Origin of the sequence: Arthrobacter sp. 9V (assembly GCF_902506065.1) — a bacterium.
Classification (GTDB): Bacteria; Actinomycetota; Actinomycetes; order Actinomycetales; family Micrococcaceae; genus Arthrobacter.
The window spans coordinates 4051375-4256582 of sequence record NZ_LR732912.1 but is presented as its reverse complement, the minus strand read 5'-3'; the positions used below and the strand labels follow the sequence as shown (position 1 = coordinate 4256582).

Annotated in this window: 194 protein-coding genes, 4 tRNA genes, 3 pseudogenes and 1 riboswitch (1 of these 202 running past the window's edge); of the genes and pseudogenes, 96 read left to right on the top strand and 105 right to left on the bottom strand. The window is 62.0% G+C overall.

Annotated features, from left to right (window positions below):
- Positions 1-776, bottom strand: a pseudogene (locus BACI9J_RS19555) (DUF222 domain-containing protein); the annotation flags it as partial.
- A gap of 322 nt (positions 777-1098) precedes the next feature.
- Positions 1099-1889: pseudogene (locus BACI9J_RS19550) on the bottom strand (TspO/MBR family protein).
- Between the two features lie 110 nt (positions 1890-1999).
- Between BACI9J_RS19550 and BACI9J_RS19545 the strand changes: the two are divergent.
- Positions 2000-2530 (top strand): MarR family winged helix-turn-helix transcriptional regulator, encoded by a 531-nt coding sequence (locus BACI9J_RS19545; RefSeq protein WP_159735833.1) that lies wholly within the window; start codon positions 2000-2002, stop codon positions 2528-2530.
- Here BACI9J_RS19545 and BACI9J_RS19540 read toward each other — a convergent pair.
- From BACI9J_RS19540 to idi, 6 genes are read right to left on the bottom strand one after another with little or no spacing between them, the layout of a single operon-like run.
- Positions 2525-3730 (bottom strand): prenyltransferase, encoded by a 1206-nt coding sequence (locus BACI9J_RS19540; RefSeq protein WP_159735832.1) that lies wholly within the window; start codon positions 3728-3730, stop codon positions 2525-2527. The genes BACI9J_RS19545 and BACI9J_RS19540 overlap by 6 nt on opposite strands.
- Positions 3727-4077 (bottom strand): lycopene cyclase domain-containing protein, encoded by a 351-nt coding sequence (locus BACI9J_RS19535; protein WP_159735831.1) that lies wholly within the window; start codon positions 4075-4077, stop codon positions 3727-3729. Before BACI9J_RS19535 ends, BACI9J_RS19540 begins: the two co-directional genes overlap by 4 nt.
- Positions 4077-5729 carry a phytoene desaturase family protein gene (gene crtI / locus BACI9J_RS19530; RefSeq protein WP_159735830.1) on the bottom strand — a complete coding sequence of 551 codons (1653 nt, stop codon included), beginning with the start codon at positions 5727-5729 and terminating at the stop codon, positions 4077-4079. The genes BACI9J_RS19535 and crtI overlap by 1 nt, the downstream gene beginning before the upstream one ends.
- The gene (locus tag BACI9J_RS19525; protein WP_159735829.1) at positions 5726-6625 is read right to left on the bottom strand and encodes a phytoene/squalene synthase family protein; all 900 of its coding nucleotides are present in this window, start codon (positions 6623-6625) and stop codon (positions 5726-5728) included. Before BACI9J_RS19525 ends, crtI begins: the two co-directional genes overlap by 4 nt.
- Complete coding sequence (locus BACI9J_RS19520; RefSeq protein WP_159735828.1) at positions 6622-7764, bottom strand: polyprenyl synthetase family protein; 1143 nt, start codon at positions 7762-7764, stop codon at positions 6622-6624. The genes BACI9J_RS19525 and BACI9J_RS19520 overlap by 4 nt, the downstream gene beginning before the upstream one ends.
- Positions 7761-8315, bottom strand: a complete 555-nt coding sequence (gene idi, locus BACI9J_RS19515) for an isopentenyl-diphosphate Delta-isomerase (protein ID WP_159735827.1) — start codon at positions 8313-8315, stop codon at positions 7761-7763. The genes BACI9J_RS19520 and idi overlap by 4 nt, the downstream gene beginning before the upstream one ends.
- A gap of 103 nt (positions 8316-8418) precedes the next feature.
- Between idi and BACI9J_RS19510 the strand changes: the two genes are divergently transcribed.
- Entirely contained in the window at positions 8419-8997 is a 579-nt protein-coding gene (locus BACI9J_RS19510; protein WP_159735826.1) for a MarR family winged helix-turn-helix transcriptional regulator, read from the top strand.
- Here BACI9J_RS19510 and BACI9J_RS19505 read toward each other — a convergent pair.
- Genes BACI9J_RS19505 through BACI9J_RS19480 form a run of 6 tightly spaced genes read right to left on the bottom strand, consistent with a single transcriptional unit; the run spans position 8972 to position 15791 of the window.
- Positions 8972-10708: a CocE/NonD family hydrolase gene (locus BACI9J_RS19505; protein WP_159735825.1), complete on the bottom strand. Its 1737-nt coding sequence runs from the start codon at positions 10706-10708 to the stop codon at positions 8972-8974. The two genes, BACI9J_RS19510 and BACI9J_RS19505, sit on opposite strands and share 26 nt — an antisense overlap.
- Complete coding sequence (locus BACI9J_RS19500; RefSeq protein ID WP_236558775.1) at positions 10701-11666, bottom strand: MBL fold metallo-hydrolase; 966 nt, start codon at positions 11664-11666, stop codon at positions 10701-10703. Before BACI9J_RS19500 ends, BACI9J_RS19505 begins: the two co-directional genes overlap by 8 nt.
- 8 nt (positions 11667-11674) lie before the next feature.
- The gene (locus BACI9J_RS19495; RefSeq protein WP_159735823.1) at positions 11675-12655 is read right to left on the bottom strand and encodes an alpha/beta hydrolase; all 981 of its coding nucleotides are present in this window, start codon (positions 12653-12655) and stop codon (positions 11675-11677) included.
- Positions 12656-12669: 14 nt separating this feature from the next.
- The gene (locus BACI9J_RS19490) at positions 12670-13779 is read right to left on the bottom strand and encodes an FAD-dependent oxidoreductase (protein WP_159735822.1); all 1110 of its coding nucleotides are present in this window, start codon (positions 13777-13779) and stop codon (positions 12670-12672) included.
- A 20-nt stretch (positions 13780-13799) separates the two neighbouring features.
- Positions 13800-14753 carry a phosphotriesterase family protein gene (locus BACI9J_RS19485; RefSeq protein WP_159735821.1) on the bottom strand — a complete coding sequence of 318 codons (954 nt, stop codon included), beginning with the start codon at positions 14751-14753 and terminating at the stop codon, positions 13800-13802.
- A gap of 12 nt (positions 14754-14765) precedes the next feature.
- Positions 14766-15791, bottom strand: coding sequence for a phosphotriesterase (locus tag BACI9J_RS19480; RefSeq protein ID WP_159735820.1), 1026 nt, complete (start codon positions 15789-15791; stop codon positions 14766-14768).
- Between the two features lie 174 nt (positions 15792-15965).
- On the opposite strand from BACI9J_RS19480, the gene BACI9J_RS19475 reads away from it, so the two are divergent.
- The 5 genes from BACI9J_RS19475 to BACI9J_RS19455 are packed head-to-tail and all read left to right on the top strand — an operon-like array spanning position 15966 to position 20923.
- On the top strand, positions 15966-17693 hold the full coding sequence (locus tag BACI9J_RS19475; RefSeq protein ID WP_159735819.1) for an MFS transporter: 1728 nt from the start codon (positions 15966-15968) through the stop codon (positions 17691-17693).
- Between the two features lie 13 nt (positions 17694-17706).
- Complete coding sequence (locus BACI9J_RS19470; RefSeq protein WP_159735818.1) at positions 17707-18879, top strand: cytochrome P450; 1173 nt, start codon at positions 17707-17709, stop codon at positions 18877-18879.
- Entirely contained in the window at positions 18876-19070 is a 195-nt protein-coding gene (locus BACI9J_RS19465; RefSeq protein WP_159735817.1) for a ferredoxin, read from the top strand. The genes BACI9J_RS19470 and BACI9J_RS19465 overlap by 4 nt, the downstream gene beginning before the upstream one ends.
- Positions 19067-20302 carry an NAD(P)/FAD-dependent oxidoreductase gene (locus BACI9J_RS19460; protein ID WP_236558774.1) on the top strand — a complete coding sequence of 412 codons (1236 nt, stop codon included), beginning with the start codon at positions 19067-19069 and terminating at the stop codon, positions 20300-20302. The genes BACI9J_RS19465 and BACI9J_RS19460 overlap by 4 nt, the downstream gene beginning before the upstream one ends.
- Positions 20303-20311: 9 nt before the next feature.
- On the top strand, positions 20312-20923 hold the full coding sequence (locus BACI9J_RS19455) for a TetR/AcrR family transcriptional regulator (RefSeq protein WP_159735816.1): 612 nt from the start codon (positions 20312-20314) through the stop codon (positions 20921-20923).
- Positions 20924-20945: 22 nt separating this feature from the next.
- Here the strand turns inward: BACI9J_RS19455 and BACI9J_RS19450 are convergent, their stop codons facing one another.
- Complete coding sequence (locus BACI9J_RS19450; RefSeq protein WP_201296623.1) at positions 20946-21770, bottom strand: CPBP family intramembrane glutamic endopeptidase; 825 nt, start codon at positions 21768-21770, stop codon at positions 20946-20948.
- A gap of 182 nt (positions 21771-21952) precedes the next feature.
- On the opposite strand from BACI9J_RS19450, the gene BACI9J_RS19445 reads away from it, so the two are divergent.
- The 3 genes from BACI9J_RS19445 (at position 21953) to BACI9J_RS19435 (ending at position 25756) form a co-directional block, all read left to right on the top strand.
- Complete coding sequence (locus BACI9J_RS19445; RefSeq protein ID WP_159735814.1) at positions 21953-23053, top strand: EAL domain-containing protein; 1101 nt, start codon at positions 21953-21955, stop codon at positions 23051-23053.
- Between the two features lie 116 nt (positions 23054-23169).
- A complete protein-coding gene (locus BACI9J_RS19440) occupies positions 23170-24474 on the top strand; it encodes a glycosyltransferase family 87 protein (RefSeq protein ID WP_159735813.1) in 1305 nt (434 codons plus the stop codon).
- Positions 24475-24583: 109 nt separating this feature from the next.
- Positions 24584-25756, top strand: a complete 1173-nt coding sequence (locus BACI9J_RS19435; RefSeq protein ID WP_328699804.1) for a glycosyltransferase 87 family protein — start codon at positions 24584-24586, stop codon at positions 25754-25756.
- Here BACI9J_RS19435 and mptB read toward each other — a convergent pair.
- From mptB to BACI9J_RS19365, 15 genes are all read right to left on the bottom strand, one after another.
- Entirely contained in the window at positions 25753-27360 is a 1608-nt protein-coding gene (gene mptB / locus BACI9J_RS19430) for a polyprenol phosphomannose-dependent alpha 1,6 mannosyltransferase MptB (protein ID WP_159735812.1), read from the bottom strand. The two genes, BACI9J_RS19435 and mptB, sit on opposite strands and share 4 nt — an antisense overlap.
- Positions 27361-27545: 185 nt before the next feature.
- Positions 27546-28433 (bottom strand): GDSL-type esterase/lipase family protein, encoded by an 888-nt coding sequence (locus tag BACI9J_RS19425; protein WP_159735811.1) that lies wholly within the window; start codon positions 28431-28433, stop codon positions 27546-27548.
- Between the two features lie 59 nt (positions 28434-28492).
- Positions 28493-29443: an alpha/beta hydrolase fold domain-containing protein gene (locus tag BACI9J_RS19420; protein WP_159735810.1), complete on the bottom strand. Its 951-nt coding sequence runs from the start codon at positions 29441-29443 to the stop codon at positions 28493-28495.
- Between the two features lie 26 nt (positions 29444-29469).
- Complete coding sequence (locus BACI9J_RS19415; protein ID WP_159735809.1) at positions 29470-31107, bottom strand: GH35 family beta-galactosidase; 1638 nt, start codon at positions 31105-31107, stop codon at positions 29470-29472.
- A gap of 86 nt (positions 31108-31193) precedes the next feature.
- Entirely contained in the window at positions 31194-33383 is a 2190-nt protein-coding gene (locus tag BACI9J_RS19410) for a glycoside hydrolase family 3 N-terminal domain-containing protein (protein WP_236558773.1), read from the bottom strand.
- Complete coding sequence (locus tag BACI9J_RS19405) at positions 33373-34404, bottom strand: Gfo/Idh/MocA family protein (RefSeq protein WP_159735808.1); 1032 nt, start codon at positions 34402-34404, stop codon at positions 33373-33375. The genes BACI9J_RS19410 and BACI9J_RS19405 overlap by 11 nt, the downstream gene beginning before the upstream one ends.
- 1 nt (position 34405) lies before the next feature.
- Entirely contained in the window at positions 34406-35941 is a 1536-nt protein-coding gene (locus BACI9J_RS19400; protein WP_328699803.1) for an MFS transporter, read from the bottom strand.
- Complete coding sequence (locus BACI9J_RS19395; protein WP_236558772.1) at positions 35938-36831, bottom strand: sugar phosphate isomerase/epimerase family protein; 894 nt, start codon at positions 36829-36831, stop codon at positions 35938-35940. The genes BACI9J_RS19400 and BACI9J_RS19395 overlap by 4 nt, the downstream gene beginning before the upstream one ends.
- Positions 36828-37232, bottom strand: a complete 405-nt coding sequence (locus tag BACI9J_RS24475; RefSeq protein ID WP_236558771.1) for a C-glycoside deglycosidase beta subunit domain-containing protein — start codon at positions 37230-37232, stop codon at positions 36828-36830. The genes BACI9J_RS19395 and BACI9J_RS24475 overlap by 4 nt, the downstream gene beginning before the upstream one ends.
- A gap of 7 nt (positions 37233-37239) precedes the next feature.
- Complete coding sequence (locus BACI9J_RS19390) at positions 37240-38793, bottom strand: GMC oxidoreductase (protein ID WP_159735807.1); 1554 nt, start codon at positions 38791-38793, stop codon at positions 37240-37242.
- Positions 38794-38845: 52 nt separating this feature from the next.
- The gene (locus BACI9J_RS19385) at positions 38846-39733 is read right to left on the bottom strand and encodes an ATP-binding cassette domain-containing protein (RefSeq protein ID WP_159735806.1); all 888 of its coding nucleotides are present in this window, start codon (positions 39731-39733) and stop codon (positions 38846-38848) included.
- Entirely contained in the window at positions 39730-41577 is a 1848-nt protein-coding gene (locus BACI9J_RS19380; protein WP_159735805.1) for a dipeptide/oligopeptide/nickel ABC transporter permease/ATP-binding protein, read from the bottom strand. Before BACI9J_RS19380 ends, BACI9J_RS19385 begins: the two co-directional genes overlap by 4 nt.
- Positions 41574-42509, bottom strand: a complete 936-nt coding sequence (locus BACI9J_RS19375) for an ABC transporter permease (protein ID WP_236558867.1) — start codon at positions 42507-42509, stop codon at positions 41574-41576. Before BACI9J_RS19375 ends, BACI9J_RS19380 begins: the two co-directional genes overlap by 4 nt.
- Before the next feature lie 81 nt (positions 42510-42590).
- Complete coding sequence (locus tag BACI9J_RS19370; protein WP_159735803.1) at positions 42591-44108, bottom strand: ABC transporter substrate-binding protein; 1518 nt, start codon at positions 44106-44108, stop codon at positions 42591-42593.
- A 315-nt stretch (positions 44109-44423) separates the two neighbouring features.
- The gene (locus BACI9J_RS19365; RefSeq protein ID WP_159735802.1) at positions 44424-45683 is read right to left on the bottom strand and encodes an ROK family transcriptional regulator; all 1260 of its coding nucleotides are present in this window, start codon (positions 45681-45683) and stop codon (positions 44424-44426) included.
- 130 nt (positions 45684-45813) lie between these two features.
- On the opposite strand from BACI9J_RS19365, the gene BACI9J_RS19360 reads away from it, so the two are divergent.
- The 4 genes from BACI9J_RS19360 to BACI9J_RS19345 all read left to right on the top strand — a co-directional run bounded on the left by BACI9J_RS19360 (position 45814) and on the right by BACI9J_RS19345 (position 53467).
- Positions 45814-47673 (top strand): glycoside hydrolase family 3 protein, encoded by a 1860-nt coding sequence (locus tag BACI9J_RS19360; RefSeq protein ID WP_159735801.1) that lies wholly within the window; start codon positions 45814-45816, stop codon positions 47671-47673.
- Positions 47670-50846, top strand: coding sequence for a glycosyl hydrolase (locus BACI9J_RS19355; RefSeq protein WP_236558770.1), 3177 nt, complete (start codon positions 47670-47672; stop codon positions 50844-50846). The genes BACI9J_RS19360 and BACI9J_RS19355 overlap by 4 nt, the downstream gene beginning before the upstream one ends.
- A gap of 26 nt (positions 50847-50872) precedes the next feature.
- Positions 50873-52420: a family 43 glycosylhydrolase gene (locus tag BACI9J_RS19350; RefSeq protein ID WP_236558769.1), complete on the top strand. Its 1548-nt coding sequence runs from the start codon at positions 50873-50875 to the stop codon at positions 52418-52420.
- A gap of 96 nt (positions 52421-52516) precedes the next feature.
- Positions 52517-53467, top strand: a complete 951-nt coding sequence (locus BACI9J_RS19345; RefSeq protein WP_159735800.1) for a cation diffusion facilitator family transporter — start codon at positions 52517-52519, stop codon at positions 53465-53467.
- A gap of 12 nt (positions 53468-53479) precedes the next feature.
- On the opposite strand, the gene BACI9J_RS19340 is transcribed toward BACI9J_RS19345, so the two are convergent.
- Positions 53480-54307, bottom strand: coding sequence for a helix-turn-helix transcriptional regulator (locus tag BACI9J_RS19340; protein ID WP_159735799.1), 828 nt, complete (start codon positions 54305-54307; stop codon positions 53480-53482).
- An 86-nt stretch (positions 54308-54393) separates the two neighbouring features.
- On the opposite strand from BACI9J_RS19340, the gene ilvD reads away from it, so the two are divergent.
- The gene (gene ilvD, locus BACI9J_RS19335; protein WP_159735798.1) at positions 54394-56256 is read left to right on the top strand and encodes a dihydroxy-acid dehydratase; all 1863 of its coding nucleotides are present in this window, start codon (positions 54394-54396) and stop codon (positions 56254-56256) included.
- A 70-nt stretch (positions 56257-56326) separates the two neighbouring features.
- Here the strand turns inward: ilvD and hxlA are convergent, their stop codons facing one another.
- Complete coding sequence (hxlA, locus tag BACI9J_RS19330) at positions 56327-56950, bottom strand: 3-hexulose-6-phosphate synthase (RefSeq protein ID WP_159735797.1); 624 nt, start codon at positions 56948-56950, stop codon at positions 56327-56329.
- A 74-nt stretch (positions 56951-57024) separates the two neighbouring features.
- A complete protein-coding gene (hxlB, locus tag BACI9J_RS19325) occupies positions 57025-57621 on the bottom strand; it encodes a 6-phospho-3-hexuloisomerase (RefSeq protein WP_159735796.1) in 597 nt (198 codons plus the stop codon).
- Positions 57622-57758: 137 nt separating this feature from the next.
- On the opposite strand from hxlB, the gene BACI9J_RS19320 reads away from it, so the two are divergent.
- Positions 57759-59018 carry a helix-turn-helix transcriptional regulator gene (locus BACI9J_RS19320; RefSeq protein ID WP_159735795.1) on the top strand — a complete coding sequence of 420 codons (1260 nt, stop codon included), beginning with the start codon at positions 57759-57761 and terminating at the stop codon, positions 59016-59018.
- Between the two features lie 24 nt (positions 59019-59042).
- On the opposite strand, the gene BACI9J_RS19315 is transcribed toward BACI9J_RS19320, so the two are convergent.
- Positions 59043-60854 (bottom strand): thiamine pyrophosphate-requiring protein, encoded by a 1812-nt coding sequence (locus BACI9J_RS19315; RefSeq protein WP_159735794.1) that lies wholly within the window; start codon positions 60852-60854, stop codon positions 59043-59045.
- 97 nt (positions 60855-60951) lie between these two features.
- Positions 60952-61161 (bottom strand): hypothetical protein, encoded by a 210-nt coding sequence (locus BACI9J_RS19310; RefSeq protein ID WP_159735793.1) that lies wholly within the window; start codon positions 61159-61161, stop codon positions 60952-60954.
- Positions 61162-61297: 136 nt separating this feature from the next.
- Here BACI9J_RS19310 and BACI9J_RS19305 point away from each other — a divergent pair, with 136 nt between their 5' ends.
- Entirely contained in the window at positions 61298-62035 is a 738-nt protein-coding gene (locus BACI9J_RS19305) for a GAF and ANTAR domain-containing protein (protein ID WP_159735792.1), read from the top strand.
- A 27-nt stretch (positions 62036-62062) separates the two neighbouring features.
- On the opposite strand, the gene BACI9J_RS19300 is transcribed toward BACI9J_RS19305, so the two are convergent.
- Positions 62063-62338 (bottom strand): hypothetical protein, encoded by a 276-nt coding sequence (locus BACI9J_RS19300; protein WP_159735791.1) that lies wholly within the window; start codon positions 62336-62338, stop codon positions 62063-62065.
- Positions 62339-62728: 390 nt separating this feature from the next.
- Here BACI9J_RS19300 and BACI9J_RS19295 point away from each other — a divergent pair, with 390 nt between their 5' ends.
- Both BACI9J_RS19295 and BACI9J_RS19290 read left to right on the top strand, forming a co-directional pair.
- The gene (locus BACI9J_RS19295) at positions 62729-63109 is read left to right on the top strand and encodes an META domain-containing protein (protein WP_159735790.1); all 381 of its coding nucleotides are present in this window, start codon (positions 62729-62731) and stop codon (positions 63107-63109) included.
- Between the two features lie 46 nt (positions 63110-63155).
- Positions 63156-63998 (top strand): annotated as a pseudogene (locus BACI9J_RS19290) (glutaminase); the annotation flags it as partial.
- Between the two features lie 3 nt (positions 63999-64001).
- Here BACI9J_RS19290 and BACI9J_RS24470 read toward each other — a convergent pair.
- The 3 genes from BACI9J_RS24470 to BACI9J_RS19280 form a co-directional block, all read right to left on the bottom strand.
- A complete protein-coding gene (locus BACI9J_RS24470; RefSeq protein WP_442858661.1) occupies positions 64002-64343 on the bottom strand; it encodes a DUF6855 family protein in 342 nt (113 codons plus the stop codon).
- A gap of 95 nt (positions 64344-64438) precedes the next feature.
- Entirely contained in the window at positions 64439-65755 is a 1317-nt protein-coding gene (locus BACI9J_RS19285) for an MFS transporter (RefSeq protein WP_159735788.1), read from the bottom strand.
- 61 nt (positions 65756-65816) lie between these two features.
- Positions 65817-65984: a hypothetical protein gene (locus tag BACI9J_RS19280; RefSeq protein ID WP_201296622.1), complete on the bottom strand. Its 168-nt coding sequence runs from the start codon at positions 65982-65984 to the stop codon at positions 65817-65819.
- Between the two features lie 198 nt (positions 65985-66182).
- Between BACI9J_RS19280 and BACI9J_RS19275 the strand changes: the two genes are divergently transcribed.
- Genes BACI9J_RS19275 through BACI9J_RS19265 form a run of 3 tightly spaced genes read left to right on the top strand, consistent with a single transcriptional unit; the run spans position 66183 to position 68545 of the window.
- A complete protein-coding gene (locus tag BACI9J_RS19275; RefSeq protein WP_159735787.1) occupies positions 66183-67001 on the top strand; it encodes a hypothetical protein in 819 nt (272 codons plus the stop codon).
- Positions 66985-67734 carry a LamB/YcsF family protein gene (locus BACI9J_RS19270; protein ID WP_159735786.1) on the top strand — a complete coding sequence of 250 codons (750 nt, stop codon included), beginning with the start codon at positions 66985-66987 and terminating at the stop codon, positions 67732-67734. Before BACI9J_RS19275 ends, BACI9J_RS19270 begins: the two co-directional genes overlap by 17 nt.
- Before the next feature lie 4 nt (positions 67735-67738).
- On the top strand, positions 67739-68545 hold the full coding sequence (locus BACI9J_RS19265) for a biotin-dependent carboxyltransferase family protein (protein WP_159735785.1): 807 nt from the start codon (positions 67739-67741) through the stop codon (positions 68543-68545).
- Between the two features lie 65 nt (positions 68546-68610).
- Here BACI9J_RS19265 and BACI9J_RS19260 read toward each other — a convergent pair whose 3' ends face one another.
- Together BACI9J_RS19260 and BACI9J_RS19255 are read right to left on the bottom strand one after the other, a co-directional pair.
- A complete protein-coding gene (locus BACI9J_RS19260) occupies positions 68611-69039 on the bottom strand; it encodes a VOC family protein (protein WP_159735784.1) in 429 nt (142 codons plus the stop codon).
- Between the two features lie 40 nt (positions 69040-69079).
- Positions 69080-70426, bottom strand: coding sequence for a DUF445 domain-containing protein (locus tag BACI9J_RS19255; protein WP_159735783.1), 1347 nt, complete (start codon positions 70424-70426; stop codon positions 69080-69082).
- Between the two features lie 50 nt (positions 70427-70476).
- Here BACI9J_RS19255 and BACI9J_RS19250 point away from each other — a divergent pair, with 50 nt between their 5' ends.
- The 4 genes from BACI9J_RS19250 (at position 70477) to BACI9J_RS19235 (ending at position 72954) form a co-directional block, all read left to right on the top strand.
- Positions 70477-71364 (top strand): glycerophosphodiester phosphodiesterase, encoded by an 888-nt coding sequence (locus BACI9J_RS19250; protein ID WP_159735782.1) that lies wholly within the window; start codon positions 70477-70479, stop codon positions 71362-71364.
- Positions 71365-71462: 98 nt separating this feature from the next.
- Complete coding sequence (locus BACI9J_RS19245; protein WP_159735781.1) at positions 71463-71897, top strand: DoxX family protein; 435 nt, start codon at positions 71463-71465, stop codon at positions 71895-71897.
- Positions 71894-72646, top strand: a complete 753-nt coding sequence (locus BACI9J_RS19240) for an AzlC family ABC transporter permease (RefSeq protein ID WP_159735780.1) — start codon at positions 71894-71896, stop codon at positions 72644-72646. The genes BACI9J_RS19245 and BACI9J_RS19240 overlap by 4 nt, the downstream gene beginning before the upstream one ends.
- A complete protein-coding gene (locus BACI9J_RS19235) occupies positions 72643-72954 on the top strand; it encodes an AzlD domain-containing protein (protein ID WP_142936974.1) in 312 nt (103 codons plus the stop codon). The genes BACI9J_RS19240 and BACI9J_RS19235 overlap by 4 nt, the downstream gene beginning before the upstream one ends.
- Positions 72955-73000: 46 nt before the next feature.
- Here BACI9J_RS19235 and BACI9J_RS19230 read toward each other — a convergent pair whose 3' ends face one another.
- Positions 73001-73630, bottom strand: a complete 630-nt coding sequence (locus BACI9J_RS19230; RefSeq protein ID WP_159735779.1) for a TetR/AcrR family transcriptional regulator — start codon at positions 73628-73630, stop codon at positions 73001-73003.
- A gap of 92 nt (positions 73631-73722) precedes the next feature.
- On the opposite strand from BACI9J_RS19230, the gene BACI9J_RS19225 reads away from it, so the two are divergent.
- The 3 genes from BACI9J_RS19225 to BACI9J_RS19215 are packed head-to-tail and all read left to right on the top strand — an operon-like array spanning position 73723 to position 75272.
- Complete coding sequence (locus BACI9J_RS19225) at positions 73723-74055, top strand: thiamine-binding protein (RefSeq protein ID WP_159735778.1); 333 nt, start codon at positions 73723-73725, stop codon at positions 74053-74055.
- Positions 74056-74096: 41 nt separating this feature from the next.
- The gene (locus BACI9J_RS19220; protein ID WP_159735777.1) at positions 74097-74768 is read left to right on the top strand and encodes an O-methyltransferase; all 672 of its coding nucleotides are present in this window, start codon (positions 74097-74099) and stop codon (positions 74766-74768) included.
- Positions 74769-75272 carry a GNAT family N-acetyltransferase gene (locus BACI9J_RS19215; RefSeq protein ID WP_159735776.1) on the top strand — a complete coding sequence of 168 codons (504 nt, stop codon included), beginning with the start codon at positions 74769-74771 and terminating at the stop codon, positions 75270-75272.
- Positions 75273-75278: 6 nt separating this feature from the next.
- Here the strand turns inward: BACI9J_RS19215 and BACI9J_RS19210 are convergent, their stop codons facing one another.
- Positions 75279-75674 carry a hypothetical protein gene (locus BACI9J_RS19210; protein WP_201296621.1) on the bottom strand — a complete coding sequence of 132 codons (396 nt, stop codon included), beginning with the start codon at positions 75672-75674 and terminating at the stop codon, positions 75279-75281.
- Positions 75675-75688: 14 nt separating this feature from the next.
- Here BACI9J_RS19210 and BACI9J_RS19205 point away from each other — a divergent pair, with 14 nt between their 5' ends.
- On the top strand, positions 75689-76894 hold the full coding sequence (locus tag BACI9J_RS19205; protein WP_236558768.1) for a cupin domain-containing protein: 1206 nt from the start codon (positions 75689-75691) through the stop codon (positions 76892-76894).
- A gap of 80 nt (positions 76895-76974) precedes the next feature.
- Positions 76975-77847 (top strand): sucrase ferredoxin, encoded by an 873-nt coding sequence (locus tag BACI9J_RS19200; protein ID WP_159736563.1) that lies wholly within the window; start codon positions 76975-76977, stop codon positions 77845-77847.
- Here BACI9J_RS19200 and BACI9J_RS19195 read toward each other — a convergent pair.
- Positions 77820-78005, bottom strand: coding sequence for a hypothetical protein (locus BACI9J_RS19195; RefSeq protein ID WP_159735774.1), 186 nt, complete (start codon positions 78003-78005; stop codon positions 77820-77822). The genes BACI9J_RS19200 and BACI9J_RS19195 overlap by 28 nt on opposite strands.
- A 116-nt stretch (positions 78006-78121) precedes the next feature.
- Here BACI9J_RS19195 and BACI9J_RS19190 point away from each other — a divergent pair, with 116 nt between their 5' ends.
- Positions 78122-79054: a spermidine synthase gene (locus tag BACI9J_RS19190; RefSeq protein WP_159735773.1), complete on the top strand. Its 933-nt coding sequence runs from the start codon at positions 78122-78124 to the stop codon at positions 79052-79054.
- Between the two features lie 114 nt (positions 79055-79168).
- On the opposite strand, the gene BACI9J_RS19185 is transcribed toward BACI9J_RS19190, so the two are convergent.
- The gene (locus BACI9J_RS19185; RefSeq protein WP_159735772.1) at positions 79169-80065 is read right to left on the bottom strand and encodes a LysR family transcriptional regulator; all 897 of its coding nucleotides are present in this window, start codon (positions 80063-80065) and stop codon (positions 79169-79171) included.
- Positions 80066-80202: 137 nt separating this feature from the next.
- Between BACI9J_RS19185 and BACI9J_RS19180 the strand changes: the two genes are divergently transcribed.
- Positions 80203-81585, top strand: a complete 1383-nt coding sequence (locus BACI9J_RS19180; protein ID WP_159735771.1) for an MFS transporter — start codon at positions 80203-80205, stop codon at positions 81583-81585.
- A 4-nt stretch (positions 81586-81589) separates the two neighbouring features.
- Entirely contained in the window at positions 81590-82339 is a 750-nt protein-coding gene (locus BACI9J_RS19175) for a 3-hydroxybutyrate dehydrogenase (RefSeq protein ID WP_159735770.1), read from the top strand.
- Between the two features lie 92 nt (positions 82340-82431).
- On the opposite strand, the gene BACI9J_RS19170 is transcribed toward BACI9J_RS19175, so the two are convergent.
- Positions 82432-83868 (bottom strand): amino acid permease, encoded by a 1437-nt coding sequence (locus tag BACI9J_RS19170; RefSeq protein ID WP_159735769.1) that lies wholly within the window; start codon positions 83866-83868, stop codon positions 82432-82434.
- Between the two features lie 257 nt (positions 83869-84125).
- Between BACI9J_RS19170 and BACI9J_RS19165 the strand changes: the two genes are divergently transcribed.
- Positions 84126-86177, top strand: a complete 2052-nt coding sequence (locus tag BACI9J_RS19165; protein ID WP_159735768.1) for an ALF repeat-containing protein — start codon at positions 84126-84128, stop codon at positions 86175-86177.
- Positions 86178-86342: 165 nt separating this feature from the next.
- On the top strand, positions 86343-87149 hold the full coding sequence (locus BACI9J_RS19160) for an IclR family transcriptional regulator (RefSeq protein WP_159735767.1): 807 nt from the start codon (positions 86343-86345) through the stop codon (positions 87147-87149).
- Here BACI9J_RS19160 and BACI9J_RS19155 read toward each other — a convergent pair.
- Complete coding sequence (locus tag BACI9J_RS19155) at positions 87146-87583, bottom strand: SRPBCC family protein (RefSeq protein ID WP_159735766.1); 438 nt, start codon at positions 87581-87583, stop codon at positions 87146-87148. The two genes, BACI9J_RS19160 and BACI9J_RS19155, sit on opposite strands and share 4 nt — an antisense overlap.
- Positions 87584-87743: 160 nt before the next feature.
- Between BACI9J_RS19155 and BACI9J_RS19150 the strand changes: the two genes are divergently transcribed.
- From BACI9J_RS19150 to BACI9J_RS19140, 3 genes are all read left to right on the top strand, one after another.
- Complete coding sequence (locus BACI9J_RS19150) at positions 87744-89483, top strand: urocanate hydratase (RefSeq protein ID WP_159735765.1); 1740 nt, start codon at positions 87744-87746, stop codon at positions 89481-89483.
- A 4-nt stretch (positions 89484-89487) separates the two neighbouring features.
- Positions 89488-91080, top strand: a complete 1593-nt coding sequence (gene hutH / locus BACI9J_RS19145; RefSeq protein WP_159735764.1) for a histidine ammonia-lyase — start codon at positions 89488-89490, stop codon at positions 91078-91080.
- Positions 91081-91279: 199 nt separating this feature from the next.
- Positions 91280-91528: a hypothetical protein gene (locus tag BACI9J_RS19140; RefSeq protein WP_159735763.1), complete on the top strand. Its 249-nt coding sequence runs from the start codon at positions 91280-91282 to the stop codon at positions 91526-91528.
- A gap of 128 nt (positions 91529-91656) precedes the next feature.
- On the opposite strand, the gene BACI9J_RS19135 is transcribed toward BACI9J_RS19140, so the two are convergent.
- From BACI9J_RS19135 to BACI9J_RS19115, 5 genes are all read right to left on the bottom strand, one after another.
- Entirely contained in the window at positions 91657-91878 is a 222-nt protein-coding gene (locus tag BACI9J_RS19135) for a hypothetical protein (protein ID WP_159735762.1), read from the bottom strand.
- A gap of 227 nt (positions 91879-92105) precedes the next feature.
- Positions 92106-92176: transfer RNA gene (locus tag BACI9J_RS19130), tRNA-Cys, on the bottom strand.
- 194 nt (positions 92177-92370) lie between these two features.
- Entirely contained in the window at positions 92371-92850 is a 480-nt protein-coding gene (locus tag BACI9J_RS19125; protein WP_159735761.1) for a hypothetical protein, read from the bottom strand.
- Between the two features lie 68 nt (positions 92851-92918).
- On the bottom strand, positions 92919-93866 hold the full coding sequence (hutG, locus tag BACI9J_RS19120) for a formimidoylglutamase (protein ID WP_159735760.1): 948 nt from the start codon (positions 93864-93866) through the stop codon (positions 92919-92921).
- Positions 93867-93944: 78 nt separating this feature from the next.
- Positions 93945-95387, bottom strand: coding sequence for an NCS2 family permease (locus BACI9J_RS19115; protein ID WP_159735759.1), 1443 nt, complete (start codon positions 95385-95387; stop codon positions 93945-93947).
- A 114-nt stretch (positions 95388-95501) separates the two neighbouring features.
- Here BACI9J_RS19115 and BACI9J_RS19110 point away from each other — a divergent pair, with 114 nt between their 5' ends.
- Positions 95502-96137, top strand: a complete 636-nt coding sequence (locus tag BACI9J_RS19110; RefSeq protein ID WP_159735758.1) for a copper resistance CopC family protein — start codon at positions 95502-95504, stop codon at positions 96135-96137.
- Between the two features lie 174 nt (positions 96138-96311).
- Positions 96312-96479, top strand: a riboswitch (cyclic di-AMP (ydaO/yuaA leader).
- Positions 96480-96482: 3 nt separating this feature from the next.
- On the top strand, positions 96483-97283 hold the full coding sequence (locus BACI9J_RS19105) for an NlpC/P60 family protein (protein ID WP_159735757.1): 801 nt from the start codon (positions 96483-96485) through the stop codon (positions 97281-97283).
- A gap of 89 nt (positions 97284-97372) precedes the next feature.
- Here the strand turns inward: BACI9J_RS19105 and BACI9J_RS19100 are convergent, their stop codons facing one another.
- On the bottom strand, positions 97373-98065 hold the full coding sequence (locus BACI9J_RS19100; RefSeq protein ID WP_201296620.1) for an FAD-binding protein: 693 nt from the start codon (positions 98063-98065) through the stop codon (positions 97373-97375).
- Between the two features lie 417 nt (positions 98066-98482).
- Here BACI9J_RS19100 and BACI9J_RS19095 point away from each other — a divergent pair, with 417 nt between their 5' ends.
- Both BACI9J_RS19095 and BACI9J_RS19090 read left to right on the top strand, forming a co-directional pair.
- Positions 98483-99520, top strand: coding sequence for a universal stress protein (locus BACI9J_RS19095; RefSeq protein WP_159735756.1), 1038 nt, complete (start codon positions 98483-98485; stop codon positions 99518-99520).
- A 36-nt stretch (positions 99521-99556) separates the two neighbouring features.
- Positions 99557-102355: a PEP/pyruvate-binding domain-containing protein gene (locus tag BACI9J_RS19090; protein WP_159735755.1), complete on the top strand. Its 2799-nt coding sequence runs from the start codon at positions 99557-99559 to the stop codon at positions 102353-102355.
- Positions 102356-102368: 13 nt separating this feature from the next.
- Here BACI9J_RS19090 and BACI9J_RS19085 read toward each other — a convergent pair whose 3' ends face one another.
- Together BACI9J_RS19085 and BACI9J_RS19080 are read right to left on the bottom strand one after the other, a co-directional pair.
- Positions 102369-103289, bottom strand: a complete 921-nt coding sequence (locus BACI9J_RS19085) for a cation diffusion facilitator family transporter (RefSeq protein WP_159735754.1) — start codon at positions 103287-103289, stop codon at positions 102369-102371.
- A 10-nt stretch (positions 103290-103299) separates the two neighbouring features.
- Positions 103300-103800, bottom strand: coding sequence for a metallopeptidase family protein (locus BACI9J_RS19080; RefSeq protein ID WP_159735753.1), 501 nt, complete (start codon positions 103798-103800; stop codon positions 103300-103302).
- A gap of 92 nt (positions 103801-103892) precedes the next feature.
- On the opposite strand from BACI9J_RS19080, the gene BACI9J_RS19075 reads away from it, so the two are divergent.
- Positions 103893-104816, top strand: coding sequence for a PfkB family carbohydrate kinase (locus BACI9J_RS19075; RefSeq protein ID WP_159735752.1), 924 nt, complete (start codon positions 103893-103895; stop codon positions 104814-104816).
- 1 nt (position 104817) lies between these two features.
- Here the strand turns inward: BACI9J_RS19075 and BACI9J_RS19070 are convergent, their stop codons facing one another.
- Positions 104818-105774: a DMT family transporter gene (locus BACI9J_RS19070; protein ID WP_159735751.1), complete on the bottom strand. Its 957-nt coding sequence runs from the start codon at positions 105772-105774 to the stop codon at positions 104818-104820.
- Positions 105775-106021: 247 nt separating this feature from the next.
- On the opposite strand from BACI9J_RS19070, the gene BACI9J_RS19065 reads away from it, so the two are divergent.
- The 3 genes from BACI9J_RS19065 to BACI9J_RS19055 all read left to right on the top strand — a co-directional run bounded on the left by BACI9J_RS19065 (position 106022) and on the right by BACI9J_RS19055 (position 106374).
- Positions 106022-106094 (top strand) — tRNA-Glu (locus tag BACI9J_RS19065).
- 84 nt (positions 106095-106178) lie between these two features.
- A tRNA-Asp gene (locus tag BACI9J_RS19060) sits at positions 106179-106252 on the top strand.
- 46 nt (positions 106253-106298) lie between these two features.
- Positions 106299-106374 (top strand) — tRNA-Phe (locus BACI9J_RS19055).
- A gap of 183 nt (positions 106375-106557) precedes the next feature.
- Here BACI9J_RS19055 and BACI9J_RS19050 read toward each other — a convergent pair.
- Positions 106558-107001 (bottom strand): hypothetical protein, encoded by a 444-nt coding sequence (locus tag BACI9J_RS19050; RefSeq protein WP_159735750.1) that lies wholly within the window; start codon positions 106999-107001, stop codon positions 106558-106560.
- 80 nt (positions 107002-107081) lie between these two features.
- Complete coding sequence (locus tag BACI9J_RS24660) at positions 107082-107216, bottom strand: hypothetical protein (protein ID WP_268891982.1); 135 nt, start codon at positions 107214-107216, stop codon at positions 107082-107084.
- Positions 107217-107727: 511 nt separating this feature from the next.
- On the opposite strand from BACI9J_RS24660, the gene BACI9J_RS19045 reads away from it, so the two are divergent.
- From BACI9J_RS19045 to BACI9J_RS19005, 9 genes are all read left to right on the top strand, one after another.
- Positions 107728-108429: a hypothetical protein gene (locus BACI9J_RS19045; RefSeq protein WP_159735749.1), complete on the top strand. Its 702-nt coding sequence runs from the start codon at positions 107728-107730 to the stop codon at positions 108427-108429.
- A 249-nt stretch (positions 108430-108678) separates the two neighbouring features.
- The gene (locus BACI9J_RS19040; protein WP_159735748.1) at positions 108679-109047 is read left to right on the top strand and encodes a peptidase inhibitor family I36 protein; all 369 of its coding nucleotides are present in this window, start codon (positions 108679-108681) and stop codon (positions 109045-109047) included.
- A gap of 341 nt (positions 109048-109388) precedes the next feature.
- Positions 109389-110390 carry an SIS domain-containing protein gene (locus tag BACI9J_RS19035; protein WP_159735747.1) on the top strand — a complete coding sequence of 334 codons (1002 nt, stop codon included), beginning with the start codon at positions 109389-109391 and terminating at the stop codon, positions 110388-110390.
- Between the two features lie 79 nt (positions 110391-110469).
- Positions 110470-111360 carry a PfkB family carbohydrate kinase gene (locus tag BACI9J_RS19030; protein ID WP_159735746.1) on the top strand — a complete coding sequence of 297 codons (891 nt, stop codon included), beginning with the start codon at positions 110470-110472 and terminating at the stop codon, positions 111358-111360.
- Between the two features lie 86 nt (positions 111361-111446).
- Positions 111447-112553, top strand: coding sequence for a LacI family DNA-binding transcriptional regulator (locus tag BACI9J_RS19025; protein WP_159735745.1), 1107 nt, complete (start codon positions 111447-111449; stop codon positions 112551-112553).
- Positions 112554-112773: 220 nt separating this feature from the next.
- Entirely contained in the window at positions 112774-114096 is a 1323-nt protein-coding gene (locus BACI9J_RS19020; protein ID WP_159735744.1) for an ABC transporter substrate-binding protein, read from the top strand.
- Between the two features lie 12 nt (positions 114097-114108).
- Positions 114109-115080 carry a carbohydrate ABC transporter permease gene (locus BACI9J_RS19015; protein ID WP_159735743.1) on the top strand — a complete coding sequence of 324 codons (972 nt, stop codon included), beginning with the start codon at positions 114109-114111 and terminating at the stop codon, positions 115078-115080.
- Positions 115074-115910: a carbohydrate ABC transporter permease gene (locus BACI9J_RS19010; RefSeq protein ID WP_159735742.1), complete on the top strand. Its 837-nt coding sequence runs from the start codon at positions 115074-115076 to the stop codon at positions 115908-115910. The genes BACI9J_RS19015 and BACI9J_RS19010 overlap by 7 nt, the downstream gene beginning before the upstream one ends.
- A gap of 2 nt (positions 115911-115912) precedes the next feature.
- Entirely contained in the window at positions 115913-116761 is an 849-nt protein-coding gene (locus BACI9J_RS19005) for a sugar phosphate isomerase/epimerase family protein (protein WP_159735741.1), read from the top strand.
- Here the strand turns inward: BACI9J_RS19005 and BACI9J_RS19000 are convergent.
- Positions 116758-117483, bottom strand: a complete 726-nt coding sequence (locus tag BACI9J_RS19000) for a hypothetical protein (protein WP_159735740.1) — start codon at positions 117481-117483, stop codon at positions 116758-116760. The two genes, BACI9J_RS19005 and BACI9J_RS19000, sit on opposite strands and share 4 nt — an antisense overlap.
- Positions 117484-117715: 232 nt before the next feature.
- Positions 117716-118180, bottom strand: coding sequence for a DUF6318 family protein (locus BACI9J_RS18995; protein WP_236558766.1), 465 nt, complete (start codon positions 118178-118180; stop codon positions 117716-117718).
- A gap of 413 nt (positions 118181-118593) precedes the next feature.
- Between BACI9J_RS18995 and BACI9J_RS18990 the strand changes: the two genes are divergently transcribed.
- The 6 genes from BACI9J_RS18990 to BACI9J_RS18965 are packed head-to-tail and all read left to right on the top strand — an operon-like array spanning position 118594 to position 121580.
- On the top strand, positions 118594-119040 hold the full coding sequence (locus tag BACI9J_RS18990; RefSeq protein ID WP_159735739.1) for an Asp23/Gls24 family envelope stress response protein: 447 nt from the start codon (positions 118594-118596) through the stop codon (positions 119038-119040).
- Positions 119037-119228, top strand: a complete 192-nt coding sequence (locus tag BACI9J_RS18985; protein WP_018779541.1) for a DUF2273 domain-containing protein — start codon at positions 119037-119039, stop codon at positions 119226-119228. Before BACI9J_RS18990 ends, BACI9J_RS18985 begins: the two co-directional genes overlap by 4 nt.
- On the top strand, positions 119225-119605 hold the full coding sequence (locus tag BACI9J_RS18980) for a hypothetical protein (protein ID WP_159735738.1): 381 nt from the start codon (positions 119225-119227) through the stop codon (positions 119603-119605). The genes BACI9J_RS18985 and BACI9J_RS18980 overlap by 4 nt, the downstream gene beginning before the upstream one ends.
- Positions 119602-120249, top strand: coding sequence for a DUF6286 domain-containing protein (locus BACI9J_RS18975; protein WP_159735737.1), 648 nt, complete (start codon positions 119602-119604; stop codon positions 120247-120249). Before BACI9J_RS18980 ends, BACI9J_RS18975 begins: the two co-directional genes overlap by 4 nt.
- Positions 120246-120857 carry a hypothetical protein gene (locus tag BACI9J_RS18970; RefSeq protein ID WP_159735736.1) on the top strand — a complete coding sequence of 204 codons (612 nt, stop codon included), beginning with the start codon at positions 120246-120248 and terminating at the stop codon, positions 120855-120857. Before BACI9J_RS18975 ends, BACI9J_RS18970 begins: the two co-directional genes overlap by 4 nt.
- A 54-nt stretch (positions 120858-120911) precedes the next feature.
- Positions 120912-121580: a DNA alkylation repair protein gene (locus BACI9J_RS18965; protein WP_159735735.1), complete on the top strand. Its 669-nt coding sequence runs from the start codon at positions 120912-120914 to the stop codon at positions 121578-121580.
- A gap of 6 nt (positions 121581-121586) precedes the next feature.
- Here BACI9J_RS18965 and BACI9J_RS18960 read toward each other — a convergent pair whose 3' ends face one another.
- Positions 121587-121988 (bottom strand): helix-turn-helix domain-containing protein, encoded by a 402-nt coding sequence (locus BACI9J_RS18960; protein ID WP_159735734.1) that lies wholly within the window; start codon positions 121986-121988, stop codon positions 121587-121589.
- A 248-nt stretch (positions 121989-122236) separates the two neighbouring features.
- On the opposite strand from BACI9J_RS18960, the gene BACI9J_RS18955 reads away from it, so the two are divergent.
- From BACI9J_RS18955 to aqpZ, 5 genes are all read left to right on the top strand, one after another.
- Positions 122237-123583 carry an ABC transporter substrate-binding protein gene (locus BACI9J_RS18955; protein ID WP_159735733.1) on the top strand — a complete coding sequence of 449 codons (1347 nt, stop codon included), beginning with the start codon at positions 122237-122239 and terminating at the stop codon, positions 123581-123583.
- Positions 123584-123679: 96 nt separating this feature from the next.
- The gene (locus BACI9J_RS18950; RefSeq protein ID WP_159735732.1) at positions 123680-124645 is read left to right on the top strand and encodes a carbohydrate ABC transporter permease; all 966 of its coding nucleotides are present in this window, start codon (positions 123680-123682) and stop codon (positions 124643-124645) included.
- Positions 124642-125604: a carbohydrate ABC transporter permease gene (locus BACI9J_RS18945; protein WP_159735731.1), complete on the top strand. Its 963-nt coding sequence runs from the start codon at positions 124642-124644 to the stop codon at positions 125602-125604. The genes BACI9J_RS18950 and BACI9J_RS18945 overlap by 4 nt, the downstream gene beginning before the upstream one ends.
- A 115-nt stretch (positions 125605-125719) precedes the next feature.
- Positions 125720-126769: a LacI family DNA-binding transcriptional regulator gene (locus tag BACI9J_RS18940; RefSeq protein ID WP_159735730.1), complete on the top strand. Its 1050-nt coding sequence runs from the start codon at positions 125720-125722 to the stop codon at positions 126767-126769.
- 141 nt (positions 126770-126910) lie between these two features.
- A complete protein-coding gene (gene aqpZ / locus BACI9J_RS18935) occupies positions 126911-127651 on the top strand; it encodes an aquaporin Z (RefSeq protein ID WP_159735729.1) in 741 nt (246 codons plus the stop codon).
- Between the two features lie 67 nt (positions 127652-127718).
- Here aqpZ and BACI9J_RS18930 read toward each other — a convergent pair whose 3' ends face one another.
- From BACI9J_RS18930 to BACI9J_RS18910, 5 genes are all read right to left on the bottom strand, one after another.
- Positions 127719-128606: a hypothetical protein gene (locus tag BACI9J_RS18930; RefSeq protein WP_159735728.1), complete on the bottom strand. Its 888-nt coding sequence runs from the start codon at positions 128604-128606 to the stop codon at positions 127719-127721.
- Positions 128607-128638: 32 nt separating this feature from the next.
- Positions 128639-129445, bottom strand: coding sequence for an exodeoxyribonuclease III (locus BACI9J_RS18925; protein WP_159735727.1), 807 nt, complete (start codon positions 129443-129445; stop codon positions 128639-128641).
- Between the two features lie 62 nt (positions 129446-129507).
- Positions 129508-130074, bottom strand: a complete 567-nt coding sequence (locus tag BACI9J_RS18920; protein ID WP_159735726.1) for an HdeD family acid-resistance protein — start codon at positions 130072-130074, stop codon at positions 129508-129510.
- A gap of 28 nt (positions 130075-130102) precedes the next feature.
- On the bottom strand, positions 130103-130729 hold the full coding sequence (locus BACI9J_RS18915) for a response regulator (protein ID WP_159735725.1): 627 nt from the start codon (positions 130727-130729) through the stop codon (positions 130103-130105).
- Positions 130726-131916: a sensor histidine kinase gene (locus tag BACI9J_RS18910; protein WP_159735724.1), complete on the bottom strand. Its 1191-nt coding sequence runs from the start codon at positions 131914-131916 to the stop codon at positions 130726-130728. The genes BACI9J_RS18915 and BACI9J_RS18910 overlap by 4 nt, the downstream gene beginning before the upstream one ends.
- Before the next feature lie 192 nt (positions 131917-132108).
- On the opposite strand from BACI9J_RS18910, the gene BACI9J_RS18905 reads away from it, so the two are divergent.
- Positions 132109-132681 (top strand): GlcG/HbpS family heme-binding protein, encoded by a 573-nt coding sequence (locus BACI9J_RS18905; protein ID WP_201296619.1) that lies wholly within the window; start codon positions 132109-132111, stop codon positions 132679-132681.
- 80 nt (positions 132682-132761) lie between these two features.
- On the top strand, positions 132762-133487 hold the full coding sequence (locus tag BACI9J_RS24465; RefSeq protein ID WP_442858651.1) for an ankyrin repeat domain-containing protein: 726 nt from the start codon (positions 132762-132764) through the stop codon (positions 133485-133487).
- Here BACI9J_RS24465 and BACI9J_RS18895 read toward each other — a convergent pair whose 3' ends face one another.
- From BACI9J_RS18895 to BACI9J_RS18885, 3 genes are read right to left on the bottom strand one after another with little or no spacing between them, the layout of a single operon-like run.
- A complete protein-coding gene (locus BACI9J_RS18895) occupies positions 133488-134702 on the bottom strand; it encodes an acetyl-CoA acetyltransferase (RefSeq protein ID WP_159735722.1) in 1215 nt (404 codons plus the stop codon).
- The gene (locus tag BACI9J_RS18890; RefSeq protein WP_159735721.1) at positions 134699-135370 is read right to left on the bottom strand and encodes a CoA transferase subunit B; all 672 of its coding nucleotides are present in this window, start codon (positions 135368-135370) and stop codon (positions 134699-134701) included. Before BACI9J_RS18890 ends, BACI9J_RS18895 begins: the two co-directional genes overlap by 4 nt.
- 20 nt (positions 135371-135390) lie before the next feature.
- Positions 135391-136107, bottom strand: coding sequence for a CoA transferase subunit A (locus BACI9J_RS18885; protein WP_159735720.1), 717 nt, complete (start codon positions 136105-136107; stop codon positions 135391-135393).
- A gap of 157 nt (positions 136108-136264) precedes the next feature.
- Here BACI9J_RS18885 and BACI9J_RS18880 point away from each other — a divergent pair, with 157 nt between their 5' ends.
- Complete coding sequence (locus BACI9J_RS18880; RefSeq protein ID WP_201296618.1) at positions 136265-137092, top strand: IclR family transcriptional regulator; 828 nt, start codon at positions 136265-136267, stop codon at positions 137090-137092.
- Here BACI9J_RS18880 and BACI9J_RS18875 read toward each other — a convergent pair.
- Positions 137049-137621: a GNAT family N-acetyltransferase gene (locus BACI9J_RS18875; protein ID WP_159735719.1), complete on the bottom strand. Its 573-nt coding sequence runs from the start codon at positions 137619-137621 to the stop codon at positions 137049-137051. The genes BACI9J_RS18880 and BACI9J_RS18875 overlap by 44 nt on opposite strands.
- 182 nt (positions 137622-137803) lie before the next feature.
- Here BACI9J_RS18875 and BACI9J_RS18870 point away from each other — a divergent pair, with 182 nt between their 5' ends.
- Together BACI9J_RS18870 and BACI9J_RS18865 are read left to right on the top strand one after the other, a co-directional pair.
- Positions 137804-138178, top strand: coding sequence for a VOC family protein (locus BACI9J_RS18870; protein WP_159735718.1), 375 nt, complete (start codon positions 137804-137806; stop codon positions 138176-138178).
- 150 nt (positions 138179-138328) lie between these two features.
- Entirely contained in the window at positions 138329-139021 is a 693-nt protein-coding gene (locus BACI9J_RS18865) for a fasciclin domain-containing protein (protein ID WP_159735717.1), read from the top strand.
- A 103-nt stretch (positions 139022-139124) separates the two neighbouring features.
- Here the strand turns inward: BACI9J_RS18865 and BACI9J_RS18860 are convergent, their stop codons facing one another.
- The 10 genes from BACI9J_RS18860 to purU all read right to left on the bottom strand — a co-directional run bounded on the left by BACI9J_RS18860 (position 139125) and on the right by purU (position 152822).
- On the bottom strand, positions 139125-139337 hold the full coding sequence (locus tag BACI9J_RS18860; protein ID WP_159735716.1) for a hypothetical protein: 213 nt from the start codon (positions 139335-139337) through the stop codon (positions 139125-139127).
- A 43-nt stretch (positions 139338-139380) separates the two neighbouring features.
- Complete coding sequence (locus tag BACI9J_RS18855; protein WP_236558764.1) at positions 139381-141402, bottom strand: BCCT family transporter; 2022 nt, start codon at positions 141400-141402, stop codon at positions 139381-139383.
- 387 nt (positions 141403-141789) lie between these two features.
- The gene (locus BACI9J_RS18850; RefSeq protein WP_159735714.1) at positions 141790-142596 is read right to left on the bottom strand and encodes an IclR family transcriptional regulator; all 807 of its coding nucleotides are present in this window, start codon (positions 142594-142596) and stop codon (positions 141790-141792) included.
- 139 nt (positions 142597-142735) lie between these two features.
- The gene (locus BACI9J_RS18845; protein WP_159735713.1) at positions 142736-144040 is read right to left on the bottom strand and encodes a molybdopterin molybdotransferase MoeA; all 1305 of its coding nucleotides are present in this window, start codon (positions 144038-144040) and stop codon (positions 142736-142738) included.
- A 105-nt stretch (positions 144041-144145) separates the two neighbouring features.
- Positions 144146-145363, bottom strand: coding sequence for a formaldehyde dehydrogenase, glutathione-independent (gene fdhA / locus BACI9J_RS18840; RefSeq protein WP_159735712.1), 1218 nt, complete (start codon positions 145361-145363; stop codon positions 144146-144148).
- A 133-nt stretch (positions 145364-145496) separates the two neighbouring features.
- Positions 145497-147815: an FdhF/YdeP family oxidoreductase gene (locus BACI9J_RS18835; RefSeq protein WP_159735711.1), complete on the bottom strand. Its 2319-nt coding sequence runs from the start codon at positions 147813-147815 to the stop codon at positions 145497-145499.
- Positions 147816-147826: 11 nt separating this feature from the next.
- Positions 147827-148729: a bifunctional 5,10-methylenetetrahydrofolate dehydrogenase/5,10-methenyltetrahydrofolate cyclohydrolase gene (locus BACI9J_RS18830; RefSeq protein ID WP_159735710.1), complete on the bottom strand. Its 903-nt coding sequence runs from the start codon at positions 148727-148729 to the stop codon at positions 147827-147829.
- Positions 148726-149352, bottom strand: a complete 627-nt coding sequence (locus tag BACI9J_RS18825; protein WP_159735709.1) for a cyclodeaminase/cyclohydrolase family protein — start codon at positions 149350-149352, stop codon at positions 148726-148728. The genes BACI9J_RS18830 and BACI9J_RS18825 overlap by 4 nt, the downstream gene beginning before the upstream one ends.
- 5 nt (positions 149353-149357) lie before the next feature.
- On the bottom strand, positions 149358-151850 hold the full coding sequence (locus BACI9J_RS18820; protein WP_159735708.1) for a GcvT family protein: 2493 nt from the start codon (positions 151848-151850) through the stop codon (positions 149358-149360).
- Between the two features lie 57 nt (positions 151851-151907).
- The gene (purU, locus tag BACI9J_RS18815) at positions 151908-152822 is read right to left on the bottom strand and encodes a formyltetrahydrofolate deformylase (RefSeq protein WP_159735707.1); all 915 of its coding nucleotides are present in this window, start codon (positions 152820-152822) and stop codon (positions 151908-151910) included.
- Between the two features lie 120 nt (positions 152823-152942).
- On the opposite strand from purU, the gene BACI9J_RS18810 reads away from it, so the two are divergent.
- Both BACI9J_RS18810 and pdxS read left to right on the top strand, forming a co-directional pair.
- Complete coding sequence (locus BACI9J_RS18810; RefSeq protein ID WP_159735706.1) at positions 152943-153623, top strand: GntR family transcriptional regulator; 681 nt, start codon at positions 152943-152945, stop codon at positions 153621-153623.
- Positions 153624-153774: 151 nt separating this feature from the next.
- Positions 153775-154689, top strand: coding sequence for a pyridoxal 5'-phosphate synthase lyase subunit PdxS (gene pdxS / locus BACI9J_RS18805; RefSeq protein ID WP_159735705.1), 915 nt, complete (start codon positions 153775-153777; stop codon positions 154687-154689).
- Between the two features lie 216 nt (positions 154690-154905).
- Here the strand turns inward: pdxS and BACI9J_RS18800 are convergent, their stop codons facing one another.
- Positions 154906-155838, bottom strand: a complete 933-nt coding sequence (locus BACI9J_RS18800) for a LysR family transcriptional regulator (protein WP_159735704.1) — start codon at positions 155836-155838, stop codon at positions 154906-154908.
- Positions 155839-156000: 162 nt separating this feature from the next.
- On the opposite strand from BACI9J_RS18800, the gene BACI9J_RS18795 reads away from it, so the two are divergent.
- Together BACI9J_RS18795 and BACI9J_RS18790 are read left to right on the top strand one after the other, a co-directional pair.
- The gene (locus tag BACI9J_RS18795; protein ID WP_159735703.1) at positions 156001-157302 is read left to right on the top strand and encodes an aromatic ring-hydroxylating oxygenase subunit alpha; all 1302 of its coding nucleotides are present in this window, start codon (positions 156001-156003) and stop codon (positions 157300-157302) included.
- A complete protein-coding gene (locus BACI9J_RS18790) occupies positions 157299-158717 on the top strand; it encodes a ferredoxin reductase (protein WP_159735702.1) in 1419 nt (472 codons plus the stop codon). The genes BACI9J_RS18795 and BACI9J_RS18790 overlap by 4 nt, the downstream gene beginning before the upstream one ends.
- A gap of 13 nt (positions 158718-158730) precedes the next feature.
- On the opposite strand, the gene BACI9J_RS18785 is transcribed toward BACI9J_RS18790, so the two are convergent.
- The gene (locus tag BACI9J_RS18785; RefSeq protein WP_159735701.1) at positions 158731-160899 is read right to left on the bottom strand and encodes an amylo-alpha-1,6-glucosidase; all 2169 of its coding nucleotides are present in this window, start codon (positions 160897-160899) and stop codon (positions 158731-158733) included.
- Positions 160900-161179: 280 nt separating this feature from the next.
- Here BACI9J_RS18785 and BACI9J_RS18780 point away from each other — a divergent pair, with 280 nt between their 5' ends.
- The 8 genes from BACI9J_RS18780 (at position 161180) to BACI9J_RS18745 (ending at position 169456) form a co-directional block, all read left to right on the top strand.
- Positions 161180-161518, top strand: coding sequence for a hypothetical protein (locus BACI9J_RS18780; protein WP_159735700.1), 339 nt, complete (start codon positions 161180-161182; stop codon positions 161516-161518).
- Positions 161519-161610: 92 nt separating this feature from the next.
- Positions 161611-163017: a cryptochrome/photolyase family protein gene (locus BACI9J_RS18775; protein ID WP_159735699.1), complete on the top strand. Its 1407-nt coding sequence runs from the start codon at positions 161611-161613 to the stop codon at positions 163015-163017.
- 43 nt (positions 163018-163060) lie between these two features.
- A complete protein-coding gene (locus tag BACI9J_RS18770; RefSeq protein ID WP_236558763.1) occupies positions 163061-163633 on the top strand; it encodes a hypothetical protein in 573 nt (190 codons plus the stop codon).
- Positions 163634-163755: 122 nt separating this feature from the next.
- Complete coding sequence (locus BACI9J_RS18765) at positions 163756-165255, top strand: CoA-acylating methylmalonate-semialdehyde dehydrogenase (RefSeq protein ID WP_159735698.1); 1500 nt, start codon at positions 163756-163758, stop codon at positions 165253-165255.
- A complete protein-coding gene (locus BACI9J_RS18760; protein WP_159735697.1) occupies positions 165255-166319 on the top strand; it encodes an enoyl-CoA hydratase/isomerase family protein in 1065 nt (354 codons plus the stop codon). The genes BACI9J_RS18765 and BACI9J_RS18760 overlap by 1 nt, the downstream gene beginning before the upstream one ends.
- A gap of 11 nt (positions 166320-166330) precedes the next feature.
- Positions 166331-167260, top strand: a complete 930-nt coding sequence (mmsB, locus tag BACI9J_RS18755; protein WP_159735696.1) for a 3-hydroxyisobutyrate dehydrogenase — start codon at positions 166331-166333, stop codon at positions 167258-167260.
- A 43-nt stretch (positions 167261-167303) separates the two neighbouring features.
- Entirely contained in the window at positions 167304-168083 is a 780-nt protein-coding gene (locus BACI9J_RS18750) for an enoyl-CoA hydratase (protein WP_159735695.1), read from the top strand.
- A 140-nt stretch (positions 168084-168223) separates the two neighbouring features.
- Positions 168224-169456, top strand: coding sequence for an FG-GAP repeat domain-containing protein (locus tag BACI9J_RS18745; protein WP_201296617.1), 1233 nt, complete (start codon positions 168224-168226; stop codon positions 169454-169456).
- Positions 169457-169591: 135 nt separating this feature from the next.
- On the opposite strand, the gene BACI9J_RS18740 is transcribed toward BACI9J_RS18745, so the two are convergent.
- The 4 genes from BACI9J_RS18740 to BACI9J_RS18725 all read right to left on the bottom strand — a co-directional run bounded on the left by BACI9J_RS18740 (position 169592) and on the right by BACI9J_RS18725 (position 173714).
- Positions 169592-170548, bottom strand: coding sequence for a carbohydrate kinase family protein (locus BACI9J_RS18740; protein WP_159735694.1), 957 nt, complete (start codon positions 170546-170548; stop codon positions 169592-169594).
- Between the two features lie 129 nt (positions 170549-170677).
- Positions 170678-171472, bottom strand: coding sequence for an ATP-binding cassette domain-containing protein (locus BACI9J_RS18735; protein ID WP_159735693.1), 795 nt, complete (start codon positions 171470-171472; stop codon positions 170678-170680).
- Positions 171469-172515, bottom strand: a complete 1047-nt coding sequence (locus BACI9J_RS18730; RefSeq protein ID WP_159735692.1) for an ABC transporter permease — start codon at positions 172513-172515, stop codon at positions 171469-171471. Before BACI9J_RS18730 ends, BACI9J_RS18735 begins: the two co-directional genes overlap by 4 nt.
- An 86-nt stretch (positions 172516-172601) precedes the next feature.
- Positions 172602-173714 (bottom strand): substrate-binding domain-containing protein, encoded by a 1113-nt coding sequence (locus tag BACI9J_RS18725; RefSeq protein WP_159735691.1) that lies wholly within the window; start codon positions 173712-173714, stop codon positions 172602-172604.
- A gap of 172 nt (positions 173715-173886) precedes the next feature.
- Here BACI9J_RS18725 and BACI9J_RS18720 point away from each other — a divergent pair, with 172 nt between their 5' ends.
- Positions 173887-174894 carry a LacI family DNA-binding transcriptional regulator gene (locus BACI9J_RS18720; protein WP_159736557.1) on the top strand — a complete coding sequence of 336 codons (1008 nt, stop codon included), beginning with the start codon at positions 173887-173889 and terminating at the stop codon, positions 174892-174894.
- A 37-nt stretch (positions 174895-174931) separates the two neighbouring features.
- Positions 174932-175225 (top strand): putative quinol monooxygenase, encoded by a 294-nt coding sequence (locus BACI9J_RS18715; RefSeq protein WP_159735690.1) that lies wholly within the window; start codon positions 174932-174934, stop codon positions 175223-175225.
- A gap of 66 nt (positions 175226-175291) precedes the next feature.
- Here BACI9J_RS18715 and BACI9J_RS18710 read toward each other — a convergent pair whose 3' ends face one another.
- On the bottom strand, positions 175292-177895 hold the full coding sequence (locus BACI9J_RS18710; protein ID WP_159736556.1) for a GH32 C-terminal domain-containing protein: 2604 nt from the start codon (positions 177893-177895) through the stop codon (positions 175292-175294).
- Between the two features lie 179 nt (positions 177896-178074).
- Entirely contained in the window at positions 178075-178740 is a 666-nt protein-coding gene (locus BACI9J_RS18705) for a TenA family protein (protein ID WP_159735689.1), read from the bottom strand.
- Between the two features lie 107 nt (positions 178741-178847).
- Between BACI9J_RS18705 and BACI9J_RS18700 the strand changes: the two genes are divergently transcribed.
- A complete protein-coding gene (locus BACI9J_RS18700; RefSeq protein WP_159735688.1) occupies positions 178848-179723 on the top strand; it encodes a universal stress protein in 876 nt (291 codons plus the stop codon).
- Positions 179724-179813: 90 nt separating this feature from the next.
- Positions 179814-180710, top strand: a complete 897-nt coding sequence (locus BACI9J_RS18695) for a helix-turn-helix transcriptional regulator (RefSeq protein ID WP_159735687.1) — start codon at positions 179814-179816, stop codon at positions 180708-180710.
- 18 nt (positions 180711-180728) lie between these two features.
- Here the strand turns inward: BACI9J_RS18695 and BACI9J_RS18690 are convergent, their stop codons facing one another.
- Genes BACI9J_RS18690 through BACI9J_RS18680 form a run of 3 tightly spaced genes read right to left on the bottom strand, consistent with a single transcriptional unit; the run spans position 180729 to position 182315 of the window.
- Entirely contained in the window at positions 180729-180944 is a 216-nt protein-coding gene (locus BACI9J_RS18690; protein WP_236558866.1) for a cyclophilin-like fold protein, read from the bottom strand.
- On the bottom strand, positions 180922-181122 hold the full coding sequence (locus tag BACI9J_RS18685; protein ID WP_159735686.1) for a hypothetical protein: 201 nt from the start codon (positions 181120-181122) through the stop codon (positions 180922-180924). The genes BACI9J_RS18690 and BACI9J_RS18685 overlap by 23 nt, the downstream gene beginning before the upstream one ends.
- Positions 181119-182315 carry an MFS transporter gene (locus BACI9J_RS18680; RefSeq protein ID WP_159735685.1) on the bottom strand — a complete coding sequence of 399 codons (1197 nt, stop codon included), beginning with the start codon at positions 182313-182315 and terminating at the stop codon, positions 181119-181121. The genes BACI9J_RS18685 and BACI9J_RS18680 overlap by 4 nt, the downstream gene beginning before the upstream one ends.
- Before the next feature lie 146 nt (positions 182316-182461).
- Between BACI9J_RS18680 and BACI9J_RS18675 the strand changes: the two genes are divergently transcribed.
- Entirely contained in the window at positions 182462-183913 is a 1452-nt protein-coding gene (locus BACI9J_RS18675; protein WP_159735684.1) for an HNH endonuclease, read from the top strand.
- Positions 183914-183935: 22 nt separating this feature from the next.
- Here BACI9J_RS18675 and BACI9J_RS18670 read toward each other — a convergent pair whose 3' ends face one another.
- Positions 183936-184445 carry a MarR family winged helix-turn-helix transcriptional regulator gene (locus BACI9J_RS18670; protein ID WP_159735683.1) on the bottom strand — a complete coding sequence of 170 codons (510 nt, stop codon included), beginning with the start codon at positions 184443-184445 and terminating at the stop codon, positions 183936-183938.
- Positions 184446-184502: 57 nt separating this feature from the next.
- Positions 184503-186221, bottom strand: a complete 1719-nt coding sequence (locus BACI9J_RS18665) for an AMP-binding protein (protein ID WP_159735682.1) — start codon at positions 186219-186221, stop codon at positions 184503-184505.
- A gap of 134 nt (positions 186222-186355) precedes the next feature.
- On the opposite strand from BACI9J_RS18665, the gene BACI9J_RS18660 reads away from it, so the two are divergent.
- Entirely contained in the window at positions 186356-187573 is a 1218-nt protein-coding gene (locus tag BACI9J_RS18660) for an acyl-CoA dehydrogenase family protein (protein WP_159735681.1), read from the top strand.
- Positions 187574-187598: 25 nt separating this feature from the next.
- Here BACI9J_RS18660 and BACI9J_RS18655 read toward each other — a convergent pair whose 3' ends face one another.
- The 3 genes from BACI9J_RS18655 to BACI9J_RS18645 all read right to left on the bottom strand — a co-directional run bounded on the left by BACI9J_RS18655 (position 187599) and on the right by BACI9J_RS18645 (position 192486).
- Positions 187599-189176 (bottom strand): APC family permease, encoded by a 1578-nt coding sequence (locus tag BACI9J_RS18655; protein WP_159735680.1) that lies wholly within the window; start codon positions 189174-189176, stop codon positions 187599-187601.
- 145 nt (positions 189177-189321) lie between these two features.
- Complete coding sequence (locus BACI9J_RS18650) at positions 189322-190974, bottom strand: GMC family oxidoreductase (protein ID WP_159735679.1); 1653 nt, start codon at positions 190972-190974, stop codon at positions 189322-189324.
- A complete protein-coding gene (locus BACI9J_RS18645; RefSeq protein ID WP_159735678.1) occupies positions 190975-192486 on the bottom strand; it encodes an aldehyde dehydrogenase family protein in 1512 nt (503 codons plus the stop codon).
- Between the two features lie 104 nt (positions 192487-192590).
- Here BACI9J_RS18645 and BACI9J_RS18640 point away from each other — a divergent pair, with 104 nt between their 5' ends.
- Together BACI9J_RS18640 and BACI9J_RS18635 are read left to right on the top strand one after the other, a co-directional pair.
- On the top strand, positions 192591-194177 hold the full coding sequence (locus tag BACI9J_RS18640) for a molybdopterin-dependent oxidoreductase (protein ID WP_236558762.1): 1587 nt from the start codon (positions 192591-192593) through the stop codon (positions 194175-194177).
- Positions 194178-194583: 406 nt separating this feature from the next.
- Positions 194584-194835, top strand: a complete 252-nt coding sequence (locus BACI9J_RS18635; protein WP_159735677.1) for a hypothetical protein — start codon at positions 194584-194586, stop codon at positions 194833-194835.
- 381 nt (positions 194836-195216) lie between these two features.
- Here BACI9J_RS18635 and BACI9J_RS18630 read toward each other — a convergent pair whose 3' ends face one another.
- Entirely contained in the window at positions 195217-195531 is a 315-nt protein-coding gene (locus BACI9J_RS18630) for a hypothetical protein (RefSeq protein WP_159735676.1), read from the bottom strand.
- A 298-nt stretch (positions 195532-195829) separates the two neighbouring features.
- On the opposite strand from BACI9J_RS18630, the gene BACI9J_RS18625 reads away from it, so the two are divergent.
- Positions 195830-196237, top strand: coding sequence for a RidA family protein (locus BACI9J_RS18625; RefSeq protein WP_159735675.1), 408 nt, complete (start codon positions 195830-195832; stop codon positions 196235-196237).
- 163 nt (positions 196238-196400) lie between these two features.
- On the opposite strand, the gene BACI9J_RS18620 is transcribed toward BACI9J_RS18625, so the two are convergent.
- Together BACI9J_RS18620 and BACI9J_RS18615 are read right to left on the bottom strand one after the other, a co-directional pair.
- A complete protein-coding gene (locus BACI9J_RS18620; protein ID WP_159735674.1) occupies positions 196401-196673 on the bottom strand; it encodes a dihydrofolate reductase family protein in 273 nt (90 codons plus the stop codon).
- A gap of 67 nt (positions 196674-196740) precedes the next feature.
- Complete coding sequence (locus BACI9J_RS18615) at positions 196741-198099, bottom strand: hypothetical protein (protein ID WP_159735673.1); 1359 nt, start codon at positions 198097-198099, stop codon at positions 196741-196743.
- 570 nt (positions 198100-198669) lie between these two features.
- Here BACI9J_RS18615 and BACI9J_RS18610 point away from each other — a divergent pair.
- Positions 198670-199158 (top strand): DUF2306 domain-containing protein, encoded by a 489-nt coding sequence (locus BACI9J_RS18610; protein ID WP_159735672.1) that lies wholly within the window; start codon positions 198670-198672, stop codon positions 199156-199158.
- Positions 199159-199326: 168 nt separating this feature from the next.
- Here the strand turns inward: BACI9J_RS18610 and BACI9J_RS24655 are convergent, their stop codons facing one another.
- From BACI9J_RS24655 to BACI9J_RS18585, 6 genes are all read right to left on the bottom strand, one after another.
- Complete coding sequence (locus BACI9J_RS24655) at positions 199327-199461, bottom strand: hypothetical protein (protein WP_268891981.1); 135 nt, start codon at positions 199459-199461, stop codon at positions 199327-199329.
- A 29-nt stretch (positions 199462-199490) separates the two neighbouring features.
- Positions 199491-200078, bottom strand: a complete 588-nt coding sequence (locus BACI9J_RS18605; protein ID WP_159735671.1) for a TetR/AcrR family transcriptional regulator — start codon at positions 200076-200078, stop codon at positions 199491-199493.
- A 44-nt stretch (positions 200079-200122) separates the two neighbouring features.
- On the bottom strand, positions 200123-200881 hold the full coding sequence (locus BACI9J_RS18600) for a MerR family transcriptional regulator (RefSeq protein ID WP_159735670.1): 759 nt from the start codon (positions 200879-200881) through the stop codon (positions 200123-200125).
- A gap of 75 nt (positions 200882-200956) precedes the next feature.
- The gene (locus BACI9J_RS18595; protein ID WP_141284544.1) at positions 200957-201607 is read right to left on the bottom strand and encodes a PadR family transcriptional regulator; all 651 of its coding nucleotides are present in this window, start codon (positions 201605-201607) and stop codon (positions 200957-200959) included.
- A gap of 184 nt (positions 201608-201791) precedes the next feature.
- Positions 201792-202613: an ammonia-dependent NAD(+) synthetase gene (gene nadE, locus BACI9J_RS18590; protein WP_159735669.1), complete on the bottom strand. Its 822-nt coding sequence runs from the start codon at positions 202611-202613 to the stop codon at positions 201792-201794.
- A gap of 67 nt (positions 202614-202680) precedes the next feature.
- Positions 202681-203700, bottom strand: a complete 1020-nt coding sequence (locus BACI9J_RS18585) for a LacI family DNA-binding transcriptional regulator (RefSeq protein ID WP_159735668.1) — start codon at positions 203698-203700, stop codon at positions 202681-202683.
- Between the two features lie 223 nt (positions 203701-203923).
- Here BACI9J_RS18585 and BACI9J_RS18580 point away from each other — a divergent pair, with 223 nt between their 5' ends.
- Together BACI9J_RS18580 and BACI9J_RS18575 are read left to right on the top strand one after the other, a co-directional pair.
- Entirely contained in the window at positions 203924-204769 is an 846-nt protein-coding gene (locus tag BACI9J_RS18580; protein ID WP_159735667.1) for a sugar phosphate isomerase/epimerase family protein, read from the top strand.
- A gap of 45 nt (positions 204770-204814) precedes the next feature.
- Positions 204815-205208: the 5' portion of a Gfo/Idh/MocA family protein gene (locus tag BACI9J_RS18575; protein ID WP_159735666.1), read on the top strand. 614 nt of this gene lie beyond the right edge of the window; 394 of the gene's 1008 nt are visible here — the first part of the coding sequence; it begins with the start codon at positions 204815-204817; the stop codon falls past the right edge of the window.

Below are 205208 nucleotides of genomic sequence, written 5' to 3'. Positions count from 1 at the left end.
CCGCCAGACCCAGCAACCCCGCCAGACCCCAAATCCCCTCTGGAACGCGCAGAATCAGCCGCCCGGCTCAACGCCGCATACACCGCCACTCCTTGGGCCACCGGAAGCAGGGCTGTCAGGTACGTCATGGTGTCCGGCGCAGGACGCAGACTCACGGTCCGCTCCGCAGCGGCACGGCTGGCACGACCCGCCACCGACCGCGGATCGCGACGATACGCAGCAGCCTTAGCCGCCGCAACGATCGCCCGATCACCCTTCCCCTCAAAGGTTCCCGTATCCGGGGCGAGTTCCTCATCCACAGCAGCCCGGTCCTCAACAGAAAGACACGCAGTCTCCCGCACCAACAGCGTGGCCCGCCACTCATTGAGCTGGCCCGAGTTCAACGCCGCCAACGTATGTGGCATCTCCATCACCAGTGCCTTCGCCAAGCCCAGTAAACGTGACCCACGATTCGGGGACTCCCGGCGCGCCAACGCCACCTGAGCGCCCACCCCCTGCCCCCGCTCCGAGGCAGGAACACCGGCATCAGCCTGCTCAGCACGCTGCGCAAGATCAAAAGCCACAGCAACCCGCGCCTGCAAAGCAGTGATAGCCGATTTCAGGTTTTCCAGGCTGCGGATTTGATCAATCAGCTCACCGCTTTCGGTGCCCAGGCGGACAGCTCTCACGAGTGAGATGAGATCCGGAATCCGCGGCGAGTACGGGGTGTCTTCGGCTTTCGGAGCGGGACGAAGCGCGACTGTGTCCATCGCTTGGTCCTCCCGAATTTGCCCCATACCCCTACCCTTCCAGCGAGCAAACGGCATCAGAAGACGGCGATCGTCCTATGTGGAAAACCACCGATACCCCCGCTCCGGCACGCCGCAAAGACGCCCTGCGCACCCGAACCGGTCGCTCACGTCCTTGTTTGGGTGGCTCGCCGTTGTAGGGGTTGTGGGGCGAACGTGTGCGGGCCTGTGGGGCGAACGTGTGCGGGACCCGGGGCTGTGGGGCCAAAAGGCGCGCCCGGGGTCCGGCGCCCAACAAACGCGGGATGGAAAGCCAACGACTCCGCAGTCCGTTGAACGGACGAGTGTCGGACCGGGAAAAGGACCGAGCCTAGCGCCGGGCCAGCACCGTCCGGGCGCGCACAGCGATGGCCGAGCCCAGCACCAACGCCGCAGCTACAGCCGCCGCAAGCCTGTGGGGAACGACTCGGGTGCGTCAGCGCTGCGGCCCACAGTGATCCAGGCAAGGCCCCACGCGATGGCCGCTGCGAGGGCGAGCCGGCCGTGACCCTTGATGGCCAAGGCGATACCCACAACGGCCACCACTACCAGTACGCCCACAGACCAGATCTCGGGTCGCAACCCAAAGCCTCCAAACCCGGAGGCTTTCAAGGCGGCTGCGATGTTGGCGCACACTGCCACGCTGGTCCAGCCGAGGTACAACCCCAATGTCCCATCAACAACAACAGCTTCCACCCATGAACCGGCGCGGCTTTGGCTGTACCTGAGGAAGGCCAGGACGAGGGTCACCAACAGTGCCACGATCACCACAACGCTCAACACAAGAAAGCCGGCTTGAACGGACAGGATCCACGCCGCATTGAGGATCATGGACGCCGCAACGATCCAGCCGAGCGAGCGCTGCCGGGGATTGGCCCGCTGGGACGGGAGCCACTGCCATACCGTGAAAGCAACCAATCCGGCGTAAACCACAGACCAGATGGAGAAGGCCGGTGTGGCCGGCGCCAGAAGGGTTGAGTCTGCGGCCAGAGCGCCGCCGGCCGCCTCTGCGATGGGCGTCCCGCCGAAGACCCCGACGCCGATCATGGAACCGACAATGCAGACCACCAAGCTCACCGTGACTGCGATCTGCCGCCTAAGATCCGGGCTTTGGTTTTTCATCTGCTGAGCCTCTTTCCTGGTGGGGTGTGCGGGGTCATGCATTCAGGGGGTACGTGACTTAGTATCAAATTGCTAGCGAAACGAGCTTTACGCTTATCGAAGGAACATGGATGGACGCGCAAGGCCACGCACACGGCTATTGGTACGGCAAAGACCCAGGTCAGAAGGCCATTGCCGTTGACGTGCTGAACGCCTTGCGGGATTACCGTGCTTCCGAGCAAGCGATGCGGCGGAGGACGCGTTCGTCCATGGGGATGGGCGAAAAGGACCTCCTGGCACTGCGCTATTTGTTCGAAGCCGAGGCTGACGGCAAAGTGATGAAGCCCAAGGATCTGGGCGACAAGCTCGGTATAACGTCGGCGTCCATGACCACCCTGATCGACCGCTTGGTTGAGTCCGGCCATATTCGACGCGAACCCCACCCCACGGACCGCCGTGCTCTGATCCTGAAGGCCACCCCGGGTTCTGACCAGGAAGTTCGGCACACCTTGGGCGGAATGCACCGCCGGATGTTGGATGCGGCGTGTGCTTTAAGCCCGGAAGATTCCCGGGTGGTGGTGAACTTTCTGCAGCACATGCGCGAAGCCCTGGACACGATCGATGAAGAGCCGGAAGACCCCGCAGACCCCGCAGCCTCATGACGTGAGGCTCCACTGCAGGATGAAGATGAGCGTCACCAGGAATCCCGAACCGTAGTTGAGCCAGATGAACCGCCGCCACGCAACGTTGGTGCGCGCCGCCGTCGTATCCGTCACGTTCCAATACGGGGCGCAATTGACGATGTACGGGACAGCGATGATCGCCGCCAGTGGCCCCGGCCACGGCGTGGCCAGCATTGCCAGGCCGGCAACAAGCCAGAGTCCGACGGCGAGCCTCACCGTCCGGCGGGCACCGATCACAGTTGCTATGGAGCCGATGCCGGCCTGACGGTCGGGTTCGATGTCCTGGACGGCGCCAAAGGCATGGGCCGCCATGCCCCACAGGAAGAACGCAGCCAGCAGGATAACCAGCCCCGGCGTCACTTCAGCGCCCGCAAGTGCCAAGCCCACGACGGCGGGACTGACAAAGTGCGTACTGGAGGTTAACGAGTCCAGGACCGGGCGTTCCTTGAAGCGGAGCCCGGCAGCAGAGTAGGCCACCACGGCGAATGCGCTCACCGCCAGGCTGATCCATGCCGCAGAACCGCCCGCGAATGCCAGCACCAACAGGAACGGAACATTGGTGATCGCTGCGAGCCACAGCATGGGCCGGTGAAGGTGCGGCTGCAGCAGTGCGCCTTCAATGCCGCCCTTGCGGGGGTTCTTAAGGTCCGACTCGTAGTCAAAGACGTCGTTGATCCCGTACATGGCCAGGTTGTAGGGGATCAGAAAGTAGAAGGTACCCACGAGCAACACCCAGTCGATTTCGCGCGTGGTGAGGAGCATGGCTGCGGCAAACGGGTAGGCGGTGTTGATCCAGCTGACCGGCCGCGACGCGAGCAATGCCTGGGGCAGTAGACCTTTGCGGTTCGGGGTAGGACGGGAAGCACCGTTGCGCTTACGTGTCAGCCACATCCACAGCCCGGGCAGCGCCACGACGCCCGCCAGCGGATAAGCGAAGTCCTCGATGGGCGCGAGTCCTACCCTGAGGCCAAGAATGTGTGAGGCGTCGTAGTGGAAGAGTTCCATGCCGATCATGACCGAGTCGAACACCGCCGTGAGGACAGCAAGGGCGGCGAACGCCAGGCCAACGGCTTTCCAGTGTTTGCCGGCTTCGCCGGGACGGGCGCCTCGGCGGGCGAGGATCACGCCCGCCAGTACTGCCGCGGTGATGAAGGCGAGTGCGAGCCACAAGTACGTCATACCCGCGCACGCTCCTTTTCACTGCGCTTGGCCGGGATCCGCTCCATAATGCGCCGTGCACCCGTGTAGAGGACCATGGTGCAGAGCACCAGGAAGAGCAGGAACACGGGTTCCTCAAGAGGCAGTTCGGGTGCCAGCAGAAGTCCCGTGGCAATGGTTCCTTCGCCGCGCAGGAAGATCCCCAGCCCGATTCCGGCCAGGTCCCAGCCAAGCAGGAACAACACCCCGACGGCGGTCACGATCGCCGCCGCTTTGGCGTCCCGCCAGAAGAACAGGCGGAAACGGTGATCGAGCAGCAGCATGCAGGCGATGCCCAGGAGCAGCGAGGCCAAGTAGAGAACACCCATTAGCCAATCCTGCTAGCTACAGGCCTCACAGTGGTAGGGCCGGCACTGTGATCGCCGCGGATCCGTTTCAGGACCAGTTCGGCGCTGATGAGGCACATGGGCACGCCGACGCCCGGAGCGGTGGTGGCGCCTGCGTAGTAGAGGCCGCGAACCCGCTTGGAAGCATTTTGCGCCCGGAACATGGCGCTCTGCTTCAGGGTGTGCGCCGGTCCCAGCATGCCGCCGCGCCACGAGTTGTAGTCGCGTGCGAAGTCGGCCGGGCCGATGGTGTGCCTGGCCACCACGCGCTCACGGAGGTCCGGGATGTTGGCCCACCGGGAGATCTGGTCAATGGCGGCGTCGGCCGTCCGCTCGATCAGCTCCTCACCGCTGCCCTCGGGTCCACCCGCTCCCAATGAGGGATCGGCGGGGATGGGAACCAGGACAAAGAGATTCTCATGGTCCTGCGGTGCGACTCCGGGGTCGGTGGCGCTGGGCTTGCAGACGTAGATGGACGCGGGGTCCGGAATGCTTGGATCGTCACCGAAGATGGAGGCGAAGTTGGCCTCCCAGTCACGGGTGAAGAACAAAGAATGGTGGGGAAGGTCCGGCAGTGAGCCTTTCACTCCCAACATCACCAGGACCGCGCCGGGCCCGCTGGTGCGGCTCTGCCAGTACTTCTTGTTGTAGCTCCGGTCCCGGACGCCCAGCAGTTGGGTTTCAGTGTGATGGAGGTCCGCGCCGGAGACTACCTGATCGGCGACGCTGTAGTGCTCCGCCCCGGAGTTGTCACGCCACTTGACGCCTGTGACTTCCCGGCTGTCCTTGCCGGTAAACCAGGCGGGCAGGTTCAAGCCATCAAAACGGCCCAGCTTTTTGGGGTGGGCGGCTTCACGGGTGGTGATGTTCAGGGCTTCGGCCCCCGTGTGGATCCTGACTCCGGCATCGAGGGCCAGGGCTTCCAGGCGTTCAACCAGGGCCCAAAAACCGCCCATCGGGTACTGGACGCCGTCGCCAAGGTCCAGTGCACTCATCAGGTGGTACATCGCGGGAGCCGCGGACGGGCTGGTTCCCAGGAAAACCGCCGGATATCCGAGCACCTGCCGAAGCACTGGATGCTGGAACCGCTGGGAAACGTACTTGTCCAGAGGCGTCAGGAGAAGCCGGGCGAGCTTGGGCAAGCTGCGCGCCACCTCCGGCTGAAGCAGCTCCTGCAGTTTGGTGAACGGGTTGTAGAGGAAGAACCGCTCGGCCATCTCGGTAGTGTGCTGCGCCGAGGCAAGGTAGGACCGGAGTTCCCTGGCGCTCCCGGGCTCAACGCGTTCGAAGGTGTCCAAAACCTGCTCGCTGCCAAGGGGGATTGTGAGCGGCTCCGGCCGTACGCCGTCGTGGTTCGGTTCGCTGAAGATGCGGTACGCAGGACTGAGCGTGCGCAGATCCAACTGTTCGGCGGTGCTGGTGCCGAGCAGCTCAAAGAAGTGATCGAAAACCCCGGGCATCAGGTACCACGAGGGGCCGGTGTCCCAGCGGAAGCCGTCTCGTTCAAGGCTGCCGGCACGGCCACCCACCCGGTCACGCTGCTCGAGGAGCTGGACCTCGTGTCCTTCGTGGGCAAGGAGTGCGGCGGTGGCAAGCCCAGCGATGCCACCGCCGATAACTACTGTCCGGGTCATCGGTGCAGCTCCATCCAGGTTGAGGCGACGGCGCGGGCCGCCAGCCCGGCTTTTACCGCATCCGGTACACGGACCCGGGAGCGGTAAAGCTCGTCCACGGTGGTCTGTTCAATTCTGTCCGTCAGCGCCTGGAACAAGGCCGAGGCGCTCCGGACGGCGGCCCGGGCGTCGCGCGGCAGCAGGGGAATGACGGCGTTGGCATCGGCGAGCTGGGCCCGGATGGTGCGGACCCACTCCATGCGGTCCTGATCCTCCAGATGGTCCGAGGTACCGAGGTAGCTGCGTCCCAGGCGGGTGGTGTCATCGGCCAGGTCCCGCAGGAAGTTGATGTTCTGGAAAGCAGCGCCCAACCTGCCGGCGCCGTACTCCAAAGCCGTGGCGTCGGCGTCGTCGATCTTCTCATCCCGCATGAAGACGCGCAGGCACATTAGTCCCACCACCTCGGCGGAACCGTGGACGTAACCGTCGTGGGCGTCGGCATCGAAGCGCAGCGGTGCTGCGGGAGCTGAGCTGTGCTCGCCAAGGTCCATGCGCATGGAGTCAAAGAACGGGTCAATAAGCGAGGCATCGATCCTCGCGGCCCGGGCTGTCTGCGCGAAGGCATGGATGACGAGATCGCTGCTGTAGCCCAGCTGGACGGCCAGGTGAGTCTCGTCAATGAAGTGGGCCAGGGCGTCGCACTGCTCCTGATAGCTCAGCCCGGCTTCCGCCGTCACGCCGTCCACGAGTTCGTCAGCCACCCGCACCAAGGCATAAATGTTGCGCACATGCTGGCGATGCCTGGAACCCAGCAGCCTGCAGGCCAGGCCGAACGAGGTGGAGTAAGCGGAGATGACCTGGTTGGCGGCGCGCTCAGCCGTGCGTGTGAAATGCGTAAAGGAGGTATCCGTGCTCATGATTGCCGTCCCTCCAACTGTCCCGCGAGATCGAGCATCACGTTGCGCACGCTTGCCGGGATGGTGCTGGTCAGTTGATTGTTGAATGCCTGCATTTGTTCCTCGATGAGGCTTTGGACAAATGCCTCCGCCCCGCAGTCGCTCAGGTGCCGGCGGACATGCTCGCCGTCTCCTACGCTCAGTTCAGGCCTGCCGAAGAAGGGCTCGATGTCCGCCCACGCAATGGTGGTCCGTGCATGGGCGATGATGGCCGTTTCCTTGCCCTCGCGGAGGTCGGAAAAGGGATCCTTGCCGTGGCGGCGAGGATCCCCGAAGGTGGACAGGAGGTCGTCCTGGAGTTGGAAGGCGAGACCGAGGTGCCTTCCGGCTGTTGCCAGCGCATTCTCGACGGCGAAATCGGCGCCTGCCAGTGTGGCGGCAGCACGTAGCGGGAGTTCGAAGGTGTACGTCGCCGTTTTGTAGCCGCACATCACCAGGATGGTCTGCAGGTCCGGCGCAATAACGCCGTCGCCCAGGCCCACATCCAACTGCTCGCCCGCTACGGTCTCATTGATGGTGTGTTCAAGGAGGTCCAGGAGCCGCAGGCGAAGCTCGTGGGGAAGATCTGCCCGGGCAAAGGATTGGTGTGTGGCGGCGAGGAGCATGTCGCCCATCAGGATTCCGCCGGTCTGGGCCCAGTGGAGGCTGCTCCCGGCGCGGGTGCTGTCTGTTTCGGCTCCGGCGCTCTGGCTACGGGCGGTTTCGCCCGCTTCCGCGAGGAGGGAACCGATCAGGTTGGGATGTCCGCGGCGGACGAGGTCGCCGTCGATCACGTCGTCGTGGAGGAGGAAGGCGTAGTGCAGGAGTTCAATGGCAGCGGCGATGCTGATGGCGGTTTCGCGATGGCGTGATCCCGCGGCGCCGCTCCCCGGACGAGCTTGCTGAGTCTGCTGCAGGGCGTCGTAGGCTTCCATGAGCAGGAGGGGTCGGACGAATTTGCCGCCCAGGACGTTCTGACCGGCGAGCTCCCACAGTCTGGCGAAGTCCGGGCCATAGGCCGTTGCTGCACTCGCCCTCTTGCCTATCAGCCCGGCGAGTTCGTTTTCGATCGCGCTGCAGAGGTCGGTCCGGCTGCGAACGGCGTTTGAGGTGATGGTCATGCTTCCGCCCCGGCTTGGAGCGGCAAAGCGCCCGCTTCGAGTAGTTGTGGGAACTGAAGTCCGAGCCATGGGCTGAACGCGGACGGTGTGTGCTCCAGTGCCTCGGCGAGCAGCGCGGGCGATATCCAGGCCCAGTCTGCAACTTCTGCGGGGTTGGGCTTCAAAACGCCGGTGATGCGGGCTACGTAGACGGGGCAAATTTCGTTCTCGACGATCCCGGTGGGATCTACGGCCCTGTACCGGAAGTGGGGGAGGACCAGTTCAATCCTGATCGCATCCACTCCGAGTTCGAACTGTGCCCGCCGCAGGACAGCATCCTCGAATTCCTCGCCGGGGCCGGGGTGGCCGCAGAAGCTGTTGGTCCACACTCCGGGCCACGTCTTTTTCTCCGGTGAACGGCGGGTCAGGAGGACTTCTCCTACCTCGTTGAGCAGGTAGCAGGAAAAGGCGAGGTGGAGGGGAGTGTCCAGTGTGTGCACTCCTGCTTTGGGAGCCTGCCCAATGGGCGTTCCGGCGTCGTCGAGGAGGACCACCATCTCTGTCGCGTTCATCTTGCGCCTACCTCCACACCTTTGATTCTGCCTAAACCTGAATATTGCTAGACAAGCTAGAAGAAAGGCTACCATGTAGGAAGTTAGGTGTAACATACCAAACATGTCCAGATCTGAAGAGATACCAGAAGAAGCCGGCACGCCGGTTTCCGCGGGCATCTACCATCTGGACGCCAACGACCCCCATCAGCAACTGGTGGATCGCTCCGGTCTGTCCCGAACGGACGTTGAGCAAATCAGCGAGCTCATGGCAGCCCTCGGAAGACTTCGCGAGGCAGAAGAACGCCTCTCCGACGCCTCACTCAGGTACATGAAACTGAACCAATCAGACATGCGCGCACTGCACTATCTGATTATTTGCGCCAACCACGGCGTCATTGCCACGCCCGGCGCCATAGCTTCCCGGCTGCACATCTCGACGGCGTCAACCACTAAGCTGCTCGACCGGCTGGAACGCGCCGGGCACGTCACCCGACACGCCCATCCCTCGGACCGCCGCGCGCTCGCCATCGCCATTACACCCGAAACGCACGCAGCCGCCATGGAGACCGTTGGCCGGCAGCAGGCCAAACGGTTCCTGGCGGCAGCGCGCCTCACACCTTCGGAACGGGAAACGGTCATGCGTTTCCTGGACGACATGGCGCGGGAGATCGAAGTTACTGATGAATCGTGGGCGGGTTAGTCCTCGTAAAGGGCAGCACAATCCGCGACTGGTGCGCGGCGTCCCGGTAAATCCTGTGCGTCACCGGACGGCCTACCGGCAGATGGAAAGCGTCGGGAGGAAGCAGCGCATTGTGTTCATCGGCCAAGGGTTCGCTATTGGATAGTTCCACGGTCAGATGATGGCCGGGCTTGAAGGTATTGGCGAACGGGTAAAGGCGCAGCACGTATTCTTCGATCTGCCCGGGCTCCACCGGTACTGTCCGCGTGTGAGGGTGGTACGGGTTGCCCTCGGTGCTGCGGTCGGCCAGTTCACGGTGTGAGGCCTTCAGGTATCCGCTGGTGATGAGTTGGCGTTTGCCCCCGGGCGCGTAGTCCCACAGCCGCAAGATGAAGTTGGTATCAGGCTGATCGATCTCGGCGAAGATATGCGCAGCACCTGTCCCGATCATTTCCGTGTCCTCTTCGAACGGCGGCGTGCTCCAGCTGAGGATTTCCACCTTGTCCGTCACGGTCAGGGGAGCTTGGTAGAAGCCGTCCGGAACCGCGTACTCAGACCCCATCGGCTCCGGTTCGCCGGACAGTTTGCCGCGCGGGCGCAGGTACAACGGGGTGTATTCGATGTCCTTCGGAGGCCACTGCCCGGCGGTCACCAGTTCACGTGAGCCCTCCACGAAAACACTCACCGCGGGCTCATCCATGATCCCGTTGTCGATGCCCTTGATCCAGTAGTCGTACCAGCGGAACATCTTGTCATGTTCTTCGATGAACGGCCTGGACTGCATAGGAGGGTACGGGCCGATGTCGAGCTTCTTGGGACCCTTCAGCTGGTTGAACAACTCGATGGTGCCGTCCATGGTCCAACCACGGCCCTGATCGATCTGCAGCCAGACGGGAATATCAATGGCGGGTGCCAGGGTGATGGGATTCCGCTCCTCGTACCACTGCCCATCCAGCTCGTTCATCACAATGTCGAACCACGCCTCATGGTTGGTGGGGTAATGCAGCACGTGGACGAGGTTGGGCCACGCCGCCACATCCGGGTCCTGCAGGCGCTGCTGGACAAGTTCCTTGAGTTCTTCGGGGGAGTACTTCTCCACCATCCGCGACTTCACTCGGTCCGTGAAAGCCCAACCGGAGTCGCCGCCACGGCCTTCGCGGGCTGCGCGGGGCATGAACCACATGATGCCGCCGTGGTAGGTGGTCTCGTAAAAGTCGTAGTGCCCGCCCGAGACGAAGATCGCCTTCAGGCTGGGCGGGCGCTCCGCCGCGGCCAGAACCTGCATGGAGCCAAAGTAGGAAATGCCCACCATGCCAACGTTGCCGTCACACCACGGCTGGGCCGCCACCCACTCGATGAAGTCGTAGGCGTCCTGGCCCAAGGAGACTCCGCCGGCGTTGTAATTGCCGATGTGTTCACCTCCGGAATGGCCGGAGCCGCGGAGGTCACCGATGACATGGACGTAGTCTTCCGCCACGATCCTGGCGATGTCCCCGGCTTCAATGCACCCGTCCCACATCGGACTGGGGCGCCGCTGTGGAGGAGTAGTGAGCGCGAGAGCCTGAAGCTCCTTGCCATAGGGACTCAGGGCAACAAGCGCCGGACGCGGTTTGTCCTCGGTACCTTGGTACGCATCTGCAGCGAGTTCGATGCCGTCCCGCATGGGGACGCGCAGGTCCTTACGGACGGCGATCTTTTCGCCGCCGGCGTCCAGCATGGTGAAGTCATCCATGAGTGAGCGTCTCCTCATTGTTGGTCAAAAGATCGCGGTTCAAAAACTGTGTTCGGTAGCCGTGCAGCGTGGTGAAGAAAGGGGACGGCTCCAATGCGGGATCGCCGGAGTAGCCAAGGTGGTGGGCAGCAGCAGCAAAAGGTGAGTAGGTCGACGTCGTAGTCTCCAGCCCCGCCTCAATACAACGGCAGGCGGCGTCACTGACGCGGCTTTCCACCTCGATGCTCTCCCCAAGGGCGCGCCGCGCCTGCGCTTCATCGAGTTCGACGCCGAACGGCTCACCATCCGCGCCCCGGTACGGGTGACCCAGGTAAAGGTGCCGGGGGCGTATCTCGTCCCGCAGGAACTTGAGGCTGGCGCGGTACGCCGCCGGATCCGCGAATCCGGGGAACCCGTTGGCCGCGCCGTGAACCTGCACGGCATCACCCACAAAGGCGTCGTTTTGCCCGTCAATAACATAGGCAACCGAGCCCGGGGTGTGGCCAGGGACAGAGTGAACGGAAACGGTCACGCCTCCGCCCAGGGAAATGGTCTCGCCGCCCTGCACCAGCAGCCCGGGTTCCATTTCCCCGGAAATGACTGATTCCGCCGCCGCGCCAACCCGGGACGCGCCGTCGGGGTCATTCAGGTATTGTCCGCGGCCAGCGAGGTATTCGTCCACATGGGCTTGGCGGGAGCGCAGCATCGGGGCGTCCGCCCGGTGAATGACAACCTTCGCCTGACGGCCCGTCAGCTCCCACAAAGCGTGCGCCCCGCCGATGTGGTCGATGTGCCCGTGCGTCAGGAAAATCCAGCGAACATCCTCGATTCGCCGGCCGATCGCTTCCAGCGCAGGGGCCATGCCGTCGGCAGGTGAGGACGCGATTCCGGTATCCACAATGGCCGGTTCGGGTGAATCGATGTAGAAGCTGTACAGGCCGAAGCGGCCCCACGGCGAGACGATGGGGTGGACGCGCACCGGTTGCGTCATTGTCCCGTGCCCCGGTTCAGGAACTCCGAGGTCTCCGTGAACACGCGGTAGAACTCCGGTATCCAGGAGAAATTTTGCACGAATCCGTGGTTGGCACCGCTGTAGCGCTTGACTGCTGCGTCCACGCCCGCCTCATCCAATCGCTGGCCGTAGAGTTCGCCTTCGTCACGGAGGGGATCGAACTCGGCGGTGATGATCAGCGCAGGCGGCAGGCCGGTCAGATCCGACCGTTTGATGGGGGACACCAACGGGTTGGATGGATCCGCGCCGCCGTCGATGTAGAAGGCGTTGAAGGGCCGTAATCCTGCGGTCTCCAGTCCGTAGCCCTCAGCGTTTTCACGGATCGATGCGTAGCGGTCCTCGTCGAAGTCCAGGTCCAGGGACGGGTAGTACATGATCTGGTGCGTGATCCCGTGGAATCCGTCGTCGAGAGCCCTGGCGGCCACCGCAGCCACAAAGTTTCCGCCGGAACTGTCCCCTGCAATGGCCAGGTTCCTGCCATCCCAGCCCATGTTCCCGCCCTGGGCCGCAGCCCAACGGACAACGGCGTAACAATCGTCCAAGCCAGCGGGGAAAGCGGCCTCGGGAGCCAGGCGGTAGCCCACCGAGATGACCACGTGACCGGTCTCCTTGGCCAACGCGCGGGCAACATGATCATGCGTGTCCACACTGCCCAGGAAGAACGCGCCGCCGTGGAAGTACACAATGATGCTGTGCTTTTCAGCCGCGGTAGGAGTGTAAATCCGGACAGGAATTTGGCGGTGCGGGGTCACCGGGGTGACATCAACGGCGGTGACATCAACTGCGGTGGCGTCGACGACGGCGTGAAGCGGCAGCCGCTGATCGGCCACCGGGACCCCGGCTGCTTCGGCGGCCCGCATGGATGCGGGATCCAGCGGAGGGGCGGGATCCAACGGAGAACCCCCAGGAGCGGGAAGGGAGCTGAGGATCTTGGCGATCTGTGGGTGGAGGGGCATGGTGAAGTCCTCCTCTAAGCGTTGGCCGGGAATGCTGACTCCACTGCGTCTGCATGCCAGCCGAGGCGGGACACGCGCTGCAACTCGTCGGTCAGCGGCTTTCGGGTGGACTGATAGATCGAGAGCGCATCCTTGACGGACTCTCCCTGAAGCATTGCGTCGGCGAAGCCGCCGGCGTCCAGGATGGCTGAGTTGGCGCCCTGTCCTTGGTGGTGGAGCATTGCGTGGGCGGCGTCGCCCAGCAGTGCCACGGAGTGGGTGTGCCAGGAGTCGATCGGATCGATGTCGAACACAGAACGGCTTGTCACCTTGCTCAGGTCCAGTTCCCGCGCAACCTGGAGGATCCGTTCGTCAAAACCGTCCAGGATCTTCACCAGGTAGTCGTGCGTGATTTCCGGCGCCCACGACGCGTCTTCTGACGGTGCTGTGATGTCGTAGGAGAGCTCGCCGCGGTGCCGCAAGGGCAGGTTGTAGGCGATCGTGCCGTTTTGGCCCATGTAGAAGCGCGGATTGTCATCGGTGACAAGTCCATGGGCATCGTCGATCGAAATGACGGCACGGTAGGCGTGTTCCCCGGAGAACACGGGTTCCTTTTGCGAGAACAGCTGATGGCGGACTGTGGAACGTATGCCGTCGGCGCCAATCACCAGATCGGCTGTGACAACCTCGCCATTCTGGAAGGTGAGGGTTGCGTGGTCACCCTTGTCGTCAATGGTCTCCAGCTTGTAGCCGAGGTGCACCATCCCCTCCGGCAGGGCACCGAGCAGGGCATCGATGAAGTCTCCGCGGTGGATCATGCGGTTGTGGTTCACCTGCTGGTAGGCATGCAAGAACGGCCATTCCTCGTTGGCGAGGACGTGTTGGCCGTCCGCGGTGAGGATTTCCAGGTGGTCGCTGGGGGAACTGACCGCGGCGATCCGGTCAAAAATACCCCACGTGCGGAACAGTTCAACGGACGGCGGGCGCAGCCCGATGCCCGCGCCCACCTGCGCCAGTGCCGGGGCTTGCTCATAGACGTGGACGTTCTCCGCGCCGATGGTTTGGAGGGCTTTGGCCACGGATGCTCCGCCGTAGCCGCCCCCGATGATGGCAATTTTGAGGTTCTTGATCTGTGAGGTTTTCATGGGATTGATCGCTTTCTGAATCAGGCGTTAAGGGTGAGGAAGCTGGCCGGGTTGTCCACGAAGATGGTCTTGATGGCGTCTTCCTCCAAGCCGGCTTTGCGGAGGTCGGGGATCAGGTCCTCGAAGATGTAGTTCACGGTGTGGCCCTTGACGCCGGCCCAGCCGAGCGGGCTGCAGTTGGCGTCGGCGCCTGCGAGCGCCTTGTCCAGGTGCCCGGCGCTGAGAAAGCGGAGGAAGTGGTCCAGGCGTTCCTGCCGGGGGCGGGCCCAGAATGGCGGATCCTCCAGTTCGGTTTCGTAACCGAAGGTGTCGAATCCAACTCTGCCGCCTTGCTCCGCGATCCAGGTGTCCCGCGTGTTTTCGGCGTTCACACCGTCGTCGACGTGTCCGAAGAGGACACGGTCCAGCGGCAGTCCTTCCTCCTCAAAGATGGCGATGGCGTTCTCGGCGTCGATGGCCAGGTGCGTCAGCACTGGTGCGCCGGTTTGTACGGAAGCGCGGGCCGCTGCTCTGTAGATGCGCTTGTCCAGGTCCGTCATGCGGCCGCCACGGCTGACACCCACCTTGATGACGCCGGCACGGCTGCCGGTAGTTCCGATTCCCACCGTGATCTCGTGGATGAAGACGCTGCTGAGGTACTCCACGGAGGCGCGGGCGAAGTGCGGCAGGGCAGTATCGCCGCCAACGAAGCCGGTGCAGGCGACGATGTGCACTCCTGTCTTGGCAGAGAGGGATTTGTAGTAGTCCACGTCGCGGCCATTGCAGATTCCGGTGGCATCTACGAAGGTCCCGCCGCCGTACTCGTGGAAGGCGCGAAGCTTGGGTACCGTTTCGGCGTACCGTTCCTCTGGCGTCTTCCACCACGTGGTGTCCAGCTCGCTGCCGGGCATACCGTAGCCAATGTGCTCGTGGATGGCCACGAGTCCCAGTTCTTCGGCCGGGATGGTCCCCAGCACTGTGTTTACCTTTGACACGTTGTTCGCCTTCTAGGAATGGGTGAGGAGTTCGCGGGGGTTGTCCACCAGGATGCGTTGGGCATCCTGTTCGCTGAGGCCTTTGGCCTTGAGCAAGGGGACGAACGTGGACAACACGTAACTGAAGGGAAGATCGTGGCCGTCGTGGCCCGAATCGCCCGGGTGCCCCTTGGCCACGCCTACCGAGTTGCTGGACAGGATGATCCGGTCCACGTGTCCTCTTTTGACGAGTTCCAGGACCAGTTCAGCGCGCTGATGATCGTTCAAGTAGTGGGGGCTGTCATTGCGGCCCACATGATCAAGGCCTACAAAGGCTCCGCGTTGTGCGATTTCGACGGCGGCCCCGCCAGCGTCTTTCCGGTCGAGGCCTCCTACGAGTACCCGGCCCGCGGGCAGTTGCTCGTCCAGGACAACGTCCAGGTCATGCATTGCATCCGAGCCGAAGCGGATGGAGAGTGGAGCGCCTGTGTTCAGGGCAGTCCTGGCCGCTCCGCGGAAGAGGCTCTCTTCGGTGGGTGTCATGCCGTTGCGGTCAGCTGTTGTGGTCACCAGGCCAGGGCGCCCCCGCCGTTCTACGCGGGGAACCACCATGCCCTCGGTGATCTCCTTGCTGAACAGTTCGGCAAATCTTTCGGCAGGCCATGGCGTAGGCGGGTTGGTTTGCGGGGTGAGGAAGTAGCCGCCCAGCGTCTCCTCCGGCCCCATGCCCGTAGAGGCGATGATGTGCACTCCGGTTGCCCGGGAAAGTGCTTCGTAGAGCTTCACGTCGCGTCCATGGAACATGCCCGTGCTGTCCACGATGGTCCTGCCGCCGTGCCGGTGGAAATCCCTGAGTTTGGAAGCAAGAACTTCGAAAATTTCTGCCCTGTCCATGGTGATGTCGGGCGCGTATTGGGCTCCGGGGACTACGGAGAGCAGTGCCTCGTGCACGGAAACTACGCCGAGCTCGTGGGCAGGGACGGGACCGAGCACCGTGGTGGCGGTGTGGGATGCGACGGGAGTGGAGGGCGGGTGAAGGGCTGAAAGGGATGGTGTCACTGGCTTCTTCCTTGAAGTCCGGGGGAGGTTGAGCCAGCATCACATAATTCTTTACAACGTGTCAAGGAAATTAGCTTACCGACTATGTCTATTGACATTGCGTAAAGTTTGCATCCAGACTGTGATCGAAAGCACTCCACTCCACAGTCGACCCGAAACAAGGGAGTTTCATCGATGAGCCAACTCACCACCGTCTCGAGCCGAGGTTCGGCGCGTGCTACCTTCATGGCCGCGTACAGCGCGGTCACCCTCGCCCAAGTAACCAATGCACTGCCCGGGGCGCTCAACGGCACCTTCGCCGCCGAATTCCAGACTTCCGGTGCCGGACTTACCTGGATTGCCGGCATGTTCATGATGGGCATCGTTGTGTTCGAGCTCAGCTGGGGGCTTCTGGGAGACCTCTTCGGCCGAAAAAAGTTGCTCTACGTTGGCGCTGGACTCAGCGTGGCAGGTTCCATGGTGGCTGCGCTGGCCACATCCACCGGGATGATGATCGCAGCACAGGCCATCGGCGGCATCGGAGCGGGCATCCTGTTCCCCATATCGCTGTCCATGCTGGCCGCACTCACTCCGGATCCCCGGGCCCGGGCAAAAGCCATCGCCACCTGGGCAGGGTTCCTTTCCCTCGGTGCAGTCATCTCGCCACTGCTGGCAGGTCTGACGGCGCAGCTCTTCACCGTGCCGGGTGCGGTGGGTGAACCGAACGTTTTCAGTGGATGGCGGGTGGCCTACGTCGTGGCCGCCGGCATCGCCGTCGCCGTCTTCCTGGTCTCGCTCCGGGCCAAGGACTCCTCGGCAGCGAAAGGACGCAGATTGGACCTTCCCGGGCAGATCACGCTGGCAATCGGCCTCATCGCGGTGCTGTTTGCCACCGTCCAAGCCGTGGACGCCGGATTCGGGGCAACCGAGGTCTTGGCCAGCTACGTCGTGGGCGGCATCCTTCTGCTTGCCTTCGTGATCATTGAGATGCGCACCGAGCAGCCCCTCATCCACCTCTCCTTGTTCAAAAACAGCGCTTATTCCATCACCGGCGTTGTGGCCGTTACCGGTATGTTCGCGTTCCTCGCGATCTGCTACAGCACCAGTGTGGCCGTGGGTGGTCTCGCCTTGGCCGAGGCCTGGAAAGTAGGGGTCTTGTTCGTCTTCATCCAGGGCCCGGCATTTCTCCTCATACCAGTGGTTGGCTGGCTTATCCACCACGTAGCACCCCGTTGGGCGCTGACGGGCGGGTTCGCCTTCATGGCATTGTCCGGTTTCTGGCTGTCCACCTTCGCCCTCGGAACGCCTGAAGCATTCGGCGGAACCGCATGGACGGCTTTCATTCCGCCGCTTCTGATGCTGGGCATCGGGTTCGCCTTGACGGTAGGTTCCATCACCGCCGTCGCCATTAATACCGTGCCGCCGCAACACATTGGCATGGCCTCAGCCACCACCAACCTGCTGCGCGATCTTGGTTTTGCTTTGGGGCCGGTCATCGGTTCCGCCGTAGCGTTCGCAGTGGGGGCCTCGGTGTTCGCCGGCCCTCTTTCCGGAATCCTCTCAGGGGCCGGGGTTCCCGCGAATGCCGCCGCCGGCCTGGGCCATGTGCCACCCCTGGCATATCTCTCGGGGTGGGACGGCGTGATCGCCCAGGTTTCCAGTGAAGCGACAGCCGGAGGAGCATCGAGCCAGGCTGTGGAGGGAATGACACAGGCGCTGAGCGCAGCACAACAGCAGATTCAAGGCGTGGCCGGGACCTCGCTGGGCGAAGGCTTCCACATGGTCTACCTGGTGGCAGCGATCGCCGCCGCCCTCTCCGCCGTCCTCACTCTCTTCATCTCATCGCGATCTGCGGCGCCGGCCCCCGAGGCCTCCGCGCCCGCCGCCGCTGCCGCCGCCACCACCTCCGAACCCGCCATCTGAAAGGGCCAACACCATGACTGCACCCACGGAATCAGAGATCGACATCTGGGACGATCAGCTCCTGATGGATCCCTACCCCGCCTATGCCCGGCTTCGCGAGCAGGGCGGCGTAGTCCATCTGCCCAAGAATGACCTCTACGTCATCACCCGCTATGACACCATCCGCGAAGTCCTTGGCGATCCTGCTACATACTCGTCCACAACCCTCGGCTTCAACCCCATGGTGAACGAAGCCTTGCAGGGCACCTCCTTGGCCTCCGATCCACCCACTCACACACAGTTGCGGTCGACTTTGTCAGAGAACCTCACCCCACGCGCCCTCCGCGGTTTGAAAGAGGTGATCGATGCGAAAGCGGACAAATTGGTGGCAGAGCTCGCGGACACCGGCAGTTTCGACGCCATTGATTCCCTGGCCCGTGCCTTCCCGCTGGAAATCGTTGCCGACCTCATCGGCTTCAACGGGCACGTCAAAGAGAACATGCTGCGTTGGGGGCAGGCTGCCATGCAGGTCCTGGGCCCCCTCAACCAGCGGACCCAGGAGAACTTTCCCATCGCCGGGGAGCTCTACGGCTGGTGCTCTTCAGTGACGGCCGAGGACCTTGCACCGGGCTCCATTGGTCGCGGAATTTTCGACGCCGAGGCCCGTGGGGACATTCCCCAAGGCTCAGCCGGGCACATCATCCACCAGTACCTTGGAGCCGGCGTCGACACCACCATCGCGTCCATCGGCAACATCGTGGCCCTGTTCGGGCGCCACCCGGAGCAGTTCGAGCTGCTCCGCGAAACGCCGGCGCTTGTCCCCGCGGCCTTCGCCGAAGTGCTTAGGTACTGGGCGCCGATCCATATCTGGGGCCGCACCACCACCCGCGAAGTGGAACTCGACGGCGTAACCGTCCCCGTCGGGGCGCAACTGGGCTTGCTCCTCGGGGCTGGAAACCGGGACCCGCGGCACTATGGCAACCCGGACACTTTCGACATCACCCGCAACCCGGTGGACCACCTGTCCTTCGGTTACGGACCCCACGGCTGTGCAGGCCAGGGGTTGGCGAAACTTGAGGCCCACGCCATCATCGAAGCCCTCGCCCGGCGGGTGAAAACGCTGGAAATCGGTGACGAACTCCGGGAACCAAGCAACATCACCAGGAGCCATGAGCAGCTCCAAGTGTTGAAAGTAGTGGCGGCGTGAGGATTGAACTGGACCGTCCCCGGTGCGAGGGTCATGGGCTCTGCGAGGAAGCTGCCCCGGCTCTCATGCACTTGGATGAGGACGGTGAACTCCTGATAGACGTCCCGGAGGTAGGGGGTGCTGACCTGGACGCCGCGAAAGCCGCAGTCCGGGTGTGCCCCGTAGCCGCACTTCGCTTGGAAGCAGCGTGACAGCCGGCACCCTGAAAGCCAGAGCCATGCGCCGGATCGTGGTGGTGGGGAACGGAATCGCGGGCCTCACCGCCTGCGACACCCTCCGGGCGGAAGGTTTCGACGGCGAACTCACTGTGGTGGGGGCTGAGCAGCACCAGCCATACAGCCGCCCCGCCCTGTCCAAGGCGCTGCTTCACGGTAGTGGCGGCAACCTCACAGCCCACCACCTGCCGCCGCCCACCCACCAAGCCACTGAGCTCCTCGGGGTCAGCGCCGCCGGTCTGGACGCCGACGCCCGGTTGTTAAGGCTCGACGACGGCCGGCACCTTCCCTACGACGGCGTGGTCATCGCGAGCGGAGCCCGTGCCAAGCGCCCGGCCGGAGTTCCCAACGCCCGCAGCAGCCAGCTGTTCACGCTGCGAACCATAGAGGACGCGGTCGCCTTGAAACACCGCCTTGCCGGCCGCCCCTCAGTGATAGTGATGGGCGGCGGTCCGCTGGGCATGGAGGTCGCCTCCGGCTGCCTTGACGCCGGCTGCCAGGTCACCATGGTCTCCAACAACGCCCCGCTTTCCCGGCAGCTTGGCGGCCACGTGTCCGGCATCTTCGTTGCCGCTGCCGTGCAGCGCGGGTTGCGGCTGGTCAGCAGCGGAAGGGCCCGCGTGGTGGCCGCCACCGGCCGCCCCGCCGGCACTAACCACGACGACGGCACTGGCGTAGCGCTCGCGGACGGCACCGTGTTGAGGGCTGACATTATTGTGTCTGCCATCGGTGATGAGCCAAACGTGGAGTGGCTGAACGGCTCGGGGCTTCTGGTGGACGGGACCTTGCAAGTGGACTCGAGAGGCCGGCTTCGGCCTGACATTGTTGCCGCCGGCGACGTCGCTTTCTTCCCAACCCGGCTCGGACTTCGGCGGGTCCCCCTGTGGACCAGCGCCATAGACCAAGCCAAAGTTGCCGCCGCCGGACTTCTCAAAGGGGACGCGGGTCCCGAAGGGGACATCCAGCCGTATTTCTGGACGGAAGGGTTCGGCCTGAGCCTCAAAGCGGTTGGTTTCACGCCGGTTGAGGGAGCGCCGGACTACTGCGAGCCGGGTGAAACGGGAGACTCCATGCTGATGCGCTGGGATGATGCCGGGTGGGGGACCGCTGCTGCCGTCAACTACAGGATTCCCATCCCGAAGTTGCGGAAGCTGGCCAACCAGGGACCGGGGGCGCTCCGGCCGGGGGAGGCTGCCGTCCACCGATAGGATTGGCACATGTCCTCACTGCGCGAAGCCCAGAAGCAGCTGACCCGCGACACGATTATTGAACGTGCGTTGGAGCTCTTCACTGAGAAGGGCTATGCCGCCACCACCATCGATGAGATTGCCGCCGCCGCCGGGACCACCCGCGTGACGTTCTACGCCTACTATCCGTCCCGCAGCGATCTGATGAAAGACTTCATGGCCCGGGTCAACACTGTCCTGGACCGCGCCAATGGCCCCGACGCTGCCTCCACCGCAAAGGACCTGGTGGATGTGGTCCGCTCCGGTGAGCTGTCCGGAATCCTGGCCTGGCTGGAGTCCCGGGCCGCGCTGTGGCCCGTCTTCCGTCCTTACCTGGACGTCCTGGACGAAGCGGCGGCGGTTGATCGAGAGGTACGGGGGCTGGTGGAGGGCTGGCACGAGGAAGTCATTTCAGACCTGGTACGCGGGATGCAGCTGGCTGGCCGCTTCCCTGCCGAAACGCATCACATTCGCGGCACTCTTGCCTTCACCCAGCTCGATTACGTGGCAACACTCTGGACACGGCGCAAGCTGGAGCCCAACCGTGAGCATGCTCTTGAGGTGCTCGCCGATGCCTGGTATCACCTTCTCTGCGACGACTAAGCAGGCGGGGCTCATGCGGTGTTCAATACAGGAAAATCGGCAGCCAGTCCCGGTTGTGTGCATGAACCAGCGCGAGGAACAGCACCAAGTCGAACAGCAAGTGCACTGACACCACATACGTGAAGGATTTGGTGAGCTTGAACGTGTAGCCCTGGAGCAGTGCGAAAGGGAACGTCAGCAGCGGACCCCACGACTGGTAGCCGATCTCCCACAGGAATGAGGAGAAGACCACCGCCTGCAGGAGGTTGGCCAGCCAGTCCGGGAAATGTTGGCGCAGCAGGGTGAACGTAGTGCAGATGAAGAACAGCTCGTCCCAGATTCCCACAGAGTTCACACCGACGAAGAGCCGCCAAAAGACATCGGGATCCGAAGCGTCCGGCCAGTTTTGGTAGACCCCCGTGCGGATCAGGTAGACCGGCAGGATGAAGTAACCGAGGGCAACAACGCCCATGAGATAAAGCTTCGCGGCCAAGGGCCATTTACGGCCTGTATTCACGGGGAAAGTGATGATGTCTTCGCGGTAGACGAATCGTGAGACCAGCCAGGGCACCAGCACCGCCAAGGCCAAGGCGCCTCCCATGAGGGCCATGTGCCCGGTACTGAGGTCAGCGTTGAGGGGCACCAGGCTGAAGATGGTCATGCCCGCTGCTATCAAGGCGAGGTGACGCATAAGCCGGGCGTCGATGAACATCGCAGTCACCACGCTCGCCACCAGCAGGCCATAACCGAGCAGCCCGTTGCCTGGCAGTCCGTTGTCCAGGGCAAAGAGCGGCACGCCGGACAAAGAGAGCAGTGCCGCAGGCAGGATCTTCCAACTCAGCGCGGTCCGGGGTAGTTCCGCTGACATGGGTCTCACTCCTCCAGCATGTCAGGGCTTCCCGCCCTTCAACACGTTTTCCCTTGTCAGAGGTCATCGCAGTGTTTAGGTACAGCGTTTCCTCTGTAAGATTCGTGACAGGGCCCACACGTTTTCGTGGGTGCTACGTCATGGCTGGCCATGCCAGTGGGGGACACACAAAGGAATAATTAATGGCTCAAGAAGCGGGCTCTTTTAAACCGGAAAGCGGCAGCTCACCGAAGGACGACGCTGCGGCATCGCCGGCCGGCGAGGACATGACCATGCGCGAACAAGTGCTGGACATCATCGAATCCATCCTTGCCGATAGCGATTCCCGGAGTGAGGGGGTCAGGAACAATCTCCGAGCGTTGCTTGAGGCTCGTCCCGAAGACCCGGAGCGCGTTTTGTTGGAGCACTTGCTGGAGACCCGGAAGACGCCGGGCTCACCGGCCAAGGTTCCGGTGCAGCGTGAAGCTGCCAGCCTGCACCTCGAGTCCTCGGACATAGCCCGGACCGTATCCGTTCCTGTCAGCCATGAAGTCCGCGAAGGCATCCAGTCCATCCTTGCGGACAAGCTGCTGCTGACAGCATTTCAGCCTGTCCACGCGCTGCCCGGCGGCGAAGTAGTGGGCGTGGAGGCGCTGACAAGGTTCGTCGGTGAAGACGGCGCCGGCGCCGATGTGTGGTTCAACGAGGCCGCCGCAGCCGGGCTCGGCACCGAACTTGAAATTGCCGCACTGCATTGCGCATTGACAGCCGCACACGATGTGCCGGAGAACATGTCCGTTGCACTGAACCTCACCCCTTCAACCTCCAGCGACCCCCGTGTTCGGAACCTTCTGGCCGCGGCGGCGCTCGCCCCGGACAGAATCATTGTTGAACTCACGGGCAGTTTGAACGCTGTGGAGGGACAAACCGGCGATCACGGCCTTGGCCCCCTTCGCGCCCTGGGCCTGCGCCTGGCTATCAGCGCTTCCGGAGCCGCGTTGGTTTCCATGGAACGGATTGAGCAGTTGCGCCCGGACATCATCAAGCTGGATCGTCACTTGATTGAAGGAATCGAAAGTAGCGACGGACAAAAGATCCGTGCCCGGGCCATTGTGGAACTGGCACGGGAAATCGGGGCGGACATCATTGCCGAGGGCATCGAAACGGCTGCCGAACTTGATGAAGTCACTGCGCTGAAAGTGACGGCAGCGCAGGGATACCTCTTGGGCCGCCCCTCCGTTCATCCCTTGGATTGGTCCGCCTGGAGCATCCGCACACAGACAGAAGCGCAGCCCGCAGGCTAGCCAACTGCCCGGCATTTGGGTGACTCGCGTAAAGTGGCATGCGGGGGTTTTTCGGTCCCAAGAAAATTCGGGGACTGCTGAGGCAGGGACCCACCTAGCCAGGAAGTTCTTCGTTGATGGACAGTTTTTTCAGTACGCTCGCGGATATCCGCGATAAAACAATCCCAGCGAGGTTGGCGGCACGCATGAACTCTCCGCGGGGCCTTTTGTGGGGCTTCGTGGTGATTCACTTGGTATTCTTGGTCTTCGCCGCCGTGCTCTCCTCGCGCGGGGAGGCCTTCAGCGACACGTTCATCTACCGCGAATGGGCGCTGGCAGGATTCAACGACGCCAACCTGACCGGTGGACCCAGCCCTTGGGTTTACCCCATCCTGGCGCTGATTCCCATGGGCCTGGCAGCAGTTGCCGGCCCCGGACCTTTCTTCTTCCTCTGGGTCCTGTTCACCACGCTGCTGAACGGTTGGGCGGTACTGAAGCTCACTGACCGTGGCCGTCGGCAGGAAGCGATTCCGGCTGCGTGGTGGTGGCTGGTATTCGTCTTCCTCATGGGCTGGCTGGGCTTCGCCCGCGTTGACGGGCTGACGGCACCCATTGTCCTGGTGGCCCTCGTTTACGGTGCCACGCGGCCCTTCGTCGCTTCGGTCCTCCTGAGCGTGGCCACCTGGGTGAAGGTCTGGCCGGCAGCTGTCATGCTGGCCTTGTTCGCGGTGGTCAGGAAGCGCCTGCACGTCGTAGCAGCAGGAATCGCGACGACGGCGGTGGTGGTTGGGTTGGCTGCGGCAGTTGGTGCCGTACCCAAGTTGCTGAACTTCCTGACACAACAGGGCGACCGTGGCATGCAGCTCGAAGCCACCTTCACCACGCCATGGTTGTGGTTGTCGGTCCTGGGCGTCGGGGACTCCCGCATGTACATGAACACTGACATCAATTCCATGCAGGTTGACGGTCCCGGTACGGCAGTGATGTCCGTGCTGATGCAGCCGCTGTTGCTGCTGGCCGCGGCCGCCGTCGCCGGTTTGACCTTCTGGGCGCTGCACCAAGGAAAGCTCAACGGCGGTGTGGACCGCACGGAACTCCTCCTTTCGGGAGCCCTCACCCTGGTGACCGCCTTCATTGTCTTCAACAAGGTGGGTTCACCGCAGTTCATGGTGTGGCTCGCGCCGGCCGTGGCTGTGGGGCTCGCACACAACTGGAAAGAGTGGCGCGTACCGGCCACCATGCTGATTGTGATCGCCGTTGCCACTTACTTCATCTACCCGCTCTTCTATGATGCGTTGAGCCACAACAACCCTTGGATGGCCCTGGTCCTGACCATCCGCAACGTCCTGCTGGTTGTCCTCTTCTTCTGGTCAGCACGCCGCTTGTACTCGCTGGGCCGCAAGCCCTCCGTGGTCAGCGCACCTGCGGGCAAGGAGCACTAAAATTTCCGCGACGTTCTTTGACCGGCTGGTCCGTATCCGCAGCCGGGTCCTGCCCCCTGCCGTTGTAGCGTGGTTCGCCCGCCCCTCCAGCGTGTGGTGGGGCTTCGGCGTGGTCCACTTCTACTTCCTTTGCTGGATGGCGTCCTTCTTCCTCAGCGGCAACACCTTCAGCGACACTGAGCAATACCGTCAGTGGGCAATGGAGGGTTACAACCCGGAGAACCTCAGCGGGAAGATCAGTCCCTGGGTTTACCCCGTGCTGGCACAGATTCCCATCTTCCTGGCGGGAGTTGCCGGCCCGGATCTCTACTTGCTGATGTGGTACCTGGGGATCACTGCCCTGAATGCGCTGGGCCTCTGGTACCTGACCCGGGGTAGCCGGCGGGTCACCGGAATTGCACCGGCGTGGTGGTGGCTGTTCTTCACGGTGTTCATGGGATACCTCAGCTTTGCCCGCGTTGAGGGCATCACAGCTCCCATCGTGTTGATTGCGTTGATCTGCGCTGCCCAAAGGCCCGTAGTTGCCTCGATCCTGCTGAGCATCGCGACGTGGATCAAAGTGTGGCCGGCTGCAGTACTGGCACCCATGATCATCGCTTCGAAGAATCGGCTTCAGATGGTCGCTGCCGGGGTGGGCGTCACCGCCGTCGTGGGCTTTGGAACGTACCTCACCGGTGGCTTCAGCCACATCCTGGACTTCCTGATCAACCAGGGTGAACGCGGGATGCAGCTGGAAGCCACGTTCTCCACCCCCTGGGTGTGGCTCAGCGTCTTCAACATTGCCGGTTCCAAGATGGCGGACAATACGGCCATCAACTCAACGGAGGTCTACGGACCCGGTGCTGAGGTTGCCGCGTTCCTGATGCAGCCGCTGCTGATAGTTGCCGCGATCGCTGCCGCTATCCTCCTCATACGTGCACTCAGGCGCGGGGCGGAGCGCGAGGAACTGTTCCTCGAGGGCGCGTTGATGATGACTACGGCGTTCATTGTGTTCAACAAGGTGGGCTCGCCGCAGTTCATCATCTGGCTGGCCCCGGTGATCATCGCCGGACTGACGCACGACTGGAACCGTTGGAAAGTTCCGGCCGCCTTGCTGATGGCCATCGCCATGACCACGTTCGTGATCTATCCGCTGTTCTACACCCCGCTTATACACGCCCACCCGGTCATGGCCGCGGTGCTCACCACCCGCAACGTCCTACTGGTGGTCCTGCTGTGGTGGTCGGTGCAGCGGACCGTTGAACTGGGACGGCGTGTGCCCGTCAGCCGGAAGGCGCTTTAGCGGATAGTCGGTGGGCGGTGGAGCAGGCGGCGATCAGTCTGCCCCACCCATCGCGACAGCTTGCCTTGGACCAGCAGCCTGCGGGTGTGAATGTCCAGGAACACAAGGTAGAACGCGAACAGCAGCGCAATGGCGAAGGCCAAGGAGGAGAGGTCCACGGAGACCTCCACGAAGGACCACACCGAGAGCTGGTCCTGCGCTCCGAAGACCACAAAGAACGTCACGCCCACGTACAGGCATCGCATTTGCCAGTCGTCCCTGATCCCCGTTACGGCCAGGAAGGGCACGAACCAGAGGATGTACCACGGCTGAATAATGGGTGAGAGCAGCACGATGGCCGCGAAGGCCAGGGCCATTCTCCGCACCACGCGGGAGTGGTCTCCCCGGAACATCAGCACCAGGACCAGGGCCACGGCGCCCCACTTCATGGCGGCCCGCAAAATGTCCGCCATTGCATTGCCGGGGAGCCCCAATGCATTGCCGAGGAACTCGATCTGCTGGCCAATGAAGCCCGACGGCGAGTAGCCCGTGAATCCGGGGGTGGGGTCCGTGATGGCCCAAGCCCAGCCCAAGCCCAGGCCGTAAGGGATGCCGCTGATCACCAGGATGGCGAAGCTGATGCTGGCCGTAGCTGCCCAGATTCCGAACTTACGCGGCCAGGAGGCGCCCGCCCCGGCCCACATCAGCCCAATAAAGGGCAGCAGCAACACGGTGGCAGGTTTGATTCCGATGGAGAGTGTGACCAGCAGGATACCCAGGAGCTGCCGTTTGGTGGCCGCGAAGTAGGTTCCAGCTACGGCGAAGCCAACCATGATGGCGTCGTTGTGCGCGCTGGCCACGAAGCTGATGAGGAACAACGGGTTGGCCACGGCAATCCAGAGCGCCCGGGCACCATTGATCCCGTGAAGCTCCGCCAGTTTGGGCACGTACACAACGCACAACAGCACCCCGCCTGCGGCCAGCAGCCTAAACAGCAGGACCGATACGTCCGGCTGGGCACCTGTGATGGCAACCACCGCGTGGGCCATCCACAAGAAGAAGGGCCCGTACGGAGTGCGGGCTTCCGCCCAAGCGGGATCCGCGCCCAAGGCGAACCAGTTGTTCAAAGCTGAAATGCCGACGGCGTAAGGGTCCTGGCCTTCCATCATCAGCCTGCCCTGGCCTATATACGCGTAGACGTCGCGGGAATAGACGGGCACAGCGAAGAGCAAAGGAAGAGACCAGGCTCCGATCGCGGCAACGATCGGCTTGAGGGAGTTCCCCTCCCAGCTGCCCATCCGTTGCCCCAGCCTCAGCCAGGAGCGGACCAGCAACATCGCGCCAACAGTCAGGAGGACGGCCGAGACGGTTACTCCCCAGCCCTCTGTGCGCAGGGCAATGACTATGGGATGGCGGATCATGGGGGATCCGTTGGCGATCCAGCCGATGCCAATGGACCCCGCGAACATGAACAGCGAGCCGAGGAACCCTTGCAAAATGGCGGGATAAGCTACGGGCTTCGTTGCCGGTGTTGCTGGTTTCGGGGCCTTGGTAGCAGTAGAGGAAGGCTTGCCCTCGCCTACTGAAGTCTCGGGAAGTGGTTTGGGGGTACTGCCTGTCGTCATGACTGGTCGGTTCCCCCACTCACGGTATGGCGCTCCTAAGAAGTAAACGCGGATTGACGCCGAAGAGCTCGTACTTGCGGCAAGTGAAATTTTAGCGTCGATCCAGCCAACACCACCACAGGCGCGGCAAAGGGTGACGGACTCCATAAACATCAAGCGCTATGCAGGGGGATATTCCCCGGCTTTCATGGATGATCCGAGCCGCTTCGGTGTTCCAGCCCTATATATGCTCCTGAGGGCATGCTTGCCCCGAACACAGGGCCGGGCTCCGGCCGCTTGGGGTGACGGCCGTCGTCGACGTTCCGCTGGGTAAGCCGCCGAACCACCCACGGGAAGAGATGCTCGCGGGCCCAGATGATGTCCCCGACCCGCGCCTCACGCCAGCTGCGCTCCGGGAGGGGTTTGGGCGTCAAGGGTTCCAAGGTGTGCGGAACGTTGAGGGTATCGAGGACCATCATGGCGATGGTGTGTTGGCCCAGGGGCGAGAAATGCAGCCTGTCCGGATCCCACATCCGCGGGTCCGTGAGCCGCCGCAGTGCCCAGAGATCGGCGATGACTGCGTCATGGCGGGCAGCAACCACCCGGACGTTCTCGTTGTAGATGGCCACCTTGCCACGTGTACGGCCCAGCACTGGAGTGGCACCCCAATCAGGGCCTGTAAAGAGCACAATTGTGGCGCCGGTGGAGGCCAGCCTTTCCACCCCTGTATCCAGATCGAGGGCAAGCTTGTCCGGATCGCTCCTATGGAAGAGCAAGTCATTGCCGCCGGCGTTGAGCGTGATCAGATCAGGTCGCAATTCAACAGCGGGGCCCACCTGTTCTTCGAGTATTTGGTGCAGCAGCCGCCCACTGATGGCCAGATTGGCGTAGGCGAAATCCTCGTGACCGACGCTCAGCTCTTCCGCCACCCGGTCGGCCCAGCCTCGGAGGCCACCGGGGCTCCGGGGTTCGGGATCACCCAAGCCTTCAGTAAACGAGTCGCCCAAAGCCACATAGCGGCTCCACGGGTGCAGGCCAGCCCGGAAGCTACCGGAACCACCCTGCGCCAAACCGCTGGCACGGGGAGCGTTCATGACTCCATAGTGCGCTCATGAGACGTTCTGCGCCATGGGGGCGCGGATGCGCCAACAACTCAGCGCAACCTGACTGCGATTCGCTCCAAAGCGTCGTTCACGGGAGCAAAGGTTGCCGGCAGATTCAGGAAACCATGAAGCATGCCCGGAACCTTGACCTGCTCCACGTCAACACCGCAGGCGGCAAGCAGGGAACTGAAAGCCTCACCTGAGGCCCTCAACTCGTCGTATTCGGCGTTCAGCACCAACGTTGGTCCGAGGCCATTCAGATCTGCGTTGGCGGGCATGGCGTAACCCGGAACAGGAACATCGCTTGAAGTTCCCACGTAATTCTCCCTTGCGGAGTGGATCATCCGCGGGGTGAGCTTCATGGCATCGGGCAGTTCCGCCAAGGCGAGCCTGAGGGACTCGGACGGAGCAGGAGGTTCGGCGTGCATCATCGGATACACCAGCACAAGCTGGTCCGGCACCCACATGTCCTCGTCGCGGAGCCGCAATGCGGCTGCCGCAGCCAAATTTGCCCCGGCGCTGGCGCCACCCACCGACAGCGAGGTGATGCCCAACTCCGTCATGTTTGCCTGAACCCATCGAACAGCGGCAACGACGTCGTCAAGGGGTACCGGGTAGTGCACGCCGTCAACGGCCAGCCGGTAGTCCACGCTCACGATCGTTGCCGATGCCCGCTGAACCAACTGCCGGGCAGTCCAATCGGCCTCTTTGGTATCCAGATCCCCGAATTGGAAGGCACCGCCATGCATCCACACCAAAGCGCGTGCGGAATCAGCGTCCTGGTTCCGTTCCAACGGGGTGTAAATGCGTAGTGGTACCGGACCATGCGGGCCGGGGACCGAGACCATCCGGGTTGTGGCAGACGGAGGGGGAGGCGCATCCGGGTAGGCATCAAAGGCCTCCATTTGTGCCCGCATTGACGGTTGGCTGAGTGCGGCCTCCAGGGACGGAATGCCATCCAGCAAGGGGAGGCGAACGGCGATGTCCGGGTGAAACGGCATGGAGTTCCTTTCGGATTTTCCGGCTTTCAGCCGGCGTTGACGAGGAGACTGACCCTCACGGCGCTGATGTGCTTGTCCGAGAGGATTTCAAGGCGCTCGTCTCCGTTGAGGAATCGTCCTTCCGCTAACCCGGAATCTGTGATTACCAACTCCCTCACTGCGTCAAGCTCAATTTCACTACCGGGCTTGTGGAAGTCCACTTGAGCTCCCTGGCCCACCACAATGAACTCGGTGGGACTGATGGCCAAAACCATCCCGAAGGGACGGGCGTCTCCCGGGGTGGGACCATGGGTGGCAGCAACGGTTTCCTCCAGCAGTTCCGGCGCGGGAGGAACGCGAACGCCTGCGTCCAGGAGCATTCCTTCGAGGAGCTTCCTGGAATTTCGAACCGTAATTGCTGTACCCGCCAGTTCCGTGCTGATGGATTCCTCCTCCTGGTCGAGGGCGAAACCAAAAATCCGTCCATCGCGCTGGGCATCCACTATCTCTGGAGTGAGGGAAGTGATGATGGAGCAGGCGGCGCTGAACTGGTTGCCTTCCCGGCCTTCCTCCACACCGAAGACGTTGTAGCCCAAGCCACCAAACCCCCCAATGGCCAAGAATGCATCCCCGGCCCGGAAACGTGCTTCGGGGATGAAGAGGGGATTGGAAGCGGAGGCGTATTGCCGCATGACTTCTTCTGAGTTGGGAACATAGATGTCCGGTGCCAGGAAGTCGATGGCCGGCGCCGCGGCACGCCACACCGGAACCATCCCCGCAGTCGGTCCGCCGCTTGGGTACTGGCCGGGCAGGTCCTGTCCCCGTTGCGGGCCGATCCAGGCGTTTGCATACGCCGGGAGCGGCAGGACTTCCTTTCCGGCCGCCGCCAAACCTCCCACAAAGGAAGCAAATCCCCAAGCCATGAACGTCTCTTCGGCAACGGGGTTGTGGTCTCCGAAGTAGTCCGCCCAGCTTTTGTTGCTGTCCGGACTCGAGCCAAGGGCCTCCACAAACTCCTGGTCGAAGGATTCCGGAGCTTGGGAAACCGCAGCAATCAATTTCTCAGGGACCGGTGCATTCCAAGCGGCATCGGCCAGTGCGCTGTGGTCTCTTCCTGCACCCAGCAGTCCAACCTCGTTTTCAACCTGAACCATGATGACTGTATGGTCCGGATCGATCATGGCCAGATACCTCATCAGGGCAGTGTAGGCAGTTCGGTCCGCTTCAAAGAGATTCTCAGAGAAGACGGACAAGCTCGGCCGCGGCATGGATCCGGGATACGAGAAGGGTGTCTTGAACGGTTTGACACCCCTGTCTGCGCGCGGAAAGCGTTCACGGTCGGCGCGAACCCAACCGGGTGCATACGTGGAGAAAGCGTTCTTGAAGGCCCCGAACCAAATCAGTACCAGACGGACACCGGTGGACCTGGCGTCCTCTACCAACCCGTCCACGATGGAGAAGTCGAGTTGCCCCTCCACCGGTTCTGTTTGTTCCCAGGACACGGGAGCGATCACCGTGTTGACCCCGGACTTTGCCAGCTTGTCCCAGATGGGCGACATGTAGCTCCGATGGGACGCACTCGAATTATGCAGTTCACCCCCGATGCAAAGAAACGGCTTCTCCTCAACAATGAGCCGGACGTGGCCGCCTGTCCGCTCGAGTCGCGGGAGGTTCTGGTGTGGCATGGTGATCAGTCCTTAATGCTGGGGTGGAATAACTTAGTGGGCGGAATAATTTGGGGCGGGGCTAGCGGGTTCAAGGGCTGCCGGGTTCAAGGGGAAGTGGGCGTGACCGTCAGGCTGAATTCCCGGGAGGTCAGGCCGTTGCCAATCTCCACCCGGAACCCGCCCGGCTCAACGATGTATCCGGCACTGTGATCGTTGGTCCAGAATCCCAGATCATCGAAGCCGACGCTCAGTGATACACGCCGTTCTTCTCCGGCAGGTACGAATACTCGTTTGAAGCCCCGCAACTGCCTGACGGGCCGGGTCACACTTGCCACGAGGTCGGAAATGCACACCTGGACAACTTCGTCGCCATCCCGTGTACCGGTGTTGCGGACAACTGTGGTGAAGGAAAGCCTTGTTCCGGCTCCAAGCTCGTCCAAGGTGACCGAGAGTGCTTGGTCCGCCGATGATTCCAGCTCGAAGGACGTGTAACTAAGCCCGTATCCGAAGCTGAACTGCGGCCCAAGCTCCAAGTCCAGGTACTTCGACTTGTAGTAGTCATCAGTGTTGTTGGGGCCGGTCAGCCCAACGTCCGGCCGTTTGTGAGCAAGAGAGCCTCCAGTACGGGCCGGCCTCCCCGTTGACTCGTGGTTGTAGTAGATGGGGACTTGACCCACGGAGCGCGGGAAGGACATGGGAAGTTTGCCACCGGGGTTGACCGCACCGGTAAGGAGGTCTGAAATTGCTTTTCCTGCTTCAGTGCCCAAATGCCACGCCACCAGGAGGGCAGGGCATTGATCAATCCATTCGCTGACCACCAACGGGCGGCCGGTCATGAGGACTACGGCAAAGGGGGTCCCTGAGCCGGCAATGGCCCTGATCAGTTGTTCCTGGTCGCCGGGGAGGTTCAATGAACTCCGCGAGCTTGCCTCCCCGGAAAGGTCGCTGGGTTCTCCAACGGCCACGATCACAAGATCCGCCTCCGCAGCGGCGGCGGCAGCCTCAGCCTGCAGGCCGGGATCGGAGTCAAAGAAGGTGGCGCCGGGAAGTGTGGCCACCACAGAGTCCGGCAGGGCCGTGGTCAGCGATTCCACAATGGACGTGGTGGTGGGTGACGCGAAGTACTGTACCCAGGCCCCCAGATGGTCCTTGCTTTCAGCGTAAGGACCTACCACTAGAACGCGTTGACCCCGGGGCTTCAACGGCAACACGCCGTCGTCGTTTTTCAGCAGAACAGCGCAACGACCGGCAGTGGCCCTTGCCGCTAAGAGTGAGGCTTCATCGGGGCCGGTTGCGGCTGCAAGCTCGTCCACATAAGGGTTCTCGAACAGGCCCAGCGCCTGCTTCAGCCGCAGCACACGGAGCACGGCGTCGTCCAAGCGCGCGGAGTCCAGCAGGTCCTCGCGGATAATCGGCTCACCGTCGATCAGCAATGAGCCACCCATTTCAACATCGAGACCTGCTGATAGTGCCAAGCGCCCGGCGTCGGCAGCGTCTGCGGCGACGCCATGGTCCACAAGCTCTCCCACGCCACCGGCGTCTGCCACCACAATCCCGCCATGTCCCCACTGGTTCTTCAGGACACCGGTGAGCATCTCCCGGTTGGCGTGCATGGGAACGCCTGAGACTGCGTTGAAGCTTGCCATGACACTGGCAACTCCTGCTGCGACCGCCACCCTGAAGGGTTCCAGGTACACGTTGTGGAGCCGCTGGACCGAGATGTCCGTGGTGTTGTAATCGCGTCCTCCTTCGGAGGCACTGTAGCCAACAAAGTGCTTTGCGCAGGCGGCAATGGACGCGTCGGAGGAAAGATCGTTGCCCTGGTAGCCCTGGATCTTGGCCTCCCCGAAGACGGCGTTGAGGTAGGGGTCCTCGCCGAACCCTTCCACCACGCGCCCCCATCGTGGGTCCCGTGACACATCGATCATGGGCGAAAAGGTCCAGTTCACTCCATTGGACCGGGCTTCCTTTGCGGAGAGCCGTGCGTCGTCCCTTGCCACCTCGGGATCGAAGCTGGCCGCTTGTGCCAGGGGAGTGGGAAAGATGGTGAACTGGCCATGGACCACGTCAAGGCCGATCAGGAGGGGGATGCCGTGCGGGCTTTCCTCGACGGCGATCCGCTGAAGAGCGTTGGTGGCTTGCGCCGAGGCGGGCCAGAACAATGCCCCGGCACCGTTTCGGGCAAGGTTTCCCGCTTCCGCAGAGTCCGGCCTCCAAACGATCTGAAGTTGTGCCAGTTTCTGCGCATAGGTCATGGAGGCCAGGATCTGCTCCGGCTGTACTTTAACTTTCACGGTGAGGCTCCTCCTGGGAAGGTTTGTGGACCTGGTGCCTTATGAGGTCCAGTGTGCGCATGATGGCTAAAGAGTCGCCCAGGGGCATCACAGAGCTTTGCGGGCTACCGGACTCTAGCAGCGCGTGGAACTCGAGAATTTCGTACCTGAGTCCGCCGCCAACAATGGGTGCCTGAATGATGTGGGACTGCTGAAGCCCGGGACCCGATGGGTTGTAGCGTGAAACAGTCAGCTCGTTGGGGCAATGGTGCGGGGCCGGCAGTTCAATGATGCCCTCGGTTCCCAGTATCCGAGCGTTGTTGGGAAGCACTGTGGACATTGATGAGCTGATGTATCCGGTTGTACCGCCGCGAAAGGAAAGAAGCGCCGTGGTGTCCAGGTCCACCCCGCTGGTGCTGCTGCGCCCGAACGCGGCGACGGTCGTCTCATTCCCGAGGAGCCAGTGCGAGAGCTGAACAGGGTAAACGCCCATCTCCAGCAGGCTTCCGCCGCCCAACGCGGGATCGTACAACTGCGGCCGCACCCTCGGCCCGGCCTCCGGAATCGGGAAACCGAAGGACGCTTCCACCTTCCGCACCTCTCCGATTGCACCATCGTCCACCAGCCGCTTCAGCTCAACGTAGGCAGGCAGGAACCGGGACCACATGGCCTCCATCAGCACCGTTCCGGACCGCTTGGCGGTTCGGGCAAGGTCCAGGGCTTCGGCGTGGGTGGCGGTAAAGGGCTTCTCCACCAGGACGTGCTTGCCCGCCTCCAGGAATAGCGAGGCATGCTCGTGATGCAATCCGGCAGGGGTGGAAACGTACACCGCGTCAATAGCGGGGTCATGGGCAAGGTCCTGAAAGGACAGGTGCTGTGTTGGGATGCCGAATTCGGAACAGAATTTCCCTGAGGCCGCCACGGTCCGGGAAGCTGCAGCAGCGAGGAAGGCAGAGGGGACTTCGGCAAGGGTCTGCGCAAATTCACGGGCAATGGCTCCGGTGCCGGCGAGCCCCCATCTCACAGTGTTGTTGCCGGCCACGTCAATCCTTTCCTTGCAGAGCCAGGCCTGCAGAGTCGTCCATGGCGGCAGTGTCGGCAGAGCCCGCGGCATCATCGGACAGTCGTCCATCGGGCAGCAGCAACGCTGCAATGAAACCCAGGATGTAGACGCCGGCCAGGGCAAGGAAAACGGGAGAAAAGACGTCGTGGTAAATCGCTGCGATCTCAGCCTGCAAGACGGGGTCTGCGGCGTGGACCAAGGCAGGTGTCAAGGTGTGGGAATCGAGCCCGGCTGGCAAGAGCGATGCGACGCCGAACCCCACCACGCCGCCTACCACGGCTGATCCTACGGTGGATCCGATCTGCCCGCTGAGTCCCGCGGTTGCGGTTGCGGCGCCAAGTTCACTGCGTGGTGCAGCACCTTGCACGATCGCAATGGCGAGGCTCATGAAAGCTCCCGTGCCGAGGCCCACGAAAGCCATGATCAGCGCCGGCACCCACAGCGGCGCACCACCCGGGAGCAAGGACATGGCTCCGAGTCCGACTGCTCCCATCACCGTTCCTATGATGGGAAAAACGCGGTAGCGGCCGGTTCGCGACGCAAGCCAGCCCGTCACCAGATTGCCCACCAACATACCCAGCACTGTGGCGATGGGTACCAGCCCTGAGATGGTGGCACTGACGCCATAGGCCATCTGGAAATACGTTGGCAGGTACGCCGTGGCTGAGATAAGCCCGGCACCCATGACGGCTGAGAGTCCCACGCCAGCACTGAAGGTGCGGTTGCGGAACAAATGAACCGGGATGATGGGGTTCTTTTGACCACGCTCGACGACGACAAGCCCGCCTAGCGCTGCTACGCCGGCTCCAAGGGCGATCCATGCTGCGGAGTTCCCGGAGCTGAACCACGCAACTGCCAGCACCACCGCCACAAGGACAGCGGTGAGCAGCACTGCCCCAACGACGTCGAACCTTTTTTTGCCCGCCGGTTCGATGTGCGGAACGGCCACGACCGCCAGGAGAAGGGCAGCAAGCCCCACCGGGACGTTGATCCAAAACACCCAGGGCCAACCCCAGTGGTCCGTGATCAGGCCCCCAAGCAGTGGCCCGATCAAAATCGCCACCGGAAAGGCAGCGCCGATCAGCGAGAGGTACGCGGGACGTTGCCTGGGCGTAGTGACCTCGGCAACGATCGTCTGCGACATCAACTGAAGACCCGCGGCGCTCATGCCCTGGAGGACCCGGGCGACGACCAGCTGGGTCATGTCATGCGCGAGGCCGCAGACGAAGGAAGCTGCAACAAAGCCGATCAGCGCAATGAGGAAGACCATCCGCGGTCCCACCCGATCGCCCAACCCTCCGAGTACCGGGAGGAGGACAGTACTGGCGAGCGTGTAGCCCACTACCACCCAGCTCATGTGCTGGAGGGCTCCGAGTTCGCCTGCCACAGTGGCCAAGGACGTCGAAACGATGGTGTGATCAAGGGCTCCAAGGAATGACACCGCCAGGAGCGCTGCCATGAGGAGCCGGAGCCGGGTGGAAGAGATCCGGACTATGCTGCTGCGGACTGCGGTCACGGCGTCCCGGCGATCTCGGCCTCCAGGCTGTGCAGAAGCGCATGCTGCCGGCGGACCTGTTCGATGGATCGGTAAGGCAGCCGATCGCCTTCGTATTCGCTGGACAGGTAACCCGACCATTCGTTCTCCTTCAGGGTTTGAAGGATCTCGCGCCAAGGAATCTGGCCGTCAACCAGGTCATCATTGATGTCGAAGAACTTGGCCTGAATGAACGACACGTACGGGAGAACATCCGCCAGGTCCGACATGGGAACGGCAAGGGGCTTACGCCAGCCTTCTTCCTGGGCTTCTTCGCTGAGGCCGTCATGCTTGGCGGTGGTGATCGCCCTTTGGAAGATGCCGGTGTCGATGAGCAGGCGGAAGTTCTTCGATCCGGTTCGCTCGATGAACGCGATGTACTCGTCCACCACCGGGTGCTTGATGGGAGTGGGGGCGTGGATTTCCGGGCAAATGATGAGGTTCAGCTCGGCCGCGAGATCGAGGTTACGCTCAATCACTTCTTCCCAGATCGGGTGGGGACGCAGGTCCATGGACACCACGCCGATCTTGGGGCGGATTGAGGTGAATCCAAGGCGATGGGCCAGACGAAGATCGCGAGCCAGCATCACAGCACCCTCATCAGCGGTGAGGTCGCGGTCACGCCACATGCTCGAGTCGATCCACGACCCGTAGTTGGTGGGCTCCAGCTGGTATTTTTCGAGCAGCCCGAACCATTGGTCAATCCACGCGGTGGACGGTTCCGGATAGTTGGGCACGTGACCTTCACCCAGGATCTCAATCCCGGTTGCGCCGATGTCAGCTATTTGTGCCATGGCGTCTTCGAGGGTGAGGACGGTGTTCATATCACCGGTGTAGCTGTAGAGGGAGACGCCGTACTTGAGGTTGCTCATGCGAGGACCGTGACCTTTCGCTGGGACGTGAAAATTGACGGTTGGAATTCAGCCGGAATGTAGGGTGCGTGCAACGCAATATCAACGCGAACATCATGGACACCTACGGCCAGGCCGCCTGCGAGCGGCACCATGACAGTGGCCACTTCATCGAGCTGCCAGCGGACATCGGTGGACTGGCGCAGTTCCTGGATGCTGAAAGTGCGTCCCTGGAGTGTCCAGCGCGGTACTTCCCGGCTCCATTCCTGACCATCAACGGTGACAGCCACGCCGTCGATGAGGCTTCCCCAGACGCCCCGGTAGTTGGGCATGCGCAGGGCTATCTCGAAGCCGACAGTATCGGTTCCCTCCTGGACGTTGCGAAAGCCCCGGCTTTGGATCAGTTCTCGTTCGAGGACCATGTTTTCCTCACTTCTCTGTGGACGTGGAGTTGATTGATTCGGAGATCTGGCGTGCACCGGCGACGGCCAAGGCCACCCCGGTCAACGTGGGGTTGCAGGCTGTAGGGGTGGGGATGACACCGTTGCCTGCAACGAACAACCCTCTGACGTCCCACACCTGTCCGGTGGGATCGCACACAGCGGTGCCGTCGTTGGATGTCCCCATCCGCAGGGTGCCTTGGTAGTGCAATGAGGCGCCGGCGGGGAAAGTGAGCGGTTCATCGCCCAGTGGCTCGCCCAGGGACCGGGCAGCGGCAACCACAGATTGGCGTGCTGCGGACAGTGTCTGCTCGTCACGTTCCGTGAAGGTGTAGTGGATGTTCATGGCCGGCAGCCCATAGGCGTCCGTGGTGTCTTCCGAGAAGACAACGCGGTCCGAGGCTTGAAGGTCCTTGGCGCAGAACCACCCCAAGCCCACGATCGAACCAGGGATGACATCCCCTGAAATGGGCACCGGTGATGCATCCAGTTGCATGACCTGCCCATGAAAGGGCTGCTCATCGGTGAAGGGCACCCAGCTGACCCCGCTTTGGGCGGTGATGGTGGTGTCTTGTGACGAAGCAGCGGGAACATCATCCACGACGCCGGTCAACCGGACAGCATGGACAATCTGTGGCTGGTCATTCAGGTAACGGCCGAGAGCTTCGGGGCGGATACCGGAGGCGAAGAGCAGTTGCGGACCGCGGAGGGCATCGGCGGCAACTACCACGTACCGGGCCGCAATTTCATGCTCGTCTCCCGTCTTGTCGTCGCGCACCCGCACACCGCTGACTTCATCTCCGTCGGTCAGCACCCGCACAACTACGCTTTCGTCGAACAGGCGGGCCCGGGGGTTGTTCCGCGTCTCGTCGCCGAACACCACGTCAGCTCCAGACCAGATGAAGCGGCCGTCGTCAGTGCGGCGGACCGCCAGCGGCATGGGCTGAACACGACGGTCAGGTGCGCGGCCGCCGTCGAGCGCCGTTGCCAGACGTGAGCGGACCAGATCGGCAAGGGGAGCATCAGCCAGCGCCTCCGAGCTGACCGAGAGGAGGCGTTCGGCCTCGCTCAGAAGCTCATCCATGTTCGGCAGGAACGCGATGCGCTCGCTTCCACCTGGACGCGGGCATGCTCCGGTCCAATGGGCCGCCATCCCGCCAACATTGCTGGAGAATGCAAGACCCGGCAGTCCAGCCTCACCGGGCTGCTGCCAACCCTCATCAAGCAGGAAGGTGCCGGGCCGCACCGGGCGTGCGACGTCGCGTGCGTACTCTGCGAGGTTCCCGCCGGCTGGCAGGGCGCTCACTTTTCCCTCAGAACGGCGCTGGGCAGCTTCGCGGTCCTGGACACTTGCGATGTTCTTCACGTGGGATCCGGGCGGATCACTGATGGTGGGTCCGGCCTCGAAGATGGCAATGGATGCCTGGGGGCTGAGTTCGGAAAGGATGCGTGCATAGGTGGCTCCGGCGGGGCCGCTTCCGATGATTGCGACGTCGACGCGGGCTGGATAAGGGCGCGCTGAAGGTACTGCTGTGGTGGTCATGCTGTTCTCCAGGAATCTGTAGAAGGGAGGGCTTCACGCCCTGGTGGTTTCCTCAGCGGGCAGCTGTGGAAAGCGCAGGTTGAGCGTCAAGGAAAAGTCGTCGTTCCCGGCGCCGCTCGGCTTGCCGGGCCGGGTTGGCGATAGGGGAGGCCAGGAGGAGGGCCTTCGTGTAGGCGTGGTGCGGATGCGCAATAACCTGTTCCGTGATGCCGGTTTCCACAATTTCTCCGCGTCGCATCACTGCCACGCGCTCGCTGATGTGCCTCACCACATCCAGATCGTGGGTGACAAACAGGAGCGAAACGCCGGTCTGCTCTTGGATGTCGGAGAAAAGTTGAAGAACCCGTGCTTGGGTGGACAAGTCCAGTGCACTGACGGGCTCATCACACACAATGAGCTTGGGATTCCGGCACAAAGAACGGGCGATTGCGATCCGTTGCCTTTGGCCGCCGGAAAACTCGCGCGGATAGCGGGCGCTGGAGTTGGAGGGCAGGTTCACAACATCCAGGAGCTCCCGGACCCGTCGTTGAGCATCAACCTTGGACGTCCCGGAAACCTGCATCGGTTCGGACAAAATGTCGCTGATGGTCATGGACGGATTCAGGGAGGTGTAGGGATCTTGAAAAACTACCTGAATGTCGCTGCTGAGTGCCCGGCGTTCCTTCTTGGCGAGTTTGGTGATCGATCTTCCGTCGAAACGGATGTCGCCACCGGTCACCGGGGCAAGTCCCAGCACCGCACGGCCGATGGTTGACTTACCGGAACCGGACTCGCCCACGAGTCCCAGGGTTTCCCCGGCTTTGATGTCCAGGCTCACGCCTTGCAACGCCCGGAATGTCCGTTTTCTGCCGAATCCGCCAATCCTGTAGTCAACGGTCAGGTCCGTGATCCGCAGGAGGGGCTCTGCTTCCGCCAAGGCGGTCTGGCTGACGGAAGTCATCGTGCACCTTCTGTCTCGGTGGTCATGTCGGTGGTCATGCCAGAGTCGATGGGTGGGTTGGCGGGTGTCTTTGATGTTGAATCGAGCGCAGATTCCAGGAGGAGCCGCGTGTACTCTTCCCGGGGATTGGCGAACAGCTCAGTCACCGCAGCTACCTCCACGATCTCTCCGTCGCGCATCACGGCCACTTGGTCACAGAGATCCGCTACCACTCCGAAGTTGTGGGTCACCAGGACCACACCCATGCCGCGTTCGGCCTGAAGGCTGCGAATGAGGTCCAGCACGTCGGCCTGCACGGTGACGTCCAGTGCGGTGGTGGGTTCGTCAGCAATGAGCAGTTCCGGATTGCAGGAAACGGCTCCGGCAATGAGCACGCGCTGCGCCATTCCGCCCGAGACCTGATGCGGGTAGGACTTGAAGACCCTTTCAGGATCAGGAATGCCTACTCGAGCGAGGAGTTTGAGGGCTTCCTCTTTTGCGGTCTTTGCCGGGATTCCCAGGTGGTGCCGCATTGGCTCCGTGAGTTGGGACCCGATTCGGAAGGCGGGATCGAGGTTGCTCATGGGCTCCTGGGGGATGTACCCGATCCGCGCGCCACGTAGTTCATTGCGCTCTTTTGGAGTCATCCCGAGCAGATCCACTCCGGCGAAACTCAAGGTTCCTGCAGACATGTGGGCTTGCCCGGGCAGCAGTCCCAGGACTGAGAAGGCGGTCTGCGACTTACCCGAGCCTGATTCTCCCACCAGGCCAAGGATCCGGCCGCGCTCCACCCTCAAGGAAATGCCTTTGACGACGTCGGACTTCTCACCGTTGGGGCGGGGATAGGAGACCCGGAGATCGTCGATGACCAGGAGTGCGTCTCCTGGATCCACAGGCGCCTTCTTCATAGGCCGTGCAGGTTCAGGAGTTGAACTGGCGTGCTTGGCAGCTTTTACTTTTTTGGCGGGGCCGGCAGATGATCCGTAGTTCGCCAAAGCGTCACGGAAGCCGTTTCCCACCAAGGTGCAGGCCATGACCGTCAACACCAGGGCAACGCTTGGCCAGAGGAGCAGCCAGGGAGCGTTGAAAATGTTCTGCGATGCGTCATTGAGCATCAGGCCCCAACTGGCCTTGTCAGAGGAGCCAAGGCCAAGGAAGGCGATGCCCGCTTCGATTCCTATGCCGGCGCCTGCCAACAACGCCGCTTGGATGATAGCGGGCGTGATGACTACAGGAAGGATGTGGCGGACCATGATGCGGATATCGCTCAAGCCGGAGACCCGGGCGGCGTCTACGTACAGTTCTTCCCGCACGGCCCGGACCGAGCCACGGATGAGCAGGAACACCGAGGGGGCGATCAATATGCCGAATACCACCAGGGCAAGTGAGGTGCTGCGTCCTACCCGGGCCAGCACTACAAGGAGCACCACGATTGCCGGCAGTGATAGCAGCGCACCGCTGATCCACATGCTGACACCGTCAATCCACCCCTGGCGGTAACCAGCCAGGAGTCCGGTAGGTACTCCAATCAGCAAACTGACAGCGATCACGATCGCGGCGCTGGAAAGGCTGGTCTGCGCACCGTAAACGAGGTTTGCCAGCACGTCGCGGCCCACGCCGTCAGCGCCCAGAGGGTGCTCAGGGGTGAAAGGCGGTGCCAGGACATCGGCGAGGCGCGTAGCGGTGGGATCGTAGGAGGAGATCAATGGTGCGAGGACCGCCACCACCCCGAGCAAGGCGAGGAACACCAGCGAGATCACTGCGGCAGGTTCGCGAAGGAACTTCTTGATCAATTTGTCGCCTTGGGGCGCAGAGGCGACTACTTCCAGCGACTTGCGGGTGCCGGTGACAAGGTTATCGGTCATGAGACACGAACTTTCGGATTGATCCAGCCTTGCGCCAGATCGACGAGGAGATTGACGACGACGACGAGCACCACGGTGACCAGGACAATCCCGAGCACAACGGGCAAGTCGCCACGGCCGGCTGAGTTGTTGGCCTGGGTGCCGATCCCCGGGATGTTGAAAACTTTCTCAATGATCACCGAACTGGAGATGGCCACAATGAACATCAGGGAAACCGTGGTGAGGCTTGGCCCGGCGGCGCTGCGCAAGGCATGCTTCACCACCACGCTTCGCTCCGGGAGGCCGCGGCTGCGCAGTGTCCGGACAAAGTCCTGCTGCATCACATCGATCATTGACCCCCGGACCTGCAGGGCAATGGAAGCCAAAGAGCCTAGAGCCAATGCAATGACCGGGAGTGTGATGGAGGCAAGCCACTTGCCGGGAGAATCGCTGAAAGCTGTGAACCCGGTAGCCGGGAACATGCGAAGCTGGACAGCGAAAACCAAAGCCAGGACCAGGGCCACCAGGAAGCCGGGAATTGCCTGAACCAGGGTGGACGCCACCTGCAGACCGCGATCGAGTCGTCCCCGCCGCAAGGCAGCTGTCACACCGATCAAGGTTCCAATACAGGCAGCGAGGATCAGTGACCCGATCACCATGGAAAGGGTGGGCGGAAGGGTTTGGGAGAGTAATTCTCCTACCGGCTGGTTGGTAAACCATGACCGGCCCAAATCCCCACGTACGGCAGATCCGAGCCACTGGAAGTATTGGGTGATCAACGGTTCGTCGAGGCCCAGTTGTTGGCGCTTGGCCTCCACCTGTTCGGCCGAAGCCACTGGTCCCAAAACCTGACGGACAGGGTCTTGCCCTGTGAGGTTCAGGAGGAAGAACGTCGCAGTGGAAATAACGAACATGAGCACCAATCCTGAGGCCAGGCGGCGAAGGATAAACATCAGCACGGCAGCTCCTTGGGCTTCGGGAAGATGAGGGATGGGTAGGGGCGGCCGGCCCTGGGTGGGCCGGCCGCCCACCTGCTACTTCTTCGAGGCAGTGAAGCCCCAGAGCGGCGGCAGGGTGGAATAGCGCTGCGGTGTGACAGTGATTTCGGCGTTGCTTGCGAAGACGTTGTCAGACTGGATGTAGGGGGCAAACCAAGCCTGGTCCACCACATAGGTGTTCAGTTGACGGAACGTTTCGGTTTGGGCCTCACCGGTTTCGCCTTGGGCCTTGTTGATCAGGTCAACCACGGTGGGATCGGAGACGTGGAACGGGTTCCAGAGTGATTCGGGAGTGAGCGCAATCTGGGCGAAATCCCACGGGCGGGGGCTGTTGAGGCCGAAAATCGCTGCGGGGTACTTTCCTGCCAACAGATCCGAAATGAACGTCTGGCCGTTCACAGGCTGGTACTGCGGTGTGACGCCAATAGCCGTCAGAGCTTCAGTCACCGCCGCTTGCTGATCCGGATAGACGGGTGATACATCCGGCATGGGCAGGGTGAAGCCGTTGGCGTAACCGGCGTCTGCGAGAAGCTTCTTCGCGGCGTCCACATCAAAGGGGTACTTCTTGTCTAGGTCCGGGATGAAAGCGTCGCTGGTGGAACTGAAGACCTGGCTGGTGGCCTTGCCCTTACCACCGAAGACTTTCGCGTGGATGGCGTCGCGATCCAGGGCCATGTTGATCGCCTGGCGGACCTTGGGCTCGGCGAGCGCAGGAACCAGGGTGCCCTTGCGGTCGAACAAGTAGAGGCCGCTGGTGGTGTAGGCGGGGCTGGACTGGATGTTCAGGCCGGCGGACTTGAGGCTGTTCGAATCCTTGTCGGTCACTACTGCGAAGTCTGCCTCACCGGCCCGCAGTGCGTTGAGGATTGCATTGTTGTCGTTGAAGACCGTGACTTCGACGGTGTCGAACGGGAAGTCTTTGGCGTTCCAGTAGTCAGCGTTTCGCGTGTAGACGTACTTGATGCCGGTCTGGGACTTTGCGGAATCCAGGATGTATGGGCCCGAACCTACGGGAGTGGTGTCCAGCTCCGGTGTTCCCAAGGCCTTCGGGCTGGCAAGGACGCCGGCGGTTCCGCCCAGGTTCGGCACGAGCGATGGGTCCGGAGCGGAAAGCGTGACCATGAGGTTGGTGGCGTCGGTGACGGTGACATCCTGGATGAAGCGCAGTTGTCCACCTGCTTCACCGGTACCCTTGCGGGCGGAATCAAGGTTGGCCTTCACCGCGGCGGCATCCAAGGCCGTCCCATCGGTGAATTTAACGCCTTCCCTGATTGTGAGGGAGAGCTTGGTCCGGGTGTCATCGTAAGACCACTTGGTCACGATGTTCTCGGCAGGTTCTCCCTCATTGGTGTTACGGAAGAGGGAGTCGTAGACCGGTTGAAGGAACTGGGTGGTGGGGCCAGTGCCGAAGTTGCCCGGAGAGAAGGACTCGGGCGGCGCAATGGCTGCGATGTCCAATTCAGTGGGGGCGGTGGAACCGCCAGGGGAGGAGCCGGTGCAGGCAGTGAGCGCCAGGACGGCTGTGGCGGCGGCAATGCCGACTAGTTTGCGCATGTTTCTCCTAGACAAGGCGTCGGTAGCTCAGCTTCGAGTGATCCGACTGTTCTCCGGCGGCAACGCTACGGAGATCGATAGGTATTGCGGTGGGTGGTGGCTGAAATGCCGTGGAAAGGCGCCTTGCTTCACAGGGAATCCCGTGGATTCCTTGTATGCGTTACCGGCGCAGGGCCAACGGATGCAGAGGGTGTGCTCCATGTGGTCTCCCTCGCCGTCGAGGTTTATGTTGCTGGTAGTGCGCTTTGTGGCGCCTGTTACAACGATAATCCGGTGACCGGAAGAAGTCAACAACTTCTTCCGGTCTTCGGAATATTAGGCAGAAAGTCCTTCGTTGCTTTGACTTAGGGGTTGCGTCAGCCGTTCCAGGAGCCCGGGCAGGTTGTCTTTGGAGAAGAGCTCGCCAAGAACAAGCTGGGCGGCACCAACCACGCCGCCTACCTGCTCGTCAATGGCAGATAACTCCACGAGCAGGTCCGGTGCCCCCGTAGAGGGCAGCCGCTCAAGGACGGCCTGCCGTATGGGTTTGAGCACGATGTCTTTGGCCCGGGCAATGCCACCGCCAACAACCAGCATGTGGGGAGCGAAAAAACTCACCAGGGTTGCCAGGCTGCTCCCAAGGAGTGCCGCTGTTCGGTTGAGCAGCTCTTTTGCGGCGGCATCCTCGTGCTCAGCGGCCAGCGTCACGTCATAGGCGCGAACACGTCCGGTCTCCTTGAGGACTTCCGCGAGGTAGGGACTGCGCCCCGTTTCAGCCAGCATCAAGCCGTCCCGCTCAATGGCCCATCCGCTGGTGACTGCCTCAAGGCAGCCTGTGCGCCCGCACCTGCAGGCAACCACTCCAGCCTCCGGAACTGCCACATGGCCAATGGAGCCTGCCAGGCCATGGGAGCCCCGGTAGAGCCTGCCATCGGTGATGAGGGCAGCTCCAACGCCGGCGCCGGCCCCGAAATAGAGCAGGTGCTTTGCCTTGGCCGCCCGCGGATTGCTCTCTATTTCAGCCAGGGCCAGAAGATTGACCCGATTGTCCACCCATGCCGGAACCGGCCAGCGCGCCGCGAACTCTTCCCGTACGGGATAGTCCTCCCAGCCGGGCATGACCGGTACGCCAACGGGAGTGCCGGTATCGAAATTGACCGGACCTGAGAGCCCCACGCCGATCCCCAGCAGGTTGTTGCCGCTTTGCTCCCTGATGACGTCGTCGATGATCGTATTGACCTGGCCCAGGATCCGTGTGGGGCCTTCGCTGATGTCGCATAGCTCCCGGTGGCGGGTGCCCAGCAGGGCGCCGGCCAGATCGGAGGCGCTAACCACCATTTCATTGGAGGCAATGTCCACGCCTATGACGTAGCCGGCCTGGGCGTTGAGTGACAACAGCTTGGCGGTCCGTCCGCCCGTAGAGGGCGCGCGGCCCGGGGAGTGTATGAGCCCGATCTGTTCGAGTTCAGCAACCCGCTCGGCAACAACACTGCGCCCCAGCCCTACCTGATCGGTCAGGCTTGCCTGCGTAATGCCGTCCTGCCAACGGATTGTCTCCAGTACTGATGCCAGTCCGGTGTACCGCTCTGTGGCCATTGATTTTCCCTCCCAGCGGTGCTTTCTGGGTCACCACCCGCAACTTTAGCTTGCGCTGAACAAGTCCAAGTCTATAACTTTTTCCGGTAAGCGGATAAACTATTTGAAACCCATCACACAAGGAGGCCGCATGCGGCGATCTGCCAGGACCACAGGAGACGGTGTCCAGTACCGGGACTTGAACGGAAACGGAGTGCTGGATCCGTACGAAGATCCACGGTTGGATGCAGCAACGCGCGCCAAGGATCTCCTGGCACGCCTGTCGGTCGAAGAAAAGGTCGGGTTGCTGTTCAACACGGTGATGGTTGTGGGTGAGGTGGCGGATCACGACGCGGCGAGTCCGTTCGGGCCGGAAACTCCTCGGGACTTTGTGGTGGGCAGGTCCATCAACCATTTCAACATCGGCCGCTTCCCGTCGGCAGAGCACATGGCGCGCTGGCAGAATGCCATGCAGGAGCTCGCGGAGCTGACCCCACACGGCATCCCCATTACTTTTGGCACGGATCCCCGGCATGGCTTCGCACAAAATGACGGTATGGCACTTGCCGCGGGCTCGTTTTCCCAGTGGCCCGAACCCATGGGCTTGGCCGCACTCGGCGATCCGGATGTCATCAGCGAGTTCGCGGAGGCGGCCAGGCGGGAGTATGTGGCCGTGGGGCTCCGTGCAGCCCTTCACCCGCAGATTGACCTGGCATCTGAACCGCGCTGGGCACGCCAACTGCAGAGCTTCAGTTCAATCCCGGCCGTGGCCTCGGAGTACGGTGCGCTGCTCATCGCAGGTCTGCAGGGCGGCAAGCTGTCATCCACGAGCGTCGCCTGCACGGCAAAGCACTTCCCGGGAGGCGGGGCGCAGGAAGACGGGGAGGATCCCCACTTCCCACAAGGCAAAGCCCAGGTTTATCCAGGGGGCAACTTCGAAGAGCACCTGGCACCGTTCCGTGCGGCGATCGCCGCGGGCACAAGCGCGATCATGCCCTATTACTCACTGGCGAAAGACCTCGTCATTGATGGCGTGGAAGTGGAGGAGGTGGGCTTCTCGTACAACAAGTATTTGATCACCTCGCTTCTTCGAGAACAGCTCGGTTTCGACGGTGTTGTCCTGAGCGACTGGCAGCTTGTCACTGACCTTGAGGTCTTTGGCCTGCCTTTTCCCGCCAAGGCATGGGGTGTTGAGCATCTCAGCCCACTTGACCGGGTGGAAAAACTTTTCGACGCCGGCGTGGACCAGCTTGGTGGCGAATCCTGCACGGAGTTGGTACTTGAGCTGCTGGCCAGTGGCAGGTTGTCCCAGGAGAGAGTTGATGCATCGGCGCTGAGAATCCTCCGGGTCAAATTCGAGCTAGGGCTCTTCGACAATCCCTATGTTGATGCGGATGCGGTCAACGAAGTGGTGGGCTCTGAACCGTTCCGCACGGCCGGACACCGCGCCCAAGCAGAATCCGTCACCGTTCTCAAAAACGAAGGGTTGCTGCCGTTGGCACCCGGTACCCGCATTTATATCGAAGGTGTGGACCCGGCCGTTGTTAACCATCAGGTGACCCTAGTTTCGGATGTGGCGGAGGCTGATGTAGCGCTGGTGCGTTTGGCAGCACCCTTCGAACCACGCAACAAGTACTTCCTGGATGCCATGACGCATCAGGGCAGCCTCGATTTCCCGGACGACGAGATTGCGCGGGTACGGGCACTTGCAGCAGAACTCCCCGTGATCCTGGACGTCTTCCTCGAACGGGCAGCAATCCTGACCCCCTTCGACACCATTGCAAGTGCAATTACCGCCAACTTCGGCGCATCCGATGCTGCACTGCTGGATGCCCTGACTGCAACGATTCCGCCCAAGGGCAGGTTGCCGATCGAACTGCCGCGCTCCATGGCCGCAGTGGAAGCTTCACACCCTGATGTCCCCAACGACACCGAGGATCCGCTCTACCCCTACGGTGCCGGCCTCAGCCTGCCGTCAACTTCCCGGAGCGGGTCCGGGATGCTGACGTGAACGGAAAAACGAGCGACATTCTCTGGAGCGAGTTCGTGGATCCCCCGGATTCGGCGCGGCCACGTGCATGGTGGCACTGGATGGACGGAAACGTGGACCTCGATGGCGTTCGTGCGGACCTGCGCTGGCTGCACTCGGTGGGCGTACGAGGGGTCCAGTCCTTCGACGGTGCACTGGGCAATCCGCTGGTAGTGGAAAAGGCTGTGATCCCCGGCAGCGAACAGTGGCGCGAAGCCGTTGGCGTTGCCGTGGCGACGGCGCACGACCTCGGCTTGGACTTCACTGTTGCCACTTCTGCTGGATGGAGCGCCTCCGGGGCCCCGTGGGTTGATAAGGCTGACGCCATGCGCAAGCTGGTGTGGTCGCAGACTGTTGTCCAAGGCGGCGAATTGACTCAGCTCAACAAGCTCCCGGACGTCGCAGGGCCGTATCAGGACATCCCACGGTGGGGAGCCGCGCCGCAGGAAGGTTCGGGAGATGCCAAAGACCTCTTCGCGTTGGCCATCCCGTTCCACAGCTCCCACGATGCTTTGGAACCCGGGTTCGTCCGCACGTCCGACTCGCCTACTGAAGCGGTCACCGCCAACCAGGCCACCGCCGTCGACGGTTTCCGCTTGACCCGTGACCCGGACAACCCCTCCGTCGCTTGGATTGAACAGTCCTTCACCACTCCCGTGACCGTGCGTTCCTGCGTGATCGAGCTCCCCGGACCGCACGGCTTCGGCGCGGCTCCACCCGCCACGGCAAGCCTGCAGGTCCAGGACGACGACGGCGGTTACGTCACCGTCTGCACGCTGCCGGCGACACAATGCCCGTCACGGAGCATGTCATTCCCGGCGGTCACCGGAACTCACTTCCGGTTGCGGCTCGAAGCCGAGGGGATATCCACCGTTCTGGCCGCGTTCGAGAAAGGAGTGGTGCCCCCGCCGGTGTTCCGGCCGCTCAACGAGTATGCCGTCAAAGGATTCGCCCTCTACGAATCCGGCATTCCCGCCCACCGGGAGGCCAAGAGTGGTTTCGCCACTGCACTGGACTACGACTCCCTTGATACAGACCCGGCCGCAGCATTCGCTGCAGTGCCGCTGGCCAGCATCCTTGACGTCAGCAGTCAGATCTCACAGGGCGGGCTCACCAGCCCGCTTCCCGAGGGCAAGTGGAGAGTGGTTCGCTTCGGTTCCTCCCTCACGGGCCAGACCAACGGCCCGGCTCTCCCGGAAGCCACAGGATTGGAAGTGGACAAACTCGACAGTGAAAGAGTCCGGCGTTACATCACCACCCATCTGGCGCAGTTCGACGACGCACCGATCGACGGGCTGCTCAGCGACAGCATAGAGGCCGGACTTCAGAACATCACGGATCACCTCGGCGCCGGCTTCCTCCGTCTGCGTGGCTACAACATGATCCCCTGGATGCTCACCACCGCCGGATTCCTGGTGGAGGACGCCCACTCCAGCGACCTCTTCCTCGCCGATTTTCGTCGCACACTCACGGAAGTCTTCGCAGAGTCCTATTACGGCACTTTGTCCGCAGAAGCACATCAACGTGGCGCGATCTACTACGCCGAGGCATTGGAAGACCGCAGGCCGCAGCTCGGGGACGACCTCGCCATGCGCTCGCATGCAGATGTCCCCATGGGTGCCATGTGGACCTTCAGCTCTAAAGCGGGTCCCGCACCGACCTACGTGGCAGACCTTAAAGGGGCGTCATCGGTGGCACATGTCTACGGGCGAAGCCATACCGGCTCCGAAGCCTTCACCTCCGGACGGAACCCTTGGAGTGATTCACCAAAGTCCCTGAAGCATGTTGCTGACCTCCAACTGGCACTTGGGGTGACCCGCTTCTGCATCCACACCTCCCCGCACCAACCCACCCAAGTACCACCACCTGGAATAGCGCTGGCGCCCTCGCTCGGGCAATCCTTTACCCGCAATGAAACCTGGGCGTCCAGTGCCAAGCCTTGGGTGGACTATCTGGCCCGATGCTCGCATCTTCTTTCCCTTGGCCGGCCAGCCGTGGACATCGCGTACTTCATAGGAGAGGAAGCCCCCGTCACCGCGCTTTTCGGCAACGTATGCAACCGCGACGTTCCTGCTGATTACGACTACGACTACCTCGGACCGGATGCTCTCAAGACGGTCTTGCATGTTCAGGAGGGCGAACTGCAGGCGGGCTCCTCCCGCTACAGACTTCTTTACCTCGGCGGTGCCAGCAACAGGATGAGCACAGGCGCGCTCCAAGCCATCCTGCGGTTGGTGGAACAGGGTGCAACGGTGGTGGGCGAACGTCCAACGGCCAAGCGCTCACTGGCTGACGAAGACACCGAGTACCAGCGTTTGTGTGGTTTGATCTGGGGCAGCCCGAACAACCACAGCCCGAACAAAGGCAGGATTTTCCCCACCGCAGATCTGGCTTCCGTGCTTCGGGAGCATTTTCCTCCTTCCGTGAGCATAGGAGACCCCCGGGTGCGGCGGATTGCCCGATGGGTGGATGGCGATCAGCCGTTGCTTTTCATTGCCAACCCTGTGAACGAAGAGCTGCGTACCACCGTGAGGTTGCCTGAGACGGCCGACGACTTCGTTGCGTGGGACCCGGTGACACTCAGTCAACGTGCCCTCAGCCGATCAGATGGTGGGGACGGCTTGGACGTACGTCTACCTCCTTATGGTTCGCTCTTCATTCTCCGAGGCGAAGCGGATCCGGTCCCCGTGAAGGAGCAGGTTGCCGAGGTTTCCGGCCAATGGACCCTCACCATCCCCGGCTCCGATCCCGTGCAACTACCGCACGCCACCTTCTGGACAGATCCCGGAATCGGGGCCGAGCACTTCTCCGGAACGGCCACTTACGTGGTGGAGTTCCAGCTCCACGGCCCCGAGCTCCCGCACGCTGTCCAGTTCGCCGATGTTGCTGATGTAGCGCAGATCACCATCAACGGAGAAGAGTCAGGAATTCTCTGGACTGCTCCCTACAGGGTGCACACCAACGCGCTGAGGCCAGGGACGAACCGGATCCGGATCAGCGTCACCAATCCGTGGCGCAACCGGCTCATTGCTGAAGCCCGCAGCAACACCGGGACGCTCTTCCCGCCCATGACGTCAGTGTTCAACCATGAAGCCGACATCCAACCGGCAGGTCTGCGCGGACCACTGAGCTTGGTCTACAAAAACCGCCCGTAATCTCCACTAGTGAAAAGACTGGAACTATGACGCACCAAACAATGCCGCCCGCTGTGAGCCTGGAGGGCCAGCGCCGGGCCGATCTTGGCGATGGCACGTACGTGAACCCGGTGTTCGCAGGGGATCACCCGGACCCGGCCATCCTTCGCGACGGCGATGACTACTACGTGACCTTCTCCTCGTTTGAGTCCACACCCGGACTCATCATCTGGCACTCACGGGACCTCCTGAACTGGCAACCGCTGGGACCGGCCCTGTCCACGCCCATCGGCTGCGTGTTTGCGGTGGACATGTGCAAAGTGGACGGCCGGTACTTCATCTACATACCGATCATTCCCACGGCCATCTCCCCGGACCCCACTGCGCCTGTGCTGACCTATGTCATCCATGCCGAAAGCATGGCGGGACCTTGGAGCGAACCGATCAACCTGGGCATTGAAGGGCACATCGATCCGGGGCACGTGGTGGGAGAGGACGGCAACCGCTACCTGTTCCTCAGCGGAGTCAGCCGGGTCCGGCTCAGCGATGATGGACTGGCTACCAATGGAGCAGTGGAGCACGCCTACGACGGCTGGCGCTATCCCGAGGACTGGGTGGTTGAAGCCTACGCACTGGAAGGGCCCAAACTGACCCGCCGGGGCGATTGGTTCTACCTCACGACGGCGGTTGGAGGCACCTCCGGTCCGCCCACCGGGCATATGGTCACCGTTGCGCGGTCCCGCTCCATTAACGGGCCATGGGAGGACTGCCCCCACAACCCGATTATCAGGACATGGGATGCCAATGAACCGTGGTGGAGCAAGGGACACGCCACCTTGTTCGAGGGCCCCCACGGCCAATGGTGGAGCATCTATCACGGCTACGAAAAAGGGTTCGCCACCCTCGGCCGGCAGACACTCCTGGAGCCCATCGCATGGGACGAGGACGGATGGCCGAGGGCAGGCGGGGGAGACCTGTCCTTGCCACTGGCGGTACCCCTGCCTCCCGGGTCGCCCGCAGAAGTGCAGAGCCACGGAATGCTGTTGTCCGACGATTTTTCCACCCAACGCTTTGGAACCCAGTGGTCCTTTCACGCCCCCTCCAAGGACGAGTATCTTCGGGCATCCTTTAACGACGGACTGGTGCTGGAAGCCCGCGGGTCAGGACCCTCTGACAGCTCGCCATTAACGTGCATCGTCGGCGATCGTCGCTATGAGATCACGGTGGAGATGGACCTCATTGACGGCGCCCAGGGCGGTCTGCTGCTGTATTACAGCGATCGCCTGTTTTGCGGCATGGGTCACGACGGCGGCCACATGACCAGCTATCGTGCCGGCAGGGCCATCCCGTATTGGCGTGAACCTGCGCCTTCTGCTCAGACGTTGCATCTGCGAATAGTCAACGACAACCACATAGTCACCCAGTACTACAGCCTGAACGGGAGCGACTGGACCAGGCACGGCCTCCGTTTCAACGTGGAGGGCTACAACACAAACACCGCGGACGAACTCCTCAGCCTGCGCCCGGCACTGTTCGCCGTTGGGACGGGGGAAGTACGGTTCAGGAACTTCACCTACCGTGCCCTGGGGGACTAGCCCAGAGGAAAGGCCAGAAACCAACCGCTGGCGGTCGCCACAGGAAATTACCCGACGCCGGGGCATCTTCCGCCAGTGGTTGGGTACGGTTTCCCTATGGCAGCATCCCAGAAACAAGCAGATTCCGGCTCCACCCTGCTGACCGTCATCATCGCGTTCGTGGCGAACGCGCTGGTTGCCGCGGCCAAGTCCGTGGCGGCCGCCCTGACGGGCTCTGCCTCCATGACGGCAGAAGCGGCGCACTCCTGGGCTGACACCGGAAACCAGGTGTTCCTCTTCGTGGCGGAGCGTCGTTCCCAGCGTCCGCGGGACCAGAAGCATCCCATGGGATATGGACGCGAAGCATATGTGTGGTCCATGTTTGCCGCGTTCGGGCTCTTCACCGCCGGAGCGGTGGTGTCCATCATGCACGGCATCCAGGAGATCATTGAGCCGGAGCCCGCCTCAGACTTCACCATCGCATACGTGGTGCTGGCCGTGGCTTTTGTTTTGGAGGGCTTCTCCTTCGCGCAGGCTTTCCGTCAGACACGCAAAGCAGCCCGGGAACTGGAACGCCGTACCCTGGAGCAGGTCCTGGTGGGCTCCGACCCCACCCTGCGCGCCGTGTTTGCCGAGGATGCTGCCGCATTGATCGGCTTGGTGGTGGCATTCCTCGGCGTGTTCCTGCATCAAATCACAGGCTCACCCCTGCCCGATGCCGTGGGTTCGATCGTCGTTGGCGTTTTGCTGGCGATAGTTGCCGTCGTGTTGATCGACCGCAACCGACGGTTCCTGGTGGGTCAAGGCGTCACCCCGGACATTGAGCGTTCCATGGCGCGGCGCCTCCTGGAACATCGGGACATCGCCCGGCTCACCTATCTCCATCTGGAATTTGTGGGTCCCCGCAAGCTGTACCTCGTGGCGGCTGTGGACCTGCAAGGCGATCACCCGGAACACGAAGTGGCCGTGGCCCTGCGCAGGATCGAACGTGAACTGGAGGACCACCAGACCGTGGAAGAGGCCGTGCTGACACTGGCTACCTCGGACGAGACCGCTTTGTCTCCATAGCGGGAAACCGTCCTAAGCCCCGATCAGGCGCCGCATCTGCTCCCCGGCGTCACTTCCCGGAGCAGGGGTGTACACCACAATGTGCAGGTCCGGCCGGTCCGAAGGCGATACCTGATGATGCTCCATCTGCAGCACACCAACCGCAGGGTGGTGGAATTGACGTTCGCGGGACTCAAAACCCAGGATGTCGTATCTGTCCCAGCTCTCCTGGAACTCGGGGCTGGCTTCCTTGAGCCGTTGCACCTGGTACTCCACATCCGGGTCACCCAGGCGCTGCCCGGTTTCGGCCCTGAACTCCGCCAAAAACCGCTTGCTGGTGACATCCCAATCGGGAAGGAGATCGCGGATATAGGGGTCAGTGAAGACCAGCCACAAAAGGTTCCTGTCGGCGGCGTCGAACGTTCCAATGTTCGGATACAGCGCCTCATAGGCGCGGTTCCACCCGGCAATCCCCCAATCCGGGGATAAAGCGTAGGAGGGGTTGGGGTCCAAAGCGTCCAGGAGCCGCTGCACATGGGCGGGAGCATCGGCTGCCACCGGACCGGCTGGCTGAGCGGATGAATAGCCGCCCAGGGACAGGACGTAACCCAAACCGGTGTCGGACAGGTGGAGGGCCCGCGCTATGGATTCAAGGACCTGCCGCGATGGACTGATGTCCCGCCCCTGCTCAAGCCACGTGTACCAAGTAACGCTGACCCCGGAGAGGAACGCGATCTCCTCGCGACGAAGGCCGCGCTCGCGGGAACGACCCACCGGCGGCAGGCCGTAGTCCGAGCGAAGGGCTTGGGTTCGGCGGGTCCTGAGGAACAGTCCCAGTTCCTTGCGCCTCTCATCTTTCACTCACCCAACACTATTACTCTGGTACTTTCACTACTAGTAGCAACACCGTCTTCCACCGGGCGTAGAACAACAGCAGGATGGTATTCATGCCTGCACTTCGCTCCAGAACAGTTACCCACGGCCGCAACATGGCCGGAGCCCGCGCACTGCTGCGTGCCTCCGGCGTTGCCAACACGGACATCGGCAAGCCGATCATTGCCGTGGCCAACTCCTTTACCGAATTCGTCCCCGGCCACACCCACCTGGCCCCCGTGGGCAGGATCGTCTCCGACGCGATCCTGGCCGCCGGCGCTGTGCCGCGCGAATTCAACACCATTGCAGTGGACGACGGAATCGCCATGGGCCACTCCGGCATGCTCTACTCCCTGCCGTCCCGCGACCTGATCGCCGACTCCGTGGAGTACATGGTCAACGCCCACTGCGCCGACGCCCTGGTGTGCATCTCCAACTGCGACAAAATCACCCCGGGCATGCTCATGGCAGCACTGCGCCTGAACATCCCTGTGGTGTTCGTCTCCGGCGGCCCCATGGAGGCCGGCCGCGTGACCCTGACTGACGGCTCCGTGCGCTCGCTGGACCTGGTGAACGCGATTTCCGACGCCGTGGATGAATCCATCTCTGATGAAGACATCAACCTCATTGAAGAGAACGCCTGCCCCACCTGCGGCTCCTGCTCCGGTATGTTCACCGCCAACTCCATGAACTGCCTCGCCGAGGCAATCGGCCTGGCCCTTCCAGGCAACGGCTCGGTGCTGGCGACTCACACCGCGCGCAAGGCGCTGTACGAGAAGGCCGGTGCCACCGTCGTCGAGCTCGTCAAGCGCTATTACGACGACGACGACCACTCCGTGCTGCCGCGCTCCATCGCCACTGCCGAGGCTTTTGACAACGCCATGGCCCTGGACATTTCCATGGGCGGCTCCACCAACACCATCCTGCACTTGCTGGCAGCGGCCCAGGAAGCGGGCGTGGAGTACGGCCTTGCCGAGATGGACGCCAAGTCCCGCCAGGTGCCGTGCCTGGCAAAGGTGGCCCCGAACGTGGCCGGTGACAAGACCTATTACATGGAAGACGTGCACCGTGCCGGCGGCATCCCAGCGCTGCTGGGTGAGCTGAACCGCGGCGGCCTCCTGCACAAGAACGTCCACTCCGTGCACTCGGAGGACCTTGACGGTTGGCTTGACGACTGGGACATCCGCGGCGGCAAAGCCACCGAAGAGGCGCAGGCGCTGTGGCACGCGGCTCCCGGTGGCGTCCGTTCCTCCACCGCTTTCTCGCAGTCAAACCAGTGGACTTCCCTGGACACCGACGCCGCGGGTGGCTGCATCCGCTCTGTGGAGCACGCCTTCTCCAAGGACGGCGGCCTGGCTGTGCTGCGCGGCAACGTAGCAGTGGACGGTGCTGTGGTGAAGACCGCCGGCGTGGACGAGTCCATCTGGGTCTTCGAAGGTCCGGCGGTTGTCTGCGAATCACAGGACGAAGCCGTGGAAAAGATCCTTAACAAGACCATCAAGGAAGGCGACGTGGTGGTCATCCGTTACGAAGGCCCCCGAGGTGGACCTGGCATGCAGGAAATGCTCTACCCCACCTCGTTCCTCAAGGGCCGCGGCCTGGGCAAGAAGTGCGCCCTGATCACCGACGGTCGCTTCTCCGGCGGTACCTCAGGCCTGTCCATCGGACACATCTCCCCGGAGGCTGCCTCCGGTGGCGCGATCGCCCTGGTGGAGAACGGCGACATCATCAGCATCGACATCACGCAGCGCTCCCTCCAGTTGCAGGTCTCCGACGAGATCCTGGCCGAACGCCGCGAAAAGCTTGAGGTCAACGGCGGGTACAAGCCCAAGGACCGCGAACGCCACGTATCTCCCGCTTTGCGCGCCTACGCCGCCATGGCGCTGTCCGCAGACAAGGGTGCTGTCCGCGACGTCTCGCTGGTGGAAAACCTCTAAAGGCCTCTAAAGGTCAATAAAACGTCGACCTGCCCGGATGGGCAGGTCGACGTTTGCATGAAGGGATGAATCAGTTGATGGCTGCCTTCAGTTCCTTCGCTGCCAGCTCGGGATCTGCAGCACTGTAGATGGCACTGCCTGCAACGGCGACGTCGGCGCCCGCCAGCTGCACGGCCGCGATGGTTCCGGCGTTCACGCCACCAGCTACTGAGAACGGGACGCGTGCTTCCTCGCCTGCGTTGAGCAGGGTGCGCAGGTTGTAACCAGGCTGTGCCTGCTCGTCCAGGCCCGCGTGGAACTCGACGAACTTGGCACCCAGCGTCCGGGCTTCCTTGGCGCGGGTCACCTTGTCCGCCACACCGATCAGGTCCACCACAATGCCCTTGTTGTGCGCTTTGGCGGCCTTGACTGCACCGGCAATGGTGGAGTCATCGGCGGTGCCCAGAACCGAAACCAGATCGGCTCCCGCCTTGAAGGCGATATCGGCTTCGAGCTCGCCGGCATCCATGGTCTTCATATCTGCGAAGACGATCTTGGTGGGGTGGGCATCCTTGATGGCGGTCACCGCGCTGAGGCCGGCAGCCTTGATAAGCGGCGTACCGAGTTCAATGATATCCACGTGCTCGGCCACTTTACCGGCCAGTTCAAGGGCGTCCTCGACGGTGAGGAGATCCAGTGCTACCTGAAGTTTCATAGGGTTTCTGCTTTCTTGTGGAAGGTTTTGTTGCTTTGGGATTGATGCAGTTCGGGGTGGTGAAGTCTGGTGAGCTACTCAAGGTTGGCGTGCCGCAACCAGAGACTTTCTGCAGGCTCATTGGTGTTCTCCCAGAGGGTTTGGAACACCGCCTCAGTTGCAAGGAAGAGGGATTGCTCAAACAAGCTGCCGGAGTACTGGCGCGAAAGGCCGGAGCCGTGATCGGTCTTCTGCGCGGCAGGAATGATCACCAACGCATCTGCCAGGCCGGCCAGGGGTGATCCCGGGTTGGTGGTCACCGCAGCTACATCCGCGCCGGCTGCGATGGCTGTTTCCGCCGCCTTGACCACGCCGGAGGTGGTCCCTGAACCGGATGCGAGCAACAGGAGGTCGCCGGAGGCGATGGCAGGGGTTGTGGTGTCCCCGGCAACATGGACCGTGAGGCCCAAGTGCATCAGGCGCATGGCTGCCATGCGGAGAACCAGTCCGCTGCGGCCGGCGCCGGCCAGGAAGATGCGGTCCGCCCCTCGGATCCTGTCTGCGAGGACTGCCAACTGCTGCACGTCGATTGCGTTGGTGGTGCCCGCGAGTTCGTCCTGGATCAGTGACAGGTTAAGGGCTGCCTGCGCCGCTGTTTCGCTCACTGAGGACTTTTCTACTATGGCGTCCATACCCACTCCTTCACATGCCGTAGTTTTGCTTCACTCCCAGCTTGGTGCAGTTCAAGGGTGGGTGGAACGCTGTTTTCGGATGGCATTTCCCACCCGTTCGGGTAGTTCCTGCTCGTGCCGGCGCGTATGCTGACCGGATGCAGAACTGGGCCCTCCTCCACTCCATCAGCGATCTTGCTGCCGCGCCGCTGAACCGCGTTGCCGAATCCCTCCGCAACGCCATCCTTCCGTTGATCCCGCACAAGGCCTTGGTCATTTTTACGGAGGACTGCACTGGGCGGCCGCAGAAGAAGGCGGGCGACGAAGGCGTCGTCAGCCGTGTATCCATCACAGAACTGGACCGTCTGAGGTTGGCAATGCAGGGCGAGGACCCGTGGCGTACTGCTGCGCTCATCGCCGGTGAGGAACGGGAAGTCATTGCCCTGGGCTACGCACCCAGCCAGGCGCTTCTCGTCCTGACCGAGCCCTACCTGGCTGAGGGATCGGAAAGTCAAGAGGCTCTTCGTCTGCTCAGTTATCTTTGGCGATTAACCGCCCGACGCATCCAGGAGAAAGTAACCGACGCGCCGCCGTCGTACCTCTTGGAATCACGGGCGGCATCCGCCGAACGGATCCGTGTGACGGCCGAGCTGATCGACCAGCACTCCACAACTCTTGAAACCCTGCTCGCAGCCCTGCGCTCAACCTCCCTGGACGACGCCGCCGCACGCGCCTCCGTGACGGACCTCGCCGTCAAGGCTTTGGTGGACTTGCGGACGGTGAGCGACCGTACCAGCGATCTGGTGGAGGAACCGGTGGCGACGGCGTTCGAGCGGCTTCGCGAGGACCTTCGGCCGTTGATGCACTTCAGCAATATTGATATTCAATTCATCGAGCCGCCCGCCAACGGGCGGGCACTCCCTGGCGAAGTTGCACACGCTGCACGCGCCGTTGTTCGCGGGCTTGTTTTGGCGATCGCCGAGCAGCCGGACGTCCGCCGCGTGCGCGCACAGTGGGACTGTGACGGTGAAAACCTGCTGATCAACGTGCGCGACGACGGTCTTGGGGCACTCACTCCGGACTCGCCCAACATTGCCCGCCTGCAGCAGCGGGTGCTGGCTGTTGACGGGCGGATGTCCCTTGAGGTGATGCAGGGCTGGGGCGCGGATATTTCCGTGGTGTTGCCGCTGGATCCGCCTGCGGCGCCAGTCGGTGAGGTTGCCGTCTGGGATCTGGCACCCCGGGAATTGGAAGTCCTGCAGTTACTCACTGCAGGGCAGCGGAATCGGAGCATCGCCGGGGCTCTCCACATCAGCGAAAACACCGTGAAGTTTCACATCCGGAACCTCTTCCGGAAACTCGACGTGCGTTCCCGGGCCGAGGCGATTGCCTTGGCCCACTCGGCAGGACTCCGGTAGCAGGGGGTATCTACTTCGCTGTCCCTACTTCCGTGTGCCGTCACGGAGCCGGCTCTCGCCCTCCGCATAGGTGTCCAGCAACTTCAGTGCGTGCTCACCCTCGGCGCCTTCCCCGGCCAGCGCAGACCGCATGCCCTCCAGCTTTTCTGCTCCGGCGGGGAAGGGCGGCAGCAGCGGGATATCCGGATCCGTCAGCACTTCAATAACGGCCGGACGATCCGCGGAAAGAGCGTAGTCCCAAGCGTCGCCGAGCTTGGCGGGGTCCTCCACCCGGATTCCCGCCAAGCCCAGCAGCTCCGCGTACGCAGCGTAGGGGAAGTCCGGGATTTCCTGGCTGTCCGGGAATCTGGGCTCAGCCTCGGTCTCCCGTTGTTCCCAAGAGACCTCGGCGAGATCACGGTTATTGAAAACACAGACCACAAAGCGGGGATCAGCCCAGTCCCGCCAGCGGTGAGCCACCGTGATCAACTCGGCAACGCCCAGCATCTGCATTCCCCCGTCACCCGCCAGGGCAACCAGGGGGCGGTCCGCATGGGCAAGTTTCGCCGCCAATCCGTACGGGATGGCGCACCCCATGCTGGCCAGGGTTCCGCTCAGGTGGGCCGGGACTCCGGGCGGAAGGATCAACTGGCGTGCGTACCAGTAAACGCAACTGCCGACGTCGATGCTCAACTGGGCGTTGCCGGGGAGCCGGCCGCTCAGCTCGCGCACCACCAGTTCGGGGTTCACTGGCTCGGCAGGTACATTGGCGCGTTCTTCTGAGAGCCGGTCCCACGCGCGGACCTGTTCTTCCACATCGGCGCGCCAGATGCTGCGAGAAGGCTGTTCCTTAGCTTCAAGACGTGCTGTAAGTGCCGTGAGGGTTTCGGCAGCGTCGCCCACCAAGCCCACCTCCACGGGGTAGCGGTTAGCGATCTTGCGGCCGTCGATGTCAATTTGCACAGCCTTGGCACTGCCGGGCTTCGGGTAGAACTCGGTCCAGGGATCGTTGGAACCTATGATCAGCAGGGTGTCGCAGTTCTCCAACAGAAACGCACTGGCAGTGGTGCCCAGATGGCCCATGGTGCCCACGGCGTTGGGGAGTGTCTCGTCAACGTAAGGCTTGCCGAGCAGGCTGGTGGTGATTCCGGCGTCGAGCTTTTCGGCCAACGCCACCACTTCCTTTTGGGCGCCTCGGGCTCCCTGCCCAACGAACAGCGCTATCCGTTCACCTTTGGAGAGGATCTTAGCCGCTGCATCCAGCTCTTGGTCGCGGGGCATGACGCGGGCCGGATGCCAGAGGGGTGCAGTGACCACGATTCCGTGTTCCTGCTCAAGTTCAGGAGCCTCGGCGGTCTGGATGTCGTGGGGAACGATCACCACGCACGGGGACTTGGTTTCAAGGGCTGTGCGGAAGGCGCGGTCGATCAACATGGGGACCTGCTCCGGTGAGCTGGCCAGTTGGGCGAACTGGGCGGCCACGTCCTTGAAGAGTGTCAGCAGGTCAATCTCCTGCATGTAGGCGGAGCCCAGTACCGTGGTGCTTTGCTGTCCGATGATCGCCACGACGGGGACGCTGTCCATCTTGGCGTCGTAAAGGCCGTTGAGCAGATGGACGGCGCCGGGACCTTGCGTGGAGGTGACCACGCCCACTCCGCCGGTGTACTTCCCATGTCCCACGGCCATGAAGGCCGCGGCTTCCTCGTGCCTGGCTTGGACAAATTCGATCTTGTCCAGCGAGCGGCGTAGGGCCCCCATGAAACCGTTGATGCCGTCGCCGCTGTATCCGTAGACACGCTCCACGCCCCAGTTTTGGAGTCGCTCCACCATGAGGTCCGAAACGGTTCGCTGTGTCATGCCTGGCTCCTCGTCAGTAGGTGAGTATCTGGCTTGAACCATAGTAAGCATGCTTAGCTATCCGCCACGCGGGGTGGTGTATGAGGAGGATGTCTGTTCAGAGTGGTGTATCGACGCCCAGATCTTCGAGCGCCCATGACAAGACCCGCAACTCGAAGGGGTGCCGTTCCTGGATCTCAAAGACGTAGGCATCGAGCTCGAAGACGGGGGCATTTCCGCCTTGAGCCCAGTACCTGATCCAAAGATCTTCAAGATCGATGGTCCTGTTCCGTATGAGGTTTCGCGCTGTTCTACGTGGATCTTCCATGGCAGGTATCCCGTTGCAAGCGGCGGGTCGCTCTCGGAGTAAATTTATCAGGTTACTTACTTTTGAAACTGTACCTTCTGCTCGCTTTCCGGGGCAATGGGTGACGGGAAGCCGAAGTGTTCCTACGATTAGGCTCATGGAACCTACCGGAAGCGCCGAACACATCAGAAGCCTGCACGAGCTGGTGGTCGGTAGTTCCGACATCCACGGAATCTTGAATGGGGTAACCGGCTTCGCCTGCGATGCCATGAGCAAGGTAGCCGGTGAAAACATCGACTGCGCCCTGACCTTGCGGCGTCGCAAACGGACCGCCACTGTTGCGGGCAGCAGTGAGAGGGCCGTGTATCTGGACAAGATTGAGCAGGAACTTAAGCAAGGTCCTTGCCTGGAAGCCTTGGATGCCGGGCGTCCCATGCTCCTCGCCGACGTTGCCACGGATACCAACTGGCCTCTTTACAGCAGCGCACTGGCCGCTGAGGGCGTGCGGAGTGCCCTGGGTGTTCCCATGGACCTGGGTGAGACATCTCAAGCGGTCATCAACTTCTTCGCACCCACGGCAGGGACCTTCACGGACGCTGTCATCGCCGAGGCTGCCGCTTTCGCGGACGTCGCGGGTAGTACCTTGCGCCTGGCCATCAGGGTGGAAACCGTGGAGCAACTCAACGCAGACCTCAAGACCGCGATGTCCTCCAGGACAGTCATTGACCTCGCCTGCGGCGTCATCATGGCCCAAAACCGTTGCAGCCAGGACGAGGCATTCAGCGTGCTCACCAAAGCCTCCAGCCACCGGAACCAAAAACTGCATGCCGTAGCGTCAGAAATCATCGCCAACCTCAGCGGCAGCAATGACAATCAACTGCGCTTTGACGACTAATTTTTGGCACCCCGGTTTCCAGCAGCCCTAGGCTGTTTGGTCGCCGCCGCTGAATGACGACGGCGGCCGGGAGTCGTCGTCGGGCTCTGCTGCCGGGTGAGTGGAAGCGCCGGCTACCCTTCGGGGCTTGGTGCGTCCCATGAAGATGGCGGCCAGCGGTGTGAGTAGCAGGAGCAGGCCGATGGTACTCATACCGGCGATGCCTGCGAAGGCGACCAAAGCAACCATGAACAGAAGATGGATGTCCGAAGCCTCTGTCAACGACAGAGTGGTTGCGAAGGTGGGGCCTTGGGTTATTTTCATTCTCTTGCTCCTGCGGGACGTCAGTTGCCACTTTTCCTACTGCTTATGAGTGTTCTGAGAAGCCGAAAAGTGTCGCCGATCGACGGTGCTTTCTTGTATTGCCTTGGCACAAGGCAACAGGCAGAAATATTTCTTTTGAGTCCGCGTCACGTTTCCGCAGGTCAGAGCACATAGTCAGTGCCCAAGTCGTTGAATCGCGTACAGCGCCGTTGCCCTTTTCGGCCGCGTTGCGGTTCGCCGACGGAGTTGGCAGTGGTGGGTGTGGCGGGTTCTGGGGCCCGCCCGGGGCGCCATCACTGCGCAAACCGGGCAAGTGCGGTCGGTCGTCTGAGTCGCGACCGACCGCACGATCCCGTAGACGGCTGAGGCCTGTAAACCTAGACTGACCGCATGGCGCACACGCGGAACCGCACCCTGCACGCTGTCTTCCTTGCGGTGGTTGCGGCCGCCTTGATGGCAGGATGCGCGGGAAGCGGCACCAGCCCTTTCGTTGGCGTGTGGGGTAACACCGGAGACACCAAACAACCGTCCCTGGACCTCACATCAGATGGCCGTGCCACGGGAACGGACGGCTGCAACAGACTCATGGGGACGTGGAAAGAGGACGGCAAGACCATCTCGTTCGGCGGTTTCGCGTCCACCCGCATGGCCTGCGAAGGTGTGGACACCTGGCTTTCCAATGCTTCGACGGCCAAGATTCAGGAAGACGGGAAGTTAGCGGTGTTCGGCCAAGGCGGGGATGGGATAGGGACACTCGCGCCCGGCAAATGAGGGAAAGACGTTCGGGGCAGGGCCTTTCAACGAATCTGGGGGAACCCTGGTGGATTCAAATGTTGAGGGTGTGGAACAGGCAGTTTCTACCGGTACTTTGCCCGGCCGGGATCAGGTGGATTCGCTGGTAGCTGCATCCCTCCAGCGGAACCGTACCTGCCAGGACGGCGACGTGGCGGACTACATTCCAGTTCTGGCGCGCGCTGACCCTGATCTCTTTGGCGTCTGTGTGGTGGGAGTAGACGGCGGGGTCCATGTGGCTGGCGACGCCGATGTGGAGTTCTCCATCCAGTCCATCTCCAAAGCATTTGTGTACGCACTCATGCCGGGCACCACTGCGGACGAGCAGTGGGCAGCCGTCCAGTCGGGGCTCTCTGCCTTCGCGGGCCGTGACCTGGCGCTGGATAATGAGGTCTACCGCTCCGAGGCCGCCACGAATACCCGTAACCGGGCTATTGCCAGGCTCTTGGAAAGTTACGGAAGGATCGGGCGGGATCCGCTGGCTGTCGTCGATGTTTATACCAAACAATGCTCACTGCGGGTGAGCGCCCGCGATCTCGCCATCATGGGTGCCACCCTGGCCGACGGCGGGGTCAACCCGGTGACGGGAAAACGGGTGGTTTCAGCGGAAGTATGCCGGGACACCCTCGCCGTCCTTGCGGCCAACGGGCTGTATGAGCGCTCCGGTGAGTGGTTGTTCGAGATCGGGCTCCCGGGCAAATCAGGAGTGTCCGGCGGGTTGCTGACAGTCTCACCCGGCAAAGCAGGAATCGGCGCGTTTTCGCCCCGGCTGGACCCTGCAGGCAACAGCGTCCGGGGCCAACAAGCCACGGCTTATCTGTCACGGGTACTTGGCTTGAACATCTTCGCGTCCCAAGCACACGCGCCGCCCCTACTTCTTGACCGCCCGCATGGTGTTGTTCCGCTTCTCATGGGTGAGCTCGGCCAACCCCAGTGCTTCCAGCAGTGGCGGCATGTACATCCCGAACCGCCCACGGTATCCCTTGCGGAGCCCGTACCAGCCACCCACGGGATTGTCCTCGCTGCGACCCCAGGCCTCCACCGTTCCGGGGGCGGCTTCCTTGCCTTCGTCGGCGGCGCCCAGGGGCACCCAATCGCCTTGGGCCACCAGCCACGCGTGCAGGTCCTCGATGGCGCGGAGCTGGTACAGCAGCTTGGTGGACCCCACTTTGCAGACAATGGCCGGCGGATCCGCGGCTTCGTCCCTGTACATGATGTAGTCCGAAGAGCCCGGGGGAGTGGTGAGCTGCCAGGGATCGTCTATGGTGCCAGCGGCCATGGTTAGTCCTTCCTCAGGTAGTGGACACGCTACACAGAGTCCGGCTGTGTGTCTGCAGATTCAGAACCCATGGTGTTGGAAGTCAACGGATTCTCTATCTCATCGGTCATCATGCGTGCTGCAAAGAGTGCCACGAAGGCCATGATGGGACACACCAAGCCGGCTATGAAGAAGATGAGCCAGATGGGAACCACCTCGGCCATGGGGCCGGCGAGTGCCATGGATACCGGCATCAAGGCCAACGAAACAAAGAAGTCCAGACTGGAGATACGGCCCAACAAATGCCGTGGCACCCTCCGTTGCAGCAGGGTTCCCCAGATGACCATGCCGACTCCTTCGGTGGCACCGAAGATCAGCATGGCGGCACCAAGAACCCAGAAATTGTCCATGAATCCGATTGCAGCTACCGGCAGGCTGCCCAGCCCCCACGTCACCACCATCACGGTGAGATAGCGCCGGGGAAGGCGGACCGTTGCCGTGGCCAGCGCGGCGGCGGCACTGCCAACACCCATGACTGCCAGCAGGAAACCGAACGTCCTCGAGTCGCCGCCCAATTGGTCACGGACCACGAACGGCAGCAGGACCTCGATGGGACCGATCAGGAAAAGCACGGACAGGCAGGCCCAGATCAGGGTCCACAGAAGCCACGGTGTGCGTACTGTGTAGCTGAAACCTTCCCGGAGGTCCTTGAAGAGGGATGATTTGCCGGTTGCCGCAGTGTCCGGGCCATTTCCACCCACGGCAGGATCACCGGGCGCCTGGCGGCTCAGGAGGTTGACCATCCCGAACGCCAGCAAGTGGCAAACGGCCACACCAGCCACAGCATGGGCCGGGGACAACACTGCCACAAGAATTCCCGCGATTGCCGGGCCGGCCGCCTGCTGCAACACCGGCCGCACTGTTCCTTCCAGCCCGTTGGCGGCCAGAAGGTCATCAGCGGGCAGAATGCGGGGAAGCATGGCCGAGTAGGCCGGGAAGAAGAATGCCTGGCCTACGCCGATGACAAAAGCGCCCACAGCCAGGTGCCACAGTTCAATGACGTTGAACAGGGCAAGAGCTGTGATGGAGGCGATGACCGCCAGGTTGGCGCCCTCCACTGCGATGATCAGGATTCGCTGCGGGAATCGGTCGGCCGCGATGCCGCCCGCCAAGACGAAACCCACCAAGCCGATGCTGGCTGCCGTGGCCACCAAGGACAGTTCCAGGGGGCCGCCACCGAGGTGGATCACCTCATAAACCATCGCCACAGCCCACATTCCGGATCCGAAGATGGAAATGGACAGCGCGGAAATCAGCACACGGAATTCCCGGTGCGCAAAGGGACGCAGCGCTCTCAGCGAGGCCATCCCACTACCCTAAGCCTGGGCCTGAATGCCGTGGAAGGCCCGCTGATGCTAAAGCTGTGCGTTATGCAGCGCCCGACGGCGGTGCGTCGTCGTCGTCGGTGTCCGCACCTTCTGCGGGGTCCTGGCTGTGCAAGCCGGTATCCTGCGGTACCCAGCCTTCAGGTTCACCCTCCGCAGGGGCGTCGGTGTGGTGCCGTACGGCATCTTCATTCTTGTCTGAGGCATTCATAACGGTTACTCCTGTCCTTGCTTGGACTGCTTCCGTGAGTGCACCCCAGTTTACGCCCGGGTATGGCCAATATGGGGTCCGCTCTCCGCGGAATACTGTCCACATACGGCCTCCAACGGCTCTCGCAAGGCGACGGCGTGACATAGGCTGAAGCCAGCAGTTCCCCGTAAAACGACTAACTGCCAAGGAGAGGTGAAGATGCCCAAGCGCCCCAACCCGGCGGTGAAGATCGCCCAGGAAACAGCCCACAACGCAGTGTTTGACGCCCAAGGCAACGCCAAGCCCGGAGTACACAACGTGCTGCTGAAAGCTGTGGAAGTCCAACGGCCCCTGGTCCTGGCCAACCTCCGCCGGCTCCAACGCAGGCACCCCCATGATTCACCGGCGCAGCTTGCCGCCAAACTGGAACGCCACTACCTGCTGGCCATCTCCGGGGGAGGCGCAGCGGTAGGTGCTACCGCCGTCGTCCCTGGTATTGGAACCGCGGCGTCGCTGGGGCTATCCGCGCTCGCAACCGTGGGCTTCCTGGAAACTACTGCACTCTATGCGTCGTCCCTGGCAGAGCTGCACGGGATCCGGCTGACAGATCCCGAGCGTGCGCAAACCATGGTCATGGCCATCATGCTGGGAGAGGAAGGCACGTCCATGCTTGGCGCCCTCAGCGGGCAATCGTTGGGGCGCGGCAAAGGCGTGACCAACGCGTGGGGCCGGACGCTCACCAAGAAGATTCCGGGGAGTGGATTCGGTGTTATCCGCGACTCCATCCAGCGCGCGTTCCTGAAGAACCTCCTGAAACGGCAAGGTTCCGCCTTTATCGGCCGTGCCCTGCCGTTCGGTGTGGGCGCCGTAGTGGGCGGTGCGGGCAACTTGATGATGGGCCGTGCCGTGGTGTCCACCGCAAAGGAAGCTTTCGGCCCGCTCCCGGATACGGTTCCTGGTGAGCTGCTCCCCAACGCGCCCAAAAACATCCTGAAAAACACAACGCTGGAAGGCGGTAGCAGTGGATCTGAACGCTGACCTCGGGGAGTCTTTCGGCTCCTGGACCATGGGAGACGACGCCTCGATGTTCCGCATCGTGAGCAGCGCCAACGTGGCCTGCGGCTTCCACGCCGGTGATCCCCTCACCATGCTGGACAGTTGCCGTGCGGCGTTCGAGTTGGATGTCCGTGTGGGCGCCCATGTCGGATACAGGGACCTGGCCGGCTTCGGCAGGCGCTCGCTGGACATGACCTTTGACGAGTTGTTCGGGGACGTGCTTTACCAACTTGGTGCCTTGGATGGAATGGCCCATGCGGTGGGAGCTTCCGTGGATTACGTGAAGCCCCACGGCGCGCTGTACAACAGGATCGTCCGGGACGCTGAGCAGGCCGAAGCCGTAGTGGCGGCTGTCCACGCTTACGATCCTGGCCTGCCGGTCCTGGGATTGCCGGGCTCGGAGTGGCTGAAGCTTGCTGAGGAATCCGGGCACCCCGTCTTCCGCGAAGCCTTCGTGGACCGCGCCTACCTGCCGGATGGAACGTTGGTACCGCGCACCCAGGAAGGCTCGGTGCTGCATGACCCGGAGGCCGTTGTAGCCCAGGCCGTGCGGCTGGCAACGCGCAAGGAAGTACTGGCCATCGACGGAACAGTGGTGCCCGTGCAGGCCGATTCCCTCTGCATCCACGGTGATACCCCCGGTGCGGTGAACATGGCTGCAGCAGTTCGCGAGGGCTTGGAGAAAGCCGGCGTCGAGATTGAAGCGTTCGCCTAAGCCTGTGAGCGCGGTAGTGGTGGAGCCGGGAGCCAGCACCATGGTTCTCGCTCCTGGGCAAGTACTGGACCGAGCGTCCATGCACTTGGCCAATAGCCTGCTGGGTAACCCGGACTCTGCTGCCGGACTTGAGGTGCTGCTGGGCGGGCTGAAGCTGCGGTTCGTGACAGGCTCGGCCGTGGCGGTCACCGGCGCCGAGGGGTTGGTCACGCTCAACGGTAGTGAACTTCCACTGAACAAAGCGGTGCGCGTCCCTCCCGGCGCAGTACTTGAGTTCGGCCGTGCCTTGTTTGGTCTCCGCTACTACGTCGGGGTCCAGGGCGGAATCCGGCAGGCAGAGACTCCACTGACCGAGCAACTGCGGGCTGGTGCGGCTCTGTCTTTTGGACGGCCGCACGGCCATGCCTTCCCCGAGGCGAACCATTCCGCCCGGCGGGCTTTGGATCCCCAGCGTCCCGTGGTTGTGAGGGTCTCGCCTGGGCCTCAAGCACAGAATTTCGACGCCGGTACATGGCTTCGGTTGACCAGTGAACCTTGGATTCTGTCGCCGGAGTCGGATCGGGCAGGTGCTCGGCTCTCCGGCCGGCCCCTTGATGCTGTCCCTGGTCCCGGCGATGCCGCCGCTGAAGCACGCCAAGCCCGACAGCTGGTGTCGGGCGCTGTCCTGCTGCCGCCGTCGGGGCTTCCCGTCGTAGCTCTGGCGGGCCACCCGGATACTGCCGAGTCGCCAGTGATCGCAGTGGTCCGCGACGAGGACTTGGACCTGGTCGGCCAAGCCAGGCCCGGGCAGATGGTGCACCTCCTGGGCTGATCAGCAGGAAACAGCTGCATGATCCTCGCAGATGCACTGAACTATCTGTGCCTTCGCTGCCAGCCCTATAGTTTCTGCGCCAGCATCACCAGGATCCCGCTGGGACCGCGCAGGTAGGTCAGTTTGTAAACGTCCTGGTAGTTGGCCACACCACGCAGCGGGTGGCAGCCGTGCCTGGCGGCAATCTCCAAGGCGTGGTCAATGTCGTCAACCGAGAAAGCTACGCGGTGCATACCGATCTCGTTGGGAAGGGTCGGATGGGTCTCGATCGCGTCCGGATGCAGGTATTCGAAGAGTTCAAGCTGGCCATTGCCATCCGGGGTTTGGAGCACCGCAATTTTCGCGTGGTTGCCGTCCAACCCAACCGCCGTGTCAGCCCACTCTCCGCTGACCGTGTCTCTGCCCAATACCGTAAGGCCGAGATCCGTGAAGAAGGCGATCGTTTCTTCAAGATCCCGGACCGCGATGCCGACGTTCTCAAGTTTGATAGCCATGCGTTGAAGCTACCAAGGCGCGTTGGATAGCTCCAGTGCCTCAGCCAAACAGCAGATGCGCCACCGTGAAGATTGCCAAGCCGGCCAGAGCGCCCACCACCGTTCCGTTGATGCGGATGTACTGGAGATCCTTGCCCACCTGAAGCTCGATCTTTTGCGAGGTTTCCTCAGCATCCCAGCGGGCCACGGTATCGGAGATGACGCCGGCGATGTCCGAACGGTAGGTATTCACCAGGTACCCGGCAGCATCGCCAATCCAGGTGTTGATCTTGCCGGCCAGTTCGTCGTCATTGACCAGGCGGGTGCCGAAGTCGCGGACGGCGCTCTTGAAGCGCCGGCTCAGCTCACTGTCCGGATCGTCCACGGCGTTGAGCAGCGCAGTTTTTACCGTTCCCCACGTGCGGGACGCCAGTTCGCGGACTTCGGGGTCGCCGAGGATTTGGGCCTTGATGGATTCGGCGCGTTCGATCATTGCAGGATCGTGCTGCAGGTCCTGGGCCAGATCTGCGAGGTAAGCGTCAATGGACTGCCGGACCTGATGATTCTGGTCGGCCTGTACGGCGCGAACAAACTTTGAGAGTTCCACGTAGACGCGGTCGCCCACCAGGCCATCAACGAACGTGGGCACCCACAAGGGAGAGCGGTCCGAGACGAGCCTGTTCACTGTTGCGTGGTTGGCGTCCACCCAGTCGGCCGCGCGGTCTACCAGGAGATCAACCAACGTGTGGTGGTGTCCGTCGGCAAAGATCCGTTCAGCCATCCGGCCCACGGGTGGTCCCCACGGCGGGGTGAGCAGGTGTTTGCGGACCATGCCTTCGATTACTGCCTGCACGTCGTCGTCGTTCAGCACAGTAAAGGCGCCCCGGATAACAGCGCCGCCTTCCTTGGCGACGCGCTCGGCACCACCGGGCGCAGCCAGCCAGCGTCCGGCCTTGCGGGCAATATCGATGCTCGACAACTTGTCCTGCACAACCTCTTGGGACAGGAAGTTGCTCTCGACGAAGTCGCTGAGAGATTGGCCGATCTGATCCTTGCGGCGGGGAATGATGGCGGTATGCGGGATTTTCAGGCCCATGGGGTACTTGAACAGGGCGGTCACCGCGAACCAGTCGGCCAGCGCACCCACCATGCCGCCTTCTGCCGCCGCCCTGACGTATTCAAGCCACGGGTACTGCTTCTGGAACGCGAATGCCACCGTGAAGATCACCGCCATGGCGATCAGCAACGCCAGGGCCAGCCGTTTCATGCGGAGCAACGCTGCCGCTCTTTCCATGTCTCCGGCCGAGGGCTCGATGACGGCGGAAGCCCTTCGTGAGGGTGCGGCGCCATAGCTGGGAGTGGGGTTGGTGACGTCTTCGGTTGGGATTTGTTCAGAGTTCACCTGCATTAGCCCAGCGTAGCCCCCGAGCGTGCAGCGGGGTGGGCTAACGTGTCTGCATGACTAGCGACGACTACGCCCCAAGCCGGCCCAAGGTCTACGCCCACCGAGGTGCCAGTGCAGCCTTTGCCGAGCACACCCGGGCCGCCTACATGAAGGCCATTGCCGACGGCGCCGACGGTGTGGAGTGCGATGTGCACCTGACCCGGGACCAGCATGTGGTGCTGCTGCACGACGCGAACCTGGACCGGACGTCCACCGGCACAGGCCCTGTTGCTGAGCACACTTTGGAGCAGCTCCGGGAGTTGGATTTTTCGTCGTGGAAGGGCGCCCGGATTCCGGATGCCTATGGTGGAGTAGCTGACCAGCTCCTGACCCTGCCGGAGCTGCTGGATATCCTCCGTGCCGCGGGGCGTGATATCGGGTTGGCCATTGAACTCAAGCACCCCAGCCCTTATGGACTGAAACTGGAGGACCGTGTTCTTGCCCTGCTGGAAGAAGAGGGCTGGACACCTGAGGAGTCACGGCTGGAGAACATCAGGGTCTCCTTTATGAGCTTTGATACAGATTCCGTTCAACGTCTGCTGCAGAGCGTGCCCAAGGAGTACATCTGCCAGTTGGTGGACGACTTCACTGTTCAGGAGATCCGCCAGGAGCTCGGCCTCGGTTTCCTGACTGGCGGCGCCGTAGCAAACGTTATGCGGGCAACCCAGCTCGAGGCCGAAAGGGTACTTGACGCCGGTGAAGTAGACATCGCCGGCCCGGGCATCGACTACATCAGGGAGCATGCCCGCAACGTTCAGCGGTGGTTGGAATCGGGCCGCGTCTTCCGGGTATGGACTGTTGACTCGGAGAAGGACGTGGCCCTTTGCCAAGGGCTTGGCATCCACGAGATCACCACCAACAAGCCCGCGCAGGTGCTCGCGCAGTTAATGGTGTCCAACTAGGGGACAGCAAACGTTCCACTGGGCGCTCATTGGAACAAGTGCTGTCCCCCAATTGGGTCCGGCTTTGGGGGCCACCGCGCTTGTGATTGAGTGGTCTCATGTCTTTTCGCTGGTCAGCACAAGCAACCCGAACCACCTCTGCAGTAGCTCTGAGCGCGCTGCTGCTGGCCAGCGCCGCGAAGCACTTCCGGACGCCCAGGTTCTACTACCCCGTAGTGCCGGATTACCTGTGCCGTATGGATGAGCCCGGGAGTCGTACCAATGGTCCTTTGGCAGTAATGTCCCGCGAGGAATGGATCGCCACGTCGGGCCTGCTTGAGGTGGCTGTCGGCGTCGGCTTCTTGATCCCCGCCACCCGTAAGGTGGCTGCGGACGCCACCACGGCGATGTTCGCTGCATTCCTTGCCGGGCATATAGATGCCCTTCGACGAGCGTACGGCCCCAAGGGAACAGCGGCCGAGAGGCGAATTCACACGGTCCGTCTGCCCCTGCAGATTCCGCTCATCCTGTGGTCGTGGAGCCTGCGGAAATGAGCAGCACGCCGGCTCCCTTGAAGCTCCGGGAATCCCCGGCATTCAAGGTGGCCTTGTCCCTGAGTATTGCCACGGGCTTGTATGGCGTGTCCTTCGGTGCCCTGGCGGTGGCGTCCGGGTTCGATTTCTGGCAGACGATGGTCCTGAGCCTCCTTCTGTTCAGCGGAGGTTCGCAGTTCGCCTTCATCGGCGTCGTTGCAGGCGGTGGTTCCGGGGTTGCGGCCATGACAGCCAGCGCACTGCTGGGCCTCCGGAACGGCATATACGGGATGCAGATCAACGCCATGCTCCGTCCCGGCGGGTGGAAGCGTTACGTTTCCGCGCACGTCACCATCGATGAGTCAACGGCGACGGCGTCCGGCCAGTCCGATCCCGACGAGCAACGCCGCGGATTCTGGACGGCTGGAATCGGAATATTCATTTTATGGAATGTCTTCACAGCCATCGGTGCGCTGGCAGGCGACGCCATGGGTGACCCCAAGCAGTGGGGCTTGGACGGGGCTGCGGTGGCGGCGTTCCTCGCTTTGCTATGGCCCCGGTTGAAGGGCCGGGAACCTTGGGCCATTGCGGGTGCTTGCGCGCTGGCCACCATCCTGGCGGTGCCGTTCGTCCCCTCGGGTGTGCCGATTCTGGTGGCGGCAGTGGTGGCCGGGGTCATCGGTTGGTTCAGCCACGCCCGCATGGATGAGGGATTGGAACCGGACGTGGATCCTTACGCGGAGAAGCACCAGCACGGGGGCAGGAAATGAACCTTTGGCTGTGGATTCTCATTGCTTGCGCGCTGGCGTATCTGACCAAACTGGTGGGCTATTTTGTGCCCGCAAAACTGCTGGAGAGCCCGCGGATCATGCACGTGGCCGGCACCATGACCATTGGCCTGTTGGCGTCCTTAACGGTGGTGAACGCCGTAGCGTCAGGACAAGGCCTGGTCCTTGATGCCCGGATGGGCGCCTTGGTGGCTGCCGCCGTCGCACTTTGGCTCCGTGCGCCGTTCCTTGTGGTGGTCATTTCGGGGGCAGCAGCCGCAGCATTGCTGCGGCTGCTGGGCTGGGGTTAGCGGGCAGCGCGGCCGCTGGGACCGGCGAGCGTCAGCGAGTTGAAGCTTAGACGGCTTCCGTGAACGTCATCCCGGGGATGCCGGACTGCTCCGGAAGTGGCCGGGACGGGCGCTCCGTGCGGATCGCATCCTCGATCAGCGCGACGGGACGCTTCCAAGCTTCGGATCCCGGCTCCATGGTGTCCACGGCGCCGATCAGCATGGCCAGCAACCGGACCATGTCCTCAATGGTGATGTCGCGCCGCAAGGAGCCCTGCCTCTGGCCGCGCTCCAGAAGAACGGCCATGGATCCGATCAGTCCACCTGTGATGCCCACCAGGAGTCCGCGTCTGCCTGCCACTGCGTCCAGGAGGTTGGCGTCGTCGCTGGCGACTTTCACCACGGCGTCGATCACGTTGATCAGCCCTTCGGCGGCGTCCATGCCGTCCAGGGCAGTCTCCGCCACCGGGTCCACGTGCAACCGGAGTTGACGTGAAAGTGCTGCGAGCACCAACTGCTCTTTGTCCGAGAAGTTGCGGAACAGTGTTGCCGGGCCAACTCCAGCGGTGGCCGCGATGGTCTGAAGGGGCACTTCGGGGCCGTGTTCCCGGAAGCACTGCCGGGCGGCGGTAATGATTTTGTCCACATTGCGTGCGGCGTCTGCCCTGAGGGGCTTGCGTTCAGAGGGCTGTTCCATGCTTGTCAGGGTAGCAACGGAGCGCCGTTGCTCTGTTGTTACGCGGGAGTACGTTCTTATATGACAAACCGGTACGTGAAACACTGGATTTCATGTTGCTTGCATTCTCAGTCGCCCCTTCGGGCCAGCCCGCTTCCGCCACCAACGGGGGACCAGCCCCTGACGCTTCCGTCCACGACGCCGTTGCTGCCGCAGTCAAGATCGTCCGCGAGTCCGGATTACCCAACCAGACGGACTCCATGTTCACCACCATCGAGGGCGAATGGGATGAGGTGTTCGACGTGGTCAAGCGCGCCACCGAGGCAGTTGGCCGCTATGGCAGCCGCGTGTCCCTGGTGATCAAGGCCGACATCCGGCCCGGGTACAGCGGCGAGCTGACCGGCAAAGTTGAACGGCTCGAGGACGCCATTTCCGCCACGGACTAGATCCTTCCCCAACAGGCGCGCCGAGTGCCAGACTGGGGGCCATGATCGAACACGTTACCGAGCCCGGTTGGGTGGACGTCGAGCGTTACCTTACCGACGTCGTCGTGCATCCTGACCCTGTCCACAATCGCGCCCTGACTTCCGCGGTGGAAGCGGGCATGCCGGCGATCGAAGTAGCTCCCAACGCCGGCAAGCTGCTCCGGATGCTCGTGCAGATGTCCGGTGCCAGGCGGGTGCTGGAGATCGGGACCTTGGCCGGGTTCAGCAGCATCTGGATGGCACAGGGACTGCCCGACGACGGCAGGATAGTCACGTGTGAATACCTCCAAAAGCACGCGGACGTGGCGCGGGCCAACGTGGATGCCGCCGGTGTGGGACACAAGGTGGACATCAGGGTGGGTGCTGCCTTGGACACTCTTCCCACGCTGGCGGGTCAGGAATCGTTCGACTTCGTTTTCATCGACGCTGACAAGGAAAACGACTCCAACTACCTTGACTGGGCCATCAGGCTGGGGCGTCCGGGAACGGTGATCGTGGTGGACAACGTCATCTGGGACGGTGCCATCCTGGAGCCCGGGCGGGACGAAGTGAACGCGCCGGGTATCGTGGCCGCGCTGGAAAAGATGGGCCAGGATCCTCGACTCGATGCCACCGCGATTCAGACCGTGGGAAGCAAAGGCTGGGACGGCTTCGCGATAGCGCGGGTCCGCTAAGTGGATTTCACGATTCGCCCGGCTACGGTTGACGATGCCGAGGCCATGGCCCTGATGCATGTCCGGTCGTGGCGCGAGAGCTATGGGCACTTGCTGCCTCCGGAGTTCTTCGAAAAGCAGGAGGCGGCGCTGCCTGACCGCATCGAACGGTACCGGGCATTCATCGCTGCTGGACACGCCCGGATGTTGGCCCACGGTCCAGACGGCGATCTTGTGGGACTCGGCGCCGCGGGTCCCGGACAAGACGAGGATGGCCCGTGTGACGTTGAGCTGTTCATGCTCTACACCTTGGAGCGCGTTCACGGCCGGGGCGTGGGGCAGGCGCTGGTTGATGCCTTGATCGGTGATGGCCCGGCGTATTTGTGGGTGTTGGATGACAACCCGCGCGCGCAGGCGTTTTATCGACGCAACGGCTTTGTGCCGGACGGGAAACGTCAGCTCTGCGACCCGTCCTGGTACTCACTGCCGGAACACCGGATGGTGCGCCCCGGCGTCGGGCGTTAACGCATTTCAGATGCGGCCAAGCTGTTCCCACAGCTGACCCATATGGATATGGTGATCACGGGCGGTGCGGCTGATGATCGCCCGGGTTGAAGCATTCGATTCTCGGGAGGAAGCATGTCTGATCCAGAGCAGGATCCAAACCAGCAGGAGGGCCCGGCAGACGGTGGCGCTGATGGTGGTGCCGAAGGCCCCGCGGACGGCGGTGCCGACGGCGGTGCGGATGGTGGCGCTGATGGTGGTGCCGAAGGCCCCGCAGACGGTGGCGCGTCGGGCGTACCAGGCACTCACGACGGCGGCGCCGATGGTGGCGCGGACGGTGGCGCTGACGGCGGTGCCGATGGCGGCGCGGACGGTGGCGCGGACGGTGGTGCCGATGGTGGCGCTGATGGCGGCGCCGGGCAACAGGACAGCTGAATTTGAGCTCTACCAGCACTGATTTCCAGGACCCCGGCGCGGTGAAGGGCGCCGGGGTCCTGGAAACACGACTGATCGACGTGGGCCTTGAGAAGTTTGCCAGCGAAGTCTGGGGGCGCACCGCACTGCTGAGCCGCGGCGTCAGCGACTTCTCCGATGTATTTTCTGCCGGCGCGGTTGACGAACTTATTTCGCGTCGCGGTCTGCGCACACCTTTCCTTCGCGTGGCCAAGGGCGGCTCCACGCTTCCCGAATCCTCGTTCACCTCCCCGGCGGGTGTTGGGGCCACCATCTCAGACCAGCTGGACGACACCGCACTCTGGCGCAAATTTTCCGACGGAGCCACCCTCGTCCTGCAGGCGCTGCATCGCACTTGGGACCCGGTACAGAGCTTCAGTACTCAGCTGAGCACCGAGCTGGGGCATCCCGTACAGGCCAACGCTTACATCACCCCGCCCCAGAACCGTGGCTTTGACGATCACTACGACGTCCACGACGTCTTCGTCCTGCAGATCGAGGGAACCAAGCGCTGGATCATCCACGAGCCGGTACACGTGGACCCGCTGCGAAGCCAACCGTGGACCGATCGCCGCTCTGAAGTTGCCGAGGCCGCTCAAAGCCCGGCGTACATTGACACCGTTCTTGAACCCGGCGATGTCCTCTATCTTCCGCGGGGTTGGCTGCACGCCGCCCAAGCCCAAGGCAAAGTCTCCATTCATCTCACGCTGGGAGTCCACAGTTGGACCCGCCACGCATTGGCTGAACAACTGGCACAGGTTGCCCTTGAAGCACTCTGCGAAGATCCCCCGATGCGAGGGACCCTGCCGTTGGGCGTGGACGGACCCGAGGGGGAGATCGCACTCGTCCGTGAACGACTCGCCTCCGCTGTCCGTGAAGCTGATATCACTTCCCTTTTCCAGCGCACACGAAGGGGACAAGGACGTCCGGCACCGCTTGGTCCGGTGGCCCAGCTCGCGGCAGTCCAGGGCCTCGGGTCGGGCTCGCTGGTGCGGCTCAGGGATGCGTTGGAAGCGCGGTTCGAGGGCTCACGACTGTCCACCCGCGTGGGTTGGCTCGACTTCCCCGAAACGGACTTGCCGTCCGTGAAGCGCCTGCTGGATGGAGGGGAATACCTTGCACATGACCTCGGGATTGAACTCGTGGAAAGGCTGCTGCGTGCAGGAGTGCTCGTTCCCGCTGAGCAGTGACAGTGCCGGGTTCTGAGAGCGATGTTGCCACGACCAGAGGCTTTTTCTGCGCCAACAGCGCCCGTGTACGCGGCGACTCCATGGCCGGGACGGCGTCGCCTGGGCTGGTGTGGGTCCTCATAGAGCATCGGGGCGGGTGGCCGCCCAACGGCTTCGACGGCCTGGAACTGGACGCCGGGACCAAAGCTCTTCTGTCCTCGGCAGCGTGGACGGCGGGTGCACGCATTTTGTTGGTGCGGCGTCCCGGCCCGCGCCCCCGCCACGGACCAAAACGTTGGGCAGTTTTGCGTTATGAGAGTTCCGGTGCTTATCAGCAGCTCTGGGGAACGTGGGAGCGGGAGGAGGACCTTGCCGGAATTGTCACGGCGTTGGCATCTCCGGGAGACCCGGGTCTTCCGCCCGTAGTTCTGATCTGTGCGCATGGCCGGCATGACCCTTGCTGCGCAGTACGTGGCAGGCCGGTGGGGCGCGCCCTGAGCGAGCGGTGGCCGGAGCTGGTGTGGGAGTGCTCCCATGTTGGCGGCGACAGGTTTGCGGCCAACGTTGTGGTGGCTCCGGACGGCGTGTATTACGGAGGTCTGGACGCCGGGTCATCCGTCGCCACCATTGAGGCGCATCTCGCCGGTCGTATCCATGCCGAGTATTTGCGTGGGTATACGGATCTTTCCCCTCTGCAACAAGCGGCCGTCGCGGCCTTGTTGGAACGGTTCGGCCCTGCCGGCCGGCACGACTATCAGGTCACCGAGACCATTCGCGAGGGCGGATCCTGGCGCATCCACATCACCGGTAAACCGCCTCACCCGGCGAACATCGATGTGGAATTGCAGGTCCGCCGCTCAGCTCCCTATCAGCTCACATGCCTGGCGCCGTCAACGGGTTCGGTCATGGTCTATGAGCCCACGTCCATCACAAGTGATGAAAGGCTTCAGCGGAATTCCGAGTCCTCGGATTGATCCATATCCAACGGTGACCCGTCCGGGGGTGAATCCTCCAGCGATGAGTCAAGCAGGCTCGGCGGTTTGGGCACGCGTGCCAGGAGGAGGCAGACGACCGTCAGCCAGGCGACCGCCACCGTCAACACCTCCACCCATACGGATGCTCCTAGTTCCATGTAGAGATCATATGGCTCTTACGGGCAAAACGGTAAGTAGCCTTACTTTGTTGCATCGGATAGCGATCGTACAGTGCTCCACTAGGCTTGAAGCATGACTCAAGCAGGCGGAAATAGTGGCGAAACGCGTTAAGGTAGGCAGGTCTCAGAGGTCGACGCCGGGAGTCGTCGAGGTGCCCGCCGGCACCCGCGTTGACGGTCCGGTTGCTGGCGTTTACTACATCGATACAGGCGACTGCGAGTTGATTCAGGACCAGGACAACTCCAACGGCTGGCTTCTGAAAATCAACGGCGTGATGAGCTCTCACATTGACCTCGCCGACCCGCTGTTCCTCGATTTTGAGTACATGCGCTGGATTGCCGCATTGGTGGAATCCCGGTGGCCCCGCGAACAAAAGCCCAAGATGCGGGCCCTTCACCTCGGCGGGGGAGCGTGCTCCATGGCACGGTACTTCCACGCCGCCTATCCTGAAGCGCGTCAGGTGGTTGTTGAGCTCGACGGGAAGCTGGCCGATTACGTGCGCGGCTGGTTCGACCTCCCCAAAGCGCCCCTGTTGCGGATCCGCGTGGGTGAGGCCCGGCAAGTTACCGAGTCCCTCACCCCGGACAGCAGGGACCTGATCATCCGGGATGTTTTCGCCGGAGCCTTCACGCCCCGGGCCCTGACAACGAGGGAGTTCACCGCCCATGCTGACTCGGTCCTCGCCCCCGATGGGCTGTATGTAGTCAACTCAGGGGACGCCCCTGACCTCAAGAATGCACGGGCCGACGCCGCCACCATCGCGGACACGTTTGAGCACACCATGATCATTGCCGATCCCGCCATGCTCAAAGGGCGACGCTACGGAAACATGATCATGGCCGGCAGCCACGCGCCGTTCGGTGACGATCCCACCCTGGCCCGCAGACTTCTGGGAGGCGGCGTGCCTGCGCACATTTGGGACGATGCCAAGGTGCGGGCGTTCGCCAAAGGAATCCCGGTGCGGCACGATCCCCCAGGGGAACCCGCAGCCGATCCATTAACGGGCCCGTTTACTCCGGCTCAGTGAACTGTTCCATGCTCCGGAACAACCCGCTCACCTAACCCCCGCGAAGTGGCAGTTAATGCCGATGTTTCCGGCAAGCATTGGCGTTAACTGCCATCTCGGCGGAGGGGGCGAGCCTCACTCGGCCCCCAGCAGCTCCTCACGCCGCTGCTCCGTTTCCTCCCGCAGGGCCTGCACGACGGCGGCGACTGCGGGGCGGCGCATGGAGTCAGGGCGGAGGACCATCCAGTAGGGGAGCAACTCTGCGAAGTCCGAGGGCAGCAGGCGGACCAAATCAGCGTGCCGGTCGGCCATGAAACAGGGCAGGAAACCCACTCCTGCGCCGGCCCGGGTGGCTTCCACATGCACAAACACGTTGGTTGAACTCAGGCCGTCCCGCATGGTGGGTACCAGTCTGCGGGGAGCGTCCAGGTCATCCACTTGCAGCATCGAATCCACGAAGTACACCAACTGGTGCTGCGTCAGTTCCTCGATGCTCTCCGGCGTGCCCTTGGCAGCAAGGTAGGCCCGGGAGGCGTACATTCCCAACCGGTACTCGCCGAGTCGGATGGCCTCGGCCCGGTGTACCTGCGGTGTCCCCACCACCACTTCGATGTCCAGGCCGGAGCGCTGTTGCAAGGCCCGGCGGGTCACGGTCACAATCTCCACACTGAGCCCGGGATGCTCCCGCCTGAGGCGTGCCACCGCCGGCGCAGCAACATAGGCGCTGAAACCGTCAGTTGCGGTCATGCGCACGACGCCGGTGATGGGGTCGGGCGTGTGGTCGCCCGGTCCCAGCGCGCCCACCGCAGCTTCGATCCGCTCTGCGACCAGTACGGCTTCGGCGCCCAACTCCGTCACTTCCCAGCCGCCGGCCGCACGCGCGAGGACCCGGCCGCCCATCGCCTTTTCCAGCGCTGCTATCCTGCGCGAAACCGTGGTGTGGTTTAGCCCCAAGGCCTGGGCCGCCGTCGTAAATTTTCCTGAACGCGAGACGGCAAGGAGGATGAGGAGGTCATCCGGGTTCGGCTTCATATCTGCAATTCTGCACACACAAGGTGCCGCTTTGGTCATTGAGTGCTTAAGAATCTGCAGCAATACTCAGTGGAGTATTTCGTGTTGTGGATCACATCACGTTCACAAGGGTCAAAGAGGACACTGAGGAGATGGATATGAGCGTAGAGCAGCGCTCCGCATCAAAAGCAGGGAAAGGCGCCGGTCAAGGCTCCGGACTCAAGAAGATCGTGGCGGCCTCAATGGTGGGGACCGTGGTGGAGTGGTACGAGTTCTTCCTCTACGCCACGGCCGCCACGCTGGTTTTCGGCAAGTACTTCTTCCCGAGCACCGGAAACGAACTGGACGGCATCATTCAGGCGTTCATCACCTACGCGGTAGGCTTCGTTGCCCGGCCGCTGGGCGGAATCGTGTTCGGCCAGATCGGTGACAAGTTGGGCCGCAAGCCCACGCTGCAGCTGACAATCGTGATCGTGGGCGTCTCCACGTTCCTGATGGGCTGCCTGCCCGGCTTCGTGGACATCGGATACTGGGCACCGGCCATGCTGGTGGCCCTCCGCTTCATCCAAGGCTTTGCACTCGGCGGCGAATGGGGTGGGGCCGTGCTGCTCGTAGCTGAACACAGCCCCAACAAGTCCCGCGGTTTCTGGTCCTCCTGGCCGCAGGCTGCAGTGCCGGTGGGTAACCTCCTGGCCACGCTGGTCCTGTTCGTCATGTCCACCACCCTCAGCAGCGAAGCCTTCCTCGGCTGGGGCTGGCGCGTAGCGTTCTGGCTGTCCGCAGTGATCGTGTTCGTTGGCTACTACATCCGCACCCACGTCACCGAAGCCCCCATCTTCCTCGAAGCCAAGGCACAGGTGGAGGAGTCCAAAGCCATCAGCTACGGCGTGGGCGAAGTCATCCGCAAGTACCCCAAGGGCATCCTCCAGGCCATGGGCCTCCGTTTCGCGGAGAACATCATGTACTACCTGGTGGTAAGTTTCGCGATTGTCTACCTCAAGAGCGTCCACAAGTACGACACCTCCTCGCTCCTGATGGCACTCCTCATTGCCCACGTCATCCACTTCCTGGTCATCCCGCAGGTGGGACGCCTGGTGGACTCGTGGGGACGCAAACCCGTCTACCTCATCGGTGCCATCACGGGAGCAACCTGGCCGTTCTTCGCCTTCCCCATGTTCGACACCAGGAACGCAGTGGTAATCGTGCTCGCCGTGACCATCGGTCTCTGCCTGCACGCCTTCATGTACGCGGGTCAGCCGGCCATCATGTCCGAGCTCTTCCCCACCCGCATGCGCTACTCAGGCGTCTCACTCGGCTCACAGGTCACCTCGATCTTCGCCGGCTCACTCGCACCGCTGCTGGCAACCCAGTGGCTCAAGGACACAGGATCCTGGGTACCCACAGCCATCTACCTCGTGGTTGCGTGCGCCATCACCGTGGTGGCCGTGGTTTCGCTGAAGGAGACCAAAGGCATCGCACTCCAGGAAGTGGACGAGGCCGACGCCGTCCGCCACGGACTCACTACCGCCTCGAAAGGCTGATCCTATGGACAACTCCTTGAACGGACGCAAGGCACTGGTGACCGGCGGTGCGAGCGGAATCGGGGCGGCCTGTGCCCGGGCGCTCGCCGCCCGTGGGGCGAAAGTAGTAGTGGCCGACGTCGATGCCCCCGGAGCTGCGGCCCTCGCCGACGAGCTGGGCGGCACAGCCTGGACAGTGGATCTGTTGGACGTGGACTCGTTGGCCGCGCTGAGCCTCGACTGCGACATCCTGGTCAACAACGCCGGCATCCAAAAAGTTGCCCCGATCGAGGAGTTTGAGCCCGCGGAGTTCCGCCGGATTCTGGCCTTGATGTTGGAGGCCCCGTTCCTCCTCATCAGGGCCGCGCTACCGCACATGTACGCCAACGGATTCGGCCGGATCATCAACATCTCTTCCGTCCACGGGCTCCGGGCCTCCGCCTACAAGAGCGCATACGTCTCCGCCAAGCATGGCCTCGAAGGGCTCAGCAAAGTCACAGCCTTGGAAGGTGGCGAACGCGGCGTCACGTCCAACTGCATCAACCCGGGCTACGTCCGCACGCCGCTGGTGGAGAAGCAGATCGCCGATCAGGCCCGGCTCCACGGCATCCCCGAGGCCGAAGTCCTGGCCAAAGTGATGCTCACCGAGTCCGCTGTGAAGCGGCTGGTGGAGCCTGCGGAAGTGGCGTCGTTGGCTGCGTGGATGGCTTCCGACGACGCCGGCATGGTCACCGGCGCGAGCTACACCATGGACGGTGGATGGTCGGCGCGGTAACCCCGCGCAACCCTGTGCAACCCCGCGAAGTGACAGTTAATGCCAATGTTCGACGCGAACATTGGCATTAACTGTCACCTCGGCGGAGGGAATCAGGCAGTCTCGTCCACCAGCTCTGCGCGGCGCAGGCCACCCCCGCGGACCCACAGTTTGTAGGCAACAAACAGGAGGACCAGCCAGGTTCCGCCGACGTACAAGGCAATGCGCGTGTCCTCGAAGACGCCCAGGATCACGATCACCATGGCCATGAACGCCATGGTCAGGATCGACGCCACTGGCCACAGCGGCGAACCGAATTCCGACGCCGGCAGCCCCTTGCGTTTGATCTCCCGCTTCAGGGCCACGTGCGAAGCCAGGATCATCACCCAAACCCACACGGTGGCAAAGGTAGCGATGGATGCGATGAGCACAAACACGTCCTCCGGAATGACAGCATTCAACACGACACCCACCAGCAGGATGCCGCCCATCATCACCACGGTCATCCACGGAACGCCGTGGCGGGAAATCTTGCTGAAGCTCTTGGGTGCATGCCCCTGCTGGGCCAGCCCGAACAGGATGCGCCCGGCCCCGAAGATGTCGCTGTTGATCGCGGAAAGCGCAGCCGTAATGACTACGGCGTTGAGGATGTGCGGTGCGGCAGGGATTCCCAGGCCGTCGAAGATCTGAACAAACGGGCTGCCACTGCTGCCAATTTCGTTCCACGGGAAGATGCTCATCAGCACGCCCAGCGTCAGTACGTAAAAGAGCAAGACGCGGACCGGCACAGTATTAACTGCCTGCGGGATGACCTTCTTCGGATTGGTGGCTTCACCGGCTGTGATACCGATCGTTTCAATCCCGCCGAAGGCGAACATCACCACGGCAAACGAGGCCAGGAGCCCTTCGAAACCCTTGGGGAACAAACCGCCGTGATTAACCAGGTTCCCAAGTCCCGGTGCCACGCCACCGCCGTCGCCCGTTTGGAAGCCGAACACCACAATCGCTGCACCGCCCACGATCATTGCAATGATGGCCACCACTTTGATGAGCGAGAACCAGAACTCGAGCTCCCCGAACACCTTCACGCTGAGCAGGTTCATGGCTCCAAGGAACAGGATGATGGCAAGCACCCATATCCATCTGTCCACCTGTGGGAACCAGAAGCCCATGTAGATACTGAAGGCCGTGACGTCGGCTATTGCCACGATCGCCATCTCGAAGACATAGGTCCACCCGGTCACAAAACCCGCGAACGGTCCAAGGTATTTGGACGCGTACTGGCCGAAGGAACCGGACACTGGGTGTCGGACGGCCATTTCGCCGAGCGCACGCATCACCATGAACACGGCAGCACCGCCGATGATGTAGGCCAGCAGGACAGCGGGTCCGGCTTTCTGGATGGCGGAGGCGGAGCCGTAGAAAAGGCCGGTTCCGATCGCAGAACCGAGCGCCATGAAGCGAATGTGACGGACGTTGAGGCCTCGGCTGAGCGCCGTACCCGCGGCCTGGAGGACAGAGCTCTCCGTAGCCAGCTTGGTTTGTTGCATAGTAAAACCTTCTCGTCTTTGGGAGGGGATCGCTATCCAGCAGATCACTTTTGGAGCCCTTGTGATGGGACTCACGGAGCTTTGGTGTCTTTGATCGCAGACAGTCCAGCGATACTGCTTTTCACGGTGGCAAAAGTCATAGTCCAGAGTCGGATATGATGACCGCGGACAGCTCGTCACCGGTCAGGCATCCCTCGCATCCGCGTCGCCCCCATTGAATTCCGCGCTGCCAATCGCATCCGTTACCTGGGGGACCCTTGTTTTCTTCATTCCGCGCTACCCGGCGCCGTGTTACTGCTGCCCTTGTTGCCGTTGTGGCCTGCGCTTCGTTGCTCTTCACTGCTCCTGCCCAGGCCTACGACATTCCTGCTTTCGAGGTGCCGAATGCCTCGCAGGCCCCTGTGCCATTCGTGGAGCGGGCTACTGACGCCGCGGGTGTTGTTGAGCTGTGGAAGACAGGTGGCCCTGCCACCCGCGCTGCCGCTGCAACCGCGCTGGCGGGTGGCGCAGATGCGCTTCAAGCATTCCTCGACGCCGGACAAGACGTCACGCTGGCAGCCGACCGCAAACAGCTGGTCACCGAGCTGACGACGCGGGGGAGTGCGCATGTGCGGTCGTCGGCTCAGAAAATCCTGGCATTAAACGATCCGGCAGCCATCGATGCTTTTCTCACGACGGGCTGGGCCGGAGCGTGGCAGCTGGACCTTGATATCACTGCCTATAGGTTCCTGACTCTGAACGGCGCAATCCGAACGCAGGCTTCCACCAGTTTGGACAAAGGCCCCGAAGCCATTGAAGAGTTCGTTCTCCGGGGCTGGCTGGCCGCCGCGGAGATAGACGACCGTCAGGCTGCCTTCAAGCTCTTTGATTCTCCTGTTGCCGGCGTTCGCGCGGCAGCCAAGGCTGCCGTGATCACGGATGATAGGGAAATTGTTGCTGATTTCCTTCGCTACGGGCAGCTCGTTGCGGCCGGCCGGGACGCCGAGTCCGCCACAGTGTCCGGGCTGCTCCAGCAGGTCAAGTCAGACATTGCAGCCAGCCCGAACGGCACCCCGGCTGTCGCGGACCGCGCGAAGACCGCCGTCGAACAGGCCCGAATGGCTGCCGCTGCCGCAAGGACGGCAGACTCATCGCGGCTCGCGGCAGACAGGGACTTACTCTCATCGCTGGCCATCTCGAGGCGGACCGAGGATGAAGCCCAGCAGGCATCGCAGGAGCCGGCAAAGGTTGCCTTTGCAAAGGCGGCACGCGAAATTCCGGAGCTGCTTACCAGGCTGAATGCCCCCGGCGCCGACCTTGACGCGCTGATCAACGAAGCCCGTCAGGCCACCCTGAATCTTGCATTGGTGGGGACACCTGAGGTGCGTAAGGCGGCCGAGGCTGCCGTAGTTGGTGGCGACGTTGCAGTCAAGGAGTTCATTACCGCCGGACATCACGCTGCCAGCGAATCCGACAGCGAGGCTTTCGTTGGAGATCGGCAGCGTTCATTCCAGCTCATGGCAATCGGCGGCGAGTATGTAGAGAAGGCCGCCAAGGCCGCGCTCAAGTCAGCCAACCACGCAGACGTTCGGTATTTCCTGGAGTACGGCTTTGATCAAGCCCGGAACTTGGATAATCGCATCCAGACCAGCTACGCGTTGGATTCGACGCCGGAGGTTCGTGCGGCCGCGAGCGTTGCCCTCGATGGCAGCCGTGCAGATCTCGAGGCCTTCATGACCAAGGGCCGGGCTGAGGCTGCGAACCGAGACGCAGCAACCACTGCCCACGTCGCTTCCATCGATGCCATGATCGCCGAGCTCCTTGGGCTTGCGGACACTGCAGCCGTCGACGCCGGAAAGGCGGCTGACGCTGCCAAGGCAGCAGAAGCCGCCCGGCAGGCGGAAGCAGCAGCAGAAGCAGCCCGGCAGGCGGAAGCAGCTGCCGCCGCCGATGGGCAGGCTGGCCAGTCTGCAGCCGGCCAGGTTGATATCTCGCAGCACTCGGGAACCGGAGTAGCCCCGGTGGTCATTCCTTGGCCGCGCGACTACGGTCCCGCCGTCGGGCTTGCCGAAACCGGTACGCCGGCCGAAGCTGCCTCAACACCCACGGCCACTCCGTCGGCCGTGCCCAGCATTTCAGTGCCACCGGCTGCATCAGCTGAAAAGGACTCCGCGTCTGTCGATTCGCAGTCGCAAGAGGCAGCAACCCCGTTGGCCGCTTCCTCTGCAGGGTTGAGCGGTTGGACCATTGGGCTGATCGTTGCGCTGGTCCTGGCTGCGGCCGGAGCCATCACGTTCCTGCTCCGGCGTAGGGGCGCAGCTTCGGCGTAAGGCGCCCGGCCACCGGGTAGAGGTCCGGGCTCTAACCGGGTCCGGCATCCCAGACACCTACCTCTATAAGCTGCTGGTGATTGCCCTTTGAAGGGTGCACGCTTGAGTACGGGATACCGGACAGCTATGCCTGGCCTCCCCTAAGCAGCCGAGCAGCGAGGAACCATGACAACGACGCCCACCGCACCAGGCAAAGCTACGTCCAAAGTCCCGGCCGCCGAGAACACGCTGCGCATCTTGAAACTGCTTGCTTCGCGACGCGGTCCCATGGCGGCGTCGAACATCGCCACGGCGCTCGGCCTGCCGCGGTCCAGCGTTTACCACCTGCTCGGCGTGATGGAAGCGAACGGTTTCGTCCTGCATCTGCACGAAGAGCAGCGCTACGGTTTGGGCATCAGCGCCTTCGAACTCAGCTCTGCGTATTCACGCCAGGAACCCCTGTCCCGGCTGGGGCGTCCCATGCTCGCGTCCTTGGTGGACGTGATCGGTGAGAGCGCACACTTAGCGGTGCTCCATGGCCGCGACGTTCTCTACATCGTGGAGGAACGCGCCAAGAACCGCCCCAGCCTGGTGACCGACGTCGGGGTCCGCCTGCCCAGCCACCTCACGGCGTCGGGCCGCGCCATCCTTGCTGCCCTGCCGAAGTCGCAGGTCCGGGCCTTGTACCCGAATGCCGCCGCCTTTACTTCGCGGCACGAGGTGGAGTTCCCCATCATGAAATACTCCGCGCTGTCATCCCATTTGGATCAGGTGAGGCAGCGTGGCTACGCCACGGAAAACGGCGAAGTCACGCCGGGATTCGGGTCCATTGCCGCCGCTGTGACGGACCATGTTGGATGGCCGACGGCGGCAGTCGCCGTCACGTTCTTGGAGGACAAGGTTCCTGCCGAGCAATGGCCGGTTCTGGCTGCCCGCATTCGCAAAGCCGCCGACGAATTGTCGGTGCGAATCCACGGCCGGCCCGGAGCTTAGTCCGGCCTCAGGGTCTCGCTTTCGACGAGCTTGCGAAAGGTCTCCAGCTCGCCTTGGAAGCTGCCCTTGTAGGAGCCCATGGCGAACAGCCGCCCGAAAATCGCTGCGATGAATCCCCGGGTCACAAATTCCTGCTGGACGCGTGTGCCTCCTGCCTCAGGTGCGAACGTCACATCAGACTCGCCCTTCAATATTGCGTTACCGAAGCGTGTGCGGATATGCCGGGGCCGCTCAATTTCAAGGACCTCAGTGGGGCTTGCCATCTTCCCGAACCACACCGTGTAACGGCTGCCGGCCTGGTCCATTGAGCCGATGCGATCCGTCACACGCGTCACCCCGCCGATCCATTCCGGGAACCGGTCAAGATCTGTCCAAGTTGCGAAGACGCGCTCGGGCGGCGCGGCGATCAGCGTGGTCACTCGGAACGTTGCCATAGCTCCAGCATGCGCTCATGGCCGCACAAATGCGAGGGGCTTAACGGGTCTGTAATCCCGGACAGCACCACTCCAAAAGCCGTTCCAGCCGCGGGATAAAGGGGCTTTAGTAGAAGCAGAACATCTTTCCACCACACTTCCCACAGACGAAGGAGTCACCATGGCACCCGCCGATTTCACCACTGGTGCCCGTCCGGTTAAGGCCGCGCGGGGTACTGAGCTTACTGCCAAGTCGTGGCAGACCGAGGCGCCGTTGCGCATGCTGATGAACAACTTGGATCCTGAGGTTGCTGAGCGTCCGGATGATTTGGTGGTTTATGGTGGCACGGGCCGTGCTGTCCGGTCTTGGGCTGCTTTTGATGCTATTACCCGGACGTTGGAGACCATGGAGAAGGATGAAACCCTTCTGGTTCAGTCGGGCAAGCCGGTAGGTGTGTTCCGCACTCATGAGTGGGCGCCGCGTGTGCTGTTGGCTAACTCCAATCTGGTGGGGGACTGGGCTACGTGGCCTGAGTTCCGTCGTCTCGAGGCCGAGGGCCTGATGATGTACGGCCAGATGACCGCCGGTTCCTGGATTTACATCGGTACCCAGGGCATTCTTCAGGGCACGTACGAAACTTTTGCCGCCGTCGGGAACAAGCTGGCTGCTGAATGCCGTCATCCGGCTCCCGCTGCGGCGGATTCCGTGGAAGGCCCGTTGGCCGGCACCCTGACGCTGACCGGTGGTTGTGGTGGCATGGGCGGGGCCCAGCCGCTGGCTGTAACCCTGAATGACGGCGCCTGCCTGATCGTGGATGTGGACGAAACCCGTCTGCGCCGCCGTGTGGGCAAGCGCTACTTGGACGAGGTTGAAACGGACCTGGATGCTGCGATCGCCAAGGTCCAGAAAGCCAAGGACGAGCGCCGCGGCTGGTCCGTGGGCTATGTGGGTAATGCCGCTGAGGTGTTCCCGGAACTGCTCCGCCGCCACAAGGCCGGGGAAGTGACCTTTGATGTGGTCACTGACCAAACCTCCGCGCACGATCCGTTGAGCTACCTGCCCGAGGGCATCACCGTGGCTGAGTGGCACACCGAGGCTGAGGCGGATCCGGAAGGGTTCACCAAGAAGTCCCAGGCTTCCATGGCCCGCCACGTCCAAGCGATGGTGGAATTCCAGGATGCCGGCGCCGAAGTGTTCGATTACGGCAACTCCATCCGTGACGAGGCCCGCAAGGGCGGATATGATCGTGCGTTCGAGTTCCCGGGCTTCGTCCCGGCGTACATCCGGCCGTTGTTCTGCGAGGGTCTTGGCCCGTTCCGTTGGGTTGCCCTGTCCGGGGATCCGGAAGACATCGCCGTCACGGACAAAGCCATCAAGGAACTGTTCCCGGAGAACAAGCACCTGCACAAGTGGCTCGACGCTGCTGCAGACCGTGTGGAATTCGAAGGGCTGCCGGCGCGTATTTGCTGGCTCGGATACGGCGAACGCGCCAAAGCCGGCCTGCTCTTCAACCAGTTGGTGAAGGAGGGCAAGGTCAAGGCCCCGATCGTGATCGGCCGGGACCACCTGGACTCCGGTTCCGTGGCGTCTCCCTACCGCGAAACCGAATCCATGGCTGACGGTTCGGACGCGATTGCGGACTGGCCGTTGCTCAACGCCCTGATCAACACCTCTTCGGGTGCCACGTGGGTTTCGATCCACCACGGTGGCGGCGTCGGCATCGGCCGGTCCCTGCACGCCGGACAGGTTTCCGTGGCTGATGGCACTGACCTGGCCGCAGAGAAACTCGAGCGACTCCTGACCAACGACCCCGGCATGGGCGTCATCCGCCACGTCGACGCCGGCTACCCCCGCGCCGTCGAAGTCGCCAACGAACGCGGCGTCCGCATCCCCATGAACGAATCCCCAGAGAGCAAGTAAGAACATGACCATCACATCCAGCGAACAGCTCACCGTCACCCTCGGCTCCAGCGGCGTGACCCCGGAAGACGTCGTCGCCGTCGCACGCCACGACGCCAAGGTGACCGTTTCCCAGGAAGCCCTGGACAACGTTGCCAAGGTCCGTGCGCACATTGACGATCTGGCAACCAGCGATGTCCCCGCCTACGGCATTTCCACGGGCTTCGGTGCCCTGGCCAACCGCCACATCCCCAACGACCTCCGCACGCAGTTGCAGAAGTCGCTGATCCGCAGTCACGCAGCAGGCATGGGCCCGGCGGTGGAACGCGAAGTGGTCCGCGGCATCATGTTCCTCCGTGCCAAGACCCTTGCCTCCGGCCGCACGGGCGTCCGTCCCGTGGTTCTGCAGACCATGGTGGACGTCCTCAACGCCGGAATCACCCCGCTGGTCCGCGAGTTCGGTTCGTTGGGTTGCTCGGGCGATCTCGCGCCGCTGTCCCACTGCGCTTTGGTCCTCATGGGCGAAGGCGAAGCAACGGGTCCCGACGGCGAACTCTACGGAACCGTCGGCCAGCCGCCCGTTGCTGAGCTGCTTGCACAGCACGGAATTGAGCCGGTCACTCTCGCTGAGAAGGAGGGCCTGGCACTCGTCAACGGCACGGAAGGCATGCTCGGCATGCTCCTGATGGCCATCGCGGACATCCGTTTGTTGCTTGCGACGGCGGACGTCACCGCCGCGCTCAGCGTTGAGGCGCTCCTGGGCACTGACCAGGTGTTCCTGCCTGAGCTGCACGCTGCACTGCGGCCGCACCCCGGCCAGGCTGCCAGCGCGGACAACATGCTCCGCGTACTGTCCAACTCGCCCATTGTTGCTTCACACCGGATTAACGACACCAAGGTTCAGGACGCCTACTCGCTGCGTTGTGCCCCGCAGGTTGCCGGCGCTGTCCGCGACACTGTGGACCACGCCGCACTGGTTGCTTCCCGCGAACTCGCTGCAGCGATCGACAACCCCGTAGTCCTCCCCGACGGCCGCGTCACGTCCAACGGCAACTTCCACGGCGCCCCCGTGGCCTACGTCCTGGACTTCCTGGCCATCGCGGTGGCGGACCTCAGCTCCATCGCCGAGCGACGCACGGACCGCATGCTCGATCCCGCGCGTTCACACGGACTGCCGGCGTTCCTCGCCGGAGACCCGGGCGTCGATTCCGGCCTCATGATCGCCCAGTACACGCAGGCCGGACTGGTCTCGGACAACAAGCGCCTGGCCGTTCCCGCGTCGGTGGACTCCATCCCGAGCTCCGCCATGCAGGAAGACCACGTGTCCATGGGCTGGCACGCTGCCCGGAAGCTGCGCAAGGCCGTGGAGAATCTTCGCCGCGTGCTCGCCGTCGAGCTTGTCACCAGCGCCCGTGCCATTGACATGCGGACCCAAATGTCCGACGGCGAACTCACCCCGGGCCCGGCCGGCACGGCAGTGCTCGAGGTGCTTCGCGAAGTGGTTCAGGGCCCGGGCACTGACCGGTTCCTGTCGCCGGAACTGGAAGCGGCTGACCGGCTGGTTGGCTCCGGTGCGGTCCGTGCGGCCGCCGAATCCGCCGTCGGGATTTTGGCCTGACATCGAATAAAACGCTCATTTGATGGGCAAATTTGTCACGCCCCGGTCTTTGTTCGCAACGCAATGACCGGGGCGTGACAAATGTAGTAGAACTTATGGTGTACGTCACGTCCACAACAACGGTGTTGTGGGCTTGACGGTCAACCGTTCACACAACTAAATACACAACAGAGAACATCCACAAAGGGGTAGAAGTTCAATGAAGGCACGCGGAGCAGTCCTGTCCAGGCGAAGCGCTCACACGTCCATGGTTACCGATTGGAAGACGCTGAAAGTCGGCGAGCGGGTGGAAGTGGTCAAATACGCCCACGTCATAGCTGCCGGCCTGGTCGAAGAAGTTTCCGGCAGCGGAAACGTGGTGTGGCTTGAGCGCTCTGGCCCGGGCGTTACCGAAGAGGGCAAAGAACTGTTCATGAAGTCCGACGGCGTCACTCTTCGCCGGGCGTAGGCGAAGTTTCGCAGAGCTAGTTGTTAAAGCAGAAACCGGGGCTCGTTCCCTTCCGCGGGTAGTAGATGCGGAAAGGAACGGGCCCCGGTTTTTTGCGTCGCTGCCGGGAGTGCCGTCAGGGGTGGCGATCAGGCAGCGATGACTTCGCGGGTCTGACCGAAGGGAACGGATTCGTCCAGAGCCACGGTGTAGGTGCCGGGCTCGTGCCGGGTCACCAGAATGCCGCAGTTAGCATCAGCTGCTGCGCTTTCGATCAGGGCATCCACGGCGCGGTCGAGTCCGTCGTGGATTTCGTCTGCCTTGGAAAAAGACAGGCGGATTTCGCGTTCTGCAACCATTGCAGGGGTCATTGGGGGCCTCCTATTACGTGCCGCATGCGAGGGCGACCCATCAATCGTAGTGGGCGGTCCTGAGTATTTGTAAGATGACTGGCACGGCCGTGAGCTGGGTCTCAGCTGGGCCGCGAGCTTTGAAGCCTGGCTGCGGGCCGCCGAGATGGCAGTTAATGCCGATGTTTACGCCAAACATGGGCATTAACTGCCATCTCGCGAGGGGGTCCGGCGTTGGGGTCCCGTAGACGTGGTGGCGGGATTCGAACCCGCGTACGCTGCTTTGCAGGCAGCTCCCTGGCCTCTTGGGTACACCACGTGCAAACGACACTAGGGGCCCGGCCGCGTGCCGGGCAATGTTGGTGTCCCCGCCTTTCGCAGGGCGACGCAAGGTGTCCCTGCGCTACGGGGTGGTGTCGTCGGGCTACGGGAAAGTTGCCCTGCGTTGCCTTCAGTGACGGCCGATCCTCTCTGGAGCCAGCGGATCAGCGGCTTGTTCGTTGCGCGCTACGTTCACGGGCGGGGGTAGCGGACAAACGCGGGATCCGCGGCTGCGCGTCGCTGGGAACGCACCCCCACCACCTTGGAAATCCCAGATGCCACCAGCAGAGTGAGAATAGCCGCCGCCATGTGTGTATAGAGCATGAGGTGAACATTGCCCGCACTGGCGGCCTCTGCGGCCGGCGCATTTACAGTGGCCTGGCTGCCGTGAAAGTGATCCAGGAATCCGTTGCCGGGGAAGTACCCTCCAAAAGCGTCGAACCCGAGGTGCAGCAGTTGCTGTGTCACGCCGGAAAGAAGGAGCAGCAGCAAGGGCCCGTGCACCCACCGGGAAATGAGTTGAGCCGCCAAAGAGCCCAGTGCGGCGAATGCCAGGAGGACGGGGACGGCGGGCGCGCTGCCGCCGGCCACCATGTGCGCTACCAGTCCCAGGGCCACCGCTACCAACCCGGTCACCCATGCCCACTTGTCCTGCACAGACGCTGCACGCATCGTCATCCTTTCCTCCACACAGGCTATGCGGAGGAAGTTCCCGGGAACAGGGGTAGCTAAACGTCCGCCTAAGCGAGCAGCGTGTTGATCAGTCGTGCGGCAACCCGTGCGGTTCGGTTATCGATGTCGAATTCCGGGTTCAGCTCGGCTACATCCAGGTGCAGCAACTTCCCGCTGGCGGCCACTTGCCGGCAGATGGCGCTGATAACCGGCAACGGCACACCGTAGGCGGCCGGCGCGCTCACTCCGGGCGCCACCGACGCCGGCATCACGTCCAGATCAATCGTCAGGTACAGCGCGTCCACGCCCGCCAGGAAGTCGGCAACGAACACTTCCGTTGCTTCCGGCGTGCACAGCTCATCAAGAAGGTACTTCACGCCCAAGCGTCGGGCGGTGTTGAAGAGTGTTTGCGTGTTGTTGGGCTCCGATATTCCGACGACGGCGTACTGCAGTTCGCGCCCAGCGGCAGCTTCGGCCTTGGCCATCTGCAGGAACGGTGTGCCTGAGCTGGGCGTTGGCTCGTCGCGGAGGTCGAAGTGGGCGTCCAGGTTCAGCACACCCAGGCGCTTGCCGCGAACAATGTCGGAACCGGCAACTCCGAGGTAGCTGGCGAACGCGGTCTCGTGGCCCCCGCCCAGCACCACCGTGAGATTGCCGGCGTCGAGCAATTCCGAAATGGCGAGCCCGGCGCGCTCTTGGCCCGCCTCCAGTGAGTCGTCCTCCACAACCACATCCCCGGCGTCGAACACGTCACGGTCCAGATGGAAAGCCAGCGGGCCCAGCGCCGTACGTATAGCGGCGGGTGCTGCCGCGGCACCCACGCGGCCCTTGTTGCGCAGAACGCCGGCGTCGCTGCAAAAACCAAGCACGACGGCGGGACGCGAGGCTGCTGCCGCACCGGAACCGGTGTGGGGCGCTACGGCCTGCCACCAGCGGCGGTGCTCGTTGCCCTCGCCGTCAAAGCGACCGGTCCACGGAGTGGGGGAGACATCTACGGTTGAGGGGCTTGTTTCCATGTTTCCAGCACACCTGACGCCGGACCCAAAAACCAGCCATTCCGCTGGTGGCGTGTCTGAGATACCGGACTTGTGGGCCTACTTGACCCCGAGCAGCTCTTCCACGGTTCCAATGCCAAAGAACAGCAGGAACGCTGCAGCCACAGCCCACATCAGCGGGTGGACTTCGCGGGCCCGGCCCTGGAAGGTGCGGATCAGGACGAAGGAGATGAAGCCTGCGCCGAGTCCGTTGGCAATGGAGTAGGTGAACGGCATGAGGGCGATGGTCAGGAACGCGGGAATTCCCACGCCCCAGTCCTGCCAGTCGATCTTGCCCACCTGCGAGACCATCATGAAACCCACCACAACCAGGGCGGGAGCCACGGCCTCGAACGGAACCAGGTTGATGAGGGGAGTGAAGAACATGGCCACCAGGAAGAGTGCGCCGGTGACGATCGAGGCGAGCCCGGTCCGTGCGCCTTCGCCGATTCCAGCACCGGACTCCACAAAGATCTGGTTGGAGGAAACAGAGGCCCCACCGCCCACAATGGCTCCGAGTGCATCCACCTGCAGGACGCGGTCCACGTTGGGGATGTTGCCGTCTTCGTCCACGGTTCCGGCCTCGTTGGCCAAGCCCACCATGGTGCCCATGGCGTCGAAGAAGATGCTGAGCAGTATCACGAACGCCAGCAAAGCCGCAGCGATGAAACCGAGGTGCTCAAAGGCGCCGAACGGATTGGCTTTGCCGATCAGGGACAGGTCCGGGGCGCCCCATTCCGTAAGCGTGGGGGCAACCAGGGACCAGCCGCGGGGGTTGACGTTGGTGCCGTCAAAGCTCGGGCCAATCTGCAGGGTGAACTCGAGGATCGCGGCCAGGGCAGTGGAAACCACAATCCCGATCAGGATGGCACCGCGCACCTTGCGGACCACCAGGGCGATGGTCAGGATCAGGCCCACGGCGAACACCAGCGTAGGCCAGCCCAGGAGCTTGCCGTCCACACCCAAGCCGAGCGGAACGGTGGTGCCGGCGGCGTCGGGGATGCGGCGCACGAAACCGGCGTTGACCAAGCCAATGAGGGCGATGAAGAGGCCAATACCCACAACAATTGCGGTTTTGAGGGCTTCCGGCACTGCCTTGAACACCGCAGTCCGGAAACCGGTCAGCACCAGGATGAGCATGGTGAGGCCCGAAAGCACCACGAGCCCCATCATGTCCGGCCATGTCAGCCCGGGGTGGGATGCCACTGTGACTGCCACGAAGGCATTGACTCCCAGGCCCGTGGCCACGGCGAACGGGTGCTTGGCCCAGGCGCCCATGAGGATGGTCAGGATGCCGGCAACGAACGCCGTCGTGGCTGCAACGGCGGTGAAGCCCAGCGAGGCGCCGCTCGAGTCCGGCCCGGAGAGGATCAGTGGATTCAGCACCACGATGTAGCTCATGGCGAAGAAGGTCGCGAAGCCGCCACGGATTTCCCGCGAGTATGTGGATCCACGTTCGGAGATCTTGAAGTAGCGGTCGACTGCAGAACCTTGTTTCAGCATGAAGGTCTCCGGGGATCGAGGGGAGTTTGCTCTCAAATCCTATGTTGTCCGGTGCGGACCCTCCCAACGATTCGCCTAGTCTGTAAGGAAGCCAACACTAGGAGAAACCGCCCCATGCGTACCATCCGCCCGCTTCTGGCCGCCGTCGTTGCTGCTCTTGCTTTTTGTTCAGCCCTGCTGTTCTCTGCGGTACCGGCGTCCGCGCACGACGTCGCCGAGTCAACCGCGCCGGCCAACGGTGCCAGCGTGGCGGCAGTCCCGGCGTCGGTCTCCATTACGTTCAACAACCGCCCCCTGGCCATCGGTTCCGGTGTCACGGTGACCGCGGGCGGCGAAAATTGGGCAGATGGCCCGGTGGAAATCATCGACAATCAGGCCGTTCAGAAGCTTCGCGAGGGCGCACCCGCAGGCGAGTTCACCGTGGTTTGGCGTGTGGTCAGCTCCGATTCGCACCCCATTGAGGGCACCTTCACGTTCACAGCCGCCGCGGGAAGCACGACGACGGCGAGTGGTACCGCAGGTGCCTCACCGGCGGCATCAGCTTCGTCAGCCGCGGTTCCCACCGCGGGCACTGCCGCGCCGGGGACAACGGGCAACAATGAGCCGGCGGCTGACGCCTCCCAGCCATTTCCGTGGAGCATCGTAGGGCTGGCCGTTGTGGCTGTGGGTCTCGTTATTTATCTCGCTGTTACCGCACGGAAGAAATTGGCGGCTTCGAACGACGCCGATAGCGATACTCCCGCGGAATAACGCGGTTTTCTACGTAGCTGCGAATATCTCGAAACGGTTACCGCGACACGCCGGAACCCCGGTTCCCGTTACTTAAATGTGACTTCGGCTGATTCATCGCGTACGGTAGTACCTGTGCCTGTTCCACGTAGCGGGCACTTCCGGCCTGATTGCCTAGCTCTGCCGCAGTCCGGAATCCGTTCGCAGACAAACCTACGGCAGAGACGGGGAACCCAATTTAGGCCGCTTTCGAGCGCGCCTTGGGGTGAAGTCACGAAGCTTCCGCCTAACAGCGGGGGATAGTGGCCGGGTGACTCCCATCCGAATCCGACAGCTAACCTCGCAGGCATCGGGAGAGGCTCTTTCATGTCTTCACGCATTCTTCGCGGCCGTCGTAAGGCGGACAGCGTACGTCCTAATCCGTTCATCTCCATCTCGAAGGCAGTGGCCAGCAACGCTTCAGGCGCTGGCCGTCAGGCAGCTGTTATCGCAGCCGCCTCGGGCCTCGTTTTGACCGGCTCCATTGCTGCTCACGCAGCTGAGACCCCGGTTCAGCGCGATTCCAGCCCCGCTACGGTCGCTGAGACCGTTTCCGAGGCACCCACCAAGGTTGTTACGGCCCTTTCAACGGCCACCGTCAACTTCGAGCGTCCGGCTGTTGCTTCGGTAGCAGCTCCGGTCATCGAAAAGCCGGCTCCTGTTGTTGAGGCTCCCGTAGTTCAGAAGGCAGCTGTCACCACCGCTGCTGCAACAGCTCCGGTCGCCGCTCAGGCTGCGGTTGCTGCTCCTGTGGCTGCCGCTCCGGTTGCCGCTGCTCCGGCTCCTGTAGCTGCTGCTCCCGCCGTTGGCGGCGTCAACGCAGCTATGGTTGCCTCGGCTTACGCCCAGATCGGTATCTTCCAGGACTGCACCGCCATGGTTGAAAAGGCCCTTGGCTCCGCAGGCATCCCGGTAGGCGACCTCGGCCCCATGCAGTTCATGAACTACGGCAAGGTAGTCAGCGATCCCCAGCCGGGCGACATGATCGTCCAGTCCGGCCACGTTGCCATCTACATCGGCAACGGCCAGGCCATCAGCGGTGGCATCAACGGCAACCAGACGGGCATCCACCCGATCAGCTGGTTGACCGCAACTGGTCCCATCACGTACGTACGCGCTGGCGCATAAGCCTCACGCGGCAGTTCAAAGGCCGGCACCTTTGAAGACTCACGTCTTCGAGGGTGCCGGCCTTTGGCGTTAAGTTCTGTCCGTAAAAGTCAGGCGAGGGCGATTCCGGGACCCGACGGCAAGGCAACCTTGGAGGAGATGGCCTGCCCCACCGCTTTGGCTTGCCGCAGGACTTCCTTGGGGGACGGTGTAATAAGGTCTCCTACGCCCACCAAGTGCATCCCAACGGCCCGCATGGCTGCGGCAAAATTCTGTCCGACGGATATGCCGAGTTCAGCAAGCATGCGTCGTAACTGGCTCTGGGCGCAGCGCGTCACTACAACGTGATCTGCCAGGAGGACGCCTTGAGCTGTGTGCACCGCCCACTGCCGGGGATTTGATTCGATGGGGCCCGAGACATGGAGTCCGGTCCTCAGACCCGCGGTAGTCATGCTGGCGGCCAAGCCGTATCCCATTTGCCGCGAGGGGTCCGAGCCCAGGAAATCAAGGCGGACGGCCCGGGTGGTGTTACGAACATCCAAGTGATGGTTGGCTGCGTAGTTCCGCAGGTGGCGGAGGATTTCGTTGCGCTCCTGCATTGCAGCTGGATCTGCGGCGTCGGTGCGTTGAAGCATGCCTGTATGGACGGACGGCCCTGTGGCGGACAACGCACCAAACCCGTCAACCACAATTGAGCCCACGCCATAGCGGCTGAGCTCGCTGGCAACTGCCAAGCCGGAAAGGCCGGCTCCGATGACCACGGTGGTGGTGCGCTCCGTGCCGGAATCAGGCGTGAGTGACACTGCTTGGTTCCTCCTTGACGTGTGTGCCTTACGGCATCGCGTGGGATCGCGTCCGAGTTCCCCAAGCGGCCGCAAATAAATGACCGGGCATGTGCTGTGAGACACATTTGCCGGCCATTCGGTGACTCGAACACTACCGAACTTTTTCGGCCATGGATAGCCTCTTCGGCGGCGCGTTTTGTGTGTTCGTCGGTAGCGCAATATGGACGGCCGGGAACCGAGCCCTGACCGTTATGCACATAGCCCGATGTCGTCTTGATTCGCCACTGCTGACCGAGAATAGTGAGCATTGGGAGGAGAAATCTCCGGGTTTCTCCTGCCCCGGCCATTGACAATGAAAGAGCCAGGGAGTTCCACGCAGGGAACCTCTGGCAGAATAGCCGGAACATCAAGCAGTAGGTGGAGAGGCAGGCCCCCATGGACCAGCACGGCAGACACAGTGAAGAGCCACAGGACGGCCAGGACCAGGTTGTGGAACCGGGTGGCATCGTCGTCGGAGTGGACGGTTCGGAGCATGGTCAGTGTGCCTTGGTATGGGCCGCACGGGAAGCGGAACGCCGGCAACTTCCCCTGCATATTGTCACGGCCTACTCCGTCCCCATTTTCGCCGCCTCCGGCTTGGACGGTGGCTATGCAACAGTTGACGATTCCGTGATCCGCGAGGGCGCTGACGCGATCGTTCGCCAAGCCCTGGAAAAAGTCTCCGGATATGCCATCGACGTTGATGCTTCCGTGGAAAACGGCGATGCCGCTGGCGTCCTGCTGGACCTGTCCGAGGAGGCCGCGCTGCTTGTCTTCGGCAGCCGGGGCCGGGGTGGGTTCGTCGGGCGCCTGCTTGGCTCGGTGAGCAGTGCCCTGCCCGCACACGCCAAGTGCCCCACAGTGACAGTCCCGCTCTATTGCGCTGACAGGCTGGGTGAGAACACCGAGGACAAACACATCAAAGCCGAACACGCCAAGCGGGGCCCTCGCACCGTTGAAAACGTGGTCGCCGTAGGCGTAGACGGCTCCGAACAAGCACGCGTTGCCGTGCTCGAGGCCGCCGAGCAAGCTCAGCGCATGGGAGCCAAGCTCCGGGTCATCTGCGCTGTTCCTCAGTACAGTGGTTCCTTGGCCTGGGTTCCGGCTCCGTTGGACCGTGATGCTTTGTTTGCGGATATCAGGGTTCAGCTCGACGCCGGCGTGGCATGGCTCAGAAGCCACTTCCCTTCGTTGCCCATTGAGACTGATCTCCGGGATGGCTCACCCGTGGATGTTCTGGTGGACGCAAGCCGCAGCGTGGAGTTGGTGGTTCTGGGCACGCGGGGCCGCGGCGGATTCGCCGGCATGCTGCTGGGGTCAACCTCGGACGGAGTCCTGCACCACGCCAAGGGACCTGTGCTGGTTGTACCGGATCGGGAGGACCCGCGGCTCGCTGACCGTCAAAAGTTCGGACCCATGCTCGGGGCAGCCTGAGTCCGCGCGTTTACCGTTCATGAACCCGTACCGTCCATGAAAAGGAAGCAGCCCGGGGAGTCGTCACAGGATGGCGGTGCCGGCTACGGCACCTCCGCTCCACTATTCGTCATGGACATTGCCGGAATACGTGGAGCCATGATTCCGGATGTGGGTGGCAAGGCGGCCAACCTCGGCGAGCTGGCCAGCGCAGGGCTACCCGTGCCGCCCGGCTTTTGCCTCACCACAGCCGCTTACCAGCGGGCGCTCGCCGCCAGTGGCCTTGAGGATATCTTCATGGCTTTGAAAGGGACGTCCGGCCCCGGGCCGGACGCAGGTGCCACCGCCTCAGGTTTGGACCGGCTCAATGAGCTTGCCGCCCGTGCCCGGTCATCAGTGATCGATGCCGGGGTGCCTGCCGTGATCGCACAAGCGGTGCGGACAGCCTACGAAGAGTTGGGGGACAACGTTCCCGTCGCTGTAAGGTCTTCAGCAACCGCCGAGGACTTGCCGTTCGCGAGCTTTGCCGGACAACAGGACACTTTCCTGAACGTCGTGGGCGTGGACTCGGTCTTGGACGCCGTAAGCCGCTGTTGGGCATCGCTTTGGACAGACCGTGCGGTGACTTACCGGACCACCAACGGAATTGATCATGCAACCGTGGCCTTGGCTGTGGTGGTCCAGGAAATGGTGGACTCCACTACGGCGGGTGTGATGTTTACTGCCAACCCTGTGACGGGGAATCGCCACGAAACCGTCATTGATGCCAGCCCCGGCCTGGGGGAAGCGGTGGTTTCCGGTGCCGTAAATCCGGATCACTTCGTTGTGGACACCCTGCGGGGTGAGATCGTGGCCAGGATCCTGGGGGACAGGCAAGTGGAGATCCGTGCGGTTCCAGGCGGAGGCACGGAACGTCTTGAGCGGGATCGCCGCCGCCTGCCGGATGATCCGGCTCCACAACCCTGCCTCAGCGATGATCAGGTCCTCGCGCTCGCCACGCTGGGCGGTGCAGTCCAGCAGCATTATGGCGCCCCGCAAGACACCGAATGGGCAATAGACGCCGGCGGGAAGCTATGGCTTACCCAGGCCAGGCCCATCACCACCCTCTACCCGCAAACCACCCGAACGCCTCCTCTAGCGGGCGAACACGCGTTCCTGAATTTCAGTCTCGCGCAGGGCCTCACCAGGCCGTTGACGCCCATGGGGTTGGCCGGTATCCGGCTCATCGCCTCGTGCGTCGCCAGGACTGCTGCCTTCGATGTCCCAGATCCCCGGTCCGGCCCGCCACCTTACTATGAGGCGGGCCAACGTATCTTCTTCGACCTCACAGCTGTGCTGCGGAGCCGGGTGGGGCGAGCAATCGTTCCGCGGGTTTTCGATGTCATGGAGGCCCGCTCCGCCACACTCATGCGGGGTCTCTTTGATGATCCACGCTTCACGGTGAACAACAAGACACCTTTAAAGCTGATTCGCCATGTTGGTCCGGTTGCGGCCAAATATCGGGTTCCGCAGTCACTCGCCCGTGCACTGTTCCGCCCGGTTGCCTCCATGAAACGTGTTGAGGCCCTCTCAGCGGAACTGCGGCAGGCCCTTGCTGTTCCGAGGGAAGCAACTTCCCATCAGCGGCTCGGCCACGTCCAGAGGATCCTTGGAGAGGAAATCTTTGCCACCGTGCCGCAGGTGCTGCCCCTTCCCGCGCTCGGTTTCGCGATGGTGGCGCTGGTGAAGCGCCTTCTGGGCGAGCAAGCGCCCTATGACCAACTCCAAACAGTGCTCCGTGGCCTAGCCAACAACGTCACCACGGAGATGGACCTGGCTTTATGGCAGATCGCCTCCGAAATCCGTAAGGATCCTGACGCCGTTGCCTCCATGGTTGATCAAACTGCGGCACAACTGGTGGAACAGTATCGGGCAGCCACCCTTCCGCCGGTTGCGCAGTCCCGTATGGAAGAGTTCCTGCGAACGTATGGACATAGGGCCGTCGCCGAGATCGATCTCGGAATGCCGCGCTGGTCCGATGACCCTACCCACATCCTCGGTGTGGTGGCCAACTATTTGCGCCTTGCTGACGGCGCGGAGTCCCCGGATCAACAGTTCATGCGGGCAGCCCGTGACGCCGATGAGCAAGTTGCCCGCTTCGTGGCCCGCGCCAGGGCGAAAAGTCCGCTGCATAAGGCGGTAGTAAAAATTGCTTTGGACCGAACACGTCGATTCGCCGGCTTGCGCGAGTTGCCCAAGTACAACCTGGTCCTGGGATTGTCGGCCGCACGGGAGCAGCTGCTTCTCATCGGGAAAGAGCTTGCGGCAACACATCGGATCGAACGTGCTGAGGACGTGTTCTTTTTGGACCTCGACGACGTCGAGGTCGCCTTGGCAGGAGACGACCTCCGCGAAACAGTTTCCCAACGCCGTGCGGTGTACGGGCAGGAGCTCCGCCGCAGGCACATTCCCAGAGTGCTGCTATCTGATGGGACAGAACTAGAGGCTACGGCAGGCGGGACCGGCGGAAAGCATCCCCCAGACACCGTGCACCCAGGAACCCTGTCCGGAAGCCCGGCGTCGGCAGGTCTGGTGTCTGGACCTGCGCGGGTCATCATGGATCCGGTGGGTGCCCGCCTGGAACCCGGGGAAATCCTCGTGGCACCATCAACTGACCCCGGCTGGACGCCACTCTTCCTCACCGCTGGAGGCTTGGTCATGGAAATGGGAGGGCCCAACTCCCACGGCGCGGTGGTGGCCCGTGAGTACGGCATACCTGCGGTGGTGGGCGTCCCCGACGCAACCTCGCGCATCAGCACAGGCCAGCACATCACGGTGGACGGTGCAGCCGGAACGGTCAGTATGGAAAAACCCTAAGCGCCGAAGGAACTCAGGCGTGCTGGTGGGACTCGTGCTCGGAGTGGCTCACCGGCTCCAGTTGAAAAGTGCAGTGCTCGGTATCGAAGTGCCTGCCCAGGCAAGAGCCCAGCTGATCGAGGATACTGTCCGCCCCCGTGGCGTTCAGAACATCATCCTCCACCACCACGTGGGCCGAGAACACGGGCACTCCGGACGTGATGGTCCAGATGTGGATGTCATGGGCGTCCACCACGCCGTCGACAGCCAGAATGTGCTCGCGGATCATGTTGACGTCCACACCCTTGGGCGTTGCTTCCAGGAGCACGTCCACCACATCTCGGAGCAGGTGCCAGGCCCGCGGAATGATCATCAAGGCAATCAGCACGGACGCCAGGGGGTCAGCAGCGCTGAATCGCGTAGTCATGATCACCACGGCCGCGACGATGACTGCGATGGAGCCAAGGAGGTCACCCAGAACTTCCAGGTAGGCGCCGCGGACATTGAGGCTTTCCTTCTGCGCTCCCTGAAGGATCAGCAAGGAAATGAGGTTGGCCACAGCACCCAAAATGGCGGCCCACAGCATAATGTCAGTCTGGATTTCGGACGGTTCGCCGAATCTGCGGATCGCCTCAATCATGATCACCACGGCTATGACGATCAGGATCAGGGCATTGGCCAGCGCGGCCAGGACCTCGGCCCTCTGGTATCCGTAAGTTCGCTGGTCGCTGGCAGGACGGGTAGCAATCCACGCAGCCATCAAGGCGATGAACACCCCTGCCGCATCGGACAGCATGTGGCCGGCATCGGCCAACAGCGCCAAGGATCCGGACACGACGGCGCCAACCACCTGGATGCCCACCACACCTAAGGTGATGGCCAGGACGGCGAACAGCCGCTTCCGATGCTTGCCGGTTGCTGTGACTCCGTGGGAGTGGTTGTGGTCGTGCCCCATGCCTATAAGGCTAGCCCCAGCCGAGCTCATGCAAGCGGTCGTCATCTATTCCGAAGTGGTGAGCAATCTCATGTACCACGGTGATGGCCACTTCGTCGATGACTTCTTCACGGGTGCTGCAGATGTTCAGGATGGGTTGGCGGAAGATCGTGATCCGGTCCGGGAGGGATCCTGCCTCCCACCAAGAGTCGCGTTCGGTCAGGGGGACTCCCTCGTAGAGCCCCAACAACACAGTGTCTGGATTCTCTCCGGGTTGTGGTGTGTAGTCGTCCTCAATGAAGATCGCCACATTGTCCATGGCACTGGCCGCTTTGGGCGGGATCAGCTGAAGGGCGTCACTGACGGCTTCCTCAAAGTCCTCAGGCGACATCTCGTAAGGCCCTGAAACATAGGCCTCATCAACAGGCCTTTTTTCCAGAGGGCTGTGCACCGCGTTCCGTTCCCGCAGCGGCGAGGAAGGGCGCTCGCCGTCGGGAACTATTGGCAGGCCGGGAGGAAGATTCACGGGCATGATTGAACTTTAGTCCGCCAACGCAGCAATAGCTCAGTGTGTGATGGGAGATACTGAACTCAATCCTCCGTTTCTACAGACACAGGAACCGCATGACCGGCACCGCTTCCCTCGCACCTGAACCCCTCGACGTCGTGGTTGTGGGTGAGGCATTGATCGACATCGTCCAGTCGGCGGACGGGCAGAAGGAGTACCCCGGCGGATCGCCTGCAAATGTCTCGTACGGCCTTGGCCTGTTGGACGTGAAAACGGGCCTGCTGACAGCGATCGGCCGTGACGAACGGGGTGATGCAATCGCTGCCCACTTGCAACACGCCGGCGTGGTGCTGTTGCCCGGATCCATGTCGGCAGGCAAGACCGCGACGGCAACAGCCCGCATAACGGCCGACGGTTCCGCAGATTACACGTTCGATATCGACTGGGCACTGGCTCCGCTGGCCTTGCCCTATGCGCCCAGGATCCTGCACACCGGGTCCATCGCTACGTTCCTGGAGCCCGGTGCAAGCGTTGTCCGGAGCTTGCTGGAACAGGCCCAGGGCGGATGCATGGTCACATACGATCCCAATATCCGCCCCGATCTTCTTGGTAGTCACCAAGAGGCACTCTCACTGTTCGAGGAAATTGTGCCCCTGACGGATGTGGTCAAACTCAGTGGCAGCGATGCGCGTTGGCTCTACCCCGGCAAGGCGCTGGAGGACACGGCGAGCCACCTCTTGTCGCTTGGCACAGGACTTGCTGTGGTGACTCAGGGGGTCAAGGGCTCCCTCATGGCCACCCGGCACATACAGCTCACTGTCCCGGCAGTCCCTGCGACTGTGGCGGACACCATCGGCGCCGGCGATTCCTACACGACAGCGCTCATCATGGGGCTCCTGCTGCGAGGCAGCGACGGACTCGCACCAACGGTGCTGGAACGGATCGGCACCATTGCCTCCATGGCTGCTTCCATTGCTGTGGGCCGGCCAGGTGCCAACCCGCCCACGCACCGGGAACTTCTGATGGGTATGGCCCGCTAGCTCAGCCTCTACGTTCGGCGCGGGTCCGGCGTCGCGTGAGGCCTACGCCAATCAGGCAGATGACGCCGCCGATCAATCCCCAAATAGTGGGGATCTCCTGGAGTACCGCCCACGAAATCAAGATGGTGGTGCCCGGAACAAGGTAGGTGGTGGCGGCGAGCTTTCCGGCCGAGATCAGCGATAACGCATACGCCCATGTGGTGAAAGCGATGGCAGTGGGGAAGATGCCCAAATACACCAGTCCCAGGGTGGCAGGGAGCGGTGCCGCTTGGACTTCGGAGATCAACTGACCCGTCCATGGCAAGCAGCAGATTGCGCCCACCATGATGCCGAACCAGGTCGCCTGCCCAGCCGTGAATTTCCGGAGCACGGGTTTCTGCAGGATCGCGCTCACAGAGGCGAGCACAGCGGCAAGCAAGCACAAAAGCACACCGGCCACGTCCGCCGTCGAGCGCTGCCCGGAACCCAACGCAATCATTGCGACGCCGCAGAAGGCAACACCGCTGCCAATCAGCAGCCACCGCGGGAAGCCTTCCTTGAGGAAGATTCCGGCAAGAATGGCGATGAGAATGGGGGAGACGTTGATCAGCATGGCGCTGGTGCCGGCGTCGAGCAGGTGCTCCGCGGCGTTCAGCGCCACGTTGTAGCCGCCGAACCACATCACCCCGTAGGCCACGATCGGCAACCATTCCCGGCCGCTCGGCCACACCTTCAGTGTTGGCAGCACCACGATTCCAAGTACGACGGCGGCAACCGCCAACCGTCCCAGCGTCAAGGAACCGGGGGAGAAGCTGGGGCCCACGGCCCGGATGCCCACGAAGGCCGAAGCCCACAGGACCACTGTGATGATGACGGCGGCGATGCCGAGTTTGCTGATGGCTGCTCCCGGCGCGGGGGTGGTGCGCGGGGACAGGTCCGGGGAAGGCTGGCCGGGTTCGGCCGGGGTGGTGGTTGTCATAGGGCAAATCTATCCGGCATGCAGCGGTGGCGGCTGGCGGTTTTCGGACGCGTCAGGACAAGATCCTGCCAATGTTCCGTGTTGGCCTCTCGGGTGCCCTGATCTGTGGTCCAGGGCACTCTGCAAACCTCGATTTGGGAATATCGCCATCTATGCTCTAAAGTTTTAGAGTCCAGTTCGGACGAGCGAGACACGGAAAGAACGCGTAAAGCGTCCCTTTTCTTCGCGAAATCCGAATTGAGTTCAGGCCCCCATCGTCTAGCGGCCTAGGACACCGCCCTTTCACGGCGGCGGCACGGGTTCGAATCCCGTTGGGGGTACGCAAGGAAGTGGTAAATCGGATGAAAAAAGTCTGGTAAACTAGAAGCCTTGAAAAAAACGCGGTAGAGATACTGCAAACGCAAGGCCCTGTAGCGCAGTTGGTTAGCGCGCCGCCCTGTCACGGCGGAGGTCGCGGGTTCAAGTCCCGTCAGGGTCGCTCTGAGCGCCGAAGAAATTCGGTTCTCAAGGTGACATGTCACCTAGGCTCTGTAGCTCAGTTGGTAGAGCGTTCGACTGAAAATCGAAAGGTCACCGGATCGACGCCGGTCGGAGCCACCACTGGGAAGCATCAGTTCTTCGGAACTGGTGCTTTTCTTCTTTAACGCAATTGGCAGGGTTTGCCTCGGGGGTTGTAGGACAAAACGGTGTAGGTCCCGGGACCATGGAACCGCTGCTAAGGTCGTTGCGCCGGCACCCGGGGACGGGAGCCGGCGCACGCTTTTGTTACTTCCCCTGAAGCCTCTAGAGGATGGGGCTCATGGCGTTCCAGCTGGAGCCGACCCGAACTTGGGGGAGCATGCCGCCTTTGCCGTTACCGGGGTGCATCCACAGGTTCCCTGCCCCGTCGCGGGCAAGCACGTCCGCGAAACCGTCGGCATCCCGACCCTGCGGAGCCTTCGGGTCCGGCCACTTGCTGTCCATAAGGATGACCTTGCCTGACTCCGATACCAGGACTTTGTCATGAATTGGGTCGACGGCGATGCCGATGCCATTGAGGGTGAACTTCCCGAGGCTCTGAAAACGGCCGTCCTTCGCCGCGGTGATCTCCACACCGCTCTCGCTTCCCCAAAAGCGATTCCCGAAGAGCATCGTCCGCGTCTCGGGGTCGTAAGCCAGCATGGACCCGCTATCACTGCCGGGGAAGAAGTCCGGGAACTGGGTTACTTTGCCGTCTTTGTACTCCACCAGGTCTCCCATATTCGAAAACAGGAGCCGATTTTCCACTGGATCGAAGGCAAGGCCGACACTTCCGCCGTTGATGAGGGCTACGCTCCCCCGTCTATCTGTGAGACGTAAGCCGTGTGCGTGTTCGAATCCACGGCCACGTGATGTGGTCCCAGTTCCACAGCTACCGTATTGGTCACCGATGTCCCCTTGATCACGAAGACCTTGTTCTCCATAGCCGTGACTTAGACCGTATGGTCACCGGAATCGACCCCTTGAGGACGTATACGGTACCGCTCGTTTCATCGACCGCCATATCAATGATTTCTCCTCCGACCTCGATGGTGGCAGACACCGGATACGGCACATCCGCCGCGAAGGCGAAATTGAACTCCCCAGCAGGAACGCTGTCAGGACTGATAAGGCGCAGACGCGCAGTAGGCTCTTTCGTCTCATAAAGCAGCACACTACGGAGGCGAATTTCACAGCCACGGGAACGAGTTGCAATGTACTAAAAAGCATTGGCCACAGCATGTTCAGCCCTTTGGGGTTCGCCGGACGTTGAGGGGTCGCATTGCCGGGCCTGAATTCCACCGTGAGTAGGGCAGATTTATATGGATTCTCGCTGACATGCGTCATGAACACCACGCCACGGTCACTTAATGACCATGGGGGGAATTCAAGCTTTGCGACTCTCAAGCATTCGGTAGCTGTCTTTAGTCAACACATATTTTGGAGAGTATTTCAATGAAATTTTTTGTAAAGTCAAGCAGTCTCGCGGCGCTCGGACTGTTGGCTCTGACCGCCTGCAGCGGTCCCAGCGCAGGAAGTTCGGAACCTTCGTCATCCCCGTCGTCATCATCTTCGTCTTCTGCCTCGCCGTCCGGGGTCTCTTCTGAAGCCGCTTCCTCTTCAGGTGCTTACACGACGGCGGCTTGGGCGCTGCCGATCTCCGAGGCAGGGGACAAGCTGGGCACCATCAAGGGCGACAGCTTCAGCGTGGACATCTACCAGGTAGCCACCGATGTTGCGTCCAAGGACAGCATGTTCGTGGACAAGGAGACCAAGGAGAACCTGCTCAAGAAGGGTGATCCCGTGGTGTACCTGAACTACGTGGTCACCAACACCTCAACAGCTGAGATTCCCTTGAGTCACTCACTGGTTAACACTTCCGCTAAGTACACGGACTGGAAGTACCTCGGCGGGATGCCTTCGGATTCCAGCAGCGAGGGTTTCAAGAAGCACGGGCTCTCGGACTCCGGTATCAAGTTAAAGGAAAAGGATCCATTCGTGTTGAAGCCGGGCGAGTCCTTCAATATTGCGGAGAATTTTGCTTACGCAGCCGGCAAGGAAACGAAGATCACGGCCATCATGACGCCCCAAAATGCTGCCGGTGACCTCGATCACGACAAGAAGGAAACGGCGGAAACCATAGTCCTCCTCAAGTAGTTTCCTTGGTGCGAAGTTCATCCGGTTAGTACAAATGGATTAGCTCCGGGAATGGGACGAACGCCCACTATTTGAGGTATATAAAGGTCAGCTGAGGGAAAGATGCTCTTATTGATGCAATACTTTTATCCTTCTCCACAAAGGTCGTTTCATTCGCATGGTGCTGGCAGTAGGCTCGGGGCAGCCCAAGGTTTATGGAACTATTCGGGCTTTCTCATCCATGCTGTTTGGAAATGAAAAGGATTTATCGTGAAGAATCCCAAGAAACTGATCCTCACTGCCGTCATGAGCGCCGGACTTGTAGCCGGGGGCGTTGCGGCCGGGGCGCCAGCAGCAAACGCGGCGACCAGCTGCCCTACTAACTATCTTTGTTTGTACTCCGGAACTAACCAAACAGGCACCATGCTCTTCATGGGCAATGGATCGTCCATGAATAACAGCGGCGGCTATTTTCAGAGCTCCTATCTTGCCGGCGGCAGCGCTGTTCGTAGCTCAGTAAACAACACGTTGGGTCGTTTCTGCACGTATAGTGCCTCCCTGGTGAAGACAAACATTCTTGCTGCACAAACCGGGGGAAACCTTGCCTCGACGAACGTTCGGTACGTCAAGATTTGCTAGTTTCTCCACCATACTGATGCCGTGAACGCGAGTTGATTGCGCCAGTGAGGGTCGAATGATGGCAAATGAGGCAGTGCCCGCAGCGTTCGCCGCGGGCACTGCCTTTTTGTTGACTAGCCTGCGGCTCACTTCAGCGGCGTGCAGTGACGAGCTGGTACTCGAGAAGTCCTCGGCCGCACGCTGACAGCCCGGGATGGGGCGCAGTCGGGTAGCTGTCCCGAGAATCACCAGAACAAAAACTATTGACGCCCCCGATTCGCCATGACAGCATGATGACCACAAGTTGATACCGGTATCAACTTGTTCCAACACTCCCACGTTGTCATTCGAAAGGACCATCCGTGCTTGGCTTCAAAGAAGAGGAATTCCTCACGCAGACCCGCAGTGCACTGGCACTGCAGGGGCAGATCGAAACGGTGGTCCACTCCATCCAGGAGCGGGAACCGGCCAACCTGTTCCTCATTGGTGCCGGCGGAACCTACGCCGCGATGCTGCCCTACGAGCACTTCATCCGGTCCCGCTCCACGCTGCCTGTCCGTGCATCCATCGGCAAGGAACTGATGCTGACGGAGGATCCCACGTTCGGTCCCGGCTCAGTAGCCGTCTTTGCCTCGGTCTCGGGTACCACGGAAGACGTCATCGAGGCCATCGAGTTTGCCAAGGCAAAGGGTGCCTACACCATCGGGTTCACTGGATTCGGGGACAGCCCGTTCGCCAAGGCGCTGGACGTTGCCTTGGTGACCGAGCCTAAAACCTGGCCCTTTGATATCCCCATGATTCTCTTGAGCACCCGGCTGCTCGCGGCCCGGGGCGAATTCGAAGGATATGAAGAACTGGCGGCGGAGCTGCAGACAGTTCCGGAGAGCTTGGTGGGCGTCGCACGTCAAGCTGAATCAGTGGCGGAAGCATTTGCCGAGAAGAACAAGGACGCTGACTACCATTTCCTGGTGGGCACCGGGAACCTCTGGGGCCTCACGTACCTCTATTCCATGTGCATTCTTGAAGAGATGCAGTGGCTCCGGACCACTCGTGTGCACGGTGCAGAGTTCTTCCACGGCTCCTTGGAACTCATTGAGGAAGACACCAGCCTCATGCTGCTGGTGGGCGAGGACGAGACCCGCCCGCTGATGGACCGCGTGGCCAAGTTCGCCGAAAACTACAACAAGAACACCACCTTGCTGGACAGCAAGGACTATGAACTCCCTGGCGTAAGCCCCCGATTCCGTGCACTCCTGGCCCCGCTGATTCTGGATACCGTCCTTGACCGTTTCAGCAAGCACCTCGAACGCGTCCGCAACCACTCCCTGGACCTGCGCCGCTACTACCGGGTGGTCGAATACTGACCAACACGACGCCTGCAGAGGCATCGGCCACGCTGCGGGCCCGGCGATGCCGGGCCCGCAGCTTCGAGACAGGAAGAGCATGAAAGTAATCGGGTTCGGGGACAACATTGTGGATCGTTTTCTCGATCGCAAGGTGATGTACCCCGGGGGGAACTGCGTTAATGTCGCGGTATTTGCCCGTCGGCTGGGCGCCGAGTCCGCCTATCTTGGCGTTTTCGGTTCGGATCCCCTGGGCGCCTTTGTCCGCGACGCCATCGATGCAGAGGGCGTTGACACCAGCAAGTGCATCGTCCGCGACGGCCTTAACGGGGTCACTGAAATCAAGGTAGTGGACGGCGACCGGATCTTCCTTGGCTGGAACGAAGGGGGCGTCACCATAAGTGATCCCTTCACTCTGGATGAGGAGCACCTCACGTACCTGGCCTCCGCCGATTTGGTGCATTCCAGTGTCTATTCTGCGTCGGAGGACCAGCTGCCGGCTGTCCGAAGCACTGGTGCCCTGGTCAGTTTTGACTATTCGTCGGAGCCGGAACGTCGATCAGATTCCTATCTGGTGCAGACCGCCCCTTACGTGGACCTGGCGCTGTTGTCGTGCGGAAACATGACCCGTGCCGCCGTCGAGCATGACCTCAGGCGGGTTCATGCCGCGGGCGTTTCGCTCGCGGTGGGGACCCGCGGCCAGGCAGGCGCCATGATGTACGACGGCGAACGCTTCCTCACGCAGGCCGCGGCACCTACCGATCCGCTCCGGTTCGCGGACACTATGGGTTGCGGGGATGCCTTCCTGGCCGGACTTGTGGTCAGTTTGCTTGGCTCCGGCTGGAGCCGAACGTGGCGGCCATCGGCCGACGCTTTGCAGAGGGCGTTGGTCCGGGGATCCGAGTACGCGGCGGCGCAGTGCTATGTGGAGGGTGCTTTCGGTTACGGCCGGGCAGTCGAGGTAGCAACCAGCCACCAAGGTAGCAACTAGCCATCGAGGGAACTACTAGGATCTGATGCAGAGACAAATCAACGCACGGGACCGCGGATGCGGATTCCACAACTGAAGGGGGCCGGATGGCGACGGATCATCAGAACCACCCGGCTGCCCCCACCATTACCGAAGTAGCAGCGGCTGCCGGGGTGGGGCGGGCTACGGTTGCCCGAACCCTCGGCAACTATGGTTCGGTCAGCGAAGCCACTCGCGCCAAGGTGATGCGGGCGGCCGAAAAACTGGGGTATCAGCCCAACACTTTGGCGCGCAGCATGACCACGGGAGTTACCAAAACTCTGGGAATTGTGCTGGCGGACGTTGCCAACCCGTTCTTCTCAGGTGTGCTCAAAGGAATCTCCGAAACCGCTAAAACGGCCGGGTATGACGCCATCATCCTGAGTACCGATGAGAAGCTTGAGCTGGAACGCGATGCAATAGCGGTCCTTCTGGCGAAGCAAGTGGATGGCCTCGTGGTGGCCTCCGCTGCGGGGCGAAGCGACGACGTTTCACACCTTTCCAATGCCATTGATCGCGGGACTCCAGTAGTTCTTATCGACCGCTTGGTGGACAAGCTGGAGACGGACTCCGTGGTGATCGACAACCGGGAAGCTGCCCGGTCCGCCGTTGCCTCGCTCATCCAGAATGGTCACCGGCGGATAGCCTTCGCCTGGGGTCCGGTCACTCTGAGTCCGGCGACTGATTTGAAACAAATGCACAGCATCCTGGATGAGGCACTGTGGAGTGACGGTGAGCGGTTGAGGGGCTACCTTGACGCCTTGGAAGAGGCAGGAATTCCTTTCGACACGGCTCTCATCACCCACGTTCTGAAGAATGAGGGTCAGGCCACGCGGGCTGTGAGTGGAATGTTGGCCCTTGCGGACCCGCCCACTGCCATCTTCACCACCGAAACCGAGGCGACGGTGGGGGCTTTGCATTCCTTGCGTGCCAAGAACCTTCGCGTGCTGAAGGACGTCTCCCTCATCGGTTTTGATGACAGCCCGTGGGCCGCCGTCATGGAACCTCCGTTGACCATGATCCAGCAACCCATGCGCAAGATGGGAACCGTCGCCTCCCAGCAGCTCATCGCAAGAATTGACGGCGATACCTCTGCTCCAAAGAAGCACGTCCTGCCGTCACAGCTGGTGGCCCGCTCCTCGGACGGACCTGTGCGGGCCGACCGCGCCGACTAGGAAATTCCTTCCTGTAATTTGCTATAAGTCTCTTCCGCGCTGATCTAAATCATGATTCACTGTGGTACCGGTATCACAAGTTCCAACCCCTCCCCAAGTTCAATCTCAGGAGTTACCCCTTCAGCCCGTCCGCGGTGAAGTACACCCCAACGGCGGGCGTGACTTCCCACTCCCGTAGGGGACCCGGCTGAATCGGCCCTTCGACCCGAAAGAAGAAACAATGCGAAAAAGCACCCAATCACTGATGGCATTGCTGGCCGGCGCCGCTTTGGCGCTCACCGCTTGTTCCGACGGCGGCAGTCAGCCGGCTGCTGCCCTGGACCCCAACGCTGAACCGCAGTACACGGGAACCCTCAGCATCCTCACGAAGTTTGGCGGAGACCCGCTGGAGCCATACTTTGAGGACCTGGCAGCGGAATACAAGAAGCAGCACCCGGAAGTATCCTTCGATCTCATCCAGGAAACGGACCAGAGCATCAAGGACAAGACCAAGACCCTGACCGCCTCCCAAGCCATGCCTGATATTTACTTCACCTGGGCCGGCAGTTGGGCAAACAACTTCATTGACGGGGGACTCGCAGCAGATCTATCCCCGGTTATTGCCCCTGGTACCGAATGGGGCAACAACTTCGGCGAATCCGCTCTGAAGGCCTTTTCCAAGGACGGCAAGTACTTCGCGGTTCCGCTCTACAACAACGGCAAGTTCATGGGTTACAACCAGCGGATCTTCAAAGAACTGGGTCTCACACCGCCGTCGAATTTCGATGAGCTGATCTCGTCCTGTTCGGTGCTGAAGGGAGCCGGCTACGAGCCGATCTCTTTCGGAAACAAGGACGGCTGGCCGGGTCTGCACTACCTGCAGCAACTCTTCGCTTACGAAGTGCCGGCGGAGACGCTACAGGCCGACTTCAGTCCCACAACAGCCAAGCTCGAGGACAAGGGCTACCTCAAGGCAATGGAGCAGTTCACCACATTGGTCACCGAGTGCACCGGCAGCGGTAAGGACTCCAACGGCGTCCTCTACACCACAGCGCAGCAGGCTCTGGCTGAGGGCAAGTCAGGCATGTACTACCAGGAGATCCTTGAATTCGACTCCACGGCCTCTGCCGATTCAAAGCTCAAGCAGGATGGTCTGGGCATCTTCAAACTTCCCGCCGCAACGGACGCCAAGGGCGATCCGCAAGCGATCGAAGGTTCCCCTGAGGGTTACATCATCAATGCGCGTTCCAAGAACGCCGCACTTGCAGCTGACTTCATGAAGTTCGTTACCAACACCCGGAACGCTGCCAAACTCTCCGCCCCGCCGTACGGCCAGCCCAGCGCAGTCAAAGGCGCGGTTTCCACGGAGAACTCTTCCGGACCTGTGATCGAGGGCATCAAACAGGTGAACGAAGCATCTGCGGCGATCACCTGGCTGGACTCCGTTACTGTTCCTGCGGTTGCTGATGCCTGGTTGGCCGGCGGAGAAGCCCTGGTGGCCGGAACGCAGACCCCGGATCAAGTTCTTGCTTCAGTCCGGGCTGCTTCCAGTGCAGCAAAGTAGCAGGGCAACGCCATGACCGTTTCCGATACTGACTGGAAGCCTGCGGCTCCGCCTCGGGCGCCTGTTTCCGCTAAGTCGCCAAAGAACCGAGCCGCCAAATCCGCCCGGACGCGTCGCTGGCGCAACATTGTGTGGGTGCTGCCGGCGGTCCTGCTGCTGGGTGTCTTCGCCTACCTGCCCTTGGTGCAGAACCTTGGTTTCAGTTTCCTCAAGTGGGACATCTACAGTGGCCGCCAAACCTTTGTGGGAGCGGACAACTACGTCCGCATGTTCAACGACCCCATCTTCTGGAAGTCACTCCTTAACAACACGCTGTACGCCATCATCTCCATTGCTTTCCAAGTGTTCGGGGCCATGATCCTCGCGGCCATGATCGAGGGACTTCGAAGCCAGCGGTGGAGGGGAATCCTCCGAGCCGTTTACTTTGTGCCCTCGGCGATCTCGCTGACAGTGGCTGGTCTCCTGTTCTACTTCATTTACGAGCCCGAGATGGGCATCCTGAACGCGGCGCTGGATTTCCTGGGCCTTGGAAACTTCACCCAGGCATGGTTGGGGCAGGAAAACACGGCGATCTTCGCCATCATCGCCATGAGTCAGTGGCAGGGCTTCGGGTACTGCACGCTTCTGTTCTCAGTGGCATTGCAGCGGATCCCGTCGGAACTCTATGAAGCGGCGTCCATAGACGGCGTCGGTCCTTTCCAGCGGTTCTTTTCGATTTCATTGCCGCTCGTCCGGGAAATGACCGGCCTGATGATGATTGTCACCGTGTCAGGAGCCTTTCAGGTGTTCAACGAAGTCATGGTCATGACCAGCGGAGGCCCCAACAATTCCAGCCAGGTCCTGGGCACCTGGCTCTACAGAAGCGGATTCGTTCGCAATGACTTCGGCTATGCGGCCGCCGTCGCAACCGCCGTCTTCATCATCACGTTGGTCCTTGCCGTCATTCAGCTTCGTATCTCCAAGAAAAGGAGGGTCCAATGGTGACGCGTTCAGCAGTGCTGCTGGTACTCGGGCGGGTCCTTGTTAAAGCGTTCCTGATTGCCCTCGCCGTCGTGGTTATTTATCCCTTGATATGGATGTTGCTCAACGGGGTGAAATCCAACTCCGAACTGTTCTCCAATCCCTTCGCCCTGCCCGTCGCGTGGAAATGGGACAACTACGTCACCGCGTGGAACCGAGGAGTGGGCGATTACCTTACTACCAGCGTTTTGGTGACCGTTGCTTCCACCATTGCCACCGTATTTATCAGCGCGTGGGCCGCATACGGACTGACCCGGGTGAATATCCCGTTCAACAAGGTGGTGCTGATCCTTATTCTTGGCGGCCTGATGCTCGCTCCCACGGTGGCGCTGATCCCGCTGGTCAAAATGTTCCAGAGCTTGGGACTGTACAACAACCTCTGGGCGTTGCTGATTTTGTACACCGCGTTCCGTGTTCCGTTCACAACCTTCCTCATCCGGGCTTACATGATGGATTTGCCTGCGGAGGTGGACGAGGCAGCATCAGTGGACGGAGCCTCAAAGGCCCGGGCGTTCTGGCAGGTCATCCTGCCTATGTGCAAACCGATCCTGGTTTCGACCGTTCTCTTGAACATCCTGTTCACCTGGAATGAGTACTTGTTCGCCATGGTGTTCACCAGCGGGGGAGCGCTGCAAACCCTTCCGGTGGGGCTGACCAATCTGATGTCCAAGCACGGTACGGACTATCCTGTGGTGTTCGCCGGCATGGCAATCGCAGCAATTCCTGTGATTGTGCTGTTCTTCGCAGGGCAGCGGTACTTCATCCGTGGCCTCGCTGATGGGGTTGGCAAGTAGACATGCGGGTACTGAATCCGGACCAGGTGGGTGGCTCAAATTTTGCTTACCAGCACCACACCTTGGAGCGTTGCCTCGACGACATGGCCGAGCTCGGTAGGACCGTAGTGGAGCTGTGGGGTATTGCCCCGCACCTTCACATTCCCGAAGCCGATTCAGCCCACTTGCGAAAAGTCAGGGGACAGCTGCGGGAACGTGAGCTCACAGTGTCCTGCATAACCCCGGAGCAGGTTGCCTATCCGGTCAACATTGCCTCCGGCGAGGAGTGGCTCAGGGAGCAAAGTCTGCAGTTCTTCCTGCGCGCCGCCGAGGTGTGCAGCGAGTTGGAGTCACCCCTGCTGTTCCTTACTTCCGGACGAGGATATGAGGACCAACCAGCTGAGGTCGCCTGGGGGAGGTCCGTCGTAGCCCTGCAAAACATCACTGAGCGCGCGGGCCAGTTGGGCGTGGCTTGTGTGCTTGAACCTCTTCAGCGTGTGGAGTCGAACCTCGTTACTGATGTGGGCTCGCTCCGGATAATGCTCGACGACGTCGGATCCTCAACTTTGGGGGTGGTGATTGACACCGTTGCCATGGCAGCAGCACATGAGCACGTCCGCGACTATGCCGAAGCTTTCGGCGAGGGCATCAAGCACGTGCACCTGGTTGACGGTGCTCCCACCGGCCATCTGGCGTGGGGCGACGGTTTTCTGGACCTCGAAGAAATTCTGCGCGAACTCAGTCAGCTGAACTACAGGGGCACGCTGACCTTTGAACTCTTTGGCGACGGCTCCTACGCGTTGGACCCACGCGCTGCAGTGACTCAGTGTCTCGATGCCTTTGAAGCCAGCCTGACCCGGATCCCGGTTTAGCCGGTCTCTGCTCCGGGGCAGCCCCAGGAGTTGGGGTTTTCCTGGCAGGTGTCGGCGACGAGGGCTTTTTCTGTTTTCCAGACGTGGATGGTTTTGGCGGGTGTGGTGATGTCCAGGGTTCCGTTGATGGGTAGGGGTGGGCCGTTGTTGACGGAGTAGGTGCCGGCGAAGTTGGTGGTGACGGTTGCTTGGTAGTTGCCGGTTTCCGTGTAGCTGTGGCTGGTGCGTGTGTCGTTGGTGAGCCATTCGGTTTCGGGGATGGAGTAGCCGGCGGCTGGTGTGGGGCCGAGGGTGGTGCCGTCGCCGAAGGTGTAGGTGAAGCTGGCGGGTGTGGCGGTGAGGTGGACTGTTTGGCCGAGGATGGTGACGTTGAAGGTTTGCTCGCCGGCGGTGGTGTAGAAGTTGGTGGGTCCGCCTTTGAGGGTGTGGGGGAAGGGTTGGGCTTCGAGGGTTCCGGGGTTGACGGGGAGTTGTTGGAAGTCGGTGAGGATCCGGGCGGCGATGTTGTCCAGGACGTTCTCGGGTTCGGGGTCGTACAGGCAGGTAGGGCCGCTGACAGGGATCCAGTCGGTCCAGCCGGGGTTGGTGATGGCTTTGGGGGCCTCTTTCCAGATGACCGGTGTGCCTGCTTCCGCGCCGACTGCGGCGGCCGGGCATTCGAGGGCGTCACAGCCGGGATCCTTCGTGTCGGGTCCGTCGGCCCGGCAGTGAACATCGGCCATGTACTGATTCGGATCGTCGGCTGCGGGTGAGGTTGATGATCCTCCGAGACTTGGTGCTAACTGTCCGCTCGTAGGATCGATTTTGAACCTGGCACCTATATCGATTCCTTCATCCCCCGCATTGTTTCCAGCCCATACGTCATCCGCCGATGCGGGTGTCAGTGCCAGACTGCAACATACTAATAGCCCGAAGGCGATGCCAAGGGCCGAGCGGATTACCGCATCGAAAGTCCTACTCGATGACGCCAAGGTCCACCACCGTCCAAGCGCCGTCGGCAAACTTGGCGAAGAGGGCGAACGCATCATTTGATGCTTCCGATCTTGATCGCCCGATGCTTCCGTCCGCGTTGTAGTAGTCGATTTGCTCTTGTACGACCTGCACTTTGGCCGCCCTCATGGTGTCGGCGGTCCATTGCACTTCCACCACCGGGATCGAGATCTTCCCTCCCGACAGCCACCGCCCATCCACATATCCGTCTTCGCCGGACTCCTGAAGACGGAGACAAAGCCGGCAGTCTCGGGAGGTCAGCGGCAGCCAGAACGACATATCGCCTGTTTCTCCCACGTAGGACAGCTGCGCGTACCAGTACCCAATAAACGCTTCCAGCCCCGCCTTGGAGTTTTCCTTCGCCAGCTCCGGCATCACGGGTACTGGCACGTTCTGTGCTTTTCCTTGGGCGTCGGCTGGCTTGTACACGGCAGACGCTGACGGAGTGGCCGTGGTCCCTGGTGGAGTAGCCGAAGCCGCCGGAACCGGAACGCTTGAGGTGGGCGACGCCGTCGTCGTGCCTGTTTGGGAGGCTCCACCGCCGGGCGTGCTGCCGCCCTGGCAGCCGCTCAGAAGCAAGGCTACTGAGAGTGCCACTGCCGCTGACCGGGCGCGAATAAAAGGCAGAGACACTAATGAGTGGCGTGGCATGGCGAGGCTCCCCAACAGCTGTTTTGGTGATGTGTCGGCCAGTCTAGGTGGGAAGAACAACCGCGACCCAGCCAGGAATTCGTGCTTGTGGATAACCCGCCGGAGTCGGGCGCGTTCCCTTCCCTCCGACGCTTCTCCCAAAGCGTCGGAGCTAGACGCTAGGGTGGTACTCAAGAGAAGGGGAGTGCTCCATGGAAGACCATAATGTGCAGCTTGATCCTGTGCCCGGGGGCGAAATCCCTGGTACCGGACGCACCATCATCTCCGAGGCGGCCGTCGCCAAAGTTGCGGGCATCGCTGCCCGCACAGTGCCCGGCGTCTACTCCTTGGGCTCCGCCCCATCCCGCGCGCTGGGTGCTATTCGCGACGCCGTCGGAAGCTCGGACCACGCCGCAGGCGTCCGCGCCGAGGTAGGAGAGACCCAGGTAGCAGTGGACATCACTTTGGTGGCTCTCTACGGCCACCCCCTGCACGGTGTCGCCAACCAGGTCCGGGCTGCCGTATACCGCGCCGTGGAAGAACTGGTGGGTCTCCAGGTGATTGAGGTCAACATCGAAATCACGGACGTCTTCATTGCACCGCCGGCCAAACCCGCGGGAAGCAAGACAGTGGTAGTGGAAAGGGAGGCACTTCAATGAGCATGACCGTGGTGGGAATCGCTATCGGCGCTTTCGTGGCTTTCATGTCCTTCTCGTTCGGGCTATGGGGTTTCCTGATCTCGCTGCTTTTCATGGGCATAGGTGCCCTGCTTGGCCGTGCGGCTGAGGGCAAGCTGGATCTTCGCAGTGTGCTGGATGCCATCACGGGCCGGCGCTCTTCGTCATGAGCGTGGCTGAGGCTGTGGAGTTCACCACCAGCCTGGCCGGCCATAACCGGATCAGTACCCAGGCTTTGACATCGTTGGCTCGAGCCGCCGCAGCGCAGGCGCTCGGCGTTGACGCCGGCGACATCCGCGCTGATTGGGCGGACGACGACGGCCTGTTGGCTTTGTCCATCGTGGCACCTATCAGCGTCCCGGCTTTGACCGAGGTGTTACGCGATCCGCAGCGTGTCCAAGGCTTTGGGGGCTCCATCTGGGACCGTGCGGTAGCCGCCAAGGCCTTCGTTCTTGAAACCGTCACCCGGCTCAGTGGTTCCCAACTCAGCAGGGTGGACATCAGGATCAGCGGAGCACACGTCACTGAGGGAGGCCGCGTCCAGTGACCCAGGATCAGGAAACACAGCAGATAGATGCAGCTGATTCGAATACGGGAGCAAGCCCTGTGGCCGGGGAAGACCCGGGGATGAGCCGTATCCTGCGCCGAGAAACGCATTCGTCCCGTGCGGGAGCGTCTGTGATCGCGGCAGTTCTGGTGATTGTTCTTTGCGGCTACGCCTTGCTGGAAGCAGGAGTCCGCGCGATCGGGCAACCGCCGTGGCTGATAGACCCCACTACGGCGGCGGAGCGCATTATCGCCCTCCCGGAAGGCATCTCACCGTTGCTGCTTGGGGCGAGTGGTGCCGTCATCGCAATGGTGGGGCTCTTCTTCCTGTTGCATGCTGTCCTGCCGGGCAGGCGAGCCCGCCACTTGCTCCGGGACCCACGCACCGCCGTTGTGGTTGATGATGAGGTCCTGGCCTCGGCGCTGGCACGTCGTGCACGAACTGCCGCGAACGTCACCCAGGAACAGGTCATGGTGATTGTCTCGCGGCAATTGGTGGTGGTGAACGTGCGGCCGACGTCCGGCAGCCGGGTCAGTGAAGAAGCAGTGCTAACAGCTGTTCAGGCTGAACTTGAGGAAATGTCGCCGGTGCCCATGCCTGCTGTCCGGGTCAACCTGGCGTCGTCAGGGGTGATCGGAGCGTGAACGGAACACCTAGGGCCCTCAACCGCATACTGCTGTTCATCATCGGCGTGAAACTGCTGGCCGTCGGAGTGCTTCTGGTGCTGTTGGCCACCGTGCCGGCAGTGGCCGCGTGGTGGCATGGTTGGTCAGCTTCGGTGTGGGCTGGTGCGGAAAATGCCTTCAGGCAAACGCACCTCCCCGGGCGGGAAGAGAGCTGGCTGTGGATTGTGGCCGGCATTCTCTTGGTGGCCATCATCATTGCGATGATCGCTTGGTTGTCCCAGCAAGGTAAAGGCCGGGCGAACCTCCTGGTGGCGAGCGACGACGACAGCGCGGTGGACGGGGAAGTCCGGATCGGCGGCGGCGTGGCCGAGCAAGCGCTGAGAGCTGCCCTGTCTGAGAGGACGGATCTCGCCGGCGCCTCTGTTGCCACCCTTGAAGTGAAAGGCCAGCCCGGACTACGCATCCGCATCCAACCAAGGCAGGGCGTGGCGCCTCACATTCTGGCTGCGGAAGTGTCGCAGCTGGTTGAAGCGATGGACCTGGTCATCGGGCAGAAGACTCCCGTGCTGGTGCACATGGTTTCCGGCGCCAGGGCAAGGTTTACCAAGGCGGAAAGGGTCCGCTGAGAACCCTCAGGGTCCTGCGGATCACTGGGTCCAACCGTCACAGAGGAGAACGTCATGAGGGAAGAAACCACCGGGCTGTTGGCGGAACTGGCTGCGCTTGAAGAACCCCGGGCTCGTGAAGTGAACGAAAAACACGGCGATGACCATGGGGTGAATCTCAGCAAGCTGCGCGCCATCGCGAAGAGGCTGAAAACCCAGCAGGATCTCTCCCGTGAGCTATGGGCAACCGGTGACACTGCGGCCAGGTTGCTGGCTCTCTTGATCTGCCGGCCCAAGGACTTTGAACGCGAGGAGCTGGACGGCATGTTGCGGGGTGCGCGGACTCCCAAAGTGCAGGACTGGCTGGTCAATTACGTTGTGAAGAAGAGTCCGCATTCCGAGGACCTGCGGGTGGCATGGTTCGCAGACCCTGATCCCGTGGTGGCCAGTGCCGGCTGGGCTCTGACCTCGGAACGGGTTGTCAAAAAACCCCAGGGCATGGACCTGATGCATTTACTGGACACGATTGAGGCCCGGATGAAGGAAGCCCCGGACAGGCTCCAATGGGCCATGAACACCTGCCTGGCGCAGATCGGGATCGAATTCCCGGAGCATAGGGCCAGGGCCTTGGACATTGGGGAGCGCTTGGAAGTACTGAAGGACTACCCCACGCCACCTAACTGCACCTCGCCGTTCGCGCCGGCTTGGATTAATGAAATGGTGCGGCGTCAGTCAGCGAAATGAGACCGGTCAGCCTCTGTTTCTGTGCATCATCCGGTAAGTGAGCTCGGCGAGCAGCTCTTCGTCGGAGAGGTGTGAGGCCCGCGAGATCGGGGCGTTGGGAACGGTGACGCGGGGAGGCCCCTGACGTGATTCTTCGCCCGTGCGCATGTCGTCAGGGGTGATCATGTCCGGGGCGAAGTTCGATTTACCTTTCAGGACCTCGGACACCGAGCCCGCCCTCCAGCCCAAAGCGTGCTCGAGCTTGCGCTGGTTGATCTCCTGCGTCCGCCGGGTTCCTGATTCCAGCGTGCGGACCGTCTTGATTGCAGTTCCTGCCTGCTTGGCCAACTGAACCTGGCTCAGCCCTTGCGCCAAGCGTTCTTCCTTGATCAGGCGGCCTATGGTTTGCAGTGCTTCAAGTTCATCCACGATTCCTACTTTTCCATAGGCAATAGTAGGCAATCAAATTAGGGCGGCGAATGGTTCGTCCGGGATTTGGCGGCAACCGTCCGCGGTTGACTGGACTCCCGCCGCCCGCAGTGAAGCTCAGGCGACTTGGTATCGATGCGATTACATTCGGTGTAAGCGCTTGCATTCGCATGATGATCCTAGTTAGTGTGAGCGTCACCACATCAATTGCGCCGCCGAATCTTTGTACTCAGCGAGGAGTCTTTAGCATGAAGAAAACCAAGTACCTGCTACCGGTCGCAGCCGCCGGTGTTCTGGCACTTACCCTTTCCGCCTGTAGCGGAGATGGTGGCGGTGGAGGATCCACCGCCGGCTCGGATGATTGCTCCGCCTACGAAAGCTATGGCAAGCATGACGGCAAGACCGTCTCCGTCTACTCCACCATCGTGGATATTGAAGCAACCAACCTCGAGGAATCCTGGTCGCAGTTCGAGAACTGCACAGGCATCACCGTTAAGTACGAGGGCAGCAAGGAATTTGAAACGCAGATCGGCGTGCGTGCCCAGTCCGGCACTGCCCCTGATGTTGCGATCTTCCCGCAACCCGGCCTCCTTGCCACTCAGGCACGTGCAGGCTACCTGAAGCCTGCTCCGAAGACCGTCTCCGATCTTGTGGACAAGAACTGGTCCCCGGACTGGAAGAAGTACGGCACCGTGGACGGCACCTACTACGCCGCTCCGATGCTTGCCAACGTCAAGGGCTTTGTTTGGTACTCGCCCAAGACCTTCAAGGACAAAGGCTGGGAAGTCCCCAAGACCTGGGACGAAATGATCGATCTGTCCAAGAAGATCGCGGCAGATGACAAGAACATGAAGCCGTGGTGTGCTGGTTTCGAATCCGGCGAGGCAACCGGCTGGCCGGGCACCGACTGGATCGAGGACGTTGTCCTGCGCGCCCACGGACCCGAGGTCTACGACCAGTGGGTGGCCCACCAGATCCCGTTCAATGACCCCAAGATTGTTGATTCCTTCAACAAGGCCGGCGACATCCTGCTCAACCCGGAGATGGTGAACGGTGGCTTCGGCGACGTTCGCACTATCCTGAGCACCGGTTTCGCCCAGGCGGGCCAGCCGGTCCTGGATGGTACCTGCGCCATGCACCACCAGGCCAACTTCCAGGCTGCTAACTGGCCTGCAGGAACCAACGTTGCCGAGGACGGCGACGTATGGGCCTTCATCACCCCGCCGATCGACGAAAGCAAGGGTAAGGCAGTTACCGGTGGCGGCGAGATGGTTGGCGCCTACAAGGACACCGCTGAAGTTCAGTCGTTCCTGGCCTACCTGGCAAGCGCCGACTTCGCCAACAACCGCGTCAAGCTTGGCGGCGTGGTCAGCGCAAACAAGGGCCTGGACCCCAACAACGCCCAGTCTGACCTGGACAAGCTGACGGTCAAGATCCTTCAGGACCCTGACACCGTGTTCCGCTTTGACGGCTCTGACCTGATGCCGAGTGCAGTTGGTTCCAACTCCTTCTGGAAGGGCATCGTGCAGTGGATCAACGGCACGTCCTCACAGGATGTTGCCAACAGCATCGAGTCCAGCTGGCCTAAGAGCTAACTCCCAAAGTGCTGCCTCCCCTGACTGGTACCGCCAGCCGGGGAGGCAGTGCTTTTCCCGGAACTTAGTGATTCACTCACGCCCCGGAGGTTGGGTATGGAATTCGTTGGAGAAAAACTCCTTCAAGTAGTGATAGCCCTGGCGATATTCGCCGCGGTTATCGGCATCATCATGCTGCTGGTGGACAGGGCACCTAAATCGATCAAGGACAAAGTAACCGTTGCGGGCTTCCTTGCCCCCGCGGCCATCCTGATGCTGGTGGGCCTGGTTTATCCGGCGGTTCGCACGTCAATGCTGGCCTTCACTGATGCCAGCGGCAACGGCAACGGCTTTGACAACTTCGTTTGGATGTTCACGCAGCCCGAGGCTCTGACCACGCTGAGGAACACCGTCATTTGGACCGTCCTGGTTCCGCTGCTATCCACGAGCTTTGGACTTGCCTACGCCGTGTTCATTGACAAAGCCCGTGGAGAGCGGGTTTTGAAATCGTTGGTCTTCATGCCCATGGCCATCTCCTTTGTGGGCGCCGGCATCATTTGGAAGCTCGTCTATGACTACCGCGGCCCGAACATTGAGCAGACCGGTGTCATCAACTTCTTCCGGGTCTCCTTGGGTATGGATCCCAAGCAGTTCCTTTTGGACGCCCCGGGAAACACCTTCTTCCTGATCATCGTCATGGTCTGGATCCAGACCGGCTTTGCCATGGTGATTCTCTCTGCAGCCATCAAGGGTGTCCCCGTGGAACTCCTTGAGGCGGCCCGCCTGGATGGGGCCAACGCCTGGCAGCAGTTCCGCAACGTGACGGTCCCGGGTATCCGTGGAGCCTTGGTGGTGGTGCTGACAACCATCACCATCGCCACGCTGAAGGTGTTCGATATTGTCCGAACCATGACCGCAGGCAACTACGACACGTCCGTGGTTGCCAACGAAATGTATACGCAGGCCTTCCGCGCAGGTGAGCCGGGACGCGGTGCCGCATTGGCCTTGGTCCTGTTCCTCATGGTGTTGCCGATCGTCGTGTACAACGCTCGAGTCCTTCGCAAGCAAAGGGAGATCCATTGACAGCCACGCCAGCCCCGAAAGAGGCCTCGAAGGCCACCCGGCAGCGTCCTGGATCCGATCCGACGGAGGACGCCCAGCCGATCATGCGGCGCGTCAAGACCAAGCTCACGTCCAAGTGGGCAACAGCGGCAGCCGTCATTATCGCCGTCGTATGGTCTGTGCCGACCTTCGGCCTCTTTGTCACCTCGTTCCGTCCTGCCGCCAAGCAGGTGGGTCCCCGGTCCGACGGCTGGTGGAATGCCTTCGTCGACTGGCAGTTCACGTTCAAGAACTATGTGGACGTCCTGACACCGGCGGGCTCACAGTCCGCCAACCTGTCGCAGTACTTCGTCAACTCCATTGCGATCGTCATCCCGGTCACCATCTTCGTGCTGGTATTGGGGTCCATGGCTGCGTATGTTTTCGCGTGGGGAAAGTTCAAGGGCCGCGACGCACTCTTCATCTTCGTCTTCGCCCTGCAGATCATTCCGCTCCAGATGGCGCTGATTCCGCTGCTGCAGTTCTTCACGCAGACCCTGCAGCTCCCCGCGGGCTCGTACGCCCAGCTGTGGATTGCCCACACCATGTTCGGCCTTCCGTTGGGCATCTTCCTCCTCCACAACTTCATCTCCGAAATTCCCGGTGAAGTCATTGAGGCGGCAAGGGTGGATGGTGCCGGACACAGCACCATTTTCTGGCGGATCATTCTGCCGCTCTCGGTCCCGGCCCTTGCCTCGCTGGCCATCTTCCAGTTCCTGTGGGTCTGGAATGACCTGCTGGTGGCGCTGGTGTTCTCCGGTGGAACCGCTGACGTTGCTCCGATCACGCAGCGTCTGGCAGAAATTTCCGGCACCCGTGGTGCCAGGGATTACCTGAACCCGGCAGCAGCGTTTGTCTCCATCATCATCCCGCTTCTGGTGTTCTTCGGATTGCAGCGCTACTTCGTTCGCGGCCTGCTTTCCGGCGGCCTCAAGGGGTAGGTACTGCGGCCTCGGTTACGCAGCGCGTTACGTGCACGCGTAACCGAGGGCCGCAATCCACAAGTACGCACCTAAGGTTTGAAGGCGGAGCAACGACGGCCGGAGAGGGGAGCCTGTGTCAAAAACTACGGGTAGATCCCAACGTGGCGGCCATACCGGTGTCAGTATTGAGGACGTTGCCGCAGCCGCTGGAGTTTCCACCGCCACCGTCTCACGAGCCGTGCGGGGACTGCCGCGGGTCTCTCCCGCCACCCGCGAAAAAATTCTTGAAGTAGCCAGTTCCCTGGGGTACGTGGCGTCGTCGTCGGCGTCAGGCCTGGCAACCGGCCGTACGCGCACCATCGGCGTGCTGGCCCCCTTCGTCAGCAGGTGGTTCTTCTCCAAAGCGATCGAGGGCGCGGACCGGGAGCTCCACTCCCGCAAGTACAACCTCTCCTTGTTCAACCTGGGCGGCCATGGCAGCAACCGTGAGCGCCTCTTCAGTTCCACCATGGTCTACAAACAGATTGACGCCTTGCTGGTGCTGTGTATGTCCTTGACCGAGGAAGAGCTGGAACATCTCCACAAGATCGATATCCCGCTGGTAGTGGTGGGCGGTCACGTTGAGGACTGCGCCTACATAGGCATCAATGACTACGACGCCGCGTCCACCGCCGTGCGGCATCTGCTGGACTTGGGACACAAGGACATCGCGCTGCTCCATGGCGACGACGAAACGGACCTGAATTTCGACGTTCCCCGCGTCCGTATCCGCGCCTTCCAGGAAGTCATGACCGACGCCGGCCTGGAAGTCCGTCCCGAATGGGACCAGTGGGGGGACTTCACAGTCGCCAGCGGGCAGCAAGCGTTCAACCGGCTTTGGAGCCAACCAGGCCGCAAGCCAACGGCTATTTTCTGTTCCTCGGATGAGATGGCGATGGGTGTCATTTTCGAAGCGGGGCGGCACGGGGTCAGGGTCCCGCAAGACCTCTCAGTCATCGGGATCGACGACCATGACTTCTCGGCATCAATCGGGCTCACCACGGTGGGCCAGCGCCCCGACAACCAGGCCGAGCTGGCAACCAAGATGCTGCTGGATGAACTCGACGGCAACCCGGGGGCAGTCCATTCAGAAGTGGCCCCCCACAAGCTGATTGTCCGGGAGACAACAGCCCCGCCGAGCTAGCCACACGGCGGCGGCAATCTCCGTCATGAACCGCGCTTTGCCCCCACCTAATTAGTGTGCCGCGACCACGCCTGACGGTTCCGAAAACGGAACCAACGTTTGGACGTCGTCCGGAGACACTAAGTAGAGGAATAGGCGATCATGCATACATCACTTCCGTCCCGGCTCGGGGCCGAAGCATTGGGGACTTTTGTCCTCGTCTTTGGAGGCTGCGGCAGCGCAGTTTTGGCTGCAAGAGTCCTCTCCGAGGACAAGGTCAATATGGGAATCGGATTCCTGGGCGTCGCATTGGCGTTTGGGCTGACAGTTCTTGCCATGGCTTACGCAGTGGGCCACATCTCCGGCGGGCACTTCAACCCCGCGGTGACCATCGGTGCGGCTTTAGCGGGTCGCGTTGAGTGGAAGGCCGTGGGGCCTTACATCATCACGCAAGTAGCAGCTGCCTCTGTAGCGGGCCTGGCACTTTTCACCATAGCGTCCGGCAAAGACGGATTCGACGCCGTGAAATCCGGTTTCGCATCCAACGGTTATGGCGAGAGATCCCCGGAAGGGTATTCACTGCTCGCTGGCCTGTTGACGGAGGTCGTCTTGACCGCCATCTTCCTTTACATCATCCTGGGCAGCACCGACTCCCGGGCACCCAAAGGTTTCGCACCCGCGGCGATCGGGCTCGGACTGACCTTGATCCACTTGGTGTCCATCCCGGTGACCAACACGTCCGTGAATCCGGCGCGTTCCCTTGGTGTGGCTTGGTTCGCAGGGCCCGAAGCGCTGGGGCAGGTATGGCTCTTCATTCTCGCCCCGATCATCGGGGCTGCCATCGCGGGCATCACGTACAAGAAGTTCTTCCCGAACACCGAGGACGTGGTCCTCGAACGCTAAACCAGGAAGCCAAATCCCAGGCCAGGAGTCGCAGGGCCAGGCAGCCCTGGGCCAGGTACGCGCAGGGCTAGGACGCGCGGGCCAGTTGCCGGATGGGTATCCACCGCGAAGCAAGCCTGCGGTAGGCAGCGGCTGCGCCGGTCATGTCGCCTTCGGCCAGGCACTCGATGCCGAGCCGGACATCCATGGGCGATTCGTCCGGGTACACCTTGTCAGCCACGGCACCGTAGTCCAGCTCCACCATGGACTGGACATGGAAAAGTTCCAGCCATTCCGTGAGCTGCGTGAGGTCATCCAGCATGTCCAAATCCGGCGCAGCCAACGCCAAGTGGGCTACAGCGAACCGGGCCCGGTCCAGGGCTTCGGTGAGGGGTGTCCACACACGCACGGTAAGGATGCGCCCCTCGGCCTCCACCACATCCTTGCGGTCAGACTCGCTGAAGAGCGAGAACCAGCTGAACGGGATGCCCCACGTGGAGGCGCGGGTGTGCACGCGCTTTGCGGCTTCCCCTGCGTTGATGCGATCGATCCTGGCCTGGTGTTTGTCCCGCTGCGAGACCGGAATGAGGAGATCGGCCAGCGGACTGTGCACACCGTCCATGAGCGCATTGGCTGCCAAGCCCGCCCGAATCACCAGTTGACTTGGGCAGTAAAGCAGCCGTGCGGCGTCGTGATCTTCTGTTTCCTGCGGCGCAGCGTGCCGCCCGGTAGGTACGCGCGTCATGCGCACCAGGTCCGTGCGGCCGGTGGGGAAAGGATCACCGCCGGAACGCGTGATGCGTCCCAGCGAGGCTTGGAGCTCCGCATTTTCGACGGCGGCCCGGGAGCCGGCCTTACTGCCTTCCGCCAGAAGCCGGCGCTGCTGTTCGGGTGGGAAGGCCTCAAGGGGCTCATAAATACGCAGCGACGAAGAGAACGGCAGACCTGCCTGACCCCGGTAAAGGTTTCCAGTCATGTCATTCGCCCCTTTCGTCCGTATGCCTCTATTTAGTCTGCAAGCTCCACAATGACGGGAGCGTGGTCCGAAGCGCCTTTGCCCTTGCGTTCCTCGCGGTCAATTGAGGCGCCTGTGACCCGTGATGCCAGCGCCGGGGAGGCGAGGCAGAAGTCGATGCGCATGCCTTCCTTTTTGGGGAAGCGCAGCTGCGTGTAGTCCCAGTAGGTGTACACGCCCGGGCCCGGAGTATAGGGACGGACGACGTCGGTGAAACCGCCGGCTTCGAAGGCGTGGAAGGCCGCGCGCTCCGGTTCGGAGACGTGGGTGTAGTTGTTGTTGCGGAAAAGTTCGATGTCCCACACGTCGTCGTCGAACGGTGCGATGTTCCAGTCACCCATCAGGGCGACTTGCGCCGTGGGATCGGACTTGACCCATTCGGCTGCGTGGCCTTGGAGAACGTCCAGCCACTTGATCTTGTAGGGCATGTGTTCGTCGTCCAGCGAGCGGCCGTTGGGGACGTAGAGGCTCCAGATGCGGATGCCGCCGCAGGTGGCTGCGATGGCACGGGCTTCCTGTGCAGGATCCTTGCCTGCCTTGCCGAATGCGGGCTGGTCCGGGAAGGTCCGCTGCACATCCTCCAGGCCAACACGCGAGGCGATGGCTACACCGTTCCACTGGTTCACACCGAAGTGTGCAACCTCGTAACCCATGCGCTCAAAGAGCTCCCACGGGAAGTTCTCGTCCTTGCACTTGGTCTCCTGGATGGCCAGGACATCACAGTCACTGCGCTCAAGCCAGGCTTCAACGCGGTCGGCACGGGCGCGGAGGGAGTTCACATTCCAGGTAGCTATCTTCACAGCCACTAACTTACCGAACTTGGGGCTGAGCGCATCCCCCGACGGCTTTTTACCTTGCCGAACTAGCGGACGTAAAGCGCCGAGGAAGATGAGAGTTTCCGGAGCCCTATGCCCGAAGCGATCAGGAGCAGCCCCGTGACGATCGCGAATCCTGCCAGCATCCATACCAGGCCCAAGAGGCCGAGCCCCGGATTCACCAGAACCACAATCCCGAACACGGCGGTGATCAGGCCTGTCAGCAACCAGATACCCCAGCTCCGGACGAAGGTCCGCGCTGCAAGGGACAGGATGATTTGAGAGAGACCCAGGACCAGTGCCCACAATCCGATCAGAACCCCGATTGCTGCCGCCGTAATTCCCGGCAAGGCAATGGCCACAATGCCCGCTGCAATGGAAATGAGTCCGCCCACTATGGTCCAGCGGGAACGGCCGGCGGGGTCATAGAAATAATGAGCCACGCTGGTAATACCGTCAATGATGGCAAATACCCCGAACATGACGACTACCACGAAAGCGGTGGCGCTCGGCAAAATAAAGATCAAGAGGCCAAAAACTATGAAAAGGGCTCCCCGGACCAGCAAAGCAGTTCCCGGGCTTTTGAACATTTTGCGATCCGCTGCGTCGTTCATAGGCCTCAGCGTAACCAACCACGTGCCTTTACCGCATCCCCTCGCGCCGGATAGCTGTGGCAATTGCTGCAGCGCGTGTTTCGACGCCGAGTTTGGCGTAGATGTGGGCTAGATGGGTTTTCACGGTTGCTTCGGAGATGAACAGACGTTTTCCAAGATCACGATTACTGAGGCCCTCTGTCAGGAGACTGAGCAGTTCGGCTTCGCGGGGAGTGAGAACTTCGTCCGGATTCCGTAGCTGTTGGAAGAGGCGCGAAGCCACGGGTGCACTCATCACGCTTTTCCCTTGCACCGCCCCGCGGACGGCTGCGAAGATCTCCTCCGGCGCAGCGTCCTTGAGTAAATAGCCCATGGCGCCGGCGTCGACGGCACGCACAATGTCGGCGTCGGAATCGTAGGTGGTGAACACGATGATGGCCTGCTGGGGGTTCCGCTGACGGAGTCGCTTGGTGGCCTCGATCCCATCCATCCCGGCGCCCATGGCAAGGTCCATGAGGACTACGGAGGGTGAATGCTCGCGGGCAGCTTCCAGCGCTTCCTCGCCGGAGGATGCTTCCCCGACGACGGCGATATCAGCTTGGGTGCCCAGCAGCGCCTTGAGCCCGCTCCGGACTACCGTATGGTCGTCCACCAGCAGCACGGAGATGGGGTTCACAGGGGCTCCTTCACAGAATTGGCCGGATCAACAACCCGGGCAAGTGGGAACTGCGCGGCAATGATGGTTCCTTCGCCGGGCGAGCTCTCCACAGACAATTCTCCGCCCAGCTGCTCAACACGTTGCCGCATTGCGCGGAGGCCGTATCCTCCGCTTGCCGACGCCGGAGGTACCGCTGCGGGATCAAAGCCGCGGCCGTCGTCGAACACGTCCAAGGTCACTGCGTCCGGAAGGTACCCCAGTGTCACGCTGGCATGGTCCGCGCTGGCGTGAAGTTTGATGTTGGCAACGGCGCTTTGCGTAACGCGGAGCAGGGCGTGCCGCACCTCGGAGGGAAGGGGCGTCGGCTCCCCGGTGACGCGGACGCTGACGGTCTCAAAGTACTGCCGCGCTGCATGTTCCAAGGCCTCCGGGAGCGGCGCAGTCTCAAGTCCGGGGGCGGAGAGTTCATGCACCAGGCTTCGGGTGTCCGCGAGGTTGCGCCGCAGCAGCCCGGTTGCCTTGCGTACATCCTCGTGGGCGGTTTCGGCTGGCCAGGAGCGCTGAGCTGCCTCGAGGAGGAGCAGGCTGCTGGCCAATCCTTGAGTAACGGTGTCGTGGATTTCACGGGAAACCCGCTCGCGTTCGGTGGCGATCCCGGCTTCACGCTGCTTGGCGGCGAGTTGCTCTTGGGCTTGGGTGACGTCGTCGAAAAGTTTGCGCTGCAGCGCCGCGTCGCGCTCAATCTTGTCGTAGATCAGGGTGAGCAGCGCGCCCGCAGCCAGCGGGCCGAGGAGCATGGCGATGTCCGTCCAGCCGCTCATCCGGAAGAGCCCCACAGCGGTGGCGGCCGCCGTCGCGCCTCCCGCCACGTAACCGGCCCAACCGCGGAAGGCAGTGCGGGTGAGGAAGAAGATGGCAAAAGAACACCAGGCGAAACTCGGAGCCACCACCACCAACGCGGCCCACGCCGCCACCAAAGCCACCATCCATGGGATCCACAGCTGATGCGCGCGTTGTCGGTGGGCCAAGAGGGCCGTGACCGCATAGAGCGCACACACAGCAACGGCCAAAGCAACGGTCCATAGATTGTCCGCAGGGGAGTGGCGCATGACGTAGCGGACGGCGGAGGCCACCATCAGGGCGGCAAAGCCCAAGTGCACAACCACATCAATGCGGCCATCAATCCGTGTACTGGCGGTTGGCATGAAATTCCCGTTCCGGGTTCGGTGGAAGGCGTTCTTCCCATGCTAGATCCCGGGCGCTTCTTGGTCTCTCCACCTTTTGGCTGATACCGGTGGCGGAAAGGCTGAGGCCGGCAGCGGCGCCCGGCCGATGTGGCCCGCGGGCTTTCCCGGAAGCATGGAGATGTACCCGCTGCTTACTACGAGGAGAACCCTGTGAAGAAGTCCAACAAGATGATTGCCGCCGCCGCTGCCGGAGCACTGTTGCTCACCGGCGGTGTGACAGCCGTCGCCAACGCAGTGTCGCCCGCAGCCGCGCCAGCCGCCCCCGTGAAGGTTGCCGCCGAGGTTCAGCCGGCACCGGAGAACGTTGTGTCCCAAAACCGCATCTCCGTGGGCGCTTCCAGCGCAGCGGTCAACGCCGCGCTGGCCAAGTGCCAGACGGACAAGCTGCCGTTCGTCACCGTTGCCCTGGTTGACCGTTTCGGCACGGTCCAGGCGATCCTTCGCGGTGACAACGCCGCCGAGCACACCATCGAAGCCGCCAAGCAGAAGGCCTACACGGCCGCAGCTTTCGGTGCTCCCACCAGCGAGCTCGCCAAGCGCATCAACGGCAATGGCCCTTCCATCGCTGACCTCCCGGGTACCTTGTTCCTGGCCGGTGGCGTTCCGCTGAAGGTAAACGGCGTATCCGTGGCGGGGATCGGAGTTGGCGGCGCTCCGGACGGCGCCCTCGACGAAGCTTGCGCCACCGCCGGCGCGGACGCCCTGGCTACGGCCGCGAAGTAGCCATGAATCCCCGTGGAGTTTTTGTACAGATACGGCCCTTCTGGAGGCGTTTTAGGGGCGTTATCTGTACAAAAACTCCGGTGGTGGGGGCGGGATTGCTGGTTCTCGGGCTTCTGGCTGGATGTACGACGGCGGCACCCTCGCCTTCCAGCTCAGCGTCGGCTCCCGTGACCGCGGGTCCTGCAGCGCCAGCCGGGAGTTCCACCGCGCCAGCCCCCAGTTCCACCGCGACGTCCAGTGCAAGTCCCGGCCCGTCGTCGTCGGCCGCTGTGCCGTCCAAAGTCTCAGCGCCGCCCCAACTCCTACCGGAGGCCCAAATGGAAACCGACCGACTCCTCATCCTTGCCGCTAAAGCCAACGATTCCACGAGGGTTCGCGAGCTGATCGCAGCTGGCGGCAACGTCAATGCCAAGGACGAGATCCAGGACTCCGCATTCCTCTACGCCGGGGCCGAGGGCTTTAACGAGGTCCTGCAGCTGACGCTGGCTGCGGGCGCCGATGTTCGCAGCATCAACAGGTACGGTGGCACCGCGCTGATCCCGGCGAGCGAGCACGGGCACACGGAAACTGTTCGGATTCTCATTGCCGTGGGTGTGCCCGTGGACCACGTCAACAACCTGGGTTGGACCGCCATGCAGGAAGCCATCCTGCTCAATAACGGTGGACCCAATCAGCAGGAGGTGGTCCGGCAACTCCTCGCAGCCGGCGCCAACCCGGACATCCGCGACCCCCAAGGCCGAACCGCCCTGCAGAACGCAGAGCGGCTCGGGTTCACGGAAATCGCGGCATTGATCCGGGCCCGCTAGTTACAGCGCCTCCAGCACGCTCACATAGTTGGCGATGCCTACGCCGCCCATGTTCTGTACCGCGCCACGGCGGGCATTGGGCAATTGCATGTCCCCGGCGGTCCCCGTGAGCTGCATCGCGGCGATCACATGCTGCGACACACCCGTGGCGCCCACAGGGTGCCCCTTCGCCTTGAGTCCACCGGAGACGTTCACGGGCAGCTTGCCGTCCTTGTAAACCCAGCCTTCCTGAATGGCTCGCGCGCCCTCGCCACGGGGAGTGAGGCCCATGGCTTCGTACATGATCAGCTCGGCGATGGTGAAACAGTCGTGCACCTCGGCGAAGTCCAGACCCTCAAGGCCTACGCCTGCCATGGTGAACGCGCGTTCCCAGGAAGCCCTGGTGGCTGCGAACTCGGTGGGATCGCGCTTCTCCGCCGGGAAGAAGTCGTTGGCGTGACCGAAACCGGCCAGGCGCACCGGCGCGGTTGCGCCTCCGGTAGCGGACGTGGAAAGTACGACGGCGGCAGCACCGTCCGAGACCGGCGAACAGTCAGTGCGGCGCAAGGGCTCGGCCACCATGGGGTTCTTCTCGGATATGGTTCGGCAGAACTCCTCGCCGAAGTCCCGGTGCATCTGGGCGTACGGGTTGTCCATGCCGTTCCGGTGGTTCTTGGCAGCGATGGAACCCAGGACGTCGCCGAGGCCGTTCTCAAAACCCGGGCCGCCGATTCCAGCGCCGTAGCGCTTCCCGTAGTGCTTGGCTACCTCCGCGAACAGGCCAGTGAACCCGGTGCTGGAGGCTTTGCCGGCCATCTCATACGACGCACCCAGGAGGGCAGCACCCACAACGTCCGCGCCGGCGTCGGTCATTTTCTCCGCCCCGATCACCAGGACGTTACGCGCAGTTCCGGCCAGGACAGCTTTGACGCCCTGTTGGAAAGCCGCCGACCCCGAAGCGCAGGCGTTTTCTGTGCGCGTAGCCGGGACATTGGCCAGATCTGCGGACAACTGAAGCGCCAACGACGACGTGAACCCCAGGGGCTGCATGCCCGAGTTGAACTGCCCGAGGTAGATCTCGTCAATGTCCTTGGGGTCCAGCCCCGAGTTCTTGATGGCTTCGCCCGCCACCTGAACGATCAGCGACTCCAGGGTGTCATCCGTCAGCTTCCCGAACTTGCTGTGGCCCCACCCCGTGAGCAGGATGTCTTTGCCAAACTGTTCCTTCAGGCTCATGCGCGTGCTCCTTCAAGCGTGTGTTCCTTTGACGTCAGCGCCACGCTGAACTGTGCATCGGTCTTGCCGCGGATCTCTTCCACCGTGACGCCCGGGGCGAGCCGGGTCAGCAGCAGTCGTGCTTCTTCGATGTCAAAAACGGCCAGGTCCGTGATGATCCGGTCAACGCACTTCAGCCCAGTGAGCGGGAGCGTGCATTCGGTGACGATCTTGGCCGAACCATCCTTGGCGTTGTGCTCGGTGAGGACCACCACCCGTGGAGTCCCGGCCACCAAATCCATGGCTCCGCCCATGCCCTTGACCATCTTGCCGGGGATGGTCCAGTTGGCCAGGTCCCCTGAGCCGGAAACCTGCATGGCACCCAGGATGGCCACCTTCACGTGCCCGCCACGGATCATGCCGAACGAGGTGGCGGAGTCGAAAATGCTCCCGCCGGGAGTGATGGTGACAGTCTGCTTTCCCGCGTTGATAAGGTCGGCATCTTCCTCGCCCTCATAGGGAAAAGGACCCATTCCCAGCAGGCCGTTCTCGCTTTGGAGGACCATCCGCACGCCGTCGGGCAGGTTATTGGCAACCAGCGTGGGAATGCCGATGCCCAGGTTGACGTAGTCGCCGTCGTTCAATTCTTCGGCCGCGATGGCGGCCATTTGATCTCGTGTCCATGCCATGGTGATGAGCTCCTTTGCTTCTAAACCGTGAGGGATTCTGCCCGCTGGCGGACCGTGCGCTGTTCAATGTCCTTGACCCGATCCGTGGCCTGAACCAGCCGCTGCACATACACTCCGGGGGTGACGATGTGGTTGGGATCCAGTTCGCCCGGCTGCACAATGACCTCGGCCTCGGCGATGGTCACTGCCCCGGCGGTAGCCACCACCGGATTAAAGTTCCGCGCCGTGTAGCGGTAGATCAGGTTGCCGTCAGTATCGGCAGTGTGTGCATGAACCAGTGCGACGTCGGCGGTGATGGCGCGCTCGCGGACGTAGGTTACGCCGTCGAACTCTTCCAGCGGCTTGCCTTCGGCAACCAAGGTTCCCACGCCCGTCCGGGTATAGAAGGCGGGAATGCCTGCGCCGCCGGCCCGGAGGCGTTCGGCGAGGGTGCCCTGCGGGGTGAATTCAACCTCGAGCTTCCCCGCCAGGTATTGCTCGGCGAAGAGCTTGTTCTCGCCCACGTAGGAAGCGATGACCTTGCGGACCTGGCCCGCCTCAATCAGGACACCAAGCCCCTTGCCGTCCACGCCCATGTTGTTGGAAACGATGGTGAGGTCCTTGGCCCCCGATTCACGAACGGCGTCGATCAAGTCCGCGGGGATGCCGCTCAGGCCAAAACCGCCGACGGCGATTGTCAGGCCGTCTGCCATCAGGTCATGGAGCGCTTGCGCTGCGCTCTGGTGGATCTTGGCCATACTGTGCTCCTCATTGAGTTCTGACTCCAGCATCCACTTTGTGGACTGGGCGGTCTCTTGATGAGGAGACTAGGTATTACTTGGCTGGCTGGTCAACGACACTAGGGCTCTCCTACTCAGGGTGTGGACGCTAGGATGTGAGGTGTCCACATTGTGGATGAAATCTTTTCAGGAGGATGCTGTGGTGGTTCAGGGAGCACAAGTCGTAGGCAGGGCAGCCTTGCTGCTTCGGCTGGTGGGGCGGAAACCGGAAGGCACCTCATTGGCGGGTTTGGTGCGCGAATCCGGCCTGACCCGGCCCACCGTTCACCGGCTGCTGACGTCCTTGGCTGCGGAAGGTTTGCTGGAACATGACTCCGCCTCCGGAAAGTGGGTATTGGGGCCGGAGATCTTCCTGCTGGGCTCGGTGGCTGCTGCACGGTTCCCCATGGAGGACATTGCCCGGCCCGCACTGCGCAGGTTGGCTGCCGAGACGGGGGAGAGCGCCTTTTTCTCCATCCGCCGCGGGAACGAAACGGTGTGTGTGCTGCGCGAAGAAGGCTCCTTCCCCGTGCGGTCCTTCGTGCTGCATGAAGGCGTGCGCTTTCCGCTGGGCGTGGCATCTGCCGGCACAGCCATTATGGCTTTCCTGCCTCCGGACGAACAGGAATCACTACTGAATGACTGGCCTTCACATGCCGGCGAGTTTGCCGTGGGACATCCCGCCGATGTGGTGCGGGAGAATCTGGCGCAGACCCGGCTGGCGGGCTACTCGGTCAATCCCGGGCTGATCCTGGAAGGCAGCTGGGGCATGGGTGCTGCGGTGTTTGACCAGCAGGGACGGCCGGCGTGGGCTCTCTCCTTAACGGGGATCGAACCGCGCTTCCGGCCGGACCGCCAGGCTTTCCTGGGCAAATTGTTGCTCGAGGAAGCGCACCGAATGAGCGCGCGGTTGCAGGGAGCTAGCTCAGGTCCAGGCGCATCAGAACTCGCGGGAAACCGTTAAGCACTGAGGTGGTTTCGGCAACCTTCTTGAACCCGGCCTTCTCGAACAACCTGCGGGTGCCCACGTAGGCCATGGTCAGATCAACTTTTCCGCCCTTGTTGTCCACGGGATACCCCTCAATGGCGGGCGCACCGTGGCTCTTGGCGAAGTCGATTGCACCGCGCAGGAGTTCGTGGGAGATGCCTTTACCCCGGTGCCCGGGCCGCACCCGGATGCACCAGACAGACCACACCTTGCTTTCATCCACATGGGGGATCTTGCGGTTCTTCGCAAAAGTGGTGTCCGCGCGTGGGTGGACCGCTGCCCACCCAACTACTTGATCGCCGTCGTAAGCCAAAACGCCAGGGGGCGGGTCCTCGGCCACCAGGTTCTTCACGTACTTCCCGCGCTCCTGCTTCTGGAGCTCCTGGTTCAATTTCGACGGGATCCGGTAACTCAGGCACCAGCACACGTTGGAGTCGGGGCTCTTGGGCCCCACCATGGCCTTCACGTCATCGAACACCGTTGCGGGTCGAACCTCGATAGCCATGCGGACCATCCTGTCATTGGGGCGCGGCACTCCGCTAGACTGGCCAGCGTGATGACCGGATCGGGCTTCGGCCCTGCACGGATCGGCTACCCGGCCGACCTCTGACGCGCGCCAGGGCTCCTCCTTGTGGATCGATGAAACGCCAAACCCATCGACAACACCCACACACAAAGGAGTTCTTCATGCCTGCACTTTTCAACCACACCATCATCGCGTCCCTGGACCGTACCGTGTCCGCGGAGTTCTACCGTTCCCTCCTTGAGGCTGAGGAAGCCCCGAGCTGGGGACCCTTCACCAACCTCACGCTTGCCGGCGGGGTGATGCTGCAATTCGCCGAGCCCCCGGTGGACATCCAGATGCAGCACTATGCCTTCCTGGTTGACGACGCCCACTTTGACCGCGCCTATGAGCGCCTGGTGAGTGACGGCGTCGAGCACTGGGCGGATCCCCAAATGACCCGCCCGGGCGAGACAAACACCGAACACGGCGGCCGTGGCGTCTACTTCAAAGACCCGGCCGGACATGCCCTGGAGCTGATCACCAAGCCGTACTTTTAAAAACTTTTTCAATCCGGACCCATCCACCCCGTCCCATCCTCCGAATAGCTGGTGAGACACAAACCGCAGGTGAAGCAAAAGCATCACCTGCGGCCCGTGTCCACCAACCAATGGACCCAACGCCCTGGTTCCAAAAACAAGGAGAATGACATGTTGTCCACAAAGCGCCCCGCCCTCGCCTTCGTTGGCCTCACTGCAGCCGCCCTTCTCGGACTTACCGGCTGTGGCGGTTCCAGCACCTCCAGCACCCCGGCTGCATCATCTGCTGCCCCGGAAACATCCATGGCGGCTCCGTCGTCGATGGCACCGTCGCCGTCCTCCTCGGCCATGGCAAGCACCGCCATGGACCCGGCCCGTGACCTTGTTGGCCCCGGCTGCGCCGGCTACGCCTCACAGGTTCCGGACGGTTCCGGCTCAGTAGTAGGCATGGCCCAGGATCCGGTAGCTGTAGCAGCATCGAACAACCCGCTGCTCAAGACCCTGACCGCCGCTGTTTCGGGAAAGCTCAACCCCAAGGTTGACCTGGTTTCCACCCTGAACGGCAGCGAATTCACGGTGTTCGCACCGGTTGACGATGCTTTCGCCAAGATCGACCCCGCAACAATCGAGACGCTCAAGACGGACGATGCCCTGCTGAGCAAGATTCTCACCTACCACGTAGTCCCCGGCCAGCTGACCCCGGACCAGATTGTGGGCACCCACAAGACTGTCCAGGGTGGCGAAGTGACCGTAGCCGGTTCCAAGGACGCCCTCACGGTTGACGGCGCCAACGTGATCTGCGGTGGCGTTCACACCGCCAACGCCACGGTCTACCTGATCGACTCGGTGCTGATGCCCAAATAAGCCATAGGGCTTTAGAGACACCACGCGGTAAGAACACAACGCAGTACTAACAACAAAGCAGGCGCCGGATCAGATCCGGCGCCTGCTTTGTTGTGTGTTGCTGTTAGCGGCTGAAGTCGCTGTCGGTGTAGGACCCGGTCCGGTGGTGTTCCGAGCCGCAAGGGCAGTGGTCCAGCTCAATGCGGACGGTCAAGGGTTTGGACGAGTCCAGGGTGAGCGTCACATCCTCGCTGGGCTGGGTGTTGCGGCTGGGCTGGGTGTTGCTGCTGGGCTGGGTGCTGAGGCGGAGGGTGCTTTGGGCAGACGTGTTGGGCATGGTGGACCTTCCTGACGTGTGAATGGGGCTGGCTAAAGGCCGGTTACTTGGGCTCGGAGTCCTGAGATGGTTTGCCCACCAGGGGGATGGTTCCGGTGGGTGTTCCCCCGGCGCAATCGGACTCTGTGCACTTTTCCGCGCACTCGTGCTTGGTGACGAGATCGAACTGAACCCCGCCGTGCTGCTCAACACCGGTGCGGATGGCTCGTTCCACCACTGAGGTGGCCAAGCGTTTGTGCAGTTGCAGGGGGTCGCGGCGAAGGTCCTTGACCAGTGCGAAACAGAGCAACAGCATGACGATCACAAACGGCAGGGCGGCCACAATTGTCACTCTCTGCAGGCCGGATAATGCTTCTGATGGTTCATCACCGCCGGCCAGGAGCATGACTGCGGCAACTGCACCGGTAAGGCTTCCCCAGAAGATCACCACTCCCCGGCGCGGGTGCTCCGCGCCATTTGAGCTGAGGGACCCCATCACAATGGACGCGGCGTCCGCGCCGGTGATGAAGAAGATTGCCACCAGGACCATGGCCAGCACAATGACGGCTCCGGTAAGCCAGCCAGGCATGCCGAGGTTCTTGATCAGATCAAAGAGTGCGCCGTCGAAGTTGATGGAGGGCGCGCCGTCCACCATCTTTACCAGGCCGGGGGTGCCGGCCTTGTCTGCCTCTTGCTGCACGTGGAACGCGGCACCGCCGAAGATGCCGAACCAGATCACGCTGACAACGCTGGGCACCAGCAGTACGCCGGTGACGAACTGGCGGATGGTGCGGCCGCGGCTGATGCGGGCGATGAACATGCCTACGAAGGGCGTCCAAGAGATCCACCAGGCCCAGTAGAAGATGGTCCAGCTGGTCATCCAGCTGCGCAGTGAGTCGTCTCCCACGGCTTCGGTGCGGGAGGACATTTCGGCCAGGTCCCGGGCGTAGTCACCCACGGCTGAAGGGATCAGGTTGAGGATGAACAGGGTGGGTCCGGCAATGAACACAATGATGGCCAGGACAACAGCCAGCACCATGTTGATGTTGGAAAGCCACTGGATGCCGCGGCTGATTCCTGAAACGGCTGATGCTACGAAGCAGAAGGTGAGGATTGCGACGATGACCACCAGCACGGGAGTACCAATTTCACCCAACCAGCCGTTGGACGTCATGCCACTGCCGATCTGGAGGGCGCCGAGGCCCAGGGAGGCGGCAGTTCCGAAGAGCGTGGCGAAGATAGCCAGGATGTTGATGAACTTGCCGATGGGCCCTTCCACCATGCGGATTCCGAAGAGCGAAGTGAATGCTGCCGAGACCAGTTGCTTGCGGCCCAAACGGTAAGTGCCGTAAGCCATGGCGATGCCGACTACGGCGTACATCGCCCAGGGGTGCAGGGTCCAGTGGAAGATGGACGTGGCCATGGCAGTCTGGATGGCTGCCGGAGTGCGGCCGTCCACGGTTCCCGGCGGCGGCGAGATGTAGTGGTACAGCGGTTCGGCCACACCGTAGAACATGAGCCCGATGCCCATGCCGGCGGCAAACATCATGGCCACCCAGGAGACGGTCCGGAATTCAGGCTTTTCGCCGTCCTTGCCCAGCGGGATGTTGCCGAACTTTCCCAAGGCAAGCCACAGGACGAAGACGACGAACAATGAGGCGAGGACCATGAAGAGCCAGCCTGTGTACTCCATGACCCAGTTCAAGGCGCCTTTGGAGGTATCGGAAAGGCTGTCGCGTCCCACAAAGCCCCAGACCACGAAGGCGACGGCGATGGCGCCCGTGATCCCGAAGGTGACTTTGTCGAGGGTAAGTTTGCGGTTTCGGCGGGCCGAGACGGCCTGCTCGGTCTTGGCGTGGCGCAGCTCTTCCATGATCTGTTCGTATTCTTCAGAATCGGGAAGGGGTTCTGCGCCTCCGTCCTCAGCGTCGAGGGCTGCCAAAGTGGCGTTGTCGGGGGAGAGACTGATGATTTCTTCAGGTTTCTCCGCGTGGGCGGGGCTTGTTGATGCTGGAGTACCTGCCAAGCGATCGTCGGCAGGTAACTCTTCCGGTGTTAACGGTTTTGTGTCGCTGTTTATAGCCATGAGCGGGTCCTTTGCTCGGCGAGTCATGGGTTTGCGTTTATACATGGCCCTGAAAGGTGAGGCCGAAGGGAAGGCTGGGGGGCTTCCCTGCTGACCATGATTTTGCTGTCCCCCATCTGCTCTTCAGCAGCGTAGGCCGGCGGTTTCATGGTGTACCTCTTGGTAGGACTGGTTGGTCTGAACGCTGGGCTTGTGGAACCTTGATTGCGTTCCGCATGAATCAACAACATTCGCGCTAAGCAACAGAGTGCGCCCCGTCACACGCAAAGTCAAGGACTTTCGCCTGTTTAACGGCAACTTGATATATCAATTGGCTTTGACCTGCAGCGTTGAGTTTGCGGGTGACGGCCGGCCCTGGGGCCCGTGGATGCGCTTGGCAGTGGACGCCTAGCGGTGCCGGTATCCCATCCGGGCGCTGATGGTCAGCCCGGCCTCACGGAGCCCGTCAATGAGCCCCGGCTGGTCCTCCGGTGAAAAGCGGAATGCCGGACCGGAGATACTCACGGCGGCGATGACGCTTCCGGAGTGGTTGAAGATGGGCACGGCGATGGCAGTAAGGCCGATTTCAAACTCTTCGTGGACTGTGGCGTACCCCTTACGGGCTACATCCAGCAGCTGTTTCTCCAGCTCGCCGCGGTTTGTGACGGTCCGCGGCGTCCGTGCGGGCAGGCCAACTGCCTTGAGCACCTGGGTTCGTTCATCTGCGGTCAGCGCGGCAAGAAGGACCTTGCCACTGGAGGTGGCGTGCAGGGGCGTCAGGCTGCCCACCCAGTCGTAGGTGGCAAGCGTTGAGGGTCCCATGGCCTGGTCCACATTCACGGCGTAGTTTGACCGCAGAACGGCCAGGTTCACCGTCTCCTTGTATTCGGCGGCCAGCGCCTCCAGGACCTGGCGCGCCTCATGCACCACACTCAGCCTGCCCGGGATGGAGGATGCCAAACGCAGAATGCCAAAACCAAGTTGGTACTTGCCACGTTCACTGTTCTGCCGGACCAGTTCACGGTTCACCAGGGATCCCACCAAGCGCGACACCGTGGACTTGTGGATGCCCATCTCTTCGGCGATCTCACTGACGCCGGCATCTCCTTCGCGCGCCAGTATCTCAAGGATTTGGAGCGCGCGGTCCACTGACTGCACGCCCCCGCCTTGGGCGTCTGCGTCCTTGTCAGGTTCCGGGGTGTTACCAGCGGCCATGATGCCTCGTGTCATTGTCCAGGCAGGCCGCCCTGAGCCGGTAACCCTGTTCGGCCTGCACCCTCGTCTTTCCTCATCCTAGACGGAGTTTTGCACGGACCCTTTCACATCAGGGGAATCCGCATGGTTTACAGGGACGTCATCTTGCGCCCCTGCCTGGTTGGATGTGGGCCGGGTCTGTGGAACAGATTTCCGTGGTCCACGGCAGCGGCAGCACGGGAACGGGCGTGCCGGCTGCCACTCCTTCAGGGGGAACGGCCATGTATCCGTCCGCCCAAGCCAGTCCTCGCATCATCCCCGGACCTGTATGGGAGGCAGGTAATGCGAGGTCATGGGTCAACGTGCAGGGTATGAGCCGTGTCTGCCCCGGGAGGGGATCCATGTCCGCCCCGGACGTGATAAGTCGCACCGCCCGGAGTGGCCTGCATCCCAAGGCGGCCATCAGGGGCTCTCCCAGGGTCATCAGTGACATCATCGCGGCCAGAGGATTCCCCGGAAGGCCAATAATGAAACGGCCATCAGGAAGTTCCGCCAGCACCGCGGGGTGTCCTGGCCGCATGGCAATGCCGTCCAGGAGCAGTCTGCCGCCCAGCGCGGCTACGGCGTCACGGAAGTGGTCCGTGCCGGATTTCCCTGTTCCGCCGGTGGTGATGGTCACGTCCGGTCGCTCGGCGGCGGGCGGGAAGCCCGCAGGGCCGCCGCCCAACGCGGCCATCCATTCGTTGTACGAGTCGCCGATCCTCTGCTGGCCTCCGGGCTCCCCGCCGAGTTGCCAAATGACGGTATCCAATTGGGGACCGAAGGCATCGCGGACCTGGCCCGGAGCGGGCTCACCTGAGGTCACCACTTCCGAACCGGTCAGCACGACGGCTACTCTCGGCTTGCGCTGTATCCGAAGGTGATCGTGGCCTGCTACAGCGGCCAGGGCAATGTGTGCCGGGTTAAGAAGGGTGCCGGCGGGTATGAGGACATCACCGGCTGTGGCTTCTTCTCCGGCCGGACGAATGTGCCGGCCCGGGAGGGTCTCGCCCGGCTTTGAACCGGTCCTCAGGGAGAGTTGCCCGTCCTCGGAGACGCAGCCGCTTTCCTTGCGCAGGACCGACGTGGCACCGGTGGGGACGAGCCCTCCGGTGGCAATGACACTCGCTTGACCCAGGGCGAGTGGACGCCCCGGTGCCGTCAGCATCCATGGTCCGCCGCCGTTGCCGCTGCCGTTGCCGCCGCCGTTGACAGCCCAACCGTCCATGGCTGATGAGGCATAGTGGGGCAGATCCCGTTGCGCCGTGACGGGACTGGCTAGCATGCCGCCGATTGCTTCCCGGAGGGTAACCAACGCCGACGTCAGCGGCCTGGCGCACTGGTGGGCCAGTTCCCGCGCTTCGGCCCACGTGGGTGCTTGGTCCCGGCAGTGGGGAGCGTCGGGGAAGATTGCTTGTGCAAGCATGGATGCCCGCTTCCTGAGGTGGGGTATGACGCAGATACCGGGGACTGCACGGCCTTCCCGTAATTCTTGCCGCGCAGTCCCCGGTATCAGTTGATGCGTACTGTCCTAGGCCTTTACGTAGCCGTTGGGGTTCAGTACGAACTTTGTTGCCGATCCGGCGTCGAATTCGGCGTAGCCGCGGGGAGCGTCTTCGAGGGGGATGGCCTTGGCGTTGACGGCCTTGGCAATCTGGACCTTGTCATGGAGGATGGCCATCATCAACTGACGGTTGTACTTCATAACGGGGCACTGGCCGGTGGTGAAGGACAAGGACTTTGCCCAGCCTGTCCCAAGGGACAGCGAGAGGGAGCCGTGCTTGGCTGCCTCGTCGATTCCACCCGGATCGCCAGTAACGTAAAGGCCCGGGATGCCCAGGGAACCGCCGGCGGCAGTGATGTCCATCAGGGAGTTCAGCACGGTGGCAGGGGCCTCGTGGGAGGCGTCCTTGCCATGGCCGCGGGCCTCGAAGCCAACAGCGTCCACACCGCAATCCACTTCCGGAACTCCGAGGATCTGTGCGATCTGCTCCTTCGGGTCGCCGTTGGAGACGTTGACGGTTTCGCAGCCGAAGGAACGCGCCTGCGCCAGGCGGTCTTCGTTCATGTCGCCCACAATCACGACGGCGGCGCCAAGCAGCTGTGCGCCCACGGCGGCGGCAAGACCCACGGGACCGGCACCTGCGACGTAAACCGTGGAACCCACACCCACGCCTGCAGTGACGGCACCGTGGAAGCCGGTGGGGAAGATGTCCGAGAGCATGGTCAAGTCCATGATCTTTTCCAGGGCCTGATCGCGGTCCGGGAAGCGCAACAGGTTCCAGTCGGCGTAAGGGACCAGCACGAACTCAGCCTGGCCGCCCACCCAGCCTCCCATGTCCACGTAGCCGTAGGCGCTGCCGGGGCGGTCCGGGTTGACGTTCAGGCAAATGCCGGTTTTCTGTTCCTTGCAGTTCCGGCAGCGGCCGCAGGAAATGTTGAACGGCACCGAGACGATGTCGCCTACCTTGATGAACTCGACGTCGGGTCCCACCTCCACCACTTCGCCGGTGATTTCGTGGCCGAGGACCAGGTCCTTCGGAGCTGTGGTGCGGCCACGGACCATGTGCTGGTCCGAACCGCAGATGTTGGTGGTCACCGTCCGGAGGATGGCCCCGTGTGGCACTTTTCGTCCGACGTTTTCAGGGTTGACTCCTGGTCCGTCCTTGAGCTCAAACGTTGGGTAGTCAGTGTCGATGATCTCAACGACACCGGGTTCCTTGTAGGCGACTGCTCTGTTTCCTGACATGGTCACTCCCTATTCTTTGGCTGTTACTGAAAATGCTGTCCAATGATCCGAAAGCGGTGCTTCGATGAGGAAATACCTCCCCAGGTTTCAGGCACCGAAGCACCATTTACGAACCACTGGACGGGTGGAAAATTTAGGCTTTCTCCAGTCGGATGATCACCGACTTGGACGTGGGAGTTCCGCTGGTATCTGCCACGGAATCCAGGGGCACTAGAACGTTTGTTTCCGGGTAGTACGCGGCGGCGCAGCCCTTGGGCGTCGAATAGGACACGATCCGGAAGTTCTCGGCCCGCCGGTCCGTTCCTTGGAACTCGGAAATCAGGTGGACCATATCGCCGTCGGAAAATCCCAGCTCGGTGATGTCCTCAGCGTTGATGAGTACCACGCGCCGGCCACCATGGATGCCGCGGTAGCGATCATCCTTGCCGTAGATGGTGGTGTTGTACTGGTCGTGTGAGCGCAGGGTTTGAAGGACCAGCCTGCCGGGCGGGACCTTGATGAATTCGAGTTCGTTGCCTGTGAAGTGTGCTTTGCCGGACGCGGTGTCGAACTTCCTGGCGTCGCGTGGCGGGTGCGGCAGCACGAAGCCACCCGGATGTTGAATCCGTGCTTCGAAGTCCTCAAAGCCATCGAAGACCGCCTCAATGTGCTTCCGGATCAGCGTGTAATCGTCCCTCATGGCCAACCAGGAAGCCTGGGGCGTGTTGGGAAGGCGGCCATGGCCATCGGTGAACAATCTGTCCGCGAGGTTGCAGACGATTGCTACTTCGGAGTGGAGGTGATCGCTGGCTGGCTTGAGTCGTCCCCGTGATGCGTGGACGGCGCTCATGGAGTCCTCCACGGTGACTCGTTGGTCGCCGGTGCGCTGGGTGTCCTTCTCGGTGCGGCCCAGGGTGGGCAGGATCAGCGCCCGGCGTCCGGTGGACAGGTGTGAGTGGTTCAGTTTGGTGGAGATCTGGACACTCAACCGGGTGTTGGCTAAGGCCAGTTCGGTGACGTCCGAATCCGGGGCGGCCCGGACGAAGTTGCCCCCCATTCCCATGAAGAAGCGGACTTTCCCGTCCCGCATGGCGCGGATGGCCGCCACGGTGTCAAAGCCGTGCTCACGGGGGGATCGGAACTCGAATTCCTGGTCCAGCCTGTCGTGGAACGTCTCGGGCATTTTCTCGAAGATGCCCATGGTGCGGTCGCCTTGGACGTTTGAATGGCCGCGTACCGGGCAGACGCCGGCGCCGGGCTTGCCGATGTTGCCTTGAAGCAGGAGGACGTTGACTACATCGCGGAGGGTAGGAACGGAATGCTTGTGCTGGGTCAGTCCCATGGCCCAGCAAACAATGGTGGCGCTGGAAGCAAGCATCCGCTCACCCGTTGCATGAATCTGTTCCAGTGTGAGACCTGTTGCCTCCACGATGTCATCCCACTCCACCTTTTCCAGGTAGCGCAGGTAGTCGTCAATGCCCACGGTGTGGTTGTTGATGAAGTCGTGATCCAGGACCGTCTCCAGGCCTGGGGTGTTGCGTCCGGCGGCTTCGGCTTCCAGCAGGTATTTGCCCAGGCCTTGGAAGAGGGCTTGGTCCCCTCCGGCCCGGATCTGCAGGAAGTCGTCCGTCAGTTGGGTCCCTTGGATCATGCCGGCCACATGCTGCGGGTTCTCAAAGTGCAGGAGGCCTGCTTCCGGAAGGGGGTTGACGGAGATGATCACTGCGCCGTTCTTCTTTGCCTTCTCCAAGGCGCTGAGCATGCGCGGGTGGTTGGTGCCGGGGTTTTGTCCGGCAACGAAGATCAGCGACGCCGTTTCCAGGTCCGTCAGGCTGACCGAGCCCTTGCCGATGCCGATGGTTTCCACCAGCGCAGAGCCGGAGGACTCGTGGCACATGTTGGAGCAGTCCGGGAGGTTGTTGGTGCCGATGCCGCGTACCAGGAGTTGGTAAACAAACGCAGCCTCGTTGGACGTGCGGCCGGAGGTGTAGAAGACGGCTTGATCCGGGTGATCCATGCCCCGCAGCTCTTCGGCCATGAGGTTGTACGCCTCATCCCACCCGATGGGCTTGTAGTGGGTTGCGCCTTCGTCCAGGAACATCGGGTGCGTGATCCGGCCTTGCTGACCCAGCCAGAAGTCATCGCGGGTTTTGAGCTCGGCAACGGAATGTTGGGCGAAGAACTCCGGCGTGACGCGGCGGCGCGTAGCTTCTTCCGCCACTGCCTTGGCGCCGTTCTCGCAGAATTCTGCCGCATTGCGCTTCTCGTGCTCGGGCCAGGCGCAACCCATGCAGTCGAACCCGTCCAGCTGGTTCACGGCCAACAGGGTTTGGACGCTTCGCAGGGGCCCCATTTGTTCCAGCGAAATCTTCAGTGCATTGGCAACAGCGGGAATGCCCACAGCCTTGGTTTTTGGTTTGCTGACGGTCAGCTTTGACTCATCAATGTTCTCGCGCGGAGCTTTGGCATGCATGGGGAGACCCTTCAGATCCGGGAAGTGGAAGCAGCGAGCAGCGTGGTTGAGGACTGCCGCCGGGCCGCTTCCACGGTGTGAAGCAGCAACAGGGCAGTGGTCACCGATCCTACGCCGCCCGGGACCGGACTCAGCCCGGCAGCCACTCCGGCGACGCTGGCTTCGTCAACATCTCCCACAAGGGAACCGTCGGGCAGGACGTTCGTGCCGACATCGATCACTACAGCCTCCGAAGAGACGTCTTTGCCTTTCAGCAGCCCGGTGCGCCCGGCGGCAACAACCACGACGTCGGCGGGCCGGGTGTAGCGTTCCAGCGGTCCGGATTTGGAATGGCAGATGGTGACGGTGGCGTCCTTTTCGAGGAGGAGCAGGGACAGCGGCTTGCCCACTACTGCCGAACGCCCGACGACGGCCACGTTCCGTCCTGCGACGGGGATCTGGAAGTGGTCCAGCAACTCCACCACGGCGCGGGCGGTAGCGGGTGCGAAGGCGGGCTGCCCCACAGCCAAGCGGCCGAGGCTGAGGGGGTTGGCGCCGTCGATGTCCTTTTCCGGGGCAATGAGGCCCACCAGCCGGTCAGCGCGCACGGAGGCCGGCAGGGGAGTCTGGAGGATGATGCCGTGGACGGTTGGTTCCGCGCTGAGGTCCGCCAGGACGCTGGCCAACACTTGTTCGGTGGCGTCGCGGCCAAGATCGACGATCCTGCAACCGATGCCTGCCCGTCCTGCGGCACGCTCAATGGAGCGAACGTACCAGTGCGTGGACTCGTCGTCGGTGGCTACAACAACGGCCAGGACGGGCTGGAGTCCCTCATCATCCAGGACGGTGGTCTCTTGCTGTGCCCGCTGCTGGATGAGGGCAGCGAGCGGCTTGCCGGACAGCACTTCGGTGTTACTGCGGACTTCGGCGCTCATGAGAGGATCCTTTCGCGGACGCGCTTCACCAGGGCATCGGCGGCGAGAACTACTTTGTCCTCAATGCCGTCCGTCTGCTCCGACAATCGTGAACGCGCTTCCCCGTGTTTGATGGCCACGACGTTGATGTCGATGTTGACCCGGGCCGTAGTGGCAGCTGCGCGCGCTGCGTCGGCGGCAGCGGCGACGTCACTGATGACATTGGGGTTGGCCACATCGAAAAGTTCAGTGGCAAGGTCCACCACTTCACCGGCAACCTTGACCAGCTGCGCGGGAGTGTGGGCTGCCTGAACCAGTGCTTCCTGGATGGCTGCTGTTTTTACTGCCTTGAGTTCGTCGGTGTCAGAGGGAAGCTTGTAGGAGTCGATCACGGACTGGAAGGCGTGCTCATCGGCGTCTGCGAGGCGCAAGGACTCAACGATCAGGTGATCGGCTGCGCTGGTGATCCGGGTGACCAGTGCTGCATGTTCCTCATACTTTGGGCCGGTGGTGTACCTGGCCACCATGGCTACCAAGGCAGCACCTTGGGCGGCATGCAGGGCTGCGGCGGCGCCTCCACCGGGGGTGGGCTGACGTGAAGCGAGCCTGGAGAGGTAATCATTGATGGTTTCTGAACTGATCATGGGTGTTAGCCCCGGAGCCGGCTCATGGTGGGGTCGTACAGCGGATCTTCGGTCACGGTGGCCTGGATGCGGCGTCCGAAGTATTCGATTTCCACGGAGTCGCCCAGGGAGACTGCAGAGGGCAGGTAAGCGTAGGCAATCGGCTTGCGGACCGAGTATCCGTAGGCGGCGCTGGTGACGTAACCCACTGCCTGGTCCTTGTAGAACACCGGTTCCTTGCCCAGTACAAGGCTCCTGCCGTCGTCGACGGTCAAGCAGCGCAGGCGACGGGCAGAGCCTTCCTCGGTGCGGCCTTCCAACGCGGCCTTGCCGACGAAGTTCTCCTTGGTCATTTTCACGGCAAACCCGAGGCCGGCCTCGTACGGGTCGTGCTCGGTGGTCATGTCCGTGCCCCAGGAGCGGTAGCCCTTCTCCAGTCGCAGCGCGCTGAAAGCAGCACGGCCTGCGGCGATTACGCCGAACGGCTGGCCGGCCTTCCACAAAGCGTCCCAGAGGCGCTGTCCGTTGTCTGCGCTGGTGTAGAGCTCCCAGCCGAGTTCGCCCACGTAGGACAGGCGCATCGCGGTGACGGTGACGCCGCCGATGGTGACCTTCTTGGAACGGAAGTACTTCAGGCCTTCATTGCTGAAGTCATCGCTGCTGACCGTGCTGATGAGGTCGCGGGCCAGCGGACCCCACAAGCCGATGCAGCAGGTGCCGCCGGTGGTGTCACGGACCTGAACCCAGTCGCCGGCGTCGCCGTTGGCCGTTTGCTGCCGGGCTGCGCGCTCAAAGTAGGCGGTGTCAATGTTGCCGTTGGCGCCCAACTGGAAAGTATCTTCGCTGAGGCGGGCCACGGTGATGTCGCTTCGGACGCCGCCGGCCTCGTCCAGGAGGAGCGTGTACGTGACCGCACCGGGCTTCTTGGACAGGTCACCGGTGGTCAGTTCCTGCAGCAACTTCAAGGCTCCCGGGCCGGAAACCTCAAGGCGCTTCAGTGGCGTCATGTCATACATGGCAACTGCTGTACGGGTCTTCCAAGCCTCAGCTGCTGCGATGGGCGAGCTGAACATACCGGACCAGGCGTCACGGGCCGGCGGCTGCCACTCGTCAGGCATTTCCTTAAGGAGCTCAGCGTTGGCTTCGAACCAGTAGGGGCGTTCCCATCCTGCGCCTTCCAGGAAGTAGCCGCCCAGTTGCTTGTGGCGGGCGTGGAAGGGGCTGACGCGAAGGTTGCGGGGAGAGAGCTTGGGCTGGAGAGGGTGCATCACATCGTAGATTTCCACGAAGTTCTGCTGGGAGGTTTCGCTGACGTATTCGGGGGTCAGCTGGACCTCTTCGAAACGGTGGATGTCGCAGTCTCCCAGATCAATCTGCGACTTTCCGTCCACCAGCAGTTCGGCCACGGCGCGGGCAATGCCTGCTGAGTGGGTTACCCAGACGGCTTCCGCTACGAAGAAGCCGTCTACTTCCTTGGATTCGCCAACCAGTGAGCCGCCGTCCGGGGTGAAGGAGAAGATGCCGTTGAATCCGTCCTCAATTTCGCTTTCACGGAGGGCGGGCAGGATCTGCTTGGTTGCTTCCCACGCGGGGAGGAAGTCTTCCAAGGTGAAGTCCAGGCGGGAGGGCATGTTGTGTTCGGTGATGCTGCTGGGCTCGTAGCTGCCAAGCTCATCAAGGTCCACCGGCATGGGGCGGTGAGCGTAGGAACCAATGCCGTAACGCTCGCCGTGCTCGCGGTAGTAGAGGTCCTGGTCCTGGTGGCGCAGGATGGGCAGCCGGGCGCCGTTGGGCAGCTCGTTCTTGCCCTTCTGGGCGGGAACCGGAGTGGTCTTTACGTATTGGTGTGCCAGCGGGAGGAGCGGGACGGACATCCCGATCAGCTCGCCCACCTTGGCGCCCCAGAATCCGGCACAGGAAACCACGATGTCCGCAGGGATCACGCCGTCGGCCGTTTCGACGCCGGTCACGCGGGAGTTTGACTGCTCGATTCCGGTCACCTCGGTGTTGCCGATGTACTTGACGCCGGCGGCTTCGGTGCGCTTGATCAGCAACTGCACGGCGCGGGCCGCAAGAGCCAGGCCATCGGTGGGGACGTGGAGGCCACCGAGGATGTCTTCCTCATTGATCAGCGGGTAGAGCTCCTTGCATTCCTCTCGGGAGAGGATCTTGCCGTCGATGCCCCATGACTGTGCGTAGCCGAGCTTGCGCTTCAGGTCCGCCAGGCGGGTCTCCGTGGTGGCAACTTCCAGTCCGCCCACCTGGTTGAAGCAGCTCTGTCCATCCTCGGTGAGGGACAGGAGCTTTTCCACCGTGTACTTGGCAAAGAGTGCCATGGACTTGGAGGGGTTGGTCTGGAAAACCAGGCCCGGCGCGTGGGACGTTGAGCCACCGGGCATGTTCAAAGGTCCTTGGTCCAGGATGGTGATGTTGTTCCAACCGCGGGTGACCAGTTCGTCGGCGAGGTTGGTGCCAACAATCCCAGCTCCGATGATGACAATGCGAGGCGTGGATGCCATGGGGGTTCTCCTGCTGAAGTTAAGAGGGGTGAGTCTGCTGGTGTTCTAATGCTTGGTTTAGCGGAAAACCACTGTGCTGGTCTGGTCCAGCAGCACGCGGTGCTCGCAGTGCCACCTGACGGCGCGGGACAACGCCAGCGCTTCGGCGTCCTGGCCCACGGTAGAAAGTGTGGTGGGACCGTAGCTGTGATCGACGCGGATGACTTCCTGCTCGATGATCGGTCCCTCGTCCAGGTCGGCGGTGACGTAGTGGGCAGTTGCACCCACCAGTTTCACGCCGCGGTCATAAGCCTGGTGGTAGGGGCGGGCGCCCTTGAATCCCGGCAGGAACGAGTGGTGGATGTTGATGGCGCGTCCTTCAAGAGCGCGGCACAAATCGTCGGACAGTACTTGCATGTACCGGGCCAGTACCACGAGGTCCACGTTGTACTCCTCCACCAGGTCCAAAAGCTGCTGTTCGGCCTCTGCCTTGGTGTCCGGGGTGACGGGAATGTAGACGAACGGCAGGCCGGCCGCTTCAGCCATGGCGCGGTGGGTCTCATGGTTGGAGGCAACTACTACCAGGTCACCGCCGAGGCTGCCGCCCCGCCAGCGGAAGATGAGGTCATTCAGGCAGTGCCCGAACTTGGATACCATCACCAGAACCCGCTTCTTGGTTTGGTCGTGGAAGCTGAACTTCATCTCGAAGCGGTCAGCAATTGCGCTGAATTCCTCTTCGAGCCGTTCCGGGGAGTAGGACAGCGGGCCGGAGAACGCCGTCCGCAGGTGCAGCGTCTGGCGGAGGCCGTCGTCGAACTGCTGGTGCTCTTCAATGTTGAAGCCGCGCTCGTAAAGGAAGGTGGTAACCGCCTGAACAATCCCGGCGCGTTCTACGCACGACAATGTGAGTACGAACTTCTGTGCTTGCTCTTCTTTGAGCAATTCGGGCTTCGGCAGAGTGCTTACCGGTGAGTCTGTCGCCACGAGGGTCATGTCTCCTCCTTTAGATATATTCCTGGGTCCTGAACTGATATATTAGGATTGGGATTCAGCGTATACTGGTGACTCAGGCAGGTCAATAGGTTTCTTGGTTGTGAAGAAGGAGATGGCGCTGTGGCTTTTGGAACTCTGGCAATCGCCGGTGAAGACGCGAAGAAGTCTTTGGCCGACCTCGCCTATGAGCGCCTTCGGGATCGCCTCCTGATGTTGGAGATCAGGCCCGGCGACCTCCTCAATGACGAGCAGCTCGCCAAGGACCTGGAGATCGGCCGGACGCCGGTGCGCGAAGCACTCAAGCGCCTTGAGTTGGATCGGCTGGTCATCACCTATCCGCGGAGGGGTACGTTTGCCACCCGCGTGGAAGTCACGGACCTCGCCTTCATTTCCGAGATCCGGGCACAACTGGAACCCCTCGCTGCTGCGCGTGCGGCGCGGGTAGCCTCCGGCGCCACCAAGGAACACCTTCGTGAAGTGATGCGCGCCGTGGAGGACTTTGATGTCAGGGCAGCGTCGGTGGTTGAAACTTTGCGGCTGGACGCCAGCGTTCACCGGGGAATCTACGCCGCGGCCGCCAATCCGCACCTCGAGGACATCCTGATCCGCTACGACAATCTGGCTACCCGGATTTGGTGCATGGTCCTGGACCGGTTGCCGAATCTGGAGCACCATGTGCGCGAGCATCTGGACCTGCTGAGGGCTGTTATTGATGGAGAAGAGGATAAGGCTGCCGAGTTGGCCCGTGTCCACGTCAGCGGCTTTGAGCAGGCTGTGCGTCAGGCGCTTTTCGCAGCGTAGTCCCAAGCGGCAAACCTGCTGTTGACTCCGTGTTTCGTTGATTGCATACTGAAGGTTCCCGCTAATATATCACCCGGATATCAGATGCCTTCTTTGCGTCTGCCTACGGCGCTTGTGATGCAATCACAGCCTTCAGCCCTTGGAGTATCGCGTGCTTTCAAGACCCCACCTTTTCGAACACATACCGCTCACGGGCAGCAGCCGCGTGAAGCGGGGCATGGCGGAGATGCTCAAGGGCGGCGTCATCATGGACGTCGTTAACGTCGAGCAGGCCCGCATCGCCGAAGACGCCGGTGCCGTCGCCGTCATGGCGCTCGAGCGTGTCCCGGCCGATATCCGCGCCCAAGGCGGCGTCTCCCGCATGTCGGATCCGGACATGATCGATGCGATCATCGCCGCCGTGTCCATCCCGGTCATGGCCAAGGCCCGCATCGGCCACTTCGTCGAAGCCCAGGTCCTGCAGTCCCTCGGTGTTGACTACATCGACGAGTCCGAGGTCCTCACCCCGGCCGACTACATCAACCACATCGACAAGTGGAACTTCACCGTCCCCTTCGTCTGTGGCGCGACGAACCTGGGTGAGGCCCTGCGCCGCATTAACGAGGGCGCGGCCATGATCCGTTCCAAGGGCGAGGCCGGCACCGGCGATGTTTCCAACGCCACCGGCCACATGCGCAAGATCCGCTCCGAGATCGCCAAGCTCGCAGCCCTCCCCGAGGACGAGCTGTACGTAGCGGCCAAGGAACTGCAGGCCCCGTACGAGCTGGTCAAGGAAGTTGCCGCCACCGGCAAGCTCCCCGTGGTCCTGTTCACCGCCGGCGGCATCGCCACTCCGGCTGATGCTGCCATGATGATGCAGCTCGGCGCCGACGGTGTGTTCGTTGGTTCGGGTATCTTCAAGTCCGGCAACCCGGCCGAGCGCGCCGCCGCCGTCGTGAACGCCACTGCCTACTACGACGATCCTGACGTCATTGCCAAAGTCTCCCGCGGCCTGGGCGAAGCCATGGTGGGCATCAACGTCGACGACATCCCCCAACCCCACCGCCTCGCAGAGCGCGGCTGGTAAGTTACGTTGCCCCCGGCGTGCCCTGATCCTCTGCGTGCTATTCCCCGCTCTCGCTGCCGCCATTTTGCTGGCGGGCCGGGGCGGGGGCCCTTTTACGCACGCTGCCGGACCAGCGCTCACCGCTCAGTTGTGGGAGTTTTGGGGGCGGAAGGTCTCTCCACCAGGAAGCTGTTCGATAAATCGACGGGCTACCAAATCTGGGCCTGAGCGCGGCGCTCAGCGGTCATCTTCGGGCCGCGCCGTAAGGATCCTTTGAGCGCGCTCCTCCAGGATTCCGAGCGACTCCTGGATCAAGGGCGAATTGATACTGCCCCTGCGTACGGCTGCCACTATGCGGCGTGCGGGCTTCCCTTTGCCGGTGATGCGTAGCCGGACCACGTTCTCGGCACTATGAAGTGGTGCAAGCCGGGGCAGCAGGCCAACGCCCAGCCCGGCACCTACGAAAGCGATTTGGGTTTCCCACTCCACGGCCTCATGGGCAATGCGCGGTGTCACCCCCACGGCCGTGAAGGCCGCAGTGAAGAGGGCATGATAGGTGGAGCCCGCAGCTTCGGTAATCCAGGGTTCCGATGCAAGTTCTTCAAGGGTCACCGTTTCCCGCGATGCCAGGCGGTGGGTGGCGGGAATGATCACGTCCAGGGGATCGTCCAGCAGAACCGTCTGTTCGAAGCGGGGATCGTCCTCAACGTAGGTGTCGGATTGCATGGCAACGATCACCGCCAGATCAATGCGCTCGGCAACCAGAAGGTCGAAGCAGCGGGCAGGATTTGCCTCGAGCACCTGCACCTCCAGAAGGGGCCGCGTGGAGCGCAGGCTGGCGGCGAGCGGGGCCAATAACTGGGCGGCCGCCGTCGAGAATCCACCGAGCCCAAAATGGGACTGCACCTGATCGCCGGCTTCCATGGCTGCCGCGCGCAGGCTCTCCCATTCGGCAATCAGGGTGTCCGAGCCGGCAACAAGAAAGCGTCCGGTGGCGGTGAGCCGCACGCCCCGTCCGTCCTTGGTCAGCAGCTGCATCCCCAGCATGCGCTGGAGCTCCCGGAGTTGCGCGGAGACGGCGGAAGGGGAGTAGCCGGTAAGTTCCGCAGTGGCGCCTATAGTGCCGCAGCGGGCAAACACCCTAAGTGTGATGAGCCTCGCATCGATCATGCACCTATTGTGCATGGTTATTCTCTAAATCTTGCGCTTTTGTTGCGCTTCAATGATCCCTAATCTCATGATTACAAGGTTTTCGACAACGCCGCTGGCACCCAACGCAGCAGTGCTCCCCACGAAACACACTCTGACCCATGCCTCCCGGGAGGAAAACATATGTCTGCTCCAGTCTTGCCCCTTAACTCACGCGGAAAACTCGCTTCATCTTTGCCTGCAGAGCAGCTGGCGGAGATCAGCGCGTTGTTCGAGTTCCGGCGCAAGGGATTTTCCCTCGACGCGCCTTTCTACACCGATGCCACCATCTTCAAGATCGACATGGAAGCCATTTTTGGCCAGCACTGGATTTTTGCCGGCAGCGTCGCCGAGCTTCCTGAGCCTGGCGACTACGTCACGGTGGACTACGGCCCTTACTCGCTGATCGTCCTGCGAAATGACGACGGCGGCGTGAACGTCCTGCACAACGTCTGCCGCCACCGCGGCGCCCGCGTCCTGACCGAAGCAGCCGGGTCAACGGGAAACCTCGTGTGCGGCTACCACTCCTGGACGTACTCCCCGGAGGGCAACCTGATCCACGCCTCAGCACCGGGAGAGACCAAGTTCGACAAGAGCTGCTTCGGCCTCAAGCGCGCCAACAGCCGCGTGGTGGCCGGACTGATCTTCGTCTGCATCGCAGACGAGCCGCCGGCAGATTTTGATGAAACATCCAAGATCTTCGAGCCGTACCTCGCGCCCCACGATCTGTCGAAGACCAAAGTGGCCTACCAGCAGAACATCATTGAAGAGGGCAACTGGAAGCTCGTCATGGAGAACAACCGTGAGTGCTACCACTGCGATGGTCACCCTGAGCTGGCCTGTTCCCTTTTCCCCACGTGGGGCCTGACCGAGGGCCTCATCCCTGCCCACCTGGAAGAAGTATGGGACCGCAACAAGGAAGCACAGTCCTCGCTTGAGGAGCGTTGCCGCCGCTACGGCCTTCCCTATGAGGTAGTGGAGGAGCTCGACACCCGTATTGCGGGAATCCGCATCTCACGCGAATCCTTGGACGGCGAGGGCGAATCGTTCTCGGCCGATGGCCGCAGGCTATCCAAGAAGCTGCTCGGTGACTTGCCGGACTTCCGCCTTGGCCGCTGCTCCATGCACTTGCAGCCCAACAGCTGGTTCCACTTCCAGAGCGACCATGTCATCACGTTCGGCGTGTTCCCCATCAACGAGCACCAGTCCTTGGTGCGCACCACCTGGCTGGTAGCCGATGACGCCGTGGAAGGCGTGGACTACGACCTGGAGAAGCTCACCTACACCTGGAAGCAGACCAACCTGCAGGACAAGGCGTTCGTGGAACTGTGCCAGACCGGTGCCGGCAGCCCCGCCTACGAGCCCGGCCCGTACATGAAGAGCGAGTACCAAGTGGAGGCATTCATTAACTGGTACGTGCAGCGTGTCCAGGAGCACTTGGCATGACCGAACTCCTCACTGAGACGCTGGTCCAGGAGCCACACCGCATCCGTGGCCTTGAAATGCCGTGGAACAGGGTGATGGGCAGCACCGAGGGGCCAGCCAGCGCAGCCCGTGCTTTGGGTCCTTGGCATCCGCAGGAGTTCATGGCCGAATGCGTGGAGATTGTTCCCGAAGTGGGCGGCATGATGACGTTCGTGTTCCGTCGCTCCGATGGTGCGCCCCTGGCGTTCCGAGCCGGCCAGTACGTGAACGTGGCCTTCCCTGTGAACGGGGAAGACCAGGACCCGGCGGACCGAAGCTACTCGCTGTCCAGCGCCCCCACCAGGCCGTGGACCTTCGACATCACTGTTAAACGCGATCCGACGGGTCTGGTTTCACCGTGGGTGCACCAGAACATCAAACCCGGCACCGTCCTGGAGATGCTTGGCCCGGTAGGGGCGTTCCACCTGCCCGACGCCGACCGGCGGGCACGGTACCTCCTGCTGGCTGCCGGGGCCGGCATCACCCCCATCATGTCCATGGTGCGGACCATCCATTCCCTCCCGGGACAGGCTGATGTGGTGGTGCTTTATCACGGGGCTGCGGACGAGGGTTTTGCCTTTAACAAGGAGCTCGCCTATATCGCCTCGGTGGACTCGCGCATCAAGGTTTTCTACTCCCTGGGCAACCGAGCCAAACCCGCGGACTGGGAAGGGCTGAGTGGAAGGCTCACTGCGGCCATGCTGGACGAAGTGGCACCGGATGCCAACGGACGGCAGGTCTATGCGTGTGGTCCGGAGGGCTATCTGAACACCGCCACTGAGCTCCTGGGGAAGGTGGGCGTGGACGACACCTCCATCCACATGGAGTTCTTCACCGGCGATCGCCAGACCATCCTTGAATACCAGGCGGAGCTTGCTCATGCGGCGGACATCGCGGAGGAAATCGCCGAGGAAATAGCGGAATCCGCCGAGGATTACTACGAAGGCCAGCCCGCGGCGTTTGGGCTCTATGAGCCAGGTTACGACGCCGAGGGAACCTTGAAGGCGACCGGCCTGGAGCTGGAATCCGCCGAGCCGGAACCGGATGCGCCTCAAGAATCTTCCGACGACGGCTCGAGTGCGGGAGCGGAGGTTTCCACTCCCGATGCATCGAGTTTCGAGACGGTGGGAACCGGAAGCCTCACCCTGTCCTTCATGCGCACGGGCATCAATGTGCGCGTTGATCCCACCGAGCACATCCTGGGTCCGGCCCAGCGTGGAGGCGTCCGGATCGGCGCCAACTGCAAGGAGGGGATGTGCGGCTCCTGCAAGGTGGTCAAGCTGTCAGGGGAAGTGGAAATGAACCATCAGGGCGGCATTCGTGCCCGCGAAATCGATGCAGGAAAGTTCCTTCCCTGCTGCTCCACTGCCAGGACCGATATGGTGATTGACGCCTAGTTCTCAGGGCGGACTAGGTCCCGGGCCGCCTGAGTTCGGCCCTTTCCACAAGTTCGGTGATCCACGGCCGTTGCGCACGGTGGAGGGTCAAGCCTTCCGGAAGTCCCTGGACCCGGGATGTGGGACCCACAACGTCGATGGTGATTCGTCCGCTTCCCATGGGCGCGTTGCTGATGTGCAGGTCACCGTAAGATTCCGGCAATGCCGGATCGAGCCAGACCCCGCCCAAAGAGATGTGAGCGTCGTAGCGCATGAGTCCGGTGATCAGCTGGATGGGTGTGGTGGCGGCCCATGCCTGCGGCGAGCAGGCAGTGGGGTACGGCACGGGCTCCCTGAATTGTTCGCGGTCAAAACCGCAGAAGAGTTCGGGGAGCCTGCCGCCGGAAAATTCGGCCGCTTCGAGAAGGGCAGTGGCAATCCGCTGCGCTTCCTCCACAAAACCGTAGCGGAGCAACCCGGCAGCTATGAGGGCGTTGTCATGTGGCCAGACCGATCCATTGTGGTAGCTGGCAGGGTTGTAGGCGCCCATATCGCTGGCCAGTGTCCGGATACCCCAGCCGCTGAACATCTCCGGGGACATCAGCCGCTCCGCCACTAAGGGAGCCTTGTCTTCATCCACCAGCCCGAACCACAAGCAGTGACCCATATTTGAAGCACAGGCGTCCACGGGGCGCTTGTCCTTATCCAAGGCCACTGCGTAGTAGCCCTTGTCCGGGAGCCAAAACTCCTCATTGAATTTCTTTTTCAGGCGATCAGCGCGTTCGCGGAGTTCAGCTGCCAAGGTGAGGTCGCCGTCGTCGTACGCCATCCAAGCGCGTGCCATGTAGGCGCCGTGCACGTAGGCCTGGACCTCGCACAGGGCCAACGGCGGCTCGGCGATGGTGCCGTCGGCAAAATTGATGCCGTCCCAGGAGTCTTTCCAGCCCTGGTTGATGAGGCCGTGCTGGTTGGGACGCCCATACTCCACAAAGCCGTCGCCATCCCTGTCCCCGTAATCCCGGATCCAGTCGAGCGCGCGATCCGCGTTGGGGAGGAGCTCGGAAATCACATCCTTCGCGAAGCCCCAGCGGCTGACTGAGCCCAGCACAATGACAAAAAGGGGAGTGGCGTCCACGCTGCCGTAGTACGCGGACTTACCGCCCAGAGCCAAGCCGCTGGAGACGTCCAGCCGGACTTCGTGGAGGATCTTCCCCGGCTCTTCCTCGCTGACGGTGTCCACCACCGTTCCCTGGCGGTCAGCGAGCGTGCGCAGGGTTCCCAGCGCCAGGGACGGGTCAACAGGCAGGGCCATCTCCGACGCCCACAGGGAGTCGCGGCCAAACAGTGTCATGAACCATGGTGCTCCTGCGGCCACTACCACCCTGCTGGGATGGTCCGGATCCTGGATCCTCAACGCACCCAGATCCTCGTAGCTGCGCCGCAGAGTGCGTTCAATGGAGCGATTCCCTACCTGCAGCCTGGGGATCTTGGCTACCCATTCCTCCCGGCGACGATCACTGGGAGACAACTCGCCACGCGACGGATGCGTGAAAGGCTTCCCTGCCCCGCCTGATGAGGGAACTGCGGTCCCGGGCACCACGCTCACCCGGGTGCTCCAACTCCCCGAAGGCGGAATTTTGGCTGTGAAGCCCAACGCCCGGGCCCCTGCACCGGCACCCTCGGCCCGGATGACCACGCTCTTCCGGATGCCCTCCCACTTTCCGCGGATCTCCAGGGTGTCGCCCTCCGGTACGCGGGTTTCTGTCCACTGCCGCGTGATGCGGGCTTCCTTCACTTCAAAGAGATCCGCAAAATCCGATTCTGCAGTCAGCAGGATCCGGCACTCCGCGGGGCGCTTGGAGTAGTTCCGGACCGTGATCTCCTCCAGGATTCCCGCCCCCACTTCCCGTAACCGTTCCACCAGCAAGGGGCTGTCCGCGTACCCGTCCGAACGAGGTACCCGGCCCGCAAACAGAGCACGGTAGGGCTCGCGGGTTTCAGCTGCCAACGGTTCGATCATCTGGCCGTTGACGGTCAGTTCCCATCGGGACAGGATCCGGGTATCCAGATGAAAGACGCCATGGGGAAGATCGGGGTGGATGTCACCGTTGGCCGAGGAAATACAGAAGGAGGAGCCTTCCACCAACGTGACCGTTCCAGAGCCCAGCGGCCCGGCTGCGGTGTCAGCATTCCATCCAGCCACTTCATGCTCCTTACCACTGAGCTTGCGGATCAATTGAGCCCGGCGGCCGCTCCGTGGCCGCCTTCTGCATGGTTGTATCCGACGCTACGCCGGAGTGCGTGCGGGCACCAGAGTCGGGCCGGATCCCGGGACATTCATGGGCAGGCGATTCCTGCAGGCAACCCAGAGTTAATCTCAATTCCTCGTCCGGGCGACCGGAACGGGTCTATAGTGAGGGAACAGGACATTCGCTGATGCAGCCCGGCGGCCCGATATTTCTTCCGACGCCGGAGGCCCCGTAATGACCGACACCCAAATAGGCAGCTTTATTCGCGACTGTGTGGTGTTTGAGGACGACACTGAGAACGGCTTGGACTTTGACACTTTCTACGGCCTGTACATCAGCTGGTGCGTTCTCGGACGCAAAATCCCCATTCCCGACTCCGCCTTCAAGACCGCTCTGGAACTAGAGGGTCACAAACCCGTCAAGGAAAATGGCCGGAGAATCTATCCCGGCATGAGCATGGTTGGCCCGGCCGCCAGGGACTACGTGGTGAACAGCGTTCCCATGTGGAGCGAAACGGCTACTGACATCCTGGTTTCCGAAATCCGCCATCAGGCCGTGGCTTCCATCGCCTGATCCCATACCAGCGAGCTTTCAGCCCATGCCCCTAGGATTCTTAGGGGGCATGGGCTGTTCCTGTTTCCGGAGGTTTTCGCTGAAAGGTGCTAATGAAGCCGTCCATCGTTTGGTTTCGCGACGATCTGCGGGTCGCCGATAATCCGGCCTTGCGTGCCGCAGCCGACGACGGCGCGGCTGTTGCCCTTTACGTCCTCGACGAAGAATCGCCCGGGATCCGCCCCCACGGCGGCGCCGCGCGCTGGTGGCTCCACCACTCCCTGACCAACCTCCGTGAGGAACTGGACAAGCTCGGCATCCCATTGCTCCTCCGCCGCGGGCCGGCAGCCGAAATTGTCCGGAAAACCACGACGGCGATCGGTGCCGGCGGGCTGTACTGGAACCGCCGGTACGGTTCCGCGGAGCGAACGGTCGACGCCGGCATCAAGGCCTGGGCGGGCGAGGCCGGACTGCACGTCTCAAGTTTTCAGGCTTCACTTCTCCATGAACCGTGGGAAGTTACTACCAAAACGGGCGGGCAATACAAGGTCTTCACCCCGTTCTGGCGGACAGTTTCTGCACAGGACTTCCGCGAGCCGTTGGCTATCCCCGAAGCCGGCCATGGATTCAGCGGAAAGCTGCCTGTGTATGACCAACTGGAATCGTGGCACCTGCTGCCCACCAAGCCGGACTGGTCCGGCGGATTGGCCGAAATGTGGACGCCAGGCGCTGCTGCCGGTCACAAGCGGTTGGCCGAGTTCGTGGGAGCCGGCCTATCCAACTACAGCGAGGGCCGCAACCGCCCGGATACGGATGGAAGCAGTTGCCTCTCGCCTTACCTTCGCTGGGGTGAGCTCAGCCCGTTCGAGGTGTGGCATGCCCTGGGTTCCAAGCGGTCCGAAAGCGCCTCAATTTTTGCTTCCGAGTTGGGCTGGCGTGAGTTCTGCTGGCATCAGTACTTCCACAATCCAACCCTGGCAACGGCAAACCTTCGCACTGAATTTGATCGCTTTCCGTGGGCATGGCCGGGTATCAATGACGGGAGTGCCAAAGCCAGCAACGGCAAGCACCCCGGCCACGAGTCGGCGCCGGAGGAATTCCGGGCCTGGCAGCAGGGCCGCACCGGGTTCCCCATGGTGGATGCGGGGCAGCGGCAACTGTGGCATACGGGATGGATGCACAACCGCGTCCGCATGGTTGCTGCCAGCTTCCTGGTGAAAAACCTCGGCATTCACTGGCAGCTGGGGGAGCAGTGGTTCTGGGACACCCTGGTGGATGCCGATCCTGCGTCGAACCCCGCCAATTGGCAGTGGGTAGCCGGTTCCGGGGCGGACGCGTCGCCGTTCTTCAGGATCTTCAATCCGGAGGCCCAGCGCGTCAAGTTCGATCCTCAGGGGAAGTACATCGCCCACTGGATTCCGGAGTTCGGGACACCGGACTACGCGGAGGAAATTGTGGATTTGAAGACCACCAGGGCGGAAGCGCTGGAAGCGTACAAGGAGATGAGAGAGGTTCACTAAGGGGTTCCGCGGACTCGGCTAGGGCCGACTATAGGCTGGGTCCATGTCTACGGAGTCCATCCTCAAGGTCCTCATCATGGCGCTTGTGGCCATCTTCATCGCTGCCATTGGCTGGTGGGCGCGCAAGCACCCCAACCGGTCCAAGCAGTATCCGGAGCAGGTTCGCCTGCCCAAAGTGGTCCCCATCATCGGCTGGCTGTTCCTGAGCTTCGGCTTCCTCATGAGCTTGGTGTCGTTCTCCTACGATCCTTCGCCACTGGGTGCCCGCATCACCGCTGTGGCGATCTTCCTGGGCGGCCTGGTTTTCGTGCTCATGTATCGCAACTGGTACGTGGCTCCCCGCGCCCACGAGGTCGCCTTCCGGACCGTGCTCGGCAAAGAACACGTAGTTCCCTACACCGACATTGCCCACTACCGGGTGCAGGTGATGAAGGGGCAGCCCATCCTGACCGTCAAATCCGTACACGGCGCAAAACTCAGCCTGAACATACGTACCTTCGACGTGACACCTCTTATGACCGCCATTGATTTTCACCAGGTGACCGGCCACTGGCCAGCGCCCACAGACACGGTGGGCGGCGGCTCCCAGGCAGAAAAACAGCCCTCTGGAAATTAGTAGGAAGTCCGAGTATATTCGGATTCAGAGATGACCTGGATCACAGTTGGTCACGTGTTCCGCAACGGTCCCAGCACCCGGCGGCACGGCAGTCATTCACCGATGCAAAGGAGCATTTCACCATGGTGCGCGAGCTTTCCCACTACGTAGACGGCCAAAGGATTGACGGCACCTCCGGCCGGTTCAGTGATGTCTACGATCCCTGCACGGGCGAAGTCCAGGCACGGCTCCCGCTGGCCAGCGCGGACGAGGTCCGCAACGCCGTCGCAAATGCCGAAAAGGGCCAGCTCGAATGGGCGGCAATGAACCCGCAACGCCGGGGACGCATCCTCCTGAAGTTCGTGGACCTGGTCAACCAGAACATGGACGAGCTCGCCAAGCTCCTGTCCTCCGAACATGGCAAGACCTTCGCCGACGCCAAGGGCGATATCCAGCGCGGCATCGAGGTAGTGGAATTCTCAGCCGGGGCGCCGCATCTGCTCAAAGGCGAATTCTCCGACAACGCCGGCCAAGGAATTGATGTCCATTCGCTCCGCCAGCCGCTGGGCGTCGTCGCAGGCATCACGCCCTTCAACTTCCCGGCCATGATTCCGCTGTGGAAGTCCGGCCCGGCGCTCGCGGCCGGCAACGCGTTCATCCTCAAGCCCTCAGAGCGTGACCCTTCCGTGCCGCTGCGGCTTGCGGAGCTGTACAGCGAAGCCGGCGTGCCCAACGGCGTCTTCAACGTCATCAACGGTGACAAGGAAGCCGTGGACGCGTTGCTCGAAGATCCGCGCGTGAAGGCGATCGGCTTTGTGGGCTCCACTCCCATTGCCCAGTACATCTACGCAACAGCAGCCGCGCACGGCAAGCGCGCACAGTGCTTCGGCGGGGCCAAGAACCACATGGTGATCATGCCCGACGCCGATCTGGACATGGCTGCCGACGCCCTGATCGGTGCCGGGTACGGTTCCGCCGGTGAACGCTGCATGGCGATCTCCGTTGCCGTGCCGGTGGGCCAGGAAACCGCTGATGCATTGGTGGGCAAGCTGACCGAGCGCGTCAAGGACCTGAAAGTGGGCCACAGCCTGGATAAGGATTCAGATTTCGGCCCCGTGGTGGCTGCTTCCGCCAAGGAAAGGATCGAGGGCTATATCCAATCCGGCGTAGACGAAGGTGCAACGCTGGTCACCGATGGCCGCGGCCTTACCGTTGACGGCTACGATGGCGGCTTCTGGGTTGGCCCCACCCTCTTCGATAACGTCACCAAGGACATGAAGATCTACAAGGAAGAGATTTTCGGTCCCGTCCTCAGCGTGCTGCGCGCGGCTGACTACGACGAAGCGCTCAGGCTCTGCAGCGAGCACGAGTTCGGCAACGGCGTCGCAATTTTCACCCGCGATGGCGACTCCGCCCGCGACTTTGCCAGCCGGGTGGAGGTAGGCATGGTGGGCATCAACGTGCCCATCCCCGTGCCGATCGCCTATTACACGTTCGGCGGCTGGAAGGCGTCCGGTTTCGGCGACCTCAACCAGCACGGCGCCGACGCGTTCCGCTTCTACACCAAGACCAAGACCGTGACGTCGCGGTGGCCCTCCGGAATTCGCCAGGGCGCCAGCTTCATCATGCCGGCAGGCAGCTGATGGGGGCTTTGGACGCAGAGGAAGAGGTCCTGTTTGAGCGTCGCGGCCACCTCGGGATCGTGACCCTGAACCGTCCGAAAGCAGTCAACGCGCTGAACGGGGGAATGGTCAAGGCCATGCTCCAGCAGTTGGCTGACTGGGCGGACGACGACGCCGTTGCCACCGTTTTGTTGCGCGGCGCGGGCGACCGCGGGCTCTGCGCCGGCGGCGACATCGTAGCCATCTACAAGGACATGTTGCACGGCGGCACGGAGACGGCAGAGTTCTGGGCTGACGAGTACCGGCTCAACGTGCTGATCTCGCACTACCCCAAACCGTATGTGGCCTTCATGGATGGGCTCGTCCTGGGTGGCGGCGTGGGCGTTTCCGCGCACGGTTCCGTTCGCGTTGTTACCGAGCGGACGCGTACCGGGATGCCGGAAACCACCATCGGGTTCGTGCCCGACGTCGGCGGCACACTGCTGCTCTCCCGCTCACCGGGGGAGACGGGAACGCACGCTGCCTTGACCGGGGCTCACCTGTCCGGCGCGGATGCGGTGTTCCTCGGTCTCGCGGACCACTTCGTGCCGTCCGAAAGCCTCCCCGCGCTTGCGGTAGCGCTGGAAAGCTCGACGGCGGAGGCCGCCGTCGGGCGCTTCACCCAAGCAGCACCGGAGTCAGCTTTGGCGGCACAGCGGGAGTGGATTGACGCCGCCTATGTGCATGACGATGCGGAGGAGATCGTCCGGAGCCTGCGATCTTTGGGCGACGAGGCAGCTGCTGCGGCGGACACCATCGAGGCGAAATCGCCGACGTCGGTAAAAGTGACTTTGGAATCGTTGCGACGCGTCCGCGGGCTCTCGTTGGAGGAAGCCCTGGACCAGGAATACCGCGTGGGCCTGCGATGCCTGGCCGGGCCTGACTTCCGGGAGGGCATTCGCGCGCAGGTGGTGGACAAGGACCGCAACCCGCAATGGAAGCCGCCGGCTCTCGCCGAAGTCCGGGAGTCCGACGTCGAGGGCTACTTTGCGCCGCTCGGCGAGCGGGAATTGGGGCTTTCAGCCAGTCCGGTCCAGTCGAATTGAAGGAGACGATCATGACAGAGAACGCAGCTCAAACCCCGGCGACGGGACTCATCGCTTTCCTTGGATTGGGTCATATGGGTGGGCCCATGGCCGCCAACCTGATCAAAGCCGGGCACGAGGTGATTGGCTATGATCCCGTTCCGGCGGCAGTCGAAGCTGCCCTGGCTCACGGGATTCCCATGGCCTCCACGGCGCATGAAGCTGCCGCGGAGGCGGCCGTGGTGTTGACCATGTTGCCCAGCGGCAAGCACGTTTTGGATGCCTACCGCGGTGTGGACGGGCCGGGGCTGCTGTCCATCGCGAAGCCCAACACGCTGTTCCTGGACTGTTCCACCATCAATGTGGACGAAGCCCGCGAGGCTGCAGCTCTTGCCGTCGCGGCGGGTCACCGATCCGTGGATGCCCCCGTGTCCGGTGGCGTGGTGGGAGCCGAGGCCGGCACCTTGACCTTCATGGTGGGTGCTTTGCCAGAGGACTTCGAGACCGTAAAGCCCATTTTGGAGCTGATGGGCAAGAGGATTGTCCACTGCGGTGATCACGGAGCGGGGCAGGCCGCCAAGGTGTGCAACAACATGATCCTTGGTGTCTCCATGATCGCCGTTGCCGAAGCGTTTGTGCTCGGCGAGAAGCTTGGTCTCACGCATCAGGCATTGTTCGATGTCGCTTCCAACGCATCCGGCCAATGCTGGGCGTTGACCACCAATTGCCCCGTTCCTGGCCCGGTGCCCACCAGCCCGGCCAACCGCGACTACCAACCGGGCTTTGCCGGTGCGTTGATGGCCAAGGACCTGCGGCTGGCGGTGAACGCGCTGGAGAGCACGGGCGTTGCTGCGGAAATGGGTCCCTTGGCCTCGCGTATTTACGATGCCTTTGCTGCCGGGGAAGGGGCCGGGAGGGACTTCTCCGGGATCATCACGGAGATCCGCGACAAGTCCGTGTGAGAGTTGAACTGAACTTATGACGAGCGTTGGCGAGAGGGAGAGCATGACGGAGCAGTACCAGAACATTGTGGTGGAACGTCGGGGACGGGTGGGCCTGGTGACACTGAACCGGCCGGAGGCGCTGAACGCGTTGAATACTGCGCTCATGAACGAGCTCGTGGACGCAGTGACCGCCATGGACACTGATCCGGACGTTGGGGCCGTGGTGATCACGGGATCAGCCAAAGCGTTTGCTGCCGGCGCTGACATCAAGGAAATGTCCTCCAACAGCTACATGGAGATGTACGCTGCGGACTGGTTCCGGCGTTGGGAAGACCTCACCCGCCTTCGCATTCCTGTTGTTGCTGCTGTGTCCGGCTTCGCCTTGGGCGGTGGCTGTGAGCTGGCCATGATGGCGGACTTCATCATTGCGGGGGACAACGCCAAATTCGGCCAGCCGGAGATCAACCTGGGCGTGATCCCTGGAATGGGCGGTTCCCAGAGGCTTACCCGTGCTGTGGGGAAGGCCAAAGCCATGGACATGGTGTTGACGGGGCGTTTCATGGATGCCGAAGAGGCCGAGCGCTCCGGCCTGGTGTCCCGCGTGGTTCCCGCTGCAGAGGTGATCGAAGAAGCACTCAAGGCCGCCGAAGTCATTGCCTCCAAATCCAAGCCCGCCGCCATGGTGGCCAAGGAAGCCGTGAACGCAGCCTTCGAGATGGGCCTGTCACAGGGCGTGGTGTTTGAGCGCAGGGTGTTCCACTCGCTCTTTGCTACCGAGGACCAGAAGGAAGGAATGGCCGCGTTCAGCGAGAAGCGACAGCCGGAGTTCAAGCACAGATAGCACCGGACTCCGGAGCGTTTTCCCGTCCCCCATTGCCCTGCCGGCGGTTCGCCCGCACACTGTAACCAGCCGATAGCCGAACAGTCGCTCAGCGGTTAAGCCGGCACAAATTTCTGTTGGGGCAGGGACTTGGGGGGATCGTGGGGAACTTTGGTGCGTTTGCGGTGAAATCGGCGGCCCTTGCAGTGCTGCTGGCTGGTTCAACGTTGGCTGGTGTAGCTCCGGCTGCCGGGGCCGAGTCCGAGTCATGGGTGCCTCCAATGATGGGGATGCCTTACGTCGGATCGGAACTGACAATCGGGCAAACCAGAATCGATCTGCTGGACTGCCCTCCCACGGAGGAAGCCCCGCAGGGCTTCGTCTTGGAATGGCTGAGGGACGGTGTTCCCCTGCCTGCCGAACGGCAAGGCGAAGTTCTGAAGGTCACCACCGAAGATCGCGGCAGCCGCATCTCCTTCAATGTTCACGGTGTGTGCTCTGAATCGGAGATCTTCCACAGCCCGGAGACACCTCCCATTGCCGCGTCCAACCGGGCCATGGGCTGGACAGGCCGCGGGAATTATGAGCTTCTGGGGCGTACCAACACCGGTGAGTTGGTCCTGTATCCGCGGACCTATGAATCCCACTGGCAGGACGGGGGCTTTTGGGAGAGAGACCGCTATTACACCTCCACATGGGATACGCCCAGGGTTGTGGGAACGGGCTGGGCAGTATTCACCATCGTTTTCTCACCCGGTGATTTCGACGGCGACGGGCACAACGACGTCCTGGCCCGGGACAGTGCGGGAAATCTGTTCCTTTACCCAGGCAACGGTGCCGGAGGCTGGCTGCCCACAGTGCAAGTCGGTGCAGGCTGGAACATCTTCGATTCCATCATTGCCGGCGGAGACTTCAACGGCGACGGAAATAACGATGTCTTGGCCCGGGACAACGTGGGAGGCCTGTTCCTCTATCCCGGTGACGGGATCGGGGGCTGGCTGGCGCCTCAAAAAGTTGGTGCGGGCTGGCAGGTTTTCGACAAGATCATGGCCTCCGGCGACACCGACGGGGACGGCGCGATGGATGTCTTCGCCCGAGACCGCAGCGGCGTAATGCACCAATACCCAAGCAACGGCCACGGCGCATGGAAATCACCAGTCGTGGTTGGCCCGGGATGGGACGTCATGACCGACCTCATCGGCGCCGGCATGTTTCGCCCGGGCGGCCTGAACTTCAGGTCAGTGAGCGGTGGTTCCGTCAGCGAACCCAGAAATGATGTCACCGCAGTGGACAAGGAAGGGTACCTTCGCCACTACTACGGGCTACCCGGTCCGCGACTCTACGGCGGGCACCACATCGGCAACGGCTGGGACATCTTCAACACCCTTATCTGATCCGTCTCTAAAGCCACACTTGCAGGTAAGGATCGTCATGAGACTCTGAACCCATCCCGCCCTCAAATCCACCCTTCCGGAGATCCGCAAGAGCATCACCATCAACGCGCGTTGACCCGGATGGTGTGGGGGTGGCTACACCGTGGCGAGCGGCGTCTGCTTGACTCCGACCAGCCGGGCTTGAAGTTCGGCCGAGGTGGGAGGGTTGGCACCGGGCCGGCTGACGGTGATCGCTGCGGCCAGGGCAGCGGTCTGTCCAATCATTTCGAGTGCGGTCGGTGCAAACGCCTTTTCTCCTCTTGCCAGCAGTTCAAAGATGAGGGCGGCCATATATGAATCGCCGGCACCGATGGTGTCCGCAACGTTGGTCTTTGCTGATGGGATGTTGAGGCGTGTCCCGGGGGTGGCCAGGAGCGCCCCTTCAGCCCCGCGGGTGATGACTGCCAGGCGTGCTCCCTGTTTGAGGAGCCTGGATGCTACGTCGTCCAACGAAGATGTGGGATAGAGCCAGTGGGCATCTTCGTCGCTGAGTTTGATGACGTCAGTGAGGGGGATCAGATCCTCGAAGGTCTGCTTCGCTTCGGCGTGGCTGCCAAGGAGGGCCGGGCGGATGTTGGGGTCATAGGTGACCAGGCAGGAGTCGTGGCTTTGTTCGAGGAGGGTGCGTACCGTGGTGGCGCCTGGCGCCAGGAAGGTGGCGATGGATCCGGTGTGGAGGATTTTCGGGATCAAGGCCGGTGCTACGGGTGCAAGGTCCCACTGGATGTCGAACTCGTAACTGGCCGAGCCGTCCGTGGCGAGTGTGGCTGTGGCGGTGGCCGTGCGTTTGAGGGACTTTGACCCGGGGAGCAGCTGGACGCCTGCGCTGTGGAGGTGGGCGGCCACTGAGGTGCCGTGATCGTCGTCGCCGATCGCTGTGAGCAGCCCCGCTGCCACTCCTAGGCGGCCCAGGCCGTACGCCACATTCGCGGGGGAGCCGCCAGGGTAGCTGATGCTTCCTTCCCGGGTGTTCACAATGTCCACCAAGGCCTCGCCGATGACAAGGACGTCCAGTTGGTGATGGGCGGAACTGCCCGGGTGAAGGTTGTGCATCTCGGTTCTTTCGTCTGGGTGCCGGTCTTTTGAGGGGGCGGCAGGGGTATGGGTCCGTCCGCGGACCTGTAGGCAGGTCCGCGGACGGGGACAAGGGTTCCGGTTTGAACGGAAGGTCCGGCGCGGCGGTTAGGCTTTGGCCGCACCTGTCATGATGGCGACCGCGTCGGTCATGGTGTGGGATTGTGGGGTAATGGTGGCCGCACATTTGCCCAGGCGCTGGATGTGGATACGGTCTGCAACGTCAAACACGTGGGGCATATTGTGGCTGATCAGGATGACGGGCAGGCCTCGGTCACGGAGGTCCCGGACCAGCTGGAGTACCTGGTTTGATTCGCGTACTCCCAAAGCGGCTGTTGGTTCGTCGAGAACCACCACTTTGGAACCGAACGCAGCGGCGCGTGCCACCGCGACGGCTTGACGCTGGCCGCCGGAGAGATTCTCCACCGGCACGGTGACGTCCTGCAGGGTGGAGATGCCCAGGCGGGTCAACTCTTCCTTGGCTTTCCTGCGCATGCCTTTGGTGTCGAGCATCCGGAACAGGGTCCCCAAAGGTCCGGGGAGGCGCTCTTCGCGGCCCAGGAACAGGTTGGACGCAACATCCAGGGCCGGGGAAACGGCCAGGTTCTGGTAGACCGTTTCGATGCCGTGGACGCGGGCGTCCTGGGGCCGTTTGAAGTGTACTTGCTGTCCGGAGACGAAGAGTTCCCCGGTATCGGGAACCTCGGCGCCGGTGAGGCATTTGATGAGCGTGGACTTACCGGCGCCGTTGTCGCCGATGACAGCCAGAACTTCACCGGGGTAGAGGTCCAGGCTGACGCCGTCCAGGCCAACGACGCGGCCGAAGGTTTTCACGAGGTTCCTGGCTTTGAGGATGGGCTCGCGGGTTTCGGTGCCGGTGGCTTCAAATTCTGTGGTGGTCATGACTTGACCTTTCGGATCCATTGATCGACGGACACGGCAATGATGATCAGGATGCCTACGGCGAGAGTCTGGTAGAGCACGTCGAGGCCGGCGAGTGAGAGGCCGTTGCGGAAGACACCAACAATCAGCGCCCCGAGCAGCGAACCCCAGATCGAGCCACGTCCGCCGAAGAGGCTGGTGCCGCCAATCACGACGGCGGTGATGGAGTCCAGGTTCAAATCGACGCCGGCGTTGGGGCTGGCGGCGTTGGTACGGCCGATCTGGATCCAGGCACCGATCGCCAGGACCGCGCCGGCCGCGAGGTAGACGCTCATCAGGACCCGGTTGACGGGAATGCCGGCGAGCCGGGCCGCTTCTTTGTCGTCGCCCACAGCGTAGACGTGCCGTCCCCAGGCGGTCTTACCCAGGATGAAGGCCATGACAACGTAGAGGAGGAGCATCATGACCACGCCGGTGGAGATCCGGACGGGCCCAATCGGGAAGGTACTTCCCAGCCAGGTGAGCATGTCCGGCATTGCGGAGCCACGCACGGTGCTTCCACCGGAGTAGAGCAGCGTCAAGGCAATGAAAATGTTCAGTGTTCCCAGCGTGACAATGAACGGCGGGAGGCGGAACCTGGTCACCAAAAAGCCGTTCAGGGCACCGGCAGCCAATCCGACCGCAAGACCGGCAATCAGCGCAATCGGGCCAGGAATTCCGTTGCTGACCGCGAGCTGTGCGATCACCATCGAGGACAGGATCATCACCGCACCTACGGAAAGGTCAATTCCGGCTGTCAGGATGATCAGGGTCTGGGCGATTGCCAGGGTGCCCACCACGGCCACCTGCTGGGTAATCAGTGACAGGTTCTCAACGCGGAGGAACCGGTCATTGAGGAGCCCGAAGACAACTACGGCAATCAGCAGGACAATGGCCGGGCTGAGGGCTGGGTATCGGTGAAGAATGTTGCGGATTCTGCTGAGGGGAGTCTGGCGGTCGAGGAATTCCTCGGCCAGGTCAGCATGCGCGGCACTCGGGGGGCCGGCGGTCTGTTGCTGGGTCACGTAGATTGCTCCTGAACTTCCATGTTCTGTAACTGCTGTGCGCGGGGAGGCGCTTTTTCTGGCGACTCCCCGCGTTTGGTGAGGTTCTATTTGCCCCAGCAGACCTGGGATGCTTCGGTGGTGGTGATGCTCTTCACGCCGTCGGCGGGCTTGTCAGTGACGAGTTCCACGCCGGTGTTGAAGAAGTCCAGGCCCTCGGAATTGGCAGGCTTTTTGCCGGTCTTTGCCAGGTCAACAATGGCCTTCACACCCATTTCGGCCATCTTGACCGGATACTGCTGTGCGGTTGCGCCGATCACACCGGACTTGACGTTGTTCACGCCCGTGCAGCCGCCGTCAATGGAGACGATCAGGACATCCTTTTCCTTGCCTGCGGACTTCAGTGCTTCGAAAGCACCTGCGGCAGCGGGCTCGTTGATGGTGTAGACAACGTTGACATTGGGGTTCTTGGCCAGGAGGGTCTCCATTGCGGTACGTCCGCCGTCTTCTGCGCCCTGGGATGCCTGGCTGCCGACGATTTCGTATTCGCCGCCCTTGCCTCCGGTGTACGTCCCGGACTTGGCTTCGTCGCCGTTCTTCTTCTTATCCGCGGTATCGATGCCGAGGCCGGTCAGGAAGCCCTGGTCGCGGTTGTAGTCCACCGAGACAACCTTGTCGTCAAAGAGGTCGATGAGAGCGATGACGGCTTTCTTGCCTGCCAGCTGCTGAGCGGTCCACTTGCCGATGAGCTCGCCGGCATTGAAGTTGTCAGTGGCGAAGGTGATGTCCGCGGCATCGGCCGGGTCCGGAGGAGTGTCGAGGGCAATGACGAACAGGCCAGCGTCCTTTGCCTTCTTCAGTGCATCCACCACTGAAGGACCGTTGGGGGTGATCAGAATGCCCTTGTCGCCCTTGGAGATTGCATTTTCAATGGCCTGGATCTGGGTGTCCTCGTCACCGTCAGCTTTGCCGGCCGCAAGTTTAAGGTCCACGCCATCAGCTTCGGCTGCCTTCTTCGCGCCATCCTGCATGGAGACGAAGAACGGATTGGAGGTGGTCTTGACGATCAGCGAAACGCCGATCTTCTCATCAGCGCCTCCGCTGGATGAAGGGGTGGAGCCGCCTCCGCAGGCTGTCAGGCTAAGCGCGCCGAGGGTCAGGACTGCACCGGCGGCAAGAATTCGCGTCCGGGTGGACCGCGTGACTTTGGAACTCAACATTGAAACTCCTGATTTTGTGGCTGTTGGCGGTGCATTTCTGCGACTGACAACGTTGTCAGGTAACATGTAAGCAAGCTCACACGATAGAGTCAAGTACTAAATCGAGTTGAGGAGCAGCAAGTTGACAACGATGTCTAATCGTTACCAGTCCGAGCCCCGTAAGCGCCCGACGATGAAGAATGTGGCCGATCTTGCAGGCGTTGGGATCAAAACAGTCTCTCGAGTTGTAAACGACGAGCCGGGGGTTTCTGACGCGACCCGCCAACGGGTAATGCGGGCAACGGAACAACTGCAGTACCAACTGGACATCACAGCGGGCAGCCTGAAGCGTTCCGGACGCAAGACGCAGTCCATCGGCCTACTGCTCCCAAGCGTGTCCAACCCGTTCAGCGGGGAGATCCACAGGGCCATGGAAGACGCCTTGGCCGTGCGAGGAATTGCCGTTTTCGCGGCAAGCCTGGATGACGATCCTGACCGGGAGAGGAAGCTCATTTCAGCTTTCCTGGGCCGCCGGGTGGACGGCCTTGTGCTGACTACCATCGCCAAGAGCCAGGCCTACATGATCCCCGAGCATTCCCGCGATCTGCCGTTGGTGTTCATTGACCGTGAGCCTGCGGGCATTGAGGCTGACGCGGTGGTCACTGACAATGAAATTGGAGCGGCCAAGGCGGCCGCCCACCTCATCCAGCTTGGACACACCCGGCTTGCCTACCTTGGTGACCGGACGGATATCCAGACTGCCGGGAGGCGCCGGGCAGGATTCCTGGACGGCGTAGGACGAGCAGGCATTTCCACCTCCGATGTCACCGTCCGCGAGAACCTGCACGACGAAGAAACCGCAGCTCGGGCGGCTCACGAACTGCTCACCTCGGAGAACCCGCCCACGGCAATATTTTCGAGTCAAAACCTGGTGACGTTTGGCGCCATGCGGGCACTGAAAGCCCTTAACCTGCATCACAAGATTGCTCTCATTGGTTTTGATGATTTCACCCTGGCGGACATGATGGACCCCGGAGTCACGGTGATCGCCCAGCACCCTGAACGCATCGGCAAGCTTGCGGCTGAGCGGATCCTTGCCAGGATCGACGGCGACCAGAGCCCCGCCCAAACCTATGTCATCCCCACTGAACTCATCCAGCGAGGCTCCGGTGAGATCCCGCGAGCCAACGCGGAGAAATAGAAGAACAATGAGAAACCAACCAAGCAAAGGACTGGTCATGACCAAAACACTGTACGCAGAGTTCACCGTCAAAGAAGGCAGTGAAAACCGCGTGGCGGAGATGATGGCAACGCTTGCGGAGCACGTTCGTAAAGAACCGGGAAACGTGACGTTCCTGCCCTATACGCGTGAAACCAATCCGCGGGAGTACTTCGTCTTCGAGGTATACCGGGACGAACAGGCCTTTCAGGATCACATCGTTGCCGAGTACGGCCGGGAGTTCAATGCCGAACTTGCCGATCATATAGAAGGTGACGGTTCTGTCCTGACCTGGCTGAAGCCACTGGCGTAACCGGGCAACAAACCCAAGGAAGGCGGCCGGCGAGAGCCGGCCGCCTTCCTTGCTATGCGTGGCGTATTACTTCTTGCCGGGAAGGAACATCGATCCTTCCACGGGGGTTACGGTGAGGGATTTCAGCTGCGCTGTTCCACCCTCGGCGAAGAGTGCCACCTTGTCAGCCCCGGCGTTCGGGAAGACTTGATCGGTGATGGTCCGGAGACCGTCCCCGGAGAAGACTTCCACCGAGGAGCGGTCCACATACACCTGCAAGGTGACGTTGCCCTTCTTGTCCAAAGTGATGGGGGCGTCCTCAACAGAGGCGAATGCCGGGTGGAACGTGGTGTTACCCGAGTTTGTGCGGTCAACGAAGATCTTTCCGGTGGCGGAGTCGTAGCCGATGACGGTGGAAGAGTTACCGTCGCCCAGTACAGTGATGCCGGATTTTGCCGCCGTGCCGGGTGCGAACGTGATGTCTACTCGCTGGACCTGGCCGGAAGCAGCAGCCGGCAGCGGTGTTGTGCCCACCTTGATGACGCCGCCCTTCTTATCCGTGTAGCTGGGCTTCTTTGCGAGCTTGTCCACTTGCTTGACTACCTTTTGGGCAAGGCGTGGTCCATTGGGTGTTTGCGTCAACTGCACTTCGCGGGGCAGCGACATAGCGCTGCGCCAAGGGTTGGTGGGAATGTTATTCGCGTAATCCCAATTGTTCATCCAGCCCAGCATGACCCGCTTGCCCTCGGGCATGTTGGAGAAGGAAACTGCCGCATAGTAATCGCGTCCGTAGTCCAGCCAGTCGTAAGCTTCCAGCCGGGACTGCGCTGCTGTGGAACTGGCCGTGAACTCATCCGCGAGGATGTGTCCCCAGCCGAATCTGTTGTTATCTACAACCTTGATGTTCGCCTGCTGGCCAGCGAATTCCTTGACATCCCAGGAAGCCCAATCCAGAGTTTCACTGTCGCTACCGGTGGCTGTACGCACAACTTGTCCGTTGACAACCAAGTTCACCGTTTCTTCATCAGATCTGGGGACGGCGGCCGTGTCAGTGAGCATCACGTGGTCGAGGGTCAGATGTCCCCACCCGCCTGTGGCTTCGTCAACGATCCTCAGTTGTGCGTTCTGTCCCGCGAACTCTGAAACATCCCAGCCCTTCCAGTTCAGTAGTCCCGAGTTGTCACCCGCCAGGGATCGGACCACGTTGCCGTTGACCAACAGTTGGGCGGCCAAGGTCTGACCCGAGTCTGCCGCACGGTTGCCGCCTCCCACCAGCATGGACATGAAGTCCTTTGTGATGAGGAATTCGGGGGAGGTCAGGGTGCCCTGGCGGTCATCACCGGGGACGGCACCGGTTTCAAAGGTGTTGATTCGCTTGGCGCCGAGGTAATAGTCCCCACCGCTGGTGGCTGGCTGGAAGTTGGGGGTCAGGTCTCCTGTCCCGGTCCAGCCTGCATCAGCCAACGATGTGCCATCGGGAACCTCAAAGCCGTCAAACTTCAGCTCTCCCGGGGGCGGGGTGTTGTCCAGTTTGTCGGAAACGCGCGGGTGCTTGCCGCCGCCGACGAGGAAATTCAGGTAGTCATCGGTCACGGTGAACGTTGGTGACTGTAGGGACCCAAGCGGCCAGTCGCCGTCGTTGAATGAATTGATCAGTCCTGTTCCGCCGAATCCGGTGACCGGGCTCTGGCCGGGCAGGGAACCGGCCGCCGGGGCGTCACCGAAAGGACCGTTCTTCCAGTTTCCTGGTTCGTTATTCAACGTCCAGCCGTTGTAGCTGCCGTCGTTGAAGCCGGCCAGCACAGCGCCGGCCGGTGCTTCGGCTACTGGTTCTGTGGTTTCGGAGGTGAACGTGGTTCCGTCGAAGTTGCCCACGAAGTACTGTCCGGCCGATCCACCCGCGACGCCGCCAGGGTTGATGTCGACCACCATGACCCACTTGATGTTGTTCGTATCCCCATCCACTGCCAGCGGGAACAAGTCAGGACATTCCCACTGGCCGCCGGTTGCATTGGCAGGGCCGAATTCGCTGAGGGCAGTCCAGTCTTTGAGGTTGTTGGACTTGTAGAGGAGAACCTTGTGATCCTGGGATTCCACTGTTGTCATGACCCAGTAGCCACCGCCGGACGGGTTGTCATACCAGAAGACTTTCGGGTCCCGGAAGTTGGCTGAATTGCGGTTCAGCACAGGGTTCCCTGAATATTTGGTCCACGTCTTTCCGTCATCCAAGCTGTAGGCCAATGACTGCGCCTGCAGGCCGCGGTGCGGGGAGGGCTCCTTGTAGGCGCTGGTATAGATGGCTACCAGCGGCGGGTTTTCCTTGGTCCCGAAGCCCGTGGTGTTGTCCTTATCAACCACAATGCTGCCGGAGAACACGTCCTCCTGCGCATCGGTGGACAGGGCCAGGGGCTGCTCCTCCCAGTGGACCAAATCCTTGGAGGTCGCGTGACCCCAGGACATATTTCCCCACGTGTTGCCGGAGGGATTGTGCTGGTAGAACAGGTGATAGACACCTTTGTGGAAAACCATCCCGTTGGGATCGTTCATCCAATTCTTTGCTGGTGTGTAGTGGTATGCCGGTCGAAACTGCTCACTGCCCACTTCCGATGCCGCAGAGGCCGGCGCAACGCCGGCCATGATGCCCGAAAGCGTCAATCCCGCCAGCGTCAACGCAGACGTCGCCGCCCGCATCCTACTGATAGTGGATTTCGTCATTGTTCTCCTCGTTCGCACTTCATTGCGCGCGCCTACCCCCATTTAGACAACGTTGTCAGTGGTTGAAAAGCTACGATAAATCCAGCGGACAAGTCAACGGTTTTGGCGAACGACATCGTTGTCCGCGGAGCTCAGTTACGCGGTCGGAGACAGCCCTAAACCGAAACGGCCCCCGGCACAAGGGCGGCGTCGAAGAACGCGCGCTCCAGACGCACCGCTTCGGCGAAAGTGGCAGCAACGCGCTCGCGCGCAGCGGCGTCGGAAGGCTCGACGGCGTCGAACTCGTCGCGCAGCCACGTCACCCACGCGTTGTACTCCGGATTGTTGTGGAGGCGGATCCACTCGGCGTGCTTTGCTTGGGCGGGCCAGTCCGTGGGGTCGCCAGCGCGGGCTGCCCAGTCTCCATAGAGCCACTCAGCAACCAGCAACACTGCCAGGACCTCCGGGTAGGAACGGGTGGCGAGGGCGCTGCGCATCAGGTTGTCGAAATCCCGGGTGACGGATCCCAACGCGGGCGCGGTTCGGTCCATCTCCGGAACGTCCAGTTCATTGAAGCAGTCCTGGAAGTACGTATTCTCATCCGATGCGAAAGCTCCCAGAACCCGGGCAAACACCAACCGCGAAGGGAGTGCGGGTGCGGATGCAACGGCCTGGCCCAAGAGGGCTGTGAAGGCATCGCAGAACTGGTAATCCTGGACGAGATAGCGGCGCAGGTTCTCATCAGAAAGGGAACCGTCCAGCAGTTGGTCCACGAACGGATGGTTGACGGCGGCGTCCCAGTCCGCGGCGCACTTGGTCCTGAGTTCAAAGGCAAAGCCCACGGTAATTCCTCCTGAAGTGTCAGCATTGGGAGCCTAGCAGCGTAAGGCTCAGGAGAGGTGGTGGTTACGCTATGGTGCCGGTCCGGGTGCCAGCGTAGGCTCTGGCCATGACGAACGAGCGCGCATCGAAGACGATCGTGGTTGGCTATGACGGATCCGAAGAATCACACCGCGCTGTCCAATGGGCTGCCAGGCATGCGATCCTGCGGGACTGTGCCCTTCAGATTGTGCACTGTTCCTTATGGGTCCTGCTGTCGAATAACAGGGGTCCCGTCCCTGGTGTTGCCGATAGCGGCCTGGAACGAGCTGCCCAGAAAATCCTCGAAGAGGGTTTGGCACTCGCGAAGGAGACGGTCCCGGGTCTGGAGATTAGCACCACCTTGTTGCACGGAATGCCTCGCGATCATCTGGCCCACGTTTCGGCGGGGAGTGAGATGTTGGTGCTCGGAAGCCGGGGCCTTGGCGGCTTCATGGGCTTGCTGGTGGGCTCCGTCAGTTTGGAGATGGCTGCAACCGCGGACTGCCCGGTGGCAGTGATCCGTGCAGATGACCATCCGGAAGGACCGGTACTGCTTGCCGTTGACGACTCGGGATCGGCGGCAGCCCTGGACGACGCCTGCCTATTCGCAGCAGCAACAGGGGCCGAGCTCAGGATCGTTCACGTCCTGCACGAGCCCGAGGGGTACCGGCGGTTGCGTGAACCGGTGGAATCGTACCCCGATGCTGAAGCGATGCTTGATGCTGTGCTGAGCCGGGCGCGACACAAAGCCCCCGGAATCACTGTGGGCGGAGAGCTGCTCGTTGACACTTCGTTCTCCCGTGCCGTGGTCAAAGCGTCACAGGGCGCACGCATCACAGTGGTGGGGACCAAAGGACACGGACTGGTCAAAGGCACCATCGGTTCCACGGCCCACGCTGTGCTCCACCACGCCCACAGCCCCGTGATGGTTTCCCGTCGCAAGGCCACCTCCGAGGTTACGTAGGATTCTTCCCCGGGACTGCGGAGCTTGTTCATTTTTGGAGGCCCTCACAGGGACTCCCTCCCGGGATGAACCGGATCTATGGTGAATGACATGGATAATCGGGCGGAAGTACGCGAATTTCTGATCTCCCGGCGTGCCCATGTGGCCCCGGAGCAGGTGGGGCTGCCTACGGGATCCAACCGGCGGGTCAAGGGGTTGCGCCGCAGCGAAGTGGCCACCCTTGCCGGGCTGAGCGTTGAGTACTACACCCGCTTGGAACGCGGTGCCATCAGCGGCGCCTCTCCGCAGGTCCTCGAAAGCATCGCCCGGGCGCTGAACCTGGACGACGCCGAGCGCGCCCATCTTTTCGATCTTGCGCATGCGGCCAGTCCCGTTGCCCGGCCACCGCGGCGTCGAAATTCAAAGTCGTACGTTCCCCATGAGAGCCTCCAGTGGGCATTGGACGCTGTCACGGCCGGACCCGCGTTTGTCCGGAATGGCAGGATGGACTTGCTGGCCGTAAACCCCTTGGCCCGCGCCTTTTACAAGGATTGCTACGACATGCCGGGTCAAGCGCCCAACATTGCGCGCTTTACCTTCCTGGACCAACGCGCGCATGAGTTCTATCCGGACTGGGACGCCTTCGCGGAGGTGACCGTCTCTATTCTCCGCACGGAGGCCGGACGCGACCCGCATAACAAGGAACTGCACGATCTCATCGGCGAGCTCAGCACCCGCAGTGACGAATTCCGCACTCGCTGGGGCGCGCACAACGTCCGGCACCACGGCACTGGTTTCAAGACGTTCAATCATCCCGTGGTGGGCGAAATGACACTCGCCTTCGAAGGTTTGGAGATGGCGGCCGAGCCCGGACTGACCCTGACCATCTACGCAGCTGAACCCGGATCGCCGTCGTCGGAGCGCCTGCAGCTCCTCGCGTCCTGGGCGGCCAGCGAATACGGCCAAGGCGTCCAGGCGGCGTCGGAAAACGCCCGAACGGACAGCTGACTGCAGAACAAGCGAGACTCAGCGGCTGACTTCTACGCGGACCTCTTGGCCGTCGAAGCGCGAAAGCTCTTCCCGTGAGGCGTCGTAGCGGCCCAGGTGGATTGTCTGGTCCGAAAATCCGATGCCGGAGGCATCGTAGTAGAAACCGAGGTTTCCCCAGGGGACAAAGTAGATCAAGTCGCCATCCTCGGGGTCGGACCCGGGAGAGCCTTCATGTCGGAGGGGCCTGGGCAGGTCCGCGATCTTCTCCCGGCCGGCGAACTCCTGTACCTACTACGCTGCCAGGGGTGGCGGGGCTGGATTTTTCGCTGGGGTTCGATGTTGCGTCGGGGCGGGAGGCATCACTGCAACTGACCAGTGGCATGGCCAGCGTCAGGCCGAGCAGCAGAATTCCCGCCTTGTGTCGCTTCATGCCAGAGCACCTTCCTTCCGGTCTTTAAGCATCAGCATTGTTAGCGGAACAAAGTAGAGCGCGGCAATCGCTGTCCCCACCAGCACCGGACCCGTGGCGCCAAGCGCGGACTGCAAGGCGTACCCGGCCATCCACGATCCCACGGCCGTGCCGAGGTTGAACGCTGAGGTGCTCAGTGCCGAGGCCAGGGTAGGGGCGTGGCCGGCGTAGCCAACAGCTTTCCCAATCAGAATCGGGTTGGTGGCCATTCCGAAGAGCCCTAGCAGGAAGATCAGCGCGACCGTCACCACGGCGTAGTGGGAGAACAATGAAAGCGCGCCTAACACCAGGAAGGTCATGCCCGCCGAGATGAACAGGGCAGGGTAGGGGTGGTGTGCGCCGAAGTGACCTCCCAGATTGGAGCCGATGAAAGCTCCCACCCCGTACGCCACCAGAACCAACGGCACTGCGGAAGCGGCCAATCCCGTGTTCTCTGTAAGCAGCGGAGAGATGAAGCTGTAGGCAGCCAGGGATGAACCGCACACGATCGCGCAGCCAGCCAGGACAAGCCAAACCCGCGCGTCACGCATGCTGGCAAGCTCTGCCCTAACCGATGGAGCGAGCCCGGATTCCGGGCCACTTGGGAGCAGCCGGTACACCACAACCGCCCCCGCCAGTGCCAGAACAGCCAGAGCCCAGAACGGGCCACGCCAACCAATGACATGACCGGCGAACGCACCAAGTGGGACACCTACAACGTTGGCAAGCATGCCACCACCCAAAACAACTCCCAGTGCCCGGGACGCCGAAGCAGCACCTGCGGCTTTTGCGCCCACGACGGCGGCTACCGCCCAGAAAGCGCCCGTCGCCAAAGCCGTGACGAACCGGGCCACCAAGATCAATGTGAAATCGGAAGTCAGGGCCACCACCACGTGGCCCACGGCAAAGACCACCAGTGCCAGGCTCAGCGTCAACCGGCGGGGCAGCTTGAGCGTGAGGATGGACATGGTGGGGGTGCCGACGATCATGCCCACTGCGAAGATCGTGATCATGAGGCCGGCGCTGGCCACGGACACCCCAAGATCGGCTGCTATCTGAGGCAGTATCCCCGCAACAATGAACTCGGTAGTTCCCATGAGAAACACACCCGCGGCCAGGACATAGGTCACCAACGGCAAACGCCGGGTTCTGGTGGTGGAAATAGTGGCGGTCATGACTCCAGAACATCAGTCTTTTGGAGCGTTAGGGAGTCCCGCTTGAGGGAGGTCCTCTGAGGGACTCCCTCGCCTGGGGCCCGCGAATTGGGCACCCGTTGGATGACCGACGTTATATTGTCGGTGGCTGCTGACATGGTTTATTCATGGAGCGGAATCGGGAAAGTCGAGTCGGTGCGGTGGCGGCGGATGCGCTTGTTCCTGCCTCTGTTCCTGCCTCTGTTCCTGCCGGGCTGGCAGTTGCTGTCTCGGCTGGCAGTGTTTGTGGTGACTTGATTGAGCAGTTGCGGGTGTTGGAGGGGATGAAGTCGGCCATCACCGCACTGCAAGCCCAGATTGCTGTGGCTTTTGATCTTGCGCAGCGTGCTGAGCAGGCTGAGGCTGGTGTTCCTGCCTCGGAGCGGGGGCAGGGGGTGGGTGCTCAGGTGGCGTTGGCGCGGCGGGAGTCTCCGAATCGTGGGTCACGTTTGCTGGGGTTTGCGAAGGCTCTTGTGATGGAGATGCCGCACACGTTGGCGGCGTTGAATTCGGGGTTGTTGAATGAGTGGCGGGCCACGCTTCTGGTGAGAGAAACAGCGTGCCTGAGTGCTGAGGACCGGTGTGCTGTGGATGAGGAACTCGCCCCGGATACCGGGACCTTTGAGGGGAAGGGTGATCGGGCGATCGTTGCGGCGGCGAAAGCTGCCGCGTACCGTCGGGACCCGCGATCAGTCGCAGGGCGTGCCAGCCGTGCTGCTGCGGAGCGGACCGTGAGTCTGCGTCCTGCGCCGGACACGATGACGTACCTGACCGCGCTGTTGCCGGTGGCCCAAGGAGTGGCGGTGTATGCGGCGTTGAGCCGGGCGGCTGATTCGGCGCGTTCGTGCGGCGACGCTGGGTCTGGTGATGTGGCGGGGTCCGATGTGGTTGTCCGGACCCGTGGCCAGGTCATGGCCGATACGTTGGTCGAACGCGTCACTGGAACCCCGGGCGGGTTTTCGGGGATTAACTTGGATTTGGTCATGACAGACCGCGCCCTGTTCCAAGGCGACAGCGAGCCAGCACGGCTTCAGGGGTACGGAATCGTCCCGGCCGAATGGGGACGGGAACTAGTCGCACAGGGTCCGGGCGGCAGTTCACGTCGGAAGCTCGGTTCCGGACGGTCAGCGGGGGCGGCCCAGACAACACGGGCCGAGGCAGCGGGGGCGGCCCAAGTAGCCCGGGGCCAGGAGCTTGATGTTTGGCTTCGCCGGCTCTACACAGCGCCGGTTACGGGAGAGCTCCTGGCCACCGATTCCAAGGCCAGGCTCTTCACCGGCAGGCTTCGGCGTTTCATTGAAATCCGCGACGATACCTGCCGTACGCCCTACTGCGATGCGCCCATTCGACACATTGACCATGTGGTTCCGTGGCGCTCCGGTGGCAAAACCAACCTTGCGAACAGTGCCGGGCTCTGCGAAGCCTGCAACCACACCAAAGAAAACCCCGGCTGGAGCACCAAAACCAAACCCGGGCTCGTGGATACCGACGTCCATACCTTGGAAATCAGCACCCCCACCGGGCACACTTACCAATCCAAGGCCCCACCATTGCCAGGACACCACCCGTCCAGAACGTAAAGCGCTTCTCGGGGATGATCCTCTATTCTTCGGCGAAGTCCCCGGCATCCCTGCGGAAGGTGCCGAGTACGCGGATGAGGTGATCGACGTCGTCGGGTCCGAAGCCTGACTTGCCGAAAACCTCGGCGTTGAGCGCCGCCGTCGCTTTTTTGGCGAGGGTTCTGCCCTCTGCGGTGAGCTCAATCAGGGTGGTGCGTCCGTCTGTTGGGTGCGGTGAACGGGCCACCAAGGCGGCCTTTTCCAAGCGGTCGACGGCGTTGGTCACCGAGGTGGGATGGACCTGCAGGAGTGCACTGGCTTTGTTCATGGGCAGCGCGCCGCTGCGGGCAAAACTCAGCAAGGCCAACAGCTCGTAGCGTGCGAAGGTCAGCCCAAAGGGTTTGAGCACCGTTTCGATGCGCGCGAGCAGAATCTGTTGCGTGCGCATGATGGCGGTGATGGCGGCCATGGGCGCGGCGACATCGCCCCACCCATGCCGTTCCCAATTGCGCTGGGCGTCGGCGATGGGATCGCGGGGGAGTGGCGTGCCCATGGGCCTCCTTTGGTTGCTTGCTTGGCCTACTGCTTGCTTGGTCTAGTGTTGAGTTGGCTAGTCTTTCAGATTCGGGAACTCTTCCTCTGTGTATTCCACTCCCAATCCGGAGGGCAGCGGACCGTCACCGTGCCTGGCTACTTCCGTCCCGCGCAGTTCAACGCGCCGGATCTTGCCCGAGATCGTCTTGGGCAGTTCGCCGAATTCCAGCCGCCGGATGCGTTTGAACGGCGCCAAATGCTCGCGGCAGTACTTGAGGATGTCCTCGGCCACCGCGGGTCCGGCTTCGTAGCCCGCGGCCAGCACCACGAACGCCTTGGGCACTGACAGTTTCACTGCATCAGGCGAAGGCACGACGGCGGCTTCCGCCACTGCGGGGTGTTCGATCAGGACGCTTTCGAGTTCGAAAGGCGACAACCGGTAGTCGGAGGATTTGAAGACGTCGTCATCCCGGCCGACGTAGGTGATGACGCCGTCGGAGTCCCTGCTGGCCATGTCGCCGGTGTGATAGTAGCCATCGCGGAAAGCTTCGGCTGTCTTGGCTTCATCTCCGAAGTAGCTCTTCATGAGTCCCACGGGCCGGGGGTCCAAGCGCAAGCAGAGCTCGCCGTCGTCGGCTTCCTTCCCGGTGAGCGGGTCAACCAGCACCACGTCGTACCCGGGGAGCGGCCGCCCCATGGAACCGATCTTCACCGGTTGGTCAGGAGTGTTGGCGATCTGGACCGTTGACTCGGTCTGGCCGAAACCATCCCGGATAGTGACGCCCCAAGCCTTCTCCACTTGGCCGATCACCTCGGCGTTCAGGGGCTCACCGGCTGAAACAACCTTCCGAGGCGGGGTGGTGAGTTGAGTGAGGTCCGCTTGGATCAGCATGCGCCACACGGTGGGCGGGGCACAGAAACTGGTGACCCCTTCCCTGCCCATTTGGTTCATGAGGGCGGCGGCATCGAAGCGTTCATAGTTGTAGATGAAGACTGTGGCCTCGGCGATCCACGGCGTGAAGACGTTGGACCAGGCGTGCTTCGCCCAGCCGGGGGAAGCAACGTTCAGGTGGACATCACCAGGTTCCAGACCGATCCAATACATGGTGGACAAATGGCCCACGGGGTAGGACGTGTGGGTGTGCTCCACCAGCTTTGCCCGCGAAGTGGTGCCGGAAGTGAAGTAGAGGAGCAGTGTCTCGTCGGCGCGAGTGGGGGCGTCGGGCGTAAAGTCCGTGCCGGCGTCGTATGAATCTGCGTATTGTTTCGCCTCTGCGCTGGACCTCTCGGAGCCGACCTCGATCAATGTGTAGCCGCCCGCGACGTCGGCGAACTTGCCGATGTTGGCACTTCCCACGGACACCCAGCTGGCTCCGCCGCGCTCCACACGATCCTGGAGATCGCGGGCGCCCATGAGGGTGGTGGTGGGGATCATGACGATCCCCAGTTTTATGCCGGCCAGCATGAGTTCCCAGAGCTCAACCTGATTGCCGAGCATGATGATCATATGGTCGCCGCGCTTGACGCCTTGGCTTCGGAGCCAAGTGGCCACCTGCGACGAACGCTCTGACAAGTCCCTGTAGCTGCGTCGTGTTGAACTGCCGTCCTGTTCTACGATGACGAGCGCCGGCTTGCCGCCGCGATCCTCGTCTGCCGCGATTTGATCAAACCAGTCGAGGGCGAAGTTGAACTCCTCAAAGCGTGGCCACTGGAACTCGGCGTGAGCCAGTTTGTAGTCTTCGCGTAGTTCCAGCAGCCTGTCGCGGGCCGCACGGAACTCTTCTGTGACTGTCATAGTCCGCCTTTCGCCTTCGGGATTCCCTGTCGCCTTCGCCAAAGCATCCCGCCTAGTGATCCACATCACCTTGCAATATACTAGGACATCCAAGGGTTTGGAAGAGCCTATGCGGGACATGACGAAGGGGTCTAATGCTCGACGAAAAAGCTGCCGGCACTGTTACCAACAGCGCGGCATCGACACGCGTACTGCCTCCTTATCCGGAGGCGGACTTGATGCACGTCATTGACCTGCTGCCTCCGGAGGAGCGCACGCGGTACCTGGAAATCAGGGAGTTCCTCCAAACACGGATCCGGGCCGCGAGCATTGAGTACTGGAACCGCGAGGAGTTCCCTTTCGGGTTGCTGGCCGACATGGCCAAGTATGGGCTGGGCGGGCTGCAAACGGACGGTTCCACCAAGCTGTTCAAGGGCCTCATGTATACCGAGGTGGCCCGGGCGGACGTGTCCCTTTCGGCGTTGGTGGGCATTCACAACGAGCTGATTGTCGGCATGATCGACGAGCTCGGATCGCCTGAGCAGAAGCGCAAGTGGCTCCCCGGACTGGAGGCTTTCACCCAGCTGGGCGCCTTCGCCTTGACCGAACCGGACCACGGCTCGGACATTGCCGGGGGACTCTCGACGACGGCGCGACGCGACGGCGGCGAATGGGTCATCAACGGTGCCAAGCGCTGGATCGGGGCCGGCACGATCGCGGACTTTGCGTTGGTGTGGGCTCGTGACGAATCCGACGGCCACATTAAGGGCTTCATCGTGGAGACGGACCGCCCCGGGTACTCGGCCACCAAGATCTCCCACAAGATCGGCCTGCGCATCATGCAGAATGCTGACATCGTGTTGGACCAGGTGCGCATTCCTTTGGAGAGCCTCCTGCCGGGAGCTACGGAGTTCTCCCGCGCCAACGAACTCTTGCGCGACTCCCGGGCATGGGTGGGATGGCAGGCTGCAGGCATTCAGTTGGCCACCTTCGACATCGCCCGTGCCTACGCTTTGGAGCGCAAGCAATTCGGCAAGGAATTGGCGCGCTTCCAGCTCGTTCAGCAGCAGTTGGCTGACATCCTGGGCAACGCCAACGCATCATTGTCCATGATGGTGGAATTGGCGCGGATCCAGCAGGCCGGGAAGCTCGAAATGGTGCAGGCCGCCATGTGCAAAGCCACCACCACCCGGCTCGCCCGTTCGTCCGTGGCGATGGGCCGTTCGCTGCTGGGCGGGAACGGGATCACCACGGACTACGAGATGGCCAAACTCTTTGGTGATGCCGAGATCCTGTACACGTATGAGGGCAGCTACGAGATCAACTCCATGATCGTGGCCCGCGCGGTGACCGGGAAATCGGCGTTCGTTTAACTCCGGCGTTCGACCAACTCCTACGCTACGAGCTTTGGGTGACCACTTGCGGGGATTCCTCGGGCGCCACCAACGCCGCGTGCTCGGCCAGGACTCCGGTTTTGTGCCTGATGCGGAGGCGGTAGAGGAGCGTTCCGCCAATCATGACTGTGCCAACAAAGATGACGCCGCCCCATTGGAGGTACCACTCGAACGGTGGAACCGAGTTGTAGATCTCCGAGCGCGGCCACACAAGGTTCAGCGTCATTGCGCCACCCCACAGGACCGCGAGGATGTTCACGGGGAGGCCCCACTTGCCCAGGCTGAACCCCGGTTCTGACCCATCATCCTTCAGGGGCCACTTCTTCAGGAATCGGCGCCGCAGCATCGGCACGGTGACCAGCAGGTAGGACAGGTAGATCAGGACGATGCTGATGCTGGAAAGAATGGTGAAGATAGCAGGCTGGGAGATGTTGACGATCAGCGGAATGACCGCCACTACGCCGATCACGATTGCCGCCACAGTGGGGGTTTTCCGGGTGGGATGCACTTTGCTGAGCTGACGACTGAAGGGAAGGTTGTTGTCCCTGGCCATGGCAAACATCATCCGGATGGCTGCTGCATGCACGGCCAGCGTGCAGACCACCACAGCTACCACGATGCAGGCCAGGAAGGCCTTGCCGAACGGGCCACCCAGTACTGAAAGCACAATGTACTGCAGCCCACCATCAGCGGCTCCGAGCTTGGGATCGGAAAGATCGGGTGCGGCCAGGATTCCGCCCAGCAGGAGCAGCCCTCCCAAAAGGAAGGAAGCGGTGACAGCACGCAGGATCGCCCTGGGAGCGGTCTTCTTAGGGTCTTTGGTTTCTTCGCCCAAGGAGCTCGCGGTATCGAAGCCGTACATGACGTAACCGGAAGCCATGGCGGCAATGAGGAACACTCCCAGGAAGCCCATGGGGTGCTCTTCACCGAATCCAGCGGTATCCAGCAGGACTTCCGGTCCTCGGACGGAGTGCCAGATAAGCGCGGCAATGAGCAGGACGGCAGCAACCAGTTCCACGAACACGCCCACGCTGTTGATCATGGTCATGAGTTTCACGCCGAACGCGTTGATGAGCGTGGAAATACCGATCATGATGCTGGCCAGGATGACACCGTTGACGGCGAAATCGTAAGGACCCGTTCCATCGCCCACCAACTGGAAGCCGCTCCAGATCTGGGGCAGGGTTATTTGAAGGGCCAAGGCGACGGACCCCAAAGCCATGATGGAGGACAGCAGAAGCAACCAGCCCGCCAGCCAGGCCCAGGTTCCGGTGGAAAGCCTCTTGGCCCAGTTGTACACCGATCCGGCCACCGGGTAGCGGCCGGCCAGTTCTGCAAAACACAGGGCGACCATCAGCTGGCCGACGAAGACAATGGGCCACGACCACGCATAGGCGGGTCCCGCCGTCGAGAATCCGAAGTAAAACAGTTGAAAAACGCCGGTGAGGATGGAGATGTAACTGACGCCGGCGGCGAAGCTGGCAAACTTACCGATGCTGCGGTCCAGGGTTTGGGCGTAGCCAAACTCGTCCATACCGCTTGCATCGCTCTTGCAGGGTCCTGTTTTGCTGGGTTCTAACATTCGAACTCCTAATTCAGACATGCATGAATGGTGATAGCCCGCGGCCGCCATTGGACGCAGTGGATATCAAAGCCGGGCACCACGGTGTGCCTCAGGCTGTTTCCCCCATTTGTTGTTGCGTAGGTCTAAAAAGCAGGGTGCCTGTTCAGGCGAGGGACAAGCTGAAGTCCGCCTCCGTCGTCGTAGTTTCATCTGATCGGCTGGTACCTAGATCGGCCTTGATGAAATCGGCACAGCGCTCGCCGATCATCATCACTGTGATGTTGGGGTTCACCGTGACGTGCTCCGGCATGACGGAGGCGTCTGCCACACGCAGGCCGGTAACACCCTTGACCCGCAGCTGGGGATCCAGGGGTGACATGTGGTCGTCCAATGGTCCCATTCGGACTGTGCCGACGGGGTGGTACACGGTGTTATGCGTTTTGCGGATGTAGTCCTGCAACTCTTCGTCGCTCTGTGCCTCGATCCCGGGCGAGAGCTCCCGTCCGGCCCATTCAGCCATGGCCGGCTGCGCCGCGATCTCCCGCGCCTTTCGGATGCCGGCAACCATGACGCGCATGTCATGGCCCTCCGGATCGGTGAAGTAGCGGGGGTCCACCATGGGCTTGTCACGGAAGTCCCGGCTCCGGAGCCTCACGGTTCCGCGCGAACGGGCGTGCGTGACGTTCGGAGTGAGGCTGAAACCGTTCTCCGTGGTGGGGTAGCCGTAGCGCAGAGTGTTCATGTCGAAGGGTACGGAGCCGTAGTGCATCATCAGGTCCGGGCGGTCCAGGCCCTCCTCGGTGGGAGTGAAGATGCCGATTTCCCACCACTGGGTGGAGGTCTTAACCATGGGTTGCTTGGCCTCAAACTGCACCACGCCTTCAGGGTGGTCCTGCAGGTGCTCGCCCACGCCGGGGGAATCCACCAGGACCTCGATGCCATGCTGCTCCAAGTGAAGGGCAGGGCCTATGCCGGAAAGCATGAGCAGCTTGGGGGAATCGATGGCACCGGTGGACAGGATGACTTCCCGTTGTGCTGACAGCCTGTGCGTCCGGCCGAAGGCCGAATCCACAACGTCGACGCCGGTGCAGCGCTTGTCCGCATCGAACACCAGTTGGCGGGCCCTCAGGCCGGTCAGCAGCGTGAAGTTCTCGCGATCCATGATGGGGTGGATGTAGGAGACGGAACTCGAAGATCGGGTCCCATCCGCGCGGCGGTTGATCTGGAAGAAGTTGGCCCCGTTGATCACCGTGGTGCCGTCGTTGAACTTCGCTCGAGGAATACCGGTCTGTTCACAAGCGTCCAGGAGCGCGACGCCGGCGGGATCGTTCGGAGGAACGTTCATTAAATGCACCGGCCCGTCGTGGCCATGGTGCGGAGCTTCCGGTCCGGCGTCCTCATTGGTTTCCAGGCGCTGGTACAAAGGCCACGCGGCAGCAGCGTTCCAGCCCGTGGCACCGTACTTCGACTCCCACTCATCCAGATCTTCGCGGGGAGCCCAGAAAGCGATGCAGGAGTTGTGGCTGGAACAGCCACCCATCACCTTGGCGCGGGCGTGGCGCATGAAAGAGTTGCCGTTTTCCTGCGGTTCCACCGGATAGTCCCAGTCATACCCGGATTCCAGCAGTTCCATCCATCGGTCCAGCTGCAGGATCTCCGGCAGATTCCGGTCATCCGGGCCGGCTTCCACCAAAGCCACGGTGACGGCAGGGTCCTCACTCAGCCGGGCCGCCACGGCAGCTCCGGCAGACCCTCCGCCAATGACGACGTAATCGAACCCGCGCTCGCTGAGGTTCTCAATATTGTCCACGTGCATCTAGTTCTCCTTGCCGTGACCAGCGAACCAGCCGGTCACCTGAGGGTTGGTGTTCTGGTAGATGTGCTTGGCTTCCTGGTATTCACCCAGTCCGGTGGGGCCGAGTTCGCGGCCGACGCCGGACTGGCCGAAGCCGCCCCACTCGGCCTGCGGGAGGTAAGGGTGGTAGTCGTTGATCCACACCGTGCCGTGCCGCAAACGGCCCGCGACCCGCTGGGCTTTGCCGGCATCCTGGGTCCAGACTGCGCCTGCGAGTCCGTAGATGGTGTCGTTGGCGGTGGCCACGGCTTCGTCTTCCGTGCGGAAGGTTTCCACTGTCACCACCGGGCCAAAGGCTTCGTCGATCACTACCGACATTCCCCGTTCAACGCGGTCCAGGACGGTTGGCTGGTAGTAGAAACCGGCGTCGAACTTTTCGCCTACAGGCGCTGCGCCGCCACACCGCAGCCGCGCACCTTCGGCCACGCCGCGCTGGACGTAGGCGTCTACCTTCTCGCGGTGGGCAGCGGAAATCAGCGGTCCGGTTTCGGCGGACTCATCGAACGGGCCGCCGATGCGGATGCCCTGAGCCTTGCGGACCAGCTCGTCCACGAAGCGCTCGGCGATGGATTCCTCCACCACCAGCCGCGCCCCGGCGGAGCAGACCTGGCCTGAGTGCACAAAGGCGCCGTTCAGCGCATTGTCGACGGCGGCGTCGAAGTCGGCGTCAGCGAAGATGACATTGGGGTTCTTGCCGCCAAGTTCCAGCGCTACCTTCTTAACAGTCCCTGCTGCAGCTGCGGCGATGCGTTTTCCGGTTTCCAGGCCACCAGTGAAGGAGACCAAATCAATGTCGGGGTGCTCCGTGAGTGGCACGCCTGCTTTTGCGCCGGGGCCGGTTACCAGGTTGGCTACGCCGTCCGGCAGGCCCAGATCCTTCAGCAACTGCATGGCAAGGATGGCGGTTGACGGGGTCAGCTCGGCGGGCTTCAGGACGAAGGTGCAACCCGCGGCCAGCGCCGGTGCGATCTTCCATGCGGCCTGCAGCAGCGGGTAGTTCCACGGGGTGATAAGGCCGCAGACGCCGACGGGCTCGTAGACGATTCTGCTCACGACGGCGGGGTCCCCGGCGTCCACCACCCGACCCGCCGACTGCCCGGCGAGGCGTCCGAAGTATTCGAAGCAGGCAGCGATGTCGTCCATGTCGATGCGGCTTTCGATGATGCGCTTGCCGGTGTCCAGGGATTCTGCGCGGGCGAACTTTTCCCGGCGTTCACGCAGTTCCGCGGCCACCTTCAGCAGGAATGCGCCGCGCTCGGGAGCGGGGACCGAGGACCAGACGCCGGAGTCGAAGGCTGCACGGGCTGCGGAAATGGCGCGTTCGGCATCCTCTCGTCCGGCTTCTGAGACTGTGGCGACCAGTTCGCCGTCGGCCGGGTTGTGGATTTCGCGCACCGCGCCGGAAGCGGCCGGTTCCCACGCGCCGTTGATGAAGAGTGTGGAGGCGGAATCGGAAAATGTGGCTTGGGTCATACGAAGCAGGCTAATGCACTTTGAACATCTGTTCAAGGAAAAATATGAACAAATGTTCAAAGTGACGTACCCATCCCTGCTCCCGGACGCTACGAACTACTGACATGAAAAAGCTCGGACTCCGGACCAAAGGCCCCGAAACCATGGCAGCGTTGGCAGGCGTGGTGTCAGCCGCCGTCGTGCTCGCCGTCGCCGAGCTGATCGGCGCATTCTTCACGGCGAGGGCAACCCCGGTGTTTGCGCTGGGATCCACGTTCATCGACTTCACCCCACCGTGGATGAAGGACTTTGCCATAGCCACGTTCGGCACCAATGACAAAGCAGCGCTGTTTGTGGGCATGGGCCTGACCATCGCTCTGCTGGCCTGTGTTCTAGGGATTGTGGCCTACAAGAAGTGGGCCCTGGGTGTCCTGGGCGTGCTGTTCATGGGCGCCGTAATTGTTGCCGCCGTCCTGACCCGCGCCGGGGTGGGACTCGCCGACGCCATCCCCTCGGTCCTGGGAACCGTCGCCGGACTCGTCGTCCTGCGTCTCCTCATAAGGCCTTTGTGGGGGCTGAAAGCATGGCCGGAAGCCCCGGCTGACCTAGCCGCCGACGCTGACAACCAGGCAGGCGGCGCCGGTACCAGCCGCCGTCGTTTCTTCGCCGCCGCCGGCATCACCGCCGTCGCTGCCGGAATCGCTGCCACCGGTGGGCGGCTGCTGGGCGCCGCGCGCAACAATGTTGCGCAGGCCCGGGATGCACTCCGCTTGCCCGCGCCCATCAAGGCGGCGCCCCCTGTTCCGGCGGGAGTCCAGTCCCCGGTTGCGGGAGTTTTCCCCTGGCTGACGCCCAACAACGAGTTCTACCGCATTGATACAGCCCTGAGCGTCCCTGAAATCAACGTCAATGACTGGGAACTGCGGGTGCACGGAATGGTGGAGGAAGAAGTCACCCTCACCTTCCAGGACCTGCTCGACGCCGATCTGATCGAATCGCACGTCACCCTCACCTGCGTGTCCAACCCGGTGGGCGGAAAGCTTGCCGGAAACGCCAAATGGCTGGGCATGCCCCTCCGCGAAGTTTTGGCCATGGCCAAACCGAAGGAAGGCGCGGACATGGTGCTTTCAACATCCATTGACGGCTTCAGCGCCTCCACTCCGCTGGAAGTCCTGCAGGATGACCGCGATGCCATGCTGGCCATCGGCATGAATGATGAGCCGCTTCCTGTAGAGCACGGATACCCCGTGCGGATGGTGGTTCCGGGCTTGTACGGCTTTGTCTCCGCCACCAAATGGGTAGTGGACCTGGAAGTCACCCGCTTCGCGGACAGCAAGGCTTACTGGACTGAACGCGGCTGGTCGGAGCGCGGCCCCATCAAGACCATGGCACGCGTAGACGTACCCAAATCCTTTGCCAAGTTCCCGCCAGGCAAGATTGCGGTGGGCGGCACAGCCTGGGCGCAGACGCGGGGAATCACCAAGGTGGAAGTACAGATTGACGACGGCGACTGGGTGGAAGCAACCCTTTCCACCGAGGCCTCCACCGTCACCTGGCGCCAGTGGTCCTACGAATGGGACGCCACACCCGGCATCCACTACGTCAAGGCCCGCGCCACCGACGCCACCGGCGAAACCCAAACGGAAAAGCGCGCCGATCCCGTACCTGACGGCGCCTCGGGCTGGCCGTCGGTGATGGTGACGGTGGAGTAGCTGTTCAGCCTTGTTCTTTCGATCGGGGCCTCCCACCGACGGTGTTCCGCACTGAAGGAAGCGGGACGGGAAAGTGTGTAGCGTTTAGGGCACCTTCACCGGGCAGTTTTGCGGGCGGGTCTTACGGGAATTCTGGTTTCGCAGAGTGACGCGAATTTTGATGAGCGTTATTTGGGATTGCATGTTGGCTGGTGGAGGACCGGCTTACGGGACGACTTGCGGCTGGCCTCTGAGGGAGAATTAGCCGTCGGGAATGGTTGTCTATTGCCCAACCAAACTCGTGGGCTCGGCCAAGGTTCCGTTTGTAGTAGTTTGTGAACAAGCAGCTATGCGACTGATTTTCAGAAAGTTCCGAGTGGAGCGGTCTTCTTGACCCGTTGCGACGACGACCGTTCAAGGAACCTGATTGAACCAGATGCTTGGCCCGTTCGTTCTCGGCTTCATCTTTCTGGTGATCGGAGCTGTCTCGTTCTGGGGCCGCTCACGGCTTTCACGCATGGGAGCCAAACTCTCTGCGGCGGTGAACGAGAACATCAGCCATGAAGAAGCCCATCGACGACGGCTCCGATACGGTTACGTCTCAGGGCTAATATTTCTTGCAGCAGGGGCGGGATTCATCATTTTTGGAGTCATTAGCTTGGTAACCAATACGGGCTAAGTGACGGTGCCTGGGTGCGTCGACAAGCCCGATGGCAGCCGGAAGTTCATGGGCGATGCGGTTTACAATGCCGACAACCAGAAAGACAACTATCGGTAGAACAGAGGTCTACTCATCATTGGGTGGGGGTTTTGGCCTGTTGCGTGAGAGTAAATCATTCATCGCTTGCTGGTTATCCCGTGCCTTCGAACCACCCCATTGGACGGCGAAATTTGCGGCGACCACCACTCCGACGACCACTATCAACGCAGGCCAAATGTCCGTTGATCCTGACAGAATCCATACTGCGATAGCGATGCATATGAGCAGAAGAACGGTGGAAACCAACCATTTCATCTTCATCTTTGCCTCCCGTAACTTGTCCCTAGGTGTCGCGCGGCGTCATCGCAGGAAGATGGTCAAAACGATTAGGCCCATTGAGGCGGCGGCAAAGACATAAAGGAAGGTCAGTTCCTTGCCAGCGAGACCATCGGCGCTATCGCGGCCCCACTTCCGGACGCCTTGGAAGAGCATAAGGAACACGCCCGCAAGGCACAGTATGGCAAGGGACAAGGCCGCCAACGACGCAGCATTCATGTGGCCTGCAGTGATTACGCTGACCAAGCCCGCACCCATTAGGCCCCAGCATACGAAGATCATCATCTTCATGAACTTTGCGACTTTTATCCGCCGGGCGTTCGCTGATGTCGGAGCCATTGCCCGAGCGTAATAGGTTCCGAGCCGAAACTGAACAAAACACGTTGGCCAGCTTTCACGCAGAGAAGGCCCCGTTCCAAGTGGGACGGGTCCTTCAGAGACGAGCCGACCGCCGCCCGTCCAAAATTGAGACCTCGCATAATTGGGAGTCCAACATCGGGGACCATTTCATAAACCGGTGGCTATCCGAACGATTCAGAGCGCCCGGTAAGGGATCGGCATACGGTCCTAGAAGTTTGTCTCTATATCAGGACGGATAGGGTGGGACTGGCCAGTGCACTCCAACAAGAGGACGCCCATGCCCAGCGCAGTTACCCTCGTTCGTACGAACACCCTCAGCGCCACCGCAGAGTATGCATATGCGGCCACCGTTCCCGCCAGCGCACGCCTCATTTTTCTAGCCGGATCATGCCCGCTGAATAAGGACGGTACGACCGCAGGCATCGGGGACTACGCGGCACAGGCCGCAAAGGCGATTGAGAACATGTGCCTTGCCCTGGAAGCCGCCGGCGCCGGCATCGGCGATGTTATCTCCACTCGCATCCTGGTGGCATCGACCGAACGGGCCGACCTGGTCACGGCTTGGGGCGTGGTTCGGGAAGCCTTTGGCGAGCACGACGTGCCCAGCACACTAATGGGAGTCACGGTGCTCGGCTACGAAGACCAGCTGGTGGAGCTCGAAGCAACCGCTGCAATTATTGACTGAACGAGAGCCGGGACTGCAACGGCCCAAACGCCCGGTAAAGGATCCCTTAACGGGCACGTCACGATCCAGCTCCTTTTGCAAGGGAGTCGACGGAACCGGGGCAGGACGACAGCGTCCTGACTGGCTTGGAGGATCCAGCCCAAAATGTTTTAGAAGCAGGGCATCATCTAAGTTGCACAGCATAGGTTGCTCGCACGAGTCCGTCGTCCTGAGTTGAGTGGTGGCCTCGCAGGGTGAGCAAGACGTCTCGGTCCAGGTCACCGAAGAGCCGACTTCCTCGGCCAAGAAGAACTGGCGCGGTTGAGATGGTGATTTCGTCGACGAGGCCCGCAGCGAGGAACCACTGCACACCAACGGAGGCGACATCCGGCGTCTCTGTGACATGTTTGGTCTCAGCATCGCAGGAGCCTGCCGCTATTCCTCCGTACTCAGCCATAAAGACCTCCGTAAGGCATGACCCAGCGAGCCGATCCGCCAGACTGCTGGCAGGTCACCGCGCGATTTCATCTGCATGCCCAGATGGCGTCTTCGTTTAGCTGGATCATTCGCCTGGCCTTCCAGGAGACTGAATAGCCGTGGGAGTCAGCGGTGAGTTGTCCGTCCTGGGCCGGGGGCTTAGTCGATTTGTCCCAGGCGTGGAATGCTTCGGTTATCCGGAGATCCGTCTTCTCGCGGACAACCTTGTCGATAGCCAAGGTCCTGTAGACCTGCTCCGAACCTGTATCAAACGGGTAGAGGCCGTGCTCCTTGTAGAGGTCTCTGATCGTTGCCATTTGGCTTCTACTGGGTCTGAACGATTCGTGCAGCCAGCGGTTGTTGGATTCTTCGAACTGAAGACTCATGTATGCGGCTGTGTATTCGCGGATCTCGGCGGGTGCTTCCAGGAGAACAGATGACATGTGGACATCCAGCAGCGGATCCCCGACGAGTGTGAACGCGGGGAAGGCAAGCACTCCTCGTTCCGCAAGCCCCTCGCTCAGGGTGGCTCGAACAGGGTGGGAACTGTATTTTGCAAGGATCACTTCAAAAGCATCAAGCTCTTCATTCCAGGGAGACGGTTTTCGGTAAGACTCATAACCCGAACCCGTTCGTGGAAAGATTTCGCCATGCACGCCATTAGCGGGGCCAGCAGCGTAGAGGGCATTACCGTCGATGGGCTCTTCAACTATGGGGCGACTGAGGTCTTCATATCCCGCCCGAGCCTCAGCGAGCGTGTATTTGTCCCTCTCGTCGTAATCCTCCGCTATCTCCTCAACAACGATGCCCCGGCCGTTCGGCGCATAGAAGGATTCATCGAAGGGCCGAAGGCCAAGTTGGAGGCAGTATTCAACAAGCATGTCGTGCGTGAATCGGTCAGGTGTCTTCCGCGCGTTGTAACGATCAAGATCCTCGAATGGGTACGGTTCGCCGTTCTGATCGAACCGCCAGGGCTCAAAGTTTCGAAGGCTTAGCCAGCGTCGCAGCCCGTCCTTGTCGTAAACAGTGAGCCCTCTGGAACCCCATAGGCCACGCGAACGTGCATTGGGAATGCGCTTGATGCTCCGCGGCTCATCCTCAACCTTCACGGTCGTAACCCCTCTGACTTCCGAGAAGTGATTTTTGAGAGCAACTTCAAGATTGGGGTCGCGTTTACAATTTGCGAACACCGCGGTCCAATCCTTATTCTCGGTCTCAATCAAGATCCTCCTTCTTGGCCAGTCGCTGAGGGGAAGAAGCTTGTCCAACAACTCCGGCAGCGTTCCTGAATGCTCAGTAACGCCAACAGATGCAGTGCCCTCCGTGGGCCGCACCTGGCTCCAGATACGCCATTCCTCGGCGGCCTCATTTAGAGGAAGGTTCACGAAGTTGATCGTGCCTGTCACTGGCGCCCATGCACCACCAAGGAGCAGCTGGGCAAAAAGTTTCTCGGCCGGACTTTGACGAGGTGACATGAGTGAGTTCCTACTTCGACTATTGCTCTACCGACTGACGGCCTTATGGACCAGCCTCGCACGCAATCTGGACACCCGCAGTCATGCAGACCTAAACCGCAGGTACCCCAGCCCTTATTTCGGGGCATTGACACTTGGGTTTCGTGCACTCCGACCTTCAGATTTGGTGAACTCACGGGAAACAGGGTTGTAACGAAGAGTCGGGCCAGAATCGTAAACCTCCATCTGGCGGCTCGGCCGGCCGTCATCACCGACTTCGAAGTAATAAGTGGCGGGACCCCAAGAGGAATACTGGTCTCCTCGGGACTCGTTCCACGACCTCCGGTAGTACTGAGTTGCCATGAGAGCAGTGTGCCCTATTTCCTATGCCCCAAAGGGATCCCTCACCGGACGCATCGACCAGCTGTCACAATTAGTGGGCCTGCGCCCGAAGTTCCGGAGCAACGGCACAGGCCGTAAAGAAAGAGGCTCGGGAATTCAGGGTCCGATACGCTCCGGTGTATGCCTTCCTCTTGGACCGTCCTGATCTCTGTGCACGCTATAGCCGCCAGCTATGCACTCATATTTGGAGCCGTTAACCTGCTGCGACGGACCAAAGGCGGCGGCCTCCATAAGGCTGTAGGCCGAATCTGGGTTGCTTCCATGTACATCGTGGTGCTGACCTCGTTCGGAATCCGAACAATAGACGGCGGGTTCAATTGGCTCCATGCACTCTCGGTTCTGACGTTCTGCACACTGACGGCAGGACTGTGGGCTGTCCGAAAAGGGAACATCCGTGCCCACCGCAGCTTAATGACCGGTAGCTACCTCGGTCTGATGGGAGCCTTTGTGGGTGTGCTAGCAGTGCCCTCGCGTCGCATCCCCCAGCTCGCCATCCATGAGCTCCCCTTGCTGGGGCTGCTAATTCTGGTTCTGCTGGGCACAGCAGCCCTGACGATTCTAGGCCTTGCCCAGATTCGCGAAGCGCAAAGGCCTCTCAGCGTCCGCTAAAGGATCCGCTTACGGACAACTGCGCGGCATCGAACGGCTGCCAGCCAACAATCAATGTCACTCTGGGGAGTCAGTTTCGCCAGGGATGCTGGCGATCGCGCCACGGCAGGAGGCCGACGACGGCGGGCGCTGCCGCCGTCGTCGGCTTCTTTTTGCAGTTGAGTGGCGTTAGCCGAACACGCGGGTACCTACAGGCAACGCCGGCAGGGAGGAGGCTCCGCCGCCGAGGTCCTTGTCATTGGCGGTCAGGCCGGTGGGGTCGTAGTAGGCGGCAACCAAGCGCTGCTTGATGTAGCCCAGCACTTGGTGATGGACTTCTGGCCACGGGGGGCTCAGTTAGGGGCGAAAGCGATCTCTTCCGTGCGGGCAATACCTCGCTCGATTGCCGCCTTGTCTATGCCCAACAGCGTGGTGAGCCACATGCCGTTCTGCACCACCACGACGTCGGCCGCCCGATCCCGGCATTCCTCAGGTGACAGCCCGGGAACGGCATTGCCGATCAACGCCGCAAGCCCTTGGAGGTATCTCTCGAAGGCTGCGGCGTTGATTTGCGCGAACTCTTCATCCGCCTGGGCGAGGGCCCACAAGTGGAGGCGGAGAGAAAGGTACGGTGTGGTCAGGAGCCCGGGGTCCGCAACGCGTCGAAGTGATTCCCGGAGTTGCTCGTCCGGGGTTGAGGTAGCTTTTGGCTCCACCAGCAGGAGGTCGTGCTCTTCAATCTGGTGGAGCACCGCGCGGATCAGACTCGGCTTGTCTTCGTAGTAGTAGTTCACAAGCCCAAGAGCGACGCCGGCTTCACGCGCCACGGCACGCATGTTGATACCCGAAATGCCGTGGCGGGACAGCAGTTCCAAAGCCGCGTCGAGAATGCGTTTCTGCCTGTCAACCTGTTCGCCGGACTTTGCGGTGCTAGTACCCATTCGGCCAGACTATTGTGAAACCCTGATCAGCGCATCCTGAGCGTCTACAGGTTTTTTTCCGCGTAAACCCGCAGGGCATCCCTGACGAAGGTGGCCCCTGATTCTCCGCCGTAATTGGCGGCAAAACGCGGATCTGCAACGTACATTTCGCCGAGTCCTATGACGTACCCCTTGATGTCTCCGCCAGGTGCCGTCGTCGGGGTTCCAGGGATCCCACGGAGCCACTCGACGTGGCGCCGAGCAAGGTCCTGCGCTTCAGCGCTTTCCGGTGAAATTCCGGATTGAGAAGCTGAGATCCAGTCCGCGCCCAGCTTCTGCACGCGGCCCTTCCACTGCTGCATCTCGTCGGCGCTCATTCCCCGCCACCAGGAATCACTGGCGGCGTAGGCATCCTTGCCCCAGCGCTCCTCCACCTCGTCCTTGTACTGAGTGTGGTCGAAGCCGTCAAACATGTTCTGTGCCATGTACTTTCCATTCCCTTTCATAGTGTCGATGGTTTGCCGAACGGAGGCGATCTGCCGGGTCAGCCTCTCCTGCTCCTTGGCGAGCCATTCCAGATGGCTGCTGAGCGCTTTGACGGTGTCCGTCTCGCGGTCAAGAACTTCGGAAATGGCCGGTAAGCCAAGTCCCAGTTCGCGGAGCAGGAGGATCCGCTGGAGCTGAACCAGGGCCGGACCGTCATAGTAGCGGTAGCCGTTATGGCCGGTCCGGCTTGGTTTCAGCAGCCCGATGTCGTCGTAGTGACGCAGCGTGCGGCTGGTAGTCCCTGCAATCTTGGCGATCTCCTGAATTGACCAGTCCATCCGTCCTCCGTCCTGTGCTTGTTCTTCGACAGTAGAGGTTGACGTTACGTCAAGGTCAAGGGATTTCAGTAGGCATTAGTCAGCCAGGATCAGGTAGAGCGCCCGGCGGGTTTCATCCAGCTTTTCGATGGCGGCTTGGCGTTGTTCGTCGGTAGCGGCACCGCGGAACTGGTGGATGACTCCCATGAGCTTCCCGACGCTTTGGTGGAAGGCTGCGCCGGTTCCATCGGCCTCGGTATTCCAGGCGTTGGCGAGCTCTTCCTCGTGCTCGGCGACGTAGGCCTTCCCGTCGTCGGTAAGAGTGAACTCGGTGCGGCGACCCTCGCCGACCGCGACGATCAGTTCTTCGTCCACCAGTTGCTGCAAGGTGGGGTAGACCGAGCCGGGGCTTGGACGCCATGCGCCGGAGGTCTTCTCGGCAATGGTCTTGATCAGGCCGTAGCCGTTGGACGGAGCCTCGGCCAGGAGCGAGAGAATCGCTGCGCGGACGTCGCCGCGGTTGGCCCTGCGTGATCCGCCAGGGCCGAAGCCCCTTGGTCCAAAGCCGGGTCCGAAGCCGGGGCCAAAACCTCCGGGACCGAAGCCCGGACCGAAACCGCCTCCGCCGTGGCCACCCGGTCCGCGCCGGCCCTTGCCTCGGTTGAAGCGGCCTCGGCCGTGCCCGTGTTCGGGATGTCCATGATCGTGCTCGGGGAATGAGTTGTTGTTTTCGTTGATGCCTTTCATAGCAGCATCGTCCTTTCGGTTGTATGTTCACCGAAGAAGTATCGGCGATAGTTCACGATATATCGGTAACTATCGTCACGTCAAGAGGTTTCTTAAAGCACGACGGCGGGTGGCAGCTTCCGTGGGGAAGCCGGCACCCGCCGTCGTGAATCTTTGAGTCGTGAGTTGCTCTAAAGCGATGCGGCTATTTCCACCACGTGTCGAAGATGCTTACCGGAACGGTGCGCTTGTGGCGCGTACGGAGGTACTTCTGCTCGATCAGTTCGGCAACACCGTCGGTGACGTCGCGGCCCTCAAGGTAATCGTCAATTTGGTCGTACGTAATGCCGAGCTCGTCCTCGTCGGTGCGGCCGGGCTTGTCGTCCAGGAGGTCAGCGGTAGGAACCTTCTGCCAGAGGCGGGCGGGGGCGCCCAGCTCGGCCAGGATTGCGCGGTTTTGGCGCTTGTTCAAGCCGAACAGCGGAAGGATATCCGCACCGCCGTCGCCGTACTTGGTGAAGAAGCCAGTGACGGACTCGGCGCCATGATCGGTACCGACCACCAGGTAATTGTGTTCACCGGCGAGGGCGTACTGGGCGATCATGCGGGCGCGGGCCTTGGTGTTGCCCTTGTGGAAATCGGAGATTTCGGCGCCGGTGGTCTTCTGGAACTCGTCCTCAAAACCATCAACGGCAGGGGAGATATTGAACGTCCACTCGGTCTTGGCCTTGATGAAATCCAGGGCTGCCTGAGCGTCGTCCTCGTCGTGTTGGACGCCGTAGGGGAGTCGCACGGCCACGAAGTTCGCGTCCACGCCCTCCGACGTAAGCTCTTCCACGGCGAGCTGGGCAAGCCGCCCGGCAAGGGTGGAATCGAGCCCGCCGGAAATTCCCAGGACAAAGCCCTTGGTACCTGTCGCTTTGACGTAGTCCTTCAGGAAGGCGACCCGTTTGCGGATCTCCTCCGCAGGATCGATCCGGGGCTGGACGCCCATTTCTTCAATGATCTTGGCCTGGAGTTCGCGCATGCTCCAACACTAGTCAGCATGGTTGCGGAGGCTCAACCATATTGCACACTTCCCGCCCAAAAGTCGGCTAATGGGCAGGGGCCGAACCTGTGGAACCGCGGACAGTAAGGTGGGTGGGCATGACGGAGCGGTTGCGGTTCCCGCCGCCGGCCAGGGGATTCAGCTGGGCCAGCAACATGGACACGGCCACGCGTCCAGCCTGCTCAATGGGAGAGCTCATGGTGGTCAGTGGTGGGTTGCAGAAGTCCGCCCCGAAGATGTCGTCACAGCCCACAATGCTCATATCCTCCGGAACCCGAAGGCCACGTTCGCGGAGCCGCTGCAGCATGCCGATGGCGATGAGGTCATTGAACACAATGCAGGCTGTGACCCCGCTGTGCACGGCGGCATCTGCTGCAGCTGCACCGGACTGGGTTTTGGGGGCAAACGGTCCGAGCCTGCGGACATCCACTCCGCGCTCCTCGGCGGCTTCTGAGAGGGCAATCCAGCGCCGGGCACTGGATTGTGAAACGGCCGGTCCGGCTACGTAGGCAACCGAGGTATGGCCCAGTGAAATCAGGTGGTCCAAGGCCTGCGGCATGGCTGAGGGGGTGTCGATCAGAACTGCGGGCACGCCGTCAACGTCTCGGTTGACGGTGACCATGGGCATCCGGGCCGCCGCAGCGGCAAGTGCCTCATCATTGAGGCGGGAAGCTGCCACAATCACGCCGTCGGCACTTTTGCGCAGCTGCTCCAGTGTGCTGGCCTCCACCTCGTCCGATTCCTCCGTATCAACCAGCAGCTGGGTGTACCCGGCTGCTTTGAGCTGAAGCTGCGTTCCCCTGATGAGGTCAAAGTAGAACGGGTTGGTGATGTCCGGAACCAGGACGCCCACGGCGCCGGTCCGGCCGGAACTGAGCGCCTTGGCCTGGGAGTTGGGCGTGTAATTGAGCTCGACGGCGGCGGCTTGGATCCGCTCCCGGGTGCGGATATTGACGCGCTCCGGGTTGGCAAGGGCCCTGGACACAGTTGACGCTGCAACGCCACAGAGGGCAGCGATGTCGTGAATAGTGGCAGGCCGGCCTGTTGCCATGGGTTGCGTCGCCATGGGCGTTCCTCTCTGAACAGCAAACATGGGCGTTCCTCCCGGAACGACGAATACATCCGGCTGTGACTGCTGCCACACCGTTGAACAAGAATGCCACAGCATGGCAGCGAATGGCAATCGGTTGTCAATGGCGTGCCAAGATGGCTAAACTCGAGGGACAAGACCCGCCTGTGAACTGCGTCACCGCGCCCCCGGAACGCAACAGGACTACCAAGGAGATTTCGTGACTCACCCCAATGCTGTGTGGAGCCTGTCCGGTTTCGGCGACGAAGTAGACCCCGATCCCGCCATCCAGGCCGCCGTCCTCTTGGCTTTGGGCGCAAGCCACATCGAAGTCCGCAGCGCGTGGGGGACCAACGTTTCAGAGCTTGAGCCGGAAGCTGTAGAGCGGCTCAAGGGAATCCTGGACGAAAAGGGTCTGAAAGTTTCAGCTGTCGCCAGCCCCATTGGCAAGGTGGACGTCAGCCTCCCCGTAGAACATGAAGTGGCCCGTCTCCGGCAGATCATCTCCGTTGCCAAAACCCTGGACACCAAGTACGTCCGTATCTTCTCCTTCTACCGCGGCGAGGACCAGGAGCAGGAACAAATCCGGGAAGCGGTGATGGAGCGCATGTCCGCACTCGCGGCAGAAGCCGCGGCGCATGGCATTGTCCTACTGCATGAAAACGAGAAGGGCATCTACGGAGATACTCCGGAACGCGTCCTGGACATCATGGAAACGGTGAACTCGCCGGCGCTCCGGGTGGCGTGGGACAACGCCAACTTCGTCCAGGTGGGCGTCAAGCCCTACACCGAGGGATACGCCATGCTGCGTCCATACCTTGAGTACCTGCAGGTTAAGGATGCAATGGCCACCACCGGGGAAGTGGTTCCCTCCGGAGAGGGCGACGGCGAGCTGGAGGCCACCATCAGCGCCCTGGCCGCAGACGGTTACAGCGGCTTCGCTTCATTGGAGCCGCACCTGGCCAGTGCCCACGAACTTGGCGGGTACTCCGGTCCCGTCGCTTTTGGCGTTGCAGCCCGCGCCTTTGCCGGCCTCGCTGCCAAGAGCGGCGTCACGCTGGCCTAGCTGCCGCACTCAAACCACTCAGCATCAACCTTCAAAGGAGCAGGTATGCCTACAGCAGCAGTCATTGGTTGCGGCGACATCTCGACCATCCACTTCGCGGCCCTGGCCACCATGGACAATGCCGAACTGGTGGCTGTCTGCGATACCGATCCGGAACGGTTGGCAGCGGCGGAAGCCGCGCACGGCGTCCCCGGCTACGCGGATTACTTGGAGATGCTCCAGAAGGTGCGTCCCGACGTCGTGCATGTTTGTACGCCGCACCACCTCCATGCCTCGGTGGCGGCTGACTGCCTGGAGCGGGGCGCGAATGTGATCGTCGAGAAGCCTTTGGCCCACACTTTGGCCGAGGGGCGGCGGCTGATTGAAATTGCGGAGCGAAGCGATGCGAAAATCGCCGTCTGCTTCCAGAACCGTTACAACGCGACGTCCCAAGTCATGC

Bases quoted from the DNA above. Each gene is read 5' to 3' on its own strand.
- BACI9J_RS19045 (WP_159735749.1), top strand. From the start codon at position 107,728: ATGAAATTTTTTGTAAAGTCAAGCAGTCTCGCGGCGCTCGGACTGTTG.
- BACI9J_RS18930 (WP_159735728.1), bottom strand. From the start codon at position 128,606: ATGACTGGAAACCTTTACCGGGGTCAGGCAGGTCTGCCGTTCTCTTCG.
- hutH (WP_159735764.1), top strand. From the start codon at position 89,488: ATGACCATCACATCCAGCGAACAGCTCACCGTCACCCTCGGCTCCAGC.
- BACI9J_RS19255 (WP_159735783.1), bottom strand. From the start codon at position 70,426: ATGCAGGTGAACTCTGAACAAATCCCAACCGAAGACGTCACCAACCCC.
- BACI9J_RS19200 (WP_159736563.1), top strand. From the start codon at position 76,975: ATGGCCGGGACGGCGTCGCCTGGGCTGGTGTGGGTCCTCATAGAGCAT.
- BACI9J_RS19360 (WP_159735801.1), top strand. From the start codon at position 45,814: ATGCGGCGATCTGCCAGGACCACAGGAGACGGTGTCCAGTACCGGGAC.
- BACI9J_RS18765 (WP_159735698.1), top strand. From the start codon at position 163,756: ATGGTGCGCGAGCTTTCCCACTACGTAGACGGCCAAAGGATTGACGGC.
- BACI9J_RS18775 (WP_159735699.1), top strand. From the start codon at position 161,611: ATGAAGCCGTCCATCGTTTGGTTTCGCGACGATCTGCGGGTCGCCGAT.
- BACI9J_RS19350 (WP_236558769.1), top strand. From the start codon at position 50,873: ATGACGCACCAAACAATGCCGCCCGCTGTGAGCCTGGAGGGCCAGCGC.
- BACI9J_RS18655 (WP_159735680.1), bottom strand. From the start codon at position 189,176: ATGTTAGAACCCAGCAAAACAGGACCCTGCAAGAGCGATGCAAGCGGT.
- BACI9J_RS19160 (WP_159735767.1), top strand. From the start codon at position 86,343: ATGACAACGACGCCCACCGCACCAGGCAAAGCTACGTCCAAAGTCCCG.
- BACI9J_RS18985 (WP_018779541.1), top strand. From the start codon at position 119,037: ATGAGCATGACCGTGGTGGGAATCGCTATCGGCGCTTTCGTGGCTTTC.
- BACI9J_RS18835 (WP_159735711.1), bottom strand. From the start codon at position 147,815: ATGCATGCCAAAGCTCCGCGCGAGAACATTGATGAGTCAAAGCTGACC.
- BACI9J_RS19490 (WP_159735822.1), bottom strand. From the start codon at position 13,779: ATGAAAACCTCACAGATCAAGAACCTCAAAATTGCCATCATCGGGGGC.
- BACI9J_RS19345 (WP_159735800.1), top strand. From the start codon at position 52,517: ATGGCAGCATCCCAGAAACAAGCAGATTCCGGCTCCACCCTGCTGACC.
- BACI9J_RS18595 (WP_141284544.1), bottom strand. From the start codon at position 201,607: ATGAAAGGCATCAACGAAAACAACAACTCATTCCCCGAGCACGATCAT.
- BACI9J_RS19510 (WP_159735826.1), top strand. From the start codon at position 8,419: ATGTCCAGATCTGAAGAGATACCAGAAGAAGCCGGCACGCCGGTTTCC.
- BACI9J_RS24470 (WP_442858661.1), bottom strand. From the start codon at position 64,343: ATGTACAGGGACGAAGCCGCGGATCCGCCGGCCATTGTCTGCAAAGTG.
- BACI9J_RS19420 (WP_159735810.1), bottom strand. From the start codon at position 29,443: ATGCCGTTTCACCCGGACATCGCCGTTCGCCTCCCCTTGCTGGATGGC.
- BACI9J_RS18895 (WP_159735722.1), bottom strand. From the start codon at position 134,702: ATGAGCCTGAAGGAACAGTTTGGCAAAGACATCCTGCTCACGGGGTGG.
- BACI9J_RS19295 (WP_159735790.1), top strand. From the start codon at position 62,729: ATGGCGCACACGCGGAACCGCACCCTGCACGCTGTCTTCCTTGCGGTG.
- BACI9J_RS19105 (WP_159735757.1), top strand. From the start codon at position 96,483: ATGTCTTCACGCATTCTTCGCGGCCGTCGTAAGGCGGACAGCGTACGT.
- BACI9J_RS19520 (WP_159735828.1), bottom strand. From the start codon at position 7,764: ATGACCATCACCTCAAACGCCGTTCGCAGCCGGACCGACCTCTGCAGC.
- BACI9J_RS18610 (WP_159735672.1), top strand. From the start codon at position 198,670: ATGCCTTCCTCTTGGACCGTCCTGATCTCTGTGCACGCTATAGCCGCC.
- BACI9J_RS18920 (WP_159735726.1), bottom strand. From the start codon at position 130,074: ATGAACGACGCAGCGGATCGCAAAATGTTCAAAAGCCCGGGAACTGCT.
- BACI9J_RS19085 (WP_159735754.1), bottom strand. From the start codon at position 103,289: ATGGGGCACGACCACAACCACTCCCACGGAGTCACAGCAACCGGCAAG.
- BACI9J_RS19305 (WP_159735792.1), top strand. From the start codon at position 61,298: ATGGAACCTACCGGAAGCGCCGAACACATCAGAAGCCTGCACGAGCTG.
- BACI9J_RS19535 (WP_159735831.1), bottom strand. From the start codon at position 4,077: ATGGGTGTTCTCTACTTGGCCTCGCTGCTCCTGGGCATCGCCTGCATG.
- BACI9J_RS19095 (WP_159735756.1), top strand. From the start codon at position 98,483: ATGGACCAGCACGGCAGACACAGTGAAGAGCCACAGGACGGCCAGGAC.
- BACI9J_RS18950 (WP_159735732.1), top strand. From the start codon at position 123,680: ATGGAATTCGTTGGAGAAAAACTCCTTCAAGTAGTGATAGCCCTGGCG.
- BACI9J_RS19540 (WP_159735832.1), bottom strand. From the start codon at position 3,730: ATGACGTACTTGTGGCTCGCACTCGCCTTCATCACCGCGGCAGTACTG.
- BACI9J_RS18700 (WP_159735688.1), top strand. From the start codon at position 178,848: ATGACGAACGAGCGCGCATCGAAGACGATCGTGGTTGGCTATGACGGA.
- BACI9J_RS18795 (WP_159735703.1), top strand. From the start codon at position 156,001: ATGTCTGCTCCAGTCTTGCCCCTTAACTCACGCGGAAAACTCGCTTCA.
- crtI (WP_159735830.1), bottom strand. From the start codon at position 5,729: ATGACCCGGACAGTAGTTATCGGCGGTGGCATCGCTGGGCTTGCCACC.
- BACI9J_RS19455 (WP_159735816.1), top strand. From the start codon at position 20,312: ATGTCCTCACTGCGCGAAGCCCAGAAGCAGCTGACCCGCGACACGATT.
- BACI9J_RS19080 (WP_159735753.1), bottom strand. From the start codon at position 103,800: ATGCCCGTGAATCTTCCTCCCGGCCTGCCAATAGTTCCCGACGGCGAG.
- BACI9J_RS18735 (WP_159735693.1), bottom strand. From the start codon at position 171,472: ATGACCACCACAGAATTTGAAGCCACCGGCACCGAAACCCGCGAGCCC.
- BACI9J_RS18620 (WP_159735674.1), bottom strand. From the start codon at position 196,673: ATGGCTGAGTACGGAGGAATAGCGGCAGGCTCCTGCGATGCTGAGACC.
- BACI9J_RS19450 (WP_201296623.1), bottom strand. From the start codon at position 21,770: ATGTCAGCGGAACTACCCCGGACCGCGCTGAGTTGGAAGATCCTGCCT.
- BACI9J_RS18675 (WP_159735684.1), top strand. From the start codon at position 182,462: ATGGAGCGGAATCGGGAAAGTCGAGTCGGTGCGGTGGCGGCGGATGCG.
- BACI9J_RS18850 (WP_159735714.1), bottom strand. From the start codon at position 142,596: ATGGCCGCTGGTAACACCCCGGAACCTGACAAGGACGCAGACGCCCAA.
- BACI9J_RS19025 (WP_159735745.1), top strand. From the start codon at position 111,447: ATGGCGACGGATCATCAGAACCACCCGGCTGCCCCCACCATTACCGAA.
- BACI9J_RS19525 (WP_159735829.1), bottom strand. From the start codon at position 6,625: ATGAGCACGGATACCTCCTTTACGCATTTCACACGCACGGCTGAGCGC.
- BACI9J_RS19220 (WP_159735777.1), top strand. From the start codon at position 74,097: ATGATCGAACACGTTACCGAGCCCGGTTGGGTGGACGTCGAGCGTTAC.
- BACI9J_RS18825 (WP_159735709.1), bottom strand. From the start codon at position 149,352: ATGATCAGTTCAGAAACCATCAATGATTACCTCTCCAGGCTCGCTTCA.
- BACI9J_RS19385 (WP_159735806.1), bottom strand. From the start codon at position 39,733: ATGACTTCCGTCAGCCAGACCGCCTTGGCGGAAGCAGAGCCCCTCCTG.
- BACI9J_RS18955 (WP_159735733.1), top strand. From the start codon at position 122,237: ATGAAGAAAACCAAGTACCTGCTACCGGTCGCAGCCGCCGGTGTTCTG.
- BACI9J_RS19320 (WP_159735795.1), top strand. From the start codon at position 57,759: ATGCAGAACTGGGCCCTCCTCCACTCCATCAGCGATCTTGCTGCCGCG.
- BACI9J_RS19245 (WP_159735781.1), top strand. From the start codon at position 71,463: ATGTCTTTTCGCTGGTCAGCACAAGCAACCCGAACCACCTCTGCAGTA.
- BACI9J_RS19415 (WP_159735809.1), bottom strand. From the start codon at position 31,107: ATGCCACACCAGAACCTCCCGCGACTCGAGCGGACAGGCGGCCACGTC.
- BACI9J_RS19545 (WP_159735833.1), top strand. From the start codon at position 2,000: ATGGACGCGCAAGGCCACGCACACGGCTATTGGTACGGCAAAGACCCA.
- BACI9J_RS19310 (WP_159735793.1), bottom strand. From the start codon at position 61,161: ATGGAAGATCCACGTAGAACAGCGCGAAACCTCATACGGAACAGGACC.
- BACI9J_RS18715 (WP_159735690.1), top strand. From the start codon at position 174,932: ATGACCAAAACACTGTACGCAGAGTTCACCGTCAAAGAAGGCAGTGAA.
- BACI9J_RS18875 (WP_159735719.1), bottom strand. From the start codon at position 137,621: ATGGCTATCGAGGTTCGACCCGCAACGGTGTTCGATGACGTGAAGGCC.
- BACI9J_RS19115 (WP_159735759.1), bottom strand. From the start codon at position 95,387: ATGCTGAAACAAGGTTCTGCAGTCGACCGCTACTTCAAGATCTCCGAA.
- BACI9J_RS19440 (WP_159735813.1), top strand. From the start codon at position 23,170: ATGGACAGTTTTTTCAGTACGCTCGCGGATATCCGCGATAAAACAATC.
- BACI9J_RS18865 (WP_159735717.1), top strand. From the start codon at position 138,329: ATGTTGTCCACAAAGCGCCCCGCCCTCGCCTTCGTTGGCCTCACTGCA.
- BACI9J_RS18820 (WP_159735708.1), bottom strand. From the start codon at position 151,850: ATGGCATCCACGCCTCGCATTGTCATCATCGGAGCTGGGATTGTTGGC.
- mptB (WP_159735812.1), bottom strand. From the start codon at position 27,360: ATGACGACAGGCAGTACCCCCAAACCACTTCCCGAGACTTCAGTAGGC.
- BACI9J_RS19495 (WP_159735823.1), bottom strand. From the start codon at position 12,655: ATGCCCCTCCACCCACAGATCGCCAAGATCCTCAGCTCCCTTCCCGCT.
- hxlA (WP_159735797.1), bottom strand. From the start codon at position 56,950: ATGAAACTTCAGGTAGCACTGGATCTCCTCACCGTCGAGGACGCCCTT.
- BACI9J_RS18870 (WP_159735718.1), top strand. From the start codon at position 137,804: ATGCCTGCACTTTTCAACCACACCATCATCGCGTCCCTGGACCGTACC.
- BACI9J_RS18830 (WP_159735710.1), bottom strand. From the start codon at position 148,729: ATGAGCGCCGAAGTCCGCAGTAACACCGAAGTGCTGTCCGGCAAGCCG.
- BACI9J_RS19010 (WP_159735742.1), top strand. From the start codon at position 115,074: ATGGTGACGCGTTCAGCAGTGCTGCTGGTACTCGGGCGGGTCCTTGTT.
- BACI9J_RS19280 (WP_201296622.1), bottom strand. From the start codon at position 65,984: ATGAATGCCTCAGACAAGAATGAAGATGCCGTACGGCACCACACCGAC.
- BACI9J_RS18800 (WP_159735704.1), bottom strand. From the start codon at position 155,838: ATGATCGATGCGAGGCTCATCACACTTAGGGTGTTTGCCCGCTGCGGC.
- aqpZ (WP_159735729.1), top strand. From the start codon at position 126,911: ATGCATACATCACTTCCGTCCCGGCTCGGGGCCGAAGCATTGGGGACT.
- BACI9J_RS19475 (WP_159735819.1), top strand. From the start codon at position 15,966: ATGAGCCAACTCACCACCGTCTCGAGCCGAGGTTCGGCGCGTGCTACC.
- BACI9J_RS19300 (WP_159735791.1), bottom strand. From the start codon at position 62,338: ATGAAAATAACCCAAGGCCCCACCTTCGCAACCACTCTGTCGTTGACA.
- purU (WP_159735707.1), bottom strand. From the start codon at position 152,822: ATGACCCTCGTGGCGACAGACTCACCGGTAAGCACTCTGCCGAAGCCC.
- BACI9J_RS19390 (WP_159735807.1), bottom strand. From the start codon at position 38,793: ATGACCACCACAGCAGTACCTTCAGCGCGCCCTTATCCAGCCCGCGTC.
- BACI9J_RS19285 (WP_159735788.1), bottom strand. From the start codon at position 65,755: ATGGCCTCGCTGAGAGCGCTGCGTCCCTTTGCGCACCGGGAATTCCGT.
- BACI9J_RS18860 (WP_159735716.1), bottom strand. From the start codon at position 139,337: ATGCCCAACACGTCTGCCCAAAGCACCCTCCGCCTCAGCACCCAGCCC.
- BACI9J_RS19240 (WP_159735780.1), top strand. From the start codon at position 71,894: ATGAGCAGCACGCCGGCTCCCTTGAAGCTCCGGGAATCCCCGGCATTC.
- BACI9J_RS18790 (WP_159735702.1), top strand. From the start codon at position 157,299: ATGACCGAACTCCTCACTGAGACGCTGGTCCAGGAGCCACACCGCATC.
- BACI9J_RS18625 (WP_159735675.1), top strand. From the start codon at position 195,830: ATGCCCAGCGCAGTTACCCTCGTTCGTACGAACACCCTCAGCGCCACC.
- BACI9J_RS24660 (WP_268891982.1), bottom strand. From the start codon at position 107,216: ATGGAGAACAAGGTCTTCGTGATCAAGGGGACATCGGTGACCAATACG.
- BACI9J_RS18910 (WP_159735724.1), bottom strand. From the start codon at position 131,916: ATGCCAACCGCCAGTACACGGATTGATGGCCGCATTGATGTGGTTGTG.
- nadE (WP_159735669.1), bottom strand. From the start codon at position 202,613: ATGCGCGAACTCCAGGCCAAGATCATTGAAGAAATGGGCGTCCAGCCC.
- BACI9J_RS19140 (WP_159735763.1), top strand. From the start codon at position 91,280: ATGAAGGCACGCGGAGCAGTCCTGTCCAGGCGAAGCGCTCACACGTCC.
- BACI9J_RS18965 (WP_159735735.1), top strand. From the start codon at position 120,912: ATGAGGGAAGAAACCACCGGGCTGTTGGCGGAACTGGCTGCGCTTGAA.
- hutG (WP_159735760.1), bottom strand. From the start codon at position 93,866: ATGGAAACAAGCCCCTCAACCGTAGATGTCTCCCCCACTCCGTGGACC.
- BACI9J_RS18725 (WP_159735691.1), bottom strand. From the start codon at position 173,714: ATGTTGAGTTCCAAAGTCACGCGGTCCACCCGGACGCGAATTCTTGCC.
- BACI9J_RS19170 (WP_159735769.1), bottom strand. From the start codon at position 83,868: ATGCAACAAACCAAGCTGGCTACGGAGAGCTCTGTCCTCCAGGCCGCG.
- BACI9J_RS18585 (WP_159735668.1), bottom strand. From the start codon at position 203,700: ATGGCGACGCAACCCATGGCAACAGGCCGGCCTGCCACTATTCACGAC.
- BACI9J_RS19135 (WP_159735762.1), bottom strand. From the start codon at position 91,878: ATGACCCCTGCAATGGTTGCAGAACGCGAAATCCGCCTGTCTTTTTCC.
- BACI9J_RS19090 (WP_159735755.1), top strand. From the start codon at position 99,557: ATGAAAAGGAAGCAGCCCGGGGAGTCGTCACAGGATGGCGGTGCCGGC.
- BACI9J_RS19315 (WP_159735794.1), bottom strand. From the start codon at position 60,854: ATGACACAGCGAACCGTTTCGGACCTCATGGTGGAGCGACTCCAAAAC.
- BACI9J_RS19175 (WP_159735770.1), top strand. From the start codon at position 81,590: ATGGACAACTCCTTGAACGGACGCAAGGCACTGGTGACCGGCGGTGCG.
- BACI9J_RS18660 (WP_159735681.1), top strand. From the start codon at position 186,356: ATGCTCGACGAAAAAGCTGCCGGCACTGTTACCAACAGCGCGGCATCG.
- BACI9J_RS18740 (WP_159735694.1), bottom strand. From the start codon at position 170,548: ATGCACAACCTTCACCCGGGCAGTTCCGCCCATCACCAACTGGACGTC.
- BACI9J_RS18845 (WP_159735713.1), bottom strand. From the start codon at position 144,040: ATGCTTGCACAAGCAATCTTCCCCGACGCTCCCCACTGCCGGGACCAA.
- BACI9J_RS19365 (WP_159735802.1), bottom strand. From the start codon at position 45,683: ATGGCCACAGAGCGGTACACCGGACTGGCATCAGTACTGGAGACAATC.
- BACI9J_RS18605 (WP_159735671.1), bottom strand. From the start codon at position 200,078: ATGGGTACTAGCACCGCAAAGTCCGGCGAACAGGTTGACAGGCAGAAA.
- BACI9J_RS18880 (WP_201296618.1), top strand. From the start codon at position 136,265: ATGAAATCTTTTCAGGAGGATGCTGTGGTGGTTCAGGGAGCACAAGTC.
- BACI9J_RS18680 (WP_159735685.1), bottom strand. From the start codon at position 182,315: ATGACCGCCACTATTTCCACCACCAGAACCCGGCGTTTGCCGTTGGTG.
- BACI9J_RS19180 (WP_159735771.1), top strand. From the start codon at position 80,203: ATGAGCGTAGAGCAGCGCTCCGCATCAAAAGCAGGGAAAGGCGCCGGT.
- BACI9J_RS18980 (WP_159735738.1), top strand. From the start codon at position 119,225: ATGAGCGTGGCTGAGGCTGTGGAGTTCACCACCAGCCTGGCCGGCCAT.
- BACI9J_RS18720 (WP_159736557.1), top strand. From the start codon at position 173,887: ATGAAGAATGTGGCCGATCTTGCAGGCGTTGGGATCAAAACAGTCTCT.
- BACI9J_RS19425 (WP_159735811.1), bottom strand. From the start codon at position 28,433: ATGAACGCTCCCCGTGCCAGCGGTTTGGCGCAGGGTGGTTCCGGTAGC.
- BACI9J_RS18770 (WP_236558763.1), top strand. From the start codon at position 163,061: ATGTCTACGGAGTCCATCCTCAAGGTCCTCATCATGGCGCTTGTGGCC.
- BACI9J_RS18885 (WP_159735720.1), bottom strand. From the start codon at position 136,107: ATGGCCAAGATCCACCAGAGCGCAGCGCAAGCGCTCCATGACCTGATG.
- BACI9J_RS19070 (WP_159735751.1), bottom strand. From the start codon at position 105,774: ATGACAACCACCACCCCGGCCGAACCCGGCCAGCCTTCCCCGGACCTG.
- BACI9J_RS19150 (WP_159735765.1), top strand. From the start codon at position 87,744: ATGGCACCCGCCGATTTCACCACTGGTGCCCGTCCGGTTAAGGCCGCG.
- BACI9J_RS19075 (WP_159735752.1), top strand. From the start codon at position 103,893: ATGACCGGCACCGCTTCCCTCGCACCTGAACCCCTCGACGTCGTGGTT.
- BACI9J_RS19225 (WP_159735778.1), top strand. From the start codon at position 73,723: ATGTTGCTTGCATTCTCAGTCGCCCCTTCGGGCCAGCCCGCTTCCGCC.
- BACI9J_RS19260 (WP_159735784.1), bottom strand. From the start codon at position 69,039: ATGGCTATCAAACTTGAGAACGTCGGCATCGCGGTCCGGGATCTTGAA.
- BACI9J_RS19235 (WP_142936974.1), top strand. From the start codon at position 72,643: ATGAACCTTTGGCTGTGGATTCTCATTGCTTGCGCGCTGGCGTATCTG.
- BACI9J_RS18670 (WP_159735683.1), bottom strand. From the start codon at position 184,445: ATGGGCACGCCACTCCCCCGCGATCCCATCGCCGACGCCCAGCGCAAT.
- ilvD (WP_159735798.1), top strand. From the start codon at position 54,394: ATGCCTGCACTTCGCTCCAGAACAGTTACCCACGGCCGCAACATGGCC.
- fdhA (WP_159735712.1), bottom strand. From the start codon at position 145,363: ATGTCAGGAAACAGAGCAGTCGCCTACAAGGAACCCGGTGTCGTTGAG.
- BACI9J_RS18650 (WP_159735679.1), bottom strand. From the start codon at position 190,974: ATGCACGTGGACAATATTGAGAACCTCAGCGAGCGCGGGTTCGATTAC.
- BACI9J_RS18640 (WP_236558762.1), top strand. From the start codon at position 192,591: ATGAAAAAGCTCGGACTCCGGACCAAAGGCCCCGAAACCATGGCAGCG.
- BACI9J_RS19250 (WP_159735782.1), top strand. From the start codon at position 70,477: ATGACTAGCGACGACTACGCCCCAAGCCGGCCCAAGGTCTACGCCCAC.
- BACI9J_RS19275 (WP_159735787.1), top strand. From the start codon at position 66,183: ATGCCCAAGCGCCCCAACCCGGCGGTGAAGATCGCCCAGGAAACAGCC.
- BACI9J_RS19015 (WP_159735743.1), top strand. From the start codon at position 114,109: ATGACCGTTTCCGATACTGACTGGAAGCCTGCGGCTCCGCCTCGGGCG.
- BACI9J_RS18600 (WP_159735670.1), bottom strand. From the start codon at position 200,881: ATGGACTGGTCAATTCAGGAGATCGCCAAGATTGCAGGGACTACCAGC.
- idi (WP_159735827.1), bottom strand. From the start codon at position 8,315: ATGAACGCGACAGAGATGGTGGTCCTCCTCGACGACGCCGGAACGCCC.
- BACI9J_RS19445 (WP_159735814.1), top strand. From the start codon at position 21,953: ATGGCTCAAGAAGCGGGCTCTTTTAAACCGGAAAGCGGCAGCTCACCG.
- BACI9J_RS18890 (WP_159735721.1), bottom strand. From the start codon at position 135,370: ATGGCATGGACACGAGATCAAATGGCCGCCATCGCGGCCGAAGAATTG.
- BACI9J_RS19155 (WP_159735766.1), bottom strand. From the start codon at position 87,583: ATGGCAACGTTCCGAGTGACCACGCTGATCGCCGCGCCGCCCGAGCGC.
- BACI9J_RS18710 (WP_159736556.1), bottom strand. From the start codon at position 177,895: ATGCGGGCGGCGACGTCTGCGTTGACGCTGGCGGGATTGACGCTTTCG.
- BACI9J_RS19470 (WP_159735818.1), top strand. From the start codon at position 17,707: ATGACTGCACCCACGGAATCAGAGATCGACATCTGGGACGATCAGCTC.
- BACI9J_RS19000 (WP_159735740.1), bottom strand. From the start codon at position 117,483: ATGGCCGATGTTCACTGCCGGGCCGACGGACCCGACACGAAGGATCCC.
- BACI9J_RS18760 (WP_159735697.1), top strand. From the start codon at position 165,255: ATGGGGGCTTTGGACGCAGAGGAAGAGGTCCTGTTTGAGCGTCGCGGC.
- BACI9J_RS18750 (WP_159735695.1), top strand. From the start codon at position 167,304: ATGACGGAGCAGTACCAGAACATTGTGGTGGAACGTCGGGGACGGGTG.
- BACI9J_RS19030 (WP_159735746.1), top strand. From the start codon at position 110,470: ATGAAAGTAATCGGGTTCGGGGACAACATTGTGGATCGTTTTCTCGAT.
- BACI9J_RS19185 (WP_159735772.1), bottom strand. From the start codon at position 80,065: ATGAAGCCGAACCCGGATGACCTCCTCATCCTCCTTGCCGTCTCGCGT.
- BACI9J_RS18630 (WP_159735676.1), bottom strand. From the start codon at position 195,531: ATGGCTCCGACATCAGCGAACGCCCGGCGGATAAAAGTCGCAAAGTTC.
- BACI9J_RS18990 (WP_159735739.1), top strand. From the start codon at position 118,594: ATGGAAGACCATAATGTGCAGCTTGATCCTGTGCCCGGGGGCGAAATC.
- mmsB (WP_159735696.1), top strand. From the start codon at position 166,331: ATGACAGAGAACGCAGCTCAAACCCCGGCGACGGGACTCATCGCTTTC.
- BACI9J_RS19195 (WP_159735774.1), bottom strand. From the start codon at position 78,005: ATGGAACTAGGAGCATCCGTATGGGTGGAGGTGTTGACGGTGGCGGTC.
- BACI9J_RS19505 (WP_159735825.1), bottom strand. From the start codon at position 10,708: ATGGATGACTTCACCATGCTGGACGCCGGCGGCGAAAAGATCGCCGTC.
- BACI9J_RS19395 (WP_236558772.1), bottom strand. From the start codon at position 36,831: ATGAGCAACCTCAAGTACGGCGTCTCCCTCTACAGCTACACCGGTGAT.
- hxlB (WP_159735796.1), bottom strand. From the start codon at position 57,621: ATGGACGCCATAGTAGAAAAGTCCTCAGTGAGCGAAACAGCGGCGCAG.
- BACI9J_RS19375 (WP_236558867.1), bottom strand. From the start codon at position 42,509: ATGTTTATCCTTCGCCGCCTGGCCTCAGGATTGGTGCTCATGTTCGTT.
- BACI9J_RS18780 (WP_159735700.1), top strand. From the start codon at position 161,180: ATGACCGACACCCAAATAGGCAGCTTTATTCGCGACTGTGTGGTGTTT.
- BACI9J_RS19370 (WP_159735803.1), bottom strand. From the start codon at position 44,108: ATGCGCAAACTAGTCGGCATTGCCGCCGCCACAGCCGTCCTGGCGCTC.
- BACI9J_RS24475 (WP_236558771.1), bottom strand. From the start codon at position 37,232: ATGGTCCTCGAACGAGAACTGATCCAAAGCCGGGGCTTTCGCAACGTC.
- BACI9J_RS19110 (WP_159735758.1), top strand. From the start codon at position 95,502: ATGCGTACCATCCGCCCGCTTCTGGCCGCCGTCGTTGCTGCTCTTGCT.
- BACI9J_RS18665 (WP_159735682.1), bottom strand. From the start codon at position 186,221: ATGACAGTCACAGAAGAGTTCCGTGCGGCCCGCGACAGGCTGCTGGAA.
- BACI9J_RS19125 (WP_159735761.1), bottom strand. From the start codon at position 92,850: ATGCGTGCAGCGTCTGTGCAGGACAAGTGGGCATGGGTGACCGGGTTG.
- BACI9J_RS19020 (WP_159735744.1), top strand. From the start codon at position 112,774: ATGCGAAAAAGCACCCAATCACTGATGGCATTGCTGGCCGGCGCCGCT.
- BACI9J_RS19005 (WP_159735741.1), top strand. From the start codon at position 115,913: ATGCGGGTACTGAATCCGGACCAGGTGGGTGGCTCAAATTTTGCTTAC.
- BACI9J_RS19380 (WP_159735805.1), bottom strand. From the start codon at position 41,577: ATGACCGATAACCTTGTCACCGGCACCCGCAAGTCGCTGGAAGTAGTC.
- BACI9J_RS18695 (WP_159735687.1), top strand. From the start codon at position 179,814: ATGGATAATCGGGCGGAAGTACGCGAATTTCTGATCTCCCGGCGTGCC.
- BACI9J_RS18645 (WP_159735678.1), bottom strand. From the start codon at position 192,486: ATGACCCAAGCCACATTTTCCGATTCCGCCTCCACACTCTTCATCAAC.
- BACI9J_RS19230 (WP_159735779.1), bottom strand. From the start codon at position 73,630: ATGGAACAGCCCTCTGAACGCAAGCCCCTCAGGGCAGACGCCGCACGC.
- BACI9J_RS18685 (WP_159735686.1), bottom strand. From the start codon at position 181,122: ATGAAGCGACACAAGGCGGGAATTCTGCTGCTCGGCCTGACGCTGGCC.
- BACI9J_RS18855 (WP_236558764.1), bottom strand. From the start codon at position 141,402: ATGGCTATAAACAGCGACACAAAACCGTTAACACCGGAAGAGTTACCT.